At 60.4% G+C, this 227,596-nt stretch carries 210 protein-coding genes, 1 other RNA gene, 3 pseudogenes and 1 riboswitch (2 of these 215 cut by a window edge); of the genes and pseudogenes, 111 read left to right on the forward strand and 103 right to left on the reverse strand.

Translation table 11 applies throughout. The features are described 5' to 3' along the window. The 4 genes from RGV59_RS10035 to RGV59_RS10050 form a co-directional block, all read left to right on the forward strand. On the forward strand, positions 1–149 hold the 3' portion of the coding sequence (locus RGV59_RS10035; protein ID WP_102617147.1) for a hypothetical protein. 109 nt of this gene lie to the left of the window's left edge; 149 of the gene's 258 nt are visible here — the last part of the coding sequence; the start codon falls outside the window, past its left edge; it ends in the stop codon at positions 147–149. Positions 150–632: 483 nt separating this feature from the next. Continuing rightward, positions 633–1,634, forward strand: a complete 1,002-nt coding sequence (locus RGV59_RS10040; protein ID WP_227778782.1) for an ABC transporter ATP-binding protein — start codon at positions 633–635, stop codon at positions 1,632–1,634. Beyond that, entirely contained in the window at positions 1,631–2,422 is a 792-nt protein-coding gene (locus RGV59_RS10045) for an ABC transporter permease (RefSeq protein WP_102617146.1), read from the forward strand. The genes RGV59_RS10040 and RGV59_RS10045 overlap by 4 nt, the downstream gene beginning before the upstream one ends. Further along, on the forward strand, positions 2,422–3,204 hold the full coding sequence (locus tag RGV59_RS10050) for an ABC transporter permease (protein WP_126585804.1): 783 nt from the start codon (positions 2,422–2,424) through the stop codon (positions 3,202–3,204). Before RGV59_RS10045 ends, RGV59_RS10050 begins: the two co-directional genes overlap by 1 nt. Before the next feature lie 111 nt (positions 3,205–3,315). Here the strand turns inward: RGV59_RS10050 and RGV59_RS10055 are convergent, their stop codons facing one another. The 11 genes from RGV59_RS10055 to RGV59_RS10105 all read right to left on the reverse strand — a co-directional run bounded on the left by RGV59_RS10055 (position 3,316) and on the right by RGV59_RS10105 (position 20,224). Then, positions 3,316–4,287 carry a peptide ABC transporter ATP-binding protein gene (locus tag RGV59_RS10055; protein WP_017845442.1) on the reverse strand — a complete coding sequence of 324 codons (972 nt, stop codon included), beginning with the start codon at positions 4,285–4,287 and terminating at the stop codon, positions 3,316–3,318. Next, a complete protein-coding gene (locus RGV59_RS10060) occupies positions 4,287–5,255 on the reverse strand; it encodes an ABC transporter ATP-binding protein (RefSeq protein WP_102617145.1) in 969 nt (322 codons plus the stop codon). The genes RGV59_RS10055 and RGV59_RS10060 overlap by 1 nt, the downstream gene beginning before the upstream one ends. Before the next feature lie 10 nt (positions 5,256–5,265). Continuing rightward, positions 5,266–6,177, reverse strand: coding sequence for an ABC transporter permease subunit (locus RGV59_RS10065; RefSeq protein ID WP_026139829.1), 912 nt, complete (start codon positions 6,175–6,177; stop codon positions 5,266–5,268). Between the two features lie 10 nt (positions 6,178–6,187). Continuing rightward, on the reverse strand, positions 6,188–7,198 hold the full coding sequence (locus RGV59_RS10070) for an ABC transporter permease subunit (protein WP_017845439.1): 1,011 nt from the start codon (positions 7,196–7,198) through the stop codon (positions 6,188–6,190). 77 nt (positions 7,199–7,275) lie between these two features. Further along, entirely contained in the window at positions 7,276–8,874 is a 1,599-nt protein-coding gene (locus tag RGV59_RS10075) for an ABC transporter substrate-binding protein (protein WP_017845438.1), read from the reverse strand. 80 nt (positions 8,875–8,954) lie between these two features. Continuing rightward, positions 8,955–10,349 carry an OprD family outer membrane porin gene (locus tag RGV59_RS10080; protein ID WP_017845437.1) on the reverse strand — a complete coding sequence of 465 codons (1,395 nt, stop codon included), beginning with the start codon at positions 10,347–10,349 and terminating at the stop codon, positions 8,955–8,957. A gap of 169 nt (positions 10,350–10,518) precedes the next feature. Further along, a complete protein-coding gene (locus RGV59_RS10085; RefSeq protein WP_371918420.1) occupies positions 10,519–12,063 on the reverse strand; it encodes an ABC transporter substrate-binding protein in 1,545 nt (514 codons plus the stop codon). A gap of 363 nt (positions 12,064–12,426) precedes the next feature. Continuing rightward, entirely contained in the window at positions 12,427–14,055 is a 1,629-nt protein-coding gene (locus RGV59_RS10090) for an ABC transporter substrate-binding protein (protein WP_026139828.1), read from the reverse strand. 258 nt (positions 14,056–14,313) lie between these two features. Further along, positions 14,314–15,915: an ABC transporter substrate-binding protein gene (locus tag RGV59_RS10095; RefSeq protein ID WP_046384705.1), complete on the reverse strand. Its 1,602-nt coding sequence runs from the start codon at positions 15,913–15,915 to the stop codon at positions 14,314–14,316. Between the two features lie 98 nt (positions 15,916–16,013). Continuing rightward, complete coding sequence (locus tag RGV59_RS10100) at positions 16,014–18,695, reverse strand: hypothetical protein (RefSeq protein ID WP_126585821.1); 2,682 nt, start codon at positions 18,693–18,695, stop codon at positions 16,014–16,016. A gap of 818 nt (positions 18,696–19,513) precedes the next feature. Then, entirely contained in the window at positions 19,514–20,224 is a 711-nt protein-coding gene (locus tag RGV59_RS10105) for an SIMPL domain-containing protein (protein ID WP_017845432.1), read from the reverse strand. Positions 20,225–20,428: 204 nt separating this feature from the next. Here RGV59_RS10105 and RGV59_RS10110 point away from each other — a divergent pair, with 204 nt between their 5' ends. Then, complete coding sequence (locus RGV59_RS10110) at positions 20,429–21,691, forward strand: ATP-binding protein (protein WP_017845431.1); 1,263 nt, start codon at positions 20,429–20,431, stop codon at positions 21,689–21,691. After that, positions 21,684–22,244: a response regulator transcription factor gene (locus RGV59_RS10115; protein WP_004372278.1), complete on the forward strand. Its 561-nt coding sequence runs from the start codon at positions 21,684–21,686 to the stop codon at positions 22,242–22,244. The genes RGV59_RS10110 and RGV59_RS10115 overlap by 8 nt, the downstream gene beginning before the upstream one ends. Positions 22,245–22,416: 172 nt before the next feature. On the opposite strand, the gene RGV59_RS10120 is transcribed toward RGV59_RS10115, so the two are convergent. After that, complete coding sequence (locus RGV59_RS10120; protein ID WP_322246941.1) at positions 22,417–23,433, reverse strand: hypothetical protein; 1,017 nt, start codon at positions 23,431–23,433, stop codon at positions 22,417–22,419. A gap of 144 nt (positions 23,434–23,577) precedes the next feature. On the opposite strand from RGV59_RS10120, the gene RGV59_RS10125 reads away from it, so the two are divergent. Continuing rightward, a complete protein-coding gene (locus tag RGV59_RS10125) occupies positions 23,578–24,540 on the forward strand; it encodes an IS30-like element ISPsme1 family transposase (RefSeq protein ID WP_017846754.1) in 963 nt (320 codons plus the stop codon). On the opposite strand, the gene RGV59_RS10130 is transcribed toward RGV59_RS10125, so the two are convergent. Further along, positions 24,530–26,002, reverse strand: coding sequence for a dermonecrotic toxin domain-containing protein (locus tag RGV59_RS10130; protein WP_322246942.1), 1,473 nt, complete (start codon positions 26,000–26,002; stop codon positions 24,530–24,532). The two genes, RGV59_RS10125 and RGV59_RS10130, sit on opposite strands and share 11 nt — an antisense overlap. A 256-nt stretch (positions 26,003–26,258) precedes the next feature. Here RGV59_RS10130 and RGV59_RS10135 point away from each other — a divergent pair, with 256 nt between their 5' ends. Further along, complete coding sequence (locus tag RGV59_RS10135) at positions 26,259–27,983, forward strand: ABC transporter ATP-binding protein/permease (RefSeq protein WP_126585803.1); 1,725 nt, start codon at positions 26,259–26,261, stop codon at positions 27,981–27,983. A 198-nt stretch (positions 27,984–28,181) separates the two neighbouring features. On the opposite strand, the gene RGV59_RS10140 is transcribed toward RGV59_RS10135, so the two are convergent. Beyond that, on the reverse strand, positions 28,182–28,619 hold the full coding sequence (locus RGV59_RS10140) for a YhcB family protein (RefSeq protein ID WP_003171734.1): 438 nt from the start codon (positions 28,617–28,619) through the stop codon (positions 28,182–28,184). 147 nt (positions 28,620–28,766) lie between these two features. Here RGV59_RS10140 and RGV59_RS10145 point away from each other — a divergent pair, with 147 nt between their 5' ends. The 3 genes from RGV59_RS10145 (at position 28,767) to zapE (ending at position 31,950) form a co-directional block, all read left to right on the forward strand. Then, on the forward strand, positions 28,767–29,396 hold the full coding sequence (locus RGV59_RS10145; protein ID WP_026139827.1) for an alpha/beta hydrolase: 630 nt from the start codon (positions 28,767–28,769) through the stop codon (positions 29,394–29,396). A gap of 24 nt (positions 29,397–29,420) precedes the next feature. Next, on the forward strand, positions 29,421–30,776 hold the full coding sequence (locus RGV59_RS10150; RefSeq protein WP_017845427.1) for a tryptophan--tRNA ligase: 1,356 nt from the start codon (positions 29,421–29,423) through the stop codon (positions 30,774–30,776). Between the two features lie 79 nt (positions 30,777–30,855). Next, positions 30,856–31,950 carry a cell division protein ZapE gene (zapE, locus tag RGV59_RS10155; protein ID WP_026139826.1) on the forward strand — a complete coding sequence of 365 codons (1,095 nt, stop codon included), beginning with the start codon at positions 30,856–30,858 and terminating at the stop codon, positions 31,948–31,950. Positions 31,951–32,078: 128 nt separating this feature from the next. Here zapE and RGV59_RS10160 read toward each other — a convergent pair whose 3' ends face one another. Then, complete coding sequence (locus tag RGV59_RS10160; protein WP_169850558.1) at positions 32,079–32,999, reverse strand: GlxA family transcriptional regulator; 921 nt, start codon at positions 32,997–32,999, stop codon at positions 32,079–32,081. 220 nt (positions 33,000–33,219) lie between these two features. Between RGV59_RS10160 and RGV59_RS10165 the strand changes: the two genes are divergently transcribed. Further along, positions 33,220–34,356 carry an acyl-CoA dehydrogenase family protein gene (locus tag RGV59_RS10165; protein WP_017845424.1) on the forward strand — a complete coding sequence of 379 codons (1,137 nt, stop codon included), beginning with the start codon at positions 33,220–33,222 and terminating at the stop codon, positions 34,354–34,356. Between the two features lie 114 nt (positions 34,357–34,470). On the opposite strand, the gene RGV59_RS10170 is transcribed toward RGV59_RS10165, so the two are convergent. Next, positions 34,471–35,511: an NADP(H)-dependent aldo-keto reductase gene (locus tag RGV59_RS10170; protein WP_126585802.1), complete on the reverse strand. Its 1,041-nt coding sequence runs from the start codon at positions 35,509–35,511 to the stop codon at positions 34,471–34,473. A gap of 248 nt (positions 35,512–35,759) precedes the next feature. Between RGV59_RS10170 and rplM the strand changes: the two genes are divergently transcribed. The 8 genes from rplM to RGV59_RS10210 all read left to right on the forward strand — a co-directional run bounded on the left by rplM (position 35,760) and on the right by RGV59_RS10210 (position 41,554). Then, positions 35,760–36,188 (forward strand): 50S ribosomal protein L13, encoded by a 429-nt coding sequence (gene rplM / locus RGV59_RS10175; protein WP_010568039.1) that lies wholly within the window; start codon positions 35,760–35,762, stop codon positions 36,186–36,188. A gap of 14 nt (positions 36,189–36,202) precedes the next feature. Further along, the gene (gene rpsI / locus RGV59_RS10180) at positions 36,203–36,595 is read left to right on the forward strand and encodes a 30S ribosomal protein S9 (protein WP_003171743.1); all 393 of its coding nucleotides are present in this window, start codon (positions 36,203–36,205) and stop codon (positions 36,593–36,595) included. 266 nt (positions 36,596–36,861) lie between these two features. Continuing rightward, positions 36,862–37,455 (forward strand): ubiquinol-cytochrome c reductase iron-sulfur subunit, encoded by a 594-nt coding sequence (gene petA / locus RGV59_RS10185; RefSeq protein ID WP_026139825.1) that lies wholly within the window; start codon positions 36,862–36,864, stop codon positions 37,453–37,455. Next, on the forward strand, positions 37,455–38,666 hold the full coding sequence (locus RGV59_RS10190) for a cytochrome b (RefSeq protein ID WP_017845421.1): 1,212 nt from the start codon (positions 37,455–37,457) through the stop codon (positions 38,664–38,666). Before petA ends, RGV59_RS10190 begins: the two co-directional genes overlap by 1 nt. Beyond that, positions 38,666–39,445 carry a cytochrome c1 gene (locus tag RGV59_RS10195; protein WP_017845420.1) on the forward strand — a complete coding sequence of 260 codons (780 nt, stop codon included), beginning with the start codon at positions 38,666–38,668 and terminating at the stop codon, positions 39,443–39,445. The genes RGV59_RS10190 and RGV59_RS10195 overlap by 1 nt, the downstream gene beginning before the upstream one ends. Positions 39,446–39,591: 146 nt before the next feature. Continuing rightward, the gene (locus RGV59_RS10200) at positions 39,592–40,209 is read left to right on the forward strand and encodes a glutathione S-transferase N-terminal domain-containing protein (RefSeq protein ID WP_010568030.1); all 618 of its coding nucleotides are present in this window, start codon (positions 39,592–39,594) and stop codon (positions 40,207–40,209) included. Between the two features lie 17 nt (positions 40,210–40,226). Next, a complete protein-coding gene (locus RGV59_RS10205) occupies positions 40,227–40,646 on the forward strand; it encodes a ClpXP protease specificity-enhancing factor (RefSeq protein WP_017845419.1) in 420 nt (139 codons plus the stop codon). Positions 40,647–40,804: 158 nt separating this feature from the next. Then, entirely contained in the window at positions 40,805–41,554 is a 750-nt protein-coding gene (locus tag RGV59_RS10210; RefSeq protein ID WP_017845418.1) for a FadR/GntR family transcriptional regulator, read from the forward strand. On the opposite strand, the gene RGV59_RS10215 is transcribed toward RGV59_RS10210, so the two are convergent. From RGV59_RS10215 to RGV59_RS10225, 3 genes are all read right to left on the reverse strand, one after another. Continuing rightward, positions 41,551–41,745, reverse strand: a complete 195-nt coding sequence (locus tag RGV59_RS10215) for a hypothetical protein (protein WP_260473873.1) — start codon at positions 41,743–41,745, stop codon at positions 41,551–41,553. The genes RGV59_RS10210 and RGV59_RS10215 overlap by 4 nt on opposite strands. A gap of 139 nt (positions 41,746–41,884) precedes the next feature. After that, positions 41,885–42,247, reverse strand: coding sequence for a hypothetical protein (locus RGV59_RS10220; protein ID WP_126585800.1), 363 nt, complete (start codon positions 42,245–42,247; stop codon positions 41,885–41,887). A 114-nt stretch (positions 42,248–42,361) separates the two neighbouring features. Next, a complete protein-coding gene (locus RGV59_RS10225) occupies positions 42,362–43,543 on the reverse strand; it encodes a phospholipase (protein WP_322246943.1) in 1,182 nt (393 codons plus the stop codon). Positions 43,544–43,766: 223 nt separating this feature from the next. On the opposite strand from RGV59_RS10225, the gene kdgD reads away from it, so the two are divergent. From kdgD to RGV59_RS10250, 5 genes are all read left to right on the forward strand, one after another. Continuing rightward, a complete protein-coding gene (kdgD, locus tag RGV59_RS10230) occupies positions 43,767–44,678 on the forward strand; it encodes a 5-dehydro-4-deoxyglucarate dehydratase (protein ID WP_046484710.1) in 912 nt (303 codons plus the stop codon). A gap of 54 nt (positions 44,679–44,732) precedes the next feature. Beyond that, complete coding sequence (locus RGV59_RS10235) at positions 44,733–46,178, forward strand: aldehyde dehydrogenase family protein (RefSeq protein ID WP_046484708.1); 1,446 nt, start codon at positions 44,733–44,735, stop codon at positions 46,176–46,178. Between the two features lie 168 nt (positions 46,179–46,346). Beyond that, positions 46,347–47,711: an MFS transporter gene (locus RGV59_RS10240; RefSeq protein ID WP_046384693.1), complete on the forward strand. Its 1,365-nt coding sequence runs from the start codon at positions 46,347–46,349 to the stop codon at positions 47,709–47,711. Positions 47,712–47,723: 12 nt separating this feature from the next. After that, entirely contained in the window at positions 47,724–49,277 is a 1,554-nt protein-coding gene (gene garD, locus RGV59_RS10245) for a galactarate dehydratase (RefSeq protein WP_126585798.1), read from the forward strand. Positions 49,278–49,531: 254 nt separating this feature from the next. Continuing rightward, positions 49,532–50,473, forward strand: a complete 942-nt coding sequence (locus tag RGV59_RS10250) for an AEC family transporter (RefSeq protein WP_126585797.1) — start codon at positions 49,532–49,534, stop codon at positions 50,471–50,473. A 27-nt stretch (positions 50,474–50,500) separates the two neighbouring features. Here the strand turns inward: RGV59_RS10250 and RGV59_RS10255 are convergent, their stop codons facing one another. The 6 genes from RGV59_RS10255 to gatC form a co-directional block, all read right to left on the reverse strand. Beyond that, positions 50,501–50,884, reverse strand: coding sequence for a carboxymuconolactone decarboxylase family protein (locus RGV59_RS10255; RefSeq protein ID WP_017845409.1), 384 nt, complete (start codon positions 50,882–50,884; stop codon positions 50,501–50,503). Then, on the reverse strand, positions 50,881–51,927 hold the full coding sequence (locus RGV59_RS10260) for a calcium/sodium antiporter (protein ID WP_046484702.1): 1,047 nt from the start codon (positions 51,925–51,927) through the stop codon (positions 50,881–50,883). The genes RGV59_RS10255 and RGV59_RS10260 overlap by 4 nt, the downstream gene beginning before the upstream one ends. Positions 51,928–51,985: 58 nt before the next feature. Further along, positions 51,986–52,357, reverse strand: a complete 372-nt coding sequence (locus tag RGV59_RS10265; protein ID WP_026139824.1) for a septal ring lytic transglycosylase RlpA family protein — start codon at positions 52,355–52,357, stop codon at positions 51,986–51,988. 156 nt (positions 52,358–52,513) lie between these two features. Beyond that, complete coding sequence (gene gatB, locus RGV59_RS10270; protein WP_017845406.1) at positions 52,514–53,959, reverse strand: Asp-tRNA(Asn)/Glu-tRNA(Gln) amidotransferase subunit GatB; 1,446 nt, start codon at positions 53,957–53,959, stop codon at positions 52,514–52,516. A 10-nt stretch (positions 53,960–53,969) separates the two neighbouring features. Beyond that, positions 53,970–55,421, reverse strand: a complete 1,452-nt coding sequence (gene gatA, locus RGV59_RS10275) for an Asp-tRNA(Asn)/Glu-tRNA(Gln) amidotransferase subunit GatA (RefSeq protein ID WP_102617135.1) — start codon at positions 55,419–55,421, stop codon at positions 53,970–53,972. 16 nt (positions 55,422–55,437) lie between these two features. Then, entirely contained in the window at positions 55,438–55,725 is a 288-nt protein-coding gene (gene gatC / locus RGV59_RS10280) for an Asp-tRNA(Asn)/Glu-tRNA(Gln) amidotransferase subunit GatC (RefSeq protein WP_017845404.1), read from the reverse strand. Positions 55,726–55,935: 210 nt separating this feature from the next. On the opposite strand from gatC, the gene mreB reads away from it, so the two are divergent. From mreB to tldD, 8 genes are all read left to right on the forward strand, one after another. After that, positions 55,936–56,973, forward strand: a complete 1,038-nt coding sequence (gene mreB, locus RGV59_RS10285; RefSeq protein ID WP_002555108.1) for a rod shape-determining protein MreB — start codon at positions 55,936–55,938, stop codon at positions 56,971–56,973. A 140-nt stretch (positions 56,974–57,113) separates the two neighbouring features. After that, a complete protein-coding gene (mreC, locus tag RGV59_RS10290) occupies positions 57,114–58,211 on the forward strand; it encodes a rod shape-determining protein MreC (protein ID WP_082118786.1) in 1,098 nt (365 codons plus the stop codon). Continuing rightward, positions 58,211–58,699 (forward strand): rod shape-determining protein MreD, encoded by a 489-nt coding sequence (gene mreD / locus RGV59_RS10295; RefSeq protein WP_026139904.1) that lies wholly within the window; start codon positions 58,211–58,213, stop codon positions 58,697–58,699. Before mreC ends, mreD begins: the two co-directional genes overlap by 1 nt. A 51-nt stretch (positions 58,700–58,750) precedes the next feature. Further along, complete coding sequence (locus RGV59_RS10300; protein ID WP_126585796.1) at positions 58,751–59,347, forward strand: Maf family protein; 597 nt, start codon at positions 58,751–58,753, stop codon at positions 59,345–59,347. A 70-nt stretch (positions 59,348–59,417) separates the two neighbouring features. Next, on the forward strand, positions 59,418–60,875 hold the full coding sequence (gene rng / locus RGV59_RS10305) for a ribonuclease G (protein ID WP_126585795.1): 1,458 nt from the start codon (positions 59,418–59,420) through the stop codon (positions 60,873–60,875). Positions 60,876–60,950: 75 nt separating this feature from the next. Further along, positions 60,951–64,766: a YhdP family protein gene (locus RGV59_RS10310; protein ID WP_126585794.1), complete on the forward strand. Its 3,816-nt coding sequence runs from the start codon at positions 60,951–60,953 to the stop codon at positions 64,764–64,766. A 48-nt stretch (positions 64,767–64,814) separates the two neighbouring features. After that, positions 64,815–65,663, forward strand: a complete 849-nt coding sequence (locus tag RGV59_RS10315) for a carbon-nitrogen hydrolase family protein (protein WP_017845994.1) — start codon at positions 64,815–64,817, stop codon at positions 65,661–65,663. A gap of 16 nt (positions 65,664–65,679) precedes the next feature. Then, complete coding sequence (gene tldD / locus RGV59_RS10320; RefSeq protein ID WP_046384681.1) at positions 65,680–67,122, forward strand: metalloprotease TldD; 1,443 nt, start codon at positions 65,680–65,682, stop codon at positions 67,120–67,122. Positions 67,123–67,167: 45 nt separating this feature from the next. On the opposite strand, the gene yjgA is transcribed toward tldD, so the two are convergent. Then, positions 67,168–67,689: a ribosome biogenesis factor YjgA gene (gene yjgA, locus RGV59_RS10325; RefSeq protein ID WP_010567685.1), complete on the reverse strand. Its 522-nt coding sequence runs from the start codon at positions 67,687–67,689 to the stop codon at positions 67,168–67,170. Positions 67,690–67,797: 108 nt separating this feature from the next. Here yjgA and pmbA point away from each other — a divergent pair, with 108 nt between their 5' ends. The 6 genes from pmbA to RGV59_RS10355 all read left to right on the forward strand — a co-directional run bounded on the left by pmbA (position 67,798) and on the right by RGV59_RS10355 (position 73,053). Beyond that, positions 67,798–69,144 carry a metalloprotease PmbA gene (pmbA, locus tag RGV59_RS10330; RefSeq protein WP_017845992.1) on the forward strand — a complete coding sequence of 449 codons (1,347 nt, stop codon included), beginning with the start codon at positions 67,798–67,800 and terminating at the stop codon, positions 69,142–69,144. Positions 69,145–69,292: 148 nt separating this feature from the next. Beyond that, positions 69,293–69,688: a FagA protein gene (locus RGV59_RS10335; RefSeq protein WP_102617133.1), complete on the forward strand. Its 396-nt coding sequence runs from the start codon at positions 69,293–69,295 to the stop codon at positions 69,686–69,688. Next, positions 69,681–71,057: a class II fumarate hydratase gene (locus RGV59_RS10340; RefSeq protein ID WP_126585793.1), complete on the forward strand. Its 1,377-nt coding sequence runs from the start codon at positions 69,681–69,683 to the stop codon at positions 71,055–71,057. Before RGV59_RS10335 ends, RGV59_RS10340 begins: the two co-directional genes overlap by 8 nt. Positions 71,058–71,084: 27 nt before the next feature. Beyond that, positions 71,085–71,513 (forward strand): hypothetical protein, encoded by a 429-nt coding sequence (locus RGV59_RS10345; protein ID WP_017845989.1) that lies wholly within the window; start codon positions 71,085–71,087, stop codon positions 71,511–71,513. Position 71,514: 1 nt separating this feature from the next. Next, positions 71,515–72,126, forward strand: a complete 612-nt coding sequence (locus RGV59_RS10350) for a superoxide dismutase (protein WP_126585792.1) — start codon at positions 71,515–71,517, stop codon at positions 72,124–72,126. 33 nt (positions 72,127–72,159) lie between these two features. Next, complete coding sequence (locus tag RGV59_RS10355; protein WP_126585791.1) at positions 72,160–73,053, forward strand: ZIP family metal transporter; 894 nt, start codon at positions 72,160–72,162, stop codon at positions 73,051–73,053. Between the two features lie 38 nt (positions 73,054–73,091). Here the strand turns inward: RGV59_RS10355 and RGV59_RS10360 are convergent, their stop codons facing one another. The 10 genes from RGV59_RS10360 to RGV59_RS10405 form a co-directional block, all read right to left on the reverse strand. After that, positions 73,092–73,364: an HPr family phosphocarrier protein gene (locus RGV59_RS10360; RefSeq protein WP_017845986.1), complete on the reverse strand. Its 273-nt coding sequence runs from the start codon at positions 73,362–73,364 to the stop codon at positions 73,092–73,094. 16 nt (positions 73,365–73,380) lie between these two features. Beyond that, a complete protein-coding gene (rapZ, locus tag RGV59_RS10365; protein WP_017845985.1) occupies positions 73,381–74,238 on the reverse strand; it encodes an RNase adapter RapZ in 858 nt (285 codons plus the stop codon). A 2-nt stretch (positions 74,239–74,240) separates the two neighbouring features. Then, positions 74,241–74,705, reverse strand: a complete 465-nt coding sequence (gene ptsN, locus RGV59_RS10370; protein ID WP_026139903.1) for a PTS IIA-like nitrogen regulatory protein PtsN — start codon at positions 74,703–74,705, stop codon at positions 74,241–74,243. Between the two features lie 12 nt (positions 74,706–74,717). Beyond that, entirely contained in the window at positions 74,718–75,023 is a 306-nt protein-coding gene (gene hpf / locus RGV59_RS10375) for a ribosome hibernation-promoting factor, HPF/YfiA family (RefSeq protein WP_017845983.1), read from the reverse strand. 75 nt (positions 75,024–75,098) lie between these two features. Next, positions 75,099–76,592, reverse strand: a complete 1,494-nt coding sequence (locus tag RGV59_RS10380; protein ID WP_026139902.1) for an RNA polymerase factor sigma-54 — start codon at positions 76,590–76,592, stop codon at positions 75,099–75,101. Between the two features lie 197 nt (positions 76,593–76,789). Beyond that, positions 76,790–77,515, reverse strand: coding sequence for an LPS export ABC transporter ATP-binding protein (gene lptB, locus RGV59_RS10385; RefSeq protein ID WP_017845981.1), 726 nt, complete (start codon positions 77,513–77,515; stop codon positions 76,790–76,792). Further along, on the reverse strand, positions 77,515–78,048 hold the full coding sequence (gene lptA, locus RGV59_RS10390; RefSeq protein ID WP_026139901.1) for a lipopolysaccharide transport periplasmic protein LptA: 534 nt from the start codon (positions 78,046–78,048) through the stop codon (positions 77,515–77,517). Before lptA ends, lptB begins: the two co-directional genes overlap by 1 nt. Beyond that, complete coding sequence (lptC, locus tag RGV59_RS10395; protein ID WP_017845979.1) at positions 78,035–78,607, reverse strand: LPS export ABC transporter periplasmic protein LptC; 573 nt, start codon at positions 78,605–78,607, stop codon at positions 78,035–78,037. The genes lptA and lptC overlap by 14 nt, the downstream gene beginning before the upstream one ends. Positions 78,608–78,615: 8 nt before the next feature. Next, on the reverse strand, positions 78,616–79,140 hold the full coding sequence (locus RGV59_RS10400; protein ID WP_017845978.1) for a KdsC family phosphatase: 525 nt from the start codon (positions 79,138–79,140) through the stop codon (positions 78,616–78,618). Then, entirely contained in the window at positions 79,141–80,115 is a 975-nt protein-coding gene (locus tag RGV59_RS10405; protein WP_017845977.1) for a KpsF/GutQ family sugar-phosphate isomerase, read from the reverse strand. 315 nt (positions 80,116–80,430) lie between these two features. Here RGV59_RS10405 and RGV59_RS10410 point away from each other — a divergent pair, with 315 nt between their 5' ends. The 10 genes from RGV59_RS10410 (at position 80,431) to hisC (ending at position 88,660) form a co-directional block, all read left to right on the forward strand. Further along, positions 80,431–81,240, forward strand: a complete 810-nt coding sequence (locus tag RGV59_RS10410) for an ATP-binding cassette domain-containing protein (RefSeq protein ID WP_003171811.1) — start codon at positions 80,431–80,433, stop codon at positions 81,238–81,240. After that, positions 81,240–82,037, forward strand: coding sequence for a lipid asymmetry maintenance ABC transporter permease subunit MlaE (gene mlaE / locus RGV59_RS10415; protein WP_017845976.1), 798 nt, complete (start codon positions 81,240–81,242; stop codon positions 82,035–82,037). The genes RGV59_RS10410 and mlaE overlap by 1 nt, the downstream gene beginning before the upstream one ends. Next, positions 82,037–82,504, forward strand: a complete 468-nt coding sequence (mlaD, locus tag RGV59_RS10420; protein WP_017845975.1) for an outer membrane lipid asymmetry maintenance protein MlaD — start codon at positions 82,037–82,039, stop codon at positions 82,502–82,504. Before mlaE ends, mlaD begins: the two co-directional genes overlap by 1 nt. A gap of 11 nt (positions 82,505–82,515) precedes the next feature. After that, positions 82,516–83,163 (forward strand): MlaC/ttg2D family ABC transporter substrate-binding protein, encoded by a 648-nt coding sequence (locus tag RGV59_RS10425; protein WP_046484638.1) that lies wholly within the window; start codon positions 82,516–82,518, stop codon positions 83,161–83,163. Continuing rightward, positions 83,160–83,465: an STAS domain-containing protein gene (locus RGV59_RS10430; protein ID WP_102617130.1), complete on the forward strand. Its 306-nt coding sequence runs from the start codon at positions 83,160–83,162 to the stop codon at positions 83,463–83,465. Before RGV59_RS10425 ends, RGV59_RS10430 begins: the two co-directional genes overlap by 4 nt. A gap of 114 nt (positions 83,466–83,579) precedes the next feature. Further along, positions 83,580–83,819: a BolA family protein gene (locus RGV59_RS10435; protein ID WP_017845972.1), complete on the forward strand. Its 240-nt coding sequence runs from the start codon at positions 83,580–83,582 to the stop codon at positions 83,817–83,819. A 23-nt stretch (positions 83,820–83,842) separates the two neighbouring features. Continuing rightward, the gene (murA, locus tag RGV59_RS10440) at positions 83,843–85,108 is read left to right on the forward strand and encodes a UDP-N-acetylglucosamine 1-carboxyvinyltransferase (RefSeq protein ID WP_017845971.1); all 1,266 of its coding nucleotides are present in this window, start codon (positions 83,843–83,845) and stop codon (positions 85,106–85,108) included. Between the two features lie 156 nt (positions 85,109–85,264). Next, positions 85,265–85,900, forward strand: coding sequence for an ATP phosphoribosyltransferase (gene hisG / locus RGV59_RS10445; protein WP_017845970.1), 636 nt, complete (start codon positions 85,265–85,267; stop codon positions 85,898–85,900). A 378-nt stretch (positions 85,901–86,278) separates the two neighbouring features. Further along, positions 86,279–87,604, forward strand: coding sequence for a histidinol dehydrogenase (hisD, locus tag RGV59_RS10450; RefSeq protein WP_017845969.1), 1,326 nt, complete (start codon positions 86,279–86,281; stop codon positions 87,602–87,604). Positions 87,605–87,607: 3 nt separating this feature from the next. Next, positions 87,608–88,660: a histidinol-phosphate transaminase gene (hisC, locus tag RGV59_RS10455; protein ID WP_046384673.1), complete on the forward strand. Its 1,053-nt coding sequence runs from the start codon at positions 87,608–87,610 to the stop codon at positions 88,658–88,660. 129 nt (positions 88,661–88,789) lie between these two features. On the opposite strand, the gene RGV59_RS10460 is transcribed toward hisC, so the two are convergent. Together RGV59_RS10460 and upp are read right to left on the reverse strand one after the other, a co-directional pair. After that, positions 88,790–90,064 carry a uracil-xanthine permease family protein gene (locus RGV59_RS10460; protein ID WP_017845967.1) on the reverse strand — a complete coding sequence of 425 codons (1,275 nt, stop codon included), beginning with the start codon at positions 90,062–90,064 and terminating at the stop codon, positions 88,790–88,792. A 2-nt stretch (positions 90,065–90,066) separates the two neighbouring features. Further along, positions 90,067–90,705, reverse strand: a complete 639-nt coding sequence (gene upp, locus RGV59_RS10465) for a uracil phosphoribosyltransferase (protein WP_017845966.1) — start codon at positions 90,703–90,705, stop codon at positions 90,067–90,069. 163 nt (positions 90,706–90,868) lie between these two features. On the opposite strand from upp, the gene RGV59_RS10470 reads away from it, so the two are divergent. From RGV59_RS10470 to RGV59_RS10485, 4 genes are all read left to right on the forward strand, one after another. Beyond that, a complete protein-coding gene (locus RGV59_RS10470; protein WP_010567709.1) occupies positions 90,869–91,426 on the forward strand; it encodes a hypoxanthine-guanine phosphoribosyltransferase in 558 nt (185 codons plus the stop codon). 3 nt (positions 91,427–91,429) lie between these two features. After that, positions 91,430–91,897 carry a WbuC family cupin fold metalloprotein gene (locus tag RGV59_RS10475; RefSeq protein WP_017845964.1) on the forward strand — a complete coding sequence of 156 codons (468 nt, stop codon included), beginning with the start codon at positions 91,430–91,432 and terminating at the stop codon, positions 91,895–91,897. A gap of 35 nt (positions 91,898–91,932) precedes the next feature. Then, positions 91,933–92,418, forward strand: coding sequence for a hypothetical protein (locus RGV59_RS10480; RefSeq protein WP_017845963.1), 486 nt, complete (start codon positions 91,933–91,935; stop codon positions 92,416–92,418). Between the two features lie 191 nt (positions 92,419–92,609). Further along, a complete protein-coding gene (locus RGV59_RS10485) occupies positions 92,610–92,897 on the forward strand; it encodes a PA4642 family protein (protein WP_017845962.1) in 288 nt (95 codons plus the stop codon). A 65-nt stretch (positions 92,898–92,962) separates the two neighbouring features. On the opposite strand, the gene mqo is transcribed toward RGV59_RS10485, so the two are convergent. Together mqo and RGV59_RS10495 are read right to left on the reverse strand one after the other, a co-directional pair. Continuing rightward, positions 92,963–94,471 carry a malate dehydrogenase (quinone) gene (gene mqo / locus RGV59_RS10490; RefSeq protein ID WP_017845961.1) on the reverse strand — a complete coding sequence of 503 codons (1,509 nt, stop codon included), beginning with the start codon at positions 94,469–94,471 and terminating at the stop codon, positions 92,963–92,965. A gap of 718 nt (positions 94,472–95,189) precedes the next feature. Then, positions 95,190–95,423 carry a hypothetical protein gene (locus RGV59_RS10495; RefSeq protein ID WP_017845960.1) on the reverse strand — a complete coding sequence of 78 codons (234 nt, stop codon included), beginning with the start codon at positions 95,421–95,423 and terminating at the stop codon, positions 95,190–95,192. A 193-nt stretch (positions 95,424–95,616) separates the two neighbouring features. On the opposite strand from RGV59_RS10495, the gene RGV59_RS10500 reads away from it, so the two are divergent. Continuing rightward, entirely contained in the window at positions 95,617–96,201 is a 585-nt protein-coding gene (locus RGV59_RS10500; RefSeq protein ID WP_017845959.1) for a YajG family lipoprotein, read from the forward strand. 55 nt (positions 96,202–96,256) lie between these two features. Here RGV59_RS10500 and RGV59_RS10505 read toward each other — a convergent pair whose 3' ends face one another. Further along, the gene (locus tag RGV59_RS10505; RefSeq protein ID WP_017845958.1) at positions 96,257–96,466 is read right to left on the reverse strand and encodes a hypothetical protein; all 210 of its coding nucleotides are present in this window, start codon (positions 96,464–96,466) and stop codon (positions 96,257–96,259) included. Positions 96,467–96,648: 182 nt separating this feature from the next. Between RGV59_RS10505 and RGV59_RS10510 the strand changes: the two genes are divergently transcribed. Further along, on the forward strand, positions 96,649–96,906 hold the full coding sequence (locus tag RGV59_RS10510) for a hypothetical protein (RefSeq protein WP_026139899.1): 258 nt from the start codon (positions 96,649–96,651) through the stop codon (positions 96,904–96,906). A 121-nt stretch (positions 96,907–97,027) separates the two neighbouring features. On the opposite strand, the gene RGV59_RS10515 is transcribed toward RGV59_RS10510, so the two are convergent. Next, positions 97,028–98,191, reverse strand: coding sequence for a 1-acyl-sn-glycerol-3-phosphate acyltransferase (locus tag RGV59_RS10515; protein ID WP_169850554.1), 1,164 nt, complete (start codon positions 98,189–98,191; stop codon positions 97,028–97,030). Positions 98,192–98,324: 133 nt separating this feature from the next. Between RGV59_RS10515 and RGV59_RS10520 the strand changes: the two genes are divergently transcribed. The 4 genes from RGV59_RS10520 (at position 98,325) to RGV59_RS10535 (ending at position 100,391) form a co-directional block, all read left to right on the forward strand. Then, positions 98,325–98,507: a CPXCG motif-containing cysteine-rich protein gene (locus RGV59_RS10520; RefSeq protein WP_017845955.1), complete on the forward strand. Its 183-nt coding sequence runs from the start codon at positions 98,325–98,327 to the stop codon at positions 98,505–98,507. Positions 98,508–98,518: 11 nt separating this feature from the next. Continuing rightward, the gene (locus tag RGV59_RS10525) at positions 98,519–98,779 is read left to right on the forward strand and encodes a putative signal transducing protein (RefSeq protein WP_017845954.1); all 261 of its coding nucleotides are present in this window, start codon (positions 98,519–98,521) and stop codon (positions 98,777–98,779) included. Between the two features lie 36 nt (positions 98,780–98,815). Beyond that, a complete protein-coding gene (locus RGV59_RS10530; protein ID WP_057004262.1) occupies positions 98,816–99,436 on the forward strand; it encodes an SOS response-associated peptidase in 621 nt (206 codons plus the stop codon). A 136-nt stretch (positions 99,437–99,572) separates the two neighbouring features. Continuing rightward, positions 99,573–100,391 (forward strand): M48 family metallopeptidase, encoded by an 819-nt coding sequence (locus tag RGV59_RS10535; protein ID WP_017845952.1) that lies wholly within the window; start codon positions 99,573–99,575, stop codon positions 100,389–100,391. Positions 100,392–100,479: 88 nt separating this feature from the next. Here RGV59_RS10535 and RGV59_RS10540 read toward each other — a convergent pair whose 3' ends face one another. The 3 genes from RGV59_RS10540 to RGV59_RS10550 form a co-directional block, all read right to left on the reverse strand. Beyond that, positions 100,480–101,064: a TMEM165/GDT1 family protein gene (locus tag RGV59_RS10540; protein ID WP_017845951.1), complete on the reverse strand. Its 585-nt coding sequence runs from the start codon at positions 101,062–101,064 to the stop codon at positions 100,480–100,482. Positions 101,065–101,153: 89 nt separating this feature from the next. Continuing rightward, positions 101,154–101,273, reverse strand: a riboswitch (yybP-ykoY riboswitch). 51 nt (positions 101,274–101,324) lie between these two features. Beyond that, positions 101,325–102,323 carry a class I SAM-dependent methyltransferase gene (locus RGV59_RS10545; protein ID WP_126585790.1) on the reverse strand — a complete coding sequence of 333 codons (999 nt, stop codon included), beginning with the start codon at positions 102,321–102,323 and terminating at the stop codon, positions 101,325–101,327. 30 nt (positions 102,324–102,353) lie between these two features. After that, positions 102,354–103,319, reverse strand: coding sequence for a 2-hydroxyacid dehydrogenase (locus RGV59_RS10550; protein ID WP_017845949.1), 966 nt, complete (start codon positions 103,317–103,319; stop codon positions 102,354–102,356). Between the two features lie 84 nt (positions 103,320–103,403). Between RGV59_RS10550 and RGV59_RS10555 the strand changes: the two genes are divergently transcribed. The 7 genes from RGV59_RS10555 to RGV59_RS10585 all read left to right on the forward strand — a co-directional run bounded on the left by RGV59_RS10555 (position 103,404) and on the right by RGV59_RS10585 (position 114,371). Further along, complete coding sequence (locus RGV59_RS10555; protein WP_017845948.1) at positions 103,404–104,036, forward strand: LysE family translocator; 633 nt, start codon at positions 103,404–103,406, stop codon at positions 104,034–104,036. Between the two features lie 205 nt (positions 104,037–104,241). Next, positions 104,242–105,924, forward strand: a complete 1,683-nt coding sequence (locus tag RGV59_RS10560) for a fatty acid--CoA ligase (RefSeq protein WP_126585789.1) — start codon at positions 104,242–104,244, stop codon at positions 105,922–105,924. Between the two features lie 331 nt (positions 105,925–106,255). Further along, positions 106,256–108,127 carry a DUF1302 domain-containing protein gene (locus RGV59_RS10565; protein WP_017845944.1) on the forward strand — a complete coding sequence of 624 codons (1,872 nt, stop codon included), beginning with the start codon at positions 106,256–106,258 and terminating at the stop codon, positions 108,125–108,127. Between the two features lie 29 nt (positions 108,128–108,156). After that, positions 108,157–109,521 carry a DUF1329 domain-containing protein gene (locus RGV59_RS10570; RefSeq protein ID WP_017845943.1) on the forward strand — a complete coding sequence of 455 codons (1,365 nt, stop codon included), beginning with the start codon at positions 108,157–108,159 and terminating at the stop codon, positions 109,519–109,521. Between the two features lie 225 nt (positions 109,522–109,746). Beyond that, positions 109,747–112,476, forward strand: coding sequence for a LuxR C-terminal-related transcriptional regulator (locus tag RGV59_RS10575; RefSeq protein WP_102617125.1), 2,730 nt, complete (start codon positions 109,747–109,749; stop codon positions 112,474–112,476). Positions 112,477–113,046: 570 nt separating this feature from the next. Continuing rightward, on the forward strand, positions 113,047–113,328 hold the full coding sequence (locus RGV59_RS10580) for a DNA-binding protein (protein ID WP_126585788.1): 282 nt from the start codon (positions 113,047–113,049) through the stop codon (positions 113,326–113,328). Between the two features lie 137 nt (positions 113,329–113,465). Next, a complete protein-coding gene (locus tag RGV59_RS10585; RefSeq protein WP_322246944.1) occupies positions 113,466–114,371 on the forward strand; it encodes a hypothetical protein in 906 nt (301 codons plus the stop codon). 31 nt (positions 114,372–114,402) lie between these two features. Here the strand turns inward: RGV59_RS10585 and RGV59_RS10590 are convergent, their stop codons facing one another. Continuing rightward, the gene (locus RGV59_RS10590) at positions 114,403–115,074 is read right to left on the reverse strand and encodes a hypothetical protein (protein WP_126585787.1); all 672 of its coding nucleotides are present in this window, start codon (positions 115,072–115,074) and stop codon (positions 114,403–114,405) included. 329 nt (positions 115,075–115,403) lie between these two features. On the opposite strand from RGV59_RS10590, the gene RGV59_RS31690 reads away from it, so the two are divergent. After that, entirely contained in the window at positions 115,404–115,601 is a 198-nt protein-coding gene (locus tag RGV59_RS31690) for a DNA-binding protein (protein ID WP_416152039.1), read from the forward strand. On the opposite strand, the gene RGV59_RS10595 is transcribed toward RGV59_RS31690, so the two are convergent. From RGV59_RS10595 to istA, 8 genes are all read right to left on the reverse strand, one after another. Continuing rightward, a complete protein-coding gene (locus tag RGV59_RS10595; protein ID WP_126585786.1) occupies positions 115,578–116,750 on the reverse strand; it encodes a hypothetical protein in 1,173 nt (390 codons plus the stop codon). The two genes, RGV59_RS31690 and RGV59_RS10595, sit on opposite strands and share 24 nt — an antisense overlap. A gap of 81 nt (positions 116,751–116,831) precedes the next feature. Further along, positions 116,832–117,935 carry an SAVED domain-containing protein gene (locus tag RGV59_RS10600; RefSeq protein WP_126585785.1) on the reverse strand — a complete coding sequence of 368 codons (1,104 nt, stop codon included), beginning with the start codon at positions 117,933–117,935 and terminating at the stop codon, positions 116,832–116,834. Beyond that, positions 117,932–118,429, reverse strand: a complete 498-nt coding sequence (locus RGV59_RS10605) for a Mov34/MPN/PAD-1 family protein (RefSeq protein WP_126585784.1) — start codon at positions 118,427–118,429, stop codon at positions 117,932–117,934. The genes RGV59_RS10600 and RGV59_RS10605 overlap by 4 nt, the downstream gene beginning before the upstream one ends. Beyond that, complete coding sequence (locus RGV59_RS10610) at positions 118,414–120,039, reverse strand: ThiF family adenylyltransferase (protein ID WP_126585783.1); 1,626 nt, start codon at positions 120,037–120,039, stop codon at positions 118,414–118,416. Before RGV59_RS10610 ends, RGV59_RS10605 begins: the two co-directional genes overlap by 16 nt. Next, positions 120,036–121,016, reverse strand: a complete 981-nt coding sequence (locus RGV59_RS10615) for a cyclic GMP-AMP synthase DncV-like nucleotidyltransferase (RefSeq protein ID WP_126585782.1) — start codon at positions 121,014–121,016, stop codon at positions 120,036–120,038. Before RGV59_RS10615 ends, RGV59_RS10610 begins: the two co-directional genes overlap by 4 nt. Before the next feature lie 91 nt (positions 121,017–121,107). Continuing rightward, on the reverse strand, positions 121,108–122,226 hold the full coding sequence (locus RGV59_RS10620; RefSeq protein ID WP_322246945.1) for a tyrosine-type recombinase/integrase: 1,119 nt from the start codon (positions 122,224–122,226) through the stop codon (positions 121,108–121,110). 89 nt (positions 122,227–122,315) lie between these two features. Next, positions 122,316–123,119 carry an IS21-like element ISPsy20 family helper ATPase IstB gene (gene istB, locus RGV59_RS10625; RefSeq protein ID WP_029241171.1) on the reverse strand — a complete coding sequence of 268 codons (804 nt, stop codon included), beginning with the start codon at positions 123,117–123,119 and terminating at the stop codon, positions 122,316–122,318. Continuing rightward, on the reverse strand, positions 123,112–124,611 hold the full coding sequence (istA, locus tag RGV59_RS10630) for an IS21 family transposase (protein WP_102619021.1): 1,500 nt from the start codon (positions 124,609–124,611) through the stop codon (positions 123,112–123,114). The genes istB and istA overlap by 8 nt, the downstream gene beginning before the upstream one ends. Positions 124,612–124,860: 249 nt before the next feature. Between istA and RGV59_RS10635 the strand changes: the two genes are divergently transcribed. Both RGV59_RS10635 and RGV59_RS10640 read left to right on the forward strand, forming a co-directional pair. Next, positions 124,861–125,505: an MBL fold metallo-hydrolase gene (locus tag RGV59_RS10635; RefSeq protein ID WP_126585780.1), complete on the forward strand. Its 645-nt coding sequence runs from the start codon at positions 124,861–124,863 to the stop codon at positions 125,503–125,505. A 211-nt stretch (positions 125,506–125,716) separates the two neighbouring features. After that, entirely contained in the window at positions 125,717–126,490 is a 774-nt protein-coding gene (locus RGV59_RS10640; RefSeq protein ID WP_026139898.1) for an OmpA family lipoprotein, read from the forward strand. A gap of 69 nt (positions 126,491–126,559) precedes the next feature. On the opposite strand, the gene RGV59_RS10645 is transcribed toward RGV59_RS10640, so the two are convergent. The 4 genes from RGV59_RS10645 to RGV59_RS10660 form a co-directional block, all read right to left on the reverse strand. Beyond that, positions 126,560–127,141, reverse strand: a complete 582-nt coding sequence (locus tag RGV59_RS10645; RefSeq protein WP_017845939.1) for a BON domain-containing protein — start codon at positions 127,139–127,141, stop codon at positions 126,560–126,562. Continuing rightward, entirely contained in the window at positions 127,138–127,731 is a 594-nt protein-coding gene (locus RGV59_RS10650) for a phosphoheptose isomerase (protein WP_003171862.1), read from the reverse strand. Before RGV59_RS10650 ends, RGV59_RS10645 begins: the two co-directional genes overlap by 4 nt. Before the next feature lie 92 nt (positions 127,732–127,823). Continuing rightward, complete coding sequence (locus RGV59_RS10655; RefSeq protein ID WP_017845938.1) at positions 127,824–128,195, reverse strand: YraN family protein; 372 nt, start codon at positions 128,193–128,195, stop codon at positions 127,824–127,826. Next, a complete protein-coding gene (locus RGV59_RS10660) occupies positions 128,195–130,006 on the reverse strand; it encodes a penicillin-binding protein activator (RefSeq protein ID WP_017845937.1) in 1,812 nt (603 codons plus the stop codon). Before RGV59_RS10660 ends, RGV59_RS10655 begins: the two co-directional genes overlap by 1 nt. Positions 130,007–130,193: 187 nt before the next feature. Between RGV59_RS10660 and rsmI the strand changes: the two genes are divergently transcribed. From rsmI to lpxC, 18 genes and pseudogenes are all read left to right on the forward strand, one after another. Further along, positions 130,194–131,099: a 16S rRNA (cytidine(1402)-2'-O)-methyltransferase gene (gene rsmI, locus RGV59_RS10665; protein ID WP_162231502.1), complete on the forward strand. Its 906-nt coding sequence runs from the start codon at positions 130,194–130,196 to the stop codon at positions 131,097–131,099. 96 nt (positions 131,100–131,195) lie between these two features. Then, positions 131,196–131,549, forward strand: an RNA gene (rnpB, locus tag RGV59_RS10670) — RNase P RNA component class A. A 355-nt stretch (positions 131,550–131,904) separates the two neighbouring features. Further along, positions 131,905–132,360, forward strand: coding sequence for a division/cell wall cluster transcriptional repressor MraZ (mraZ, locus tag RGV59_RS10675; RefSeq protein ID WP_003171868.1), 456 nt, complete (start codon positions 131,905–131,907; stop codon positions 132,358–132,360). Continuing rightward, on the forward strand, positions 132,357–133,304 hold the full coding sequence (rsmH, locus tag RGV59_RS10680; protein ID WP_010213048.1) for a 16S rRNA (cytosine(1402)-N(4))-methyltransferase RsmH: 948 nt from the start codon (positions 132,357–132,359) through the stop codon (positions 133,302–133,304). Before mraZ ends, rsmH begins: the two co-directional genes overlap by 4 nt. Continuing rightward, complete coding sequence (gene ftsL, locus RGV59_RS10685; protein WP_017845934.1) at positions 133,301–133,594, forward strand: cell division protein FtsL; 294 nt, start codon at positions 133,301–133,303, stop codon at positions 133,592–133,594. Before rsmH ends, ftsL begins: the two co-directional genes overlap by 4 nt. Continuing rightward, positions 133,594–135,335 (forward strand): annotated as a pseudogene (locus RGV59_RS10690) (peptidoglycan D,D-transpeptidase FtsI family protein). Before ftsL ends, RGV59_RS10690 begins: the two are co-directional and overlap by 1 nt. Further along, positions 135,335–136,798, forward strand: coding sequence for a UDP-N-acetylmuramoyl-L-alanyl-D-glutamate--2,6-diaminopimelate ligase (locus RGV59_RS10695; RefSeq protein WP_017845932.1), 1,464 nt, complete (start codon positions 135,335–135,337; stop codon positions 136,796–136,798). The pseudogene RGV59_RS10690 and the gene RGV59_RS10695 overlap by 1 nt, the downstream one beginning before the upstream one ends. Beyond that, entirely contained in the window at positions 136,791–138,161 is a 1,371-nt protein-coding gene (locus tag RGV59_RS10700) for a UDP-N-acetylmuramoyl-tripeptide--D-alanyl-D-alanine ligase (RefSeq protein ID WP_126585778.1), read from the forward strand. The genes RGV59_RS10695 and RGV59_RS10700 overlap by 8 nt, the downstream gene beginning before the upstream one ends. Further along, entirely contained in the window at positions 138,161–139,243 is a 1,083-nt protein-coding gene (gene mraY / locus RGV59_RS10705) for a phospho-N-acetylmuramoyl-pentapeptide-transferase (RefSeq protein WP_017845930.1), read from the forward strand. Before RGV59_RS10700 ends, mraY begins: the two co-directional genes overlap by 1 nt. 6 nt (positions 139,244–139,249) lie before the next feature. Further along, complete coding sequence (gene murD / locus RGV59_RS10710; protein ID WP_126585777.1) at positions 139,250–140,596, forward strand: UDP-N-acetylmuramoyl-L-alanine--D-glutamate ligase; 1,347 nt, start codon at positions 139,250–139,252, stop codon at positions 140,594–140,596. Further along, positions 140,593–141,816 carry a putative lipid II flippase FtsW gene (gene ftsW, locus RGV59_RS10715; RefSeq protein ID WP_017845928.1) on the forward strand — a complete coding sequence of 408 codons (1,224 nt, stop codon included), beginning with the start codon at positions 140,593–140,595 and terminating at the stop codon, positions 141,814–141,816. The genes murD and ftsW overlap by 4 nt, the downstream gene beginning before the upstream one ends. Continuing rightward, on the forward strand, positions 141,806–142,876 hold the full coding sequence (gene murG, locus RGV59_RS10720) for an undecaprenyldiphospho-muramoylpentapeptide beta-N-acetylglucosaminyltransferase (RefSeq protein WP_046484595.1): 1,071 nt from the start codon (positions 141,806–141,808) through the stop codon (positions 142,874–142,876). The genes ftsW and murG overlap by 11 nt, the downstream gene beginning before the upstream one ends. Continuing rightward, entirely contained in the window at positions 142,869–144,329 is a 1,461-nt protein-coding gene (gene murC, locus RGV59_RS10725; RefSeq protein ID WP_126585776.1) for a UDP-N-acetylmuramate--L-alanine ligase, read from the forward strand. The genes murG and murC overlap by 8 nt, the downstream gene beginning before the upstream one ends. After that, positions 144,326–145,294 (forward strand): D-alanine--D-alanine ligase, encoded by a 969-nt coding sequence (locus tag RGV59_RS10730; protein ID WP_017845925.1) that lies wholly within the window; start codon positions 144,326–144,328, stop codon positions 145,292–145,294. The genes murC and RGV59_RS10730 overlap by 4 nt, the downstream gene beginning before the upstream one ends. A gap of 3 nt (positions 145,295–145,297) precedes the next feature. Beyond that, positions 145,298–146,167: a cell division protein FtsQ/DivIB gene (locus RGV59_RS10735; RefSeq protein ID WP_026139894.1), complete on the forward strand. Its 870-nt coding sequence runs from the start codon at positions 145,298–145,300 to the stop codon at positions 146,165–146,167. Positions 146,168–146,182: 15 nt separating this feature from the next. Beyond that, complete coding sequence (gene ftsA, locus RGV59_RS10740; RefSeq protein ID WP_017845923.1) at positions 146,183–147,445, forward strand: cell division protein FtsA; 1,263 nt, start codon at positions 146,183–146,185, stop codon at positions 147,443–147,445. Positions 147,446–147,512: 67 nt separating this feature from the next. Continuing rightward, positions 147,513–148,718: a cell division protein FtsZ gene (gene ftsZ / locus RGV59_RS10745; protein ID WP_017845922.1), complete on the forward strand. Its 1,206-nt coding sequence runs from the start codon at positions 147,513–147,515 to the stop codon at positions 148,716–148,718. Positions 148,719–148,830: 112 nt separating this feature from the next. Further along, the gene (gene lpxC, locus RGV59_RS10750) at positions 148,831–149,742 is read left to right on the forward strand and encodes a UDP-3-O-acyl-N-acetylglucosamine deacetylase (RefSeq protein WP_003171886.1); all 912 of its coding nucleotides are present in this window, start codon (positions 148,831–148,833) and stop codon (positions 149,740–149,742) included. A 95-nt stretch (positions 149,743–149,837) separates the two neighbouring features. Here lpxC and RGV59_RS10755 read toward each other — a convergent pair whose 3' ends face one another. The 7 genes from RGV59_RS10755 to RGV59_RS10785 form a co-directional block, all read right to left on the reverse strand. Next, positions 149,838–151,331: a sensor domain-containing diguanylate cyclase gene (locus RGV59_RS10755; protein WP_126585775.1), complete on the reverse strand. Its 1,494-nt coding sequence runs from the start codon at positions 151,329–151,331 to the stop codon at positions 149,838–149,840. Between the two features lie 86 nt (positions 151,332–151,417). Next, positions 151,418–152,746 (reverse strand): OprD family porin, encoded by a 1,329-nt coding sequence (locus RGV59_RS10760; RefSeq protein ID WP_102617121.1) that lies wholly within the window; start codon positions 152,744–152,746, stop codon positions 151,418–151,420. Positions 152,747–152,831: 85 nt separating this feature from the next. Further along, positions 152,832–154,037, reverse strand: a complete 1,206-nt coding sequence (locus RGV59_RS10765; protein WP_126587417.1) for an ISL3 family transposase — start codon at positions 154,035–154,037, stop codon at positions 152,832–152,834. A 361-nt stretch (positions 154,038–154,398) separates the two neighbouring features. Continuing rightward, a complete protein-coding gene (locus RGV59_RS10770) occupies positions 154,399–155,763 on the reverse strand; it encodes a heavy metal sensor histidine kinase (RefSeq protein WP_102617120.1) in 1,365 nt (454 codons plus the stop codon). Further along, on the reverse strand, positions 155,753–156,430 hold the full coding sequence (locus tag RGV59_RS10775) for a heavy metal response regulator transcription factor (protein ID WP_104903891.1): 678 nt from the start codon (positions 156,428–156,430) through the stop codon (positions 155,753–155,755). Before RGV59_RS10775 ends, RGV59_RS10770 begins: the two co-directional genes overlap by 11 nt. 9 nt (positions 156,431–156,439) lie before the next feature. Next, positions 156,440–159,535 (reverse strand): multidrug efflux RND transporter permease subunit, encoded by a 3,096-nt coding sequence (locus RGV59_RS10780; protein ID WP_017845917.1) that lies wholly within the window; start codon positions 159,533–159,535, stop codon positions 156,440–156,442. After that, positions 159,532–160,698, reverse strand: coding sequence for an efflux RND transporter periplasmic adaptor subunit (locus RGV59_RS10785; protein WP_126586158.1), 1,167 nt, complete (start codon positions 160,696–160,698; stop codon positions 159,532–159,534). Before RGV59_RS10785 ends, RGV59_RS10780 begins: the two co-directional genes overlap by 4 nt. 215 nt (positions 160,699–160,913) lie before the next feature. Between RGV59_RS10785 and RGV59_RS10790 the strand changes: the two genes are divergently transcribed. Both RGV59_RS10790 and RGV59_RS10795 read left to right on the forward strand, forming a co-directional pair. Continuing rightward, complete coding sequence (locus tag RGV59_RS10790; protein ID WP_017845915.1) at positions 160,914–161,147, forward strand: hypothetical protein; 234 nt, start codon at positions 160,914–160,916, stop codon at positions 161,145–161,147. Positions 161,148–161,315: 168 nt separating this feature from the next. Continuing rightward, entirely contained in the window at positions 161,316–162,104 is a 789-nt protein-coding gene (locus tag RGV59_RS10795) for a transporter substrate-binding domain-containing protein (protein WP_126586160.1), read from the forward strand. Here RGV59_RS10795 and RGV59_RS10800 read toward each other — a convergent pair. The 5 genes from RGV59_RS10800 to RGV59_RS10820 form a co-directional block, all read right to left on the reverse strand. Beyond that, positions 162,101–162,844, reverse strand: coding sequence for a YkgJ family cysteine cluster protein (locus tag RGV59_RS10800; RefSeq protein ID WP_126586162.1), 744 nt, complete (start codon positions 162,842–162,844; stop codon positions 162,101–162,103). The two genes, RGV59_RS10795 and RGV59_RS10800, sit on opposite strands and share 4 nt — an antisense overlap. Positions 162,845–162,952: 108 nt before the next feature. Next, positions 162,953–163,435, reverse strand: coding sequence for a GNAT family N-acetyltransferase (locus RGV59_RS10805; protein WP_079442883.1), 483 nt, complete (start codon positions 163,433–163,435; stop codon positions 162,953–162,955). A 3-nt stretch (positions 163,436–163,438) separates the two neighbouring features. Beyond that, positions 163,439–164,341, reverse strand: a complete 903-nt coding sequence (locus tag RGV59_RS10810; protein ID WP_017845911.1) for a chemotaxis protein — start codon at positions 164,339–164,341, stop codon at positions 163,439–163,441. Positions 164,342–164,437: 96 nt separating this feature from the next. Beyond that, the gene (locus tag RGV59_RS10815) at positions 164,438–165,412 is read right to left on the reverse strand and encodes a 2-hydroxyacid dehydrogenase (RefSeq protein WP_046384642.1); all 975 of its coding nucleotides are present in this window, start codon (positions 165,410–165,412) and stop codon (positions 164,438–164,440) included. A 1,304-nt stretch (positions 165,413–166,716) separates the two neighbouring features. Next, on the reverse strand, positions 166,717–167,685 hold the full coding sequence (locus tag RGV59_RS10820; protein WP_017845908.1) for a LysR family transcriptional regulator: 969 nt from the start codon (positions 167,683–167,685) through the stop codon (positions 166,717–166,719). 182 nt (positions 167,686–167,867) lie between these two features. On the opposite strand from RGV59_RS10820, the gene RGV59_RS10825 reads away from it, so the two are divergent. The 4 genes from RGV59_RS10825 to RGV59_RS10840 are packed head-to-tail and all read left to right on the forward strand — an operon-like array spanning position 167,868 to position 172,652. Further along, positions 167,868–169,379: an efflux transporter outer membrane subunit gene (locus RGV59_RS10825; protein ID WP_017845907.1), complete on the forward strand. Its 1,512-nt coding sequence runs from the start codon at positions 167,868–167,870 to the stop codon at positions 169,377–169,379. A 10-nt stretch (positions 169,380–169,389) separates the two neighbouring features. Next, a complete protein-coding gene (locus RGV59_RS10830; protein ID WP_126586164.1) occupies positions 169,390–171,591 on the forward strand; it encodes an FUSC family protein in 2,202 nt (733 codons plus the stop codon). Continuing rightward, entirely contained in the window at positions 171,581–171,781 is a 201-nt protein-coding gene (locus tag RGV59_RS10835) for a DUF1656 domain-containing protein (RefSeq protein WP_017845905.1), read from the forward strand. The genes RGV59_RS10830 and RGV59_RS10835 overlap by 11 nt, the downstream gene beginning before the upstream one ends. A 10-nt stretch (positions 171,782–171,791) precedes the next feature. Continuing rightward, positions 171,792–172,652 (forward strand): HlyD family secretion protein, encoded by an 861-nt coding sequence (locus tag RGV59_RS10840; RefSeq protein WP_046484565.1) that lies wholly within the window; start codon positions 171,792–171,794, stop codon positions 172,650–172,652. A 34-nt stretch (positions 172,653–172,686) separates the two neighbouring features. On the opposite strand, the gene RGV59_RS10845 is transcribed toward RGV59_RS10840, so the two are convergent. The 20 genes and pseudogenes from RGV59_RS10845 to yaaA all read right to left on the reverse strand — a co-directional run bounded on the left by RGV59_RS10845 (position 172,687) and on the right by yaaA (position 197,851). After that, the gene (locus RGV59_RS10845) at positions 172,687–173,589 is read right to left on the reverse strand and encodes an HlyD family secretion protein (RefSeq protein ID WP_126586166.1); all 903 of its coding nucleotides are present in this window, start codon (positions 173,587–173,589) and stop codon (positions 172,687–172,689) included. Continuing rightward, positions 173,586–174,236 (reverse strand): annotated as a pseudogene (locus RGV59_RS10850) (ABC transporter ATP-binding protein); the annotation flags it as partial. The pseudogene RGV59_RS10850 and the gene RGV59_RS10845, both read right to left, overlap by 4 nt. Before the next feature lie 109 nt (positions 174,237–174,345). Beyond that, the gene (locus tag RGV59_RS10855) at positions 174,346–175,476 is read right to left on the reverse strand and encodes an ABC transporter permease (RefSeq protein ID WP_126586170.1); all 1,131 of its coding nucleotides are present in this window, start codon (positions 175,474–175,476) and stop codon (positions 174,346–174,348) included. Continuing rightward, positions 175,476–176,822 carry an efflux transporter outer membrane subunit gene (locus RGV59_RS10860; RefSeq protein ID WP_256823249.1) on the reverse strand — a complete coding sequence of 449 codons (1,347 nt, stop codon included), beginning with the start codon at positions 176,820–176,822 and terminating at the stop codon, positions 175,476–175,478. Before RGV59_RS10860 ends, RGV59_RS10855 begins: the two co-directional genes overlap by 1 nt. A 310-nt stretch (positions 176,823–177,132) precedes the next feature. After that, positions 177,133–177,534, reverse strand: coding sequence for a DUF4440 domain-containing protein (locus RGV59_RS10865; RefSeq protein ID WP_126586172.1), 402 nt, complete (start codon positions 177,532–177,534; stop codon positions 177,133–177,135). Continuing rightward, a complete protein-coding gene (locus RGV59_RS10870; RefSeq protein WP_017845898.1) occupies positions 177,535–178,347 on the reverse strand; it encodes an SDR family oxidoreductase in 813 nt (270 codons plus the stop codon). It abuts the gene before it with no gap. 14 nt (positions 178,348–178,361) lie between these two features. Then, positions 178,362–178,826 carry a multidrug transporter gene (locus RGV59_RS10875; protein WP_104903883.1) on the reverse strand — a complete coding sequence of 155 codons (465 nt, stop codon included), beginning with the start codon at positions 178,824–178,826 and terminating at the stop codon, positions 178,362–178,364. An 838-nt stretch (positions 178,827–179,664) separates the two neighbouring features. Next, positions 179,665–181,116, reverse strand: a complete 1,452-nt coding sequence (locus RGV59_RS10880; protein WP_046384632.1) for a mannose-1-phosphate guanylyltransferase/mannose-6-phosphate isomerase — start codon at positions 181,114–181,116, stop codon at positions 179,665–179,667. A gap of 221 nt (positions 181,117–181,337) precedes the next feature. Further along, positions 181,338–181,994, reverse strand: a complete 657-nt coding sequence (locus RGV59_RS10885; protein WP_126586176.1) for an alginate O-acetyltransferase AlgF — start codon at positions 181,992–181,994, stop codon at positions 181,338–181,340. A 16-nt stretch (positions 181,995–182,010) separates the two neighbouring features. Further along, positions 182,011–183,195: an alginate O-acetyltransferase gene (locus RGV59_RS10890; protein WP_046384630.1), complete on the reverse strand. Its 1,185-nt coding sequence runs from the start codon at positions 183,193–183,195 to the stop codon at positions 182,011–182,013. An 11-nt stretch (positions 183,196–183,206) separates the two neighbouring features. After that, positions 183,207–184,739, reverse strand: coding sequence for an MBOAT family O-acyltransferase (locus RGV59_RS10895; RefSeq protein ID WP_046384629.1), 1,533 nt, complete (start codon positions 184,737–184,739; stop codon positions 183,207–183,209). A 196-nt stretch (positions 184,740–184,935) separates the two neighbouring features. Beyond that, on the reverse strand, positions 184,936–186,045 hold the full coding sequence (locus tag RGV59_RS10900) for a mannuronate-specific alginate lyase (protein ID WP_102618724.1): 1,110 nt from the start codon (positions 186,043–186,045) through the stop codon (positions 184,936–184,938). An 8-nt stretch (positions 186,046–186,053) separates the two neighbouring features. Further along, positions 186,054–187,502 (reverse strand): alginate O-acetyltransferase, encoded by a 1,449-nt coding sequence (locus RGV59_RS10905; protein WP_126586215.1) that lies wholly within the window; start codon positions 187,500–187,502, stop codon positions 186,054–186,056. Between the two features lie 11 nt (positions 187,503–187,513). Then, complete coding sequence (algG, locus tag RGV59_RS10910; protein WP_126586178.1) at positions 187,514–189,103, reverse strand: mannuronan 5-epimerase AlgG; 1,590 nt, start codon at positions 189,101–189,103, stop codon at positions 187,514–187,516. Beyond that, positions 189,103–190,590 carry an alginate export family protein gene (locus tag RGV59_RS10915; RefSeq protein WP_126586181.1) on the reverse strand — a complete coding sequence of 496 codons (1,488 nt, stop codon included), beginning with the start codon at positions 190,588–190,590 and terminating at the stop codon, positions 189,103–189,105. Before RGV59_RS10915 ends, algG begins: the two co-directional genes overlap by 1 nt. Further along, positions 190,587–192,089, reverse strand: coding sequence for an alginate biosynthesis TPR repeat lipoprotein AlgK (gene algK / locus RGV59_RS10920; RefSeq protein ID WP_260473887.1), 1,503 nt, complete (start codon positions 192,087–192,089; stop codon positions 190,587–190,589). Before algK ends, RGV59_RS10915 begins: the two co-directional genes overlap by 4 nt. 8 nt (positions 192,090–192,097) lie before the next feature. Next, positions 192,098–193,264 (reverse strand): alginate biosynthesis protein Alg44, encoded by a 1,167-nt coding sequence (locus RGV59_RS10925; protein WP_017848639.1) that lies wholly within the window; start codon positions 193,262–193,264, stop codon positions 192,098–192,100. 38 nt (positions 193,265–193,302) lie between these two features. Then, entirely contained in the window at positions 193,303–194,784 is a 1,482-nt protein-coding gene (alg8, locus tag RGV59_RS10930; RefSeq protein WP_017848640.1) for a mannuronan synthase, read from the reverse strand. An 83-nt stretch (positions 194,785–194,867) separates the two neighbouring features. After that, positions 194,868–196,184, reverse strand: a complete 1,317-nt coding sequence (locus RGV59_RS10935) for a nucleotide sugar dehydrogenase (protein WP_046384626.1) — start codon at positions 196,182–196,184, stop codon at positions 194,868–194,870. A gap of 887 nt (positions 196,185–197,071) precedes the next feature. Next, positions 197,072–197,851, reverse strand: a complete 780-nt coding sequence (gene yaaA / locus RGV59_RS10940) for a peroxide stress protein YaaA (RefSeq protein WP_322246946.1) — start codon at positions 197,849–197,851, stop codon at positions 197,072–197,074. 131 nt (positions 197,852–197,982) lie between these two features. Here yaaA and RGV59_RS10945 point away from each other — a divergent pair, with 131 nt between their 5' ends. The 5 genes and pseudogenes from RGV59_RS10945 (at position 197,983) to moaE (ending at position 202,162) form a co-directional block, all read left to right on the forward strand. Then, positions 197,983–199,107, forward strand: a complete 1,125-nt coding sequence (locus RGV59_RS10945) for a polysaccharide deacetylase family protein (protein WP_046488657.1) — start codon at positions 197,983–197,985, stop codon at positions 199,105–199,107. A 349-nt stretch (positions 199,108–199,456) separates the two neighbouring features. Beyond that, a complete protein-coding gene (locus RGV59_RS10950) occupies positions 199,457–200,851 on the forward strand; it encodes a PhoH family protein (protein ID WP_017848644.1) in 1,395 nt (464 codons plus the stop codon). Between the two features lie 147 nt (positions 200,852–200,998). Further along, positions 200,999–201,471: pseudogene (gene moaC / locus RGV59_RS10955) on the forward strand (cyclic pyranopterin monophosphate synthase MoaC). Then, on the forward strand, positions 201,468–201,710 hold the full coding sequence (gene moaD, locus RGV59_RS10960; RefSeq protein ID WP_017848646.1) for a molybdopterin converting factor subunit 1: 243 nt from the start codon (positions 201,468–201,470) through the stop codon (positions 201,708–201,710). Before moaC ends, moaD begins: the two are co-directional and overlap by 4 nt. A gap of 2 nt (positions 201,711–201,712) precedes the next feature. Then, positions 201,713–202,162 carry a molybdopterin synthase catalytic subunit MoaE gene (gene moaE / locus RGV59_RS10965; RefSeq protein ID WP_017848647.1) on the forward strand — a complete coding sequence of 150 codons (450 nt, stop codon included), beginning with the start codon at positions 201,713–201,715 and terminating at the stop codon, positions 202,160–202,162. 84 nt (positions 202,163–202,246) lie between these two features. On the opposite strand, the gene rhlB is transcribed toward moaE, so the two are convergent. Next, complete coding sequence (gene rhlB / locus RGV59_RS10970; protein ID WP_126586183.1) at positions 202,247–203,722, reverse strand: ATP-dependent RNA helicase RhlB; 1,476 nt, start codon at positions 203,720–203,722, stop codon at positions 202,247–202,249. A 96-nt stretch (positions 203,723–203,818) separates the two neighbouring features. After that, complete coding sequence (locus tag RGV59_RS10975) at positions 203,819–204,475, reverse strand: alpha/beta hydrolase (protein WP_126586185.1); 657 nt, start codon at positions 204,473–204,475, stop codon at positions 203,819–203,821. Between the two features lie 345 nt (positions 204,476–204,820). Between RGV59_RS10975 and RGV59_RS10980 the strand changes: the two genes are divergently transcribed. The 4 genes from RGV59_RS10980 to RGV59_RS10995 all read left to right on the forward strand — a co-directional run bounded on the left by RGV59_RS10980 (position 204,821) and on the right by RGV59_RS10995 (position 208,990). Then, on the forward strand, positions 204,821–205,852 hold the full coding sequence (locus RGV59_RS10980; RefSeq protein ID WP_017848650.1) for an amino acid ABC transporter substrate-binding protein: 1,032 nt from the start codon (positions 204,821–204,823) through the stop codon (positions 205,850–205,852). Positions 205,853–205,924: 72 nt separating this feature from the next. Continuing rightward, positions 205,925–207,106, forward strand: coding sequence for an amino acid ABC transporter permease (locus RGV59_RS10985; protein WP_046488647.1), 1,182 nt, complete (start codon positions 205,925–205,927; stop codon positions 207,104–207,106). Between the two features lie 10 nt (positions 207,107–207,116). Next, positions 207,117–208,214 carry an amino acid ABC transporter permease gene (locus tag RGV59_RS10990; protein WP_017848652.1) on the forward strand — a complete coding sequence of 366 codons (1,098 nt, stop codon included), beginning with the start codon at positions 207,117–207,119 and terminating at the stop codon, positions 208,212–208,214. 11 nt (positions 208,215–208,225) lie between these two features. After that, positions 208,226–208,990: an amino acid ABC transporter ATP-binding protein gene (locus tag RGV59_RS10995; protein WP_003171943.1), complete on the forward strand. Its 765-nt coding sequence runs from the start codon at positions 208,226–208,228 to the stop codon at positions 208,988–208,990. A gap of 64 nt (positions 208,991–209,054) precedes the next feature. On the opposite strand, the gene RGV59_RS11000 is transcribed toward RGV59_RS10995, so the two are convergent. Then, on the reverse strand, positions 209,055–209,543 hold the full coding sequence (locus tag RGV59_RS11000) for a type II toxin-antitoxin system MqsA family antitoxin (RefSeq protein WP_126586187.1): 489 nt from the start codon (positions 209,541–209,543) through the stop codon (positions 209,055–209,057). Next, positions 209,540–209,851, reverse strand: coding sequence for a type II toxin-antitoxin system MqsR family toxin (locus RGV59_RS11005; RefSeq protein WP_046384618.1), 312 nt, complete (start codon positions 209,849–209,851; stop codon positions 209,540–209,542). The genes RGV59_RS11000 and RGV59_RS11005 overlap by 4 nt, the downstream gene beginning before the upstream one ends. A 159-nt stretch (positions 209,852–210,010) precedes the next feature. Here RGV59_RS11005 and RGV59_RS11010 point away from each other — a divergent pair, with 159 nt between their 5' ends. Continuing rightward, a complete protein-coding gene (locus tag RGV59_RS11010) occupies positions 210,011–210,670 on the forward strand; it encodes a FadR/GntR family transcriptional regulator (RefSeq protein ID WP_017848655.1) in 660 nt (219 codons plus the stop codon). Further along, positions 210,660–211,925: a CynX/NimT family MFS transporter gene (locus tag RGV59_RS11015; RefSeq protein ID WP_102618654.1), complete on the forward strand. Its 1,266-nt coding sequence runs from the start codon at positions 210,660–210,662 to the stop codon at positions 211,923–211,925. Before RGV59_RS11010 ends, RGV59_RS11015 begins: the two co-directional genes overlap by 11 nt. On the opposite strand, the gene RGV59_RS11020 is transcribed toward RGV59_RS11015, so the two are convergent. The 8 genes from RGV59_RS11020 to RGV59_RS11055 form a co-directional block, all read right to left on the reverse strand. Then, positions 211,922–212,563, reverse strand: coding sequence for a DUF1120 domain-containing protein (locus RGV59_RS11020; protein ID WP_017848657.1), 642 nt, complete (start codon positions 212,561–212,563; stop codon positions 211,922–211,924). The genes RGV59_RS11015 and RGV59_RS11020 overlap by 4 nt on opposite strands. A 17-nt stretch (positions 212,564–212,580) precedes the next feature. Continuing rightward, entirely contained in the window at positions 212,581–213,705 is a 1,125-nt protein-coding gene (locus RGV59_RS11025; protein WP_102618655.1) for a DUF1120 domain-containing protein, read from the reverse strand. A gap of 10 nt (positions 213,706–213,715) precedes the next feature. Beyond that, entirely contained in the window at positions 213,716–216,154 is a 2,439-nt protein-coding gene (locus tag RGV59_RS11030) for a fimbria/pilus outer membrane usher protein (RefSeq protein WP_102618656.1), read from the reverse strand. A gap of 124 nt (positions 216,155–216,278) precedes the next feature. Beyond that, positions 216,279–217,001, reverse strand: coding sequence for a fimbria/pilus chaperone family protein (locus RGV59_RS11035; RefSeq protein WP_102618657.1), 723 nt, complete (start codon positions 216,999–217,001; stop codon positions 216,279–216,281). Positions 217,002–217,080: 79 nt separating this feature from the next. Then, positions 217,081–217,707 carry a DUF1120 domain-containing protein gene (locus tag RGV59_RS11040; RefSeq protein ID WP_017848661.1) on the reverse strand — a complete coding sequence of 209 codons (627 nt, stop codon included), beginning with the start codon at positions 217,705–217,707 and terminating at the stop codon, positions 217,081–217,083. 56 nt (positions 217,708–217,763) lie between these two features. Next, entirely contained in the window at positions 217,764–218,390 is a 627-nt protein-coding gene (locus RGV59_RS11045) for a DUF1120 domain-containing protein (protein WP_046488637.1), read from the reverse strand. A gap of 63 nt (positions 218,391–218,453) precedes the next feature. Next, the gene (locus RGV59_RS11050; RefSeq protein ID WP_322246947.1) at positions 218,454–219,074 is read right to left on the reverse strand and encodes a DUF1120 domain-containing protein; all 621 of its coding nucleotides are present in this window, start codon (positions 219,072–219,074) and stop codon (positions 218,454–218,456) included. Positions 219,075–219,118: 44 nt separating this feature from the next. Continuing rightward, positions 219,119–219,748 carry a DUF1120 domain-containing protein gene (locus RGV59_RS11055; RefSeq protein ID WP_017848664.1) on the reverse strand — a complete coding sequence of 210 codons (630 nt, stop codon included), beginning with the start codon at positions 219,746–219,748 and terminating at the stop codon, positions 219,119–219,121. Positions 219,749–220,162: 414 nt separating this feature from the next. Here RGV59_RS11055 and RGV59_RS11060 point away from each other — a divergent pair, with 414 nt between their 5' ends. Further along, a complete protein-coding gene (locus RGV59_RS11060; RefSeq protein ID WP_082107800.1) occupies positions 220,163–220,990 on the forward strand; it encodes a response regulator in 828 nt (275 codons plus the stop codon). Positions 220,991–221,171: 181 nt separating this feature from the next. Beyond that, a complete protein-coding gene (locus tag RGV59_RS11065) occupies positions 221,172–221,807 on the forward strand; it encodes a response regulator transcription factor (protein WP_026140231.1) in 636 nt (211 codons plus the stop codon). Between the two features lie 52 nt (positions 221,808–221,859). Here RGV59_RS11065 and RGV59_RS11070 read toward each other — a convergent pair whose 3' ends face one another. Beyond that, positions 221,860–222,927, reverse strand: coding sequence for an IS630 family transposase (locus tag RGV59_RS11070; RefSeq protein WP_126586189.1), 1,068 nt, complete (start codon positions 222,925–222,927; stop codon positions 221,860–221,862). Positions 222,928–223,202: 275 nt separating this feature from the next. On the opposite strand from RGV59_RS11070, the gene RGV59_RS11075 reads away from it, so the two are divergent. The 5 genes from RGV59_RS11075 to RGV59_RS11095 all read left to right on the forward strand — a co-directional run. Then, complete coding sequence (locus RGV59_RS11075; protein ID WP_256580893.1) at positions 223,203–223,841, forward strand: DUF1120 domain-containing protein; 639 nt, start codon at positions 223,203–223,205, stop codon at positions 223,839–223,841. Between the two features lie 100 nt (positions 223,842–223,941). After that, a complete protein-coding gene (locus RGV59_RS11080; protein WP_102618664.1) occupies positions 223,942–224,412 on the forward strand; it encodes a nuclear transport factor 2 family protein in 471 nt (156 codons plus the stop codon). A gap of 36 nt (positions 224,413–224,448) precedes the next feature. Beyond that, on the forward strand, positions 224,449–224,724 hold the full coding sequence (locus RGV59_RS11085) for a GIY-YIG nuclease family protein (protein ID WP_026140234.1): 276 nt from the start codon (positions 224,449–224,451) through the stop codon (positions 224,722–224,724). Between the two features lie 76 nt (positions 224,725–224,800). Next, positions 224,801–225,736, forward strand: coding sequence for a glutathione S-transferase family protein (locus tag RGV59_RS11090; RefSeq protein WP_102618660.1), 936 nt, complete (start codon positions 224,801–224,803; stop codon positions 225,734–225,736). 111 nt (positions 225,737–225,847) lie between these two features. Continuing rightward, on the forward strand, positions 225,848–227,596 hold the 5' portion of the coding sequence (locus tag RGV59_RS11095) for a TonB-dependent siderophore receptor (protein ID WP_126586191.1). 666 nt of this gene lie beyond the right edge of the window; 1,749 of the gene's 2,415 nt are visible here — the first part of the coding sequence; it begins with the start codon at positions 225,848–225,850; the stop codon falls past the right edge of the window.

Consider the following 227,596-nt stretch of genomic DNA (forward strand, 5'->3'; position numbering starts at 1 on the left):
AAGACACTGGCCCCGTCACCAAGAAAAAACAGAAGGAGGTCAACTCCGGCGGCTGGCAGCCGCAGTCCCAACCCGCGCCCAAGGAGGATGCGGAAAACTCTTATAATGAAGGCGAAGACAGTGAAACCTACGACGATGGCGACAGCTAGTCGTAAATTCCGGGCAATAGAAAACCCCTTCTTCCTCGGCTGATGCGCAACAAGGGAGAAGGTTTTTTCAACGGATCAAAATCACGCTGTAGGATTTTTCTGTACGATCTTTCCCTGTCATTTGTGGTTCTACTCTTCTTTTGCGTGACCTCGCGTTTTGCTCTCGACGCTGAAGTCACTATCGATTAGTTTCTAATCCATTGGCAAATCTGAAAAAGCAAAGAGCCGCGGGCTAGAGTGTTCCGCGTTACTATCATCGAGTCTGGCTTCATTAATCGATGGGCTTGCGCGAGATGTCAATCAAGCGTCGATAAGTGCAATCATAAATCAGTACTGTGAATTCAGAATTTAAATGTGTAATAACGTTTCTTGATGACGTGGATCGGTGCGTGATATTCAAGTCGGCGTTGAAACGATATGCGCAATGGATAGCTCATTTTCTTCAAGGTCTCGCATGCGATGGATTGTATTAGTGTAAAAAATTTGTCCAAAACCTACCTGATTAAAGAGCGCTCGGAAGGGCCGCTCGGTTGGCTGACAAGTCTGGTATCTCCCAAGAGTTCAGAGAAGACGGCTGTTGACGATATTTCATTTACTGTCAAGCAGGGTGAGGTCGTAGGCTTTCTCGGACCGAATGGCGCAGGTAAAACCACTACATTGAAAATTCTGTCGGGGCTGCTCTATCCGACGGCAGGACAAATATCGGTTCTCGGTTATCAACCACAATTGCGGAGCAAGGAATTTCTCAAGTCCATCTCGCTGATCATGGGGCAACGTCAACAGTTGATCTGGGACTTGCCGGCCATGGAAACTTTCCGGCTGAATCAGAAGATATTCGAAATCTCCGATGAACAGTTCAAGCAGACCTATGGCTATCTGGATGAATTGCTTAAGGTATCGAAGTTGGCCAAGGCGCCGGTGCGAACCCTGTCGCTTGGCGAGAAAATGAAGTGTGAGCTGGTCGCATCGTTACTTCATGACCCCAAGGTTCTTTTTCTCGACGAGCCGACTATCGGGCTCGATGTCGGGGTGCAAAAGATAGTTCGTTCATTTATTCGGGACTATGGCCGCGAGCGCAATGTGAGCGTTCTGCTGACGTCGCATTACATGCAGGATATTGAAGCCCTGTGTGAGCGAGTCGTTGTCGTTTCCGATGGCAAGATCTCCTTCGATGACACCCTGGAGTCGCTGCGTAAACGCATGTCGGATCACCGCATCATTACGGTGGAATTGTCTGAAAGCGTTATGGCTTCGGCACTTGGCCGGTACGGTCTGGTGCGCTCCGCAGACGGCTTTGTGCATGAGTTGCTGGTGCCGGCTGCCGAGGTGGTGGGTGTCTGTTCGCAGGTTCTGGCCGAGCAGCCGGTCATCGACATTTCCATCGGTGATCCACCGATCGAAGAGGCTCTGCTGAAGCTGTTCATGGCCTCTCAGGCCGACGCCGGGCAAAAGGTCAAGGGTGCGCCCGGGGAGTGTGTCGCGTGAGCCGGTTTGCCATGAAAGTCGCAGGCGTTGCGCGCACAGCCATTCGTCGCAAGGTTGCGCATCGCGCAGAGTTGTTTGTATTGGTACTCGCCTCTTTGGTGCCGTTATTCATGATGGTCATCTGGATGGGCATTGCAAAGGATGCCGCACTGGAAGGTTTTACCCCGGCCAGGTTTGCCGCTTACTTTGCGCTGGTATTTCTGGTTGGCGAAATCGTCTCCAGTACAGCTGCTGAAGAAGTAGAGAGCGACATTCATTCGGGGGATATTGGCAGTTTCCTGTTGAAGCCGTTCAATATTGCCTTCTATTACTTTCTGGGTGAAATGGCTTCGGCGATGGTCAGAGTCATACCGATATTTTTCCTGATGGCTGGCGTATTCCTATTTTCCGAAGCGGGTAAGTATTTGCACCTGAGCTATCTGATGCCTGCACTGCTCGGAGTCATACTGGGTTTTGCCATCAACTATTTACTTTATTTCATCGGCGGGCTTGCGGCGTTCTGGTCCGATCAGGCAAGTGCCTTTGATCTGGTGTTGACTTACATGCTCACGCTGTTTGGTGGGGTCCTTGCTCCGTTGACGCTTTATCCGGGCTGGATGCAGTCGGTACTTGAGTGGTCACCGTTCCCTTACATTATTAGCTTTCCAATCAGAATCATCATGGGCGAGTTGACAAACGAACAGTTGGTTAATGGATTGCTATTTCAGGTTGTGCTGGTTGCTGCACTTTCGTTGTTGGCTAATTTTATCTGGGCCAAAGGTGTAAAACGTTATTCGGTGTTCGGATAATGAAGACGTTGAGCGCAGTCAAGGCGCTTCTGACAGCAAGGTTGCAGGCCAATATGAAAGACCGCGTGCCGGTCTTTGTCAGCCTGTTGAATACAGCCCTACTGGGATTGTCCGTTTATGTCGTGATTGAGATTTTCTTTGGGAATGTCGAGACAATTGGTGGCTGGAATAAACAGCAGTCGATTGTGTTGTATGGTGCCTTTATCCTTATTCGCTCCTTTGTACAAATGGTGGTATTGCCCAACTGCGAGGCCGCCTCGAAGTTGATCATCAGCAAGTCCATTGATACTTATTTGTCCAAACCGGTTGATGTGCAAACCATTCTGGCCTTTGGGCAGTTGCGCCTCTGGCATATTTTCGGGGTCCTGCTGGGGCTGGGTCTGATGCTGGGTGGCAGTCATGCGCAAGGGCAACTGACATTGCAGGCGCTCGGCGCTTTCTTGGTCTTCATGGTCCTCGCGTGTGCGCTGGTTTATTCGGTCTGGTTCAGCATTGCCAGTCTGGCGTTCTGGACCAAGAAAACCGGCAACATTTCCCACCTGTTGTTTATGTTTCTGACCACCGGACGGTTCCCGTCCGGCGCGTATCCGGAGTGGATCCAGGTCGTGATCATGACCGTAGTCCCTGTCTTTTTCATCATGGAAGTGCCCGCGCAATCAGCGATGGGGATGACGACGGGGCGGTCTTTGGCGGGCGCTGTACTGGCGACTCTGGCCTTCTTGCTGTTGTCTCGATTGCTTTGGCATTGGGGGGTCAAGAAATACCTTCGAGAGGGCGCCTGACACTCGCAACACCGAAAAAAGCCCCTCCCGCCAGGCTGATGCGCAACCTGACGGGAAGGGCCGTAGAACGCTGTGTCACCGCGCCCCCCACAGGGCAGCGCGACGCTCGTTTCAGGCGACGAACTGCTCCGCATAGTGGCAAGCCACCTGGCGGTTATCCAACGCCCGCAACTGCGGCTCCTCGCTGCTGCACCGCGCGGTCGCATACGGGCAGCGCTTGTGGAAAGCGCAGCCGGACGGCGGGTTCAGCGGGTTGGGCAGTTCGCCGACGATCTTGATCTTCGGCTTGTTCGGGTCCGGGTGGATGGTCGGTGTGGCCGACAGCAGCGCCTGGGTGTACGGGTGCAGGGGGCGCGCGTAGATGTCGCCCTTGGGGCCGACTTCCACCGGGCGCCCGAGGTACATCACCATCACGTCGTCGGCGACGTGTTGCACCACCGCAAGGTTGTGGGAAATGAACACGTAGGCGGTGTTGAATTCCTGCTGCAGGTCCATGAACAGGTTGAGCACCTGGGCCTGGATCGACACGTCCAGTGCCGAGGTCGGCTCATCCGCCACCAGCACTTTGGGTTGCAGCATCATCGCCCGGGCCAGGGCGATCCGTTGGCGCTGGCCGCCGGAGAACATGTGCGGGTAGCGCTGATAGTGCTCAGGGCGCAGGCCCACCTGCTTCATCATCGCCTGGACCTTTTCGCGGCGTTCGGCGGCGGACAGGTGGGTGTTGATCAGCAGCGGTTCAGCCAGTTGATCGCCGACTTTCTGCCGCGGGTTCAACGAGGCATACGGGCTCTGGAACACCATCTGCACGTCTTTGCGCAATTGCTTGCGCTGCGCCTTGTCGGCGCCGGCGACTTCCTGGCCGGCGATTTTCAACGAGCCCGAGGATGGCTCTTCAATCAGCGTCAGCGCACGGGCCAGGGTGGATTTGCCGCAGCCCGACTCGCCCACCACGGCGAGGGTCTTGCCGGCTTCCAGTTCGAAGGACACCCCATTGAGGGCGCGCACGGTGGCGTGGCCCTTGAACAGGCCTCGGGACACTTCGTAGTGACGGGTCAGGTCGCGGGCGGTAAGAACGACGGCCATTACGCCACCTCCTGGTTCAAGGGGTAGAAGCAGCGCGCGAGGCTGTTCGATTTAGGGTCCAGGCCCGGGCGGGTCTGGCGGCAGCTGTCTTGCACGTAGGGGCAACGCGGCGACAGCAGGCAGCCTTGCGGGCGGTCATAACGGCCGGGCACGATGCCGGGCAGCGTGGCCAGGCGCGCGGCACCGAGGCTGTGTTCCGGAATCGCCTTGAGCAGCGCTTCGCTGTAGGGATGCGCCGGAATGTCGAACAGTTGCGGCACCTGGCCGACTTCCACGGCTTGGCCGGCATACATCACACACACGCGCTGGGCGGTTTCCGCAACGACCGCGAGGTCGTGGGTGATCAGCACCAGGCCCATGTTCTGCTCTTTCTGCAGGGCCAGCAGCAGGTCCATGATCTGGGCCTGGATGGTCACGTCCAAGGCGGTGGTCGGTTCGTCGGCGATCAGCAACTTCGGCTCGCCGGCAATCGCCATGGCGATGGCCACGCGTTGGCTCATACCGCCGGACAGTTGGTGCGGGTAGGCATCCATCCGGCTGGCGGCGCCGGGGATCTCGACTTTTTCCAGCAGTTCGATGGCACGCTTGCGTGCTTGCTTGCTGGACATCTTCAGGTGCAGGCGCAGCACTTCTTCGATCTGGAAACCCACGGTGTAACTGGGGTTCAGCGCGGTCATCGGGTCCTGGAACACCATCGCCAGGTCTTTGCCGACGATCTGCCGACGCTGGCGGTTGCTCAGCTTGAGCATGTCCTTACCGTCGAAGTTCAGGGCGTCGGCGGTGACGATGCCGGGGTGTTCGATCAGGCCCATCAGCGCCATCATGGTCACGGATTTACCCGAGCCCGACTCTCCCACGATCGCCAGGACTTCGCCTTTGTCGACGCTGATGTCGAGGCCATCGACCACCGGCACGGCGGTCTTGTCGCCGAAGCGCACGTTGAGATTCTTGATTTCTAACAGTGACATGGGAATCTCCTCAGGCGGCGTTCTTGAGTTTCGGGTCCAGCGCGTCGCGCAGGCCGTCGCCCATCAGGTTGATTGCCAGCACGCTGAGCAAAATGGTCAGACCCGGCAGGCTCACGACCCACCAGGCGCGTTCGATGTAGTCACGGGCCGAAGCCAGCATGGTGCCCCACTCCGGCGTTGGCGGTTGCACGCCCAGGCCGAGGAAGCCCAGCGCGGCGGCATCGAGGATCGCCGAAGAGAAACTCAAGGTCGCCTGCACGATCAGCGGCGCCATGCAGTTGGGCAGCACGGTGATGAACATCAGGCGCGGCAGGCCGGCACCGGCGAGGCGGGCGGCGGTCACGTAGTCGCGGTTGAGTTCGCCCATCACCGCAGCGCGGGTCAGACGCACGTAGGACGGCAGCGAGACGATGGCGATGGCGATCACGGTGTTGATCAGGCCAGGGCCGAGGATCGCGACAATGGCGACGGCCAGCAGCAGTGATGGCAGGGCCAGCATGATGTCCATCAGGCGCATGATGGTTGGGCCGAGCAGGCGCGGGAAGAACCCGGCGAACAGCCCGAGCAGGATGCCCGGAATCAGCGACATCACCACCGACGACAAGCCGATCAGCAGCGACAGGCGCGAGCCCTGGATCAAGCGCGAGAGCAAGTCACGGCCGAGTTCGTCGGTGCCGAGCAGGAACTGGATCTGCCCGCCTTCCAGCCACGACGGCGGGGTCAGCAGGAAGTCGCGGTATTGCTCGCTGGGGTTATGCGGCGCCACCCACGGGGCGAACAGCGCGCAGAACACGATCAGCAACATGAACAGCAGGCCGGCAACCGCGCCTTTGTTCTTGGAGAAGGCTTGCCAGAATTCTTTGTACGGCGACGGGTACAGCAGGCTCTGATCGACTGCTGACACTGGAGTAGGTGTGGTCATGGTCATGATCTCAGCGCTGGTGACGGATGCGTGGGTTGGCGAAGCCGTAGAGGACATCCACCACGAAGTTCACCAGGATCACCAGGCAGGCGATCAGCAGGATGCCGTTTTGCACCACCGGGTAGTCCCGTGCGCCAATGGCTTCGATCAGCCATTTGCCGATGCCGGGCCAGGAGAAGATGGTTTCGGTCAATACCGCACCAGCCAGCAGGGTGCCGACTTGCAGGCCGACCACGGTGAGCACCGGGATCAGCGCATTCCGCAGGCCATGGATGAACACCACGCGCGCCGGCGACAGGCCTTTGGCCTTGGCGGTGCGGATGTAGTCTTCGCGCAACACTTCGAGCATCGACGAACGGGTCATCCGCGCAATCACCGCCAGCGGGATGGTGCCGAGCACGATGGCCGGCAGGATCAGGTGGTGCAGGGCGTCCCAGAACGCATCAGGCTCGTTGGCCAGCAGGGTGTCGATCAGCATGAAGCCGGTGCGTGGCTCGATGTCGTAGAGCAGGTCGATACGCCCGGAAACCGGGGTCCAGCCCAGGCTCACCGAGAAGAACATGATCAGGATCAGGCCCCACCAGAAGATCGGCATCGAATAGCCCGCGAGGGAGATGCCCATCACCCCGTGGTCGAACAGCGATCCTCGCTTCAAGGCCGCGATCACCCCCGCCAACAGGCCCAGGATACCGGCGAACAACAGGGCGGCCATGGACAGCTCCAGGGTCGCCGGGAAGAGTGCGGTGAACTCGGTCCACACGCTGGTGCGCGTGCGCAGGGATTCGCCAAGGTCGCCTTGGGCCAGCTTGCCGATGTAGTCCAGGTACTGCGCATACAACGGCTTGTTAAGGCCAAGGCGTTCCATTGCCTGTGCGTGCATCTCGGGGTCGACCCGGCGTTCGCCCATCATGACTTCTACGGGGTCGCCTGGAATCATGCGGATCAACGCAAACGTCAGCAACGTGATGCCGAAGAAGGTGGGGATCAATAACCCCAATCGGCGGGCAATAAAACTAAACATCTTGTGGTGTACCTCAATCAGCCGGTTAGGCAGGTCCGGCACCGTCAACGTCGACGGTGCCGAGCGTTTTTTCTTATTTACTTCACCTGGGTGGTGGCGAAGTTATTGGTCGTCAGTGGGCTTTGGGTATAACCCTCGACGTTTTTGCGCATGGCGGTGAACATTTTCGGATAAGCCATGGGGATCCACGGTTGATCCTTGTCAAAGACGTCCAGTGCTTGTTCATAGAGTGCAGCGCGCTGGGTGGGTTCAGCGATGGCACGCGCCTTGTCGATCAGGTCCTGAAATTCTTTATTACACCAACGGGCGTAGTTTTCGCCGTTCTTGGCCGCATCGCAACTCAGGTTCGGGGTGAGGAAGTTGTCCGGGTCGCCGTTATCGCCGGCCCAACCTGCAGAGACCATGTCGTGCTCGCCCGCTTTGGCGCGTTTGAGCATCTCGCCCCACTCCATCACCTTGATGTTGACCTTCAGGCCGATCTGGGCCAGGTCCGCTTGCATGCGCTGGGCGCCGAGCATCGGGTTGGGGTTGGTCGGGCCGCCGCCGTTACGGGTGAACAGGGTGAACTCGGTGCCTTCCGGCACGCCGGCTTCCTTGAGCAGGGCGCGGGCCTTGTCGAGGTCGCGTGGCGGGTTTTTCAACGTGTTGTTGAAACCCAGCAACGTCGGCGGATACGGACCGGTGCCGACAACTGCGTTGCCTTTGCCGTACAGGGCCTCAGTGTAGCCGGCCTTGTCGAACGCGATGTTGATCGCGTGACGCACCCGCGCGTCGCTCATGTATTTGTGGGTGGTGTTCAAGGCAGTGTAGCTGGTGGTCATGGCCGCCAGTTCATCGACTTTCAGGTTCGGGTCTTTCTTGATGCTCGGGATGTCGTCGGGCTTCGGATACAGCGCGATCTGGCATTCGTTGGCCTTGAGCTTCTGCAGGCGCACGTTGTTGTCGGTGGTGATCGCCAGGATCAGCGGGTCGGCCGGCGGCTTGCCGCGGAAGTAGTCCGGGTTGGCCTTGAAACGCACCTGGGCGTCCTTGGCGTAGCGGGTGAAGATGAACGGGCCGGTGCCGACCGGCTTGGCGTTGAGGTCATCGGTCTTGCCGGACTTGAGCAACTGGTCGGCGTATTCGGCCGAGTGGATCGACGAAAACGCCATGGCCAGGTCGGCCAGGAACGGTGCTTCCGGACGGGTCAGGGTGAAGACCACGGTGTGATCGTCGGTCTTCTCGACGCTCTTGAGCAGTTCCTTGAAGCCCATGCTTTCGAAGTACGGGTAGCCCACGTTGGACTTGGTGTGCCACGGGTGTTTCGGGTCCAGCTGGCGCTGGAAGCTCCAAAGCACGTCGTCGGCGTTCAGGTTGCGCGTGGGTTTGAAATAGTCGGTGGTGTGGAACTTGATGTCGTCACGCAGGTGGAAGGTGTAGGTCAGGCCATCGGCGCTGATTTCCGGCAGGGCCTTGGCCAGCGCCGGGATCACTTCGGTGGTGCCGGGCTTGAAGTCCACCAGACGGTTGAACAGGGTTTCGGCGGCGGCGTCGGCGGTGACGGCCGTGGTGTACAGGACCGGATCGAAACCTTCCGGGCTGGCTTCGGTGCAGACCACCAGCGGTTTGGCCGAAATGCCGACCGCCACGCTCAACAGCGCAGCGGCAATGGCAGCTTGTAACGGGAGCATGTTCATTCGGAGCCCTCTGCAATCGATGGAACCAGACGAGCATAGAGGGCGGGCTCGTCCTGAGCCCGCCGTCTACCTGGCGCTGATTAAAGGATGTTGAACGGGATGGTGGTGACCAAACGGAACTCTTTGATGCTGCCGTCGGACTGGAACTCACTGCCACGGTGCTCAACGTAGGTCGCACGAATGCCCGTGGCTTTGAGTGGGCCGCTCTGGATTGCGTAAGAGGCGCCTACACCGTATTCCTGGTGTTTTTCGCCGTCTTGGCTCTGGATGCCGTCATAGGCGAACTTGGCCCGACCACCGTTGCCGGTGTAGTGGGTGCCGTCGATGCCCCAGCCGCGCGCTGAGTAAGCGTTGAACTTCAGGCCTGGCACGCCGTATTCGGCCATGTTGATGGCGTAGGCGATCTGGAAGGACTTCTCGTTCGGGCCGTTGAAGTCCGAGGTCAGGGAGTTGGCCAGGTAGATGCCGTTGGTTTCGTGCAGGTAGTCGAAGTACTCGTTACCGTTCACTGCCTGGTACGCGAAGGTCAGGCTGTGCGCCTGGTGGGTCAGACCGAGCGACAGCGAGTAGGTGTCGTTGTCGATTTCGCCCATCAACTTTTTGCCTTCGTCGACGGTCTTGTAGTAGTTCAGGCCGGTGGTCAGGCCCAATACCGAGCTGTCGCCCAGTTCATGGGTCGCGCCGAAGTAGTACTGGTTCCAGAAGTCTTTGACGTTGGCGGCGAAGATGCTGGTTTTCAGGCTTTTCAGCGGCTGGTAGTTCAGGCCCAGGGTCGACACCTTGTCGGTTTCAGCGCCGTTGCCGTATTCACTGCGGAATTTCGACAGGCTCTGTTCGGTACGTGGCGAAACGCGGTCGAACACGCCGCCCTGGAACGACAGGTTGCTGAACTCTTCGCTGTTGAAACTCACCCCTTCGAAGCTCGAAGGCAGCGCACGGTTGCCGATGGTATCGACGATGCCGCTGCTGAAGTTCTGGCGACCGGCGGTCAGGGTGGTGTTGGAGACGCGGAACTGCACGTTGGCCAGGCCCAGTTTGCTCCACTGGTCGACTGCATCGCCGTTGGAGTCGGCCAGGGTACGGTTGGAGCCGCCCTTGATGTCACGCTTGCTGCGGTCCAGGACCAGTGCGTTGTAGACCGCCAATTCGGTCTTGACGCCCACGGTACCCTGGGTGAAACCCGAGCTGGCGTTGAGGATGGTGCCCTGTACCCAGTTGGTACGATTGCGGTCGGTGCGGGTTTCGCCGTGCTTCTTGTACTCGAAGGTGCCCCCACGGTACTTGCTTTCATGGGAGTACCAGTTACGCGTGGTGCCGCCCAGGCTGAAGTCCTCGATAAAACCCTTGGCTTCGCTTTGAGCGCTGGTGCCGGCCAGTGTGGTGGGAACGAAGTCCTGGCTCTGGGTTTCCGCGTAAGCGGTCGCCGTGATGCTGCTGATGGCCAGGGCCAGAAGCGCTTTGCTGCTCAGTTTCATGGGTGAAGCTCCTTTGGTTCTCTTTTTTTATGCCGGTCTTTTAGGCGAACCGGCTATTGGTGTGTAACTCGTTCAAGCATTTGCAAACGTTTGCTGTAGGAAATTTCCCAACAGAAGGCTGCAAGTTTGCCGGAGAGTGTTATCCACTCCCCGCAATCCGGTTATTTTCTTATGGGGTGATACTGACGCCCGAGAACACGTTGCGGCCGAAGGGGCTCACTTGGAAACCTTCGACTTTGGCGCTTAACGGCTGGTTGACCGTCGAGTGGGCGACTGGTGTGATCGGCACCTGCGCTTTGAGCAGTTGCTGTGCCTGTTTGTACAGAACAGTCCGTTGTTCGCGGTCGGTGACGACCTTGGCTTGCTTGATCAGCTTGTCGTATGCCGGGTCGCACCACATGGAGTAGTTGTTCCCGCCGATGGCGTCGCAGCTGTAGAGGGTGCCCAACCAGTTGTCCGGGTCGCCGTTGTCGCCGGTCCAGCCGATCAGGCTGATATCGTGCTCACCGTTCTTGGTGCGCTTGATGTACTCGCCCCACTCGTAGCTGACGATCTTGACCTTGAGGCCGATCTTGGCCCAGTCGTTCTGCAGCATCTCGGCCATCAGCTTGGCGTTGGGGTTGTACGGCCGTTGTACCGGCATCGCCCACAGGGTGATCTCGGTGCCTTCCTTCACGCCGGCGGCCTTGAGCAGTTCCTTGGCTTTTTCCGGGTTGTAGGCGGCGTCTTTGATGCTGTCGTCGTAAGACCACTGCGTCGGTGGCATGGCGTTGACCGCCAGTTGCCCCGCGCCCTGGTACACGGCGTTGAGGATGCTCTGCTTGTTCACCGCCATGTCCAGCGCCTGGCGCACTTCGAGCTGGTCGAACGGTTTGTGGCGCACGTTGTAGGCGATGTAGCCGAGGTTGAAACCTGGCTTGGTCAGCAGTTGCAGCTTGGGGTCGGCCTTGAGAGCGTCGACATCCGCCGGACGCGGATGCAGGGTGATCTGGCATTCGCCGGCCTTGAGCTTTTGCACCCGCACCGACGCGTCGGTGTTGATGGCGAAGATCAACTGGTCGAGCTTGACCCGGCTCGGGTCCCAGTACTGTTTGTTGCCGGCGTAACGGATCTGCGAGTCTTTCTGGTAGCGCTGGAAGACGAACGGGCCAGTGCCGATCGGCTTCTGGTTGATGTCGCTGGGCTTGCCCTGCTTGAGCAACTGCTCGGCGTATTCGGCCGACAGAATGGAGGCAAAGCTCATGGCGATATTTTGCACGAACGCCGCGTCGACCGTGTTCAGTGTCATCACCACGGTGTGCGGGTCGGTTTTCTCGACCTTGGCGATGTTCTTGTTCAGGCTCATCCCGTTGAAGTATGGAAACTCGGTGGGGTAGGCCTTGCGAAACGGATGGTCGGGGTCAAGCATGCGGTTGAAAGTGAACAACACGTCGTCGGCGTTGAAGTCCCGCGTGGGCTTGAACTCTTTATTGCTGTGGAATTTCACCCCTTCGCGCAGGTGGAAGGTGTAGGTCAGGCCATCTGGCGAAATATTCCACTTGGTTGCCAGCCCCGGTACGACGCTGGTCGCGCCCTTTTCAAACTCAACCAGGCGGTTGTACAGCGGCTCGGCCGCATCGTTGTCGGTGGCGGTGGTGTACTGCGCGGTGTCAAAGCCCGCCGGGCTGCCTTCAGAGCAAAACACCAGGCTCTTTTTTTCGGCGGCGTGGCCCATCGTGGCCACAGCCAGCAGGCTGGTACCAAAAATTGCGGATAGAACGGTGGTATGGCGCATGACGATCCCGATCCTTGTTTGTAGTTGTCATCAGCGAGCAATCCCCCCGGCATACGGCCAGGGGGACATCACTGATTCCACGCACAGCAAGTGCCCATCAGATTGGAGCCTCTGCTGTCCTACGACGTTAGGGGTCGAGGACTTCGCAGTAAATGCGCAAAATCTGACTGACCTTGTAGGCAACGGAGCCGCGAATCGAAGTTCATTGCCGTAGGACGGCAGCGAGCGCGAATGTGGTCTGTTTCCTACTGGCCTGGCGGATGCAATAACGGCGACGTTATGAAACGTCGCCGCGATTGGTCCTTACTTGCCGCTGACGCTCACGCCGTAGAAGGAGTTCAGGCCAAACGGGCTGATCTTGAAGTCCTGTACGGTGTTGCGCATGGGTTGATACACCGTCGAGTGCGCGATAGGTGTCATCGGGACTGCATCTTTGAGGATATGTTGCGCCTGCTTATACAGCTCGGTGCGTTTGGCCACATCCGAGGTGGCCTTGGCTTCTTTCACGATGCCGTCGAATTTCTTGTCGCACCATTTGGAGAAGTTGTTACCGGCCAGCGAATCGCAGCCGAACAGTACGTTCAGCCAGTTGTCCGGGTCCCCATTGTCGCCGCTCCAGCCAATGATCATGGCCTGGTTCTCACCGCCTTTGGAACGCTTGATGTACTCGCCCCATTCGTAGCTGACGATGTTGACCTTCAGGCCGATCTGTTTCCAGTCGTTCTGCAGCATCTCGGCCATCAGCTTGGCGTTCGGGTTGTACGGACGCTGGACCGGCATGGCCCACAGGGTGATCTCGGTGCCGTCCTTGATCCCGGCTTCCTTGAGCAGTTCCTTGGCTTTGGCCACGTCGTGCGGGGCATCTTTGATGGTGGTGTCGTAGGACCACTGGGTCGGCGGCATGGCGTTGACCGCCAATTGGCCCGCGCCCTGGTACACGGAGTCGATGATCTGCTGCTTGTTCACCGCCATGTCCAGCGCCTGGCGCACGCGCAGGTCGGACAGCGGGTTAGGCGCGGTCTGGCCCTTGAGCACCGGCATGACGTTGTAGGCGATGTAGCCCAGGTTGAAACCAGCCTGGTGCGGCAGTTTCAAGTCCTTGTCGTCGCCCAGTGCCTTGAGGTCGGCCGGACGGGGGAACAGGGTAATCTGGCATTCGTTTTTCTTGAGCTTCTGGATACGTACCGACGGGTCGGTGGTGATGGCGAAGATCAGGTTGTCGATCTTCACGTCTTCAGGTTTCCAGTAGTCCTTGTTGCCGGTGTAACGAATGTTCGAGTCTTTCTGGTAGCTCTTGAACACGAACGGGCCGGTGCCGACAGGTTTCTGGTTGATGTCCTGCGGCGTGCCGTTTTTCAGCAGTTGCGCGGCGTACTCGGCCGACTGGATCGACGCGAAGCTCATCGCCAGGTTCTGGATGAAGGCGGCGTCCACGGTGCCAAGGGTGAACTTGACGGTGTGGGCATCGACTTTCTCGATGTTCTTGATGTTGGTGTCCATCCCCATGTCCGTGAAGTACGGGAACTCGGTGGGGTAGGCCTTACGGAACGGATCGTCTTTGTTGATCATCCGGTTGAAGGTGAACAATACGTCGTCGGCCGAGAACTCGCGAGTGGGCTTGAAGTACGGGGTGGTGTGGAACTTGACGCCTTCGCGCAGGTGGAAGGTGTACGTCAGGCCATCCGGGGACACGTCCCAGCTGGTGGCCAGGCCAGGAACGACGGCGGTGCCGCCACGTTCGAACTGGCTCAGACGGTTGAACATGGTTTCGGCCGAAGCATCGAAGTCTGTTCCGGTGGTGTACTGGCCTGGATCAAAACCGGCCGGGCTCCCTTCGGAGCAGAACACCAGGTTAGTCGCCGCTTGGGCGAAAGGCGCTGCGGCCATAAGGCCAGCGCTAACAAGTAACGGAATGACTGCGTGTTTAAGCATGTTGGCCTCATGATTTGTTGTCATTTTTGGTAGTGAGGGCGACCTCGTGAGTCGGCCTGCGGATACTTATGCAGGGGCCATACCCATTGCAAGATGCTGAACGGTTGCAAGGATGAAAGAGTGGTACGAACGTACAGGAATGTCGCAAATATGAAAGTTTCGACATAAATGCGTACATTTGGAGGGCTTTTTCGGTGCCGCACGAGCACCAAAAAGGCCCAACCGAGGCGTGTTATGCACTCGATTGGGGCGTTGCTGTTACTTATCGAGACTCACGCCGTAGAACGGCGTCAGGCCAAAGGGGCTGATTTTGAAGTCCCGCACTTCCTTGCGAAGTGGCTGGAAAACCGTCGAGTTCGCAATAGGCGTTATAGGTACTTGTTCTTTAAGGATTTTTTGTGCCTGCTGATACCACTTGATGCGCTGCTCGCGGTCGCTGCTGACCTTGGCCTGTTGCACCAGCTTGTCGTAGGCCGGGTTACACCATTTGGCGTAGTTGCTGCCCTTCACCGCGGCACAGCTGTAGAGCACGCCGAGCCAGTTATCCGGGTCGCCGTTGTCGCCGGTCCAGCCGTAAATCATCGCATCGTGCTCGCCATTCTTGGCGCGCTTGATGTATTCGCCCCACTCATAGCTGACGATGTTGGCCTTGATGCCGATGTTGGCCCAATCCTGTTGGATCATTTGTGCCGACATTCGCGCATTCGGATTGGACGCGCGTTGTACGGTCATCGCCCACAAGTTGATGGTCGTACCGGGTGCAACCCCTGCTTCTTTTAGTAGCGCCCGCGCTTTGGCCGGGTCGAACGGGGCATCCTTGATCGTCGGGTCATAAGACCACTGCGCCGGAGGCAAGGCGTTCTGCGCCAGTTGCCCGGCGCTCTGGTACACGGCCTTGATGATCGCCGGTTTATCGATGGCCATGTCCAGGGCCTGGCGCACCTTGAGTTGATCCAGCGGCGGATGCGTCACGTTGTAGGCCAGAAAACCCAGGTTGAACCCTGCTTGCTGCAACACGCGCAGGTTGGGGTCTTGTTTCATCACCTCGATGTCGGCAGGGCGCGGGTAACCGCTGACCTGGCATTCGCCGGCCTTGAGTTTCTGCAGGCGCGACGCGGCGTCCGGGGTGATCGCGAACACCAGGTTGTCGAGCTTCACATCCTCGGGTTTCCAATACTGTTTATTGGCGACGTAGCGAATCTGCGAGTCCTTTTGGTAACGCTTGAACACGAAAGGCCCGGTGCCCACCGGTTTTTGGTTGATGTCTGCGGCGTTGCCGGTCTTCAGCAGTTGCGCGGCGTACTCGGCCGATTGCACCGAGGCGAAACTCATCGCCAGGTTCTGTACGAACGAGGCATCGACGTTGTTCAGGCTGAAGCGCACGGTGTGCTCGTCCAGTTTGTCGACGCTTTTGATCGTGGTGTTCAAACCCATGTCGGTGAAATACGGCGACTCGGACGGGTAGGCCTTGCGAAACGGGCTGTCGGCATCCAGCAGGCGGTTGAAGGTGAACAACACGTCATCGGCGTTGAAGTCGCGGGTGGGCGTGAAGAAATCGGTGGTGTGGAACTTGACGCCGTCACGCAGATGGAAGGTGTACGTCAGACCGTCGTTGGAGACCTCCCAACGGGTCGCCAACCCGGGTTCGACCTCGGTGCCGCCGCGCTTGAACTGGGTCAGGCGGTTGAACACGGTTTCGGCGGAGGCATCGAAATCGGTGCCGCTGGTGTACTGGCTGGGGTCGAAGCCGGCGGGGCTGGCTTCGGAGCAGTAGACCAGGGTGCTGGCCGCCTGGGCCATGGGCATAAAGGCCAGCAGGCCGGCGGCGAGGAGCAGCGGTTTGAAGATGGTTCTTTCCATGGAGACCCCTGAAGTGGCAGGCATATAAAGCTGCGCGCACGAAAAAACGGCGGTCACCGAGGTTACCGCCGTTACGTGTTATCAGAAAGTCGCCGGTGTTATTTCACCTCGACGATACTCGAGGCGGTCAGGGTGAAGGGGGCCTTTTTATTGATGGCGTAAGGATTTGCGTCTGGGTCCAGTTCGTTGGATTCAGCAATCTCGAAGGTGCGTTGTGCGCTGACCTCCATATTGGGAATTTCAGCCGCATCTTTATCCAGATCGAGTAATGTCATTTTCGCGTCAAATTGAACCTTGGCCGTATTTGTTTCTGGATCGTAGGTGATGATGTAATGGGTGTCCTTGCCTTTGAAGCCGACATGCTCTTGCAGTTGGTTCATTTTTAACTCGACCGATGTGGGAGCGACACTGCCCTGATGAGCCACTTCAGATATGCGCGAGCGTAAGAGCGGGTCGGGGATGGCCTCTTCGAACTGCTTGAGTCGCTGGCGCAGCGTTTCACCATCCGCGCTGCCTGAGGCATCCAGCTCCACGGTCGTATAACCGTCTGGTTGTTTTATCCTTACGCTGTAATGGTCGCGGTTCAAGTCCTTCAGGAAGTTTGGCGAGTAGGGCGTTGTACTGTACTCATTAGGCTGCGACTTTTCGCTGGAATAAACTTCGAAGTTGTCTTCGTCGACGGTCCAGGAAATATTGAGTTTACGTTTAAGTACGTCCCCTTCTTTATAATTGCTGACGGATTGTTGGTAGGTGGTGTCGTTGTTGTAGTTAAAGACTTCGTCAAACTTATCGGCACCACTTGTCTTGGGATCGCCCAACGCTTCGAATCCATCCGAAAGTTTTGGCGGTATCTTGGCAGCCTCTGTGGGAGGGGACGAAGGGGCGCGATTCCAAGGCCAGCCACCTTGGCCTCTGGCGGTGGACCACTGTCCGTCACCGTTGGCATATACGGTCAATACAGGCTTCCTGGTATTGGGGTCAATGATCTGGACATAGTTATCACTGAGTTTGAAATCACTTCTGATCTCATACACTTTTTGCAAACCCGTATCGTCGGCATAGCGGATGAACCAGCGTTTTTCGTCGGTGGCCTGATAAATGCCTTTGGTGTTGGGCACTGCGTTCTCAATGAGTTTCTCGCCATTGGGCAGCGCATATTTGCTGATGTCCCCCGACTGGCTGGGGCGCAACCGGTTGATTGGCGGAATTCCATTCTGAGCGTCGTCGCTCGGCGGTAACTGTGGGTGACCCGCATCGCCTTTGTTTTTCCAGACGCCCGCCTCATCAGGCTTGGCAATAATGCCGCTATTGGCCAGCTTGGACGGATCTTCTGGGTGCTGAACACGCAGTATGTAATGCGCCCCATCCCCGGCGTCCGGCGTATTGCTGGCGAAGTATTTTCTCCCGTTAAACTCCACCTCTTGCATACCCGGAAAGGAGGCTGACGGAGGCGGCGCTGGATTTACGTTTACTTCAGGCGCGCCTCCCATTGAAACGGGAGCTTGATTTGCGGTAGATGGAAGTTCGGGGGCCCGCACCAACTCAAAATCGCTTGTCGCTGCGTTGTATCGCCAGTTGTAATTCAGGCCGATAGCCGCGGTGCCGGTATTTTCGCCCAGCCCGGCTTCTATCCCGATCGGTGTAAGTTCATGTGCAAGTTGCAGGCTGGATATAACCGCCGCGGCATTGCCGCCAACGCGATCCTGCGCCGTCATGCCATAGATGCCGTCATGTATGCCGAAGGCAATAATACCTACGTTGCCCAGGACGGGAACGTAGCCGAAGGTATTGCCCCAAAAATCTTTCGCACCCTTCCAACCTTGTTGTGAGGAGCCAAATACTTGGGTTTGGTCACTCCATACCGCATTCTTGGCATTTAAGTCTTGGTAGCTGGTAGCAATGCTGTCATTGAGGTTGCCATATTTCAAATGATAGTCGCTACCTCGTGATCGCGTGTAATTAAATACCTCGCGAACTGGTATGGCTTGATCCTTGACGAGGTTTTGATAACCTGGGTAGTTGGCGTGATTACCCTCAATCAAGTTATCGAGTACTTCCCCCGCCTTGGGCCAATGTGCATCTATGCCGCCTTGTCTGTCGCGGGCATTGAAACTTTTTTGCAAGTTGTCACGATTGCTTTTGGCCCAGTTGGCGAAATCATCATCGCCTTTTATTTCGTGGGCGGCACCGTTCTTCAAGTCGACCATCACACCCTTGTTGGGTCTGTGCTCATAATTACCGTCGTAGGGCGTGTAAGGAATAAATGCATACCCCGCCATTGGGTAGCCGTAAATGTTGGGGACGATGACTTGTCCATTTTGCTCAAGCGTGCGTTTGATGGCGGTTTGAGCTTCGGGGCTTAACAGTTTAAAACTTTCACTGTCGTTGGACAGGCTCTGCAAGGTTCCCTTCAATACATAGGCGTCCGCTTTTCCGGAGCGTTTTGCCAGGATGCCGGAAGCGTCCCGCATCGAGCTGGCTATTTCATTTTCCCAATGATCTTGGAGTGTCTGGCCGACGGATTCCAGATTATTGATTTTACCCCGGTCGCTTGACGCGATTTCCATTTCTTGGAAGTTGATCGGGCCGCCACGTTGGACTTTATCGTGCGCAAGAGAGCCCGCAGCAATTTCCCACGCAAAGTAAGTGCGCTTTTGAGTGTTGGTCAATGTCTCGGGTTTCCCCTTGCCTGTATAAGAGCTGAACGTCACCGTGAACTTTTCGTGCGGGTCGTAGCCGGCGGATAATAAACCACCACTAAAGTATCCTGCGGGTTCCATAAACTGGCGCGCGCGCTGGAATTTGATATTTCTTTCACCTTCGCTACCGTTTTCTATTTGGCCAATCTGCGTATTTACGCGATTGGCATAGCCGTCGATACGCTGTTCTCGTTGCGTAAGTGTGTAGTTCGCGTTGGGGGCGGAAACGGTGGTTGACCCATAAATGGTGGTCGTGCGGGCCTCAAGTTCCGGATCAGGGGAAGAGGTTGCAATCGGTTTTTGTTCAACCCCTGTCTTTTTTGACTCTGGCTCACTCTCCTCTCCCGACCATTTTTTTTGTGGAGCGGATGAGTCATTAATCGACCTGGCGTGACGACTTTGTACGGAGAGTGGGGGGATTAACGAGGGTGGCTGGAGGAACGGATTGATATTCATGATCGGCTCGATGTAGGCGTGAAGTTCATAAACACTGTTCGTTTTTCGAAACGCATATGCCCGAATTAAGCCCGGATTAATCGGCGGGCGGGAAATTAAGTCAGACGTGAAATTGACCTCTGTTATGGGCTGTTGCGTAACTTCTTAATCTAGGTTGGGAGAATGATGAAAATAGGTGGTTATATAAGACTGAACAGTTCCACGTCATTGCATGGGGCTCGTGCTAGACGTCTGTATTAAAGAAAGGCTTGCAGTATTCTGAAAAAATCCTACGTTAAAGTGATTCGAACCATCATCACGTCCCTTGCTTTGAGCGGGTTGGCTGCGGTTGTGTCTGCTTCAGGTCACGCCTGCCTCGGCTCCATTCCCATGGCTGATCGACCGTCCAAAAAAAACGGCGCAAGCCCTTCGGGGCCGCGCCGTTTTCGTGTGCTTCAAAAGGCTTATTGCAGGACTTCGATCACCCCATCGGCACTCATGCTTACCTGACTGGTACCGGCTTCCACTTCCGGCGTCGGCGCCGAATCCATCATGGCGGCTTTCATCATCATCCCGCCGCGTGCGTAAGGTTGTGGATAACCATTGGTGTTGAAGTTCAGGTTGACGATCTTATAACCCTTGCCGCCCAACGCATCGGTGGCCAGTTGGGCGCGAGCCTTGAATGCGCTGACCGCGTCCTTGAGCAGGGCGTCTTCGCTGGACCTGCGCGTGGTGTCAGCGATGGCGAATTCCATGTTTTGCATTTTCAGGGTGTTGAGCAACTCGCCGGTGAGCTTGGACAGCGCCGGGAAGTCTGCGCTCTCCAGGCGCAGTTCGGCGCGTTCACGCCAACCGGTGATCTTCTGATTCTTATTGTCGTAGATCGGGTAGCTGTTGCGGCTGCCCTGACGCAGGGTCACGGCCTTGACTTCGCGGGCCTGGCCCAGGGCCTGGTTCATGGTGGTGGTGATGTCGGCGGCGAGCTTGGCGGGGTCGGCGTTCTGGGATTCGGTATAGAGCGTCACGATCATCTTGTCGCGGGCCACTTCCTGGCTGACTTCGGCGCGCAGGGCGATCTGGTTGTAATGCAACTCATCGGCGGCGACGGCCGGGAGGCTGGCCAGGGTGCTGGCGCTGAGGGTGAGAGCGGCTGCGTTGCGAATGAAACGGGACATGGAAGCTCCTTGGATTGTTCGTATCGGTATGACTGTAGACGGTGGTGCCGGGTTCTTCGGGTTTACACATTCACTACAAGTTGTCGCAGTGCCGACGAACGGTCATTCAGCGCGCCTGCGTCAAAGAGCCACACGCGCCGTGTCTGCCGGTCGGCTTCGTTTATACTCCTGCCGATCCGCCTGCAGCGCTCACCGGGAGAGCTCATGCTCGCCGCCGTAAAACTGACTTCCGCCACCCGCCAGAACCTCTGGCGCCTGACGTTCATTCGCACCTTGGTATTGGCCGCGCAGGCCGGTTCCGTCGGGCTTGCCTATTGGTTCGACCTGCTGCCGCTGCCGTGGCTGCAACTGAGCGTGACCCTGGGTTTTTCCACCGTGTTGTGTGCGTTTACCGCCATCCGGTTGCGTACCACCTGGCCGGTGACCGAGCTGGAATACGCCCTGCAGTTGGCCTGCGACCTGTTTATCCACAGTGTGTTGCTGTATTTCTCCGGTGGTTCCACCAATCCGTTCGTTTCGTATTACCTGGTGCCCTTGACCATCGCGGCCGTGACCTTGCCGTGGCGCTACTCGGTGATACTCTCCGGCATTGCCCTGACCCTGTACACCTTGCTGCTGGCGCAGTTCTACCCGTTGCAGACGTTCCCCATCGCCCGGGAAAACCTGCAGATCTACGGGATGTGGCTGAGCTTCGCGCTGTCCGCGGCAGTCATCACCTTTTTTGCCGCGCGCATGGCCGAAGAACTGCGCCGCCAGGAAGAATTGCGCGCCATCCGCCGCGAAGAAGGCCTGCGCGACCAGCAACTGCTGGCCGTCGCGACCCAGGCCGCCGGTGCGGCCCATGAGTTGGGCACGCCCCTGGCGACCATGAGCGTGCTGCTCAACGAAATGACCCAGGACCATCACGATCCGGCGCTGCAAGAAGACCTCGGCGTGCTGCGCGAACAGGTCAAGCAGTGCAAGCAAACCTTGCAGCAACTGGTGCGCGCCGCCGAAGCCAACCGCCGCCTGGCGGTGGAGATGCAGGACGTGACCCAGTGGCTCGACGAAGCCTTGAACCGCTGGCACCTGATGCGTCCCGAAGCCAGTTACCGTTTCCACCTGCTGGGGCAGGGCAGCGTGCCGCGCATGGCGCCGCCGCCGGACCTGACCCAAGCCCTGCTCAACCTGTTGAACAATGCCGCCGATGCCTGCCCCGAAGGCCTGGAAGTGCAGCTGGACTGGGACACGGAAAACCTCACCATCAGCATTCGTGACCACGGCGCAGGCGTGCCGCTGGCTATTGCCGAGCAGATCGGTAAACCTTTCTTTACCACCAAGGGCAAAGGCTTCGGCCTCGGCCTGTTTTTGAGCAAGGCCAGCGTGACCCGCGCGGGCGGCTCAGTGAAGCTCTATAGTCATGAGGAAGGCGGCACGCTCACCGAGCTGCGCCTGCCCCGTGTCGCACGAGGAGATATCGATGAGTGATGAGATCCAAGTCGAAGGCGAAGAACTGCCGCACCTGTTGCTGGTAGATGATGACGCTACCTTTACCCGCGTCATGGCGCGTGCCATGAGCCGTCGCGGTTTCCGCGTCAGCACCGCGGGCTCCGCGGAAGAGGGCCTGAGCATCGCCCAGGCCGACCTGCCGGACTACGCCGCGCTCGACCTGAAAATGGACGGCGACTCCGGCCTGGTGCTGCTGCCCAAGCTGCTCGAACTCGATCCGGAAATGCGTGTGGTGATCCTCACCGGTTATTCCAGCATTGCCACCGCTGTCGAAGCCATCAAGCGTGGCGCCTGCAACTACCTGTGCAAACCGGCGGACGCCGACGACGTGCTGGCCGCCTTGCTCTCCGAGCATGCCGACCTCGACACCCTGGTGCCGGAAAACCCGATGTCGGTGGACCGCCTGCAGTGGGAACACATCCAGCGCGTGCTGACCGAGCATGAAGGCAATATCTCGGCCACCGCCCGCGCGCTGGGCATGCACCGGCGTACCCTGCAACGCAAGCTGCAGAAGCGCCCGGTACGGCGCTGAACCCTAGGAACAGAACGCGGGATATCGTGCTGTGCTTGAGCCTCGAACACTTGAGTTTTCAGCATTTTATCCTGTGTTGCGGGTAGGTATGGAAGGCTGAGTATTTTTGGGCTGGCGACCTTCAATACATATCGCACACGTTTTCCATGTTCACTCGGTTGAGAAAGAGTGCTCATGGCTGTTTGGGCGGGAAATACACGGGTTTATATTCAACTGTAGAATCTTCATATTTTGGGGGCTCTCCCGGCGGAGCGCTATTGATGGTGGTCGGTTGGCCGTCGTTTTTATTTATTTTTGTAACGCTATAGTCATTATGGTCGGCTTGTAGTTTCGCTTCAGCTATGCGCTCAGCCTCTTGACGCGTAATTTTTGGATTTGACGCCATGATTTGAGTGACGTACTTGTCTCGATAGTTTTTCAGTGTGGTTGAGCCAAAATTTGTGAACACCCCTCCCTCAAAAGCCTTGACGGGCTTATTGATCTCTTTTTGAAATTTTGCAGCGAACGAGCTTCCACGCCCTTCGCCTGAATGACAAACTATAAGCCGTACAGAGTCATATTTTTCTGGATCTATACCTTTGCTTTTCAATAAGGCTATTAGTTTTTTTGGTGAGTAACCTTTTCCGTCGATCACAACTTTTGAGTCTTCGCCAAAGAACGTACCGGGCCGATATGGTTTAGAACCATGTGCAACAATGTTGAGTCGTCTTCCGGCTTTGTAAGTGTCCTCAAAGGTATGGACTTCATTGCCAACAATTTTCAGATTCTTCATCGGGCCGCCCATTTTGACTTCGACAGTCGGAGCGTCCCCTTCCGCTTCGATTTCAGCAGGCGGCTCATGTTCAGGGTTCAGTTCGTTCGGTTTGGGTTCCTCGCCAGGTTTGATTTCGCTAGCGGCGGCTTCCTCCCCCGATTTGCCAGTCTTCGCGATATGTGGGAGCACGGCGATCGCGGCGTTGAAAAAACCGAATATGATGCGTTGGTTGCCAGTCGGTTTGCCATGTACTTTGTCGTCAATGCCAATCCCTGCCTCGGTTATCCCGCTGGCCAGATAGAATGCATCCAATGTCAGTGCCACTTCAGGCATTACAAAAGCCAGCGGAGTCAGGAATAGTGCTGCTTTTGCAGCCTTTTCCAAGCCGGAAATAATATTATTCTTGATGACGTCCCTGTCACTGGTGATATCCACCGCGGCATCCGAATAAGAGCGATCTTTCTGACGTGTCGTGATTTCATCCCTGAATTCATAGAATAAGTGCAACGTTTGAAACGATAGGCAGAGAGTCAGCCACCGGTAGAATCCAGGCTCTCACACCGAAGGATTCAAGCGCAGATGACTACGCATTACCGGCAGCTGACTCAGGGCCAACGTTACCAGATTGAGGCCGGTCTGAGCGCCGGAAAAAGCCAGGCAAGCATCGCGAAACAGGTTGGCGTACATCCCTCGACGATCAGTCGTGAGGTTCGCCGCAACAGCTCCCAGAAGACCTACAAAGCGGTTGCTGCGACCCATGAAAGTGATGCCCGTCGAGCGCAGGCGCGCAAGCACTGCAAGCCATTAACGTGGTTCAGCCATTATCTGCCGCTCTGGCTAAAACACGGTATGAGCCCGGAGCAGATTGCTCAGCGCCTGAAGCAAGAGCAGCCGGAGCGCGCGGTCAGTCACGAGTGGATTTATCGGTTTATCGCCACCGACAAACACGCAGGTGGCGAGTTATACAAGTATTTGCGGCACCGCAGGAAGCTGTACCGAAAACGCTACGGAAGCCACGACCGGCGCGGACAGTTGCGTAATCGCGTATCGATAACCGAGCGCCCTGCTGAGGTCGAAGCCCGCGAGCGTCTAGGTGATTGGGAGGGTGACACGGTGCATGGCGTAGGCGGCAATCTGGTCACGCTGGTTGATCGTAAAAGCGGCTACCTGAGCGCCTATCCGGTCAAGCGCAGGACGCGCCGGCAGGTAACGCGGGCGATCAATCTGTTGCTCAAGGGGCATGCTGTTCACACGCTGACGCTGGATAACGGGAAGGAGTTTGCCGGGCATGAACGCATTGCGCATCGGAGCCAGTGCCAAGTCTTTTTTGCAGAACCCTATTCATCCTGGCAGCGAGGCACTAATGAAAATACCAACGGCCTGCTCCGGCAGTATTTTCCCAAGGGCGGCGACTTCAGCAAGCTGACCGTCGAGGCGGTCAGTCGCGTGGTAACGAAGATCAATTTACGCCCGCGAAAACGCCTGGGCTGGAAGACGCCGTACGAAGTTTATGCAGGGGTGAGCGTTGCACTTATGTGTTGAATTCAGGATCGAAAGGCGAGTGACTGGGTTCTGCCTTAATGAAGTCTTGTGGGTCCCAGAAGCCGCTGAAAGCCCGATGATCATAGGAAAGTAATCCCCCCGGAGTTTCGCGTTTTTCAGGCCAGGTACCGAGCCCGGCCAGCGTCTCGTCTATGCCTGCTTGTGCATAGCCGTTAGGTTTGTCTTTGAGCGGGAAGTGCCCGGCCATCGCTTCGCGTTTGAAGGGGTCCGCCATTTGCTCGGCGAACCATGCTTTCATTTCGGTCTGGCCGTTGAAGGTGTGAATGGGGGAAGAGTTTCCCGGTATATGCAACAGCGTGAGCGGTGGGAGTTTTTTACCGTTGGCATCAAACCTGACCTTTTTGTCCGTGATGTACATAAGGTCGGTAGACTGAAAGTTCCCGACTTTCAGCATCCCAACTTCAATGTCGGGATCCTTTGGTGGATTCTTTTGTAAGTCTTCAAGCTTGATGTCCGGCCACGACGCCTGGTTGCCTGCTAACCCGGAAGCTCGCATGACCAGATCACGGCCTTCCTTACTGAGGCTTTGTTCTTGATGCTGGCTCATGGCGGCTTTGACAAGCGACGATTTGGCCAGCAATGGATACTTCTTCTCGTGGTTGCTCCAGAACTCATTCAGGAATTGATCGTAGGGCTTTTGATAGTCCGCCTTCCAGATCAGTTTTTTGAACTCATCGGGCGTGATTGCGCTCTGGTTTCCTCCGTTGTAAACCGGAGCAGGTTCTTCCGAGGACTCTATGTAAATACCTTGGTAGGTATGGGTGATGTCCGCCTTTTCAGTGTAAGGGTTGAAGCGACTGCCGAAGTTGAAGACGCCAGGGGTATGTGTCTCCAATTCGGGTTTAACGATGACCTCAGGGCCTCCGGCGTAGAAAGGTACTTGGTAACCTGCACCCGTTGGCGTGTCCTGTGCATTGGTAATGAGCGCCTCGGTCAATGAGATTCGCTTGATGATTTTCGCGGGGTAAGGTTTTTCCCCGGTGGTGTTGTAGTCATACGTAATCAGGTAGGTGTTGTCGGGATCTATATTCCATTTTTCTTTTTCGGCTGGGGTCGCTGCCTGTGCCGCCATCTCGGCAAATTTTTTTTTCAGAAAAATAGAGGCTTCTTCTTTAACTGTTTTGAAGGCGCCGGAAATCTCCTGTGTAACCGGGTCGACGTTGATGTTGGAATCAGAGTTGACGGGCTCAGGGGCTTTCTCACCCACCCCGATGCCTTTGTTTGGATCAGGATTTACATTGACTTCGACGTATCCGCCCTTTGAAGAATTGGTGTTTGGTACGACTTCCTGCACCACTTCTTGATTGTTAGGTGGGGAGGAATCTATTGAGCGCCTATGGCGCGGATGTGCGCTTGCTTCTTGATGACCGTTGCGGTCGGAAGGTAATGCAGGCTCAGTTGGCAGGTGGAGGAGATTAATGGGAGGGAGAGCAATCTGCATAAGAGCGTCCAGTAATTCAATGTGGTATCAATAGTCACCTATGTGGTTTTGTGTCGCGGGAAGGTTCCTGTTTTGGGTGGGTGTTTTTACTCTATGAGGTAGGCCCTGACTCTTTCGATTGACTCTTCAAGCTGCAAAGCGTCCGGTATGGCGCTGAACGAAGTCTGAACAATCTGCTTCAAGCTGGACGGAACCCTGAACCGATCGTCTATGATCGGTTCAAACGCCTGTTACATTTTCTTACAGAGCCTGAACGATGAATCAGAACGCTGAGTATTCCGCGGTCAACGACGCGGTGCGTGGGCACTTTTTTCGCCGAACCTGGGCGATGATCACGCCCTATTGGCGCAGTGAAGAAAAGGGCACGGCGTGGTTGCTGTTGTTGGCGGTGATTGGTTTGTCGCTGTTCAGCGTCGCGATCTCCGTGTGGATCAACCACTGGTACAAGGATTTCTACAACGCCCTGGAACATAAGGACACGGCGGCCTTCTGGCAACTGATCGGCTATTTTGGCGGCATTGCTGCGGTGGCCATCCTCGGTGCGGTTTATCGCTTGTACCTGACCCAGATGCTGACCATCCGCTGGCGGGCCTGGTTGACCGAAAAACACTTCGCACGCTGGCTCAGCGACAAAAACTACTACCAGCTGGAGCAGGGCGGTTATACCGATAACCCGGACCAGCGGATCTCCGAAGACCTCAATAACTTCACCTCTAGCAGCTTGAGCCTCGGCCTGGGCCTGCTGCGCAATGTGGTCAGCCTGGTGTCGTTTTCGATCATCCTGTGGGGTGTGTCGGGCAGCATCGAAGTGTTCGGTATCACCATTCCCGGCTACATGTTCTGGTGTGCATTGCTCTATGCCGCCGTGGGCAGTTGGCTGACGCACCTGATCGGGCGTCGCTTGATCGGGCTGAACAATCAACAGCAACGCTTCGAGGCGGATTTGCGCTTCTCGATGGTCCGGGTCCGCGAGAACGCCGAGAGCATCGCCTTGTACAACGGCGAGCCCAACGAAAATCGCCGTTTGAGCCAACGCTTCGGCCGGGTCTGGCATAACTTCTGGGACATCATGAAAGTGTCCAAACGCCTGACTTTCTTCACCGCCGGCTACAGCCAGATCGCAATCATCTTCCCGTTCATCGTCGCCGCGCCGCGCTACTTCGCCGGCAAGATCGAGCTGGGCGAGCTGATGCAAATCAACTCGGCGTTCGGCAACGTCCAGGAGAACTTCAGCTGGTTTATCGGCGCGTACACGGAGCTGGCCAGTTGGCGCGCCACCAGTGATCGTCTGCTGAGTTTCCAGCAGGCCATGAGCGATAACGAGCAGCGCCCCGCAGCCATCGACGTGCGCCCGGAAGGCGAGCGCCTGGTGGTAGAGAAGCTCGGCATGGACCTGGCCGATGGCCGCCACTTGCTCGCCGGCGCCGACATGGTCGTCGAGCCGGGCCAGCGCCTGATGCTCAGCGGGCGTTCCGGCAGCGGTAAAAGTACGTTGCTGCGTGCCATGGGCCAGCTGTGGCCGGCGGGCCATGGCAGCATCCGCCTGCCAGCGGCGCGTTACCTGTTCCTGCCGCAGAAGCCGTATCTGCCGATTGGCACGTTGAAGGCCGCGTTGAGTTATCCACAGGACGACGGCGTGTACATGGACGAACGTTATGCACAGGTCCTGGAAACCTGCCGCTTGCCGCATCTGGTCGCGCGGCTGGACGAAGCCAACCACTGGCAGCGCATGCTCTCGCCCGGCGAGCAACAGCGCCTGGCCTTTGCCCGTGCGTTGTTGTTCGCACCGCAGTGGCTGTACATGGACGAAGCGACATCGGCCATGGATGAAGAGGATGAGGCGACGTTGTACCAGGCGTTGATCGATGAGCTGCCGGGACTGAGCATCGTCAGCGTCGGCCATCGCAGCAGCCTCAAGCGCTTCCATGGGCGGCATGTGCGGATCGAAAGCGGCCACCTGCAAGAACAACCCGTGTCCTGAGGGCCGGACTCGGTCAGTGTGGGAGGGCGCTTGCTCCCGATAGCAGTGTGTCAGTCAGCCCATATATCAACTGATCCGCCGCTATCGGGAGCAAGCTCCCTCCCACAATGGCATCCCCGCTGGTCTGGAGATTGAGGCCCAACAAAAAGCCCGGCTGATCATCGATCAGCCGGGCTTTTTTACAGCGCCTGAAAAGACTTACTTCTTCAAGCCGTAATGCTCATCCAGCATGCCAGGGGCGTTCGGCGTTTTTGGCGCGTAGTCCCGTGGCGGCTCCTGGTTTTCCCGTGGCGGGGTCAGGCGTTCCCGTGGGGTTTGCGGTGCATCGGAATGCAGCGCGGCCAGCAGGCGCTGACGGGTGATGTCGTCGAGCGCCAGGCGGTTGGCGCCGTCGGCGAGGTGATCCTGTACTTCCTGGTAGCTCTGGGTGAGCTTCTTGACCAGGGTCGCGGTGCTGTTGAAGTGGGTAACAACCTCGTTCTGATAACTGTCAAAACGTTCCTGAATGTCATCCAACTGACGCTGCGTGCGGTTAGGCGCGGCATTCGGCAGCAAGCGAGCAACCAGGAATCCAATGGCGACACCGGCAACCAGGGCAAGAGTCGGCAACAACCAAACTAAGAGCGAGTGTTCCACGAGTCCTTCCTCTATAAACGGCTTTGCTTTACGTTAACGGCTCGGACCTGCGCTGTATACCGCGATTAAGCTCGCAATGATGCCATGCACAGACTTTTAGCTAGACGAGTCGACCCTTTGAGAGGTCACGGAGTTCATTCCTTGCTCATGCGTGAAACCCCTGTTTTGATCGATGGCCCGGTAGGCCAATTGGAAGCCCTGTACCTGGATCAGCCCGCGCCACGTGGCCTGGCGCTGATCTGCCACCCTAACCCGGTGCAGGGTGGGACCATGCTCAATAAAGTTGTTTCGACCCTGCAACGCACCGCCCGCGATGCCGGTTTGATCACCTTGCGATTCAATTACCGTGGCGTCGGTGCCAGCGCCGGCACCCATGACATGGCCAGCGGTGAAGTGGACGATGCCGAAGCGGCCGCCACCTGGTTGCGCAAGAAACACCCCGACCTGCCGATCACCTTGCTCGGTTTTTCGTTTGGTGGCTATGTCGCCGCCAGCCTCGGCGGTCGTCTGGAAGCCAAGGGCGAAAAGCTCGCGCACCTGTTCATGGTCGCCGCCGCGGTGATGCGCCTGGGCGATGCCGACCTGCTGCCGCAGAACTGCCCGCTGACCCTGATCCAGCCGGAAACCGACGAAGTGGTCGACCCGCAATGCGTCTACGACTGGTCCGCCGCCCTGAAACGCCCCCATGAGCTGCTGAAAGTGGCAGAATGCGGACACTTTTTTCATGGCAAGCTCACCGATCTCAAGGATCTGGTGCTGCCGCGCCTCTCGAATTGATAGCAGTCTGATAAGCGATTACCCATGACGACTCGTACCCGTATCCTCACCGGCATCACCACCACCGGCACGCCACACCTGGGCAACTACGCCGGTGCGATCCGCCCGGCGATCCTTGCCAGTCAGGACGCCAATGCCGACTCCTTCTACTTCCTGGCCGACTACCACGCCCTGATCAAATGCGATGACCCGCAGCGCATCCAGCGCTCGCGTATGGAAATCGCCGCGACCTGGCTGGCCGGTGGCCTGGATGTGAACCGAGTGACGTTCTATCGCCAGTCCGACATTCCCGAGATCCCCGAGCTGACCTGGCTGCTGACCTGCGTCGCCGCCAAAGGCCTGCTCAACCGCGCCCACGCCTACAAGGCGTCGGTGGACAAGAACGTGGAAAACGGCGAAGACCCGGATGCGGGCATCACCATGGGCCTGTACAGCTACCCGGTGCTGATGGCGGCGGACATTTTGATGTTCAACGCGCACAAGGTGCCGGTGGGGCGCGACCAGATCCAGCACGTGGAAATGGCCCGCGACATCGGTCAGCGCTTCAACCACCTGTTCGGCAACGGTAAAGAGTTCTTCACCCTGCCCGAGGCGGTGATCGAAGAAAGCGTCGCCACCTTGCCGGGCCTGGACGGTCGCAAGATGTCGAAGAGCTACGACAACACCATCCCGTTGTTCACCAGCGCCAAGGACATGAAAGACGCGATCTCGCGGATCGTCACCGACTCCCGCGCGCCCGGCGAAGCCAAGGACCCGGACAATTCGCACCTGTTCACCCTGTACCAGGCGTTTGCCAGCAAGGCCCAGGAACAGGAATTCCGCGCCGAGTTGCTGCAAGGCCTGGGCTGGGGCGAGGCGAAGAACCGTCTGTTCCAACTGCTGGACGGGCAACTGGGTGAAGCCCGTGAGCGTTACCACCAATTGATGTCGCGCCCGGCGGACATGGAAGACCTGCTGCTGATCGGCGCCAAAAAAGCCCGCGCCGTGGCCGCGCCGTTCCTCGCCGAGCTGCGTGAGGCCGTTGGCCTGCGTTCGTTCGTCAACCAGGCCGCGGCGCCGGTCAGCACCAAGAAAAAGGCCGCGAAAGCCGCGCGCTTCGTGAGTTTCCGCGAAGACGACGGCAGCTTCCGCTTCCGCCTGTTGGCGGCCGATGGCGAGCAACTGCTGCTGTCGCGCAACTTTGCCGACGGCAAGGCGGCTGGTGCGGTGACCAAGCAATTGCAAAGCGGCGCCGCGCTGGACGTGCGCCCTGAAGCCCTGAGCTTCAGCGTATGGCTGGACGACGCTGCTGTTGCCGACAGCGCGCCATTCGCCGACACCGCGTCGCGCGATGCCGCCATCGAAGCCCTGCGCGTTGCGCTGACCCCCCTCGAGGATTAACCCGACCAAGGGTTGATTGCCATTATCCGGGGCCGTCGTTACAGTGACGGCCCGTTTTTGTTGCCTTGCTAACGAAATTATGACGCCCCTAGAACGATATCAAGCTGATCTGAAACGCCCTGAATTCTTCCATGACGCGGCCCAGGAAACGGCGGTGCGTCATTTGCAGCGTCTGTACGAAGACCTGGTCGCGGCCTCGCAGAGTAAGCCAGGGATGCTCGGCAAGCTGTTTGGCAAGAAAGACCGCACGCCGGTCAAGGGCCTGTACTTCTGGGGCGGCGTGGGTCGCGGCAAGACCTACCTGGTGGACACCTTCTTCGAAGCGCTGCCGTTCAAGGAAAAGGTCCGCACGCACTTCCACCGCTTCATGAAGCGCGTCCATGAAGAGATGAAAACCCTGCCGGGCGAGAAAAACCCGTTGACCATCATCGCCAAGCGGTTCTCCGCAGAGGCGCGGGTGATCTGCTTCGATGAGTTCTTCGTCTCCGACATCACCGACGCCATGATCCTTGGCACCCTGATGGAAGAGCTGTTCAAGAACGGCGTGACCCTGGTCGCCACCTCGAACATCGTGCCCGATGGCCTGTACAAGGACGGCCTGCAACGCGCGCGCTTCCTGCCGGCCATTGCGCTGATCAAGCAGAACACCGAGATCGTCAACGTCGACAGCGGCGTCGATTACCGCCTGCGGCACCTGGAGCAAGCGGAGTTGTTCCACTTCCCGCTCAACGACGCGGCGCAAGATAGCCTGCGCAAAAGCTTCCGCGCCCTCACGCCGGAATGCACCCATGCGGTGGAAAACGACAAGTTGATCATCGAAAACCGCCAAATCATCGCGCTGCGTACCTGCGATGACGTGGCCTGGTTCGACTTCCGCGAACTGTGCGACGGCCCGCGCAGCCAGAACGACTACATCGAACTGGGCAAGATCTTCCACGCCGTGATCCTCAGTGGCGTGGAGCAGATGAGCGTCAGCACCGACGACATCGCGCGCCGCTTTATCAACATGGTCGACGAGTTCTACGACCGCAACGTCAAGTTGATCATCTCGGCGGAAGTCGAGCTCAAGGACCTCTACACCGGCGGTCGCTTGAACTTCGAATTCCAGCGCACCCTGAGCCGCCTGCTGGAGATGCAGTCCCACGAGTTCCTGTCGCGGGCGCACAAACCCTGAGCACGACGCAGTAAAAAGTGTGGGAGGGGCTTGCTCCCGATAGCGGTGTATCAGTGCCAGATGTACTGACTGATACACCGCTATCGGGAGCAAGCCCCCTCCCACATTTTGTCTCTGTACAGCCCTGATTACGCGGCTTGCTGGAACTGCTGGCGGTACTGGTTCGGTGACAGCTCGGTGTGCTGCCTGAACAGCCGCGCAAAGAAGCTCGCATCGTCGTAGCCCACCTCATAACTGATGGTCTTGATGCTCTTGCGGCTGCCCGAGAGCAGCCCTTTCGCCGTCTCGATGCGCAAGCGTTGCAGGTAATGCAGCGGCTTGTCGCCGGTGGCGGTCTGGAAGCGGCGCATGAAGTTGCGGATGCTCATGCCGTGCTCCCGGGCCACGTCCTCGAAGCGGAACTTGTCGGCGAAATGCTCTTCGAGCCAGTGCTGGATCTGCAGGATGATCACATCCTGGTGCAGCTTCTGCCCGCCGAAACCGATCCGTCCCGGCGAATAGTTGCGCTGCACTTCGTAAAGAATATCGCGGGCCACGGCCTGGGCGATGTTGGCGCCGCAGAAGCGTTCGATCAGATAGATATAGAGGTCGCAGGCCGAGGTGGTGCCGCCGGCGCAGTACAGGTTGTCGGCGTCGGTCAGGTGCTTGTCCTGGTTGAGCTGGACCTTGGGGAAGCGCTCGCTGAAGGCAGTGAAGAAACGCCAGTAGGTGGTCGCCTCCTTGCCATCGAGCAGCCCGGCTTCGGCCAGCCAGAACACCCCGGTGGCTTCGCCGCAGAGCACCGCGCCGCGGGCGTGCTGTTCGCGCAGCCACGGCAGCACTTGCGGGTAGCGCGTACTCAGGGCATCGAAGTCATCCCAGAAGGCTGGCAGCACGATGATGTCGGCGTCTTCCAGGCCGCCGTCCACCGGCATGATCACATCACTGAAGCTGCGCACCGATTGCCCGTCGGGGCTGACCAGGCGCGTTTCGAACGCGGGAGTCAGGCCCAAGCCTTGTTGTTTGCCGTAACGCAGGCTGGCGAGGTGGAAGAAATCCTTGGCTTGCATGAGGGTGGAAGCGAACACCCGATCAATGGCCAAAATGCTGACGCGCCGCAAGGGCGTGGAGATTTGGTTAGACATAATTTCATTTATTCTTATAGGGGAAAGTGGTCACCAGACGGCTGGATCGTCTTATTTTTTGTCGCATGTGTCCAGTGTCCTGTGACGCCTTCGCGGCATAGGCTCTGTGGTTCGTCTTTGTCCGACAATCCACGCAGGTGACCTCATGATCCCCAGAACGTTGTTCAGCCCGGAACACGAACTCTTCCGCCAGAGCGTGCGTACCTTCCTTGAAAAAGACGCTGCGCCGTTCCATGCGCAATGGGAGAAGCAGGGCTATATCGACCGTGCGCTGTGGAACAAGGCCGGCGAGGCGGGGATGTTGTGTTCCCATCTGCCGGAGGAGTACGGCGGCCTGGGCGCGGACTTTCTCTACAGCGCGGTGGTGATCGAAGAGATCAGCCGCCTGGGCCTGACCGGCATCGGCTTCTCCCTGCATTCGGACATTGTCGCGCCGTATATCCTGCATTACGGCAGTGAAGCGCTGAAGCACCAATACCTGCCCCAATTGATCTCCGGCGAGAAGGTCACGGCCATCGCCATGACCGAGCCGGGCGCCGGGTCCGACCTGCAAGGGGTCAAGACCACGGCGGTGCTGGACGGCGATGAGTATGTGATCAACGGCTCCAAGACCTTCATCACCAACGGCTTTCTCGCCGATCTGGTGATCGTGGTCGCCAAGACCGACCCCAAGGCCGGCGCCAAGGGCACCAGCCTGTTCCTGGTGGAGGCCGCTACGCCGGGCTTCGACAAGGGCAAGCGCCTGGAGAAGGTCGGCATGAAGGCCCAGGACACCTCGGAGCTGTTCTTCCAGGATGTCCGTGTGCCCAAGGAAAACCTGCTGGGCCAGGCAGGCATGGGCTTCGCCTACTTGATGCAGGAGCTGCCCCAGGAGCGCTTGACCGTGGCGATTGGCGCGCTGGCGTCAGCCGAAGCGGCGCTGCAATGGACCCTCGACTACACCCGTGAGCGCAAGGCCTTCGGCAAGGCGATTGCCGACTTCCAGAACACCCGCTTCAAACTGGCGGAGATGGCCACCGAGATCCAGATCGGCCGCGTGTTCGTCGATAAGTGCCTGGCGTTGCACCTGGAGGGCAAGCTCGACGTGCCCACCGCCGCGATGGCCAAGTACTGGGCCACGGACCTGCAATGCAAGGTGCTCGACGAGTGTGTGCAATTGCACGGCGGCTACGGCTTCATGTGGGAATACCCGATCGCCCGCGCCTGGGCGGATGCGCGGGTGCAGCGGATTTATGCGGGGACCAATGAGATCATGAAGGAGATTATTGCGCGGGCGCTTTGATTTCGATGGTGTGGCTGAGGGCCTCATCGGGGGCAAGCCCCCTCCCACGTTTTACTGGGTTCACACGCCTAAGTGTGGGAGGGGGCTTGCCCCCGATAGCGGTCTAGCGATCAATCAAGGTGCTGGATTAGGATGATCCTTCTGAATCGCCTCAATCCCCTCCAGCACCTCTTTCGACAGTTTCAGGTCAGCGCTGGCAAGGTTGCTGTCCAGTTGCTCCAGGCTCGTCGCACCAATGATGTTGCTGGTCACGAACGGCTGCTGCGTGACGAACGCCAACGCCATCTGCGCCGGGTCCAGGCCGTGTTCGCGGGCCAGGGCCACATAACGGCTGCACGCTGCTTCCGACTGCGGGTTGAAATAGCGGCTGAAGCGGCTGTATTCGGTCAGGCGGGCTTTTGCCGGGCGCGCACCGCCTTCGTATTTGCCGCTGAGCATGCCGAATGCCAGGGGCGAATAAGCCAGCAGACCGCACTGTTCGCGAATGGCGATTTCCGCCAGGCCCACTTCAAAGCTGCGGTTGAGCAGGTTGTAGGGGTTCTGGATCGACACCGCGCGGGTCCAGCCGCGGGCTTCGGCCAGGGCGAGGAACTTCATGGTGCCCCACGGCGTTTCGTTGGACAGGCCGATGTGGCGGATCTTGCCGGCCTTCACCTGCGCGTCCAGCGCTTCGAGGGTTTCCTCCAGCGGCGTCATGTCGTCTTCGTCCTTGTGCTTGTAGCCCAGCTGGCCGAAGAAGTTGGTGCTGCGCTCCGGCCAGTGCAACTGGTAGAGGTCGATCCAGTCGGTCTGCAGGCGCTTGAGGCTGGCATCCAGGGCGTCGACGATGTGCTGGCGGTTGTGGCGCAGGTGGCCGCCGCGGATATAGTCGATGGTGTTGCCGGGGCCGGCGATCTTGCTGGCGAGAATCCAGTCGCCGCGGTCGCCGCGGCTTTTGAAGTAATTCCCGATGTAGCGCTCGGTGGTGGCATAGGTGTCGGCCTTGGGCGGCACCGGGTACATTTCCGCCGTGTCGAGGAAGTTGATCCCCGCGGCCTTGGCCCGTTCGATCTGCGCGAAGGCCTCTGCCTCGCTGTTCTGCTCGCCCCAGGTCATGGTGCCCAAGGCTATCGCGCTTACGTGCAGATCGGTACGGCCCAGCTGTCGATAATCCATCGGGTGCTCCTTCGGGGAAAACAATCATAAAAGCAGGTTGAATTTTTTTTCGCAATCTGCATAATTGCCCACCTCTTTCTGCAGTGGAAGTGATGCGCCGCCTGCCGAAGAATCTTGCCGTTGAACGGACGCGCCGACCCGAGCCCCCGATAGCGTCTGTATCCGGCTGCCTTTGACTTGTCAAAGTACGCACTATTCAGTAAGATCCGCCGTCTAATTTACAGGGCGGCCCCTGAGGCTATTAAAGAATGACAACTTTTACTGCAAAACCGGAAACAGTTCAGCGCGACTGGTTTGTCGTCGACGCCGCTGGTCAGACTCTGGGTCGTCTGGCCACTGAAGTCGCCAGCCGTCTGCGTGGCAAGCACAAGCCTGAATACACCCCTCACGTTGACACCGGTGACTACATCGTGATCATCAACGCTGAGCAGGTACGTGTTACCGGCAACAAAGCGCAAGACAAAATGTACTACCGTCACTCCGGTTTCCCAGGCGGCATCAAGTCTTCCAATTTCGAAGGTCTGATCGCCAAGAAGCCTGAGGCCCCGATTGAAATCGCGGTTAAAGGCATGCTGCCGAAGGGCCCACTGGGTCGCGATATGTTTCGCAAGCTGAAAGTCTATGCGGGCGCTGCTCACCCTCATGCTGCTCAGCAGCCCCAAGAACTGAAGTTTTAACGGAATAGTTCATTATGTCGGCGACTCAAAATTACGGCACTGGCCGTCGCAAAACCGCAACCGCACGCGTTTTCCTGCGTCCGGGCACTGGTAACATCTCGATCAACAACCGCACTCTGGACAACTTCTTCGGCCGCGAAACTGCCCGCATGGTAGTTCGTCAGCCGCTGGAATTGACCGAGACTGTTGAAAAGTTCGACATCTACGTCACCGTTATCGGTGGCGGTGTAAGTGGTCAAGCTGGCGCAATCCGCCACGGTATCACTCGCGCTCTGATGCAGTACGACGAAACCCTGCGTGGCGCTCTGCGCAAAGCTGGCTTCGTGACTCGTGATGCTCGTGAAGTTGAACGTAAGAAAGTCGGTCTGCGTAAAGCGCGTAAGCGTCCGCAGTACTCGAAGCGTTAATTCGCTTTACGTTGCACAAAAACGCCCAGCCTCCTTACGGAGCTGGGCGTTTTTTATTGCCTGCTATTTATGCATAAATTTCGGCGTGACAACTTGCCACAGCCGTAGACCCCCTATACTACAAGGCTTGGAGCTGGAGCTCCGGGTAATTCCCTTGTCAGGGGTGGGGCTTTTCATTACCATTCGGCAAAATTTTTATAAGTTCAGATTTAATACTTAGTAGACGCCTGATTTAACAGGCCAAAAAGCTGATGGGAGAGGACTGAATGAGCAATGACGGCGTGAATGCAGGCCGGCGTCGCTTCTTGGTAGCAGCCACATCCGTGGTGGGTGCTGCAGGAGCGGTGGGGGCTGCGGTCCCGTTCGTGGGGTCATGGTTTCCCAGTGCCAAGGCGAAAGCCGCAGGTGCACCGGTGAAGGTGAATATCAGCAAGATCGAGCCAGGCCAGCAGATGATTGCTGAGTGGCGCGGTCAGCCGGTCTTCATTGTTCGTCGAACGGAGGAAATCCTGGGAAATCTGAAAAAGATCGAAGGCCAGTTGTCTGACCCCAAATCTGAGTTTTCCGACCAACCCGCCTACGCCAAAAACGAAGCACGTTCGATCAAGCCAGAGATTCTGCTGCTGGTCGGGCTGTGTACCCACCTGGGATGCTCACCTACTTTCCGCCCTGAAGTGGCGCCGGTCGACCTGGGCAAAGATTGGGTCGGCGGCTATTTCTGCCCCTGCCACGGTTCGCACTACGACCTGGCCGGACGCGTCTACAAGTCGCAACCTGCTCCACTGAACCTACCCGTGCCTCCGCATAACTACGAATCTAACGACATCATTGTCATTGGCCTCGACAAGGAGAACGCGTGATGAGTAAGTTCATGGATTGGGTGGATGCGCGCTTCCCCGCCACCAAAATGTGGGAAGACCATCTCAGCAAGTATTACGCGCCAAAAAACTTCAACTTCTTCTACTTCTTCGGCTCCCTGGCACTGCTGGTGCTGGTCAACCAGATCGTCACCGGCGTCTGGCTGACCATGAGCTACACCCCGTCGGCGGAGGAGGCATTCGCTTCCGTCGAATACATCATGCGTGACGTCGAGTACGGCTCGATCCTGCGCCTGTTGCACTCCACCGGCGCCTCGGCGTTCTTCATCGTGGTCTACCTGCATATGTTCCGTGGTTTGCTCTACGGTTCGTACCAGAAGCCTCGTGAGCTGGTGTGGGTGTTCGGCATGCTGATCTACCTGGCGCTGATGGCTGAAGCCTTCATGGGCTACCTGCTGCCGTGGGGCCAGATGTCGTACTGGGGCGCCCAGGTGATCATCTCGCTGTTCGGTGCGATCCCGGTGATCGGCAACGACCTGACGCAGTGGATCCGTGGTGACTACCTGATCTCGGGCATCACCCTGAACCGCTTCTTCGCCTTGCACGTAGTGGCCTTGCCGATCGTGATTCTCGGCCTGGTGGTGCTGCACATCCTGGCGCTGCACGAAGTGGGTTCCAACAACCCCGACGGTGTGGACATCAAGAAGCACAAGGACGAGAACGGCATCCCGCTGGATGGCATCCCGTTCCACCCGTACTACACCGTGAAAGACATTGTCGGTGTCGTCGTGTTCCTGTTCGTGTTCTGCTCGATCGTGTTCTTTTTCCCGGAGATGGGTGGTTATTTCCTGGAAAAACCTAACTTCGAACAGGCCAACGCCTTCAAGACACCTGTGCATATTGCCCCGGTCTGGTACTTCACGCCGTTCTACGCGATCTTGCGGGCGATCCCCGACAAGCTCATGGGCGTAATCGCCATGGGTGCGGCCATCGCGGTGCTGTTCGTGCTGCCTTGGCTCGACCGAAGCCCGGTCAAGTCCATGCGCTACAAGGGCTGGCTGAGCAAGATCTGGCTGTGGGTGTTCTGCATTGCGTTCGTGATCCTGGGTGTGCTGGGCGTCCTGGCGCCAACCCCTGAGCGCACGTTGCTGTCGCAGGTTTGCACCTTCCTGTACTTCGCCTACTTCATTCTGATGCCGTTCTATACCCGGCTAGAGAAGACCAAACCGGTTCCGGAAAGGGTGACTGGCTGATGAAAAAATTATTCGTTGCATTGATGCTTGCGGCGCTGCCGCTACTGTCCTTCGCTGCCGAGCAAGGTCCTGAGTTGGAAAAAGTCGCTATCGACGTGTCTGATAAAGCGGCCATGCAGGACGGCGCACGCACGTTCGCCAACTATTGCATGGGTTGCCACAGCGCCAAGTTCCAGCGTTACGAGCGTGTTGCCGATGACCTGGGCATCCCGCACGAGGTGATGCTCGACAAGCTGGTGTTCACCGGCGCCAAGATTGGCGACCACATGAATATCGGCATGCAGCCAGCGGACGCCAAGAACTGGTTCGGCGCTGCGCCGCCCGACCTGACTTTGGTGGCGCGGGTTCGCGGCACCGATTGGCTCTATGGCTACCTGAAATCCTTCTACGAAGACCCTGCGCGTCCATGGGGCGTGAACAACGTGGTGTTCCCGAACGTCGGTATGCCTAACGTTCTGGTCGGCCTGCAGGGTCGCCAAGTGATAGGATGCAAGCAGGTTCAGGTAGTCGAGGGCGGCAAGAAGCAATTTGACCCGTTGACCGGCACGCCGCTGACACATGAAGCGTGCGATCAACTGACCATCGTGCCCAAGTCCGGTGCGCTGAACGAAGAGCAGTTCGACGAGAAGGTCAAGAATCTCGTGACCTTCCTGGCCTACTCGGCCAACCCGGTCAAACTGCAGCACCAGCGCATTGGTACGTATGTCTTGCTGTACCTGGCTTTCTTCTTCGTATTCGCTTATCTGCTCAAGCGCGAATACTGGAAGGATGTGCATTGATCCAACCGTAAGCAATTGCTGTTAATCTTGCGCGCCCAGCGGCATCTCTAACCCGTAGCGACCTGGTCATCAGGTACTACTGAGATGCTCTCTGGGCGCGCTCGTTTTTGAGCTTTCGATAATTTCAACAAGCGAGGAGGACCGCCATGGGCGTGACCAATCGGTTGGCCTGTTACTCCGACCCCGCCGACCACTATTCCCACCGAGTACGCATCGTGCTCGCAGAGAAGGGTGTCAGCGCCGAGATCATCAGTGTGGAGGTGGGTCGTCACCCGCCGAAGCTGATCGAAGTGAACCCTTACGGCAGCTTGCCCACCCTGGTCGATCGTGACCTGGCGTTGTGGGAGTCAACCGTGGTGATGGAATATCTGGATGAGCGTTACCCGCATCCGCCTTTGCTGCCGGTGTACCCGGTGGCGCGTGCCAACAGCCGCCTGCTGATCCATCGGATTCAGCGCGACTGGTGCGGGCTGGTGGATTTGATTCTGGATTCGCGCAGCAAAGAGGCGGCCCGTGTCGTGGCGCGCAAGGAATTGCGCGAGAGCCTGACGGGCGTTTCGCCATTGTTCGCCGACAAGCCTTTTTTCCTCAGTGAGGAACAAAGCCTGGTGGATTGCTGCCTATTACCCATACTCTGGCGCTTGCCGATTATGGGCATTGAACTGCCGCGGCCGGCCAAGCCGCTGCTTGATTACATGGAGCGCCAGTTTGCGCGTGAGGCTTTCCAGGCGAGTCTGTCTGGTGTCGAACGCGATATGCGCTAAGGCTTAAGGAGCCGTTGATGAACTCCAGTCGACCCTACCTGGTTCGCGCGCTCTATGAGTGGATTGTGGACAACGATTGCACCCCGCACATGCTGGTCAATTCTGAGTTTCCTGCGGTTCAGGTTCCGCAGGGTTTTGCCAGCGACGGGCAGATTGTGCTGAACGTATCGCCCAGCGCAGTGCGCCACCTGCACATGGACAACGAGGCAGTCAGCTTCGAAGGGCGTTTTGGCGGTGTGCCGCATACGCTGTACGTGCCGATTGGTGCCATCCTCGGGATCTACGCCCGGGAAAATGGCCAAGGCATGGTGTTCGATCTGGAGTCGCCTTTCGAGGATGACGAAGCGATCGACGGGGAAGACGGCGATGATGTGCCGCCACCGGATACCGAGCCACCGCGTCCAAGCGGCCGGCCGAGTCTGAAAGTGGTGAAGTAAGCGGCTTTTGCCTTCGGGCGCGGCTGAAAAATGCCTCGGCGGTTGCCGGGGCATTTTTTTGCCTGGCCGTTGTAGATGAAAGTCATGCCTGGAACGGTGATCGTACAACCGCCATGGGCTATGATGCCTGTTCAGTTCACCAAGAAAGATGACCCAACATGGAAAACACCAACACCGCCCCTCGTCTTCCCCGCAAGCGCCGCAGCCTTGCCCAGGAATTGGTCACGGTGTTGTCCGAGCAGATCCGCGACGGCCAACTCAAGCGTGGCGACAAACTGCCTACCGAATCGGCGATCATGGACGCCCATGGCGTCAGCCGCACGGTGGTGCGTGAAGCCATCTCACGCTTGCAGGCGGCGGGGCAAGTGGAAACCCGTCACGGTATCGGCACCTTTGTCTTGGATACGCCAAGCCCCAGCGGCTTCCGCATTGACCCGGCCACCATCGTGACCCTGCGCGATGTGCTGGCGATCCTGGAGCTGCGTATCAGCCTGGAAGTGGAATCCGCGGGCCTGGCCGCGCTGCGCCGCAGCGACGAACAACTGGCCGGCATGCGTGCCGCCCTCGACGCCTTGAATGAAAGCGCCGCCCATGCCGGCGATGCGGTGGCGTCGGACTTCCAGTTCCACCTGCAGATTGCCCTGTCCACCGGCAACCGCTACTTCACCGACATCATGACGCACCTGGGCACCAGCATCATTCCGCGTACCCGCCTGAACTCGGCACGCCTGGCCCAGGATGACCAGCAGCACTACATGAAGCGCTTGAGCCGCGAGCACGAAGAAATCTACGAAGCGATCGCGCGCCAGGATTCGGATGCGGCGCGGGCAGCGATGCGCTTGCATTTGACCAACAGTCGCGAGCGGCTGCGCCATGCTCACGAAGAAGCAGAGGCGCAGCGGGGTTAAGGGTAGGTCACGACCTCAAGTACCACATCAGTGATGGGCTCGTTAAGATCGAACGGGACGGTGAGGAATCGTTTAACTACCTCGTATTGGGTAGCGGCACCTTCAAATTCGAGAATATCTCCTTTGTAAATCACGCCATCAAAGGTGATCTGCTTTTTTTTGCCGTCCGGCATATTGAGCTCGTATTTCATGGTCTTCACACGCCAGTGTTGGAGGGTGGAGTGTTGCTTTATCTGCATGCGCAAACGGCCGTGAATACCGGTCCAGATACGTCCCCGGGGCAGGTCTGGTGCCTGCGACGAGAGCGATGCGGTGCGGATAAGCGCTGTGTCACTGCGAGACCGTTATCATCAACGGCTTAGAATAGAACCTTCCCGATTCGCTGTTTATCGCGTATCGCACCTGCACCGTTTGGTTGACGAATGTCTTCAAGTCATCGGCAGCGATATCGAGCTTGAGATTCGACTCCTTCACGTAATCTTCCTTGTTGGGGTCGTACTGTCCGGCGTTCTTTTCCTGCCCTTCGGCTTCCGGGGACTCGGGGTCCGGTCCTACGATGATAGATACCTGGGCGCTTGCGGAAACCTCATTGGGCTCGGGGATGGAAAACGCTATGCGTGCGCCGCTTGCCAGGCTCACTTGAGCCGGGCAAGAAGCGTCGCCGCCGACAAGGCTCGGGGCTTCAATGGTCATGATTGAGTGCTCCTTTGCACAGAAGCCAGAGAGCCTGGCTCCTATGCGGGGTTATCGCCCTCGTTGAAAATCGGCGTAACTGTTAGAAATCACAGTCACGACAAACGGTACGGCTCAAGCCGGCGTATTGGGTGTGTAGTCCTTCAGCAGCAAGTACGTACTCCACCCCCACCAATCAGCAGTCCAGTGTTTGTCGTTCAGGTCATTCACGTCCTTGCGTCGCAGCACCTTGTCGCCTTCCATCTTGAACAGCGGCGAAAAGTTATTCGCCGGGTTCTGTGCTGCATTCAGGTCCGGCACATACAGCGGCGCCTTGAAGGTGGCCGGGGAGGGCGCGACACCGCTGATAAACGCGTCGAAGACCTCATCGGCCGACGCCTGCACGGCGCGTTTGACCTGCGCCCGGTTGGCCGCGTCGCCGGCGTCGAAATAGCGTTTATCGCCGTAGGCATGCCATTCGTCACCGACTGCATTGCGCACCTTGAGCCCGAACTTGCTGTCTTCATCGTGCATGAAGCGGCTGATCAGCGAGCCCAGCTCCCCAGGCGTCACCACGGCGGCCAGCTGTTTGCGCGGCACGCGCAGGTGGCCGGCGGAAAACAGATCGGTCAAGAAGTGATCGGCAAAACTGTTCATCGCGTAGGCCAGCTCCAGCGCCTGGTCGGTGCCGCTTTGATGGGCGATGACGGCTTGTTGCAGCGCCGCCGTATGCCCGGCCAGGTAAGCCGACAACGCCCATTCGCCAAAGTGGTCGGCGTTGTCCGCCGCCAGCTTCAAGTAACGGCCCAGGGGGAACAGTGCCGAGACCGCGCTGCCGCCGCCGGTGATGCGGTTCCACTCTTCAGACAACGTATCTCCGAGCACAGCGTAGGCGTCGTGGGCTGATTTGCCGTCCTTGATCGCCTGGTTGACCGCGTTGATCTCCTTTTGCATCACCGCCAGGATCTTGTGTGCTTCCTCCCGTGACGCCGGCAGTCCTGCCAGTGAGTTGAATGCGGCGTTAAAGCGTTGCACGCGTTCGGCAGGCGAGGCGCCATCGCTGATGGGTTGGCCGGGGATGCCATAAAAGTCACCGCCCAGGGCAATCACTTGCCCGTAAGTCAGCGCCAGGCCGTTGGGCAGGTGCAGCTCGACGAGTCGGGCGGCAATCGCCGGGGCGTCTTTGGCGAAGCGCAACAGTGTGTCGTCGCCGATGGCAGTGTGTTCACCGCCTTCGAAACGCAGGGAGGGTAGGTTTTTTGCGGGTGCTGCGGGTGCTGCGGGTGCTGCGGGTGCTGCGAGTTCAAGACCGGACATGTTAGCTCCTTGCTATGTCGTAGGAATCTTCCTTTATTACTGTATGTATATACAGTTATTCGAGCATAGAGGAAAAAACTCCTACGTCAATGCGCTCTCTCTCAACGGGCGGTTCGATGAATTGCAGTTGACGAAATATTTTATAGTTGTACGATGACGTATGACATAAGCAAAACCAACAACAACCTTTCGCCAGAAAGTCTTTGCCCAGGGTGTTCGAATAATGAATCCACAAGAACTGAAGTCCATCCTCTCTCACGGTCTGCTGTCTTTTCCCGTGACCGATTTCAACGCCCAGGGTGATTTTCACCAGGCCGGCTATATCAAACGTCTGGAATGGCTGGCTCCCTACGGCGCCACTGCGCTGTTCGCCGCCGGCGGCACCGGTGAGTTTTTCTCCCTCGCGGCCAGCGAATATTCTCAGGTTGTGAAGACCGCGGTGGATACCTGCGCCACCAGCGTGCCGATCCTCGCCGGTGTCGGCGGTTCGACCCGCCAGGCCATCGAATACGCTCAGGAAGCCGAGCGCCTCGGTGCCAAAGGCTTGCTGCTGCTCCCGCACTATTTGACCGAAGCCAGCCAGGACGGGGTTGCCGCCCACGTGGAAGCGGTGTGCAAGTCGGTCAAGATCGGCGTGGTGGTATACAACCGCAACGTCTGCCGCCTGACTGCGCCTTTGCTGGAGCGCCTGGCCGAACGTTGCCCGAACCTGATCGGCTACAAGGACGGCCTGGGTGACATTGAATTGATGGTGTCGATCCGCCGTCGTCTGGGCGACCGTTTCAGCTACCTGGGCGGCCTGCCGACTGCAGAGGTTTACGCCGCTGCCTACAAGGCCCTGGGCGTGCCGGTGTATTCCTCGGCGGTGTTCAACTTCATCCCGAAAACCGCGATGGATTTCTATCACGCCATCGCCCGCGACGATCACGCCACCGTCGGCAAGATCATCGATGACTTCTTCCTGCCGTACCTGGACATCCGTAACCGCAAGGCCGGCTACGCGGTGAGCATCGTCAAGGCGGGCGCCAAAATCGTCGGCTATGACGCCGGCCCGGTTCGCACGCCACTGACCGATCTGCTGCCGGAAGAATACGAAGCCCTGGCCGCGCTGATCGACCAGCAAGGCCCGCAATAACTTATCTATAAGGCCGCTGAGCAATCAGCGGCCTTTTGCGTCAGGAGAAGATTCGTGTCCCAAGCCAAACGTTTTGAAAACTACATCAACGGCCAATGGGTGGCTGGCGCTGATTATTGCGTCAACCTCAACCCGTCGGAGTTGTCCGATGTCATTGGCGAATATGCCAAGGCGGATGTCGTCCAGGTCAACGCTGCCATCGATGCCGCCCGCGCTGCGTTCCCGGCCTGGTCGACGTCCGGTATCCAGGCTCGCCACGACGCACTCGATAAAGTCGGCAGCGAAATCCTCGCCCGGCGCGAAGAGCTCGGCACGTTGCTGGCTCGGGAAGAGGGCAAGACCCTGCCTGAAGCCATTGGCGAAGTGACCCGCGCCGGTAATATCTTCAAGTTCTTCGCCGGCGAGTGCCTGCGCCTGTCCGGCGACTACGTGCCGTCGGTGCGACCGGGCGTCAATGTCGAAGTCACCCGCGAAGCCCTCGGCGTGGTCGGCCTGATCACCCCGTGGAACTTCCCGATTGCCATCCCCGCGTGGAAAATCGCTCCGGCCCTGGCCTACGGCAACTGCGTGGTGATCAAGCCGGCGGAGCTGGTGCCGGGCTGTGCCTGGGCCCTGGCAGAAATCATCTCCCGCGCCGGTTTCCCCGCCGGTGTGTTCAACCTGGTGATGGGCAGCGGGCGGGTAGTGGGCGATGTGTTGGTCAACAGCCCGAAAGTCGACGGCATCAGCTTCACCGGTTCGGTCGGCGTCGGACGTCAGATCGCGGTCAGCTGTGTCTCGCGCCAGGCCAAGGTGCAGTTGGAAATGGGCGGCAAGAACCCGCAGATCATTCTCGATGACGCCGACCTCAAGCAAGCCGTCGAGCTGTCGGTACAGAGCGCGTTCTATTCCACCGGCCAGCGTTGCACCGCCTCCAGCCGCTTGATCGTCACCGCCGGTATTCACGATCAGTTCGTCGCGGCCATGGCCGAGCGCATGAAGTCGATCAAGGTCGGCCACGCGTTGAAAAGCGGCACCGACATCGGCCCGGTCGTCTCCCAGGCCCAGTTGGACCAGGACTTGAAATACATCGACATTGGCCAGAGCGAAGGTGCGCGGCTGGTGAGCGGTGGCGGCCTGGTGACCTGCGACACCGAAGGCTACTACCTGGCGCCGACGCTGTTCGCCGACAGCGAGGCGGCCATGCGGATCAGCCGCGAAGAGATCTTCGGCCCGGTGGCCAACGTGGTGCGCGTGGCGAACTACGAGGCGGCGCTGGCCATGGCCAACGACACCGAGTTCGGTTTGTCGGCGGGCATCGCCACCACCTCGCTGAAATACGCCAACCACTTCAAGCGCCACTCCCAGGCCGGGATGGTGATGGTCAACCTGCCGACTGCCGGCGTGGATTATCACGTTCCGTTCGGTGGCCGTAAAGGTTCATCCTACGGTTCGCGTGAGCAAGGTCGCTATGCGCAAGAGTTCTACACCGTGGTGAAAACCAGCTACATCGGTTCGTAACACTGTAGGAGCGAGCTTGCTCGCGAAAAATTTCAACGAATACGCAGGCATTCAGGGGGCACGCAGTGCCTTTGAGTTTTTCGCGAGCAAGCTCGCTCCTACAGGGGCGGCGTCCAGCAACACATAAATATCACCCGCAAAAAAAATAATTAGTGGGAGTACTTCTACATGCAAGCGACCAAGCCGACCCATGTCCGCTATTTGATCCTGCTCATGCTGTTCCTGGTGACCACGATCAACTATGCCGACCGGGCCACCATCGCAATTGCGGGTTCCAGCCTGCAAAAAGACCTCGGCATCGACGCGGTCACCCTCGGTTACATCTTCTCTGCATTCGGTTGGGCCTACGTGGCCGGGCAAATCCCCGGCGGCTGGCTGCTCGATCGGTTCGGCTCGAAAAAAGTCTATGCCCTGAGCATCTTCACCTGGTCACTGTTCACCATATTGCAAGGTTATGTCGGTGAGTTCGGTGTCTCCACGGCGGTCGTGGCGCTGTTCATGCTGCGCTTTATGGTGGGCCTGGCCGAAGCGCCATCCTTCCCGGGTAACGCGCGCATCGTGGCCGCCTGGTTCCCCACTGCCGAACGCGGCACGGCCTCGGCGATCTTCAACTCGGCGCAGTACTTCGCCACGGTGCTGTTCGCGCCGCTGATGGGCTGGATCGTCTACAGCTTCGGCTGGCAGCACGTGTTTATCGTGATGGGCGTGATCGGCGTCCTGTTCTCGCTGGTCTGGCTGAAAGTTATCCACAGCCCGCGCCAGCATCCGCTGATCAACGAAGCCGAGTTCAATCACATCGCGGCCAACGGTGCGATGGTCGATATGGACCAGGACAAGGGCAAGGGTAAGAAAACCGACGGTCCAAAGTGGGATTACATCCGCCAGTTGCTGACCAACCGCATGATGCTCGGCGTGTACCTGGGCCAGTACTGCATCAACGGCATCACCTACTTCTTCCTGACCTGGTTCCCGGTGTACCTGGTGCAGGACCGCGGCATGACCATTCTCAAGGCCGGGTTCATTGCCTCATTGCCGGCGATCTGCGGGTTTATCGGCGGTGTGTTGGGCGGGGTGATCTCCGACTACCTGCTGCGCAAAGGCCATTCCCTGACCTTCGCCCGCAAGGCGCCGATCATTGGCGGCCTGCTGATCTCCAGCAGCATCGTGGCCTGCAACTACGTGGATATCGAGTGGATGGTGGTGGGTTTCATGGCTTTGGCCTTCTTCGGCAAGGGCGTTGGCGCACTGGGTTGGGCGGTGGTGTCCGACACCTCGCCGAAACAGATCGCCGGGCTCAGTGGCGGCCTGTTCAACACCTTCGGTAACCTGGCGTCGATCACCACGCCGATTGTCATCGGTTACATCATCAGCACCACCGGTTCGTTCAAATGGGCCCTGGTGTTTGTCGGCGCGAACGCGCTGGTGGCCGTGTTCAGTTACCTGGTGATTGTCGGCCCGATCAAACGCGTGGTGCTCAAAGAGCCGCCAAGCCAAGGGCCTGAGTTGACCAACCTTACCCAAGCGCATTCCTGAAGGGGCCGTGTGATGCAGTTGATTGAACATGCCGACTCGCCGCGCTCGATTCGTTTGCACGAGCGCGACAACGTGGTGATCGTGGTCAATGACCAGGGTGTACCGGCCGGGACCGAGTTCCCGGACGGCCTGGTGACCGTGGATTTCATTCCGCAAAGCCACAAAGTGACCCTCGAAGATATCCCCGAAGGCGGTCGGATCATTCGCTACGGCCAAACCATCGGTTACGCCCTGGCGCCGATTCCACGCGGCAGTTGGGTGCAGGAAGATCAACTGCGCATGCCCACCGCGCCGCCGCTGGACAGCTTGCCGCTGTCCACCGAGGTGCCAGAGGCCCAGGCGCCGCTGGAAGGCTTTACCTTTGAGGGCTATCGCAATGCCGACGGCACCGTGGGCACGCGCAATATCCTCGGCATCACCACCACCGTGCAGTGCGTCACCGGCGTGTTGGACCATGCGGTCAAGCGCATCAAGGACGAGTTGCTGCCCAAGTACCCGCATGTCGATGACGTGGTGGCGTTGACCCACAGCTACGGCTGCGGGGTGGCGATCACCGCGACGGATGCGTATATCCCGATCCGCACCGTGCGCAACCTGGCGCGCAACCCGAACCTGGGGGGCGAAGCCCTGGTGATCAGCCTTGGCTGCGAGAAATTGCAGGCCGGGCAGGTGATGCACGACAACGACAGCTCCGTCGACCTGAGCGAGCCGTGGCTGTATCGCCTGCAGGATTCCAGCCACGGGTTTAACGAGATGATCGAGCAGATCATGGCCCTGGCCGAGGTGCGCCTGAAGAAGCTCGACCAGCGCCGCCGGGAAACCGTGCCGGCGTCCGAGCTGATCCTGGGCATGCAGTGCGGCGGCAGTGATGCGTTTTCCGGCATCACCGCCAACCCGGCGCTGGGGTTCGCTTCGGACTTGTTGCTGCGAGCGGGGGCGACGGTGATGTTTTCCGAAGTCACTGAGGTGCGTGATGCCATCTACCTGCTGACTTCTCGTGCGCAAACCAAGGAAATCGCCGAGGAACTGGTACGGGAAATGGACTGGTACGACCGTTATCTGGCCAAGGGCGAGGCGGATCGCAGCGCCAATACCACGCCGGGGAACAAGAAGGGCGGGTTGTCGAACATTGTCGAGAAGTCCCTGGGCTCCATCGTCAAGTCCGGCAGCAGCGCGATCAACGGCGTGCTCGGCCCGGGTGAACGCTTCAAGGGCAAAGGCTTGATCTTTTGCGCCACGCCGGCCAGCGACTTCGTGTGCGGCACCTTGCAACTGGCGGCGGGGATGAACCTGCATGTGTTCACCACCGGGCGCGGCACGCCTTACGGGCTGGCGATGGCGCCGGTGGTGAAGGTCTCGACCCGCACGGAGCTGGCGCAGCGCTGGCCGGACCTGATCGATATCGACGCCGGGCGCATCGCCACCGGGCGTGCGACCATTGAGGAGTTGGGGTGGGAGTTGTTCCACTTCTACCTGGATGTAGCCAGCGGCAGGAAGCAGACGTGGGCGGAGCAGCACAAGCTGCATAACGACATTACGTTGTTCAACCCGGCGCCGATTACTTGAGACCGAGTCGCCGTTATCGGGGGCAAGCCCCCTCCCACATAGGGTCTGCGGTGTTCATCCGTTGTGTGTCTGACGCCGTTATCGGGGGCAAGTCGAGTCGTCGCACCGCCCCTCCCACACTGAGTCTGCGTCAGACACACAACGGCGACCCTATGTGGGAGGGGGCTTGCCCCCGATAGCGGTCTATCAGGCGCCATTGGGCCGTATGGCTTATCATTAGCCCCCTAACGACGCCCACCAAGGTTCTCCCCGGCATGCTGGTTATCTTCCTCACCACCCTCACCATCACCGCGCCGGTGTTTGCCATGTTGTTCCTCGGTGTGCTGCTCAAGCGCATCAACTGGATCAACGACAGCTTTATCCACACGGCATCGTCCCTGGTGTTCAACGTCACCATGCCGGCGCTGCTGTTTCTCGGCATCCTGCATGCCGACCTGCATTCGGCGCTCAAGCCGGGTTTGCTGATCTACTTCGCCGTCGCCACGCTGTTGAGCTTTGCCCTGGCCTGGGGCTGGGCGATTTTGCGCTGCAAGCGTGAAGACCGGGGCATCTACGCCCAGGGTGCGTTTCGCGGCAACAACGGGGTGATCGGCCTGGCGCTGGCGGCCAGTATGTACGGTGATTACGGCATCTCCCTCGGCGCGATCCTCGCGGCGCTGGTGATCCTGTTCTACAACACGCTGTCGACCATTGTGCTGGCGGTGTACAGCCCGGTGATCAAGTCCGACCCGTGGAGCATCTGCAAAAGTGTGCTGGCCAACCCGCTGATCATCAGCGTGATCGTGGCCGCGCCGTTCGCCTATTTCCAGATCGGCTTGCCGGGCTGGCTGGAAAAATCCGCGCAGTACCTGGCCGACATGACGTTGCCGTTGGCGCTGATCTGCATCGGCGGCACCTTGTCGCTGGCGGCGTTGCGCAAGAGCGGCAACATGGCGCTGAGCGCGAGCTTGATGAAGATGGTCTGGCTGCCGGTGGTCGCCACCCTGGGGGCGTGGTTGCTCGGGTTTCGCGGGCCGGAACTGGGGATTCTGTTCCTGTACTTCGGCGCACCGACGGCGGCCGCGAGCTTTGTGATGGCCAGGGCGGCGCAGGGGAATCATGAGCTGGCGGCGGCGATTATCGTGATCACCACCTTGATGGCGGCGGTGACCACGAATATCGGGATTTTTGTGTTGCAGGCGGGCGGGTGGATCTGAGCTGTGCCGGCGATAGCTACCTGACCATCACTGCTTGTCCGCCTGATACGCCTCAATCACTTCCTGCGCCGCGCGAAACGCCTCGATCGCCGCCGGCACACCGGCATACACCGCGCAATGCAGCAGCGCTTCGCGGATTTCTTCGACGGTGCAGCCATTGTTCAGCGCGCCGCGCACATGGCCTTTGAGTTCCTGCGGGCACTTGAGCGCGGTGAGGGCGGCGAGGGTGATCAGGCTGCGCGTCTTCAGCGGCAAGCCTTCGCGGTTCCACACGCTGCCCCAGGCATGTTCGTTGACGAAGTCCTGCAGCGGCTGAGTGAATTCGGTGGCGTTGCCCAGGGCGCGATCGACGAACGCATCGCCCATCACCTGACGACGCATTTCAACTCCGGGCTTTTTCTGATCGGTCATTGCGATTCCCTCTTGTGTTGGCGGCGCCAGGCTCGCAGCGTGCTGAACAACAGGAAAGCCACCAGCACTGGCAGGACGTAATACAGCATCAGTTGTTCAAGTTTGTTGGCCAGGCGCATGCCGGTGGTGAATGCCATCACATGCAGCCCATACGCCAGGTACAAACCCAGCAGCACCAGGCCTTCGGCACGGGTCACGCGGTAGCCGGTATAAAACACCGGCAGGCACACCACCACCACGCCGAGCATCACCGGCAGGTCGAAATCCAGGGCATTGGGCGACACCGACAGCGGCGAGGGCGCGAGCAGGGCGGTCAGCCCCAGTACGCCCAGCAGGTTGAACAGGTTGCTGCCGATCACGTTACCCACGGCGATATCCCGCTGACCGCGCAGGGCCGCGATCAGCGAGGTGGCCAGGCACGGCAGTGAAGTGCCGACGCCGATCAGCGTCAAGCCGATGATGCGTTCCGACAGGCCCAGGTCGCTCGCCACATCCACCGCCGCACCCAGCAACAAATGCCCGGCCAGCACCAGCACCAGCAAGCCGCCGAACATCAGCAATACGCTGCTCAACCAGGGCGCCTTGGCCACCGTGTCCAGCGTGCGCGGGCGCCGTGAATGGCGGGTCTGGTAGTGCAGCACGCCGAGGTAGGCCAGCAGGGCCGCGAGCAGCAGCGAACCGTCGAGCGGCGTCAGTTCTTCATTGGCCGCCAGGGTAAACACCAGCAGGCCGGCGAGGATCATCACCGGGATATCCAGGCGCACCAGTTGCCGCGAGACCCGCAGCGGAATGATCAGCGCCGACAGGCCCAGGGTGACGAGGATGTTGAAAATGCTGCTGCCGATCACGCTGCCCACGGCAATGTCGGTATTGCCGGCGAGGGTGGCTTGCAGGCTGACGGTCATCTGCGGCGCACTGCTGCCGAAGGCGACGATCGTCAGGCCGATGATCAGCGGGCGGACCTTGAGGCTGGCAGCCAGGCGCACCGCGGCGCGCACCAGGATTTCGGCGCCGACGATCAGCAGCACCAGGCCGCTGATCAATTCGATCAGGCTCCAGGGCGAGAGGGCGGTTAATCCGAAAATGGCCAGGGCTCCGTCGTCAATTGCTCAGGGCTTGCACACGAACCCGTGCGGTGCCGCTGCTCAGCATGCCCAGTTGCGCGGCGGCCTGGCGCGACAGATCGATCAGCCGCCCACGGGTGTGCGGGCCGCGATCGTTGATGCGTACCACCACGGATTTGTCGGTATTGAGATTGGTCACCTTGACCTGCGTGCCGAAAGGCAGGCGCCGATGGGCGGCGGTCAGGGCGTTCTGGTTGAAAGGTTCACCGCTGGCGGTTTTTTTGCCATGGTGCTTGGCGCCGTAGTAAGACGCGGTGCCGGTTTCGTCGTAGCCGTTGGGGTCGATGAGGCTGCTGGCGCAACCGGCCAGCAAAGAGAACACGGCTAAAAGGCCAAGTAAGCGCTTCATTCAAGGTATCCCCTTATCAAATGTGGGAGGGGGCTTGCTCCCGATAGTGGAGTGTCAGTCATTGATGTCTTGACTGAATCACCGCTATCGGGAGCAAGCCCCTCCCACAGGAGGTCCGAGTCGAGCATGAAATCTCACTCGGCCCTTTCATCGCGATCAGCCTTCGAGCTTGCTTTTCAGCAGTTCGTTCACCTGTTGCGGGTTGGCCTTGCCCTTGGAGGCTTTCATGGCCTGGCCGACAAAGAAGCCGAACATCTTGCCGCGCTTGGCTTCGTCTGCCGCGCGGTACTGTTCGACCTGCTCCGCGTTGGCCGCGAGCATTTCATCGAGCACCGCCGAGATGGCGCCGCTGTCGGTGACTTGCTTGAGGCCGCGCTTCTCGATGATCTCGTCGCTGCTGCCCTCACCGCTGGCCATGGCTTCGAACACGGTCTTGGCGATTTTGCCGGAGATGGTGTTGTCTTTGATGCGCAGCAGCATGCCGCCCAACTGCTCGGCCGAGACCGGTGCTTCGTCGATTTCCAGGCCCTGTTTGTTCAGCAGGCTGCCCAATTCCACCATCACCCAGTTGGCCGCCAGCTTGGCGTCCCCGGCGATGCTCACGACTTTTTCAAAGTAGTCGGCTTGCTCACGGCTCGACGCCAGGACGCTGGCGTCGTAGACCGACAGGCCGAACTGCGCCTGGAAGCGCTCGCGTTTCTGCGGCGGCAATTCCGGCAGGGTGGCGCGCACGTCATTGAGGAACGAGTCCTCGATGACCACCGGCAACAGGTCCGGATCGGGGAAGTAACGGTAGTCGTTGGCTTCCTCTTTGCTGCGCATGGCGCGGGTTTCGTCTTTGTTCGGGTCGTACAGGCGAGTTTGCTGGATCACCTTGCCGCCGTCTTCGATCAGTTCGATCTGGCGACGCACTTCGGTGTTGATCGCCTTCTCGATGAAACGGAACGAGTTGACGTTCTTGATCTCGCAGCGGGTGCCGTACTCGACCTGGCCCTTTGGCCGGACCGACACGTTGCAGTCGCAGCGCAGCGAGCCTTCGGCCATGTTGCCGTCGCAGATGCCCAGGTAGCGCACCAGCGCGTGGATCGTCTTGACGTAGGCCACGGCTTCCTTGGCGCTGCGCATGTCTGGCTCGGACACGATCTCCAGCAACGGCGTGCCGGCGCGGTTCAGGTCGATGCCGGTGGCACCGTTGAACTCTTCATGCAGGCTCTTGCCGGCGTCTTCTTCCAGGTGCGCGCGGGTTACGCCGACACGCTTGATGGTGCCGTCTTCCAGCGGGATATCCAGGTAGCCTTTGCCGACAATCGGCAACTCCATCTGGCTGATCTGATAGCCCTTGGGCAGGTCCGGGTAGAAGTAGTTCTTGCGCGCGAACACGCTGTGCTGGCCGATCTCGGCGTCAATCGCCAGGCCGAACATCACCGCCATGCGTACCGCTTCCTGGTTCAGCACCGGCAACACACCGGGCATGCCCAGGTCTACCAGGCTCGCCTGGGTGTTGGGTTCTGCGCCGAACGTGGTGGCGCTACCGGAGAAAATCTTCGATTGGGTGGCGAGCTGGGTATGAATCTCCAGCCCGATCACGACTTCCCATTGCATAGTGTTCTCCTCAGAAGCCGGTAGGGGTGCGAGTGTGCCAGTCGGTGTTCAACTGGTACTGGTGCGCCACATTGAGCAGGCGGCCTTCCTGGAAGTACGGGGCAAGCAATTGCACGCCGACCGGCAGGCCATCGACGAAACCGGCGGGCATGGACAAGCCCGGCAAGCCCGCGAGGTTGGCGGTGATGGTGTACAGGTCTTCCAGGTACTCGGCGATCGGGTCGCCGGTCTTGGCGCCGATCTTCCAGGCCGGGTTCGGCGTGGTTGGGCCGAGGATCACGTCGACTTCTTCGAACGCCGCCATGAAGTCGTTCTTGATCAGGCGACGGATTTTTTGCGCCTTGAGGTAGTACGCGTCGTAGTAACCGGCCGACAGGGCGTAGGCACCGACCATGATCCGGCGCTGCACTTCGGCACCGAAGCCTTCGCCACGGGAACGTTTGTACAGGTCGTTGAGGTCTTTCGGGTTTTCGCAGCGGTAACCGAAACGCACGCCGTCGAACCGCGACAGGTTGGAAGACGCTTCGGCCGGCGCGATCACGTAGTACGCCGGAATCGCGTGCTGGTTGTTCGGCAGGCTGATTGGCTTGATCACGGCGCCGAGCTTTTCCAGCTCCTTGACGCAGTTGTGGACCAGTTCGGCGATACGCGGGTCGAGGCCGGCGCTGAAATATTCGTTCGGTACGCCGATGCGCAGGCCTTTGAGCGAGGTATTGAGGCTGGCGCTGTAGTCTGGCACCGGCTCGTCGACGCTGGTGGAGTCCTGTGCGTCGAAGCCCGCCATACCTTGTAACAATATTGCGCAGTCTTCGGCGGTGCGTGCCAGGGTACCGCCCTGATCAAGGCTGGAGGCGTAGGCAATCATGCCCCAGCGGGACACGCGACCGTAGGTCGGCTTCAGCCCGGTGAGGTTGGTGAACGCGGCGGGCTGGCGGATCGAGCCGCCGGTGTCGGTGGCCGTGGCCGCCGGCAGGAAGCGCGCGGCAACCGCCGCCGCCGAACCACCGGACGAGCCGCCTGGCACGCAGTCCAGGTTCCACGGGTTTTTCACCGCGCCGTAGTAGCTCGACTCGTTGGCCGAGCCCATGGCGAATTCGTCCATGTTGGTCTTGCCCAGGGTCACGGCCCCGGCGGCGGCCAGCTTGGACACCACGGTGGCGTCGTAGGGCGCCTTGAAGTTGTCGAGCATCTTCGAGCCGCAGCTGGTGCGAATGCCCTGGGTGCAGAACAAGTCCTTGTGGGCGATCGGTGCGCCCAGCAGCGCGCCGTTCTCACCGTTGGCGCGACGTGCGTCGGCGGCCTTGGCCTGGCTCAAGGCCAGCTCCTCGGTGATGCTGATGAAGCTGTTGACCTTGGGGTCGAGCTCGGCGATACGCGCCAGCAAGGTCTTGGTCAGCTCTTCGGAAGAAAACTTTTTGTCGGCGAGACCGCGGGCGATCTCGGACAGAGTCATGTGATGCATGAAAGGCTCTTTCCCTTTAGTCGATGACTTTCGGAACCAGATACAGGCCGTTTTCGACCGCTGGCGCGATGGACTGGTAGGCCTCGCGATGATTGACTTCGGTCACGACGTCTGCACGCAGGCGCTGGGTGGCTTCCAGCGGGTGAGCCAGGGGCTCGATGCCGTCGGTATTCACGGCCTGCATTTGGTCAACCAGCCCGAGAATGCTGTTCAGGGCTGCGGTGGTCTGTGGAAGATCGGCATCATTCAGGCCAAGCGAGGCCAGATGTGCGATTTTTTCCACGTCGGAGCGTTCAAGCGCCATGGGATTCTCCAGTGGAAAACAGAACGGAGGGCGTCCGTGTGTTAGATTGTCGGAACACTACCGCATTTCTACGGTCATATGGCCGCGATTGTGGGGGTTGGTGCGTAGAAAGTCGGCCAATTTAGCACATTGGCGCCTTGCCCAAAATCCCTGTCGTTGTTAGAGTTTGCCGCACTTTTTTACCCACGCGTTGCCTAGGGTCCTTTCCCCATGTTCAAGAAACTGCGTGGCATGTTTTCCAGCGATCTTTCCATTGACCTGGGCACTGCCAACACCCTTATTTACGTGCGCGAGCGCGGTATCGTCCTGAATGAGCCATCGGTTGTGGCTATTCGGACCCATGGTAATCAGAAAAGTGTCGTTGCCGTCGGCACCGAGGCCAAGCGCATGCTCGGCCGAACACCAGGCAATATCGCGGCCATTCGTCCGATGAAAGACGGCGTGATCGCCGACTTCAGTGTCTGCGAGAAGATGTTGCAGTACTTCATCAACAAGGTTCACGAAAACAGTTTTCTGCAGCCCAGCCCTCGTGTGCTGATCTGCGTACCGTGCAAGTCCACCCAGGTGGAGCGTCGTGCCATCCGTGAATCGGCCCTTGGTGCCGGTGCCCGTGAAGTGTTCCTGATCGAAGAGCCGATGGCTGCTGCGATCGGTGCCGGCCTGCCGGTTGAAGAAGCGCGCGGTTCGATGGTGGTGGATATCGGTGGTGGTACCACTGAAATCGCCCTGATTTCCCTGAACGGTGTGGTGTATGCCGAATCCGTCCGTGTGGGCGGCGACCGCTTCGACGAAGCGATCATCACTTATGTGCGTCGCAACTACGGCAGCCTGATCGGCGAATCCACTGCCGAGCGTATCAAGCAGGAAATCGGCACCGCTTATCCGGGTGGCGAAGTGCGCGAAGTCGATGTGCGCGGTCGCAACCTGGCCGAAGGCGTGCCACGTGCCTTCACCCTGAACTCCAATGAAGTGCTCGAGGCTCTGCAAGAGTCCCTGGCCACCATCGTTCAGGCGGTGAAGAGCGCGCTGGAGCAATCGCCGCCGGAGCTGGCTTCCGATATCGCCGAGCGTGGCCTGGTACTGACCGGTGGTGGCGCCTTGCTGCGCGACCTCGATAAGTTGCTGGCCCAGGAAACCGGCCTGCCGGTGATCGTCGCCGAAGACCCGCTGACCTGCGTCGCCCGTGGCGGTGGCCGTGCACTGGAAATGATGGATAAACACACCATGGACCTGCTCTCCAGCGAATAAGTGATTGCTGGTAAGCCCATGTTTCGCCCGCAGGCAGCACTTTGCAGTGCTGCCTGTTGGCGTTTATCTTCTTCAATCTGCATCCAGGCCGGTTAGATGCCGTATGAATAGAGAGAACATTTGCCTGGGAGGAGCGGCCTATTAAACCGCTTTTCGCCAAAGGCCCCTCATTGGGCGTGCGCTTATTGGTGCTGGTCGTGCTTTCGGTCGCGCTGATGGTGGTCGATGCTCGCTTTGCACTGCTCAAGCCTGTGCGTAGCCAGATGTCGCTGGTGTTGATGCAGACTTACTGGATCACCGACCTGCCGCAACGTCTCTACCAGGGCGTGGCCAGCCAATTCGGCAGCCGCACCGAGCTGGTCGCCGAGAACGAAAAACTCAAGACTGAAAACCTGCTGCTGCAGGGGCGCATGCAAAAGCTGGCGGCCCTCACCGAGCAGAACGTTCGGCTGCGCGAGTTGCTCAACTCCTCCGCTCTGGTCAACGAGAAGGTCGAAGTCGCCGAGTTGATCGGCATGGACCCCAACCCCTTTACCCATCGCATCATCATCAACAAGGGTGAGCGCGACGGAGTGGTCCTCGGCCAGCCGGTACTCGATGCCCGTGGCCTGATGGGGCAGGTGGTCGAGTTGATGCCCTACACATCGCGGGTATTGCTGCTGACAGACACCACCCACAGCATTCCGGTGCAGGTCAACCGCAACGGCCTGCGCGCGATTGCCAGCGGTACGGGTAACCCGGAGCGGCTGGAACTGCGTCATGTGGCCGACACCGCGGATATCAAGGAAGGCGACCTGCTGGTCAGTTCCGGCCTGGGTCAGCGCTTCCCGGCGGGTTATCCGGTGGCGACGGTCAAGGAAGTGATCCACGACTCCGGCCAGCCTTTCGCGATTGTCCGCGCCGTGCCGACGGCCGCGCTGAACCGCAGCCGCTACCTGTTGCTGGTCTTCAGCGACAACCGCACCCCGGAAGAGCGCGCCAACGACGCCGCTCAGGCCCAGGAAGCGGAAGACAAACGCAACGGCACCGCGCCGATCATCCCGGCGACCGTACCCAAACCCGCGTCAGCCACACCGCCTGCAACAGCGCCGGCGGTGACTGCGCCCGTGGCCACGCCAGCCAAGCCGGCCGCTCACAGCGCTCGCCCGGTGAAACCGGCGGCGACCAAACCGCCGGCCGCCGCGCCTGCGCCCGCGACGCCCGCCGCCCGGGCAACCACGCGGCAGAGGGAGGAATAATGGCCGGTACTCATTCGCACAATGGCTGGATCGTCTGGCTGACCTTTGCTCTCGGCTTGCTGCTCAGTGTTTCGCCGCTGCCGCAGTTCATGGAAATCCTGCGTCCGCTCTGGCTGGCCCTGCTGCTGGCATTCTGGTCGCTGAACCTGCCGCACCAAGTGGGCATGGTCACGGCAATGTTTCTGGGCTTGGCGGAAGATGTGCTCTATGGCACCTTGCTGGGGCAGAACGCGTTGATCCTGACCTTGATCACCTTCCTGGTGCTCTCATTGCAGCAGCGCCTGCGCATGTTCCCGATGTGGCAACAGTGCCTGGTGATCCTGGTGATCTTCGGCCTGGCGCAGTTGGTGCAGCTGTGGCTCAGTGCCTTGACCGGCAACCGACAGCCGACCTTGGCACTGGTGTTGCCGGCCCTGGTCAGCGCGTTGCTGTGGCCGTGGGTCAGTTTCGGTCTGCGCGGGTTATGTCGTCGCTATAAAATCAATTGAATGGATTGCGAGGCTCTGCCTGGTTATCGAACCCCACAGGGAGAGTCTGCAATGAATTCGCTTTATCTGGCCTCGGGCTCCCCAAGGCGGCGTGAACTGCTGACCCAGATCGGTGTGCCGTTCACCGTGGTCAGCGCCGCGATTGATGAAACGCCTCTTACCAACGAATCTCCTGTTTCCTACGTCGAGCGTCTGGCGTGCGCCAAGGCCGCGGCGGGTTTCGCTGCCCTCGGGGAAATCTCCGGGGCCTGTGTGCTGGGCGCCGACACGGCGGTGATCGTCGACGGCCAGATCCTTGGCAAACCGCTGGATCAGGCCGACGGCCTGGCCATGTTGCTGGCGCTGGCAGGGCGTGAACATGAAGTGCTGACGGCAGTTGCTCTCACGGACGGTCAGCGCTGTGACACCCGATGTGTAAGCAGTCGCGTACTTTTTCGTGGGATTTCTGTCGAGGAGGCTACAAGCTATTGGCACAGTGGCGAACCTCAGGACAAGGCCGGGGGTTATGCTATCCAGGGGTTGGGCTCGGTGTTCGTGGCCGGGCTCAATGGCAGTTATTCCGCCGTGGTCGGCTTGCCAGTGTGCGAAACCGCGCAGTTGCTTGGCCAATTCGGCATACCCTGTTGGCAAAACCTTACCGCGCGCTGAACGCCGTACACCAGCGCCCAGCCTTAAGCGATCGGCCACTATTGTGAAAACGCCTGAACGAGACCCAGCCATGAGTGAAGAGATTCTGATCAATATCACGCCGATGGAATCGCGCGTGGCGGTGGTAGAGAACGGTGTTCTGCAGGAAGTTCACGTCGAGCGCACCCAGAAGCGCGGGATCGTCGGCAACATCTATAAAGGCAAGGTCGTGCGCGTATTGCCCGGCATGCAGGCCGCCTTCGTCGATATCGGCCTGGACCGCGCCGCGTTTATCCATGCCTCGGAAATTTCCCTGCGTGAAGGCCCGGCGGTGGAAAGCATCAGCGCCCTGGTGCATGAAGGGCAGAGCCTGGTGGTGCAAGTCACCAAGGACCCCATTGGCTCCAAAGGTGCGCGGCTGACCACGCAACTGTCGATTCCTTCGCGCTACCTGGTGTACATGCCGCGCACTGCCCATGTCGGCATTTCCCTGAAGATTGAAGACGAAGCCGAGCGCGAGCGTCTGAAAAAAGTGGTCAGCGACTGCGTTGCCGCCGAGGGCATCAAGGAAGCGGGTGGGTTTATCCTGCGCACCGCCGCCGAAGGCGCCGGTGCCGATGAAATCCTCATGGATATCCGCTATCTGCGGCGCCTGTGGGACCAGATCGGCGCACAGATCAAGACCGTCGGCGCCCCCAGCGTGATCTATGAAGACCTGGGCCTGGCCCTGCGCACCTTGCGTGACCTGGTCAGCCCCAAGATCGAGAAAATTCGCATCGACTCGCGGGAAACCTTCCAGCGCACCACGCAATTTGTTGCTGAACTGATGCCGGAAATTGCTGACCGCCTGGAGCATTACCCTGGCGAGCGGCCGATCTTTGACCTGTATGGCGTCGAAGACGAAATCCAGAAAGCCCTCGAACGCAAAGTGCCGCTCAAGTCCGGTGGCTACCTGGTGGTGGACCCGGCCGAAGCCATGACCACCATCGACGTCAACACTGGTGCGTTCGTGGGGCACCGCAACCTTGAAGAGACCATCTTCAAGACCAACCTCGAAGCGGCCACTGCGATTGCCCGCCAATTGCGCCTGCGCAACCTGGGCGGGATCATCATTATCGACTTCATCGACATGGAAGATGAAGAACACCAGCGTCAGGTGCTGCGCACCCTCGAGAAGCAGCTGGAACGTGATCACGCCAAGACCAACATTATCGGCATCACCGAGCTGGGCCTGGTGCAGATGACCCGCAAGCGCACCCGCGAAAGTCTCGAGCAAGTGCTGTGCGAGCCGTGCAGCAGTTGCCAGGGGCGCGGTAAATTGAAGACCCCTGAAACGGTTTGCTACGAGATTTTCCGGGAAATCCTACGAGAGGCACGAGCCTACCAGGCTGAAGGTTATAGAGTGCTTGCCAACCAGAAAGTGGTCGACCGCTTGCTGGATGAAGAGTCCGGTAACGTGGCTGAACTGGAAGTGTTTATCGGGCGCACCATTCGTTTTCAGGTCGAAACCATGTACTCCCAGGAACAATACGACGTGGTGCTGCTCTGATTTTCATTCATTGGCTTTCCCTGAACCCGACAGACCTGGATCTGCGGTCCGATTACTGCCTGAGGGTCGCTTGACATGGAGCGTCTGACACGCTTTTTTGCCGCTTTGACCCGCTGGGGCCTGGGCCTGTGCGCCCTGCTGCTGGTATTGGCGGCGCTGTACGTGAGCCTGGGGCGTGAATTGACCCCGCTGGTCGCCGAATACCGCGCAGAAATCGAAGCCAAGGCTCAGGCCGCGGTGGATATGCCGCTGCAGATCGGTCGCCTTGAAGGCCGCTGGAGCGGTTTCGCCCCTGTGTTGCTGGCCCATGACGTGATGGTGGGCGAGGGCAGCAATGCCTTGCGCCTGGACCAGGTGCAGGTGGTGCCGGACATCTGGGCCAGCCTGATGGCGCGTGACGTGCGTATTGCCCACCTGGAAGTCAGCGGCCTGCAACTGAGCGCCAGGGAAGACAAGGATGGCCACTGGGCGCTGCAAGGCCTGCCGGTGCAGGACGACCAGCCGCTGGACCCGGAACAGTTGCTCAAGCGCATGCAGAGTGTCCAGCGCGTGTCGTTGCTGGATAGCCAGGTCACGTTGCAGCCGTTCGACCAGGCGCCGCTGACCTTCACGTATGTGGGCCTGAGCTTGCAAACGGGCGCGACCCGCCAACGCCTGGACGCCCGCCTGACCCTGCCGGATGGCCAACCCCTGGCCCTGAGCCTGCGCACGCAGATCCGCGCCAGTGCCTGGAAAGACGCTGAGGTCCAGGCCTACCTGAGCCTGCCCCAGAGCGATTGGGCCAAATGGGTTCCGGCCCGGTTGACCCAGCAGTGGAAACTCACGCAGTTCAAGGCTGGCGGTGAATTCTGGCTGACCTGGGCCAAAGGCACCGTGCAAAGCGCGGTGGTGCGCCTCAACTCGCCGCAAGTGAAGGGCAGCTACGCCGACCGCAAGCCGGTCCACATTGAAAACCTCGCCCTGACCGCCTACCTGCAACGCAGTGAGAGCGGCCTCAAGGTGCTGTTCGATTCGTTGGCGATGAACATCGGCGATAGCCGTTGGGAATCGCGTCTGCAATTGCAGCAACGCCTGGCCACCGATAAGGCGCAGGAAGTCTGGAACCTGCAGGCCGACCGCCTCGACCTGACCCCGATCACCCCGTTGCTCAATGCCTTGGCGCCGTTGCCGGAAGGCTTCGCCAAGACGATCGAACACCTCAAGGCCACCGGTCTGCTGCGCAATGTGCTGGTGGATTTTCGTCCGCAGGACACGACCGATCAGAAAGTCAGCTTTGCCGCCAACCTCGAGCGGGTGGGCTTCGACGCCTACTTCGGCGCTCCTGCCGCACGCAACGTTTCCGGTAGCATCAGCGGCGACCTGGGGCAGGGCGAGCTGCGCATGGACAGCAAGGACTTTTCCCTGCACCTCGACCCGATCTTCGCCAAGCCCTGGCAGTACATCCAGGCCAATGCGCGCCTGACCTGGAAGCTCGATCAGCAAGGTTTCACCCTGATCGCGCCGTATATCAAGGTGCTGGGCGAGGAAGGCAAGGTCGCCGCCGACTTCCTGATTCGCCTGCATTTCGACAATAGCCAGGAAGACTACATGGACCTGCGGGTCGGCATGGTCGATGGCGATGGACGTTTCACGCCTAAATACCTGCCGGCGGTGCTGAGCCCGGCGCTGGATGAATGGTTGCGTACCGCGATTCTCAAAGGCGCGGTCGATGAAGGCTTCTTCCAGTACCAAGGCTCGCTGAATCACGGTGCGTTGCCGGCTTCGCGCAATATCAGCCTGTTTTTCAAGGTGCATGACGCTGAGTTGGCGTTCCAGCCGGGCTGGCCCCATGTGAGCAAGGTCAACGGCGAAGTGTTTGTCGAGGAGAGCGGTGTCCGCATCCTGGCCAGCAAGGGCCAACTGCTCGATACCGGCGTCAAGGACATCTACGTCAATATCCCCCACGCGCCCGCGGGCAAGGACAGCCACTTGCTGCTCACCGGTGAGTTTGCCGGTGGCCTGGGTGATGGCGTGAAAATCCTCCAGGAAGCACCGATAGGCACCGCTTCGACCTTTGCCGGTTGGAAAGGCGAGGGCGATCTACAGGGCAAGCTGGACCTGGATATCCCGCTGGCCAAGGGCACCGAACCGAAGATCGTGGTGGATTTCCAGACCGACAAGGCGCGCCTGCAATTGGCTGAGCCGCCTCTGGACCTGAGCCAGCTCAAGGGGGATTTCCGCTTCGACAGCGCCAAGGGCCTGAGTGGGCAGAACATCACGGCGCAAGCCTTCGATCGGCCGATCACCGCGCAGATCTTCGCGGATGGCAAGCCGGGCAGTATCAGCACCCGCGTTACCGCCAAAGGCCAGGTCACGGTCAAGCGTCTGACGGACTGGTTGAAAATCAGCCAACCGCTGCCGGTGTCCGGTGATATTCCGTACCAGTTGCAGCTCAATCTGGACGGTGCCGACAGCCAGTTGAGGGTCAGCTCCAACCTCAAAGGCGTGGCCGTGGACCTGCCGGCACCGTTCGGCATGGCGGCCAGCCAGGGCCGTGACAGCGTGTTCCGCATGACCTTGCAGGGCGCCGAGCGCCGCTACTGGTTCGATTACGGCGACCTGGCGAACTTCACCTTTGCTGCGCCGCCGGATAAATTCAGCGACGGCCGCGGCGAGTTGTTTCTCGGCGATGGCGATGCGCTACTGCCCGGTGGCAAGGGCCTGCGCATTCGCGGTGTGCTGTCGGAACTGGACATCGACCCGTGGAAGAAACTCATCGATCGCTACGCGGGTAACGACCCGGGAGGCAGCGCGAAACAGCTGTTGAGCGGCGCCGACTTCAAGGTGGGCAAGTTGACTGGCTTTGGGCAGCAGTTCGACCAGGTCAACCTCCAGCTTGACCGCAAACCCTCGGCTTGGGGCCTGCAGTTCGACAGCCAGCAGGCCAAGGGCACGGTCAACCTGTCGGACGCCAAGGGCGCACCCATCGCGGTCAACCTGCAGTACGTGAAGCTGCCGGCGGTGGACCCGACGGTACAGGCGGATGAAAATGCGCCGGACCCATTGGCCGACATCGATCCCAAGGATATTCCAGCGCTGGACATCAGCATTGATCAACTGTTCCAGGGGCCGGACCTGATCGGCGCGTGGTCGCTGAAGATCCGGCCAACCGCCAAAGGCCTGGCCTTCAACAACCTGGACCTGGGCCTCAAGGGCATGCTGCTCAAGGGCTCTGGTGGTTGGGAAGGCGCGCCGGGCGACAGCAGCAGTTGGTACAAAGGGCGTCTGGATGGCAAGAACATCGCCGATGTCCTCAAGGGCTGGGGCTTTGCGCCTACCGTGACCAGTGAAGATTTCCACCTGGACGTGGACGGTCGTTGGCCGGGCTCCCCCGCCTGGGTCGGGCCCAAGCGTTTTTCCGGCAGCCTGGATGCAACATTCCGCAAAGGCCAGTTCGTTGAAGTGGAAGGTGGCGCCCAGGCGCTGCGGGTGTTCGGCCTGCTTAACTTCAATTCCATCGGCCGTCGGTTGCGCCTGGACTTCTCCGACCTGCTCGGCAAAGGCTTGAGTTATGACCGGGTCAAAGGCTTGCTCGCGGCCAGCAACGGGGTGTTTGTGACCCGCGAGCCGATCACCCTGACGGGGCCGTCGAGCAACCTGGAGCTTAATGGCACCCTGGACCTGGTGGCTGATCGCGTGGATGCCAAGCTGCTGGTGACATTGCCGGTGACCAACAACCTGCCGATCGCCGCGCTGATTGTCGGCGCGCCGGCCATTGGTGGCGCGCTGTTCCTGATCGACAAGCTGATCGGCGACCGGGTTTCGCGGTTTGCCAGCGTGCAGTACAAAGTCGAAGGGCCATGGAAAGACCCGAAAATCAGCTTCGACAAGCCATTTGAAAAACCAAACTGAGAGCCTGTGGAGTAGCATGGCTGCATGCCATTTATGGAGTGTCGGCCCATGTCCTTTGCGGTAATTCAAATGGTCAGCCAGAGCGATGTGCTGGCCAACCTGGCCCAGGCCCGACGCCTGCTGGAGCAAGCGGCGGCAAAGGGTGCGCGGCTGGCGGTGCTGCCGGAAAACTTCGCCGCCATGGGCCGCCGCGATGTGGCCGACATCGGCCGCGCCGAGGCGTTGGGTGAAGGACCGATCCTGCCATGGTTGAAACAGACCGCCCGCGACCTCACCTTATGGATAGTGGCTGGCACTTTGCCGCTGCCGCCCAAGGATCAACCGAACGCCAAGGCCAACGCCTGCTCGTTGCTGATCGATGAGCATGGCGAGATCGTCGCCCGCTACGACAAGCTGCATTTGTTCGATGTCGACGTGGCGGACGCGCGCGGTCGCTATCGTGAGTCCGATGACTATGCTTTCGGGAGCAACGTTGTGGTGGCGGATACGCCGGTCGGCCGCTTGGGCCTGACGGTGTGTTACGACCTGCGCTTCCCGGAGTTGTACAGCGAGTTGCGCGCGGCGGGGGCTGAACTGATTACCGCGCCCTCGGCCTTCACCGCGGTCACCGGTGCCGCCCATTGGGATGTGCTGATTCGCGCGCGGGCCATCGAGACCCAGTGCTATCTGCTGGCGGCCGCCCAGGGCGGGGTGCATCCGGGGCCACGGGAGACTTATGGCCACGCGGCGATTGTCGACCCCTGGGGGCGCGTACTGACGCAACAGGATCAAGGCGAAGCGGTGTTGCTGGCCGAACGCGACAGCAGTGAACAGGCGTCGATACGGGCGCGCATGCCGGTGGTCAACCACCGGCGCTTTTTCTCGCAGGGCGCGCAGCGGCCTGCTTCAGAACGATGAATTTAAGGCCAAACCTATGAGCGAGTTGTTGTCCTCAGTCAGCGAACACCTCCTGGCACCCGGTGGCGTGACCATCGAAAGCCTGCAAACCGTGCTGGGCGATCTGGCCGGGCCGGGCATCGACGCGGCCGACCTGTATTTCCAGGGGCAGATTTCCGAGTCGTGGGCTTTGGAAGACGGGATCGTCAAGGAAGGCAGTTTCAACCTCGACCAGGGTGTCGGCGTGCGCGCGCAATCCGGTGAGAAAACCGGTTTCGCCTACAGCAACGCGATTACCCTGGAAGCCTTGGGTCTGGCCGCCCGGGCTGCCCGTTCGATTTCCCGCGCCGGCCAGAACGGTACGGTGCAGGCATTCAGCACCCAGGACGTGGCCCAGTTGTACGCGCCGGATAACCCCCTGGAAGTGATCAGCCGCGCAGAAAAAGTCGATCTGCTCAAGCGTATCGATGCCGCGACCCGCGCCCTCGACCCGCGTATCCAGCAAGTCACGGTGAGCATGGCCGGGGTGTGGGAACGCATCCTGGTGGCTTCCACCGACGGCGGCCTGGCGGCGGATGTGCGGCCGCTGGTGCGTTTCAACGTCAGCGTGATCGTCGAACAGAACGGCCGCCGCGAGCGCGGTGGGCACGGCGGAGGCGGGCGTACCGACTACCGTTATTTCCTCGCCGAGGACCGCGCCATGGGTTATGCCCGTGAAGCGCTGCGCCAGGCGCTGGTCAACCTGGAAGCCATCCCCGCACCGGCAGGCACCTTGCCGGTGGTGTTGGGTTCGGGCTGGTCCGGCGTACTGCTCCACGAAGCCGTGGGCCATGGCCTGGAAGGCGACTTCAACCGCAAGGGCAGTTCGGCCTACAGCGGGCGCATGGGCGAGATGGTCGCCTCCAAGCTGTGTACCATTGTCGATGACGGCACCCTGGCCGGTCGCCGTGGCTCGTTGAACATCGATGACGAAGGCACGCCGACCGAATGCACCACGCTGATCGAAAACGGCGTGCTCAAGGGTTACATGCAAGACAAGCTCAACGCCCGCCTGATGGGCGTGGCGCGTACCGGTAACGGCCGTCGCGAATCCTACGCGCACCTGCCGATGCCGCGCATGACCAACACTTACATGCTCGCTGGCGAAAGTGACCCGGCGGAAATCATCGCCTCGGTCAAACGCGGGATCTACTGCGCCAACCTCGGCGGCGGCCAGGTGGACATCACCAGCGGCAAGTTCGTGTTCTCCACCAGCGAGGCGTACCTGATCGAAGACGGCAAGATTACCGTGCCGGTCAAAGGCGCGACGTTGATTGGCAACGGGCCGGAAGCGATGAGCAAGGTGTCGATGGTCGGTAACGACCTGGCATTGGACAGCGGCGTGGGTACGTGCGGCAAGGATGGGCAGTCGGTGCCGGTGGGCGTGGGTCAGCCAACCTTGAAAATTGACGCGATCACCGTGGGTGGCACGGGGTCGTAAGAGCGGGAGCTTCGGGTGGCGAAGACCGCCACCCGGGGAAGAGGATCAACGCAGGCCGCGTTGAGTCTCGTCCAGCTCACGGATGTACTTGAAGATTTTACGGCTGGTGGCCGGCGCCTTGTTTTGCGCCAGTTCGTGCTGGGCCTGACGGATCAGGGAGCGCAGTTGCTGGCGGTCCGCGTCCGGGTAGTCCAGTACGAATTTCTCCAGCACCGCGTCATCGCCCGAGATCAGGCGGTCACGCCAACGTTCCAGGTTGTGGAAGCGTTCGTTGTACTGGCGAGTGGAGGCATCGAGTTGATCGAGCAGGGTCAGAATCGCGTCAGTGTCCTGATCGCGCATCAGCTTGCCGATGAACATGATGTGCCGTTTACGCGCGATATTCGCGGTGTGCTTGGGTGCATCCGCCAGAGCCCGGCGCATTTCGTCGGTCAGAGGCAGTTTTGCAATCAAGTCCGGCTTGAGCGTTGTAAGGCGCTCGCCGAGGTCAACCAGAGCATGCAGCTCGCGTTTGACCTGGGTTTTGCTTTTCTCCCCATCAAGGGAGTCGTCGTAAGAATCAACCATGGTGGCAGTCCGCAAAGAAACGCCGCCATGATAACCAGTCGGGGGCCGCTTGTCCGGCCCGGTCGCTCGATGGCCTTAACCGAAAGCAGAATTTGAGTGGAGAAAACCATGAGTGCAGCCCAAAGCGTCGGTCCGCAAGCGTTACCGGCACTGCAGGAACAAGTCGAGCAGATCCTTGCCGAGGCCAAGCGCCAGGGGGCCAGTGCCTGCGAGGTGGCTGTGTCCCTGGAGCAGGGGCTGTCGACGTCGGTACGTCAGCGGGAAGTCGAAACCGTCGAATTCAACCGCGACCAGGGGTTTGGTATCACCTTGTACGTCGGCCAGCGCAAAGGCTCGGCCAGCACCTCGGCGAGTGGGCCGGAAGCGATTCGCGAGACGGTGGCCGCCGCATTGGCGATTGCCAAGCACACGTCCGAGGATGAAAGCTCGGGCCTGGCCGACAAGGCGTTGATGGCCAAGGATCTGCAGGATTTCGACCTGTTCCATGCCTGGGACATCACCCCGGAACAAGCCATCGAACAAGCGCTGACCTGCGAAGCGGCGGCGTTCGATGCCGACCCGCGGATCAAGAATGCCGACGGCACCACCTTGAGCACCCACCAGGGCTGCCGCGTGTACGGCAACAGCCATGGTTTTATCGGCGGTTATGCGTCGACGCGTCACAGCCTGAGTTGCGTGATGATCGCCGAAGCCAACGGCCAGATGCAGCGCGATTACTGGTACGACGTGAACCGTCAGGGCGAGTTGCTGGCCGATCCGGTCAGCATTGGCCGGCGTGCCGCGCAACGTGCCGCGAGCCGCCTGGGCGCGCGCCCGGTGCCGACCTGTGAAGTGCCGGTGCTGTTTTCGGCGGAGCTGGCCGGCGGTCTGTTCGGCAGTTTCCTGGGGGCGATTTCCGGCGGCAACCTGTACCGCAAATCGTCGTTCCTCGAAGGTGCGATTGGCCAGAAGCTGTTTCCGCAGTGGCTGACCATCGACGAGCGTCCACACCTGATGCGGGCCATGGGCAGTTCGTCGTTCGACGGCGATGGCCTGGCGACCTATGCTAAGCCGTTCGTCGAAAACGGTGAGTTGGTCTCCTACGTGCTGGGCACGTATGCCGGGCGCAAACTGGGCCTGCCGAGCACCGCGAACGCTGGTGGCGTGCATAACCTGTTCGTGACCCACGGCGAGGAAGACCAGGCGGCGCTGTTGCGACGCATGGGGCGTGGCCTGCTGGTGACTGAATTGATGGGCCAGGGCTTGAACATGGTCACCGGTGATTATTCCCGTGGCGCGGCGGGTTTCTGGGTAGAAAACGGTGAGATTCAGTTTGCTGTCCAGGAAGTGACCATCGCCGGCAATATGCGCGACATGTTCAAGCAGATCGTTGCCGTGGGTAACGACCTGGAGCTGCGCAGCAATATCCGTACAGGTTCGGTCCTGATCGAGCGGATGACGGTCGCCGGTAGTTAATCCTTCCGACGCTTCACCAAAAGGCGCGCCATCTGCAGGATGGCGCGCCTTTTTTTGTGGCTGCATTCCAGGTTGATTGGCTTGTCACTCTTGTGTTGATTATCAATATCATTTAATAATAAATATCATTATCGAATGAGTGCGGATCATGAATGCTGTCCTGCATGAGGACCCCTACCTGGAAAGCTGGCGTTGGATGAGTCGTCAGATTCGCTGCTGCCTCGATCCCAATGAACCGCGCCTGATCGAACATTACCTCAATGAAGGTCGATACCTCGCCTGTTGCACCGCGACTCATTCGTGGACGATCGCTGAAACGGCTTTCCGCCTGCTGATCGACACCGCCACGGACATTGCCTTGCCGTGGCATTGGCGATCCCAGTGCCTGGACCAGGCCTGGCGCCCGCTGCACGACCTGGAAACACTCTCCCATTGTGCCTGCCGCCTCAAGCGCTGGCAGGCCTTTGCCTGGCAATTGGCGACGTGCGAATTGCTGCCTTCGATTTCCGTTTCTGACTGGGTGCAAGGATCTTCCGATGAGTAATAACCGTATCGAACGCGACAGTATGGGTGAACTGCAAGTCCCTGCCGAGGCCTTGTACGGCGCGCAAACCCAGCGCGCGGTGAACAACTTTCCGATCAGCCACCAGCGCATGCCGGCGCCGTTCATTCGTGCGCTGATCCTGGCCAAAGTGGCAGCGGCCAAGGTCAACGTCGATCTCAAGCAGATCAGCGAAGGGCAGGGCAAGGCCATTGTCGATGCTGCCCTGGGCTTGCTGGACGGTGACTTCATGCCGCACTTTCCGGTGGATATCTTTCAGACCGGTTCCGGCACCAGTTCCAATATGAACGCCAACGAAGTGATCGCGACCCTGGCCAGCCGTTTGCTCGGTGAGGCGGTCAACCCCAACGATCACGTGAACTGCGGCCAAAGCAGCAACGACATCATCCCGACCACCATCCACGTCAGTGCGGCGTTGGTGCTGCATGAGCAAACGCTGCCTGCGTTGCTGCATCTGGTGCAGGTCATCGAACGGAAGGCCGAAGAGGTCCACCCCTTCATCAAGACCGGTCGCACGCACCTGATGGACGCCATGCCCGTGCGTATGAGCCAGGTGCTCAATGGCTGGGCGCAGCAGCTCAAGGCCAATATTGCGCACCTGCAGGACCTGTTGCCCAGCCTGCAAGCCCTGGCCCAGGGCGGCACGGCTGTCGGTACCGGGATCAACGCGCATCCGGAGTTTGCGCTGCGTTTCAGCCAGCAGCTGAGCAGCCTCACCGGTGTGCAATTCACCCCGGGCAAGAACCTCTTCGCGTTGATCGGCTCCCAGGACACCGCCGTCGCCGTCTCCGGCCAGTTGAAAGCGATCGCTGTGTCATTGATGAAAATCGCCAACGACTTGCGCTGGATGAATTCCGGGCCCCTGGCTGGCTTGGGCGAAATCGAACTGGAAGGGTTACAGCCCGGTTCTTCGATCATGCCGGGCAAGGTCAACCCAGTGATTCCGGAAGCGACCGCCATGGTCGCCGCACAAGTCATCGGCAATGACACGGTGATCACCATTGCCGGGCAATCCGGCAACTTCGAGCTGAATGTGATGCTGCCGATCATCGCCCAGAACCTGCTCGGCAGCCTCGAACTGCTGGCCAATTCCAGCCGCCTGCTGGCGGACAAGGCCATTGCCAGTTTCAAGATCAACGAGGCCAAGCTCAAGGAAGCGTTGTCGCGCAATCCGATCCTGGTGACCGCACTCAACCCGATCATTGGTTACCAAAAGGCCGCTGAAATCGCCAAACAAGCCTATCAGCAAGGTCGCCCGGTGATTGATGTCGCCCTCGAGCACACCGACTTGCCGCGCAGCCAACTGGAAGTCCTGCTGGACCCGGAAAAGCTCACCGCTGGCGGCGTGTAATCACCGACCCTGCTTTGGAGGCTGACCATGGAGCATTGGAAACGCACGATCGAACGGGCCAATCGCTGCTTTATGCAGGGCGAGTTGGTCGACGCTCGCGAAGCCTATTTACAAGCCCTGGCCCTGGCTCAAGTGTTGTTCGAGCGCTGGGCAAACGCCGACGAAGCAGTGGCGGCTTGCGTCATTTCCCATCACAACCTGGCGGACCTGCACCTGCGCCTGAACCAGCCGGAAGAAAGCGCGGAATACCTCTGTGCCATCCACCAACGGCTGTTACAGGCGCTGCAGGACCAGCGCCTCAGCCCGCAACTGCGCGACGCGGCGTTGCGCCAGAGCAGCAAGACCTACGTCGAACTGTTGAATTTCATCAGCGATCACGGCGAATACCCCCGTACCCATCGCTTGCTGGGCGGTACTGCGGCGCAACCGACCCCTCCTCAATACGGAGCACACTGATATGTCCTACACCTTGCCTGCCTTGCCTTACGCCTACGATGCCCTGGAACCGCATATCGATGCGCAAACCATGCAAATTCACTACACCAAGCACCACCAGACTTACATCAACAACCTCAATGCCGCCGTGGAGGGCACCGAGTTTGCGGGCTGGCCGGTAGAGAAGCTGGTGTCGAGCGTCCAGCAACTGCCCGAGCAACTGCGCACCGCGGTGATCAATCAGGGCGGTGGGCATGCCAACCACTCGTTGTTCTGGGCGGTGATGTCACCCAAAGGCGGCGGCAAACCCGATGGCGCGCTGGGCCAGGCGATTGATGAGCAACTGGGCGGTTTCGACAGCTTCAAGGAGGCCTTCACCAAGGCCGCGTTGACCCGCTTCGGCAGCGGCTGGGCCTGGTTGAGCGTGACCCCGCAGAAGACCCTGGTGGTGGAGAGCAGCGGCAATCAGGACAGCCCGCTGATGAGCGGCAACACACCGATCCTCGGCCTGGATGTGTGGGAACACGCCTACTACCTGCTGTACCAGAACCGGCGTCCTGAATACATCAATGCCTTCTACAGTGTCATCAACTGGCCGGAAGTCGCTGCCCGCTACCAGGCCGCCCTGGCCTGATATCACGCCGTATAACACGACCTAAGGCCGACCATGGGTACTGAAACACTGGCGATCAGCAGCGTGCGAATGTTTCGTTACGCATTTGGCTCGCTGCTGCTATTGGCAGGTATTGCATTGCTGGTGGCTCAAGGATTCGCCTGGCTGGACTTGGAGCCACGCATCCTGCGGGCCCTGCAAGGTGGGGCGATCTGTGCGCTCGGCACCGCGTTGGGCGCCGTACCGGTGTTGGTTATCCGGCGCATGCCGGCAGCAGTGAGCGATACCTTGCTGGGCTTTGGTGCCGGCGTGATGCTCGCGGCCACGGCGTTTTCGTTGGTCGTGCCGGGCATTGCCGCTGCTGAAGGCCTGGGGTTCAGCCCGTGGGGCGCGAGTGGCTTGATCAGCATTGGCATCATGCTGGGAGCGTTCGGCTTGTACCTGGTCGATCGCAAGGTCTCCGGGGCCTGCCCGGAAATGCTGGTCGGTACGCCGGAGCACCCGCTGATCCCGCCACGCATCTGGCTGTTCGTGTTTGCCATCATCGCGCACAACATCCCGGAGGGTATGGCAGTTGGCGTGTCGGCGGGCGGCGGCATGCCGGATGCCGACAGCCTGGCCATGGGCATCGCTTTGCAGGATGTGCCCGAAGGCCTGGTGATTGCGTTGGTCCTGGCCGGGGCAGGGATGTCGCGGTTCAAGGCGTTCCTGATCGGTGCGGCTTCGGGCTTGGTCGAGCCGATATTCGCAGTGCTTTGTGCCTGGTTGGTGAGTCTGGCGCAGGTGCTGCTGCCGTTAGGCTTGGCGTTGGCTGCTGGCGCGATGCTGCTGGTGGTCACTCACGAGGTGATCCCCGAATCGCGGCGCAATGGCCATGAAAAGCTCGCCAGCCTGGGACTGTGCATCGGGTTTTGCTTGATGATGGTGATGGATACTGCATTGGGCTGAAGCTGTTGCGGCTTCAGCCTCTGTCTCGTCGGGTGGGTTTATTCACCCTCATCAAAGAAGTTATTGATCAGCTTGGTCAAGGCGTCCATCGCTTCCTGCTCTTGCTCGCCTTCGGTCTTCAAATGAATCTTGGTGCCCTTGCCGGCGGCGAGCATCATCATCGCCATGATGCTCTTGCCGTCGACCATGGTTTCCGGAGTGCGTCCAGCGCGAACCTGGCAGGGGAACTGCCCGGCAATGCCGACGAACTTGGCTGAGGCGCGGGCGTGCAGGCCCAGCTTGTTGATGATTTCAATTTCCAGAACGGGCATCGCGGGGGTGTTCCTTTCAGCTAAGGTCGCGGTGGCGAACCTGGACGTTCTTGAGGGTTTGTTGCAGCATCTGGCCCAGGCGTTCGGTCAGGTAGACGGAACGGTGGTGGCCGCCGGTGCAGCCGATGGCAATGGTGACATAGGCCCGGTTGCTGGCGGCAAAGCGCGGTAGCCATTTGAGCAGGTAGCTGGAGATGTCCTGGAACATCTCCTCGACATCCGGTTGCGCGGCCAGGTAGTCCGCCACCGGCTGATCCAGCCCCGACTGGTCCCGCAACTCCGGCTTCCAGTAAGGATTGGGCAGGCAGCGCACATCGAATACCAGATCGGCGTCCACCGGCATGCCGCGCTTGAAGCCAAACGACTCAACCAGAAAGGCCGTGCCGGGCTCGGGCTGGTTCAGCAGGCGGAGCTTGATGGCATCGCGCAGTTGGTACAGGTTGAGGCTGGTGGTGTTGATCTTGAGGTCGGCGAGGTCAATGATCGGCCCCAACAGCTTGGTCTCGTCCTCGATGGCTTCGGCCAGCGAACGATGCGGGCTGCTGAGGGGGTGACGTCGACGGGTCTCGGAGAAGCGTTTGAGCAGGGTTTCTTCGTCTGCGTCCAGGTACAGCACATCACAGTGAATGTGCTTGGCGCGCACTTCCTCAAGCAGTGCCGGGAACCGCGAGAGGTGGCTGGGCAGGTTGCGGGCGTCGATCGACACGGCGACCAGCGGCTGTGCCAGTTCGGTGTGGATCAGCGCGCGCTCCGCCAACTCCGGCAGCAGGCCGGCGGGCAGGTTGTCGATGCAATAGAAGCCGTTGTCCTCAAGAACATTGAGGGCGGTGCTTTTACCTGAGCCGGAGCGGCCACTGACGATGATCAAACGCATGATTACTGCTCGTCTTGTTCAGCCAGGACAACCTGATACAACGCCTCATTGCTGCTGGCACTGCGCAGTTTGTCGCGTACTTCCTTGCGGTCGAGCATGCTGGCGATCTGCCGGAGCAGTTCCAGGTGTGCATCGGTGGCGGCTTGCGGTACCAGCAACACGAACAGCAGGTCGACCGGGGCACCGTCGATGGCGTCGAAATCGATGGGGGCGTCCAGGTGCAGCAGGGCGCTGACAGGTGTCTCGCAGCCTTTGAGGCGGCAGTGAGGAATGGCGATGCCGTTACCAAAACCGGTCGAGCCGAGTTTTTCACGGGCAATCAGAGCCTCGTAGACATCTTGCATCTCCAGCTCAGGCACTTGTTTGCTGATCAGGTTGGCAATCTGTTCGAGGGCTTTCTTCTTGCTGCCCCCCGGCGCGTTCACAAGGGAACGGCCGGGAGTCAGGATGGTTTCAAGTCGGATCATGGGTGGGGAGTGTTAGCGGCCGGTGCCCTGTAGGAGGCTCTGCTGCTTTTCCTTATGCTTTTTGATTTGGCGATCCAGCTTGTCGGTCAGGTCGTCAATGGCGGCATACATATCAGAATGCTCAGCATTGGCGACGACTTCTCCGCCGGGTATACGCAAGGTGGCTTCGATTTTCTGCTTCAGCTTTTCGACAGTCATAATGACTTGCACGTTGGTGATCTTGTCGAAATGCCCCTCAATTCGTTTGAGTTTTTCGCCGATATAGGTGCGCAGCGCGTCGGTCACTTCCAGTTGGTGTCCACTGATATTGACTTGCATACAGCTTCTCCTTCGTTGCCAGTGCATAAAGCGGCAGGCAGAGATGCCTGCCACTGGAACGCTGTGGCCTGCCCGTCACATCAAACGCTTACGCTCGCTGGAAGGCGCGATCCCAAGGGACTCGCGGTACTTGGCGACGGTTCGACGGGCGACCTGAATGCCTTGTGCCTCCAGTAAACCAGCGATCTTGCTGTCACTCAACGGCTTTTTCTGATTTTCCGCGGCAACCAGTTTTTTGATGATTGCGCGGATCGCCGTGGACGAGCATTCGCCGCCTTCGGAGGTGCTGACATGGCTGGAGAAAAAGTATTTCAGCTCATATATACCCCGTGGGGTATGCATGAATTTTTGCGTCGTTACCCGGGAAATCGTCGATTCGTGCATGCCCACCGCTTCTGCGATGTCGTGCAGGACCAGCGGTTTCATCGCTTCGTCGCCGTACTCAAGGAAGCCGCGCTGGTGCTCGACGATTTGCGTGGCCACTTTCATCAGGGTTTCGTTGCGGCTTTGCAGGCTCTTGATGAACCAGCGCGCTTCCTGCAACTGGTTGCGCATGAAGGTGTTGTCGGCGCTGGTGTCGGCGCGACGGACGAAACCGGCATATTGCGGGTTGACCCGCAGGCGCGGCACCGATTCCTGGTTCAGTTCCACCAGCCAGCGTTCGTTGTCTTTGCGCACGATCACATCGGGGACGACGTATTCGGCTTCGCTGGACTCGATCTGCGAGCCCGGGCGCGGGTTGAGGCTCTGCACCAGCTCGATGATGTGGCGCAGGTCGTCTTCCTTGAGCTTCATGCGGCGCATCAGCTGGCTGTAGTCGCGGCTGCCCAGCAGGTCGATGTAGTCGGTGACCAGGCGTTGGGCTTCAACGAGCCAAGGGGTCTTGGCGGGCAGCTGGCGCAATTGCAGCAGCAGGCACTCGCTGAGGTTGCGCGCGCCAATGCCGGCGGGCTCGAACTGCTGGATGCGGTGCAGGACGGCTTCGATCTCGTCCAGTTCGATGTCCAGTTCCGGGTCGAAGGCTTCAAGAATCTCTTCGAGTGTCTCGTCCAGATAGCCCTGGTTGTTGATGCAGTCGATCAGGGTCACAGCGATCAGGCGATCGGTGTCGGACATCGGCGCCAGGTTCAATTGCCACAGCAAGTGGCTCTGCAGGCTCTCGCCGGCGGAGGTGCGGGTGGTGAAGTCCCACTCGTCGTCATCATTGCTGGGCAGGCTGCTGGCGCTGGTCTGGTAGACGTCTTCCCAGGCGGTGTCCACGGGAAGTTCGTTGGGAATGCGTTCGTTCCATTCGCCTTCCTCCAGGTTGTCCACCGTAGGGGCGGTTTCCTGGTAAGAGGGTTCCTGCACGTCGGAATTGGGTTTTTGCTCGATGTTGTCGGCCAGCGGGTCTGCATTATCGAAGTCGTCGCCTTCTTCCTGGCGTTCGAGCATCGGATTGGACTCCAGGGCTTCCTGGATTTCCTGTTGCAGGTCCAGTGTCGACAATTGGAGCAGGCGGATGGCCTGTTGCAGCTGCGGTGTCATCGTCAGCTGCTGGCCCATTCTCAGGACTAGCGATGGTTTCATGGCAGGGGCTTAACACCTTATTCGCCGGCGCAATGCGCCATCCACGACAGGGCGCGTGAGCGCCAAACATAAGCAAATTATATGCCTGATATTGGAGGCTTTGCCTAGAGCGCGGTAACAATAAAAATCCGGAGGTTTTCATTGACTCCCGCGCACCTTGGCGAACGGCCTGCCACCGCCTTTTTTTCCAGGCAGGCCTACAGGCGGAACTCGTGGCCCAGATACACTTCCTTGACCAGTTCGTTGGCCAGGATCGTGGCCGAATCGCCTTCGGCAATCAGTTGCCCATCGTTGACGATATACGCGGTTTCGCAGATATCGAGGGTCTCGCGGACGTTGTGGTCGGTGATCAGTACACCGATGCCCTTGGCCTTGAGGTGATGGATGATCTGCTTGATGTCGCCGACCGAGATCGGGTCGACACCGGCAAACGGTTCGTCCAGCAGGATGAACTTCGGTGCAGTGGCCAGGGCGCGGGCAATCTCCACGCGGCGGCGTTCACCGCCGGACAAACTCATGCCGAGGTTGTCGCGAATGTGGTTGATGTGGAATTCCTGCAGCAGGCTTTCCAGCTCCTTGCGGCGGCCGTCGCGGTCGAGTTCCTTGCGGGTCTCGAGGATCGCCATGATGTTATCGGCAACCGACAGTTTGCGGAAGATCGACGCTTCCTGGGGAAGATAGCCGATACCGGCGCGCGCACGGCCGTGCATCGGCTGGTGGCTGACGTCGAGGTCGTCGATCAGGATGCGACCTTGGTCCGCCTGGACCAGGCCGACGATCATATAGAAACAGGTGGTCTTGCCGGCACCGTTGGGGCCAAGCAGGCCGACGATCTGGCCGCTGTCGATCGACAAGCTGACGTCGCGCACGACCTGACGGCCTTTATAGGCCTTGGCCAGATGCTGGGCTTTCAGGGTTGCCATTACTCGGCCTTCTTCTTCGGCTGGATAACCATGTCGATACGTGGACGCGGTGCAGTCACCTTGGTGCCGTTGGCGCGACCGGCGTTGGCAACCTGCTTCACGGTGTCATAGGTGATTTTTTCACCTTCCGTGGAGTTTCCGTCGGGGCTGAGTACCTTGGCCTGGTCGATCAGCACGATGCGATTTTGCTGGGCGTGATACTGGATGGTTTTACCGTAGCCCTTCATCGGGGCGGTGTCGGTGGCAGACTGCTTCTGTTCGAAGTAGGCCAGGTTGCCCACCGAGGTCACGACGTCAATGTCGCCAGCAGGGGTGCGAGTCAGCGTCACCGTGTTGCCGGTGATCTTCATCGAACCCTGGGTAATGATCACACCGCCGGTGTAGGTTGCGACGCCTTGCTTGTCATCGAGCTGTGCATCGTCGGCCGAAATGTGGATCGGTTGCTGGCTATCGTTCGGCAGAGCCCAGGCGCTCACGCTTCCCAGTGCTGCGCCCAGACTGAGCAAAATAGGGAGGGTTTTAACGAGCCTCATACTGTCCTCTTACGTTCGATAGCAGGTGTATCCTGCTTTCTTTCAAATACGCTTTCATTCCCTTGCCAGTCGATACACCGCCAGCGCCGTCGATTCTAACGTCTTGCTCGGTCTGCGCATATTGCTTCTGTGGGAATACGGTCATGCGACTGCTGGTGATGATGGTGTCGCGGTTCTGTGCGTCGGTCCGTGCGACGCGCACCGAGTCGATCAGTTCCACTTCGGTGCCGTCCGGGTTGACTTCGCCACGCTTGCTGGTGACGTGCCAAGGGAATTCGGTGCCGCGATACAGATTCAAATCGGGGTTGGTCAGCAGGGTGACTTCGGACGCTTTCAGGTGCTCGACCTTGTCCGAGGTCATTTCATACTGCACCTTGCCATCGGGCAGGAACTGCACGCTGTAGGCATTGGTGGCGTAATAGTCGATAGCGCCTTGGTCAACCTGCGCCACAGGCTGGTCGAGAAAGCGCTCCGGGCTGATATTCCAGTAGCCAACCGCCAGGAGCAGCGCGGCGATGACCCCGAATAGCAGGAAGTTGCGAATCTTTTTGCTCAGCATAAAACGCTCTATAGGTAGGCGGCGTGGGCCGCTTCAAGGCTGCCCTGGGCACGCAGGATCAACTCGCAGAACTCGCGGGCGGCGCCTTCGCCGCCACGGGCCGTGGTGATGCCGTGGGCATGCTCGCGAACAAATGCCGCCGCATTGGCGACAGCCATGCCCAGGCCCACCCGGCGGATCACCGGCAGGTCGGGCAGGTCGTCGCCCAGATAGGCAACCTGCTCATAGCTTAGGTTGAGTTGGCCAAGAAGCTCGTCCAGGACGACTAGTTTATCCTCCCTGCCCTGATACAGGTGAGGAATCCCCAGGTTTTGTGCGCGACGTTCCACAACCGGGGTTTTCCGACCGCTGATAATCGCGGTTTGCACGCCCGCCGCCATGAGCATCTTGATGCCCTGGCCGTCGAGGGTGTTGAACGACTTGAATTCGCTGCCGTCCTCGAGGAAGTACAGGCGGCCATCGGTCAGCACGCCGTCAACGTCGAAAATCGCCAATTTGATGTGCTTGCCGCGTTGCAACAGGTCGCTGGTCATTTACATCACTCCCGCACGCAGCAAGTCGTGCATGTTCAGGGCGCCAATCGGGCGGTCATTGCCATCGACCACCACCAGCGCGCCGATCTTATGGTCTTCCATGATCTTCAGGGCTTCGGCCGCCAGCATTTCTGCGCGTGCGGTCTTGCCGTGGGGAGTCATCACCGCATCGATGGTGGCGGTGTGGATATCGATAGTGCGGTCAAGGGTGCGGCGCAGGTCACCGTCGGTGAATACGCCGGCCAGGCGCCCGTCGGCTTCCAGGATCACGGTCATGCCGAGGCCCTTGCGGGTCATCTCCATGAGTGCGTCCTTCAGCAGAGTGCCGCGCTGTACGTGGGGCAGTTCATCGCCGGAATGCATGACGTTTTCCACTTTCAGCAGCAGGCGTCGGCCCAGTGCGCCGCCCGGATGGGAAAACGCGAAGTCTTCCGCCGTAAACCCACGTGCTTCCAGCAGCGCCACGGCCAGGGCATCGCCCATGACCAGCGCGGCGGTGGTGGAGGAGGTTGGCGCCAGGTTCAGCGGGCAGGCCTCAGCGGTCACATGAACATTCAGGTTCACTTCGGCGGCCTTGGCCAGCGTCGACTCCGGGTTGCCGGTGATGCTGATCATCTGGATGCCCAGGCGCTTGATCAACGGCAGCAAGGTCACGATTTCGTTGGTGGTGCCGGAGTTGGACAGTGCGAGGATGATGTCATCCTTGGTGATCATGCCCATGTCGCCGTGGCTGGCTTCGGCCGGGTGGACGAAAAACGCCGTGGTCCCGGTGCTTGCCAGGGTGGCGGCGATCTTGTTGCCGACGTGACCGGACTTGCCCATGCCGACCACGACCACGCGGCCTTTGCTGGCCAGAATCATCTCGCAGGCGCGTACGAAATCCACGTCGATATGGGCCAGCAAGCCTTCTACGGCTTCAAGCTCGAGGCGGATGGTGCGTTGTGCGGATTGGATAAGATCGCTGGATTGGCTCATGTCTGAAATCGTATAGCCTGACGAAAAGTCGACGATTATAACGATAATGATCAATTCCCTCACGCAAGTTCGTCAGTCTTTAGTCGTCAGGCGCTTCAGATTCATTCCTCGGTAACATAGCCAGCAACGGTTTTTCCCTGTCTCCAATCTGAACAAGCGCTGTTCCGGCCTTGGGGGCGCTGTACCAGCAGTGATATAGTTCGCCGCCAGTTCGGTCCACCCAGCCCATGTGGCTAACTATATGTTGGGCAACCGTTGCAAACGTTTGTCACAAGCGTGGTGTCTGAGTGAGAGGCTGCATCCCAAGGAGTTTAGATGAGTGCCGATAACGCCTACGCGGTCGAGCTGAAGGGCCTTACCTTCAAGCGCGGGACGCGCAGCATCTTCAATAACGTCGATATTCGCATTCCCCGCGGCAAGGTCACCGGCATTATGGGGCCTTCCGGTTGCGGCAAGACCACCCTGTTGCGTCTGATGGGCATGCAATTGCGCCCCAGTGCTGGCGAAGTGTGGGTCAACGGCCAGAACCTGCCGACATTGTCGCGCAGCGATCTGTTCGATGCGCGCAAGCACATGGGGGTGCTGTTCCAGAGCGGTGCGTTGTTCACCGACCTCGATGTGTTCGAGAACGTAGCGTTTCCGCTGCGGGTACATACCCAACTGTCCGACGAGATGATTCGTGACATTGTGTTGCTGAAGCTGCAGGCCGTGGGCCTTCGCGGCGCCATCGACCTGATGCCGGATGAGCTGTCCGGCGGCATGAAGCGTCGCGTCGCCCTGGCGCGTGCCATTGCCCTCGATCCGCAGATTCTCATGTATGACGAACCCTTCGTGGGCCAGGACCCGATCGCCATGGGCGTGTTGGTGCGCCTGATCCGCCTGCTCAACGATGCGTTGGGGATCACCAGTATCGTGGTCTCCCACGACCTGGCCGAAACCGCGAGCATCGCCGATTACCTCTATGTAGTCGGTGATGGCCAGGTACTGGGGCAGGGCACGCCGGAAGAACTGATGAACGCTGACAACCCGCGCATTCGCCAATTCATGACCGGCGATCCCGATGGCCCGGTGCCTTTTCATTTTCCGGCAGCGGACTACCGCTCAGATCTTCTGGGGAAGCGCTGATGCGCAAGACATCTCTTATCGAAAAGGTGCGCCTTTTCGGGCGTTCCGGCATCGACATCATCGAAGTGCTCGGACGTTCGACGATATTCCTGTTCCACGCCTTGCTCGGCCGTGGCGGCATTGGCGGCAGCTTCGGCCTGCTGATCAAGCAACTGCACTCCGTTGGTGTGATGTCCCTGGTGATCATCGTGGTTTCCGGGGTTTTCATCGGCATGGTGCTGGCGTTGCAGGGCTTCAATATCCTCTCCAGCTACGGCTCGGAGCAGGCGGTGGGGCAGATGGTCGCCCTGACGCTGCTGCGTGAGCTCGGCCCGGTCGTCACGGCCCTGTTGTTCGCCGGGCGCGCCGGTTCTGCGCTGACCGCCGAAATCGGCAACATGAAGTCCACCGAGCAGTTGTCCAGCCTCGAGATGATCGGCGTGGACCCGCTCAAGTACATTGTTGCCCCGCGCCTGTGGGCCGGCTTCATTTCCCTGCCGCTGCTGGCGATGATCTTCAGCGTGGTGGGTATCTGGGGCGGTTCGTGGGTGGCGGTGGACTGGCTGGGGGTCTATGAAGGCTCCTACTGGTCCAACATGCAAAACAGCGTGAACTTCAGCGGCGATGTGTTCAATGGCATCATTAAGAGCATTGTCTTCGCCTTTGTCGTGACCTGGATCGCCGTATTCCAAGGCTATGACTGTGAGCCCACTTCAGAAGGGATCAGTCGCGCCACCACCAAGACCGTTGTGTACGCCTCGCTGGCGGTACTGGGCCTTGACTTTATTTTGACCGCCTTGATGTTTGGAGATTTCTGATGCAAAACCGCACTGTGGAAATCGGTGTCGGCCTTTTCTTGCTGGCTGGCATCCTGGCTTTACTGTTGCTGGCCCTGCGAGTCAGCGGCCTTTCGGCCAGCCCCACCGCCGATACCTATAAACTTTACGCGTACTTCGACAATATCGCGGGTTTGACTGTCAGAGCTAAAGTGACCATGGCCGGTGTAACCATCGGCAAGGTCACGGCGATCGATCTGGACCGCGACAGCTTCACCGGGCGTGTGACGATGCAACTGGACAAGAAGGTCGATAATCTGCCGACTGACTCCACGGCATCGATCCTCACCGCAGGTTTGCTGGGCGAGAAATACATCGGTATCAGCGTAGGCGGGGAAACCGCTCTGCTCAAGGATGGTTCGACCATCCACGACACACAGTCGTCGCTGGTGCTCGAGGACCTGATCGGTAAATTCCTGCTCAATACGGTCAATAAAGACGCTAAATGAGGAATCTGTTCATGATCTCTACCTTGCGACGTGGTCTGCTGGTACTGCTTGCAGCACTGCCGTTGATGGCCAACGCGGCAGGTTCTGCGCACGAACTGGTGCAGGACACGACCAGCAAAATGCTGGCTGACCTGAAAGCCAATAAAGAACAGTACAAGCAAGACCCTACCAAGTTCTATGACTCGCTCAACACCATTGTCGGCCCGGTCGTGGATGCCGAAGGCATTTCGCGCAGCATCATGACGGTGAAGTATTCGCGCAAGGCGACGCCTGCGCAGATGCAGACATTCCAGGAAAACTTCAAGAAGGGCCTGTTTCAGTTCTACGGCAACGCCCTGCTCGAGTACAACAACCAGGGGATCACTGTCGACCCTGCCAAGGATGAGTCGGGCGATCGCACCAGCGTCGGCATGACCGTCAAGGGCAGCAACGGCGCCATCTATCCAGTGCAATACACTCTGGAGAAGGTCAGCGGTGAGTGGAAGCTGCGTAACGTGATCATCAACGGCATCAACATCGGCAAACTGTTCCGTGATCAGTTCGCCGACGCGATGCAGCGCAATGGCAACGACCTCGACAAGACCATCAATGGTTGGGCCGGTGAAGTGGCCAAGGCCAAGGAAGAGACCGATAAAGCCGCCGGGAAGCCCGCGCAATGACCGAGGCGGCTGTTCGTATCGGCGATGCCGGCCAGTTGTTCCTCAGCGGCGTGCTGGATTACCGCACCGGGCCCGACCTGCGCAAGCAGGGGCAGGCGCTGATCCAGGCGAGCACCGCACCGTCGCTGGTGCTCGATTGCTCGGCGGTGACCAAGTCCAGCAGCGTCGGCTTGTCGTTGCTGCTGTGCTTCATGCGCGACGCCGAGGCGGCCAAAAAGCCGGTGAGCATTCGTGCGTTGCCCGACGACATGCGTGAAATTGCCGACGTTTCCGGTCTGACCGAGCTGTTGGCGCATCCTTAATACACATATTCAAGAAAGCCCCCCGTCAGAGTCCTGCTATGCGGGGTTCGCAGGCGCGGGGCTTTTTTGTATGATGTGCGACCCGCGCGCACTGGGCGCCGATAGAGGTTGAGCATGCAGGCCCTAGAAGTTAAGAGCTTCCTTGAAGGAAAGCTGCCGGAAACGAACGTAGAAGTTGAAGGCGAAGGCTGCAACTTCCAGCTGAATGTGATTAGCGATGAACTGGCGGCATTGAGCCCGGTCAAGCGTCAACAGCAGGTCTATGCCCATTTGAACCCGTGGATCACCGATGGCAGCATCCATGCGGTCACTATGAAATTTTTCAGCCGCGCGGCCTGGGCCGAGCGCACCTGAGCCCCCAAGGCGTCGAGATTCTTATGGATAAATTGATTATTACCGGTGGTGCCCGCCTTGATGGCGAGATCCGCATTTCCGGTGCGAAAAACTCCGCCTTGCCGATCCTGGCAGCGACCTTGCTGTGCGATGGCCCTGTGACCGTGGCCAACCTGCCGCACCTGCACGACATCACCACCATGATCGAACTGTTCGGTCGCATGGGCATTGAGCCGGTGATCGACGAAAAACTGTCGGTTGAAATCGACCCGCGCACCATCAAGACCCTGATCGCCCCGTATGAGCTGGTGAAAACCATGCGTGCGTCGATCCTGGTGCTCGGCCCGATGGTTGCCCGTTTCGGCGAAGCCGAAGTGGCCTTGCCTGGCGGTTGCGCGATCGGTTCGCGTCCTGTCGACCTGCACATCCGTGGCCTTGAAGCCATGGGCGCCACCATCGACGTCGAAGGCGGCTACATCAAGGCCAAGGCGCCGGAAGGCGGCCTGCGTGGCGCCAACTTCTTCTTTGATACCGTCAGCGTGACCGGTACCGAGAACATCATGATGGCCGCTGCCCTGGCCAACGGCCGCAGCGTTTTGCAAAACGCCGCGCGCGAGCCGGAAGTGGTCGACCTGGCCAACTTCCTGATCGCCATGGGCGCCAATATCAGCGGCGCCGGTACCGACACCATCACCGTCGAAGGTGTAAAACGCCTGCATTCGGCCACCTACAAGGTGATGCCGGACCGCATCGAGACCGGGACCTACCTGGTTGCCGCCGCCGTCACCGGTGGCCGCGTCAAGGTCAAGGACACTGATCCGACCATCCTTGAGTCCGTGCTGGAAAAACTCAAGGAAGCCGGCGCTGAAATCACCACCGGTGAAGATTGGATCGAGCTGAACATGCACGGCAAGCGGCCAAAAGCCGTCAACGTGCGGACCGCTCCGTACCCGGCGTTCCCGACCGACATGCAAGCGCAGTTCATCTCCCTGAACGCGATTGCCGAAGGCACCGGCGCTGTGATCGAGACCATCTTCGAAAACCGCTTCATGCACGTGTACGAACTGCACCGCATGGGCGCCAAAATCCAGGTCGAAGGCAACACGGCCATCGTGACCGGCATCGACAAGCTCAAGGGCGCGCCCGTCATGGCCACCGACCTGCGGGCTTCGGCCAGCCTGGTGATCTCCGCACTGTGCGCAGAGGGCGACACCCTGATCGACCGCATCTACCACATTGACCGTGGCTACGAGTGCATCGAAGAAAAACTGCAGATGCTCGGCGCGAAGATCCGCCGCGTACCGGGCTAGTCCCCGCTGCACGGGCGCAGGGATGCGCCCGCCCGGGGTGTGCAATTGCGTATTCCGGCTGAATGTGTTTCAAATCGAGGCTGTAATGGCCTCGATCTGTGTCTGGCGCCGTTTGCGACCAGACCGCAATAGCCTGATGAAGGACTGACGTTTCCCATGTTGACCATCGCACTGTCCAAGGGCCGCATCCTTGACGACACTTTGCCGCTTCTGGCTGAAGCGGGCATCGTGCCGACCGAGAATCCGGACAAGAGCCGCAAGCTGATCATCCCTACGACCCAGGACGACGTTCGCCTGCTGATCGTGCGGGCTACCGATGTGCCGACCTATGTTGAACACGGTGCCGCCGACCTGGGTGTCGCCGGTAAAGACGTATTGATGGAATACGGCGGCCAGGGCCTGTACGAGCCGTTGGACCTGCGTATTGCCCTGTGCAAGCTGATGACCGCCGGCCGTGTCGGTGATGTCGAGCCTAAAGGTCGCCTGCGGGTGGCCACCAAGTTCGTCAATATCGCCAAGCGTTACTACGCCGAGCAAGGCCGTCAGGTCGATATCATCAAGCTGTACGGCTCGATGGAACTGGCGCCGCTGATTGGCCTGGCCGACAAGATCATTGACGTGGTCGACACCGGCAACACCCTGCGCGCCAACGGTCTGGAGCCCCAGGATTTCATTGCTGACATCAGCTCCCGGCTGATCGTCAACAAGGCATCGATGAAGATGCAGCACGCGCGTATCCAGGCGTTGATCGACACCCTGCGCAACGCAGTGGAGTCTCGACACCGCGGTTGACTCACCCGCGTAGCCAAACGGCTGCGCCCGTCTATCCGCTTCATAGCCAGAATTCTCAGGTGCCCAAGCGGAAACGACTGCTGGGAAGGTGCGCTGACGTTCAATAACGAATCGCGCCTTACCCCAAAAGGCAAGTTATGTGAGTAGAAGATTTTTTTTCAATACCTAGCGACACGTAGCCGCCTGCCTTTTGAGGCAAGGCCCTACGGGTTGGTACTGTGGCCGCGCCATGCCGCGTTGCGGGACTTGGTAAGGAAACTACCCTTACCGGCGTCCCGCGCCTTGCCTGGCACGGCCACAGCACCAACGCGATTCGTTATTGAACGTCAGCGCACCTTCGGGCGCCTGAGTTTTTGCCAATCCTATGAGGCCCTCGCTATGACCACGTCCACTGCAATTGCCCGACTCAACGCTGCCGACCCGGATTTCGCCCATCATCTGGATCATCTGCTGAGTTGGGAAAGCGTGTCCGACGACTCGGTCAACCAGCGGGTGCTCGATATCATCAAGGCCGTGCGCGAGCGCGGTGACGCCGCGCTGGTGGATTTCACCCGCCAGTTCGACGGCCTGGACGTCAAGTCCATGTCGGACCTGATCCTGCCCCGCGAACGCTTGGAGCTGGCCCTGACGCGCATCACCGCGCCGCAGCGCGAAGCCCTGGAACTCGCGGCGGCGCGGGTGCGCAGCTACCACGAAAAACAGAAACAGGATTCCTGGAGCTACACCGAGGCCGACGGCACCGTATTGGGCCAGAAGGTCACGCCGCTGGACCGCGCCGGCCTGTACGTGCCGGGCGGTAAAGCCTCGTACCCGTCGTCGGTATTGATGAACGCGATTCCCGCCAAGGTGGCCGGTGTGACCGAAGTGGTCATGGTGGTGCCGACCCCGCGCGGTGAGATCAACGAGCTGGTCCTCGCGGCCGCCTGCATCGCCGGTGTCGACCGCGTGTTCACCATCGGCGGCGCCCAGGCTGTCGCGGCGTTGGCCTACGGCACCGAAAGCGTGCCGATGGTCGACAAGGTGGTCGGCCCCGGCAACATCTATGTCGCCACCGCCAAGCGCCATGTATTTGGCCAGGTCGGTATCGACATGATCGCCGGTCCTTCGGAAATCCTCGTGGTGTGTGATGGCCAGACCGACCCGGACTGGATCGCCATGGACCTGTTTTCCCAGGCCGAGCACGACGAAGACGCCCAGGCGATTCTGGTCAGCCCAGATGCCGAGTTCCTCGACAAAGTCGCCGCCAGCATCAACAAGCTGCTGCCGACCATGGACCGCGCCGAGATCATCGAGAAGTCGATCAACGGCCGTGGTGCGCTGATCCTGGTGCGCGACATGGAGCAGGCCATCGAAGTGGCCAACCGCATCGCGCCGGAACACCTGGAATTGTCCGTGGCCGACCCACAGGCCTGGCTGCCGTCGATTCGTCACGCGGGCGCGATCTTCATGGGCCGTCACACCAGCGAAGCCCTGGGCGACTATTGCGCGGGCCCCAACCACGTGTTGCCGACCTCCGGCACCGCGCGCTTCTCGTCGCCGCTGGGGGTGTATGACTTCCAGAAGCGTTCGTCGATCATCTTCTGCTCGCCACAAGGTGCTTCCGAGTTGGGCAAGACCGCCTCGGTACTGGCCCGTGGCGAATCCTTGAGCGCCCACGCCCGGAGCGCCGAATACCGCATCCTTGAAGACAATAAGGGGAACTGAGACATGAGCAAATTCTGGAGCCCCTTCGTCAAGGAGCTGGTGCCTTACGTACCCGGTGAACAGCCCAAGTTGACCAAGCTGGTCAAGCTCAACACCAACGAAAACCCCTACGGCCCGTCGCCCAAGGCGCTGGCGGCCATGCAGGTCGAGTTGAGCGACAATCTGCGCCTGTACCCGGACCCCAACAGCGACCTGCTCAAGCAGGCCGTGGCCCGCTATTACGGGATCGACGCCGGCAAAGTGTTCCTCGGCAACGGTTCCGACGAAGTCCTGGCACACATCTTCCACGCGCTGTTCCAGCACGACTTGCCGCTGCTGTTCCCGGATATCAGCTACAGCTTCTATCCGGTGTACTGCGGCCTCTATGGCATCAAATTCGACGCGGTGCCGCTGGATGAGCAGTTCCAGATCCGCGCGGCGGACTACGCCAGGCCGAACGGCGGGATCATCTTCCCCAACCCGAACGCACCGACCGGCTGCGTGCTGGCCCTGGACGCGGTGGAGCAGATACTCAAGGCCAGCCCGGATTCGGTGGTGGTGGTGGATGAAGCCTACGTCGACTTCGGTGGCGAAACCGCCATCAGCCTGGTGGATCGCTACCCGAACCTGCTGGTCACTCAGACCTTGTCCAAATCGCGCTCACTGGCCGGTTTGCGCGTGGGCCTGGCCGTGGGCCACCCGGACCTGATCGAGGCGCTTGAGCGGGTCAAGAACAGCTTCAACTCCTATCCGCTCGATCGCCTGGCGATTGTCGGCGCAGCGGCGGCGTTCGACGACCGCGAGTACTTCGAGAAGACATGCCGGTGGGTGATCGACAGCCGCAACAAGGTGGTCGCGCAATTGGAAGGCAAGGGCTTTGAAGTGTTGCCATCGGCTGCGAACTTCATCTTCGCCCGCCACCCACGGCACGACGCCGCCGGCCTGGCGGCCAAGTTGCGTGAGCAGGGCGTGATCGTGCGGCACTTCAAGCAGGCGCGGATTGATCAGTTCCTGCGGATCAGCATCGGTACGCCGGAGCAGAACCAGGCGCTGATCGATGGCCTAGGCGAGCTCTAAGTCACACTGAAGATCTAACAATGTGGGAGGGGGCTTGCCCCCGATAGCGGCAGATCAGTCGATTAGATGTCGACTGGCACTCCGTCATCGGGGGCAAGCCCCCTCCCACATTCAGTTTTGCAGTGCTGGTTAGATCAACGGCTCATCCGGCTTCTTGTGCTTCCAGCCATCATTGCCTGGCAGCAGCAGGTTCAAGCCAATCGCTACCACCGCACACAGGGCGATGCCCTTCAGGCCGAAATCGTCCGGCCCGGTGCCGGTGCCGATCAGCACACCGCCAATCCCGAACACCAGCGTCACCGAGACAATCACCAGATTGCGGGCTTCGCCCAGGTCGATCTTGTGGCGGATCAGCGTGTTCATGCCCACGGCGGCGATCGAGCCGAACAGCAGGCACAGAATCCCGCCCATCACCGGCACTGGAATGCTCTGCAGCAGTGCGCCGAACTTGCCGATAAACGCCAGGCTGATGGCAAAGATTGCCGCCCAGGTCATGATCTTCGGGTTGTAGTTCTTGGTCAGCATCACTGCGCCGGTCACTTCGGCGTAGGTAGTGTTCGGCGGGCCGCCAAACAGGCCGGCGGCCGTGGTGGCAATCCCGTCACCCAGCAGGGTGCGGTGCAGGCCGGGCTTCTTCAGGTAGTCGCGACCGGTCACGCTGCCCACTGCAATCACACCGCCGATATGCTCGATCGCCGGGGCCAGGGCCACTGGGACGATAAACAGAATCGCCTGCCAGTTGAACTCCGGCGCGGTGAAGTGGGGCAGGGCGAACCACGGTGCGGCGGCAATTTTGGCCGTATCGACCACGCCGAAGTAGAACGCCATGGCAAAGCCCACCAGTACGCCAGAGATGATCGGCACCAGGCGGAAAATGCCCTTGCCGAACACGGCCACGATCAGGGTGGTCAGCAGCGCCGGCATCGAGATCAGCATCGCCGTCTGGTAATGGATCAGCTCGGCGCCATCGCCGGATTTACCCATCGCCATGTTGGCGGCAATCGGCGCCATGGCCAGGCCGATGGAAATGATCACCGGCCCGATCACCACCGGCGGCAGCAGCCGGTCGATGAAACCGGTGCCCTTGATCTTCACCGCCAACCCCATGAAGGTATAAACGAAACCGGCCGCCATCACCCCGCCCATGGTCGCCGCCAGGCCAAACTGGCCCTTGGCGAGAATGATCGGGGTGATAAAGGCAAAGCTCGACGCCAGAAACACCGGCACCTGCCGCCCGGTCACCAGTTGGAACAGCAACGTGCCCAGACCAGCGGTGAACAGGGCGACGTTTGGATCAAGACCTGTGATCAGCGGCATCAACACCAACGCGCCAAATGCCACAAAGAGCATTTGTGCGCCAGACAGGATCTGGCGCCAAAGCGGGTCGTTGAATTCATCCTGCATGCTCACGCGTCCTTCTGCTTGGTACCGAAGATCTTGTCACCGGCGTCGCCCAGGCCTGGGATGATGTAGCCGTTTTCATTCAGGCGCTCATCGATGGACGCGGTGTAGATCTGCACGTCCGGGTGGGCCTTCTCGACGGCGGCGATGCCTTCGGGCGCGGCGACCAGCACCATGGCGCGGATATCCTTGCAACCGGCCCTCTTCAGCAGGTCGATGGTGGCAACCATGGAACTGCCGGTGGCGAGCATCGGGTCGATGATCATCGCCAGACGCTCGTTGATTTCCGGTACGAGTTTTTCCAGGTAGGTGTGGGCCTGCAACGTTTCTTCATTGCGAGCCACGCCCACGGCGCTGACCTTGGCGCCGGGGATCAGGCTGAGGACGCCTTCGAGCATGCCGATGCCGGCGCGCAGGATCGGCACCACGGTGATTTTCTTGCCGGCGATCTTCTCGACCTGGACGGGGCCGGCCCAACCGGGGATCTCGTAGCTTTCCAGGGGCAGGTCTTTGGTGGCTTCGTAGGTGAGCAACGCTCCGACTTCCTGAGCAAGCTCACGGAAGTTCTTCGTGCTAATGTCGGCGCGGCGCATAAGGCCGAGCTTGTGTCGGATCAGCGGATGGCGGATCTCGCGAGTGGGCATGGGAAAGGCTCCGGCGGCGGGCAAAAAAACCGGCCTAGATTAATCTATCCGAGGGTGTTGTCCTATAGACATCTAGCACGTTAGTCCATTAAGGCTTGAACGTTGCGCCTCACATGCGTACCTTTGCCCGCTTTTCTTGCCACAGCACCCCCTGGAGAGCGCCATGTCCGCTGATCTCGAGCATATCCGTCAAATCATGCGCGAGGCTGACTGCCTGTACACCGAAGCGCAAGTCGAAGAGGCGATCGCCAAGGTCGGCGCACAGATCACCCGCGAAATGGCCGACACCAACCCGGTGGTCTTCTGCGTGATGAACGGTGGTCTGATCTTCGCCGGCAAATTGCTGACCCATCTGCACTTCCCGCTGGAAGCGTCCTACCTGCACGCTACACGTTATCGCAACGAAACCAGCGGCGGCGACCTGTTCTGGAAAGCCAAGCCGGAAGTCTCGTTCATCGACCGCGACGTGCTGATCATCGACGACATCCTCGATGAAGGGCACACCCTGGGCGCGATCATCGACTTCTGCAAACACGCCGGCGCGCGCAAAGTCCATACCGCCGTGTTGATCGACAAAGACCACGACCGCAAGGCGCGCCCCGAAATGAAGGCCGATTTCGTCGGCCTGCCGTGCATCGACCGCTACATCTTCGGTTACGGCATGGACTACAAAGGTTACTGGCGCAACGCCAATGGGATTTACGCCGTTAAAGGGATGTAATGCATGGCCCGCTTTCTTGATCAGACGCTGTTTGCTGAATTGGCCGAGAAGGCGGCCGCCAGCCCCCGTGGCCGGCACCACCACAACTTCCACGAGATGGAAGAGCCCTGCCATCGCCTGGCCGTGGGCTTGCAACCCAGCACCTACGTGCCGCCTCATCGGCATCTGAGTGCGGACAAGGCGGAAACCCTGCTGGTACTCCAGGGGCGCCTGGGGGTGCTGTTGTTCAGCGACAGCGGTGAAGTGATCGCCAAGCGCGTGATGCAGGCGGGCGGCGAGTGTTCGGGCATCGATCTGCCGCCGGGGGTATTCCACGGTTTGGTGGTGCTGGCGCCTGACACGGTGATGTTCGAGTGCAAGGCCGGGCCGTACCGACCGGTGGGCGAGGGTGAATTGGCCGACTGGGCACCTCGCGAAGGCGATGCCGATGTGGCCGAGTATCAACGCTGGATGCTTGCCCAGTTCGATTGAGCTACAGTGCTGGGCCATCTTTCCCGGAGCGGCCCATGAGCCTGTTGATTCGCACCTGCGCCGCCCTGGCGCTGACCCTCAGCTTGCCGCTGGCCGCCGCCCCGGCGCCGATGCACAGCCAATTCCTGCCGCCCGACGACCTGGCCCTGCGCGCCGAAGCGCCCGATCAGCAGCAACTGTTGCAAGTCACCGAGTATGCCGTGGTGGTCGGTAATCAGCGCCAATCCACGCAGCAGCCGATCCCGGTGACGTCGCCGGTGATGATTCGCCTCAAGGGCAAGTCCTTGAACAAAGGCGCAAGCATCGCCCAGGTGATCGTCAATTTCGACGCCGAAAGCAAAAGCCTGAAAAAGCCGGTGTTCGATGACAAGACCAAGACCCTGACCTTGTCCTACCCCGCGACCCAATACCGCGTGATCGTCGACCTGCTGCGCAATGACACGGTGTATGTGCAGTTCCTCAGTTATGCCAACGGGCATATCTGGGCGGATCTGCATACCGGCGTGGTACGCACCAAGTAGCCAGCACCCTGACGAACCCAATGTGGGAGGGTGCTTGCTCCCGATGACGGTGTGTCAGTCGACAGCTAATTGACTGATCCAGCGCAATCGGGAGCAAGCCCTCTCCCACAGTGGTTCTCAGCGCTTTCGCCGCCCGCGCCTCGCAGGTAGACTTCAAACCCCATGTAAATGTCCGCAGGCTGGAGTCGGTAATGCGTAAAGATAAGAAACAGGTGATTGGTGACGAGATCGGCGACGATCAGATCAAGTTGTTCCTGGACTTCGAACCCGTCGACGCGACTTCACCCTCCCTGCACAAACTGATCAAGGCCTATCGTGGCCTGCGTATCGACGACTTCGAGCGCTTCCTGGGCTTCTTCAAGGCCGCCGGCCTGGACCTCGATGGCAAGGACGAGCATGGCCAGACCTTCGTCGACCTGATCAAGGACCAGCGCAACGCCGCCGAGTACATTGAATTGATCGATAACGCACGCGGCTGATCGCAGGCGAAAAAAAGCCCCGCGGCTCATATCGAGAAGCGGGGCTTTTTTTATTTCGAGTGGCCTTAAGCGTAGCTTTGGGCTTCGTTGTTTTGCTCAACCAGTTCCAGGCTGATGTTGTTCTGCGCGTTGATCTTGCGGTACAGCTCGGCATCGGTCTCCAGGACCTTTTCACGGGCCGGGAAGATCTCGTGCAGTTTGGCTGCCCACTCGCCCGCAGCCTTGGTCGGGAAGCAGCGTTCGATCAGTTCGAGCATGATCGACACCGTCACCGAAGCGCCCGGGGACGCGCCCAGCAGCGCCGCCAGCGAGCCGTCTTTGGCCGCGACCAGCTCGGTGCCGAATTGCAGCACGCCGCCTTTTTTCGGGTCTTTCTTGATGATCTGCACCCGTTGGCCGGCCACTTCCAGGCGCCAGTCTTCGGCTTTGGCTTGCGGGTAGAAGCGGCGCAGGGATTCCAGGCGCTGTTCCATGGACTGCATCACTTCGCTGACCAGGTACTTGGTCAGGTCCATGTTGTCCCGGGCCACGGCCAGCATCGGGCCGATGTTGCCGGCGCGCACCGACAACGGCAGGTCAAGGAACGAGCCGTGCTTGAGGAATTTGGTGGTGAAACCGGCGTAAGGCCCGAACAGCAGGGACGTCTTGCCGTCGACCACGCGGGTGTCCAGGTGCGGCACGGACATCGGTGGCGAACCCACGGCGGCCTGGCTGTAGACCTTGGCCTGGTGGTGCTTGACCACTTCCGGGTTGTCGCAACGCAGCCACTGGCCACTGACCGGGAAACCGCCGAAACCTTTGCTTTCTTCGATGCCCGAGGCTTGCAGCAGCGGCAGGGCCGCGCCACCGGCGCCGAGGAACACGAACTTGGCGTCCACGTCGCGGCTGTTGCCGCTGTTGACGTCCTTGATGCTCACGGTCCAGCCCGCGCCATTGCGCTTGAGGCCGGTCACGCGTTTGCTGTACTTGACCTGGGCATCGGGCGCGCTGGTCAGGTGGTTCAGCAACTGGTTGGTCAGGGCGCCGAAGTTGACGTCGGTGCCGTTCTGCACACGGGTCGCGGCGATTTTTTCGTCGAGCGGGCGGCCTGGCATCATCAGCGGTATCCACTCGACCATCTCATTGCGGTCTTCGGTATAGCGCATATCCGAAAATGCATGATGCTGGCTGAGGGTTTCAAAGCGCTTCCTGAGGAAGGCTACGCCTTTGTCGCCCTGCACGAAGCTCAGGTGCGGCACCGGGGTGATAAAGGACTTGGACGAACCAAAGGTGCCTTTTTTGGTCAGGTACGCCCAGAACTGCTTCGACACCTCGAACTGGGTGTTGATGTGGACAGCTTTCTTGATGTCGATGGAACCATCGGCGGCCTGGGGTGTGTAATTCAGCTCACACAGCCCGGCGTGACCGGTACCGGCGTTGTTCCACGGGTTTGAACTCTCCGCGGCTCCCGAGTCCATCAGCTCAACGACTTCCAGCTTGAGGCCGGGGTCGAGCTCTTTGAGCAGTACGGCCAGGGTGGCACTCATGATGCCGGCCCCTACCAGTACTACGTCGACTGCTTCGTTATGCGCCATTTAACGCGTCTCCAAAATCTGCAGCACCAAATTGACGGCATGGCTGCCAGGAGTGACGGGGCGGTTCACGTGTTGCCCCAGGTTACCCATGGCCAGGATCGCCATGTCCGATTCGCAATTCTTTGCAAGTTCAGCGCACGCTTCCTGCCGGGCTAATCCGCCTATGAACGCATTCATGGGCTGCCGTGGCAATTCGACTTATGGTCAAAGCGTGCGATCCGTGCAATCAATCCGTAGCGGACAGGCTCAAGCCCCGGAGCACTCGGTCCTGTGTGATTGGGCTGTTCCAGACGCTGATGGTGCTTGTACAAACGCCAAACTATTCATTTGCTCGCCACACTCTTGTGAAGTTGTGAAAACCCGTTTTTTCACGCTCTTTTGAAGACGTGAACCTCAAAAAAGGGCTGCCCCAGCCTGGCACCTGGCCCGGAAAACCTTGCCGGCATGCGGCAAAACGGGCAAACAACTCAAGTGGCCGAGCGCAATGGCAGCTCTGGCAGATTCGGTAAAGGCGGGTGGTTTGCAAAGAAAACAGCAAGCGCGCCAGCTTCACACGATCTGTGTGGGCGGCTCTCTGTGGGCGATCTGGGGGGGCTAATACCGAAGCATTAACGATGTTGCGAGGCCCGATCAGGAGACGTCCTTATAATCGGGGGGAGATTGTAGCGAAGAACGCCAAGGAAATGGGCGTGTTTTATGACTTTTATTAGGCGTTCGGTCAGGCGGCCAACGGCTGGTGATGCGGCGACTGCGTCGCGCGTGGGCTGATACGCGCGCTGGCGGGCAGCGGGCGGTGCATCCAGCTCAAGCGGATTTCTTCGATTTCCACCCAGCCATCACCGACCGGAGGCTGGCTGCACTCTTTGAAAGCCTGGCAGCGACCTTGCACATCGAGCAGGGCAAATTGGCGAAGGGCGGGCTTGCGGGTAAACAGCGACCAGAGAAAATGCATGAAGTCAGCCTCCTGAGATTGAGGCCAAGCATGCCTGCCGGGGATGACGGGCCCATGTATCGGCTGTGACATATCGGTGACATCGAACCCCTACAATGCCTGCGGGTCTTAGGTTGTAACTGACGCTAGTTCCCGGCGAGGGCCGCCCGCTATACTGCCGGCCTGTCGGTACTCGATTTCTGGAGAGAAGAGCATGTTGCAACGCCTGTTGTTCGGTTTGATCACTGTGACCAGTTTGACCCTGGTTGGCTGCGCCAATAGCCCGCAACAACTCAGCCCGCAACCGAAGCTCACCACGCAGTTGGCCCCGGTGGGTCACGGTCAGCCGGTGTCGGTGCGTGTGGTGGATGGTCGTCCTTCGCCGACCCTGGGCTCCCGTGGTGGCCTGTATCCGGAGACCGCGCTGGTGTCGGTGAGCGGTGCCGATGTGCTCCCCAAACTGCAAGCCCAGGCTGAAGCAGCGGTGCGGTTGCTCGGCTTTACCCCGGCCAACTCGCCGGGCGCGCCGCAGTTGACCATCACCCTGGCCGAGCTGAAATACCAGTCGCCCAAAGACGGCCTGTACGTGACTGAGGCCACTATCGGCGCGACGTTCAGGTCCGACGTGAGCGCCGGCACCCGTCGCTACAGCGGCCGTTATGGCGCGTCCCTCAACCAGCGCTTCGGTATGTCGCCTAACCAGGAGACCAACACCAAGCTGGTCAGCGACGTCCTGAGCGACGCCCTGACCCGTCTGTTCAAGGACCCGAGCATCGGCCAGTTGCTCAGCTCGCAATAACGCTCAATAACAAGCCGGGCTCAGCGCTGAGCCCGGCTTTTTTGTGCCCGCCGTTTCATGCCGCGGTGTCGATACCGAAGTCGAGCAGGCTTATCCCGGTCAGCAGGTCCGTCTCCGGCAGGTCCGCATGCTGGTGCCCGCCAAGGGCGCAATACACCAGCCAGTGGCGGTCCTGGACGTTGAACGCGAGGCCGCCGATCAGCGCCTCTTGCTCATCGCTTGGGGCTATCAAATACAGTCGATCCTGGTTTTGCGCGTGCAACATGACAAGCTCCCGAGCGTTCGAAGGGCCACAGAGTGAACGGTTAAGGTGACGTTCAGGTGACGCTGTAAATTACTCGATACATTAGCCGTCAATGGGGGAAGGAGCTTTTAGGCGCAGGAGGCGACTACCGTTCAGGTTTGTATCTGAATGGATACCAAGGCACTGTTTCAACGAGGTGTGTGATGGCGCTGCCCGGACTGCTGATCAATGTTGTTGCTCTATCAGTGGCCTGCTCTGGCGCTGCACTGCTATTCATTACCCGTTTGAAAGAACAGCGCGCCATGGCCAGGCTCGCCGCGCAAAGCGAAGAGCGCGCCATCGACCAACCCATGCTGTTTCTGGATGTACGCACCGAACGGGCGCATCGCCTGGCTTATCGTATTGGTTTCGCCTGCCTGGGGCTGGCGCTGCTGGTTTCATGGATCAGCACGCGTTTTTAGTTGCCCCCTGAAACGACTGTGGGAGCGGGCTTGCTCGCGATAGCGGAGTTACAGTCGGTACCGCTGTGACTGAACCACCGCATCGCAGGCAAGCCCGCTCCCACAGGTTTGGCTAGGTGTATTACAGCGGGATTCCCGCCTTGACCCGATATTGATTGCGCACTGGCGTTGCATATTGCACCACCAGGAACGGCCGGTGTTCGACCGGGCACTCGCTCAAGCGGCGCTCCCACTCTGCCTTGGCCTTGGCCAACTCGTCGGCCGGGAAGATATCCGCTGCCTTGGGTACCTGCAGTTGCGGGTCGGCGTCACTCCACTGGGCGTAGGCCAGGTAGTGAACCGGGAACAGGCGATAACCTCCGAGAATCTGCCGGTCCATTTCCACGGCGAGCAGCTTGGTGTCTTCGAAGCGCTCGGTGATCGGCGGCGCAAAGTTCACATGCACCCGGCCCTTGTAGCCGGTAATGCCCAGGGCAATGCTGACATCGTCTTCACCCGGTGCCTTGGTGTAGGTGCCGGTGGTGGCGCGGATGTACAGCTCGCGAGCCTTGGCCAAGTCGCATGGGTCGTATTCGTAGCTGATGGACACGGGCGTCAGGTTCAGCGACTGGATCACCTCGGCGAACGGCTCGTCCTTGCGGCTGACGTGGAACATCTTGAGGATCGCCGATTCGGTGCGGTCATCCCCATCCTTGGCGCGGCCTTCGGCCTGGGCGATCCAGATCGACTGGCAGTCGTGGCGGATCGAATGGTTGATGTAGGCCGACAGCAACTGGTAAGCCGCCATTTTTTCCTTTCGCCCGGTGATCGAGCGGTGCACGATGAAGCTCTTGTTCAGGCGCATCAGGTCGCTGACAAACGGCTTTTGCAGCAGGTTGTCGCCGATGGCGATACGCGGTGTCGGCAGGCCGGCGTGGTACACGGCGTAGTTGACGAAGGCCGGGTCCATCACGATATCGCGATGGTTGGCCAAAAAGACGTAGGCGGTGCCCGATTTGAGCTGTTCCACGCCGGTGTAGGTCACGCCGTCGGTCGCTCGATCAATGGTGTGGTCGACGTAATACTCGACTTTGTCCTGCAGCGTGGCCACGGTGGTGACGCCGGCGAATTCACGGCGCAGTTTGCGGGCGATCATTGGTTTGAGCAGCCAGCCCAGCGCGCCGGCAAAGCGCGGGAAGCGGAAGTGGGTCAGGATGTCCAGAAAGGCCTTGTCACTGAACAGCCGCTCCAGCACTGCCGGGACTTCGCTGTCGTTGTAAGGTCGGATGGTATCGAATTCGCCCATCATGCTCTCTTGTTAGAAACGGCTAGGGTAAGTAGAGGAAATACCAGGGTGCGGCCCGAGTAATGGGCTCGGCCGAAATATAACCCTGTAAATAGACCGGCGATTATACGCACAAGTCACTTGGGAGACTGCGATGCTGGAAACTGCGCTGTACGATTGTCCTTATTGTGGTGAAGTGGTGGAGACAACCGTGGATTTATCCGGCGGCGACCAGACCTATATAGAAGACTGTCAGGTATGTTGCCGACCGATCATTTTCAACCTGCAGGTCCATGGTGAAGAGTGGATGCTCGAAACTCGCAGCGAAAACGAATAACAGGTACGCCCATGCAGCGAATCTACGAACCGGAAAACCTGATGGAAGGCGAGCTGCTGCAGCAGATGCTCGCCAGCGAAGGGATCGAGGCGCATTTGGTGGGGCGCCACTTGCTCGGCGGTAGCGGCGAGTTGCCGATTTTCGGGCTGCTGGGGCTAGAGGTGGACAACGACCAGGCAGCCTGCGCGCGCGAGCTGATCACCGCGTATAACGGTGCGCAACCGTTGCCCGGCGATGAACCCGACAGCTTCCCTGACGTGTTGGTCTGTTAGGCTGTCGGTCGGTTTACCCAAGAGTCGTGTTGCCCCATGTGTGGACGTTATGCCCTGTTTCGCTGGAACCCCACGTTTGCTGCCTTGCCGGGCTTTCCGGCGGATCAGCAGGCCCAGTGGAATATTTCTCCCAATGATTCGGTGCTGATCCAGCGCGCCACCGACGGCCAGCGCACCCTGGCCCGCGCCCGCTGGGGCCTGACACCGCCGTGGCTGACGGACCTTTCCCGTACTCCGGCGCATGCCCGCGCCGAAACCCTGGCTGAGCAACCGATGTTCCGCGAAGCGTTTCGCCAGCGTCGCTGCCTGTTGCCGGCCAACGGGTTCTACGAATGGCGCGGCACCCAGCGCAAGCGGCCGTACTGGTTGACGCCAGGGGAAGGTTCGACGCTGTTTTTTGCGGCCATCTGGGAAGCGTATCCGGTGCAGGAGCAAGTGTGGCTGAGCACTGCGGTGGTGACCCAGGCGGCGCAGAGTCAGCGGCGGCCGTTGATTCTGGATGCGGCGGGGCAGGAAGCCTGGCTGAACCCCGAGACGCCGCTGCCGGTGTTGCAGGGGCTGTTGGCCAGCGAGCCGGTCGCCTTGCGTGAACGGGTGCTGGCCAACATGGTCAACGATCCCAAGCTGAATGGGCCGGAGTGCCTGACTCCGGCTTGAGCCAGAAAATCCGCCACCGTTGTGGGATGTATCCGAAATTTAGCGTCTGCACGTCTGATGTATCTGGCGTCGATACAAATCACCGCCTAGGATACGCGCCATGTTTTCAGGGCGTCTTTTCAGGGAGAGTGTGTTGATGAAGAAATCATTGGCCGTAAGTGTATTGGCGGCAGCAGTGCTGCTGGCCGGGTGTCAGTCCGTCAACACCACCAGCGGCGGTGCCGTTGGGGTGGAGCGCAAGCAGTACATGTTCAGCATGCTGTCGAGCCAGGAAGTCGACCAGATGTATGCGCAGTCCTACCAGCAGACCCTGGGTGAAGCCAGCGGCAAAGGCCTGGTGGACAAGACCAGCGCCAACGCCAAGCGCGTGCAGGCCATCGCCAACCGCCTGATCGCCCAGGCGCCGACCTTCCGTCCGGATGCGGCGCAGTGGAAGTGGGAAGTGAACCTGATCAAGAGCGATGAGATGAACGCCAACTGCGGGCCGGGCGGCAAGATCTTCGTGTACAGCGGGCTGATCGATAACCTCAAGCTCAGCGATGACGAACTGGCGGCGGTGATGGGCCATGAAATCGCCCACGCCTTGCGCGAACATGGCCGTGAAGCCATGTCCAAGGCCTACGGCATCGAGATGGCCAAGCAGGGCGCCGGCGCGTTGCTTGGTCTCGGCCAGGACAGCATGGCGCTGGCCGATACCGTCGCCAACTACGGCATGACCTTGCCCAACAGCCGCAGCAATGAAAACGAAGCGGACCTGATCGGCCTGGAGCTGGCGGCCCGCGCCGGTTACAACCCGAACGCGGCCATCACGTTGTGGAACAAGATGGCCAAGGCTTCGGAAGGCGCGCCTCCGGAGTTCATGAGCACTCACCCGGCCTCCGACAGTCGGATCGCCTCGTTGCAGGCGGCGATTCCGAAGGTGATGCCGTTGTATCAGCAGGCCAAGAAGTCCTGATAATCCAAGCCTCATGAAGATCCCAATGTGGAAGGGGGCAAGCCCCTCCCACATTGGATTGGGTTTGCAGGCTTGGATCCTTAGATCCTTAGATCCAACCACTGCTTTGCATGGCCTTGTACACCGCCACGATCGCCAGGACGAAAAACGCCGTAGCTGCCAGTCGACGAATCAAGGTCAACGGCAATTTTTCCGCGGCAAAATTCCCCGCCAGAACCACCGGTACGTTGGCAATCAACATGCCCAGGGTGGTGCCGATAACCACCAACCACAGCTCAGGGTATTGCGCCGCCAGCATTACCGTGGCGATCTGCGTCTTGTCGCCGATTTCGGCGAGGAAGAACGCAATCAGGGTGGTCAGGAACGGCCCGAACTTGCGCGTGGTGCTGGCTTCGTCATCGTCGAGTTTGTCCGGCACCAGGGTCCACAGCGCCGTGGCGCAGAAACTCGCGGCGAGAATCCAGTGCAGCACCGCATCCGAGAAGAAACTGCCGAACCAGGCACCTACGGCACCCGCAGCGGCATGGTTCGCCAGGGTCGCGGCGATGATGCCGGCGATGATCGGCCAGGGTTTGCGAAAGCGTGCGGCAAGGATGAGCGCGAGCAGTTGGGTCTTGTCGCCGATTTCGGCCAAGGCAACGATTGCGGTAGGGACGAGCAGTGAATCCAGCATCAGGTAGGTTTCCAGGGGCGGGTCGACACGGCTATGACACGTACAGCCTTCCCGCCCCGGGTAAGGTGTGCGTGTCATAGGTCTTGTCAAACCCCGGTCCGTCTGAGCGGACACCTGGGTCGCATACGCCATGGTCTGCTGACCAAGTATGTTGACGTATGCCGGACGAGCGTGGCGCTCGTGGGAGACTACTCCCCTAGGACGGAGCGGATTCTGCCTAGGCAAAATCCATTCGGCAAGTGTTCTTTTGCAAACGCCGATCAGCTGCGCTTGGCGCGATAGATGCGAAAACCATTGCCTTCGGCCTTGATCGCACACACGCCCAAGTGCTCTTCGATCAGCGGCTGGTACTTCAGGAAGCTGTTGGCAACCAGTCGGAGTTCGCCGCCTTTTGCCAGGTGTTTCGCGGCTTTTCGCAGCAAGTTCTCCGTGGCGAAGTAATCGGTGTGTACCCCGACATGGAACGGCGGGTTGCTCAGGATCGCGTTCAAGCCCATCGGCGCGGCATCGATGCCGTCTGCGGTCAGCACGTCGGCTTCCAGACCGTTGGCCGCCAGGGTCAGGCGGCTGCTGGCGGTGGCGAAGGCGTCCACATCCAGCATCGTCACCGTATTGTGCGGGTAGCGACGTTTGACCGCCGCGCCCAACACACCGGCGCCGCAACCGAAGTCCAGCAGGTGGCCGCTGGGCAGTTTGTCCAAATGCTCCAGCAACAACTCGGTGCCACGATCCAGGCGACCATGGCTGAACACGCCCGGCAGGCTCACCACTTTCAGCGGACCTTCGGCCAGCGGCACTTCGAAAACCTGCGCCAGGCTCTCCAGCTCCACCGCTTGCGGCGCGTTGGCCACGGTGACCTGCCACAACTGGCAGTGCCGTGCATTATCGAGTTTGCGCGGCTTGCCGAAGGGTATCATCTGTTTGGCGGCGCTTTCGATCCCGCCTTTTTTCTCCCCCACCAGAAACAGCTCGGCACCGGGCAGGCGTGCGGCCACGGCGTTGAGCAGATAGTCGGTGAGGTCCTTGGACTTGGGCAGGAAGATCACTGCTGCATCAAACGTGCGCTGCGGCACATTCACGCCGAACTGGCTGCGCTCGGGGAAACGTGCGTCGAGCGCAGCCTGGTCGCCGGCATGCCAGCACCAGCCGTGGGCGTTGGGCAGGCGGCCGAGCAAATCGTCGGCAGGCAACCCCACCAGCAGCAGGTTGCCTTGAAAAAGTTCGGCCTGACGAAGCAGTACTTCACTGCGCGGATCCATGGTCTGCTCCTTGAAAAGGGGCGCAGTTTATCAACTGACGACGCGCAGCGGGGCGCCGCTGAAAAAGCCGCGGGCGTTTTCCGCCAGTTGGCCGACAATCCGCTGCCGCGCTTCGCGACTGCCCCAGGCGTTGTGGGGCGTGACGATCAAGCGCGGGATATCATCGGCCAGCAGCGGGTTGCCATGCACCGGGGGTTCGACGCTCAGCACATCGGTCGCCGCGCCGCCCAGGTGGCCATTGCGCAAGGCGTCGGCCAGGGCCTGTTCGTTGATCAGGCCACCGCGCGCGGTGTTGACGATAAACGCGCCGGGCTTGAGCAACGCCAGCTCGCGAGCGCCGATCAAGTCGCGGGTGTGTTCGTTGAGCGGGCAGTGCAGCGTCAGCGCGTCGACCTGCGCCAGCAATTCATCCAGCGGCATGCGGTCGGCGCGGGCAGGGCGCCCGGGAATGGCGCCGAGTATGACGCGCATACCGAAGGCCTCGGCCAGCCGTGCGACGGCGCTGCCCAGTTCGCCATGCCCGAGCAAACCGAGGGTTTTGCCCTCCAGCTCGACGATCGGGTGGTCCAGCAGGCAGAACTGCTTGGCGGCTTGCCATTTGCCCGCGCTGACATCCCGTTGATAGTCCTTCAGCCGCGTCGCCAGGTTGAGCAGCAGCATGATCGTATGCTGTGCCACCGACGGCGTGCCGTAGCCCTGGCAGTTACTGACGGTGACGCCATGGGCACGGGCGGCTTCAAGGTCGACGTTATTGGTGCCGGTGGCCGACACCAGGATCAGTTTGAGTTCGGGGCAGGCGGCCAGGGTTTCGCTGTTGAGCGCAATCTTGTTGCTGATAGCGACCTGGGCGCCTTGCAGGCGTTCGACCACATTCTGCGGGGTGGTCTGCTCAAACAGCTGCAGCTCGCTGAAACAGTTGTGCAGCTCACTGAGATCGAGATCCCCCAGGTCGAGGGATGGGTGATCGAGGAAGACGGCGCGGCGATTGTTCGTCATCAACTGTACCTTTTGTGACAGGGTTCGAAGGCGTAATCTGCCGAGCCTATCAGATGAAATAATCCGTTACTTAATGGAGTGAGTATGTACGTCGCCGAGTTTTTGACCGTGGCCTTGATTCACCTGCTGGCAGTGGCCAGCCCCGGTCCGGATTTCGCGGTGGTGGTGCGCGAAAGTGTCACCCACGGCCGCCGCGCCGGGACCTGGACCGCATTGGGCGTGGGCTCGGCGATTTTCCTGCACGTGGGGTACTCGTTACTCGGCATCGGTTTGATCGTGTCCCAGTCCATCGTGCTGTTCAACGCGCTGAAATGGGCGGCGGCGGCCTACCTGCTGTACATCGGCTTCAAGGCCCTGCGCGCGCAGCCGGCCAAGCCAGCCGCCGAGGGCGAGCTGCACCGCGAAGTCGGCGAACGCACCCCACGCGGGGCGTTTACCGCAGGCTTTGTGACTAACGGTTTGAACCCCAAGGCCACGTTGTTCTTCCTGTCGCTGTTTACCGTGGTGATCAACCCGCACACACCGCTGGCGGTGCAGGCGGGTTATGGCGTGTACCTGGCGGTAGCGACGGCGGCGTGGTTCTGCCTGGTGGCGATGTTGTTCAGCCAGCAGCGGGTGCGTGCAGGGTTTGCGCGGATGGGGCATTGGTTCGATCGGACGATGGGGGCGGTGTTGATTGCCATCGGTGTAAAACTGGCGTTCACCAGTATGAAATAAATGATGTTCTCTCATTGAGGACAGTCCAAATGTGGGAGGGTGCAAGACCCTTCCACATTTGATCGCTATCGGCTTTGAGTGGTGGCGCAAAGCTAGCATCCAGCAGTCCCTACAAATCATTCCTTTGGCTGATTTGGTCGGCACCTAACGTCTCTACAGTGCAGGTCTTCAAGCCGAGACCGTGCAGTCATAAAAAGGGATTCGTATGTTGCAGACCCGTGTTATCCCGCCCGCCGAAGGTGCGTACCAATATCCGCTGTTGATCAAACGCCTGCTCATGTCCGGGGCCCGTTATGAGAAGACCCGGGAAATCATCTACCGCGACAAGCTGCGCTACACCTATCCGACCCTGATCGAGCGGGTCGCGCGCCTGGCCAATGTGCTCACCGACGCCGGGGTCAAGGCCGGTGACACCGTTGCCGTGATGGACTGGGACAGCCACCGTTACCTGGAATGCATGTTCGCCATCCCGATGATCGGCGCGGTGATTCATACCATCAACGTGCGCCTGTCGCCGGAACAGATTCTCTACACCATGAACCACGCCGAGGACCGCTTTGTGCTGGTCAACAGCGAGTTCGTGGGGCTTTACCAGGCGATTGCCGGGCAGCTCACCACCGTCGACAAAACCTTGTTGCTGACCGATGCGGCCGAGAAAACCGCTGAGCTGCCGAACCTGGTGGGGGAGTACGAAACCCTGCTGGCCGCCGCCAGCCCGAAATACGATTTCGAGGATTTCGACGAAAATTCCGTCGCCACCACCTTCTATACCACCGGCACCACCGGCAACCCCAAGGGTGTGTACTTCACCCATCGCCAATTGGTGCTGCACACCATCGGTGTGGCGACCATCATGGGCAGCGTCGACAGCGTGCGCTTGCTGGGCACCAACGACGTGTACATGCCGATCACGCCGATGTTCCACGTGCATGCCTGGGGCCTGCCGTATGTGGCCACCATGCTGGGCCTGAAACAGGTCTACCCCGGGCGTTACGATCCGGAATACCTAGTGGAGCTGTGGCGCAAGGAGAAGGTCACCTTTTCCCACTGTGTGCCGACCATCCTGCAAATGGTGCTCAACGCCAAGGCCGCCCAGGACGTGGACTTTGGCGGCTGGAAAATCGTCATCGGCGGCAGCGCCCTCAATCGCACGCTGTATGAAGCGGCCAAGGCCCGTGGGATTCAACTGACCGCCGCGTATGGCATGTCCGAGACCGGGCCGCTGGTGTCCTGCGCCCATCTCAACGATGAGCTGATGGCCGGCACCGAGGACGAGCGCACCACTTACCGCATCAAGGCCGGAGTGCCCGGGCCGTTGGTGGAAGCGGCAATCATCGACAGCGACGGGCATTTCCTGCCCGCCGATGGCGAGTCCCAGGGCGAACTGGTGCTACGTGCGCCGTGGCTGACCGAGGGTTACTACAACGAGCCGCAAAAGGGCGCCGAGCTGTGGGAAGGCGGCTGGATGCACACCGGCGACGTGGCGACCCTTGATGCGTTTGGGGTGATCGATATCCGCGACCGCATCAAGGACGTGATCAAGACCGGCGGCGAGTGGATCTCGTCCCTGGCTCTGGAAGACCTGGTCAGCCGCCACCCGGCGGTACGCGAAGTAGCGGTGGTGGGCATCGCCGATCCGCAGTGGGGCGAGCGCCCGTTTGCGTTGCTGGTGGTGCGTGATGGCCATGTGATAGGCGCCCGTGAACTCAAGGAGCACCTCAAGCCGTTCGTGGAGTTGGGCCACTTGAGCAAGTGGGCGATTCCAAACCAGATCGCCATTGTTACTGAAATTCCCAAGACCAGTGTCGGCAAGCTCGACAAAAAACGTATCCGCGTCGACATCATTGAGTGGCAGGCCAACAACAGTACGTTCCTCTCTACCCTTTGATACCTTTTGCCGTGCCCGTTCGGGCACGGCAATGCTCTATCTCGCGGCTTCACTTGTGATTTGCCGATTTTCAGCCATCCTTGCCGCGTCGGCCTTCGTCGACGTGGCAAAAGGGCTGTGGCAGACGGGTCGGTGATGCAAATCACACTTTAGAGGGATCAAGCGGTACCCCCTGCTGGCTATAGTCCCTCTCAGAGTTTTTCAAGGATGTTGCGCTTCGAGCCATGGGGGCTCGGTTGCCGGGCGGCATTGGAATCGTTGTATTCCGGCCGTTACATGCATCACCGAAAGAACTCACTGCCATAACAATAATGCACATGGAGTAGCGTCGATGACCTCAGTAAATCAGTTCTGGCGCCGGGCAAGATTGCCCCTGGCCGTCAGTCTCGCTTCTACGCTCGCCGGGCCGGCATTCGGCGTCAGTTTCAATATCGGTGAAATCGAAGGGAATTTTGACTCCTCTCTTTCCGTGGGGGCCAGTTGGTCGACAGCCAAGGCCAACCGCGATCTGATCGGCGTCAACAATGGCGGCAAGGGCTTGTCCCAGACCTCCGATGACGGCCATTTGAACTTCAAGCGCGGTGAGACGTTCTCGAAAATCTTCAAGGGCATCCATGACCTGGAACTGAAATACGGCGACACCGGTGTGTTTGTACGCGGCAAATATTGGTATGACTTTGAACTCAAGGACGAAAATCGTGAGTTCAAGGACATCAGTGACAAAGGCCGTCCTATGGGCGCCCGGTCTTCCGGCGGGGAAATTCTCGACGCCTTCATTTATCACAACTACTCGATTGCCGATGAGCCCGGTTCCGCGCGTTTCGGTAAGCAGGTTGTAAGTTGGGGCGAAAGTACCTTCATCGGCGGCGGCATCAACTCCATCAACCCGATTGACGTAGCGGCGTTCCGTCGCCCGGGTGCCGAGATCAAGGAAGGCCTGATTCCGGTCAACATGTTCTATGTGTCGCAGACACTGACCGAAAACCTGTCGGCGGAAGGCTTCTATCAGTTGGATTGGGAGAAGACCGTCACCGATAACTGCGGGACATTTTTCTCCCAGGCGGACGTCATTACAGGCGGCTGCAATGACAACCTGCGGTTGCTCAGCAAGCGCTCTGTGATAACCGCAGGCGGTGGTTTGCCGCTGATGAATCAGTTTGGCGTCAACATCAACGAAGAAGGTGTACTGGTCAAGCGCGGCTCTGATCGCGACGCGCGTGATGGCGGGCAGTTCGGTGTAGCCATGCACTACAACTTCGAGCCGCTGGACACGGAGTTCGGCGCTTATTTCATGAACTACCACAGCCGTGCGCCGATTTTCAGCGCCAAGGGCGCATCGGCTGCGACTTACGCCGCGGCTAACGCATTGACGTTCACGCCAGCCAGTAGTCTGCGTCCACTCATCGTGGCCGGTAACTCCAGCTACTTCGTCGAATATCCAGAAGACATTCGCTTGTACGGTTTGAGCTTCTCGACAACCTTGCCTACCGGCACAGCGTGGAGCGGCGAGATCAGCTACCGGCCGAACGCGCCGGTTCAGCTCAACACCACCGACATCTTGTACGCGGGCGTTACGCCGTTGATAGGCTTGAACGGTGCTTCCCCGCTCAAGGGCGCCGCCGGTCAGGATCTGAATGGCTACCGCCGCAAGGAAATCACCCAGCTCCAGACCACCTTTACGCACTTCTTTGATCAGGTCATGGGCGCCAGCCGGCTGACACTGGTGGGCGAAGTGGGGCTGACCCACGTCGGCGGCCTGGAAAGCAGCTCGAAAGCGCGCTACGGGCGTGATCCGGTATTTGGTCCTGGGGAAGGCCCACTGTGCGCGACGCTCAACGCGGGAACCATTGCCGGTGCGGGCGCAGGTACAGACCGCAGTAACCTGACGGCCAACTGCAACAATGACGGCTTTACCACCGCCAACTCCTGGGGCTATCGCGGCCGGGCAATCTGGGAATACCCGGATGTGTTCGCGGGTGTGAACCTCAAGCCCAACGTGGCCTGGTCCCATGACGTCAGCGGCTATTCGCCAGGCCCTGGCGGCAACTTCGAAGAAGGTCGCAAGGCTGTCAGTCTCGGCCTGGATGCTGAATACCAGAATACCTACACCGCGAGCTTGGCCTACACCAACTTCTTCGGCGGTAAGTATTCCACTGTGGACGACCGTGATTTCATCGCCCTCAGCGTCGGCGCCAACTTCTAAGCACACTGCATTTCAGGAAGAACCAGAACATGAAAATAACTAAAAGTCTGTTGCACGTCGGTGTGCTTGGGCTGTCGATCCTGGCGAGTAACGTCATGGCGGCGGTGTCGGCGGATGAGGCCGCCAAGCTGGGCACGACCCTGACCCCGATGGGCGCCGAAATGGCCGGTAACGCCGCAGGCACCATTCCCAAATGGTCGCCGTTGCCGACGAATGCCGGCGCCGTCGACGCCCGTGGTTTCCTGGCCAACCCTTATGCCAGCGAACAACCGCAATTCACCATCACCGCGCAAAACGTCGAGCAATACAAAGACAAGCTGGCGCCGGGGCAGTACGCGATGTTCAAGCGCTACCCGGACACCTTCAAGATGCCGGTCTACCCGACCCATCGCGGCGCCACCGTACCGGCCGAGGTGTTCGCCTCGATCAAGAAGAACGCCACCACCACCAACCTGGTGTCCGGCGGCAACGGCCTGGAAAACTTCGAAACCGCCGTGCCGTTCCCGATTCCGAAAAGTGGCGTTGAAGTCATCTGGAACCACATCACCCGCTATCGCGGCGGCAGCGTGACCCGCCTGGTGACCCAGGCCACGCCGCAGACCAACGGTTCGTTCAGCCTGGTGTATTTCAAAGACCAGTTCGTGTTCCGCGACAAAATGAAGGACTTCGACCCGAAAAACCCCGGCAACGTGCTGTTCTACTTCAAGCAGCAAGTGACCGCGCCGGCACGTCTGGCCGGTGGTGTGCTGCTGGTCCACGAAACCCTCGACCAGGTGAAGGAACCGCGCTCGGCGTGGGTCTACAACGCCGGCCAGCGCCGTGTACGTCGGGCGCCGCAAGTGTCTTATGACGGGCCGGGTACCGCCGCCGACGGCCTGCGTACCTCCGACAACCTCGACATGTACAACGGTGCGCCGGACCGCTACGACTGGAAACTGGAAGGCAAGAAAGAAATCTACATCGCCTCCAACAGCTACAAGATCGACGATCCGAAACTCAAGTATGTCGACATCATCAAGGCCGGCCACATCAACCAGGACCTCGCACGCTACGAGCTGCGCCGCGTGTGGCATGTGGTCGCGACCCTGAAGGAAGGTCAGCGCCACATCTACGCCAAGCGTGACTTCTTCATCGACGAAGACACCTGGCAAGCGGCCGTGATCGACCACTACGACGGTCGCGGCCAACTGTGGCGCGTCGCCGAAGCCCATGCCGAGAACTACTACGACAAACAAGTGCCGTGGTACGCCCTGGAAACCCTCTACGACCTGCAGTCCGGCCGCTACCTGGCCCTGGGCATGAAGAACGAAGAGAAACAGGCGTATGACTTTGGCTTCACCGCCACCACCAGCGACTTCACCCCGGCGGCCCTGCGCCAGGACGGTGTTCGCTAAGCTGCACGCGTAGCCAAATGTGGGAGGGGGCTTGCCCCCGATAGCGGTCTGACAGCCAAGAATTCTATTGGCTGCCCCAGCGCAATCGGGAGCAAGCCCCCTCTCACATTTCTTGTCGCAGTTCTTTTTCAGGCAAATGTTGCAAAGATCTACAAAACCGCCGCTTTTACCGCTAGTCTGCGGACATCTGCAATGCCGACAACAGCCTTCTACAAGAGCCCGGCGATGACTGATCTGTCCCGAATCCAGGGGCCTGCCAGCGCGGTGATTCCGTCCCTGGAAGGTCGCTTCTACAGACCTCCGCTGCCTGACGGCTACGTGCTGCGACCGCGCCTGTGCGAACGGCTGAGCGCTGGCCTGGAAGGGCGATTGCTGCTGGTCTGCGCGCCGGCGGGGTTCGGCAAGAGTTCGCTGGCGGTTGAGTTCTGCCAGAGTCTGCCCGCCCATTGGCAAAGCCTTTGGCTGGGCCTGAGCCCACGGGATAACGACCCCGGGCGTTTCCTCGAGCGCCTGCTTGACGGCTTGCAGCAATACTTCCCGCAACTGGGGGCGCAATCCCTGGGCCTGCTGAAAATGCGTCAGCGTCATCAACCGTTTGCCTTCGAAGAATGGCTCGATGGCTTGCTCGATGAGCTGGCGCTGCAGTTGTCCACGCGTGCGCCTTTGTTGCTGGTGCTGGATGACTACCATTTGGCCCAGGGCCCGGTGCTTGACCGCTGCCTGCAGTTTTTCCTCAATCATTTGCCCGATGGCCTGCTGGTGCTGGTTACCAGTCGCCAGCGCCCCGACTGGCACCTGGCGCGCTTGCGCCTGTCTCGGCACCTGCTGGAGCTGCATGAGCAAGACCTGCGCCTGACCCACGCCGAATCCCTGGCGGTGTTGGATCGCCACAGCAGTTCGCTGCGCGGCGAGGCGCTGGATAACTTGATCCGCCGCAGTGAAGGCTGGGTCGCCGGTTTGCGTTTCTGGCTGTTGGCGGCCTCCGAAGCGGGGAATGAAGGTGCCTTGCCGCAAAGCCTGCACGGCGGCGAAGGCTTGATACGCGACTATTTGCTGGAAGAAGTGATTGATTGCTTGCCGGCGGAAGTCCAGGCGTTCCTCTATGAAACCGCCTCGCAGGAACGCTTTTGCAGTGAACTGTGCGACGCCATACGCGATGCCCACGACAGCGCGGAAATCCTGCGTTACTTGCAGGCTCACCAGGTATTTCTGGTGCCGCTGGACGAGCAGGGGCACTGGTTCCGTTATCACCATTTGTTTTCCGACCTGCTGCGCACCCGGCGCGCGAGCAGCGCCGTGCTGCCGCCCGCCAGCCTGCACCTGCGCGCCTGTCGCTGGTTCAACGCCCAGGGGCTGATCGATGAAGCGGTCGAGCAGGCGTTGCGCGCCGGTCATCTGGATGTGGCGGCGAACCTGGTGCAGAACCTCTCCGAGGAGCAACTGCTGGCCGAGCAGAACGTCGGCATGCTCCTACGCTGGAAAATGGACTTGCCCGACAGCCTGCTGATCAGCACGCCCCGGTTGATCGTGCTGTACAGCTGGGCCTTGGGCCTGGCCTGTCAGTTGGATGCGGCGGAAGAACTGTCGGGCTACCTCAGTCGCTTCCTGCCGGCACCATCGGCCACTGCGCAGAAGTCGATGCTGGCGCAATGGCTGGCGCTGAGCGGGATCATCGCCCGGGGCCGAGGCGACCGCGAGCTGACCCAGCGCTATTGCAGCGAAGCCTTGGAAAGCCTGCCGCAGCGCCGTTATGGTCAGCGCCTGATGTGCCTGTCGACCCTCTCCAACCTGGCGATCGTCGATGCCGACCTGTGGCGCGCCCGTGGCTTGAACCGCGAATCCCTCGAACTGGCGCAGCGTGTCGGCAACCCCCTGTTCGAGGCCCTGGCCCATTACGACCGCGCGCGGGTCTTGCAGGCGCGGGGTGAAATCCTGCGCTCGCTGGATGAAGTGCGTCAGGGCCTGCAACGCTTGCACGACCTTTCGCCCCAACGGTTGTACGCCGTGCGCGCCCGATTAGCGCTTTACGAAGGCTACCTGCTGCTCGCGCGTTGTCAGCCTGAAGCCGGCCTGGTCCGCCTGCGCGCCGGTCTGGCCGAAGCCCGCGCCTGCCGGGATATCAGCGTGCTGATCGGGCATTGCGTGATTGCCAACTTCGAAGGGCGCCGCGGCGACTTCGCCAAAGCCTTCGCCGAACTGGCCGAGGCCGAACGCCTGATGCACATCTGGGACGTGCCGCCGATTTACTACCTGGCAATGATCACCCTGATCAAATGCGAGCTCTGGTTGGCCCAGGGGCGTACCGACCTGGCCGACGCCTGGCTGACCCGCCTGGGGCAAACCTACAACGGCGCACACGCGGCGGCGGCCCCGGAGTTTCACCCGCACCTGCCGCAGCATATCGAGCTGCAGCAAGCCGCGTTGGACGCGATCCGCCATCAACCGGCGGCAGCCTTGCAGCGCCTCGAAGACCTGGCGCAACACGCTCATGGCAGCGGGCGCCAGATGATTGCCCTGATGGCGCTGACCCAGCAGGCGCAGTTGCTGCTGGAGAGCGGCCAGGAGGCCAAGGCGCGCGAGGTGTTGGTTCGCGCCCTGGAAGCCGGGGCCGGGGGCGCGCTGCAACCCTTCCAGCGCCTGCTTGAAGGGTATCCCGACTGGATGCGCGATCAACTCGGCCAAGACCCCCATGGTTTATTGAACCAGAGCCTGTTGGCGCTGCTGCCGGCCGTTGCTGTCAGCGAGCCGGCGCCCAACCATGAAACCCTGAGCGCCCGCGAGCTGGCGGTGCTGCAACTGATCGCCCAGGGCTGTTCGAACCAGGAGATCAGTAACCGCCTCTTCATCTCCCTGCACACGGTCAAGACCCACGCCAGCCATATCAACAGCAAGCTCGGCGTGGAGCGGCGCACCCAGGCGGTCGCGCGGGCGCAGGAGCTGCGGTTGATTGGTTAAAGCCGGAGTCCGCTGGCGAGCTTGCCTGCGTTGAGGTGCGACGCCGCTCCAGTCTGGTTTAATAGTGCAATCATTCTGGCGGCAGTCGCCCGGAAACCCTATGCCGTTTGCACGAGAGGACCGTTCATGGACACCGCAAAGCCGACCCTTTTCCGCGAAACCTTCCCCGTCGGCCCGTTGCAGTGCAACTGCGCAAATCACTGATTTTTCAAGTGACTGATTCTTCTGAGTTTATCTGGTTTTTTTCTTTTGTATCAATAGCTTGGCTGTGAGCAGTGCATTGCATCGTTTATCGGTGTTTTGCAGGTTTTTGCAGTCTAGGTGTGCCAAATTTGTGCCGAAGCCTGGGTGCTATTTCCATGCGGCTGGCCGGCATCCCCGTCACTGAACTAGCTGCTGATTGCCCAAGGCCCTGACTCCTTGTTTATCCACCAGCAGCCCCTCGATTGGTAAGAAATCTTCGCAAACCGTACCGTGAGTGCAGCAGTGTGTTGCACGAGTCTGGCGGCATTCGCAAACCAATGCAGCCATGAGCACGATTCGTGATCTGGCTGAGACGAGTGCCAGGCCATGCAAGCTCTGCTTACCGTTGATCAGCTTTCCATCTATCTGCAAAAATCAGTCGCGAGCATCCGTAGCGACGTTACGCGCAATCCCCTGGCTCTTCCGCCGATTTGTCGATTGCCCGGCACCAAGAGGCTGCTGTGGCGGGTAGAGGATGTCGAGCAGTGGCTGGCAGAGCATGTTGTCAGTGTGGATGCCATTGCTTCCACTATGCCCCAGGAAAAGACTCGACGCGGGCGGCCGAGCAAGGCCGAGCAGGTTAGCCGTCAGCGGCGCTTGGTTCGATGAGCCGAGAGGTTTCAGTCTCTCCGGCTTCGCTTGCGGCACGAGTGGAGCGTATCCGCAGATCTGTGTCGGTTAAGGATCTGGCTAAGCCTGCTCCTCGACAACTGTTCTTGCCTGGTCTTCACGAGATTTACCGGGCCATGCCGAACCATATTGCTCGCTCCAGCTTATTTGCCCCTGTGGCACGTGGGCCCAAGCAGATGCACAAGGCGAGCGTGCTGGTCAGTCGGAAAGATGCAGTAATCGCGTTCTGGAGCGAGCATCTCGATGAAACCCAGGCCGATGTTTGGATGCAAGTAATGCACGAGCTCGCAAAATATCCGCTGGGCGAACCTGTACCAGTCAATCGTGCCAGGCTGCTGAAAGCCATTGGCAGGAAGACTGGAAACTACGAGTACCAATGGTTGCATCGAGCGATGGAGGCTCTGGCCTTTGCGATGCTTGTTATCGAGACGACCAAGCAAGGTAAACCTAAGCTTGAAATCGGTAAGGCCGAGACCCTACACATGATCGACAAGTTTGCATATGACCCAGCGCGTGAGTGCTACACGATCACCATCGATCCGAGGTGGCGGCTCCTCTATGGCAATTGCGAGTATGCGTTGATCGATTGGGAAAAGCGGCTGCAGATTCGCAAGGGGCAGGACATCGCCAAGGCTTTGCAGCGATTGGTGTCGACATCAGATGAGCGTGTGCAGCGCTTCCGTTTGAGCTGGCTGAAGGAGCGTCTCCAGTACTGCAGCCCAATGTGCAAGTTCAGGCTGTCACTCAAGGCTGCCATGCAGGAGCTGGAGCGCGTTGAGATCATCGCAGCGGCGCGCATCGAAATGAGCACCAAGGGAGGGGGAGGAGCAGGCTGTGTGGGTACGGCTGTAGCTCGGCTCAGCCATCGGGGTTGCATTCCATCAGCATCGGGGTTGCATTCCTCCCCTCAGGTTGAAAGCCCCGGCTGGCGCGAGCTGCAGGGGTGTCGAATGCTCCCTACCTTTCTTCTACCCTATATTTACCTGGTAGGCCTGTGGATAACTTCTTCTCCAAGCAGGTAATCCAGGGGGTATTGATCGCATCCCGTCACGACTACAAGCGTGCATACTCTAGCGAAGTGACCCAGGTAGGCTTAGAGGTAATCCGTGCCCTTTCTATCTCGATGATCTCTTGCCGGACGCCTTCGTAAACCCCTAGTTCAGTAAGAGTGCTTTGGACTTCCGCTGTGTCTAAATCTTCAAGAGCGTGCTGATATGCACTGTAGGCCATTGAAAATCCATTGCCGTCTGAGAATCGAGAGTAAGGGTCGGTAATTGATAAGTATCTATATGTTGAAGCTGATGCAGGTAGATTGCTTGCTCCATGCACGAGTTTTCTCATAAAGAAGCTTTTAATTGCGTTATCTAAAGAGTCTTTCTCTGATAGGTTGCATGTTTTCTTGATGCTTGCAGATAGTTTAATATGATTTCCCCATAGAGAAGTCCATAGTCCTTCAGGGCCATCTGAGTACTTTCTTTCGACATCTCTGAATATCTTGCCAAGCATTTTAAGTATCTGGGCAGGGTGTCTGCTGACCTGGCCTTTGAAGTATTTATATAAGCGGTTGGAGTCGACAAGGTCTGGCCAGTTTAAGCCAGTAGATCTCTCTTGAAGCCATATGCTGAATTGGTGGGGGTTGTGAACACCAACTTCAAGTCTCAGTATATTCATAAGTGAGATTGTTCGGAGTTTTAGTTGATCTTTATATTCTGTAGAAACTGTCATCTGCGATGGCCGTTTTGCGTCGTTTTACGGCCAATATATGCATCGCCTATTGCATAGGTCAACAGTGCTTTGCCGTGTGATGCTATGGATATTTCATGCGCTTCCTAGGTGCAATTAAGTGGTATGAAAGTGACGAGATAAGTGCAGTCTGGTGACTGAAAAGATGCACGATGGGTGCAGGCAGTGACGTAAAAAAGTACTAATTATTGCAGGCAGTGACGATCTAGTGCTTGGCTGTTAAATTCGGATTTAGGGCAGGATGTGTGAGGTAGGCCTACCGGCCACCTCACCATCTGCTTTATTCGCCTTCGGCTCAACAGGAATTAATGATGGGACACGATGAAGAAGTGCAGTCTGGCGGTGGGCTGCATGCGTTTGACGCTGCCACCCACCTTAAGGACGAGGAGACCATACGAGCCTACCTGCAGGCCGCGCTTGATGATCCAACGCCAGGCGCGCTATGGGTTGCCCTAGATAGCGTGGCGAAGGCTCGTAAGAGGGGATTAGTGCTGATGCCTGCGAGATAGCAAGGCACTTGAAATAAACTCAAGACCTTCAGATCTTTCAAAATTCCACTCTATTGCCCCGCCTCTGGGGTGCTCAAAAGTTCTTTTGTCTTCTCCGTAATATCTGTCAAGAGAAAGTGGGCAAAAAGCTACAAGCCTCGAAAATAGCTCGCGAAAATATCCGTTCGAAAATTTGGCTGTGCTGCCAATAGTAAGGAGTCCGGAAACTATGTATGAGGGATGATTGTTTGAGGGGGTTGCGCCAGATTGCTTAATTTGAAAATTATTGTAAATGTCTGCGGCTTTGGATTGGTCCCAGAACGACCATATAGAGCAAACTATTATGGGGAGGTTGCAGTCTGCTTCTCGATCGTATAGCAGTTCTTGATCCCATTCTGGTGTTATGTCTTTTAGCTTTAATGCTGTGGTGTCTGCGTTTGATTCGTATGAAAAGTATCTTGGGAATCTATTGATAGCCTCCCGTATAGCTTCATTAAAGAAACTTGCGTGTGCGGCATTCGTTAAGGAGTCATTTGCGTCGCGGATAACTTTATTTTTATCGATTTTTCCGCCGTGGATTCCGCCAAATGGCCCTGTTAGTTGCCAGCTATCTTTTCCTGTTTTCTGTAGGTCGGAGATTTTGTAGTGTTCTATCGGTACTACAAATCTACGGAAGAGATTGGCATAGCTTTCGGGAAAATAGCGGGCGGTAAAAACCCAGCCGAGCGCATTGTCTAAGCTGAGAAGAATAGATTCTATGTCGGTGTTTTTGTATATTTCATAGTCGAAGCTGAGTTTTGGATTTTGTTTGTACCCCTCGAATTGCGATATTAGCCCTGAAGATGGTGCTGTAGAGTAAAAGCCAATGAAGAGGTCGCAACTGTTTGCGGAGATCGCCTCAAGCGCATTGCACTCTATTTCCGGAGAGATGGCGGTGTCGGTGTGGGCTAGGTGCTTGCAGCTTACAAGTGCAATCTTGTTATTAAGTTTTATTTTGAGATCTAAAAGGTTGTCCGGGCCTCGTCGCATTCTGGTTATTAATTCTGCCCTCATTATTTGACAGAAGAATTCCTCTGCGAATTTTTCAAAAGCATCCAGGTCTTTGCTTTCCAAACCCTTCTTAGGGTTTTTCGTTGGCCTTTCAATCTCGCGAAAATTTAAAATGGCCAAAACACGCTCCTTGGACTGGTGCTGATTGATAAGTGGTTGTGAGGCGGGTTGGGCTGTATCGAGTTTTGTAAGAGTAAAACCCTATGCATGATTTATTGCTTGGGGTGTTTGTCGAGTGACTAGTTCGCCGTGGTTTTTTTCTGAATTTGGCATGCGAATCCCCCAGGGGTAAGGGTTCTCCTTTTGAGCTTGCTGATATTGGTAGACTATTAATTCAGGCATGTTGCGAGCTGCATAACATGAGCCAAGTCTGATGGAGAGAATACTTGGTGCGGCTAGGATGAGATGTATTCTATTTGTGCCTTTGGATTTTAGGGCGGCTACAGTGTTCATGAAATCTTGCATGAGCTTCTGGATAGATGTCTCGCTGATCACCAAACCAGGAGCTGGATTTTCTATCTTGAGTTCAACAATATTAACTCCAGGAAAGGCGGCTGTGAGCTCTAGGCGATCGATGGGGTATGAGACCGAAAAAGCTAAGACCACGTCTTGGTATACTAGCTCATAGTTTACAGGCAAAGAGTCGGTCAGATCGGTGCCCTCATCCGGTGATACCCACGCCGATGTCTTTCTATTCCAGTCAAGCCAATGAACTTTGCTTTCTGCTGCTAGTAGGTTTCCTGTGAGAAACAAGAGAGGAACAGGTGCTAGCCCTCCAGCATAGACGCTCAGATCTTCGCGGTCTCTGCCATCTTTGAGTTGCTTGAGACGAATGGGGATTAGATTGACGGCACTTACAGCTTCTTGCTGTTGTGCTGTTGTTCCTTGAACTAGCTGGCGTACATCAATGAATATGGATTCTCTTCGGCCGAGAGCTAGGGAGGGGATCGCACTTTGAAGTGGACTATCCGCGGTTTGACTCAGTCCGCGCAGTTCTAAGGCGATCACTAGCTTTCTGCGCTGCTCCTGAAATGTAGTCCAGGCGAAGTATAAGCCGACTGCAATGAGCAGTGCGCCGACACCTAAACATGCGGCATTGACCCACCACTCTGCTTCGGTTGTATTTATCTCTCCTGCGAAATAGCTGCCATCAGCGGACTCTTTACGGAAAACTAATTTTGCGGCGAGCCATGGCCCGCTCAGCATCAAGGTGACTCCGGAGCTGAGAAGTAGACCTGCTGGAGTCTTTCGAAAATATAAGGTGGCTAGATCAAGTATGCGATCCGTCAAACGAGCAGATTTCATGGTTTAAAATGCCCTAGAAGAGTGAGTGGTCGACCTGCGTGCGCATACCAGCAGCCGATAGTTTGTATGCCTACAATTAGATAAAGGAGGCCATTGCAGTCAAATTTGCCATTTCTTAATACGCGCTCACAATCACTGATGTCGGTATTGGAAGGTGTTGGGTTAGCTTCAGGATGAGTATGCCAAAGGCCTAGCTGTGTGCCTTTGCCATTTGTTTGCGTGTTCCAGAGTTCGGCTTCTCGTTGATGCCTCTCGCTTCTGAAAAAGCTTGTTCTGGAGCGTTGGTCTCCCGGCCCAGGGACTGTAAGCTCCTCGGCCAATAAACCATTCGTATCGCTATCGACGAACCCCAAAATCAAGCCGCCTGCCTCTTTCGAGTAGAAGCGCTTTTGCGACCAGCTGAAAAGCTTCCTTATCAGATCCGGCGACAGAGATCCGCAGGCGCCTTCTTTTGCCTCCCAAACGACATGCCCACTAGTCAAACGCTGCAGCATGGACACCTCGGCTGGGCGAATTCGGATGGCGTGATGTCCGAGGCGATGCGTCGGGTGCGCAGGGCTTCGTATGTAGCAGAGGGCTGTATCCCTTCCTCTTTGGCGAGAGCCGCTTCCCCCGCCCAGCGTGAGTAGAGGGGAACATTGGTTAGTACACGCTCGGCAGCCAAGATCGCTGTCCGAGTTGCGTCTAGTGCTGAATAGGGTGTGAAAGCGCCGCAGCCCGTCAATTGGCGAGTTACTTTTTGGTCAGGCGCCATGAGAGCGGTGCGCATACTAGGGAGGGAGTGCTGCGTGTCCGGATCTATGTACAGGCAGTCCAGGCATCCTGGAGTGCCTGGGCGCATAGCGATTGCGTGCCCGCCCAAGCCAGCTGCTTCAACACTTGTAGATACGATCAATGATGGCCACTTCTCTCTGAATGCTCTTCGAGCGATGGAGCGTTCGAGAGTCGAGTTACCGGTTGCAAGCACGATAGCGTCAGCTCCTGCTAGCTCTCCTTTAGCCAGCACTGTTTGAACGCTAGTCGCTCTAGCTTCGATCTGAACACCAGGCATCCGTTCTTTCAGAAGGGTTGCCAGCTCATCAACTTTGGGCTTGGAGATCGACTGTTTACCAAGTACATGCCTGCCCAGGTTGTCGGGGCTGAATTTGTCATCGTCCACGAGAGTGATTTTGTTAACCCCCGCTAGGGCAAGATGTTCGGCCACGCGTGACCCTATAGAGCCACAGCCGGCAATAATGACGTGGCGCATGACTGGTTCTCCGCCTGTGCGTTGGATCAAATACTCATGATCCTGCCGCTGTAGGAGATACGTGGATCGCATCTTTGCTGGGCGCAGCCCCCAATAGAGCAGCAGTAATGAGTGCCCAAAGCTGCTAGGCACACGCAGAACTAGGCCCCGATTTTTTGGCGCGATGGCAATAGCGCTCTGAGAGGGTGACAGTCTGCTGAGGAATGCGTCCCACCAGTCATTTCCCCACTCACTCAAAAGCCCATAGACCTGATGGATGGTGACATCAAGGAGTCCTAAACGCTCTTGATGGCAGGTGGATAGCTTTGTTGTTCCTTGATTAACTCGGCACACCTTTGGCGTGATGGGGCCGCTTCTGCCTCTTCTCATGAAGGCGACTTCGGCATAAAGGGCCTTGGTGGTATCGAGCCTCTCGTCGAGGATTGCTGACGATGAGCCGTCATTGCGCAAATAGCCTTCCAGTTCATCAGCAAAGGCAAGCTGGCGCTCAGCCTCCGCCATGGCGGAGCTGTGGGCGAGCAATCTGGTTGCCTCTTGAAGTAACCATTCGATTACTCCAGGCACATCCTCTGGGTCGTACTCCAACCCCTCACGATCACTTACGCATACATCGCCTGTGCAGCTGACGTGAGGCCACCCCCAAATTGGTGTTGGCCTGCGCCAATAGACGACAGGAAGTTCATCAACGTTCCAGCCGACTGTGACTAGTCGCAAGGGCCATATCTGTCCCTCTCTATCAAGGGTGATGTCCCACGTAGGCACTTGAAGCTTTTGATCGAACGCAACGATTTCTGCGCCAAGCTCTCGTAGCGCTAGCTCAACCTTGGCGATAAAAGCTTTTTGGGCCTCGGTCAAGCGGAGCGACCAGAAGTGCTCACCCCCGCGGAGGTTTGCTTGGTAGTGTCGGACTTCTCTGGAACAGGGAAGTCTTTGCCAAATTTTTTACTCAGTATTTTGCAAGCTTCATGGGTATCGGCCTGTGCATCCGCTTCGTTTAAGGCATCGCGCAGCTCTTCAAGTCGGCTCTTGAGGTCGGCCATTTGGACGTCTGTCATCCGCTCGAAGAGATCGCTGTAAGGTGCAACTGGAAGATGGACCTGTAGGCGCGAGCCCATCCACCTGGCCAGCATTGCATCTACTAGATCCCGCAGTGCAATCAGGTCTATGGGTTTGCCATCGATGCTGTCATAGCGAGGTGCGAACCAGTTGTAGGCCGCCACCGTCAGACCGATGCTCGGGGTGTTTTTGTGGCCGATTTTCTCATCTCGCCACCGCTTGAGCGCTCGGACACATCGGCGGAACTGGTCGCGGTCGCTACCAGAGAACTGGCTGGTGATCTTCTCTGTAAGCTCCCGTGCTTCGGACGGTTTCCACTCCCTGTCAGCTAGTGGAGTGCTTTCTCTGCACCAGGCGATTTGAGTTTGTCCGGCGGCGTTCGAGCAATAAACGGCAAGGTCGATGTGATGGAGGGGAGCTTCGTCTCTGTAATAGGTGACGGTCACACAGGGGCGGCGAATGTTAACAGTGCGGTTGTGCCGCACTAATGCTTCGCGAACGTACTTTTTCAAAACCAGAGGATCGGGGTAGTCGCTAGGCGAGCATTCAAAGAGGACGCCTATGTCCATATCTGGATTGCCATCCAGCGGATGGATGCCTGTGTCCAGCGCATAGCTACCCTGAGTGAATGTTGTGTAGGGAGGCGCATCCGCACTGATGTTTTTCTTCAGGTCGGCAAGCAGGGTATCCCTTCTATCACGGAGGTCCTGGCTGCTGTCGTAGCCGAAAAGAATCGTCCGATGAAAGCTTTCAAACTGGGTTTGCGCGCGAGCCATTTGCTGTCCTCCTAGATCGTTCACTCGCACATGGGGGTATGGCGCTATGATTTCAAGGTGACACCATGCGTTCTTCTCTAGCCACCCCGGCTCAGGTCAATTTTTTTGCAAGATCCTCCGGTCTTGGATGGTAATACCGCATCAGCATCCGAGTGTCTTGGTGGCCGGTGATTTTGGTCAGCTCATGTAGCGGGAAGATTTCTGCTAGGCGTGACGTGGCTTCGTGGCGTAGGTCGTGAAAGCGCAGATCGATCAGGAAGGGATCGCTATCGATCAACTGATCGATTTTGTCCTGCGGTAGGCCCTCGCGCTGAGGTTTTAGGGTAAGCCCCTTCACATAGGCTTGGCGTCCATGAACTGCGGCATCGTTGAATGCCTTGGTGATGGTGTCCGGTCGGCTCCTGAATACCAGGCCATCCTCGCGCTTGGGCTGACACTTCACTATCTCAACGGCGCGGCTAGAGAGGGGGACGCCACGGGCAGAACCATTCTTGGTTAGCGGCAGTATGGCGGTGCGTTTCTCTAGGTCGACATTTGCTCGCAGCAAGCTGGTGATCTCGCTGCGGCGCATACCTGTCTCGACTGCGAATTGGATGATCTGCGGGAGCTCGGCCGAGCGAGCGTAGCGACAGATCATTTCCAGCTCGTCCAAGTGCTCACAGACCAACTCATTGTCTCGGAGCATCCACACATCTGCGCTCAAGATGCGCCTATCTCTGGCGTCATCAACACTTGGCTGGCGAATCAGCTCTACGGGGTTGCTCAGCGACTCCATGCGCCACTCTTTGCGAGCGATGGTGAAGACATGAGAAATCAAAGCAAGCTCGCGGCGCACGGTGGCTGCTGCCAGCCCCTCTGCGAGGCGTTGATCGCGGTAGCTGGCCATGTCGGCACCACGGATGCTGGCCAGCGGTCTTAGGGCTAATGGGTGGCGCTGCAGGGCCTGGATGCGGGATAGCTCAGAATCGCTACTGCGCTTCTTGCTAGTAACCTGCTCGGCGTACATATCCAGGGCTTTGGCGAAGGAGGTCGATTCCGCTTCGTTGCGGCTGACGAACACGCCGGCGTCCATCTCGCGCTCAATCATCGTTGCCCAGGCTTTCGCTTCGGCCTGGGTGTTGAAAGTGCGGTGTTGGCGCTGATTGAAAACTGACCCACCCTGCCGATTGAAAATTGACCCAGGACGGATTGCTGATTTCTGTCCCAGCAATTGTGGATAAGCTTAGCAGCAGTGGGCCGATTCAAGACGCATCAACCCCCACCGCATGTAGGCATGCAGCAGGGTATTTATGGTGCGGATCAAAATGGCTCATCGTCCTCGACATCATCTCCGTCCTTGCGCTTTCGTTCCCGTGACTTGATCTTTGTCTGGGCGGCCAAGGTGCTGTGTTGTAGGCGGTAGGACTCGTTGCCCGTTTCGACGATGTGGCAGTGATGTGTCAGCCGATCCAACAACGCGGTGGTCATCTTGGCGTCGCCAAACACACTCGACCATTCCGAGAAGCTGAGGTTGGTGGTGATGACCACGCTGGTGTGTTCGTACAGTTTGGACAGCAGGTGAAATAACAGGGCACCGCCGCTTTGGCTAAAGGGCAAATATCCCAGCTCATCCAGTATCACCAGGTCTGTGCGAAGCAGTCCCTGGGCGATTCGCCCTGCCTTGCCATCGTACTTCTCACGCTCCAGCAGATTCACCAGATCCACCGTGGAAAAGAAGCGCACGCGTTTGTTGTGGGCCGTGATTCCGGATACAGCCAAGGCACTGGCCAGGTGTGTTTTCCCGGTTCCAGGGCCGCCAATGAACACGACATTCTGCGCCGTTTCAGTGAACGCTAAGCTGGATAGATCGCTGACCAGCCGGGCATCAGCGCTGGAAGCGCTGAAGTCAAAGCCAGCTAAGTCACGGTGCATGGGGAGTTTTGCCATGTTCATCTGATGATTCACCGAGCGCACCGCGCGATCCGCATGTTCCTGCTGAAGCAGATGTTCCAGCAGCCATTTCGATGAAGCCGTCGACGCTGTTCCTTGAGAGACCAGTTCTTCCCAAGCACTGGCCATGCCGTGCAGGCGAAGTTCTTTGAGTTCAGTCATTAGGTCACGCATTGCGATTCTCCTCATCGGTCGCACGGAGCCGGTCGTAGCGTGCTGTATTGGCAACAGGCGCGACCTTGAGTTGCAGGCTGGTTTCTACACTGGGAGGTAGTGCGGTGGAGGTCAGGCGGGCAAGGACATTGAGGATGTGATCGGCGCTCAGACTTCCCGATTCAAGTACCAGCTCCACCGCCACCAGCACAGGTTCGAGCCCCGCAATTGGCACAGCAGCCAGTACCTGCATCATGATTCGATCACCGTTGGTGTGACGCCTCAGTCCTCGTTTGAGAAGCCGTAACGGTTTTGGCAGATCAGCAAATGGCGCACCGTTGCGCAATGCACCAGGCTTGCGTTCGATGAGTGGGATGTAGTGCTGCCAGTCAAAACTGACCTGATCTCGATCAAAGAGGCGCTCGTGACTGGCGATCACCGTTTCGTCAGCAATGACCACGATCCGCGAAGGGTACAAACGGCTACTGACCCACTGGCCGACGCGCTCACATGGCACTGAATAGCGATTTCGCGCCACGCTGATCAGGCAGGTGCTGGAGACCCGCACGGTACGCTCGACGTAGCCATCAAATGCCGTCGGCATTGGCATCATTTCGACCTGCTCCAGCTCTAAGACCTCGGCCACCGTCAGCCCGTTGTACTGCGGATGCACCAGTTCGCTCCAGAGCGACCGACAACGTTGGCCGAGCCAGACATTCAGTTCCTCGAAGGTGTGAAACATACAGTTTTGAGCATCGAGCCAGATTCGCCTCCGGCTGTCCTGAACGTTCTTTTCGACGATGCCTTTTTCCCAGCCAGAGGCCACGTTGCAGAAGTCCGGATCGAACAGATAGTGCGCGCACATCACGGAAAACCGGGCGTTGACCGTGCGCCCTTTGCCTTTGTTGACCTTGTCGACAGCCGTTTTCATGTTGTCGTAGATGCCGCGACGCGGCACACCACCCAACGCTCCAAACGAACGGGTGTGGGCATCAAACAGCATCTCGTGGCCTTGGCTGGGGTACGCAACTAACCAGAATGCGCGGCTGGCACACAGCTTCATGTGGGAGACCTGGATACGTCGAAAAAGACCACCGATCAGCAGACCTTCTTCGCTCCAGTCAAATTGAAAGGCCTCACCGAGCGCAAACGTCAGCGGTACAAAAGCGCGTAAAGACTTGCCTTGCTCGCCTCGCCAAGAGCGCACAAACGCCGTGAGCTGGCTGTAACCGCCGTCATAACCCTCGGCTTTGATCTGCTCAAAAAGTGCTTTGGCGCTCCTGCGGTTGTGTTTTGGCCGGAACGAATCGGCCTTGAGCGCCTGCTCCAGGGTCTCGTGAAAAGGGCTGAGCTTATTGAAGGTTGCGCACCGTTGGTACGCTGGCTGAATGGCTTCGGGCGCTCTGACCCATTTTCGGATGGTGTTTCTCGACAGCCCGGTACGCTTGGCTATCTGATGCAGCGAGAGCTTGTCGCGGAAGTACATCCGCCGGATTTTTCCCAACATTTCCATGCTGATCACCCTGTGTTCTCCTGCTCGAAAAGTGAGCAGAAGCAGTTGAACACCTGGGTCAGTTTTCAGTCGGCAGAAGAGCCTCTACTGGGTCAGTTTTCGGTCAGCGGCAACAGAAAGTGCGGGTCTGTTGGGGCCACCCTTTACGCCTGATTTGGGCGTGCCACTGGTATGGGCCTTTCTTCCTGATCGTCGCCATCGTCAATCGCACTGTGCCAAAAATGTGCCATTAATCCTACAGGAATACCCATGGAAGCCGCAAAACCCGCGCTAATACGAGAAACCTTCCCCGTCGGCCCGTTGCAGTGCAACTGCACCATCATCGGCGACCCCATCAGTAAAAAAGCCATCGTGGTCGACCCCGGCGGCAATCACGAGCTGATTCTGGCGCGGCTCGAGGCGCTGGGCCTCAAGGTGGTGAGCATCATTCACACCCACGCCCACCTGGATCACTTCCTGGCGTCCGGCCAGTTGAAGGAGAAGACCGGCGCGACCCTGCATTTGCACAAGGCCGACCAGTTCCTCTGGGATAACCTGGAGATGCAGTGCCAGACGTTTGGCGTGCCGTATACGCCGGTGCCGTCGCCGGACCGTTGGCTGGCCGACGATGAAGAGCTGGCTTGCGGTTGCGGTGTCGCATTGCATACGCCGGGGCACACGCCGGGGTCGATGAGTTTCTGGTTTGCCGATGCCAAGCTGCTGATCGCTGGAGATACGTTGTTTCGCCGGGGCGTAGGCCGCACGGATTTGTGGGGCGGGGACCAAGCGGCGATTGTGCGCTCGATCAAGCAGCGCCTGTATACGCTGGATGAGGCGGCGACGGTGGTGACCGGTCACGGGCCGGAGACGCGACTCGGTGACGAGATGCGCGAGAACCCCTTTGTGCGCGCATGATTGCAACGTAGGCGGTCAAGCCCTGTAGCAAAAAACTCAGCGTGTGTTCAGCGTGCGTCTGCTACGGTTTGTGCCGCGACGATAGTCCTGCGTTTTTTGTTACAGGTTAAGATACGTCCACGGAATTTTTACCGTTTGTCGCGTTCAAAACCCGGCAAAGATCCATTGTCCATATCCTCTGCACCCAGAGTGCAAAAGTAGGAGCTTCTCCATGTTCACTCCGCGTCGTCTGCTCGTTGTCGCTACTGCCGTAGCCATGTTATCTGGCTGTGCTTCACCCAATCCGTATGACGGTAGCAGCCAGGGACAGGCGAGTAATGAATCCGGTGGCATGAGCAAGACCGTCAAGTACGGCGGCCTCGGCGCTCTGGCCGGTGCGTTGGCCGGTGCAGCCATCGACCATAACAACCGTGGCAAGGGCGCACTGATCGGTGCCGTCGTCGCGGGTGCAGGTGCTGCGGGTTATGGCTACTACGCCGACCAGCAGGAAAAGAAACTGCGCGAAAGCATGGCCAATACCGGGGTTGAAGTTCAGCGCCAGGGCGATCAGATCAAACTGATCATGCCGGGCAACATCACCTTCGCCACCAACTCGGACGCGATCGCCAGCAGCTTCTATACGCCGCTGAACAACCTGGCCAACTCGCTCAAGCAGTTCAGCCAGAACACCATCCAGATCGTGGGTTACACCGATAGCACCGGCAGCCGTCAGTTGAACATGGACCTGTCCCAGCGTCGTGCGCAGAGCGTGGCCAACTATCTGACCTCCCAAGGCGTCAGCGCTGCCAACCTGAGCGCTCGTGGTGCCGGTCCGGATAATCCGATCGCCAGCAATGCCGACGTCAACGGTCGCGCGCAGAACCGTCGTGTAGAAGTGAACCTGGGCCCAATCCCAGGCCAGCAGTATGGCCAGCCGGGCGCCCAGCAACAGGCGCCGCAGCAGAACAACCAGTTCCAGGGCAACCCGTACTCGCAATACCAGTAATCTGCAGCCAATAAAAAGGGCGCCGTGCAATCAATGCACGGCGCCCTTTTTTTGTGGCCGTCGGTTACATCAATCGATGTACTCGAACACCTTCACGATCTTCTGTACGCCGGACACGCCCTGTACCAAGTTCGCCGCACGGGTCGCTTCCGCCTGGGTCAGCAGGCCCATCAGGTAAACGATGCCGTTGTCGGTGACGACTTTGATGCGCGAACCGGGAATGGCGTTGTCGGTCAGCATCTGCGCCTTGATCTTGGTGGTCAGTAGCGCATCGTTGCTGATGGCCAGCAGGGTGATCGGGTCCATTACCTGCAATTCGTTGTGGACCTTCTTGACCCGCTGCACGGCCGAGGCGGCTTGTTCGGCCTGGGCCTTGAGTTCGGCACGTGGCGTTTGGCCGGCGAGCAGTACCACGCCGTTGAAGCTGGTCACGACGATGCGCGACGCGCCATTGCCCAGGTCCGTAGCGGCCTTGGCGACGTTGACCTCGACCTTGGTTTCGATCAACGAGTCGTCAATCTTGCTGCCGAAGGTGCGGGTGCCCTTGTCGTCCTGGATGGGGGTGTCACGTGTCGCGGTGATTGCCGTGCTGCAGCCGCTGATGCCGAGGCACAGCGCAATCGCCAATAGGCTGAGGCGTTTAACGGTCATTCTTCACTCCCGAACAGTTGGCTGTCGATCAGATCGCACAGGCAGTGGATCGTCAGCAGGTGGACTTCCTGAATACGTGCGGTGACATTGGCCGGGACGCGAATCTCCACGTCCTCGGGCAGTAACAGCGAGGCCATGCCGCCGCCGTCGCGACCAGTCAATGCTACGACAATCATTTCGCGATCATGTGCGGCCTGGATCGCCTGAATAATATTCGCCGAGTTGCCGCTGGTGGAAATCGCCAGCAGCACGTCACCCGGTTGCCCCAGGGCGCGGATCTGTTTGGAGAAGATTTCGTTGTAGCTGTAGTCGTTGGCGATCGAGGTGATCGTCGACGAATCGGTGGTCAAGGCAATGGCCGGCAAGCTCGGACGCTCGCGCTCGAAGCGGTTGAGCAACTCGGACGAGAAATGCTGGGCATCGCCGGCCGAGCCGCCGTTGCCGCACGAAAGCATTTTGCCCTCGTTGAGCAAGGCATTGACCATGACCTGACTGGCTTGCTCGATGTGCGGTGCAAGTACGTCCATCGCCTGTTGCTTGGTGTCGATGCTGGCCTGGAAAAGCTGGCGAATTCGGGATTGCATGTCCATCTGTGTGACCTTAAGTAGCGCGGCTATTTGGCACAGGAATGTGCAGCCCGCAAAGCAAAGAGCAAAAGTGTGTGGTGAAGATGTCCGGCGAATCAGCTGTCGAAGGCATCTTTGAGCCAGTTCAAATCAGCTTTGCCAGACGGTGTGCTTTCAATGGCAACCACATCGAAACGGCAGGGGGAGTCAGCCCAGCGATGCTCCTTGAGCAGGAAAAACTGCGCGGCGAGTATCAGCTTCTGACGCTTGCGCCCGTCGATACTGGCGAGCGCGCCACCCCATTGTGCGTGTTTTCTGTAGCGGACTTCGACGAATACTACTGTATCGCCGTCAAGCATGACCAGATCAAGCTCGCCGCGTTTACACAACCAGTTCTGCGCCAGAAGGCGCAGACCCTGTTGTCGAAGGTACTCAAGCGCTTGAAGTTCGGCATCCTTGCCGCTTTGTGCGCTGGACCGTTCGGGCATCAGCGTGGGGTATCGGGCAGACGTTGGACTTCGCCGCCGACGAACTTCGCCCACGGCATCTGGCGGTCAACGCGCTGGTGGGCGCTGATGCCCAGGTTGCCCGAGAGGCCGTCAATGCGCGTATCCGGCAATGCCTTGAGTTGGCCCACGCGTGGCGCCAGGCGGTAGGCATCGACGCCCATCGCGTACAGGCGGCCAAGGCTGCCATTGGCTTGCGGCCATTGTGCAGCGACCTGGTTGCGCAGCGGGTCGGTGGTGTTGAGCAGCCAAGGGGTTTCGCAGAACATCACGTTGGTCATGTCCAGGTACTGGTTCTTGTCGCCGCTGGCGCTGAACACGTGAGACGTCGCATACACCGGCACGTCGCCGGCGTACTGGAAGTTCAGGGTCGGCTTGATCTGCTGGGCCAGTTGCGGGGTGACGGCCAGGAAGATGAACTCGATGTCCTGGCGACGCGAAGGTTGTGCGGCGACGTCGGTGCCGACGGCGCTTTGCAGGCTCTTGGCACGGCCTTCGCTTTTACGCAGTTGGAACAGATCGGCAATCTGCTGGGCGAGGGCGACCGGCTGGTCGACGTACTCGACGCCGACAACGGTGCCGCCGTTGGCTTCCCAGTCCTGGCGGAAGGCCTTGTAGACACGCTCACCCCATTCGCCACGGGGCACCATCGCAGCGGCGCGGTGCAGGCCGTCGGCACGGGCGCGGCGCGAGACTTCGCGAGCTTCGTCTTCAGCCGCCAGGCCGAACTGGAACAACTGCGCCGGGTTTTGATCGGTCTCGCTGTAGTTCAACGCCAGGGTGGTAATCGGCAATTGCGGGCGCGCGCTGAGCTGTTTGACCAGCGGCTTTTCCAGCGGCCCGACGACCAATTGCACGCCGGCAGCCTTGGCCTTGGCGTAGAAGTCGTCGAGGGAGGTCAGGCGCGAGCTGTCATAGAACTCGATGACCGGCGGCTTCTGCCCGGCTTGTTCAGCCTGGTAATGCGCGGCCATGAAGCCTTCGCGCAGGGCCTTGGCCACGTTGGCCAGTGGACCCTCCTGCGGCAGCAGCAGGGCGATCTTGTTCAGCGGTTGGCTCGCCAGTTCCTTGAGTTTGGTCAGCGGCGTCGGCAGTTGCACGGCGGCCGGATGGCCCGGGTTCTGCGCACGCCAGGTGTCAATGGCGGCTTGCTGTTGCTCCAGCGTGCCGGCGCCCTTGACCGCCTGGGCCAGGGTGATCCAGCCGTCGAGCGTCGGGTTGCCGCTGGCTTGCAGCTGTTCGGCCGGCAGCGCGGCAATCAGCGCCCAGATGGCTTCATGGTTGCTCTTGGCGGCGTCGCCGGTCAGCAGTGGCGCCATGGTCACACGCTCGCGAGCGGCGGCCAGGGTCTGGCCGTCGGCTTCATAGGCGCGTGCATGTACGGTGCCGGTGCGGACCTGCTGTTCGGCCGGCAGCTCCTTCAGGTTCTGCAGGCTGGGGTGGTTCAACGCCGCCAGCGCGGCCTTGGGCTGGTTACGCGTCATGGCCAGTTCGGCGGCCAGGGTGTTGGCGAACACCTGCGCGGCGGGCTTGAGAGCATCCATCGGCACCTGCGCAAGAATCTGCGACGAGCGGCCAGCGTTGTTCTGGTGGTAGGCCATGTCGGCCGCGCTCAGGCGCAGTAACGCAGCTTTTTCGGGCGTGTTGGCGGTAGTCGCCTGTTCGAGCAGTTGCTCGATACTGGCATCCGGGGTCCGTGGCAGGTCGCCAAGGCGGGACGAGGGCGAGCTGGCACAGGCGCCCAGCAAGGCAGCGAGGCAGAGGGCGGAGAGCAGCCGCAGGCAAGGGATCATGTAAGTGTTCCTGATACCGATCAAATTAGCGTGGAATTGTACCCAAGCACTGGCCCAGGCGCGATGTTACTGGCGTGAAACCGTCAATTTAGGTGGTGTAAATGTTGCGTTTGGGTGGCTAGGGCCGACCGACGGCTGAAACGGCATCCATCTCGATGGCATATTTCCGCGGCGTCGACGCGCTACAATGTGGCTTTTGCCAACCATCGAGGTGTGCGTTTTGACTGCTCCAGGTCCTTTGAATTCCACTGCAGGCTCGCTTTTTGTCGTGGCGACGCCCATTGGCAACCTGGACGACATCAGCGCCCGGGCGCTTAAAGTGTTGCGCGACGTTAAATTGATCGCTGCGGAAGACACTCGGCACTCCCAGCGCTTGATGCAGCATTTCGGCATCAGCACGCCATTGGCGGCCTGCCACGAACATAACGAGCGCGAAGAAGGCAGCCGTTTTATCACGCGCCTGCTGGCCGGTGACGATGTGGCGCTGATTTCCGATGCCGGTACCCCGCTGATTTCCGATCCCGGTTACCACCTGGTCCGTCAGGCGCGTGCCGCGGGTATCAATGTAGTGCCGGTTCCGGGCGCATGCGCGTTGATTGCGGCGTTATCCGCCGCGGGGTTGCCATCGGATCGTTTCATCTTCGAGGGTTTCCTGCCGGCCAAGGCGGTGGGGCGTCGCGCACGTCTTCAGGCGCTTAAGGAAGAACCGCGCACGCTGATCTTCTATGAAGCCCCGCACCGTATCCTCGAATGCCTGCAGGACATGGAGCTGGTGTTCGGTGGCGAGCGCCTGGCGCTGCTGGCCCGCGAGCTGACCAAGACCTTCGAGACGCTCAAGGGGCTGCCGCTGGAAGAACTGCGCGCGTTTGTCGAAGGTGACAGCAATCAGCAGCGTGGCGAGTGCGTGGTGCTGGTGGCGGGTTGGACGGCGCCGGAAAATGAAGACGCCGTCGGTGGCGAAGCCATGCGCGTCTTGGATCTGCTGCTCAAGGAAATGCCCCTTAAGCGAGCGGCAGCGCTGGCGGCGGAAATCACCGGGGTGCGCAAAAATGTGTTGTATCAGGCCGCGCTGGATAAACAGAAAGCCGAATAGTTCCGGGGTTAAACCGGTATTCCGTCTGAACGTGATGGCATTGCTGTACTTTTAATACTTGTCCTAACTCCGTCGTGCCGTTAACCTGCGCGGCGGAGAGTCGATTGGACAGTCGCTGCCCTCTATGAAAATTAGGGGGGGGAGGAAAGTCCGGGCTCCATAGGGCGAAGTGCCAGGTAATGCCTGGGAGGCGTGAGCCTACGGAAAGTGCCACAGAAAATAACCGCCTAAGCACTTCGGTGCCGGTAAGGGTGAAAAGGTGCGGTAAGAGCGCACCGCACGTCTGGCAACAGTTCGTGGCTAGGTAAACCCCACTTGGAGCAAGACCAAATAGGGTCCCAAGGCGTGGCCCGCGCTGGGACCGGGTAGGTTGCTAAAGATGTCCAGTGATGGCCATCGTAGACGAATGACTGTTCAAGACAGAACCCGGCTTATAGATCGACTCTCCACCTTTTTTCCTTCTGTCCGAATCTCGTGCAGAAACCCGGTAGTAACGCAAGAATCCCTCCCTGCCAAATCATTGGCAGATGCATCTTGGTAATACCAAAAAAATCTTACTCTTAATAAATTACTTTAACTTTGAAGCATAGCTCTTTGAGCTATTTGTGCTTATTGAGCCAAAAATACCGCTGAACTCTGATTTCTCCTCCTCTTGCGCTCCTAAATCTCCGTTCTGTAAGGCTTTTCCTTGAATCCGCGCCTTGACGGTGTGGTGGGCGCATTCCTATAGTGTGCGCAAGTGGCGGAAAGTGGCACAAAGTGGGTTTTTTTAACGTAAAGCGCTAAAATTTGGAGAAACGCATCTGTGTTTCGCGGAGCTAACGCTATCAGTCTCGATGCAAAAGGCCGTCTCGCTATGCCGAGCCGGTATCGTGACGAGCTGATTTCGCGAAGTTCCGGGCAGTTAATCATCACGATCGATGCCGTTGACCCTTGTTTATGCGTTTACCCCCTCGATGAGTGGGAGTTGATTGAAACCAAACTGCGTGCCTTGCCTTCATTGCGTGAAGAAAACCGCCGTCTGCAGCGTTTGCTGATCGGTAATGCCGTCGACCTCGAACTCGATGGCAGTGGTCGTTTCCTGGTGCCCCCGCGTCTGCGCGAGTACGCCAAGCTCGACAAGCGCGCAATGCTTGTGGGCCAACTGAACAAGTTCCAATTGTGGGACGAAGATGCCTGGGATGCTGTTTCTGCAGCTGACCTGGCTGCTATTCAACAACCGGGCGCCATGCCTGATGAACTGCGTGATTTGATCTTGTGACTATTGATAGCGGCTTTAACCACATCACCGTACTGCTTGACGAAGCCGTTGAGGCTCTCGCCGTACGCGCGGATGGCTGCTATCTGGATGGCACCTTCGGCAGGGGCGGGCACAGCCGGTTGATACTCAGCCAGCTCGGGCCCGACGGTAAACTCCTCGGGTTCGACAAAGACCCCCAGGCGATTGCCACCGGGCAAGCGCTAGCGGCCGAAGACGGCCGCTTTGTCGTTGTACAACGCAGCTTTGCCGAGCTGGGTGCCGAAGTCGCCGAGCGCGGCATGGCAGGCAAGGTGGCCGGGGTTTTGCTCGACCTGGGCGTGTCCTCGCCGCAGCTCGATGACCCGGAGCGCGGTTTCAGTTTCATGAACGACGGCCCGCTGGATATGCGTATGGACCCCACCCGTGGTGTCAGTGCCGCCCAGTTCATCGCTACCGCGCCGGTGGAAGAAATCGCCCGTGTGTTCAAGGAATACGGTGAAGAACGCTTCGCCGGTCGCATGGCGCGCGCCGTGGTCGAGCGCCGCGAAATCCAGCCGTTCGAGCGCACCGCCGACCTGGCGGAAGTGCTGAAAGTCGCCAACCCTGCCTGGGAAAAAGGCAAGAACCCGGCGACCCGTGCGTTCCAGGGCCTGCGCATTCACGTCAACAATGAGTTGGGCGATCTGGAAGCCGGCCTCGAAGCCGCGCTGGAAGCCTTGGAAGTGGGCGGGCGCCTGGTGGTGATCAGCTTCCACTCCCTGGAAGACCGCATCGTCAAACTGTTCATGCGTCGCCTGGTCAAGGGTGAATCCGACAACCTGCCACGCAACCTGCCGGTGCGTTTCGAAGCCTTCGTGCCGAAAATCAAAATCCATGGCAAGGCGCAGTTCGCTTCCGAAGCTGAACTCAAGGCCAACCCACGCTCCCGTAGCGCCGTCATGCGCGTCGCGGAGAAGTTGCGGTGAGCAGGCTCTTCGCCAAGCCCCTCCCGGGCGGCAGCTTCTTTATGTTGCTGCTGTTTATCGGCGTGCTGGTGTCCGCGATTGCGGTGTCCTACAGCGCCCATTACAACCGCCAACTGCTCAATACCCTGTACGGCGAATTGAGTGTGCGTGATAAAGCGCAGGCGGAGTGGGGCCGGTTGATCCTCGAGCAAAGCACCTGGACCGCCCATAGCCGCATCGAAATACTGGCCACCGAACAGTTGAAGATGCACATCCCTGGCGCGGCCGAAGTTCGAATGGTGGCGCCATGATGAAACTCGAAGGCGCACTTTACCCGTGGCGCTTCCGCCTGATGCTCGGCTTGCTGGCCTTGATGGTCGGCGCCATCACCTGGCGGATCATCGACCTGCAGGTGGTCGACCGCGACTTCCTGATCGGCCAGGGCGATGCCCGTAGCCTGCGACATATTCCGATTCCTGCACACCGCGGCCTGATCACCGACCGTAACGGCGAGCCCCTGGCCGTCAGTACGCCGGTGACCACGCTGTGGGCCAACGCCAAGGAATTGCAGGTAGCCAAGGACAAGTGGCCACAACTGGCTGCCGCGTTGGGTCAGGACCCGAAAGCCCTGGCCGAGCGCCTGGAAGCCCAGGCCAATAAAGAATTCATCTACCTGGTTCGCGGCCTCACCCCCGAACAGGGCCAGCAAGTGCTCGACCTCAAGGTCCCCGGTGTCTATGGCATCGAGGAATTCCGCCGTTTCTACCCGGCCGGTGAAACCACTGCGCACATGGTTGGCTTTACCGACATCGACGACCATGGTCGCGAAGGGGTTGAGCTGGCCTACGATGAATGGCTGGCCGGCGTGCCCGGCAAGCGACAGGTCATCAAGGATCGGCGCGGCAGACTGATCAAAGACGTCCAAGTCACCAAAAACGCCAAGGCCGGCAAGCCCTTGGCGTTGTCGATTGACCTGCGCCTGCAATACCTGGCCAACCGCGAGCTGCGTAACGCGATCATCGAGAACGGCGCGAAGGCCGGCAGCCTGGTGATCATGGACGTGAAGACCGGCGAGATCCTCGCCATGGTCAACCAGCCGACCTACAACCCGAACAACCGTCGCAACCTGCAACCGGCGATGATGCGCAACCGCGCGATGATCGACGTGTTCGAGCCGGGTTCGACCATGAAAGCCATCTCCATGAGTGCCGCCCTGGAAACCGGGCGCTGGAAGCCCAGCGACAAGGTCGAGGTCTACCCCGGCACCCTGCAGTTGGGCAAATACACCATTCGTGACGTGTCGCGTACCGAAGGCCCGGTGTTGGATCTGACAGGTATCCTGATCAACTCCAGTAACGTGGGCATGAGTAAGGTCGCCTTCGATATCGGCGGCGAAACCATCTATCACCTGGCGCAAAAGATCGGCCTTGGCCAACCCACCGGCCTGGACTTCCCGGGTGAGCGCGTGGGCAACCTGCCGAACTACCGCGACTGGAAAAAGCCGAGACCGCCACGCTGTCCTACGGCTATGGCCTGTCGGTGACCGCGATCCAGCTGGCCCACGCTTTCTCTGTATTGGCCAATAACGGTCGGATGGTTCCTTTGAGCCTGATCCACGTCGACGAAGCGCCGAAAGCGACCCAGGTGATCCCGGAAAGCGTCGCCAAGACCATGCAAGGCATGCTGCAACAAGTGATCGAAGCACCGCGCGGCGTATTCCGCGCCCAGGTGCCGGCGTATCACGTGGCCGGCAAGTCGGGTACTGCGCGTAAGACCTCGGTCGGCACCAAAGGCTATGCCGAGAACTCCTATCGCTCGCTGTTCGCCGGTTTCGGCCCGATGAGCGACCCGCGCTACGCCATCGTCGTCGTGATCGATGAACCGAGTAAAGCGGGCTACTTCGGTGGCCTGGTGTCGGCGCCGGTGTTCAGCAAAGTGATGTCCGGCACCCTGCGCCTGATGAACATCACGCCGGACAACCTGCCGCCGACCCAACAAGCGAACGCCGGACCACCGGCCGCCGCGGTAAAAGCCAATGGAGGGCGCGGCTGATGTCTCTTAGCCTGAACAAGATTTTTGCCCATGCCGGTCGCGATCTGCTGATCCGCGAGCTGACACTGGACAGTCGTAATGTACGCGCCGGGGACCTGTTCCTGGCGGTGCCTGGCGGCAAATACGATGGCCGCGCGCACATCGCCGATGCCCTGCAACGCGGCGCCGCCGCCGTGGCGTATGAAGTGGACGGTGCCACCGTGCTGCCGATCACCGACGTGCCGTTGATTCCGGTCAAAGGCCTGGCCGCGCAACTGTCGGACATCGCCGGGCGTTTCTACGGCGATCCGAGCCGCCACCTGAACCTGATTGGCGTGACCGGCACCAACGGCAAGACCAGCGTGACCCAACTGGTCGCCCAGGCGCTTGACCTGTTGGGCCAGCACTGCGGCATCGTCGGCACCCTGGGCACCGGTTTCTATGGCGCGCTGCAAAGCGGCCTGCACACCACGCCGAACCCGATCGCCGTGCAAGCGACCCTGGCCGACCTGAAAAAGGCCGGTGCCAAGGCGGTTGCCATGGAAGTGTCGTCCCACGGTTTGCACCAGGGCCGCGTTGCCGCGCTGGCTTTCGATGTGGCGGTGATGACCAACCTGTCCCGCGATCACCTGGACTACCACGGCACCATGCAAGCCTACGCCGCCGAGAAGGCCAAGCTGTTTGCCTGGAACGACCTGAAGTGCCGCGTGGTGAACCTGGATGACGCGTTCGGCCGCGAGCTGGCGGCCCAAGACAGCGAAGCGCGCCTGATCAGCTACAGCCTGGAAGACTCCCGCGCCTATCTGTACTGCCGCGAAGCCCAATTCAATGACGAGGGCGTGCGCGCCACGTTGGTGACGCCGCAGGGCGAGCACCATTTGCGCAGTACCTTGCTGGGTCGTTTCAACCTGAGCAACGTCCTCGCGGCGATCGGTGCGCTACTCGGCCTGGATTACGCGCTCGATGAAATCCTGCGTGTGCTGCCGAAGCTGGAAGGCCCGGCCGGTCGCATGCAACGTCTGGGCGGCGGTTCGCAGCCGCTGGTGGTGGTCGATTACGCCCACACCCCGGACGCACTGGAAAAAGTCCTGCTGGCCCTGCGCCCACACGCCAAGGGCAAGTTGCTGTGCCTGTTCGGCTGTGGCGGTGATCGCGATCGCGGCAAGCGTCCATTGATGGCCGAGATTGTCGAGCGTCTGGCCGATGGCGTGCTCGTCACCGACGACAACCCGCGCAGCGAAGACCCGAGCCAGATTTTCGACGACATCCGCGTCGGCTTCAAAGACCCATCCAAAGCCAGCTTCATTGCCGGTCGCGGCGCGGCCATTGCCCAATTGATCGCCAGCGCCAGCGTCGACGATGTCGTGGTACTGGCTGGTAAAGGTCACGAGGACTACCAGGAAATCAACGGCGAACGCCACGCTTTCTCCGATCTGGTCGAGGCCGATCATGCCTTGACCGCCTGGGAGGTCGCGCATGCTTAAAGCGATGAAATTCAGCGAGCTGACCCAGGCCCTCTCGGCGCGCATGCTGTCGGGTGATTGCAGTTTCAATGGCGTCAGTATCGATAGCCGTGCGATCAAGCCGGGCCAACTGTTTGTTGCCCTGGCCGGTCCGCGTTTCGACGGCCATGACTACCTGAATGAGGTCGCCGCCAAAGGCGCGGTCGGTGCCCTGGTGCAACGCGAAGTGGCGGACTCCACCCTGCCGCAATTGCTGGTGGCCGACACGCGCCTGGCCTTGGGCCAACTGGGTGCGCTCAACCGTGCGGCGTTCACCAAGCCGGTGGCCGCGATCACCGGCTCCAGCGGCAAGACCACGGTCAAGGAACTGCTCGCCGGTGTCCTGCGCACGCGCGGGCCGGTGCTGGCCACCCGTGGCAACCTGAACAACGATTTCGGCGCACCGCTGACCCTGCTCGAACTGGCCCCGGAACACACGGCGGCCGTGATCGAGCTGGGCGCTTCGCGTATTGGCGAAATTGCCTACACCGTGGCGCTGACCAAGCCTCACGTGGCAATTATCAACAACGCCGGGACCGCCCACGTCGGCGAGTTCGGCGGCCCGGAAAAAATCGTCGAAGCCAAGGGCGAAATCCTCGAAGGCCTCGATGCCTCGGGCATAGCTGTGTTGAATCTTGACGACAAGGCCTTCGAGACCTGGCGTGTACGCGCCGCCGGTCGCAAGGTGCTGACGTTCGCCGTGCTGAATGCAGCGGCCGATTTCCACGCGTCGAACATTGCGGTCGACGCCCGTGGTTGCCCGTCCTTTACCTTGCATTCGCCGCAAGGCGAGCAGCATGTGCAGTTGAACCTGCTGGGCAACCATAACGTCGCCAACGCCTTGGCGGCCGCGGCTGCGGCTTACGCCCTGGGCGTGTCGCTGTTTGGCATCGCCACCGGCCTGGGCGCGGTGCAACCGGTCAAGGGCCGTACCGTCGCGCAATTGGCCAGCAACGGCATGCGTGTGATCGATGACACTTACAACGCCAACCAGTCCTCGGTCTGCGCCGCCATCGACCTGCTCAAGGGTTTCGACGGGCGCAAGGTGCTGGTGCTGGGCGATATCGCCGAACTGGGCGATTGGGCCGAACAGTCCCATCGGGAAGTCGGCGCTTACGCCAGCGGCAAAGTCGACGCGCTCTACGCCGTCGGCCCGAACATGGCTCATGCCGTCAATGCCTTCGGCCCCGGTGCGCGGCATTTCGCCACCCAGGCCGAGTTGATCCAGGCGCTGCGTGCGGGCGAACAAGACAAACACACAACCATTTTGATCAAGGGATCGCGCAGCGCGGTGATGGAAAACGTCGTCGTGGCCTTGTGTGGCTCAAGTACGGAGAAACATTAATGCTGCTGCTGCTGGCTGAGTATCTGCAACAGTTCCACAAAGGCTTCGCGGTCTTCCAGTACCTGACCCTGCGCGGGATTCTGGGCGTGCTGACCGCGCTGTCTCTGTCGCTGTTCCTGGGGCCGTGGATGATCCGCACCCTGCAGAGCCTGCAAATTGGTCAATCGGTTCGCAATGACGGCCCGCAGTCGCACCTGTCCAAATCCGGCACCCCGACCATGGGCGGCGCGCTGATTCTGTCGTCCATCGGCATCAGCACCTTGCTCTGGGCCGACCTGTACAACCGCTACGTGTGGGTGGTGCTGCTGGTGACCTTGTTGTTCGGCGCCATCGGCTGGGTCGATGACTATCGCAAAGTGATCGAGAAAAACTCCAAGGGGCTGCCAAGCCGCTGGAAGTATTTCTGGCAGTCGGTGTTCGGCCTGGCCGCCGCGATCTTCCTCTACATGACGGCTCCAAGCGCGGTCGAGACCACCTTGATCATCCCGATGCTCAAGGATGCGAGCATTCCGCTGGGCATCGGCTTCGTGGTGCTGACCTACTTCGTCATCGTCGGCTCCAGCAACGCGGTGAACCTGACCGACGGCCTCGACGGCCTGGCGATCATGCCGACGGTGATGGTAGGCGGCGCGCTCGGCATCTTCTGCTACCTGTCGGGTAACGTGAAATTCGCTGAATACCTGCTGATCCCGTATGTGCCGGGCGCCGGTGAACTGATCGTGTTCTGCGGCGCGCTGATCGGTGCCGGGCTGGGCTTCCTGTGGTTCAACACCTATCCCGCGCAAGTGTTCATGGGCGATGTCGGCGCACTGGCGCTGGGCGCGGCCCTGGGCACCATCGCGGTGATCGTTCGCCAGGAAATCGTGCTGTTCATCATGGGCGGTGTGTTCGTGATGGAAACCCTGTCGGTGGTCATCCAGGTGGCTTCCTTCAAATTGACCGGGCGCCGCGTGTTCCGCATGGCGCCGATCCACCACCACTTTGAACTCAAGGGCTGGCCTGAGCCGCGTGTGATCGTCCGATTCTGGATCATCACCGTGATTCTCGTGCTGGTCGGTCTTGCCACCCTGAAACTGAGGTAGAAACGAGTGTCCCTGATCGCTTCAGACCACTTCCGCATCGTTGTCGGCCTCGGCAAGAGCGGCATGTCCCTGGTTCGCTTCCTGGCGAACCAGGGCACGTCGTTTGCCGTCGCCGATACGCGGGAAAATCCACCGGAGCTGGTCACGCTGCGCCGTGACTACCCGCACGTGGAAGTGCGTTGTGGCGAGTTGGATGTCGAGTTTCTGTGCCGTGCCGACGAGCTCTACGTGAGCCCCGGCCTGGCCCTGGCGACACCGGCCCTGCAAGCCGCAGCGGCGCGTGGCGTGAAGCTGTCCGGCGATATCGACCTGTTCGCGCGTAACGCGAAGGCGCCGATCGTCGCGATCAGCGGTTCCAACGCGAAAAGCACCGTGACCACCCTGGTCGGCGAGATGGCGGCTGCGGCCGGCAAGCGCGTGGCCGTGGGCGGCAACCTCGGCACCCCGGCGCTGGACCTGCTCAGCGACGACGTCGAGCTGTACGTGATGGAACTGTCGAGCTTCCAGCTGGAAACCACCCACGACCTGGGCGCTGAAGTGGCCACCGTATTGAACGTCAGCGAAGACCACATGGACCGCTACAGCGGCCTGCCGGCCTATCACCTGGCCAAGCACCGGATCTTCCGCGGCGCCAAACAAGTGGTGGTCAACCGCCAGGATGCCCTGAGCCGTCCGCTGATGGGCGAGGGCCTGCCGTGCTGGACCTTCGGCCTGGGCAAACCCGACTTCAAGGCCTTCGGTATCCGTGAAGAGAACGGCGAGAAATACCTGGCCTTCGAATTCCAGAACCTGATGCCGGTGCGCGAGCTGAAAATCCGTGGCGCCCACAACCAATCCAACGCCCTGGCGGCCTTGGCGCTGGGGCATGCCGTAGGCTTGCCGTTCGATGCCATGCTCGCGAGCCTGCGCACCTTCGGCGGCCTCGAGCATCGCTGCCAGTGGGTCCGCGACGTCGATGGCGTCAGCTATTACAACGACTCCAAGGCCACCAACGTCGGTGCGGCCCTGGCCGCCATCGAAGGCCTGGGTGCCGATATCGACGGCAAGCTGTTGCTGATCGCCGGTGGCGACGGCAAAGGCGCCGACTTCAAGGACCTCAAGGGGCCGGTGGCCCAGCATTGCCGTGCCGTGGTGCTGATGGGCCGCGATGCCGACTTGATCGCCACCGCCCTTGGTGATGCGGTGCCGCAAGTGCGCGCCAGCTCACTCGACGACGCGATTGCCCAGTGCAAAGCCCTGGCCCAGCCGGGTGATGCGGTGCTGCTGTCGCCGGCGTGCGCCAGTTTCGACATGTTCAAGAACTACGAAGAGCGCGGCCAGCTGTTCGCCCGCGCCGTGGAGGCCTTGGCATGAATCTCAACCTCCGTAACATCATCAAGCCGTACCCGTCGCCGATCATTACCGGGCGCGGCATCGACCTCGACTTCCCGATGCTCGCCGGTTGCCTGGCTTTGCTGGGCCTGGGGCTGGTGATGATCACGTCGGCGTCCTCCGAAGTGGCGGCCGTACAGTCGGGCAACACCCTGTACATGATGATCCGTCACCTGGTGTACCTGGTGATCGGCCTCGGCGCGTGCATCGTCACCATGATGATCCCCATCGCCACCTGGCAGCGTCTGGGGTGGCTGATGCTGATCGGTGCGTTTGGCTTGCTGATCATGGTGATCCTGCCCGGCATCGGCCGCGAGGTGAACGGTTCGATGCGCTGGATCGGCTTCGGTGCGTTCAACGTGCAGCCGTCGGAAATCGCCAAGGTGTTCGTGGTGATCTACCTCGCCGGCTACCTGGTGCGGCGTCAGAAAGAAGTGCGTGAAAGCTGGATGGGCTTCTTCAAGCCGTTCATCGTGCTGCTGCCCATGGCCGGCCTGTTGCTGATGGAACCCGACTTCGGGGCCACCGTCGTGATGATGGGCGCCGCTGCGGCGATGCTGTTCCTCGGCGGGGTCGGGCTGTTCCGCTTCACCTTGATGGTGGTGCTGGCGGTGGCTGCCGTGACCGTGCTGGTGCAGGCGCAACCTTATCGGATGGCCCGTCTGATCACCTTTACCGACCCGTGGTCCGACCAGTTCGGCTCCGGCTACCAGTTGACCCAGGCGCTGATCGCCTTCGGTCGTGGCGAGTGGCTGGGCGTGGGCCTGGGCAACAGCGTGCAGAAACAATTCTACCTGCCGGAAGCGCACACCGACTTCGTGTTCTCGGTGCTCGCCGAAGAGCTGGGCGTGGTCGGTTCGCTGTGTACCGTCGCGCTGTTCGTGTTCGTGTGTGTGCGCGGCATGTACATCGGCTTGTGGGCCGAGAAGGCCAAACAGTATTTCGCTGCGTATGTGGCGTATGGCTTGTCGTTCCTGTGGATCGGCCAGTTCCTGATCAATATCGGCGTGAACGTCGGCCTGCTGCCGACCAAGGGCCTGACCTTGCCGTTTCTCAGTTACGGCGGCAGTTCGTTGGTGATCTGCTGTGCCTGTCTTGGCTTGTTGCTGCGCATCGAGTGGGAGAGTCGAACCCACCTGGGCAGCGAAGAGATGGAGTTCAGCGAAAGCGACTTCGCCGAGGAGCCGACCCATGGGCGCTAACGTGCTGATCATGGCGGGCGGCACCGGGGGCCACGTGTTCCCGGCCCTGGCCTGTGCGCGCGAATTCCAGAGCCGTGGCTACAGCGTGCATTGGCTGGGAACGCCGCGTGGCATCGAAAACGAACTGGTGCCGAACGCCGGCTTGCCGCTGCATCTGATCAACGTCACGGGCCTGCGCGGCAAGGGCAAGCTGTCGCTGCTCAAGGCACCGTTCGTGTTGCTCAAGGCGGTGTGGCAGGCGCGCAAGGTCATCCGTGAATTGCAGCCGGTGTGTGTGCTCGGTTTCGGCGGTTACGTGACCGGCCCCGGCGGCGTCGCGGCCAGGCTCGCGGGCGTGCCGGTGATCGTGCATGAGCAGAACGCTGTCGCCGGCACCGCCAACCGCTTGCTGGTGCCGCTGGCGGCGCGGGTGTGCGAAGCGTTCCCGAATACCTTCGGCGCCTCGGACAAACGCCGCACCACCGGCAACCCGGTACGCACCGAGCTGTTTATGGACATTGCCCGGCAGCCCTTGGCCGGGCGCAAGGCGCACCTGCTGATCCTGGGCGGGAGCCTGGGCGCCGAGCCGCTGAACAAATTGCTGCCGCAAGCGCTGGCGCAACTGCCTGTGGACGTGCGCCCGCAGGTCTTTCACCAGGCCGGCAAGAACCACGATGAAGTCACCGCCACGCGTTATCGCGAGGCCGGTGTCGAGGCTGATGTGCAGCCCTTCATCAAAGACATGGCCCAAGCCTATGGCTGGGCCGACCTGGTGGTCTGTCGCGCTGGTGCGCTGACCGTCAGTGAACTGGCCGCCGCCGGTCTGCCGTCCTTGCTGGTGCCTTTGCCCCATGCGATCGACGATCACCAGACCCGCAACGCCGAATATTTGGCCGGGGAGGGCGCTGCCTTCCTACTGCCGCAAAGAACGACTGGCGCCGCCGATTTGGCCGCACGCCTGACCGAGGTTTTGATGCAACCGGAACGACTCAACAGCATGGCGTGTACCGCACGCCGCCTGGCCAAACCTGACGCAACCCGCACCGTGGTCGATATCTGTCTGGAGGTGGCCCATGGTTGAGAATCAGAAAGCCATGCCGCAACCGGAAATGCGCCGCATCCGTCGTATCCACTTCGTCGGGATCGGCGGCGTGGGCATGTGTGGCATTGCCGAAGTGTTGCTGAACCTGGGCTACCAGGTGTCCGGCTCCGACTTGAAGGAGTCGCCGGTCACCGAGCGCCTGAAGTCCTTCGGCGCGAAAATCTTCATCGGCCACCGCGCCGAGAACGCCGTCGATGCTGACGTGCTGGTGGTGTCCAGCGCCGTGAACACCTCCAACCCGGAAGTTGCCAGCGCCCTTGAGCGCCGCATTCCCGTGGTGCCCCGCGCCGAGATGCTGGCCGAGCTGATGCGCTACCGCCATGGCATTGCCGTCGCCGGTACCCACGGCAAGACCACCACCACCAGCCTGATCGCCTCGGTGTTCGCCGCCGGTGGCCTGGACCCGACTTTCGTGATCGGTGGCCGCCTGAATGCAGCTGGCACCAATGCGCAACTGGGCACCAGCCGCTACCTGATCGCCGAAGCCGACGAAAGCGATGCCAGCTTCCTGCACCTGCAACCGCTGGTGGCCGTGGTCACCAACATCGACGCCGACCACATGGCGACCTACGACGGCGACTTCAACAAGTTGAAGAAAACCTTCGTCGAGTTCCTGCATAACCTGCCGTTCTACGGTTTGGCGGTGGTGTGCCTGGATGACCCGGTGGTGCGCGAGATCCTGCCGCTGGTCAAGCGTCCGACCGTGACCTACGGCTTCAGCGAAGACGCCGACGTGCGTGCGATCAATGTGCGCCAGCAAGGCATGCAGACGTTCTTCACCGTGCTGCGCCCGGACCGCGAACCGCTGGACGTGTCGGTGAACATGCCGGGCAACCACAACGTGCTCAATTCCCTGGCGACCATCTGCATTGCCTCCGATGAAGGCGTCAGCGATGAAGCCATTGTCGAGGGCCTGTCGGGCTTTGCCGGCGTGGGCCGGCGCTTCCAGGTCTACGGGCAACTGCCGGTGGAAGGTGGCGAGGTGATGCTGGTGGACGACTACGGTCACCACCCGACCGAAGTCGCCGCCGTGATCAAGGCCGTGCGCGGTGGTTGGCCGGAGCGTCGCCTGGTGATGGTCTACCAGCCGCACCGCTACAGCCGCACCCGCGACCTGTATGACGATTTCGTCAATGTACTGGCCGATGCCAACGTGCTGCTGCTGATGGAAGTCTACCCGGCCGGTGAAGAACCGATCCCCGGGGCGGACAGCCGCAAACTGTGCAACAGCATCCGTCAGCGTGGCCAGTTGGACCCGATCTACATCGAGCGCGGTGTGGACCTGGCGCCGATCGTCAAGCCGCTGCTGCGCGCCGGCGACATCCTGCTGTGCCAGGGTGCCGGTGATATCGGCGGCCTTGCGCCTAAATTGCTGGCGAGCTCCTTGTTCGTAAACAAAGCGCTCGCTGCTGAACAGGGGAAGTCGAAATGACCACGAACTACGCCTCCCTGTTCTCCACCATCGCCCCTGCCGACTTCGGCCGCGTGGCCGTGCTGTTCGGCGGTAAGAGCGCTGAGCGTGAAGTGTCGCTCAAGTCCGGCAACGCCGTGCTCGAAGCGCTGCAAAGCGCGGGCGTGAATGCGTTCGGGATCGACGTGGGTGACGACTTCCTCGCGCGTCTGCAGGCCGAGAAGATCGACCGCGCCTTCATCATCCTGCACGGCCGTGGTGGTGAAGACGGCAGCATGCAAGGCCTGCTGGAGTGCGCCGGGATTCCTTACACCGGCAGCGGCATCCTCGCCTCGGCGCTGGCCATGGACAAGTTGCGCACCAAGCAGGTGTGGCACAGCCTGGGAATTCCTACCCCGCGTCACAGTGTGCTGTGCAGCGAAGACGATTGTATTTCTGCAGCCAAGGAACTGGGCCTGCCTTTGATCGTCAAACCAGCCCATGAAGGCTCCAGTATCGGCATGGCTAAAGTGAACTCGGCCGCCGAATTGATCGACGCATGGAAAGCGGCAAGTACCTACGATTCGCAAGTGTTGGTGGAACAGTGGATCCAAGGTCCCGAGTACACCATCGCCACCCTGCGTGGGCAGGTATTGCCGCCCATCGCCTTGGGCACGCCCCACACCTTTTACGATTACGACGCCAAGTACCTGGCTTCCGATACCCAGTACCGGATCCCCTGCGGCCTTGACGCAAGCAAAGAACAGGAATTGATGGACCTCACGGCGAAAGCCTGTGAGGCGCTGGGTATCGCCGGTTGGGCGCGGGCAGACGTGATGCAGGACGACCAAGGGAATTTCTGGTTCCTGGAAGTCAACACCGCACCGGGCATGACCGACCACAGCCTGGTCCCTATGGCCGCGCGCGCAGCCGGCCTGGATTTCCAGCAGTTGGTGCTGGCGATCCTGGCGGCCAGCGTTGCCGGTGAAGAAAGGCAGCGAGGCTAAGACATGAAAGGCGCATCGCTTCGTCATCAGCCCCCACCCGCACCCGGCCGCAAGCCGGTGCCACGGGGTGCCAGCCGAATGGTGGCTAAAGAGCCGATGTCGGCGCGCCTGCCGAAAGCCAACTTTGGTTTCCTCAAGGCGCTGTTCTGGCCGGTGTTGCTGGTGGTGTTGGGTTTCGGCACTTACGAAGGCGCGCAGCGTCTATTGCCTTATGCCGACCGGCCGATCACCAAGATCAGCGTGCAGGGCGACTTGAGCTACATCAGCCAGCAAGCGGTGCAGCAGCGCATTGGCCCGTTCCTGGCGGCGAGCTTCTTCACCATCGACCTGGCCGGCATGCGCCGGGAGCTGGAGCAGATGCCGTGGATCGCCCACGCCGAAGTCCGCCGTGTATGGCCGGACCAGGTGACGATCCGCCTGGAAGAACAACTGCCCGTGGCCCGTTGGGGCGATGAGGCGCTGTTGAACAACCAGGGCCAGGCGTTCACCCCGCGTGAGCTGGCCAATTACGAGCACCTGCCGCAGCTGTTCGGGCCGCAGCGGGCGCAGCAGCAAGTGATGCAGCAGTACCAGGCCTTGAGCCAGATGCTGCGGCCGCTGGGCTTCTCCATTGCACGCCTGGAATTGCGTGAACGGGGCAGCTGGTTTTTGACGACCGGGGCAGGCAGTTCCGGCCCGGGCATCGAGTTGTTGCTGGGACGCGACCGCTTGGTGGAAAAGATGCGCCGCTTTATTGCCATCTATGAAAAGACCTTGAAAGAACAGATTACGAACATTGCGAGCGTCGACCTGCGTTACGCCAACGGCCTTGCCGTCGGCTGGCGTGAACCGGCTGCGCCCACGGCAGCGCAACCCGCTGTCGCGAAGAATTAAGAAGAGGCAGGACCCATGGCAAACGTGCAAAGCGGCAAAATGATCGTCGGTCTCGATATCGGCACCTCCAAGGTGGTGGCGCTGGTGGGCGAGGTCGGGGAAGACGGCACGATCGAAATCGTCGGTATTGGCACGCATCCGTCCCGGGGCCTGAAGAAGGGCGTGGTGGTGAACATCGAGTCCACCGTGCAATCGATCCAGCGCGCCATCGAAGAAGCGCAGCTGATGGCCGGTTGCCGGATTCACTCGGCGTTCGTAGGCGTGGCGGGCAATCACATCCGCAGCCTGAATTCCCACGGCATCGTGGCGATCCGCGACCGCGAAGTCAGCGCGGCCGACCTTGAGCGCGTACTCGACGCCGCCCAGGCCGTGGCGATCCCGGCGGACCAGCGCGTGCTGCACACCCTGCCGCAGGACTACGTGATCGACAACCAGGAAGGCGTGCGCGAGCCCCTGGGCATGTCAGGCGTGCGCCTGGAAGCCAAGGTCCACGTGGTGACCTGCGCGGTCAATGCCGCACAGAACATTGAAAAGTGCGTGCGTCGCTGCGGCCTGGAAATCGACGACATCATTCTCGAGCAACTGGCTTCGGCCTACTCGGTACTGACCGACGACGAAAAAGAACTGGGCGTGTGCCTGGTCGACATCGGCGGCGGCACCACCGACATCGCGATCTTCACCGAGGGTGCGATCCGTCACACCGCCGTGATCCCGATTGCCGGCGACCAGGTCACCAACGACATCGCCATGGCGTTGCGCACACCGACGCAGTACGCCGAAGAGATCAAGATCCGCTATGCCTGCGCCCTGGCCAAACTGGCCGGTGCCGGTGAAACCATCAAGGTGCCGAGCGTGGGCGACCGTCCACCGCGCGAGCTGTCGCGCCAGGCCTTGGCCGAAGTGGTCGAGCCGCGTTACGACGAGCTGTTCACCCTGATCCAGGCGGAACTGCGCCGCAGCGGCTACGAAGATTTGATCCCGGCCGGCATCGTGCTGACCGGTGGCACCTCGAAGATGGAAGGCGCGGTCGAACTGGCCGAAGAGATCTTCCACATGCCAGTTCGCCTGGGCGTGCCCCATGGCGTCAAAGGCCTGGGCGACGTGGTGCGCAACCCGATTTATTCCACCGGTGTGGGCTTGCTGTTGTACGGGCTGCAAAAGCAGACCGACGGCATTTCCCTGTCGGGGCCGAGCATCCGCGACAGCTACCGCGGCGACGACGAAGCGAAAGCACCGTTGTTTGAACGGTTGCAGGCTTGGGTCAAAGGCAATTTCTAACGATTTACCGCAACACCGTAAAAAAGCAGTAGGCGAAAAAACTAGAGAACACGAAAGGAGAGGGAAAATGTTCGAACTCGTAGACAACATCCCCGCAAGCCCGGTCATCAAAGTGATCGGTGTCGGCGGTGGCGGCGGCAACGCTGTCAACCATATGGTCAAGAGCAACATTGAAGGCGTTGAATTCATCTGCGCCAACACTGATGCCCAGGCGCTGAAGAGCATCGGCGCGCGGACCATCCTGCAATTGGGCACCGCCGTGACCAAGGGCCTCGGCGCTGGCGCCAACCCGGAAGTCGGCCGTCAAGCCGCGCTGGAAGACCGCGAGCGTATCGCCGAAGTGCTGCAAGGCACCAACATGGTGTTCATCACCACCGGCATGGGCGGCGGTACCGGTACCGGTGCAGCGCCGATCATCGCCGAAGTGGCCAAGGAAATGGGGATTCTGACGGTCGCCGTCGTGACCCGTCCGTTCCCGTTCGAAGGCCGCAAGCGCATGCAGATCGCCGACGAAGGTATCCGTCTGCTGTCTGAAAGCGTCGACTCGTTGATCACCATCCCCAACGAGAAGCTGCTGACCATCCTGGGCAAGGACGCGAGCCTGCTGTCCGCGTTCGCCAAGGCTGACGATGTACTGGCCGGTGCCGTTCGCGGTATCTCCGACATCATCAAGCGCCCGGGCATGATCAACGTCGACTTTGCCGACGTGCGTACCGTGATGAGCGAAATGGGCATGGCGATGATGGGCACTGGCTGCGCCAGCGGTCCGAACCGTGCGCGTGAAGCCACCGAAGCGGCCATCCGCAACCCGTTGCTCGAAGACGTGAACCTGCAAGGCGCACGCGGCATCCTGGTGAACATCACCGCCGGTCCTGACCTGTCCCTGGGTGAGTACTCCGACGTGGGTAGCATCATCGAAGCCTTCGCTTCCGAGCACGCGATGGTCAAAGTCGGGACCGTGATCGATCCGGACATGCGCGACGAACTGCATGTGACCGTGGTCGCGACCGGCCTGGGCGCAAAAATCGAGAAGCCTGTAAAGGTCATCGACAATACCGTTCATACCGGCCACAACAGCCACGCCAGCCAAGCGGCTGCCGCTCCAGCGCCTGCGCGTCAGGAACTGCCGTCGGTGAACTACCGTGATCTGGACCGTCCGACCGTGATGCGCAATCAGGCTCAGGCCGGTGCTGCAGCGTCCCGTAGCCCGAATCCGCAAGATGACCTGGACTACCTGGACATCCCGGCATTCCTGCGTCGTCAGGCCGATTAATGGAATGTATCAGGGCTATGAAGGTGATTGGTGTTCAGCAAAGGTCTGGTCTGCTATTATCGCCAGCCTTTGTTGATACCAGTTCGCAATTTGCGCTGAAGCGGTCCAAGCCATGATTAAACAACGCACCCTGAAGAATATTATTCGTGCCACAGGTGTAGGTCTGCACTCCGGGGAGAAGGTATACCTGACCCTCAAACCTGCACCTGTCGACACCGGCATCGTGTTTGTTCGTGCCGACCTGGACCCTGTGGTGCAGATTCCTGCTCGCGCGGAAAACGTCGGCGAAACCACGATGTCGACCACATTGGTCAACGGTGACGTCAAGGTGGACACGGTGGAGCACTTGCTCTCGGCCATGGCTGGCCTGGGCATCGATAACGCCTACGTCGAGCTCTCCGCGTCCGAAGTCCCCATCATGGATGGCAGCGCTGGTCCCTTCGTATTCTTGATTCAATCTGCCGGCCTGGAAGAACAGGACGCAGCCAAGAAGTTCATTCGCATTCTGCGGGAAGTGACAGTAGAAGACGGCGACAAGCGCGCCACCTTCGTCCCGTTCGAAGGCTTTAAAGTGAGCTTTGAGATCGATTTCGATCACCCGGTATTTCGCGACCGCACCCAAAGCGCAAGCGTGGATTTTTCCAGCACTTCGTTCGTAAAAGAAGTCAGCCGCGCCCGCACCTTTGGTTTCATGAGTGACATCGAGTACCTGCGCAAGCACAACCTCGCACTCGGCGGCAGCGTTGAAAACGCCATTGTGGTCGACGCGGATGGTGTACTGAACGAAGACGGCCTTCGCTATGAAGACGAATTCGTGAAGCACAAGATCCTCGATGCAATCGGTGACCTCTACCTGCTGGGCAATAGCCTGATAGGCGAGTTCAAAGGCTTCAAGTCGGGCCACGCCCTTAACAACCAGCTGCTGCGCAAGTTGATTGAGCAGACAGATGCTTGGGAAGTCGTGACCTTCGAAGATGCCAGCACCGCACCGATCTCTTACATGCGTCCCGTTGCGGCGGTGTAAGTAACAACTCTCTTTCTTTAGTTTTTAAGGGCTGCCTTCGGGTGGCCCTTTTTATTTCCCGTGGCGAGCGAGCCACAATGGCCTGTTCGCCTCAGTCATCGCGCCGTTGCCTCCACGATGCAATTGCGCCCACTGCGCTTGGCTTCATACAGCGCGCGGTCCGCACTGAGCTGCAAGTCCTCCAGGGACATGCGACTGCGCTTGTCCCACGTACTCAGGCCAATGCTCACGGTAATCGGCCGTTCATCCCCTTCCACCCGTGGCAAGTGCTCGACGCCGCGGCGGATATGCTCGGCGATTAGCCATGCGCCCCTGATATCGGTAGACGGCAATACCACAGCAAACTCTTCACCGCCATAACGTGCGGCCAGGTCGGCCGGGCGACGGATGTTGCCGCCGATCACCTGGGCGACGTTGCGCAACGCTTCATCGCCGCCGTGATGGCCATGACGGTCGTTGAATGCCTTGAAGTGGTCGACGTCAATCATCAACAGCGTCAGCGGTTCGGCGGAGCGCTGGGCGCGGTCCCATTCCAGGCGCAGGCGTTGGTCAAGAATGCGCCGGTTGGCCAGGCCGGTGAGCGCGTCGGTGGCTGCCAGTTCTGACAGCACCTTCTCCGCGCGAAAACGGCGGCGCAGTTCCCGGCGCAGCATCCAGGTCAGCCATAACAGGCCGATACACAGGATGCCGGTGGCGCCGCCGGTCAGCGTCGCCGCGCGCTTCCATGGCGCGAACACGTCCTCACTGGACAACGCCACGACCACAATCAGCGGTAGCTCGCCGACATTGGTGAAGGTATACAGGCGCTCCTTGTCGGTGATGGTCGAGATGGCCCGAAAGCTGCCGCTTCCTTCGCGCAACATGCGCTTGAAGTTGGGGCGATCACTCAGGTCCTTGTTGATCATGTCGCGCTCCAGCAGCGGTTGCTGGGCCAGGAGAATGCCGTGGCTGCTCAACAGGTTGACCGAGCTGCTATTGCCGATGGCGAGGCTGTTGAACAACTGATCGAAGTACGCCAGGCGCATGGTGGCCACCGCGACCCCGAGGAACTCGCCGTTGGCGCCGGTGACGCGGCGGCTGAACGCGATGCGCCAGACTTGCTCGCAATGGCACTGAATCATGAACGGCCGGCTGATGAACAGGTCGTTCTGGTTGGTGATTTTATGCACGAGGAAGTAGTCGCGATCAGCCAAATTACGCGAGGTCGGCTTGAGCGTCGAAGAGTCAGCAACGACGGCGCCATTGGCGTCCAGCAACAGCACTTGGTCTTTGAACGGCGCGGCCGTCGACAGCTCGAATTGCACCAGATGCCGGATATCCCCCGATACCTTGGACAAATCCGTGCGTTGCGTGGCGGCGATCAACCCTTGCAGCGCGAGGTCGTATAGCTCGACGTTACGCAGCACATCGGCGTTGATCAGTTGGGTGATGTTGGTGGTTGAGCGTTTCGCCGCCTGCAGGGTGCTGGCGTGTTCGCGGATCAACAGCACTGCGACGATAATCACAATCAGTGCGACGGTGAAGCCGCTGCCGAGCATCAACAATAATTCTGCGCGTTCAGGTGGGGTACGAAAAGGGCGTGGACTCATCGGGCAGACTTCAACGGTGAAGATGCTGGCAGTTTAGTTCTACCCGATGAAAATTGATTGTTTGGTTGAAAAGAAAGTGCGGCGGCTTAGAACACGTTGATCGGATAGTCGACGATCACCCGGTATTCATCCACATCCCGATCTACCGCCGAGTAGCCATTGCTGCCGCGGTTGGTCGCCCATTGCAGGCGCAGGGACAGATCCTTGGCCTTGCCGCCCTGCACCACGTATTTCACGTCGATGTCTCGTTCCCAGTGCTTGGCGTCCTGGCCGTCGGCGCTGTACCAGGCGCTGTAGCCCCGACTGGTGGGATCGACTTTGCTCAGGTCGGTCTTACCGCTGCTGTAGGACACGGCAGTGGTCAGGCCCGGCATGCCGAGGCCTATGAAGTCGTAGGCGTACTTGAGCTTCCACGACCGCTCGTTGGGGCCGTTGAAGTCCGAGTATTGCTGGGAGTTGTCCAGGTACACGCTGTCGCCCTGGGTGATGTAGTCGAACGGTGTGTTGCCGTTGACCCGCTGGTACGCGGCGGTGACGCTATGGCTGCCCACGGCTACGGTGAAATGCAGGCTGTAGGTGTTGTTGTCGATGTTACCCAGCAACGACTGGCCGCTGTCTTGGGTGTGGTAGTAGTGCAGGCCGGGGTTGAGGCTGACCAGGTCGTTCAGCGCGTAGGTGTAGTCCAGGTCGTAGTAGTACTGGTGCCACACATCCTTGAGTTCGGCGGCGTACAGGTTGCTGGTCAGTCCCGGCACGCCGCTGAACGACACACCGGCCCAGTCCAGGTGCTGGCTGTCGGTGTGTTCCGGCAGTGTGCCGTAGCTGGTGCCGATGCGCTGGTGGCCGCTCTGGTTGTAGAGCTTGGTGAAGCTGGCCTGGCCGCCTTCGATCATCCAGCCGTCGAGGCTGTGGTTGGTCAGGCTTACGCCGCGAAAGGTCTGGGGCAGCATGCGGGTCATGCCGCCGGCGATCACCGGGTTGTTGAGGAACAGGTCGCCGGCTTTCAGTTCCGTGTCGAACGCGCGCATCTTCAACGTGCCGCCTGCGGTGGAGAACGACCCCGGCGCCTTGCCGCTGCCTTGACTGTTGCCATACGGGAGGATGCTGGAGCCGTCGGTGCCGCCACCGCCGTCGAGCTTGAGGCCGAGCATGGCGTGGGCATCCAGGCCGAAACCGACGGTGCCCTGGGTGTAGCCGGATTCGAAGATGCCGAGAAAGCCCTGGCCCCATTCTTTGTTGTCATCGGTGTGGATGTCGTGACGGTCGCGGTTCATGTAATAGTTGCGGGCGTTGAGCTTGAGGCTTGCGCCTTCGACGAAACCGTCGGCGGGAGTGGTGTCTGCTGCGTGGGCAAGGGGGGCGATCGTTGCTGTAATCGCGAGGAATAACGGGGTGAACGTCAGCGAGTTCTTCACCGGTGGAGCTCCTTTGGTCAAACGGAAACGGCCAATGTCCTGGGGGTGTGTGCCTGGCCTTTTTTGCGGCAAAAAAAAAGGTTCTTCACGGATTGCCGGGAAAGACGCTCTTGATCTTCATGAAAAAGAATTCGCTGTCCCGGTAACCGTACGCCATTCGTTTGATGACCTTTATTCGATTGTTTATTCCTTCCAACTGACCAGTGTGCATTGGCCAGCGTACCCGGCTCACGATGCCCCGCCAGTAGCCCTTTAGTCGCTTTGCGAACTGGATCAGTGCGGGTATTTCGCTTTCTTGAGCGTGACGCAGCCACTGCTTCCAGGCTGATCTCCAGTCCCAGGCATCGCTCGGCGCCCAGAGCATTTTGAGCTCGGCCTTCATCAAGTAGACCGTCATTAACGATTGGTTAGCGGCCAGCAGATCCTGTAAATGAACCTGCTGTTCCGGCTTTTTCAGGTTCTCCGGGTTACGCAATAGCAACCATCGCGCTTGCTTTATGACCTTTCGAGCGGGCTTGTCATGGCGCAGTCGGTTCGCCTCGTCAACGCGAACACGATCAATCACTTCTCGGCCATATTTGGCGACCACATGGAAAAGGTCATAAATCACCCGTGCTTTTGGGCAGTGTTGGCGAACCTCCAGGTCATAAGCCGTGTTCATGTCCATCGCTACCGCTTCAATTCGGGCGCACCCTTCTGGCCCCAGCTCTTCGAAAAACGGTCTGACTGCCGCTCGGCTACGGCCTTCGCCGATCCAAAGCACTCGCCGAGTATCAGCGTCCAACACCACGCTGGCGTAGCGATGACCTTTGAATAACGCGAACTCGTCCATTATCAGGCGCCGTGGCTGGGCCTTGGGTAAGGCACTCAACGCCGCTTGCAGAGCGCGCCGCTCCAGCAACCGAACGGTGTCCCAGTGCAGCCCGAACATTTGCGCAACATGCAGTGTAGGAAGGCGTTCGCAGGCTTGAATAACGGCCTCTGCCAGCCGGCGCGTCATGCGGGCATAGCGATCCAGCCAACTGACGACCTCCATGCGCTTGCCACAATCACGGCAACTAACACGCCTGAGCTGCACGTTGAGGCGGACTGCGCGACCGAGAATCGGCAAGTCACGCACGACTCGATCGCAGTACTCATGAGTTGTTGAACAGAGCTTTTGGCAGCCACCACAGGTGGGAAATCGCGTGGCCTGGGGGATCAGATCGATTTGAAGGGCATCACCGTCAGGTTTGATCGCGACGACAGAAAAGCCCTCCCAAAAAGGAAGGAAAGTATTAATATCGCGCATAAGAACGCCGGTTTTTTAGATGTGTTTGCTCGCACGAACATCATCCATCAAATCGGCGTTCTTGTTTCTGTGTTTCCCGGGATTCCGTGAAGAACCAAAAAAAAGCCGCTGAAGTCAGCGGCTTTAAGACAGATTCCCAGTGTAGAGCCCTGGAAAAAAGTCGAGGGAAGTTCGGGTAAGCGGGTCAGCTGTCTTTGCCGTCGCGCTCATCGATGCGTCAAATTAACGCAGGCGAGCGCTGCGATACAGAGTGTAACAAGATAATGACTGTTGCCCAAATCGCAACAGTCAGAGATTTAGCGCATGCCAATGTGGGAGGGGGCAAGCCCCCTCCCACATTGGTCTGAAGTGTTCTCAAGCGTTAGACGGGCAGGGTAATACCGAAGGTGTTGCCGCCCGCGTCACTGCGCACGAACACATCGCCGCCATGCATCAGCGCAATCGCCTTGACGATGGCCAGCCCCAGCCCGTGGTTGGCGCCGCTGTTGCTGCGCGATGCGTCCACTCGATAGAAGCGTTCGAACAGCCGAGGCAGGTGCTCGCTGGCAATCGCGTCGCCGGGGTTGGTCACGGCGATCGCCACCTGATGCTCCCGCACGTCGATGTTCACCGCGATGACCTGCCCTGGCGCGGTGTGCTGCACGGCGTTGCTCAGCAGGTTGATCAGTGCGCGGCGCAGGTGGGCTCTTTCGATCTGCACCTGGGCGTCGCCGTGGACGTGCACCTGGACCTGGGCGTCTTCGAGGATGAAGTCCAGGTAGTCGAGGGTGGTCGCCACTTCGTCGGCCAGGGAGCTTTCGATCAGCTTGGTGGCCTTGCTGCCCTGGTCGGCGCTGGCGAGGAACAGCATGTCGTTGATGATCGAACGCAGGCGCTCCAGTTCTTCTAGGTTCGATTGCAGCACCTCGAAATAATGTTCGGCCGAGCGCCCGCGTGTCAGGGCCACCTGGGTCTGGCCGATCAGGTTGGTCAGGGGCGAGCGCAGTTCATGGGCGACGTCGGCATTGAACGATTCCAGGCGCGAGTAGGCCTGTTCGACGCGGTCCAGGGTGGCGTTGAACGAGTTGACGAACTGACGCAACTCCGGCGGCAGCGGCGACAGTTGCAGGCGCCCGGAGAGTTTCGGCGGTGCGAGTTTCTGCGCTTCGTCCGAGAGTTTACTCAGCGGCTTGAGGCCGATGCGCGAGACCCAGAACCCCAGCAGCGCCGCCAGCACCACGCCGATAAACGCCAGGCTGATCAGCGCCACCAGCAAGTGGTGCTGGGTGGCGCGGAAGTTTTCGGTGTCGATGGCGATCATGAAGCGCAACGGCGGGCGCTGGTCCTGGGCGGGGAACTGGCTCACCAGCACCTTGAACGGGTCGGCGTGATCGACCAGGCGCAAGTCGCGCTTGCCGGTCGGGCCGGCGGCGAAGGCGCGGATCTGCGCGTCCGGGTTGCCATATTCGTAGTTCGGGTCGCTGCTCACCACCCAGAAACGGATGCGCTTGTCTTCCTCGGCCAACAACTTGAGTTTGGCCTTGATCTTGGTCCAATGCTCCGGCGTGCCGAAGCGCTTCACCGAGGACTCCAACACGCTGTAGCGCGCATCCAGTTCGGCCTCGGGTAACAGGCCCAAGCCACGGTCCACCTGCTGATAGAGCGCGCCGCCGATCAACAGGAAGATCAGCAGCGCCACCAGGGTGAACATGCCGCTCAAGCGCAGCGCGATGGAGTTAGTTGACACCGCGGTTCTCCAGCACATAACCCATGCCACGGATGGTGTGCAGCAGCTTCTGTTCGAACGGCCCGTCGAGCTTGGCGCGCAGGCGTTTGATCGCGACTTCGACCACGTTGGCGTCGCTGTCGAAGTTGATGTCCCAGACCATCTCCGCGATGGCGGTCTTGGACAGGATCTCACCCTGGCGCCGCGCCAATACGCTGAGCAGCGAGAACTCCTTGGCGGTCAGGTCCAGGCGCACGCCGTTGCGACTGGCCTTGCGGCTGATCAGGTCGATCCACAGGTCGGCGACCGTCACCTGCACCGGTTCGTGCCCGCCACTGCGGCGGGTCAGGGCTTGCAGGCGCGCCACCAGCTCCAGGAACGAAAACGGCTTGCCCAGGTAATCGTCGGCGCCTTCACGCAGGCCGCGAATGCGGTCTTCCACGCGCTCGCGGGCGGTGAGCATGATCACCGGCGTTTGCTTGCGCGCGCGCAGGGCACGCAACACGCCGAAGCCGTCGAGACCGGGCAGCATCACGTCGAGCACGATCACTGCGTAATCGTTTTCCAGCGCCAGGTGCAAACCCTCGATGCCTTCACGCGCCACGTCGACGGTGTAGCCTTGCTCCGTCAGGCCGCGATGCAGGTAGTCCGCGGTTTTTTCTTCATCTTCAACGATCAGTACGCGCATGACCCCGCCTTAATGTGTGGTCGCCAACGCGGGCGTTGGTGTGGGCCGGTGGAAAAACCGCTCAAGGTACAAGTATATGATCGGCGTGGTGAACAGCGTCAGCGCCTGGCTCACCAGCAAGCCGCCGACCACCGCGATCCCCAGCGGTTGGCGCAACTCGGCACCGGGGCCTGCGCCGAGCATCAGCGGCACGGCGCCGAGCAGGGCGGCGAGGGTGGTCATGATGATCGGCCGGAACCGCGTGACGCAGGCTTCGTAGATCGCTTCCTCCGGCGGCAGGCCTCTGACCCGCTGCGCTTCGAGGGCGAAGTCGATCATCAGGATGCCGTTCTTCTTCACGATGCCGATCAACAACACCAGGCCGATCAGGGCCATGATCGAAAAGTCCTGGCCCAGCAGCCACAGCATGATCAACGCGCCCAAGCCGGCCGAGGGCAGGGTGGAAATGATCGTCAGCGGGTGGACGAAACTTTCGTACAACACGCCGAGAATGATGTACACCGCCACCAGCGCCGCGAGGATCAGCCACGGCTGGCTGGCCAGTGAACTCTGGAACGCCTGGGCCGCGCCCTGGAAGTTGCCGAGGATGGTGGCCGGCATGCCGATTTCGTTCTTGGCCTGGTTGAGCATGATCACCGCATCCCCCAACGCCACGCCGGGCGCCAGGTTGAACGACAGGTTGGCCGCCGGGAACATGCCGTCATGGCTGATGGACAGCGGGCCCACGCTGGGCGGGTCGACCTTGGCCAGGGCCGACAACGGCACCATCTCGTTGGTCAGTGGCGAGCGCAGGTAGAAGTAATTGAGGCTTTCGGCTTTGCCGCGTTGCTGGGTGTCGAGTTCCAGCACCACTTGGTATTGGTTGATTTCGGTCTGGAACTCGTTGATCTGGCGCTGGCCGAACGCGTCATATAGCGCCTGGTCGACATCGGTGGCGGTCAGGCCGAAGCGCGCGGCGGCCTGACGGTCGATGCTGATGTGGGTGATGCTGCCGCCCAGTTGCAGGTCGTTGGACAGGTCGCGAAACGCCGGGTTGGCGCGCAGTTTTTCGGTGAGGCGCTGGGTCCAGGTATTCAATGTCGCGCCGTCGTTGCTCTTGAGCACATACTGGTACTGGGCGCGGCTGGGGCCGGAGCTGAGGTTGATGTCCTGGCCGGCGCGCAGGTACAGCACGATGCCCGGCACCTTCGCCAGTTTCGAGCGGATGCGGTCGATGAACTGGCTGGCGGACACGTCGCGATCGCCGCGGTCTTTCAAGGCGATCCAGAAACGGCCGTTGGCGATGGTCTGGTTGCTGCCGGTGACGCCCACCGAATGGGAAAACGTTGCCACCGCCGGGTCAGCCTTGATGATCTCGGCCAGGGCCTTGTGCTTGGCGACCATGTCCGGGAACGACACATCGGCCGCCGCTTCGCTGGTGCCGAGCACGAAGCCGGTGTCCTGCACCGGGAAAAAGCCCTTGGGGATGAACACGTAGCCGACCACCGCCAGCGCCAGCGTGACCACGAAGATCGCCAGCATGCTGCGTTGATGGACCAGGGCGCGGCGCAAGTTGCGCGCATAGCCGGCCAGCAGGCGTTCGCTGAAACCGGGCTTGGCGTGGGCCGGATGGGTCGGGGCGCGCATGAACAGCGCCGCGAGGGTCGGCGCCAGGGTCAGCGAAACCACCACCGAAATCAGGATGGTCGAGGTCGCCGTCAGTGCGAATTCCTTGAACAGGCGCCCGACCACGCCGCCCATGAACAGCAGCGGAATGAACGCCGCCACCAGCGAGAAGCTGATGGACACCACGGTAAAGCCAATCTCGCCGGCGCCCTTGATCGCCGCTTCGCGCTTGCCCAGCCCGGCTTCGAGATGGCGGTGAATGTTCTCCACCACCACGATCGCATCGTCCACCACAAAGCCCACGGCGATGACGATCGCCACCAGGGTCAGGTTGTTCAGGCTGAAGCCCATCAGGTACATCAGGGCGAAGCTGGCGATCAGCGACACCCCGAGCACGCTCGACACAATCAACGTCGCCGACAGCTGGCGCAGGAACAACGCCATCACCGCCACCACCAGCAGCACGGCGATCAGCAGGGTCACTTCCACTTCATGCAGGGAGGCGCGGATGGTCTTGGTGCGGTCGCTCAACACATTGACCTGCACCGATGCCGGCAGCATGGCCTGCAGGCGCGGCAGTTGCGCTTGAATGCGGTCGACGGTCTCGACGATGTTCGCGCCGGGCTGGCGCGAGATCACCAGGTTGACCCCCGGGGTGTCGCCGGACCAGGCCTGTACGTAGGCGTTTTCCGAGCCGTTGATGACTTTAGCGATATCGCGCAGTTGAACCGGCGCGCCATTCTTGTAGGACACGATCAGTTGGGCGTAGTCCCCGGGTTGAAACAGCTGGTCGTTGGTCGACAGCGTCGACACGCTGTTCTCCCCGTAGATCGCGCCTTTGGCCAGGTTCAGGCTCGACTGCTGGATCGCCACGCGGATGTCGGCCAGGGTCAGGCCGATGGCCGCGAGCTTATCGGGCGAAGCCTGCACGCGAATCGCCGGACGTTGCTGGCCGGTGATGTTGATCTGGCCGACGCCGTCGATCTGGCTGATCTGCCGTGCCAGCAGGGTTTCCACGTAATCACTCAGCTCGGTGCTGGGCATGCTGTCGGAACTGACGCTGAGGATCAGCACCGGGCTGTCTGCCGGGTTGACCTTCTTCCAGGTCGGCAGGGTCGGCATATCCCTGGGTAGCTTGCCGGACGCGGTGTTGATCGCCGCCTGGACTTCCTGGGCGGCGGTGTCGATGCTCTTGTTCAGGGTGAATTGCAGGGTCAAGAGGCTGGAGCCCAAGGCGCTGCTGGAGGTCATCTGGGTCATGCCGGGGATGGCGCTGAATTGCACCTCCAGCGGCGTGGCCACCGAAGAAGCCATGGTGTCCGGGCTGGCGCCGGGCAGTTGCGCGCTGACCTGGATCGTCGGAAATTCCGCTTCCGGCAGCGGGGCGATGGCCAGTTGCGGGAAGGCAATCAGCCCGAGCAACACCAGGGCGAAGGTCAGCAGCAGGGTCGCGACCGGGTGGTCGACGCACCACGCCGACGGCGAGCGGCTGGCGTTCATGGTTGCACCTTGGCGTCGACGGTCTGGATCACTTGCGGCGGTTCTTTGAGCACGTCGACCCGAGCGCCGGCCTTGAGCCGCGACTGGCCATCGCTGACCAGCACATCACCGGCCTGTACACCTTTGATGAGCGTCACGTCGCTGTTCTGATAGGTGATCTGCACCGGCACCAGCTCCACCTTGTCGCCGTTGACCCGGTACACAAAGTGCGCGTCCAGGCCGCGTTGCACCACGGTCGGCGGCACCACCAGGGCGTTTTTGTCGAGGCCGGTCTGGATCTTGATGGTCACCAGTTGCCCCGGCCACAGGCGCTGCGTGGCGTTGTTGAACTCGGCCTTGGCGCTCAGGGTGCCGGTGGTGGAACTGATCTGGTTGTCGATCAGGCTCAGGTGGCCTTCACCGAGCAGGTCGCCGGTCTGGCCGTCGGTGTCGGCGCCCAGGTAGGCGTCGACGCTGGCTGGGATAGGGGCCGCGATCAGGCTTTGCAGAGTGGGCAGCATCTGTTGCGGCAGGGAAAATTCGACGGCAATCGGGTCGATCTGCGTCACCGAGAACAGTCCCTGGGCATCGCTCGTGCGCAGGAAGTTGCCTTCATCCACCGTGCGAATCCCTACGCGGCCGCTGACCGGCGAGCGAATCTGAGTGTAGGAAAGCTGCACCTTTGCCGCATCAATCGCCGCCTGATTGCCCTGGACGGTGGCATTGAGTTGGTTGACCAACGCCTGTTGCTGGTCATAGGTCTGCTTGGACACGCCGTCGTCGACACTCAATGCCTTGTAGCGCTTGAGGTTGATCAGCGCGACTTGCAACTGCGCCTGGTTTTCCGCCAACAGCGCCTTGGCCTGCTCGAGGCTGGCGCGGATCGAGCGGTCATCGATGGTCGCCAACAGGTCCCCGGCCTTGACCTGCTGGCCTTCCTTGACCAGCAATCGGGTGAGGATGCCGTCGACCTGTGGGCGGATCACCACGCTGTGCAACGACAGCACCGTCCCAATGCCGCTGACGAAACGCGGGATGTCCTGTTGCGCCACGCTCACCACCCGTACCGGGATCGCTGTCGGCGCCGCCAGTTTGGGTTTGGCCGGCTGCGTCAGGGCCCAGGCTGCAATCGCCAGCACCACGAGGACTCCGACGATCAGCGCGGTTTTTCGTTGAATTTGCATGGAAGTGAGGTGCCAGGGCAGAGGAACGGAAGAGTGAGGTGTCTTTATAGCCCGTCAACCCGGTCAGCAAGGTGACTGCTAACTGACAGCGCTGTCAGTAAACGCCGACCATTCGTACAGGCGGTGGTTAAAGATCCTGAGGGCGCAGGTATACTGCGCGCCAGTGTGGCCCGCAAGCTGGCCCCGCATCAATTTTTGCCTGCTCCGGAGCTTCCATGACTTCCCCGACACATCCCCCTGTTGAAGCGGCCGACCTCGTCGATCCGGCCAGCGCTGAAAGCGTTGAAAAAACCGAGATCCCGGCGTTCAAGTTTCCGTTCAAGCCGGGTGAACTGGCCGGGGCCAAGAATGCCGCCCAGCCGTGGTACAAGAACGGCGCCAAGAACGGGCATACCAAGTCCCCAGGCATGGCGCCGCCGGGCACCCGTCGTTCGATGGGTAAACGCTGAGAATAATAAGTCGCACGCTGTGTCGACTATTGCCTACAACGTCTGCTGAAATTTCTGATTGTAGGGCCACGACCGTTTCTTGAAAGCTTGCACAGCCTCCGTGCCGCCCCGGCGTTTTCCGTCGGTGCGGGAGGGTGAGGTTGGACTTTCCGGAAAAGGATGTTTCCTGTGGCTCTGATACACATTTGTGTCGTGCTCGCGTTGTTGCTGGCGGCCGATAGCGTTGCCGCCGGTGAGTCGCCACGGCGCGAAATCCGTTTCGCCGTCGCTGCGCAATTCGCGCCTTTCCAGAGCCGTAACCCGCAAGGCCGGTTGGTCGGCCTGAACATCGACCTGGGTAACGCCCTGTGCGTGCAGTTGAATGTGCGTTGCACCTGGGTCGATCAGGTGCTGGTGGAAAACTTCCCGGCCCTGGAGGCCCGGCAGTTCGACGCAATCATGGGCATGGCGCCCACGTCGACGCGTCGGCGCTGGGTCAACTTCACCGATGAGCTGTATCCGTTCACCACGCGCCTGGTCGCCCGCAGAACATCCGGCCTGCTGCCGACCGTGCGGTCGCTCAAGGGCAAGCGTGTCGGGGTGTTGCTGGGCAGTAATCGCGAAGCCTTCGCCCGAGCGCAGTGGGCGCCCAAGGGCGTTATCGTCAAGAGCTTCTGGCTCAATGACGAACTGGCTCGCAGCCTGGTGGCGGGGGATATCGATGCGACCCTGCAAGGCACCGTGGAAATCCGTGAGGCGCTGCTCGATACCGTCGATGGCCAGGACTTTGACTTCCTCGGCCCCGCCATTTCGGCCGAACTCCTGGGCAGCGGCGTGGCGATCGCGGTGCGCAAGCCCGATACCGCCTTGCGCAATGCCCTCAACTGCGCCCTTGAACAACTGATGCAAAGCGGCGAATACCAGCGGATCATTCAGCCCTACCGCCTGGATGCCGTTTCCGTCGCGCCCAACGACTAGGCGGCGCGCAGCGGGATAAACGCATAGTTGGCCGGCACCTCGGTGGCAAGCTGTGCCCCCGCGTCCAGCAACTGTTCGGCGATGTCCATCGCGGACACATGAAACACCCACTCATTCGCCACGCCGGGCTGGCTCGCCGCCAGCTCGATCGCCTGGGTAAAGGCATCCATCTGCGGCAGGTACGCCGTAAAGCCATCGTCCTTGAGCGCCGTGGTGCGAATCCCCAACAGGGCACACACGGCCTCTTTGGTCTGCACATCGTCGCGGTCGGCCTGGCGCGAGCGGCGGATCAGTTCAGCCAGTTCCGCGTCCATCAACTCGCCGCCGGCAATCAATACCGGGCCCTGTTCCCACGACTCCGGCGGGCATTCCTTGGCGGCAGGGTTCAACGGAATGTGCGGGTTGATCTCCATCGGATAGATGCGGCAGACCAACGGTCGGCGTTCATAGATGCGGCACAGGTTGTCTTCGTCAAGATTCCGGCAGCGTCCGGGGTTGTAGGCGGCAAAAGTGATGGCCACGAATGCCTGGGTCGTGCCGCTGGGCACCATCGCCGAACGGCGTTCGGCATGTTCGCGTTGCTGCAACGGCAGGCCCAGGCCGTTGCCGAGAAAACCTTCCACCAGAACGATCACGCTGCCGCCGTCAGCCGCCCACTGGCGGGCTTCTGCGAGGGTCAGGGGGACATGGTGGTCGGTGCAGCATTTGCCACAACCGACGCAGGAAAAATGAGTGTTCATGGCAGATCTGTCACCAGGCTAGGTCAGAGGGCTCGCGCGAACGGTGACGGGTTTTCACCTCTTTTCAACGTTCGGGAGCACTGAAAGCAAGTTGTGCGCCAGTGCCCGTCAGTCTTCGCTGACCACATCGCGCAGCACGAACACCATGCCCGCGCTTTCATAGAGTTTCCGGGCGCGTCGGTTGCTTTCCAGGACCTTGAGGTCCACGTAGGGTTCGCCGCGCTGCTTGAACACCTGGAAGGCGTGCAGCAACAAGGCGCGGCCCAGCCCCTGGCCCTGGGCGCAGGGGTGTACAGACAGGTTCTTGATGAAGGCGCTGGTCCAGCACTGGGCCACGCCGAGGATGCCCTCGGCATTGCTCGCCACCAGGCACAGCGTGGGGTCGAACTCGGCATCGGTCACGAACTGCCGCTGCCAGGTTTGCAGGTCGGCGACGTGGCCGCCGCCTTGCGCCTGGGTCATGCGCAACACCGCGTGAATCGCCGGGGCCCATGCGTCGCGGTAGTGATCCAACTGCGTACCGGCCGGCCACTGCGGCGCGGGCAGGTCGCGGGTGAGGTCGCGGCGTAGCAGTTGGAAATACTCGGCCACCGCTTACAGGCCCTTTTGCGCCACGGTCTGGGCGGCCACCACCAGGCATTTGGTCAGTTCGGGCGAGGAGAATTTGGTCAGCACCGCGTCGGCCCCGGCCACGCGCGCTTTTTCGCTGTTCATCGCGCTGTCCAGGGAGGTGTGCAACAGCACGTAAAGGTCCTGGAAGTCCGGGGTTTCGCGCAGGGTGCGGGTGAGGGCGTAACCGTCCATTTCGGACATTTCGATGTCCGACACCACCACATTGATCTGCTCGACGGTGCCCTGCAGTTCCAGCAGCACGTCGATGGCTTCCTTGGCGCTGCGCGCGGTGTGGCAGGTCAGGCCGAGGTTGCGCAGGGTGTGTACTGATTGTTGCAGGGCGACCTGGCTGTCATCCACCACCAGGATTCGCGCGTTGCCCAGCACTTCGGCCTCTTCCATGGTCAAGTCGGTCGGCGCCATTTCAATCGGTGCCGGGGCGATGCCGTGGATGACTTTTTCGATGTCCAGCACCTGCACCAGCCCGCCTTCCACCTGGGTGACCCCGGTGATAAACGAGCGATTACCGCCGGCGCCGAAGGGCGGCGGGCGGATATCGGTGGTCAGGCAATGCACGATCTTGCTCACCGCCTGCACATGCAGGCCCTGCTTGGAGCGGCTGACATCGGTGACGATCAGGCAGCCGCCGTCCGGGTCTTCCAACGGCATTTCGCCGAGGGCGCGGCTCAGGTCGATCACCGACAGCGAGGTGCCGCGCAGCATGGCGATACCTTTGACGTGCGGATGGGACTCCGGCAGCTTGGTCAGCGGCGGGCACGGAATGATTTCGCTGACTTTCAGCAGGTTAATGGCCATCAACTTGCCGCTGCGCAAGGTAAAGAGCAGAAGCGAGAGTGAGTCTGCGCGGGCTTTAGACGTGGACATAAAAACCTTCTGTGGATCAGGGTTGATCATCTATGGAGGGTTATCGACTTCATCGGCCCAGGCTTTAGGGGAATGGGCCGATGAAGTTGACTTATCTCAGCCCTTCCATACCTGCGGGTTGACCAGATCCTGCGGGCGGTGGCCGAGCAGGGCGCTGCGCAGGTTGTCGAGGGCGCGGTTGGCCATGGCTGTGCGGGTTTCATGGGTCGCCGAGCCGATGTGCGGCAGGGTCACCGCATTGCTCAGTTGGAACAGTGGCGACTCGGCCAGCGGTTCCTTTTCATACACGTCCAGCCCCGCCCCGCGAATACGCTGGGTTTGCAGGGCTTCGATCAGCGCCGGTTCGTCGACCACCGGCCCGCGGGAAATATTGATCAGGATCGCGCTGGATTTCATCAGTCCCAGCTCGCGATGACTGATCAGGTGCCGGGTCTTTTCGCTCAACGGCACCACCAGGCAGACGAAGTCCGCTTCGGCGAGTAACTGATCCAGGCTGCAGAACTGTGCGCCCAGTTCCTGCTCCAGTGCGGGCTTGCGGCTGTTGCCGCTGTACACAATCGGCATATTGAAGCCCAGGCGCCCGCGCCGAGCCACGGCGGCGCCGATATTGCCCATGCCGACGATGCCCAGTGTCTTGCCATGCACGTCGCAGCCGAACAACGACGCGCCCACGCTGGCTTTCCACTCGCCGGCCTTGGTCCAAGCGTCCAGCTCGGCCACCCGGCGTGCGCTGCTCATCAGCAGGGCGAAGGCGAGGTCGGCGGTGCTTTCGGTGAGGACGTCGGGGGTGTTGGTGAGCATGACCCCGCGTTCGTTGAGGTAGGCCACGTCATAGTTGTCATAGCCCACCGAGATGCTGGACACCACTTCCAGCCGGCTCGCGCCTTCGAGTTGCGCGCGGCCCAGCTTGCGCCCCACGCCGATCAGGCCGTGGGCATGGGGCAGGGCTTCATTGAACTGTGCATTGATGTCGCCCAGCTTGGGGTTGGGGGCGATCACCTCGAAATCCTGTTGCAGGCGTTCGATCATTTCCGGGGTGATACGGCTGAAGGCGAGGACAGTCTTTTTCATTGCAGGCGGGCTCATCGACTACGGAAGAATGCCAAGCAAGCTAACATTCCTGCCGGTAATTGTCAGGACACCGTTGAACCTCTGTGGGAGGGGGCTTGCCCCCGATAGCAGTGTGTCAGCCAATACATGCATGACTTCACTACCGCTATCGGGGGCAAGCCCCCTCCCACATTTTTGACCGAGTCCAGCTTCCAGGCTCAGGTTGGTTATAAGGCCGCTCCCAAGAGCAAGAGCCAAATGAGTTCTATCTGATCCATGGAGATCCAAATGTGGGGGGGCTTGCCCCCGATAGCAGTGTGTCAGCCAATACATGCATGACTTCACTACCGCTATCGGGGGCAAGCCCCTCCTACATTTTTGACCGAGTCCAGCTTCCAGGCTCAGGTTGGTTATAAGGCCGCTCCTAAGAGCAAGAGCCAAATGAGTTCTATCTGATCCATGGCGATCCAAATGTGGGAGGGGGCTTGCCCCCGATAGCAGTGTGTCAGCCAATACATGCATGACTTCATTACCGCTATCGGGGGCAAGCCCCTCCTACATTTTTGACCGAGTCCAGCTTCCAGGCTCAGGTTGGTTATAAGGCCGCTCCCAAGAGCAAGAGCCAAATGAGTTCTATCTGATCCATGGAGATCCAAATGTGGGAGGGGGCTTGCCCCCGATAGCAGTGTGTCAGCCAATACATGCATGACTTCATTACCGCTATCGGGAGCAAGCCCCCTCCTACAGTTTTGACCGAGTCCAGCTTCCAGGCTCAGGTTGGTTATAAGGCCGCTCCTAAGAGCAAGAGCCAAATGGGTTCTATCTGATCCATGGAGATCCAAATGTGGGAGGGGCTTGCCCCCGATAGCAGTGTGTCAGCCAATACATGCATGACTTCACTGCCGCTATCGGGGGCAAGCCCCCTCCTACATTTTTGACCGAGTCCAGCTTCCAGGCTCAGGTTGGTTATAAGGCTGCTCCTAAGAGCAAGAGCCAAATGAGTTCTATCTGATCCATGGAGATCCAAATGTGGGAGGGGCTTGCCCCCGATAGCAGTGTGTCAGCCAATACATGCATGACTTCATTACCGCTATCGGGGGCAAGCCCCCTCCTACATTTTTGACCGAGTCCAGCTTCCAGGCTCAGGTTGGTTATAAGGCCGCTCCTAAGAGCAAGAGCCAAATGAGTTCTATCTGATCCATGGAGATCCAAATGTGGGAGGGGCTTGCCCCCGATAGCAGTGTGTCAGCCAATACATGCATGACTTCATTACCGCTATCGGGAGCAAGCCCCTCCCACATTGGATCGCTATCGTCTGGCAGAAATCAGTTCGCCATCCGCACGCCGCCCAGGCTGCCGCTCAACTCATACGCGACCAATTCCGCCTGGTGCGCCGCGAGAATTTCCGGCAGCGAACCGCGCAGGTATTCCACCCAGGTCTTGATCTTCGCATCCAGGTACTGGCGCGATGGGTAAATGGCGTACAGGTTCAGTTCCTGTGAGCGATAGTTGGGCATCACCCGCACCAGCGTGCCGTTGCGCAGGCCTTCGATGGCGGCGTACACCGGCAACAGGCCGACGCCCATGCCGCTGGTGATGGCGGTTTTCATCGCATCGGCCGAGTTCACCAGGAACGGCGATGTGTTGATCGCGACACTTTCCTGGCCGTCAGGGCCGTTGAAGCTCCATTTATCCAGCAGGACCACCGGGCTGACCAGGCGCAGGCAGGCGTGGTTGAGCAGATCGTGGGGCCGTTGCGCGCAGCCTTTGGCCTTGACGTAGTCCGGCGAGGCGCAGGCGATGCTGTAGGTGATGCCCAGGCGCTGGGACACGAAGCCCGAGTCCGGCAGTTCGCTGGCCAGCACGATGGACACGTCGTAGCCTTCATCGAGCAAGTCCGGCACGCGGTTGGCCAGGGTCAGGTCGAAGGTCACGTCCGGGTGAGTGCGGCGGTAGCGGGCAATGGCGTCGATGACGAAATGCTGGCCGATACCGGTCATGGTATGCACTTTCAACTGGCCGGCGGGGCGCGCGTGGGCGTCGCTGGCTTCGGCCTCGGCTTCTTCGACGTAGGCCAGGATTTGCTCGCAGCGTAATAAATAGCGTTTACCCGCCTCCGTGAGTGCAATGCGGCGGGTAGTGCGGTTGAGCAAGCGGGTTTGCAGATGAGCCTCCAGGTTGGAGACCGCGCGCGAAATGTTGGCGGTGGTTGTGTCCAGCTGTGCGGCGGCGGCGGTGAAGCTGCCGGCTTCGGCCACAGAACTGAAGGCGCGCATGTTTTGCAAAGTGTCCATGGGGTGTTCTCAAGGGAGATGACAAATTGTGACAGAAAGTTACGCCGACCAGTGATCCCTACGAAGGGATTATCGCCTGAACGGTAATAAAGATTCACAGGAATACCAGCTTATCGTCATTCCCCTCGCGTCCTAGAATTACACCACCTACCCTGCATCACCCACCTCAGGAATTCGCAGCAGTGCCGCGTCGCATCAGCAGAGAGCTGAAGACTCTCAGTGTTTGGGCCTTATCGTTAGCAATCAGCGGCTGCATCGGAACCGGAGGAATCGCCCCCCAAGACCAGGCCCTCAACGCCAATACCCTGGCCACCGACGAGGCGATCCAGAGCGCCGCCCGGGACGCCCGCTGGCCCACCGCGCAATGGTGGCAGGCCTATGGCGATCCCCAGCTCAACCGCTGGGTCGAACTCGCGACCCACGACAGCCCGAGCCTGGCCATGGCTGCCGCGCGTGTGCGTGAAGCGCGGGCCATGGCCGGGATTGTCGAGTCGGCCGAGTCGCTGCAGATCAACAGCGACACCACCCTCAAGCGCCACAACTGGCCGAACGACCAGTTCTACGGCCCGGGTGCATTGAGCGGTTCCAACACCTGGGACAACAATACGTCCCTGGGCTTCAGCTATGCCCTCGACCTGTGGGGCCGCGAAAGCAACGCCACCGAGCGTGCCGTCGACCTGGCGCACATGAGCGTGGCCGAAGCACGCCAGGCCCAGCTCGAACTGCAGAACAACGTAGTGCGCGTCTATATCCAGCTGTCGTTGCATTACGCCAACCGCGACATCGTCGCGGCCACGCTGGCCCAGCAACAGCAGATTCTCGATCTGGCGAATAAACGCCTGAACGCGGGCATTGGCACGCATTTCGATGTGAGCCAGGCCGAAACCCCGTTGCCCGAGACCCATCGCCAACTCGATGCCCTGGACGAAGAGATCGCCCTGAGCCGCAACCAGTTGGCGGCGTTGGCGGGTAAAGGCCCGGGCGAGGGCGCGCGACTGCAACGTCCGACCTTGTCCCTCGGCGCGCCGCTGAAATTGCCGTCCAGCCTGCCCGCGCAATTGCTCGGCCAGCGCCCGGACGTGGTCGCCAGCCGTTGGCAGGTGGCAGCGCAGGCGCGTGGCATCGATGTCGCGCACGCCGGCTTCTACCCCAACGTCGATCTGGTCGGCAGCCTCGGCTACATGGCCACCGGCGGCGGCATGCTGGGTTTTCTGGCCGGCAAGAAATTCAACTACAACGTCGGTCCGGCCATCACCCTGCCGATCTTCGACGGCGGCCGCCTGCGTTCGCAGTTGGGTGAAGCCAGCGCCGGCTATGACATCGCCGTGGCGCATTACAACCAGACCCTGGTCAACGCGCTCAAGGGCATCAGCGACCAGTTGATCCGCCGCGAATCCATGGACAAGCAAAAGGGCTTCGCCGCAGAGTCGGTGGCCTCGGCGCAGAAAACCTACGACATCGCGATGATCGCCTACCAGCGCGGCCTTACCGATTACCTCAATGTGCTGAACGCCCAGACCCTGTTGTTCCGCCAGCAGCAAGTCGAGCAGCAGGTGCAGGCCGCGCGTCTGACGGCCCACGCCGATCTGGTGACCGCCCTGGGCGGCGGGCTGGGCGCCGGCAACGATGTTCCGCAAGACACCAAGACTGTCCCGAGCAAGACCCCGGCGGCGCTCGCCGTGTTCGATCACTGAGTAGGATTTGATGACTCCCTTGCCTGCACCGCTGCGCTGGCTGTATTCCCTTGAGTGGCGCCGTGGCTTTTTCGACTGGGCACGCAGTGACGGCGTGACCTGGGTGTACATCTTCAAGGTGCTGATCGCTGCGTTCGCCACGCTGTGGCTGGCCATGCGCCTGGAACTGCCGCAACCGCGCACCGCGATGATCACCGTGTTTATCGTGATGCAACCCCAGAGCGGCCAGGTGTTCGCCAAGAGCTTCTATCGCTTCCTCGGCACCTTGGCCGGGTCGGCGGTGATGGTGTTCCTGATCGCCTTGTTTGCGCAGAACACCGAGCTGTTCCTCGGCTCGCTGGCGATCTGGGTGGGGATCTGCACCGCTGGCGCCACGCGCAACCGCAACTTTCGCGCCTATGGCTTCGTGCTCGCCGGTTACACCGCTGCGATGGTCGGCCTGCCGTCCCTGGCCCACCCGGACGGGGCGTTCATGGCGGCCGTGTGGCGGGTGCTGGAAATTTCCCTGGGGATTCTGGTCTCCACGCTGGTCAGTGCGGCGATTCTGCCGCAGACCTCCAGTGCGGCGATGCGCAACGCGCTGTACCAGCGCTTTGGCGTATTCGCGCTGTTCGTCACCGACGGCCTGCGTGGGCGCAGCCAGCGCGAAACCTTCGAAAGCACCAACGTGCGCTTTATCGCCGAAGCCGTGGGCCTGGAAGGTCTGCGCAGCATCACCGTGTTCGAAGACCCGCACATGCGTCGGCGCAACGGCCGGCTCAGTCGCCTCAACAGCGAATTCATGAGCATCACCACGCGCTTCAACGCCTTGCACCAGTTGCTCGAACGCCTGCGTGCCGATGCCGCGGACCACGTTGTCGCCGAAATCAAACCGGGCTTGCAGGACTTGGCCGAGGTGCTCGACGGGTTCTCCGGCCGCGCCCTCACCAGCCCCGACGCGGCGCGGCTGGTCAACCAGTTGAGCGTCTACAAGGACGGCTTGCCCGCCAAGGTCCGCAGCCTGCGAGCGATCTTCCAGCAAGGCAACCCGAGCGAAGACGAGCAGTTGGACTTTCATACCGCCTACGAGCTGCTCTACCGCTTCGTCGACGACCTGCACAACTACGCACAGACCCACGCCTCCCTGGCCGATCACACCCATGCGCGGGAACAGTGGGACGAAACCTTCATCCCCAAAACCAACTGGCTGGCCTGCGTGGCCTCGGGGGTGCGGGCGTCGTTCATCCTGATCGTGCTCGGCAGCTACTGGGTGGCGACCGCCTGGCCGAGCGGCGCGACCATGACCATGATCGCCGCCGCCACCGTCGGCCTGTCCGCCGCCACGCCGAACCCCAAACGCATGGCGTTCCAGATGGCGTGCGGCACCCTGATCGGGGCGCTGGTGGGCTTCGTCGAAATGTTTTTCGTGTTTCCCTGGATCGACGGCTTCCCGCTGCTGTGCGTGATGCTCGCGCCGGTGATCATCCTCGGTGCCTTCCTCGCTTCACGCCCGCAATACGCCGGGGTCGGCGTGGGCCTGCTGATCTTTTTCAGCACCGGTTCGGTGCCGGACAACCTCACGGTCTACAACCCCTACAACTTTATCAACGACTACATCGCGATGATCATCGGCATGCTGGTGTGCGCGGCGGCAGGGGCGATCATCCTGCCGCCCAACAGCCGCTGGCTGTGGCGCCGCCTGGAACAGGACCTGCGCGAGCAAGTGGTGTACGCGATCAGCGGCAAGCTCAAGGGCCTGGCGTCGAGTTTCGAAAGCCGCACCCGCGACCTGCTGCACCAGGCCTACGGCCTCGCTGTCGGCCAGCCGCAAGTACAACGCAACCTGTTGCGCTGGATGTTCGTGGTGCTTGAAGTCGGCCATGCGATCATCGAGTTGCGCAAGGAACAGGCGATCCTGCCGATCCACCCGGCCTACGCCGAATCCCAGCCCTGGCGCCAGGCGATCCGCGTGATGGGCCGCTCACTGGTGCGCCTGTTCCTGCAACCCAGCGCCAGCAACCTGGAGCGCGGGCTGATTGCCGTCGACCATGCGATCAGCCGCGTGCAGGCGACCGACGAACCCTTCGCGCCGCACTTCGATACCTCGGCCCTGCGTCGGGTGAAAAGCTACCTGCACTTCATCCGCACTTCGCTGCTGGACCCGCAATCGCCGCTGGCGGCCTACAAGCCCCAAGGCGCGCTTATGTTGAAAGGAGCTGGGCATGCCTCGTGAAATCGCGTTCCACGGCATTTACATGCCGACCGTGACCCTGATGTTTTTGATCGCGGCGGGGTTGGCCTGGGCGCTGGACCGCTTCCTGGGGGGGTTCGATCTGTACCGTTTTTTCTGGCACCCGGCGTTGCTGCGCCTGAGCCTGTTCGTTTGCCTGTTCGGCGCCCTGGCGCTGACCGTCTACCGTTGAGAATGCCCCGATGAAAAAGTTTTTCAGCCTGCTCGCGACCTTGCTGGTTCTGGCTCTGGCGATCTGGATTGGCCGCACGCTGTGGGTGCATTACATGGAAACCCCCTGGACCCGCGATGGCCGCGTGCGCGCCGACATCATCAATGTCGCCGCCGACGTCACCGGCGAAGTGGTCAACGTGCCGGTGCGTGACAACCAGTTGGTGAAAAAGGGCGACCTGCTGATGCAGATCGACCCCGAACACTACCGCCTCGCCGTCAAACAGGCGCAAGCCCTTGTCGCTTCGCGCAAAGCTACCTGGGAAATGCGCAAGGACAACGCCCACCGCCGCGCCGACCTCGACGCGCTGGTGATCTCCAGGGAAAACCGCGACGACGCCGGCAACGTCGCCGACTCGGCCCTCGCCGACTACCAGCACGCCCAGGCACAACTGGAAGCCGCCGAACTGAACTTGAAACGCACGCAAGTGGTGGCGGCCGTCGACGGCTACGTCACCAACCTCAACGTGCATCGCGGTGACTACGCGCGCATCGGCGAAGCCAAGATGGCCGTGGTCGATATGAACTCGTTCTGGGTCTATGGCTTCTTCGAAGAAACCAAACTGCCCCACGTCAAGGTCGGCGATAAGGCCGATATGCAGTTGATGAGCGGCGAAACCCTCAAGGGCCATGTGGAAAGCATTTCCCGCGGCATCTACGACCGCGACAACCCCGAGAGCCGCGAGCTGATCGCCGACGTGAACCCGACCTTCAACTGGGTGCGCTTGGCCCAGCGCGTGCCGGTGCGGATTCATATCGATGAAGTGCCCGAAGGCGTGTTGTTGGCGGCGGGGATTACCTGCACGGTGATTGTCGACTCTATCCAGCACTGAACCTCTGTCGGGCTGGGCGGGTCGTGACGATTAGCTACGGCCCAAACCGCACCAGCATGCGCTGCCCCACCCGCAGAGACGGCGGCGCCGGCTGATCGAACGCCAATATGCATTCAACGGTACGCATATTGGCCCTGACCAGGGCGTCGTCTTCCAGGGTGCTGTTGCCCAGTACCGCACTGATCCGCACCACATGGGCGGTCAGTGCCACTGAACCATCGGCGCTGTCATCGGTGACTTCGGCCTTCATCCCGGGGCGCACCGCGCCGGTGAATGACTCGTTGAGCTCGGCCCTTACGATACGCACCTGGTTCGGCAACAAAACGAAAGCCGGCCCGGACTGTGCAGACACTGCGGCACCGGGTTGAATCAGGCGACGAACCACCTCGGCGTCGACCGGCGCACGCAGGCTGCGTTGCGCCAGTTCGTAGCGTGCCGCCGTCAGCTTTCTCGCGGCGACTTCGGCGTCCGTCTGAGTCTTTTCAATCTCGTCGCGCAAGCGCTCGGCGGCCTCGTGGGCCCCATCGGCACTCTGGCTGTCGCCGGCGCCTGCCTTGGCGGCGGCGGTCAGGCGGCTGGCCTGCTGCTCGGCGAACTTGAGCTGCCTTGCCAACTGTTTGGCTTGGATCTGCACCTGGCGTTGCTCGGTCAGTGCGGCGGCGACGGCCAGTTGCGCCAGTTCACTGTCCAGGGTGGCGAGCAGTTGGCCTTTCTTGACCTGCTCGCCTTCCGTCACCTTGATCTCGGCGACCACGCCGTTGCGACTCGCGCCGAGCTTGAGCAAACCGCCTTCCACATCGATACGGCCGCGCGCGACGGCCAGGTAGGTTGGCGCCGTTGACGTCGGCGTGGAAGGCGCATCTTCACGGGAGCAGGCGCTCAGCAATACAAGTGCGGTACTCAGAAGCAGCCAAGAGCGAAGCGGGCGCGCGTTCATACAGAGTGTTCCTGGGTTCCGACCATAGCGGCCGGTTGGAAGGGAAGGGATTGATCGTTCAAAATGCGGCCGTCTTCTATGGTCAGCACGCGGTCGCAATTACTGATCAGGCGCGGATCGTGGCTGACGCACAGCACCGTGGTGCCACGCGTGCGGGCGATGCGGTGCAAAATATCGATCACGATCTGGCCGTTGGCCGCATCGAGGGCGCTGGTCGGTTCGTCGGCGAACAACAACTCGGGGGCCTTCGCCACGGCGCGTGCAATCGCTACGCGCTGCTTTTCGCCGCCGGACAATTCGGCCGGGCGCAGTTGCATGCGCGAGCCCAGCCCGACGTCCTCCAGCGCCTCGATGGCGCGCGCTCGGACTTCCGTGCTCGGCAGCCCCAGGTAGCTCAAGGGCAGCTCGACCTGTTGCTGCGCAGTCAACGCCGGAAACAGGTTGAACCCCTGGAATACGAAGCCGGTGTGGCGTAGGCGAAAATACTCCAGGGCCCGCGTGTCGAGGCTTGAAAGGTTGTGCCCCAGGGCCGATGCGCTGCCGCGGTCGGGTTGCTGCAGGCCGCTGAGGATCGCCAGTAGCGTGCTTTTGCCACAGCCGGACGGGCCTGAGATCAGGGTCAGTTCGCCGGGCCGTATCGCCAAGGTAATGTCATGCAGCACTGGGGTTACGACCCGCCCCGAGGTGAACGATTTACTGATACTGCTGGCTTGCAGCGTGAAGGGTGTGGCGGATGTCAGGAGACTCATGGCAGTGCTATCTCAGAAGGCTGGCCGGGTCGGCGTGGCGTAAGGTGCGGATGGCCGCCAGGCCCGACACGAGTGCCAGGAGCATGCTCAGGCACAGGCAGGCGAGGGCCGCGACGGGCGAAAGCTGCACCGGCACGTTGTAGTGCGCCGCCAGGGCGAAGAACAGGCCGGCGAGCACCGAACTGCCCAGCAGCCCCAGTGCCCCGACCCAGAAAGCCTGCTCCATGACCACTTTGCGCAGGGCATTCACGCCGACGCCAAGGGCGTTCAAGGTGGCGTACTCGCGGATGGAACCGACGACCGCGGCGACCAGCGTCTGGCTGGTGATGACCGCGCCCACCAGGAACACAATCGCGGCCAGAAACAGCACGCCGGCACCGGCACCGGTATCGAACATCCAATACATCTGCGAGCGCTGGGCGAACTGTTGTGCGGTCCATACCGAGTAGTTGCCGAATGCAGGGCCGTTGCTCAGGCGCGCGGCAACCGCACCGGCCTGAGCGGGATCGCGCACTTTGGCCACCAGGTAGGTGATGCGGTCCGCTGCGGTGGTGGTGTCGAGCTGCCGGGCGGTGGCCAGCGACGCCAGCACATTGACCCCGCCCAGCGCGCGCAGGCCGCTGGTGACGCCCACCACGCGCACACGTTGCCCGTTGATGGTCGCGGCGTCCCCCAGGTTCACGCCCAGGGTGCTCAGATCGGCGCGGTCGACGATCACCGCACCGGGCTCGGCCAGGCGGGCGCGCAGTGCCGTCGGCAGGGCGCGCGCAAACATCAGGCCGTCTGGCCCGACGTCGATGCCGCTGACAAACACCGACACGCCACCGGAATCTTGCGCACCGCGCCAATCGGCGTCGACCCAGCGAAACGACTCGACACGCAGGACATCGGCGTCCATGCGCAGGCGCATTTCCACGCCGGCATCGATCGGTCTCCCGAGGTTGACGCTTTGCGTGCCGGGGTAACCGACCCAGAGGTCCGCCGTAGAGCCGGTGATATAGACGCTGGCACTGCCGAAAATACCCAGCACCAGCGCGGCCTGGAGCAACTGCAGCAGCCCCGCGAAGCCTACGGCAATCATCGCGGGCAGGAAGCGCCGCCATTCGTGGATCAGTGTCAGACGGGCAAGCGCCACCATCAGTCAGCATCCTTCACTGTCGGGTTCGGTAACGGTGCGCCGCCCAGGGCTTTATAAAGCGCGATGTAGGCGATGTCCCGTTCGGTGCTGGCGCTGTCGGCCTGTCGCATGGCTTGCAGTGCCTGCACGTGGGCGCTCGTCAGCTCCAGTGGGCTCATGAGCCCCAGGCGCTCGCGTTGTTGCAAGGCCTCCAGGCGCGTCTGCGTCGCCTTATGGGCCTGGCGCGAGGCGTGCTCGCGCAGGCGCGTTTGTTCGAGGTCGCCCAGGGCGATTTCGGCTTCGGCAACGCCTTGCAACACCGCCTGGCGATAAGTCAGAACCGCTGCCTGCAACAGGTGGTCTTTCGCGCGGGCGGTGGCGATACGTTGGCCCCAGTCGAACAACGGGATGCTGATCCCCGGCCCGGCCGAGAAAATACTGTTGCCGCTGGGCGTGCGCTTGCGGTTGCTGGCAATGTTCAGCGACCACTGCAACGAAGCGCCCAGGCTGAGATGCGGGTAGATATCGGCGCGGCTCATCCCCAACTCCCCGGCGGCCACAAGAACCTCGGCCTCGGCGCTGGCAATTTCCGGGCGTGTGCGCAGCAGGTCCGCCGGCACGTTGTTGAGTTGCCACTGGCCGAGCGTGGGCTGCGGTCCGGGCTGCAGCCAGCGCGGGTCGGGCTCCGGCCGACCCGACAACAGCGCCAACTGCTGGGCATGGCGGTGGATCCGTTGTTGCGGCCCGCTCAGTTGCATCTCGGCTCGCGCCAGTTCAGCCTCGGCGCCCGCCACGTCAGCGTGCGGCGCCAGGGCAAGTTGCTCGCGCACACGCAGCAGCGCCAGTTTTTCCTGCTGAGCGTCACGAATGGCCGTCAGCGCGCGTTCGGCATGTTGCGCCGAACGCAGCTCAACCCAATGCCGGGTGACTTCGGCGACCAGCGACACCTGGACGCTGCGCAAGTCGGCGGCCACCAGCGCCTGGTTGCCCTCGGCGATGCGATCCGCGCTCTGCCTGGCGCCGAACAATGGCAGTTCCCACTGTGCATCGAAGCCGATCAGGAAGTACGAACTGCTGGTGTCGGGGCTTATCGCGTCGTGGGTCTTGATCCCGAGCGAGGGCAGATAGGGCGCTTGCGAATGTTGGCTCAGCACACGCGCAGCCCGCAGGCGCTCGACTGCGGCGGCGACGTCGAGGTTGTTGTGCAATGCCTGATCCACCAGGGTATCGAGTTCAGGATCATTGAAGGCGTGCCACCACCGGTTGAGGTCGGGCTTGGCCGGCGCCAGTGGGGACGGTGCATTGCGCCATGCCTCTGGCGCGGGCGGTTTCAACGCGGGCAGAGGTGCGACCGAACAGCCTGTCACCGCAGTTAACCCCAGTGACAGTGTGAGCAGCGTCCGACAGGCGCGCGATTTGTTTAAAGGCTTGATAGGGGTCACCCAAGAGGTACCGGAACGGCTGTGTCAAATCGACGCGAACAGCGATCAACGACAAGCGAGGTATGAGGTCTGAGCGTGTTGAGTCAGAAGTCAGCGCGTCACTCTAGCGAGAGTGTCCGTTCAGTTCTGTAGCGAAATTGTATTGCCGCCAATGAGCGGGGGACTCAGGGCGATGGGCTGTGCGCGCAAGCGAGGGGAGGCTTGCGCGCATACTGGCGGGGTGTTGCCTGGCGGTTCAGGCCTGGCAGTACGTCTCGTGCAAATGGCGCCACAGCAGTGCGCCGCTGGCCTGTTTCTCGAAGACCACCGTGGCGCGGCGATCGGTCTGGGTGCCGCTGTCGTCGATCTGATGTTCGCGGTAACTGACGACGGCGCCGCGTGCATGCCGGTCAATGCCGCTCAGTTCGCTCAAGGTGATCTTCAACCCTGGCCGCTGGCCGCCCAGGCGGGTGAACAGGTAATTGACCCCCGCGGCGTTCATGCGTGTGCCGGTGGAGGGCGCAATCATGCTGAACTCCGGCGAGAAGCGCGCGAGCAGCTTTTGCAGCGTGCCTTCAGGCGCCACCCCGGCGAACCACTGTTCGATCTCGACGTGGGTCTGGATCACTTCCTCGAAAAAGTCGCTGTAGTCGATCATTTACAAACTCCTATTCAAACCAAAGCGTCGCTTCAATACGTTTTCCAACAACCCTTTGGGCAGTAACGCCGCCATCAACGGCAGTGCCCGACTGCCATTGCCCGCGCGCAATAAGCGGGGCGGTGTCGGTTGTTGCACGGCGTTCAGGACCTGGCTGGCAAATCGGCTGGCCGGTGTCGGGTTGTCCTGGGAGGCCCGGGAGCGCGCGCGGATGCCCTCGCGCAACGGCCACCACGGCGATTGTTCGTTGATCAACAGCTCCGCCTGGGCCCCGGCGTTTTTCGCAAAGCGGGTATCGATTGCGCCCGGTTGCACTTCCATCACCCGCACGCCAAACGGCGCCAGTTCCATGCGCAGGGCATCGCTCAAGGCATGCACGGCGGCTTTGGAGGCGCAGTAGGCGCCAGCGAATGGCGTCACCAGCACCCCGGAAACGCTGCCGATATTCACCACCAGGCCTTTGCCGCGACGCAGCGCGGGGAAGAACGCCTGGGTCACGCCGACGATGGAAAACACGTTGGTTTCGAACTGACACTGCAGCGCCTCGGTGCCGCCATCGAGCAACGGGCCCATGGCGCCGTAGCCGGCGTTGTTGACCAGCACATCCAGCTCGCCCCACTGCTCGGCCAGGTGCTGCAAGGCGGCGCTGTCGTTGACGTCCAGTTGCACCGCATTGAAGCCGGCGGCGGACAAGCGGGCGACGTCTTCCGGTTGGCGGGCGCTGGCCCACACGTCGAAGCCGGCGGATTTGAAGGCCTCGGCCAAGGCGCGCCCGATGCCGCTGGAGCAACCGGTGATGAGTACGTTGGGCATGGATCGGTCCTTTGTCAGTCCGAGAAGCTGCCTTGCAAATGCTCGGCGCGAAATTCCAGGGTTTGCGGGCGGTAGCCAGGGCGCAACGGCGGGGTGGGCAGGCAGTCGTCCCAGGTGGCGCCGGCCTGCAACTCGCCGGGGCCGCGATAGCGTGGGGCAGCGTAGACGTTGTCGGCCAGGTTGACCGTATCGCCCGGCGCATAGGCAGCGACGCGCCAGCGCAGTTCGGTCAGCGGTACGTCGTTGCCGTTGTTCAGGGTCAGTTTCAGTGGGCGGTCGGCCGGGCAGTCCTGCGGGGCGTAGACAATGCGCAGCTCCAGGCGCGCCAGTTGCGACGCTTCGCGATTGTCCAGCCACACCACCCACACGGCCACCAGCCCCAGGCCCACAGCGGCGGCCAGCGATACGGGCAGGGCTTTGGCCGGGTAGCGCAGCAACAGGACCAGCCAGGTGATGATCAGGAGAACGCCGAAGAACATGGAGACCACCTCGAATAGGGAACGAGCATCCTAACTTAAGCGTAGGTGGGATTGGCTACCTTGAGTGCTGCGGTGGCCGGGAGGGCCTCATCGGGGGCAAGCCCCCTCCCACCTTTGATCTGTGAATACATTCAAATGTGGGAGGGGCTTGCCCCCGATGAGGCCCTCACAGCCAGCACAAATCCCAAACAAAAAGCCCCCTCCCACCTTTGATCTGTGAATACATTCAAATGTGGGAGGGGGCTTGCCCCCGATGAGGCCCTCACAACCAGCGCAAATCCCAAACAAAAAGCCCCCTCCCACCTTTGATCTGTGAATACATTCAAATGTGGGAGGGGGCTTGCCCCCGATGAGGCCCTCACAACCAGCACAAATCCCAAACAAAAAGCCCCCTCCCACCTTTGATCTGTGAATACATTCAAATGTGGGAGGGGGCTTGCCCCCGATGAGGCCCTCACAGCCAGCGCAAATCCCAAACAAAAAGCCCCCTCCCACCTTTGATCTGTGAATACATTCAAATGTGGGAGGGGGCTTGCCCCCGATGAGGCCCTCACAACCAGCACAAATCCCAAACAAAAAGCCCCCTCCCACCTTTGATCTGTGAATACATTCAAATGTGGGAGGGGGCTTGCCCCCGATGAGGCCCTCACAACCAGCGCAAATCCCAAACAAAAAGCCCCCACCCACCTTTGATCTGTGAATACATTCAAATGTGGGAGGGGGCTTGCCCCCGATGAGGCCCTCACAACCAGCGCAAATCCCAAACAAAAAGCCCCCACCCAAACCACTGCGGATAGGGGACGCAATGGCTTGGGCGAGGGCTTCTTGCAGGACTGTATTACTGCGCGATCGTTTTCACCGACACGCCACGTTCCACCGGCGTCGAGCGACCATAGATATCCTCAAACCGCTCGATATCGTCTTCGCCCAAATAGCTGCCCGATTGCACTTCGATGATCTCCAGCGGGATCTTGCCCGGGTTGCGCAGGCGGTGTACCGAGGCGATCGGGATGTAGGTGGACTGGTTCTCGCAGAGCAGGAACACGTTCTCGTCACAGGTGACTTCGGCGGTGCCGCTGACCACGATCCAGTGTTCGGCGCGGTGGTGGTGCATCTGCAGTGACAGGCACGCGCCCGGCTTGACCGAGATGTGCTTGACCTGGAAACGCCCGCCCATGTCGACCGAGTCGTAGGAGCCCCACGGACGGTAGACTTCGCAGTGGTTCTGGGTTTCGCTGCGCCCTTGTTCGTTGAGGGTGGCGACCATCTGCTTGACGCCCTGGACCTTGTCCTTGTGGGCAATCATCATCGCGTCCTTGGTTTCCACCACCACGATGTTTTCCAGGCCGATCACCGACACCAGCTTGCCGTTGCCGTGGATCATGCAGTTCTTGCTGTCCTGGATCACCACGTCGCCTTTGGTGACGTTGCCGTTGACGTCTTTATCGTTGACCGCCCACAGCGACGCCCAGCAACCCACGTCGCTCCAGCCCGCGCTCAGCGGCACCACGCAGGCGCGCTGGGTTTTTTCCATCACCGCGTAGTCGATGGAATTGTCCGGGCAGCAGGCGAAGGTGGCTTCGTCGAAGGTCACGGTGTCGGCGGTCTGCTCGCTGCGTTCGAGGGTCAGCACGCAGGTGTCGTAGATGTCCGGGTCGTGCTTTTTCAGCTCTTCGAGGAAGCGGCTGGCGCGGAACAGGAACATGCCGCTGTTCCAGAAGTAACCGCCGCTTTTGACGAACTCGACGGCGCGTTTTTCATCGGGTTTTTCCACGAACTGTTGCACGCGGCTCACGCCTTCGGGCAGCAGCGAATCGTTGGCGGACTTGATGTAGCCATAACCGGTTTCCGGACGGGTCGCCGGCACGCCGAACAGCACCATCTCGCCGCGCTCGGCGGCCACGGTGGCCAGGGCCAGGGCGCGTTGCAGGGCTTTCTGGTCGTCGATCACGTGGTCGGCCGGCAGCACCAGCATCAGCTCATCGCGGCCTTCATTGACCAGCATCATCGCGGTCAGCGCCACGGCTGGCGCGGTGTTGCGGCCGAAGGGTTCCATCAGGATGCGCTGGGCTTCCAGCTTGCGCACGCTCAGTTGCTCGTTGACGATGAACCGATGGTCTTTGTTGCAGACCACGATTGGGGTGTCCATGCCATCGAATACCAGGCGCTCCAGGGTTTGCTGGAACAGCGTGTGCTCGCCGGTCAGGGCCAGGAACTGTTTAGGAAACTGTTTGCGCGAAAGCGGCCAAAGACGTGAGCCGCTACCACCGGAAAGGATTACTGGGATCATGCTGTTTCTCCTTGAATCGATTTGGGTCAGAGCTACGAAGGTTTGTCGTTCCACTCTTGTTTTTGTCTCGGTCCGAACTGACGCCTCTGCCCTCTGTAGGAGCGAGCTTGCTCGCGAAGAACTTCCAGACACCGCGTACATCCAGAATGCCCGCGTTATCGTTGGCGATTTTCGCGAGCAAGCTCGCTCCTACAGTGGGTTGCTGTCAGTCCGAGAAATGTTTAGCGGGTCGACACGGGGCGTTTCACCCACACTGGCGACAGGCTTGAACCGGAGCCGGTGACATACAGCACCGCCGCCTCACCACGCTCCAGGGCTACCGGTTTCACGTCGCCGACTTTCTTGTCGCCGTCGTACAGCGCCAGGCTGACCTTCACCGGGTTGATTTCACGCTCGCCACGGCCTTTGGCGGCGACGGCCTTGACCACGTCGGTCTTGCCGTCGGCGGTTTTCAGGGTCAGGGCCTTGTCGCTGAGGTTCTGCACGCGCACCAGGGATTTCTGTTTGTTCTTGAACGGCGGTTCTTCGATCAACTGCGGCTGGCCGCTGCTGTTGTTGACCAGGGTGTAGTAGTGGTCGGCGGCGAGCTTGACCGACACGGTCTGGCTGCCCACCTTGGCGCTGTAGTCGCCGCCGGGCATGAAGCTGAAGTCGCTGCTGGCCAGCGGGGCGACGTCGCTCAGGTTGGTGGCGCCGACGGTGGCGCTGACTTCCTGATTGGAGGCGTTATAGACACGCACGAAGCTCGAGCCTTTCGGGGCGACAGGGCCGTACAAGGCGGCGTCACCGCCGGCGAAGGCGGACATCGATACAACGCTCATGCTGGCAACCAGGGCCAGGGTCTTGGCGAGACGACGCGGAGTAGTAGTGAAAGTCATGTGAGTTACCTCTCTTTCAGTTTTGCGCCCGTTCGGGCGTCTCGGATTTTGGGTGTTTAGCTGGAGTGTTCAGTGCCATGTTCTGTTGGCGCGCACCGGCTTGTTTGAGTTGCGCAACCCACTGCGGGTCGGCATCGCCGATTTCGTTGTTGACGGGCAGATAGCGTTCCGGGAACTCCCAGATCAGCACCTGGGGCGGGCGGTTCTTGAAGTCATCGCTTTTGAGGTAGCTGAGCATCGGCAGGATCGGGCCATGGCCGTCTTCGGCGTAGCTGATCACGTCGCTGCCCAGGGCTTGCTTGAGCGCCCCGACGAAGTTCCAGTTGGGGTTGGCGCTGTAGCTGGTGCCGACCAGTGCCACCGGGGTTTCGCTGTCGCTGAACAGCGCGTCGTCGCCTTTGGTTTCGGCCAGGTGCGTGACGCGTTTTTCCAGCGGCTCCTTGGGCGGCATCAGGTTTTCGAACAGCGGGTCGAGCGGCAGGAACAGGCGCAGGTCGCCCTTGTGCGGTGCGGTTTTCTCGGCCTCGGTGACAAAACGCTGCGGTTCGCCGCTCAGTGGGGCCTTGTCGGCGATCGCCTTGGCCAGTTGCTTGGCGGCGATTTCGGCACCGTCCGGGGTCCAGTGGGTGTCGGTGCGCAGGAACACTTGCTGGCCGCCGAGCTTGGCCTGTTGCAGCGGGCCAAGCAGGTCGGGGGCGAGGATCTTGTCGGCGGCGACACGGGCGTGGAAGTCCTGGTACAGGTTGGCGTGGATGCTCGCCGGTTTCACGTCACCCAGGTGTTCCGGGTACAGGCGCACCTTGGCCGGCACGATGGCGAGCACCAGTTGAATGCCTTGGGCCTTGAGCTGCTGGCGCACGCCTTCGACCAGGGCGTAGTTGCCCTCCAGGTTCTGCTCTTCGTTGACGGCGGGGTTGAACTCCTCGTCGCTGTACAGCCAGTGATCGCGGCCCAGCACCACGCCGGGGCGGCCTTCATTGAACAGCTTGTAGTCCAGCGCGGCCCAGAGGTTGGTGCCCAGGCGCTTGATCGGGAACTGTTCGTCGTAGTGGGTCTCGACGGCTTTGGTCCAGCGGCCGTTGAGCACGGTGGCGTCGGCATTGGTGCTGAAGCCGAAGAAACCGCGCAACGACCAGGCGCCCAGGGCGAGCAGCACCACCAGGAACAGGCTGATATAGAGGACGCGCAATGATCGGGTCATGGTCGGCTCCCTCAGAATTGGAAGTAAAGGAACGGCGAGAAACTCTGCGCCGACAGTTTCAGAATCGACGCCACGAACAGCAGCAGCACGGCAGCGCGCATGGCGTAGCGTGGCCAGTCAGCGGTCCAGTAGGCCGGTTGCACGGCGGCGTCTTTGCCCACGGTGAAACCAGGCTGGTGGATGCTGCCCGGGTCGTCGCCCGGTACGGCCTTGATCAGGCTCGGGTCGGCCGCCTTGGTTTTCTCGGCAGGGCGGTTGCTGTAGAAGTCGCGCAGGCCAAAGAACGCCAAGGTTGCATACGCCACCACCAGGGTTGCCACTTGCAGGCCAGTGAGGCTGGCGCGGTTGAGTTCCGACAGCGACCATTCGCCAAAGCTGAACATCGCGCCGTACATGCGCCCGGCGACGTGCAGGTTTTCGGAACGGAAGATCACCCAGCCCATCACCACCAGCAGGAACGTCAAGGCCCAGCGGATCGGGTTGAAGCTGCGCGGCGAGGTGTTCAGGCCGATGGCTTTTTCGATCGCCAGCCACATGCCGTGCCAGGCGCCCCACACGATGTAGGTGATGTTCGCGCCGTGCCACAGGCCACCGAGCAGCATGGTCAGGAACAGGTTGCGGTAGGTGATCAGCGTGCCTTTACGGTTGCCGCCCAGGGTGATGTAGAGGTAGTCGCGCAGCCAGGTCGACAGGCTGATGTGCCAGCGCCGCCAGAACTCGGTGATCGACTGGCTGATGTACGGCTGCTTGAAGTTTTCCATGAAGCGGAAACCCATCATCAAGCCCAGGCCGATGGCCATGTCGCTGTAGCCGGAGAAGTCGAAGTACAACTGCGCGGTGTACGCCAGCGCGCCGAGCCAGGCATCACCGGTGGTGGGGTTTTGCAGGGCGAAGCAATGGTCGGCCACCACCGCCAGGGTGTCGGCGATGAAGACCTTCTTGATGAACCCCTGCATGAACCGCGTACAGCCTTCGGAGAACTTGTCGAGGGTGTGGGTGCGGTTGTTGAACTGGTCGGCCAGGTCGCGAAAGCGCAGGACGGGGCCGGCGATCAGGTGCGGGAAGATCGCCACGAACGCGGCAAAGTCGATGAGGTTGCGCGTGGCCGGAGTGTCGCCGCGATACACGTCGATGATGTAGCTGATGGACTCGAAGATGTAGAACGAGATCCCGATCGGCAACAGTACGTGGGTCAGGATGAACGGCTCCAGGCCCGCCGACTTCATCATCACGTTGATGCTGTCGACGCCGAAGTTGGCGTACTTGAAGTAGCCGAGGATGCACAGGTCGACCGCCACGCCCAGCAGCAGCCAGCGTTGCGCCGGCTTGGTACGCACGCCGGCGGCACCGACCTTGAGGCCGATCCAGTAATTCCACAGCGTGACGGCGGCGAACAGCGCCAGGAAGTCCACTCGCCACCAGGCGTAGAACACGTAGCTGGCCAGTAGCAGCAGCAGGTTGCGATAGCGTTGCCCGCTCAAGTAGTACAAGCCGAGAAAGATCGGCAAGAACAGAAACAGGAACACATTGGACGAGAAAACCATCCCGATCTCTCCATGTTTAACCAACAGTCAAGGGCCGCAGCCCCCCCAAACCCCCCCCACGAATCCGGGGGGAGGTTGTATTGCTCAAATGTGGGAGGGGGCTTGCCCCCGATAGCGGTGTAACAGCCGCCATCTGTGTTGAATGACACACTGCTATCGGGGGCAAGCCCCCTCCCACATTTCTAACCGCGTTTCGTCAGCTGCCTTTGTTGCCTTTTTCGTGCGTCGGGTCGTAGACCTTGGTCAGGTCGCCCCCGAGGCGGAAGGTCTTGAACGGCTGCATCCCATGTTTGCGCTCGAGCACATCCGGTGCGCAGGTGTAGAGGGTGCAGAAGGGTTCAAGCCAGGCGAATTTCATGTCTTCCTTGAGGTCCTTCATGTCCTGCTCTTTGCCGTTCTTCTGCTCGAAGATCTGCGGGTCCTTGACCCCGGCCAGCACCTTGTCGCCCAGGCGTTTGAGCGCGCCGTTGTTTTCCTGGCGCAGGTCCACGCCGTTGACCAGGGCAAAACTGGCGATCATCGACAGCGGCGGCAGGGCGTAGTTGTGGTACGACAGCGCGCGTTGCTGGCGCTTCAGCTCGTTGGGCAGGAAGCCCTGGTCGTCGACCTGGTTGGCGCCGACTTTGTATTCCTTCACCGCCCAGTCAAACAGGTCGCGACGGTTGGTGGCGATGGACGTCGCCATCACCGACCAGGCGGCCCAGTAGGAGTGGTTGTTGGTTTTTTCCAGCGGCAGGTTGTCCCAGTCGCTCACCACCTGATCGGCCAGCCGGTTGAACCAGGCTTCGATCAGTTGCGATTCCTGCTGATGGTTGGCCAGCGGGTGCGAGTCGGAGAACTTCAGGCGCACATAGGCCGAGGCCATGCTGCCCAGCGCCCATTTGCGCATGGATTTTCCGGTGTGGTTGAAGTCCTTGGACATCAACGCGTTTGCCCGAGCCCAAGTAGCCAGCCAGTTCAAGGTGCATTCCAACTGTTCCGGGCGACCGTCGCGCATGAACTGCATCACGCGCTTGCTGGTGTCTTTTTCCAGCTTGGTGATGTCGGCGGTGCTGTCGCGAAAGGCTTTTTCCGACTGCACGTTCAGCGTGGAACGGGCCTTGTCCGAGCCTTCGTACTTGCTGCGAAACTGCAGCGAGCCGGTGTATGGCGCCGGCATGGCGTCGCAGCCGTCCTTGAAGTCGCCGGTCTTGAACGCTTCCACCGGGGCGAAATAACCCTGGGGCGGACGCAGTGGCGCGGCGGCATTCACAGAACCGGCGAAGATCGCCAGGCCCAGCAATGTGGGGATCAATAACTTCTGCATAGGTAACCTCATTGCCCGAGTGAGGCAGTCTTCTGACCGCCGCTTGGGAATACGTTGCGTGTGCAAATTTTCGCTTCGACTTTCTGCGCGGCAGCACCCGCTTCGGGGCCCTGCACTTCCACGGCCAGCAAGTTCTGCGAGGCCCAGTCTTCGTCGGTGCGCAGTTCAAAGGCGAAACGCCCGTCTGTATCGGATGTTTCGGGTTTTTCGATTTTGATGTCCTCGTGGCGCCCGTTCATGTACCAGAGGGTGGCTTGCAAGGTTTTCACCGACGGGTCGGCGAAGCGGATGTCGACCTGATGGTTGGCGTTGCGCAGGTCTTTGTTCGAACTGTTGACCAGCAATTCGTTCTTGCCGGGTTTCAGGGTGGCGCTGGCGCTCATCTGCGCGGTCTTGCCTTCGCAGCCGTTGTCCAGCAGCGCCATCATCTGGCGGTAGATGGTTTCCTGGTCGAGGCGGTACAACGGCGAGAATTCCCAGATCAGGATTTTCGGCGGCGTCTTCTGGAACTCGTCGCTGCCCAGGTACTGGATCATCGAGCCTTCCAGGCCGCCGCCGGGGAAGGCGACGTTGAGGATGTCGGCGCCGATTTCCTGTTCGAGGAAGCCGGCGAAGTTGTAGTTCTTGCCGCTGTGGCTGGTGCCGACCAGGGTGATCTGCGGGTTGCCCGAATCGCCGAACAGGTCGCCGTCGCCGGCTTCGCCCTTGGGCTCGGTGGTGAACTGGTCCATGTACTGGATCGCGTAGCTGGTGCCGCACAGTTGCCCGGCCATGTTGTGCAGGGTGCCGGTCTTGCCCATGCGCCCGGAGCGCTTGGTTTCGAATTCGCGCTTGGGAATGTCGGCGAACTCGGGCATCGCGCGCACTTTGGCGCCGACGATTTTCGCGGTGCGCTGGGCGCCGTAAGGGGTCCAGTGCTGGTCGCCGCGGAAGTAGAAATCGTGGGCCGGCAATTCATCGGGCAATTGCTCGTTGGTCAACGGCGACAGGTCCGGCACCACGTAGCCCATCTTGGCGAAACGGCCGAGCATGCTCTTGTAGTTGCCCAGGGCCTTGTCGAAATCGAACGCGGCTTTCTCTTCGGGGTTGAGCTTGTTGCGGTTCACCAGGCCACGGGTCGGCTGGTAGACCACCACCAGTTCCACGCCCTTGGCCTTGAACGCATCGTGCAGCTGTTGCATGCGTTTGTAGCCGGCGGGGCTGGTGTCGAATTCGGTGCGCAGGTCTTCCTGGGTACGGAACAGCCAGTCGCCCTGGGCTTGCACCAGGGTGGTGAAGTTCTGCTGGTAGCGCGTGGTGTAGTTCCTCGCGTCGTGGGCCGCCGGGCACAGGCTGCAGCACGGTTCGGCGCTGAAGGTCGGCGCCTTGATCTCGTCGGCGCGCACGCCCTGGCTGGCCGCGAGCAGGCCGAGGGTCAGACCCGAGAGGCTCAACAGTTTGATCATGTGTGGGTGCATAAGGGTCATCCTCAGTCCTGCATTTCGGTCTGGCGTTCGACAGGGTCGATCAGCACGGCTTTCTGCTGGCGTACCAGCAGGTCGAGAATTTCTTCCTGGCGATCGCCCAGCACGCCGGAGAAGCTGATGCCGCTGGATTTGGTCGGCGCCAGCATCGACACGCGGTACAGCTCGATACTCAACGGCGAGTCGATCGACAGCGGCCCGCTGCCGTTACCGGCCAGTTCGCCGCCGACCACGATCAGCGAGACCTTGGTGTCGAACGGGTCGAGGGCGATGTCGCGGTCGGTGTCGGTCAGGTCCTTGATGTGGCCGTAGACGCCGGTCAGCCCGTTGGCCATCGAGGTGTTTTCGTACAGCTTGATGTTGACGCTGTTGCGTATGCGGATGCCGTGGCGACGGTTGGCGATCACCTTGTTGCCCCACAACAGGTTGTCGCCGCTCTCATAGAGCGTGATGCCGTCGGTGTGGTTGCGGTAGATCTCGTTGTCGGCGATCAGGTTGTTCACACTGTTACGGTCGATCACTAGGCCCGAAAGCTTGTTGTCGTAGCTGCGGTTGTTGAAGATGAAGCTGTCGTTCACTTCCCGGGAAATGATGATGCCGTGCTTCTTCTTGGTGCCGTAGACGGTGTTGTCCGCGATGATCAGGCCGTGGGAACGGTCGTGGGGGTCGATGCCGTAGACGATGTTGTCTTTGTAGGTGTTGCCCTTGATCACAAAGCCTTCGGTCTCGTAGCAGTAGAAGCCGTACCACATGTCCGAGAACTCGGAGTCGATGATCCAGCCGGTCGGTTCAGGGCGCTTGAGCACCTTGGCCATGTTCGGCGTGTACTGGGAAATACTCACCCCATACGACTTACTGTTGGCATAGCCGAAACTGGCCATCTTGGTGTTGGCGATGTAGGTCTCGGTGCCGCCCCAGGCCAGCAGGAACGGGCGGAATTCCTGGGGCGACTGGAAGGTCGCCGGGCCATTGGCCTTTTCTTTCCAGCCGGTGATCTTGGTATCGCGCACGAACAGCTGGCCGTCGTTGATCAGGAACGCACCGGCCTCCTGGGACAGGCGCAGTTCTTTGGTGTGCTTGTCGATGTCGAGGATGGCCTTGCGCCCGACCACGATCGGCAACTTGGCGAGGAACACGCCCGGCGAGGTTTCGCTGAGGTACTGCTTGGGCACTTTGCCCAGCAGGTCCTTGAGGTTCATGTAGCCGTCGTCGATAAAGATCGCCTGGGGAATGCCGTGCTGGCGCACCACCCACTCGGCCATCTTGTTGTCGCCGCCGATGAAGTCCTTCAGCGCGTCTTCCTGCATCATCCGGCGGATGCTGATTTTGCCCGGCTTGGTTCTGACGATTTTCTTTTCCATCGCCGCGGCGGTGTAGCCCGACAGGTCCGGCAGGGCCGGCTTGGGCATTTCCAGCGGCGCGGTCGGCGGGCTGGAAATGGTGTAGGTCTTGGCCTGTTGCAGTTCTTTGGCGATGGTCGGCGCCTTGACCGGCTGCGCGGTATCGGCGAAGGCTGTGGTATTGGCCATCAGCATCGCGGTCACCAGCAAGCATCTGCCTGTGAAGGGGTGAGCAATCATTGCGCGGGCTCCCATCAGAACTTCCAGATCACGTCGACAAAGGCGCGATGCATGTACGAGTCGACCTGGCTGCCATAAGCGTCGCCCGGTTTGAACACGCCGGCACGAAAGCGCACCAGGGCCGACGGTTCGTCGATCGACTGGCTGAGCGCGGCCGGCAGCAGGCCTTTCTTGAAGTACTTGGTGACGACCAGGTCCATCTCCTGGCCCAGGTCTTTCTTGCCGTCTTCAAGGGGCAGGGAAGTGCTGGACAGGATCGCGCCGGTCACGTCGTCGGTGTTGTTCTGCACGGCGTCGATGCCGTTGCTGCCCACCGGCTTGTTGCCGTCGACGCGCCAGAACTTGTGGTACACCAGGCTGGCGTCGTAGTCCTCGCGCAACTGCCAGGAGCCGAACAGGCTCATGGACTGCATGTTGTTCATCTCGCCGCGGAACGCTTCGCCGAAGCGATGCAGGCGGGACTGGGTGCCGGTGAAGTTCGAACGGTTGCTTTGCAGGCCGTTCTGTTCGTACTCGGCGCTGGCGCGGGCATAGGCCGCACCCACTTGCCACTGCGGGTCGAGGCGCAGGCGGATACCCAGATCGGTGGCCCAGCCGCTCACGTCTTCGCTGCGCTTGGCGTTGCTCGGGCGGGTGCCGTCGGCGTTCAACGCGTTGACGGTGTCGCGGTCGCCCTGCATGCCGGTGACGCTGGCCCAGTAGTTGACGGTGTTGGTGTTGCGCCAGTTGTAGGCGTCGCTGTTGGCCTCGATGCCGAGCCAGGTCAGGTCGCCGTTCTCGCGCTTGTCCGAGGGGTCGATGGGCATGCCCGGTTCGGAATAGTCGAGCTTGCCGTCGTCATGGCTGTGATGGCCACGCAGGCCGATCCACTGGCCTGGCGTCCACTGGTAGGCGGCGTCGGCGTAGAAGTGCTGGCGGTCTTTTTCGTCGGGCGACAGCTCCTTGAGGTCGGTGCGGTATTCGCTGAAGCGTTCGGCGGCGCCGACGTTGGCCTTGAGCAGGGTGGTGTCGAAGGTCCAGTTCAGCGCTTCGATGTTGGTGTCGCGCCATTGGCCGTCGTCATTGCGCAGGCGCTGGCGGCCGAACTTGAGGATCTCGCCGGGGTAGGGCGTGAAGCCGCTGTAGCCGACCCAGAACTCGCGCAGGGCCAGGTAGTTTTTCTTCGCTGTGCGGTCGCTGTTGCTCGACTGCTCGGTGGTGTCATCCGAGGATTGCTGCAGGGTGTCGGTCTCGATGATGTCGCTCGAGGTAACGGCCTGGCCCATGGCGTAGGCGCTCCAGTTGCCGCTTTCGCCGTAGACCCACGGGCGCAGGTCGAGGCCGATGCCGTTGACGTCGCCACCCTTTTGGGTGCCGAGGTCGCGGTCGTCTTCGGACTGGCCGGTGACTTTGACTTCCAGGCCGAAGTTCTTCGCTTCGGTCAGCGCGGCCAGGGTCGGGCACGACCACAGCAGGGCGAAGGTCAGGCCGATACCGGCCTGCACGAATGGATTGAGCTTCATAGGGATTCCTCGCCGTCTTCTTCTTGCAGGGCGTGCAGTTGCAGCGTGCTCTGGGCCAGGGTGCCGCGCGCGGCCAGTTCCTGTTGCACCAGGCGTTGGCCTTCGGCGCGTTGTTCCGGCGTCAGCGGGGCTTCGAGCTGCGTGGCCAGGTCGTTGGCCTCTGGTGTGTCCTGGGCTTTAGCCAATTGGCTGAAGACATAGGCGTTCAATGGGTCGGGCTTGGTGCCCTTGCCTTGGGAAAACAATTGCGCGATGGCGAAGTCGGCGCTGTTCTGGCCGTTGCGCGCAGCAGTCAGCAGGTGGTCCAGGGCTTTTTGCGAGTAGACCTTGCCCAGGTAGCCACGGCGGTAGATCTGGCCGAGGTAGTAATCGGCGGCCACTTCGCGGCCCAGGGCTTTTTGGAAATGCGCTTCGGCGGCCTTGGCGTCCGCCGGCACCCACTTGCCATCGTAGTAGAGCTTGCCCAGCAACAGCTCGGCGCGCGGCTGGTCGGCGGCGCGGCCGTTGTCCAGGTACTTCATCATCTGGTCGACGTCGCCCAGTTCCGGGAAGTCGTAGAGCAATTGCGCCAGGCTGACCCAGGATGCGGGGTAGCCGGGGGCGATTTTTTCCAGCAGCGCCTGGGCGGTTTTCTCGTCGGTCTTGCCCAGCGTTGCGTCGCCCAATACGCGGGCCACGCTGTCGATGCGCTGTGCGGTGACGGTGCCGCGGCTGTAGCCGGCTTCCATTTGCTTGAGCAGTTCGGCCTGTTTTTCTGGCTCGGCTTTTTTCTGGTAGACCGTGGCCAGTTCGACGTAGCAGATGTCGGTGGTGTTCAGCGCGGCCTTGCAGATGCGCTCGACATCATCCAGATGCTGGTCGTAGGTGTCCTGTGTGCGATACAGCAGCACCTGGGCCAGACCGGCTTCCGGGTAACCGGCGGCCTGCCATTTGTTGATCTGCTGCTGGGCGTTCACGTTGGGGAAGCTGTGCGGGTATTGCAGGTACAGCATCGCCAGCGGGATCAGGGTGTTGCCTTCGCCATTGGCAAAGGCTTTTTTCAGCAGGCCTTCGGCTTCATGGTGTTCGGCGTCGGTGGCGCCGGGCTTGGCCACCAGCAGGCGCCCCAGGCGGGCCTGGGCGCGCGGAGAAATATCCGCAGCGGCGCGGTAAGTGGCCTCGGCCTGTTTGATCTGCGCCGGGTCGCGTGTGCCGACCTGGATATCGGCCAGGCCCACCTGGGCCTCGCTGTAACCCAGGGTCGCCAGTTGCTGGTAATTCTGCTGCGCGGTGAGCGTGTCGCCCCGCTTGAGGGCTTCGTTGGCCAGGCGCTGGTCGGGCAGACCGGCGCAACCGGCGAGGCTGACCGCAAGTGCCAGCAACGCGACAGGGCCCTTGTGGGAGCGGGCTTGCTCGCGATGCAGGCCGTGCGGTCCGTCAGGCAAACCGCACTGATCCCATCGCGAGCAAGCCCGCTCCCACAGGGATTGCGGTGTTTTCAGGAGAGTCGTCACAGGCATGTCCTCGCTTACAGTCCGGCAGCCATGGCTTTATCGATCAGCCAGTTCAGCGATGGGCCACGGTCGCTGGTGACTTCCACCGGGCGGCCGGCGTAGGCGCTGTCCAGCGGTGCGTCCGGCTTGATCTGCACGCGAATGTCGGAGGACAGGTCGGCGCTGTTCAGGCTGGTGCTGCTGACGATGGTGCCGGTGCGGGTCTGTTCTTCGTCGGCGACCTGGAAGTTCACCGGGGTACCTGGGCGAACGTCAGCGAACTGGCGATAGGAGAAGCGTGCTTCCACGTTGGCCAGGCTGCCGCGTGGCACCAGTTGGAAGATCACGTCGCCTTTGCTTGCGTATTGACCGTCGGCCACCATTTGCTGGGCCACGATGCAGTCGCAAGGCGAGGTCAGGGTGCCGGTCATTTGTTTGCCGAACAGTTCTTCGACCTTGGCCGGTTGCAGTTGGTCTTCGTCCAGATGGCCCTTGAGCACGTCGAGCATGCTGGTGCTGAAGGTCGCGAGCGGCGCGCCTTTGGCCGCCACCGCGTCGCCTTTGAGCAGGCTTTGCACGGTGCCGTCGCGGGGCATGGTCACGTTCATGCCGGGCACGCTGACCAGGCCGGCCTGGGCGTGGCTGACGAAGTACATGCCGTACAGCGATTTGAAGACGAAACCGAATGCCGCCAGGCCCACCAGGAAGATCGCCAGGCTGAACGTCACGGCGCGCAGGCGGCCGAAGACGCTCATGTTGCTGCCGCCGTCCTTGACCTTGCGCGCCTTGGTGAAGTTGTCGCGTTGCAGGGTGGCGAGTACGTCGCCCATGGTCACGATATCGCCCGACAGGTGCGACGTGATCAGGTGACGCAGCGTGGAAATATCCTGCGCGTCGAGGTTCTGGAACTGGCAGCCGGTGCGCCCGCTCTGGCGGTCGTAGGAGCGAATCTGCAGCTCCACATCCATCGCCAGGCCGAGGTTGTCGATGACAAATTGCAGGCGACCCTTGTGGACTTCGCCAACGATCAGCGGCTGGGTGGCGGTGAACGCCAGGCCGCCGGCGGACAGGTCGATGACCCGCGCTTCGGTCGGCGTGCGGTCAGTGTTGAAAAAGCGCAACTTGGCGGGGATTTTGACCCGGGCGTGCTGGCGTTGGGCTTCGGATTCGTGGACAACGTTGGCGTTTACTTGGCTGTTCATCAGGGCAATTTCCTAGAGTTAATTCAGGCTTGGCAGGGTCAGACCATCATCAGCAACACGGCGACGAAAATGCTGCCGGCGGAGAAGGTCATGGTCCGAGACGACCAGGTGTTGAACCAACGTTGAAAGCTGGCCAAATCGCGGGTCAGTTTGGTGTCCTGGCGGGTCCAGGACTGTTGATCAAGGCGGAAGAACACGTAGATCTTCACCAGCGCGCCCATGATCTGGTTGTAATAGAGAATCACCGGGTACGCCGGGCCGATCCTGTGCCCGGAGCACGACAGCAGCACGGTCAGGATCAGGCGGGTGATGCCGATCCACAGCAGGTACGCGAGGATGAACGCACCGCCGTACTTGAAGGTGGCGATGATCGCCACGGTCAGGCCGAGCAGCGAGGTCCACATCGACACACGCTGGTCGAACAACACCACGCTGGTGAACAGGCCGAGGCGACGTACACCCAGGCCCAGGGCGCGGGAGTTCTGGCGCAGGTTGTTGCCGTACCAGCGGAACATCAGCTTGCGGCTGGCTTTGATAAAGCTCTTTTCCGGCGGGTGCTCCACGGTGTTGATCGCGGCATCCGGTACGTAGAAGGTGTCGTAGCCCAGGCGCATCAGGCTGAACCAGCTGGACTTGTCGTCGCCGGTCAAAAACTTGAAGCGGCCCAGGCGCCAGTGTTGCAGCGAGTCGCTTTCCACATCGGCGATAAAGCCCGGGTCGGTGACCACGCTGGCGCGGAACACCGACATGCGCCCGGTCATGGTCAACACGCGCTTGGACAGGGCCATCGAGCACATGTTGATGTGGCGCTGGGCGAAGCGCAGTTTGTGCCATTCGCTCATGATGTAGCCGCCGCGCACTTCGCAGAACTCGTTGGTGGTCAGGCCGCCGACATTGCCGAACAGCTGGAACCACGGCACGGTTTTGCGCACGACGCCTTCGGCGAGCACGGTGTCGCCATCGATCACTGCAACCACGGCGCGGTCATCCGGCAAGTGGCGGGAGATGGCGCGGAAGCCGAAGGCCAGGCCGTCGCGCTTGCCGGTGCCGGCGATACGCACGAAGTCGAGCTTCACATGGCCCGGCGGGTTCATGCGTTCCCACAGGCTTTTCACCAGCAGTTCATCGGACATTTCCACCAGCGAGCAGACCACGGTGGTGGGGAAGCCGCATTCGATCGCTTCGCGGATCACCGAGCTGTAGACCTGCGCGGTGGTCAGCGCATCGATCCGGAAACTGGTGACCATCAGGAACACATGGGACGGGTCCGCGGCCTTGCCCAACTTGCGCACTTTGCGCCGCAGGTGGGGGTAGACCACGTACAGGAACAGCATGCCGCGAAAGAAATGCGTCGCACCCATCGAGTAGCGCCAGATACCGACGGCGCCAATCAGGAAAATAAAATTCTTCGACTCGGAGTCGAACGTACTCGCCGGCAACAGCAGGGCGAGTCCCATCAGCAGGCTCAAGAAGAACAGCCAGCCGGCGGATTGGAGCAGTACGTGTTTTAACTTGGACATAGGCGTCATCCGCAGGTGAAGGAGGTTTCGAGCTGCAAGCGCTGGGGATCAGGACGCAGGCAGCCCGAAACTTGCGGTTGCTGTTACCAGCAAATACCTTCGGTACGGCCGCTCACACTGGTGGCCTTGGACATGAAGCCCACCAGGTCGACCACTTGCTTGCCGTGCGGTGCGTTATGGGCCAAGGCCCGGAACTTCTCGTCACGGTTGCCGAGGATGATCACGTCGCAGTTGTTGATCACATCGTCGAAGTCCGAGTTGAGCAGGGACGACACGTGCGGGATCTTGCCTTCGATGTAGTCCTTGTTCGCGCCGTGGACACGGGCGTACTCGACGTTGCTGTCGTAGATGCTCAGGTCGTAACCCTTGCCGATCAGCATTTCCGCCAGCTCCACCAGGGGGCTTTCGCGCAGGTCATCGGTGCCGGCCTTGAAGCTCAGGCCCAGCAGGGCGACTTTGCGTTTGTCGTGGCCGGCGACGATGTCGAAGGCGTTCTGCACCTGGGATTCGTTGCTGCGCATCAGCGAGTTGAGCAGCGGCGCTTCCACGTCCAGCGAGCCGGCGCGGTAGGTCAGGGCGCGCACGTCTTTGGGCAGGCACGAGCCGCCGAACGCGAAGCCCGGGCGCATGTAGTACTGGGACAGGTTGAGGGTCTTGTCCTGGCAGACCACTTCCATCACTTCGCGCCCGTCGACGCCGACGGCCTTGGCGATGTTGCCGATCTCGTTGGCGAAGGTCACCTTGGTGGCGTGCCACACGTTGCAGGTGTACTTGATCATTTCGGCAACGGCGATGTCCTTGCGGATGATCGGCGCGTCGAGTTCTTCGTACAGTGATTGCAGGACATCACCGGAGGCTTTGTCGAATTCGCCGATGACGGTCATCGGCGGCAGGTCGTAGTCGGCGATGGCGGTGGATTCACGCAGGAACTCCGGGTTGACCGCAACGCCGAAGTCGACACCGGCTTTCTTGCCGGAGCAGTCTTCGAGGATCGGGATCACCACATTGGCCACGGTGCCCGGCAATACGGTGCTGCGCACGACGATGGTGTGGCGGGTGGTCTTGTCACGCAGGACAAAGCCGATCTCGCGGCATACCGATTCGATGTAGTTGAGTTCCAGGTCGCCGTTTTTCTTGCTCGGCGTACCGACGCAAATCATCGACAGGTCGGTAGCGCGGATGGCTTCGGCGAAGTCGGTCGTACCGCGCAGTCGTCCGGTCTCGATACCCTGGCTCAGCAGCTCGCCCAGGCCCGGTTCAACGATCGGCGATTTGCCTGCGTTGATCAGGTCGATTTTTTCCTTGGAGATGTCTACGCCGACCACTTCATGGCCGCGGGCAGACAGGCAACCGGCACAGACTGCGCCAACGTAACCCAAACCAAATATGCTGATACGCATCGCATTTACCTCTGTATTAAATCGTGCCATTAAATGGCCGGAGTTCATGTTTGCAAGCGTCACTGATGCCGCGAAAGTTAGGCGAATAGACGCCGACTTGCCGCGTGCAGGCATGTTGAATAACGAGTGACTAATGATTGCACTCAAGTTGTGCGCAACTTGGCCTTGTTATTGGTGCTTGCCCTGAAATGCAGCCGGCCTTCCTGGGAGAAGGGCCTGGCGCCAGTGCAACAGGGCCTTGATAAAAGGCTGTAAGCCTATAGTTATCAATGCCTTGGGTTATGTCACTGACCCATTGGGGTAAGCACGGCCTTGGCCTTATAGTGTGTGGCAATCGATCCTTATCGCCGCTCTTAACTAATCGGTTGGTAATATGAGCCCAGAGTCAAAGTTTAATGTGACAACTTTGCTACTTCCGTTGGTCGCCATGTAAGTCATCTCTTACAGAAACAGAGAATTCCGTTACCGGTGGTATGAGCGGTGCTTTAGGGCTAAGTTCCTGGCCGCTCATCCTGTTTCCGGAAATTTCTTGAAATATCAGCAAAGATGGCACTGGTACTATATTGATAGCACTTGCTATTTGGGCCAGTAGTTACGGGGAGTTGGCGCGCGGGAATAGTTTTGTGCCACTAGTGATTTAAAAAAGTGGTGCCACTACGAAAAAAAATGACGAATGTCGAGTGAAATAATTGTTAGAGATGCGCCAGGGTATTTTTTGACGCCAAACAATTGACGATTCCAGATGTGAAATGCAGACAAAAATGTGGGAGGGGGCTTGCCCCCGATGGCGGTGTGTCAGTCTATCCATGTATGACTGATCCCCCCCCATCGGGGGCAAGCCCCCTCCCACATTTGATCTTTAGCGTCTATGAGGGCGGAGCAGGGCCTTATTCCGGTTCGTGATCGCGCAGGAACACCAGGTTGTCCGGCTTGGACTGCTCGGCATTGAAGCGATAACCCTGCACATCGAACTGCTTGAGCTGGGCCGGGTCGTTGATACGCTCTTCGATCACGAAGCGGCTCATCATGCCCCGGGCCTTTTTCGCGTAGAAGCTGATGATCTTGTACTGGCCGTTCTTCAGGTCCTTGAACTCGGTATTGACGATCCGCGCATTCAGCGCCGTGCGCTTGACCGCCGAGAAGTACTCGTTGGACGCCAGGTTGAGCAGCACGTCATCGCCTTGTTCGGCCAGGGCTTGGTTGAGCCACTCGCTGATCCGGGTGCCCCAGAAGGCGTACAGGTCCTTGCCACGGGCGTTGGCCAGTTTGGTGCCCATCTCCAGGCGATACGGCATCATCAGGTCCAGGGGGCGCAGCAGGCCGTACAGGCCCGAGAGCATGCGCAGGTGGTCCTGGGCGTAGCTGAAGTCGGCGTCGCTGAAGGTGTCGGCGTTGAGGCCGGTGTACACGTCGCCCTTGAACGCCAGCAACGCCTGCTTGGCGTTGGCTGCTGTGAACGCCGGGGTCCAGCTGCCGAAGCGCGCGGCGTTGAGGCCGCCGATCTTGTCGGACACATGCATCAATTCGCTGATCTGCGCCGGGCTCAGGTGGCGCAGTTGCTCGATCAACTCCTGGGAATGGTCCAGGTACTGCGGCTGGGTAAAGCGCTGGGTCGCAGGCCTGGACTCGAAGTCGAGGGTCTTGGCGGGGGAAATCACCATCAGCATGAAGTTGGCTCCTGTAATCGTGCTTGTAACGTGGGCGGGATTCTAGGGGGTTGGGCACTTTGACTCCACCTATGATGGCGATAGGCGCGATCCGTTATGATGGCCGGTGATTCTGGAGAGGGAGACCCTATGTGCGAATAGCGCTTTTATTGTCGGCGTGCCTGTTTTGCCTGAGCGCCCACGCGGCGCCGGTGGACGTGGCCAGCCTGGATCGCGGCGTCTGGCCGGAAAAACTCAGCAGCCCTGCGCTGTTCGACGTGGCCTCGCGCGCTGAAATATTGATGTTCGCCCACAGCCTGATCGGCAGCGAAGCCCTGGATGAAGCGGCGCTCAAACAGCGCCTGGGCCTGAAGATCATCAACCTGGCGGCCATCGACGATCTGCGTCGCCAGCTCTGGCGGCGCCTTCTGGAGAATTACACCGCTGCCCAGGAAAGTTGCGAGGAGGATGCGTCGTTCTGCTACCTGGTGGAAAACATGGACGACCTGCGCGAGCAGGCCGGCAAGTTCGAGGTCAGTGACAACTCCTTCTATATAGGCTGGGCCGGCCCAAGCCACAATTTCCACGAGCGTTACCTGGACGAACTGCTGCGCAAAGCCGCGCTGTTCCCGCAGATCAGCAGCGAAATCGCACGTTTCGGTGACCATGAGCGCAATGGCGACGAATTCAACGACCGCCTGTTCCTGCTGACCTTCGACGGCGGCCCGGCACCGGTCAGTGGCAATACCGACTGGCTCACCGATTACCTGCGCAAGCAGAAGATGAACGCCACGTTCTTCGCCCTCGGCAGCAGCCTGCAAAACCGTGTGGAGCGCAGTTCCGTCGCGGATGTGCAGGCGCTGTATCAGGGGCAGTGCGTGGGCACTCAAGGTTGGCAGTACCGTTCCCACAGCCATTGGGTCGACTGGCAAAGTTCGATCATCCGCAGCGCCGCGCTGGCGCAGAACCTGATGCCGGAAAACTACGTGCCGCTGTTCCGTCCACCCTACGGCCAGCGCCGCGCGGACAGCCAGGGTTTCTTCCAGTCCCAGGGTTTGCAGGTGGCGTTGTGGGATATCGACTCCCAGGACGAACCGGGCAAGCTCAAGGCCGATGAGTCGGCGCAGCGGGTGCTGACATTGATGTTGTTGTGGCGCAAAGGGGTGATTGTGTTTCACGACACCCAGGACAAGGCGCGGGTCGCATTGCCGATGGTATTGCAGGCAACGGCGCAAAGCGGGCTGGGTTGGCAGGACTGCCGGGAGGCGTTTCGCTGAAGAGGCTGAAGTGCCCGTTCCCGTTGGGGATGCGGCATTTTCGGGGTGATTTTGTACGATATTTCTATGCGGGCCGACTTCCGACTTTAACGGGGTAGCTGGCACTCGGCTAGTGCTATTCGTCATCCTGAAAAATAAACTTCAAAAAAACGTCAAAGTGCTTTTTCCTGTCATGGGTTTTGCGGTATTACGAAGTCAGATCGCCGAAACCTGCAACACAGGTGGCGTCTTCCAAGACTCCTCATGTGGGCACTGCACTTGACGTCACGCAAGGTGCAGTCGGTGGTCGAATCGAGGCGCAGCACTGTTGTGGTATTGCGTCGACTGGCTCCCACAAAGGTGACCGAGTATGGATGATCATGGACGTAACCCTTCTTCCGACCAGCCAATCCTTTATGTGCTTGATACCAACGTACTGATCCACGATCCGAACGCTCTGCTTAACTTCGAAGAACACCACGTCGCCATCCCGATGATCGTGTTGGAGGAACTCGACAAACTCAAAAGCGGGCATCACAGCGTGGCCGCCGAATGTCGCCAGGCCATCCGCCTGATCGACAAAACCCTGGGTGAAGCGTCACCCGAGGACGTCGAAGTCGGCGTGCCGATCCAGCGCGGCAAAAGCGGGCCCAAGGGTTTGTTGTCGATTCTGATGAGCAAGCGCAGCGAGCCCAACAGCCTGCTGCCGGAAAACCTCAACGACAACAAAATCATCAACCAATTGATCGACCTGCACGCTCGTGACAAGGACATGCGCGTGGTGCTGGTGACCAAAGACATCAATATGCGCCTCAAGGCACGAGCGTGTGGGATCGCTGCCGAGGACTACAGTACCGACCAATTGGTCGACGACGTGTCGATGCTGTCCCGTGGTTATCACACCATGACCGGCTCGTTCTGGGACCGCGTCAGCAAGGTCGAAACCCGTCAGGACCACGGTCGCACCTGGCACCAGGTGCAACTGATCGACAACCTGCCGGCGGTACACGTCAACGAGTTCATCATCGACGAACAGGGCTTCGTGGGCTGGATCAAAGAGATCCAGGTCGACAGGCTGCTGATCCTCGATCTGCATCAGGAACCCCTGTTGCACCAGGAAGCCTGGGGCCTGAAACCGCGTGATATCTACCAGAGCCTGGCGCTGTATGCGCTGCTCGACCCGGACATCCACCTGGTCAACCTGACCGGTGCCGCCGGCTCGGGCAAAACCATCCTGGCCCTGGCCGCCGCCATCGAACAGACCATGGTGACCAAACGCTATCGCCGCATCATCGCCACCCGCAGCGTGCAGGGCCTGGACCAGGAGATCGGTTTCCTGCCCGGCACCGAAGCGGAAAAAATGGAGCCGTGGCTGGGGGCGATCACCGACAACCTCGAAGCCTTGCACATGGATGACGAAAACACCCATGGCAGCGTCGACTACATCCTCAGCAAAGTGCCGTTGCAGTTCAAATCCCTCAATTACATCCGAGGTCGCAGCTTCCAGCAGAGCCTGATTTTGATCGATGAGTGCCAGAACCTCACGCCGCACCAGATGAAAACCATCATCACCCGTGCCGGCGCCGGTTCCAAAGTGGTGTGCCTGGGCAACCTGGCGCAGATCGACACCCCTTACCTGTCCGCGACCAGCTCCGGGCTGACTTACCTGACGGAACGCTTCAAAGACTTCCCGAACGGCGTGCATATCGCGCTGCAGGGAGTTCCACGTTCGATCCTGGCCGAATACGCCGAATCTCACTTGTAAACGCGGTCCATGTAGGAGCGAGCTTGCTCGCGAAGAGTGTCTACGATAACGCGGGGTCTCTGGAGCCCCGCGTTGTTCTTTGGTTTTTCGCGAGCAAGCTCGCTCCTACAGGGTTTACAATCGACGCTCCTGATCAGGAGTATCCCTGTGCTGACTCATCTCGATTCCCAAGGTCGCGCCCATATGGTCGACGTCACCGACAAGTCCGTGACGTTCCGAGAGGCGGTGGCTGAAGCGCGGGTGCGTATGCTGCCCGAGACACTGAAAATGATTGTCGATGGTGCCCATCCCAAGGGCGATGTGTTTGCCGTGGCCCGTATCGCCGGGATCCAGGCGGCGAAAAAACCAGTGATTTGATCCCCTTGTGCCATCCGCTGATGTTGACCGGCGTCAAGGTCGAACTGAACGCCGAGGGCATAGACTCCGTACACATCGTGGCGCGCTGCAAGCTCTCGGGCCAGACCGGCGTAGAGATGGAAGCGCTGACGGCCGCCAGTGTCGCCGCGTTGACCATCTACGACATGTGCAAGGCCGTGGACCGCGGCATGACCATCGAAAACATCCGCCTGCTGGAAAAGCTCGGCGGGAAAAGCGGGCATTTCAAGGCGGACCAGGCATGAGCATCAACGTACTGTTTTTTGCCCGCTACAGCGAAACGATCGGCCTGGATTCCCTGGAGATGGAAGGCGACTTCGCCACCGTCGACGCGGTGCGCCAGGCATTGGTTGGCGATGCGGGCTTTGACGTGCTCAACGAGACCAGCTTGATGTGTGCGCGCAATCAGGAAATGTGCAGCGTCGACGAGCCGCTCGAAGCCGGTGATGAAGTCGCCTTCTTCCCACCCGTGACCGGAGGCTGAGCATGGCCATCCGTGTGCAGCCCGCGCCGTTTGACCCCGGCGCCGAAGTCAACGCGATGCACGCCGCCAATGTCGGCGTTGGCGCGGTGGTGAGTTTTGTCGGCTATGTCCGCGACTTCAATGACGGCCACGACGTGGCGGGGATGTTCCTGGAGCATTACCCCGGCATGACCGAAAAGGCCCTGGCCAAGATCGCCGTGGAAGCCGAACAACGCTGGCCGCTGCTCAAGCTGGAAGTGCTGCACCGCATCGGCGCGCTGGAACCGGGCGAGCCCATCGTCTTCGTCGCCGCTGCTAGCGCGCATCGCCAGGCTGCGTTTGATGCCTGCGCGTTTGTGATGGACTACCTGAAGACCCGTGCGCCGTTCTGGAAGAAAGAAAGCACCAGCGAAGGTGCGCGTTGGGTGGACGGGCGCGACAGCGACCACGCCGCAGCGGATCGCTGGAAGTAGCCAGCCGAACACCTATCTCAAAATCAGCTGAAATCAAATGTGGGAGGGGCAAGCCCCCTCCCACACTTTTGACCGCATTTGAGCTTAGGGGCGTTTGCGTTCTACAGCCCGGAGCAAGTGCGTCGGCGGTGTCTCGCAGCTGATCTTGCGGCCCAGCAGCGTCTCGATCGACGGCAACTGATACGAGTCATCCTCCCCGGCAAAGCTGATCGACACACCCGCTGCCCCGGCACGGCCGGTGCGGCCAATACGGTGTACGTAGTCGTCGGGCATTTCGGGCAGGGTGAAGTTGATCACATGGCTGATGCCGTCGATGTGAATCCCGCGCCCGGCCACATCGGTGGCCACCAGCACGCGGATCTTGCCTTCGCGAAAGCCTTCCAGGGTCTTGATGCGCTTGTGCTGCGGCACGTCGCCCGACAGTTGCGCGGCGTTGACGCCATCGCGCACCAGGCGCTCTTCGATACGACGCACTTCGTCCTTGCGGTTGGCAAATACCATCACGCGCTCCCAACCGTTGTCGTTGATCAGGTTGTAGAGCAGCTTGTACTTGTCGGCACCGGCCACGGCGTAGATGTGTTGCTCGACGTTTTCGCTGGCGACGTTCAGCGCCTCGATCTCGACGATGGACGGCTCGGTGGTCCACTGCTTGGCGAGGTTCATCACGTCTTCGGTGAAGGTCGCGGAGAACAGCAGGGTCTGGCGCTCGTTTTTCGGCGGGGTCTGGCGAATGATCTGGCGTACTTGCGGGATAAAACCCATGTCGAGCATGCGGTCGGCTTCGTCCAGCACCATCACTTCGACCATGTCCAGGTGTACGTCGCCGCGCTGGTTGAAGTCGAGCAGGCGGCCCGGAGTGGCAACCAGGATGTCGCAGTGGCGCGCTTCGAGGTGCTTGAGCTGCTTGTCGAAGTCCATGCCACCGACAAACGTCATGACGTTGAGGCCGGTGTACTTGGTCAGGTCGGCGGCGTCCTTGGCGATCTGCACCACCAGCTCGCGGGTCGGGGCGATGATCAGCGCGCGCGGCTCACCCATGTAGCGTTCTTTCGGCGGCGGCGTTTGCAGCAGTTGGGTGATGATCGAGATCAGGAACGCGGCGGTCTTGCCGGTGCCGGTCTGGGCGCGGCCGATGGCGTCTTTGCCGGCCAGGGTGAAGCCCAGCACCTGTGCCTGGATCGGTGTGCAGTACGGGAAGCCCAGGTCCTGGATGGCGTGCATCAGTTCCGGTGCGAGCTTGAAATCGTGGAAGCGGGTTTTGCCTTCCTGGGGTTCGACGACGAAATCTTCGAGCTTCCACGGCGTGACGGGCGGCTTGGGCGTGCGTTCACGGCGTGCGGCTTTTGGCGCAGGCGCGGCTGCCGCAGCGGCTTCGGCCGGTTTTGGCGGTTCGGTTGGCGTCACCTCGAGCGGTTTCGGCGCGGTCACAGGCGCGGCCAGGCCAGGCTGTTTACCGTCGTGGCGGCTGCCGGGTGTCGGGACGGGAGCACTGGGAACTGGCGCGAGCGGCTCAGCCTCGCTTTTGCCGAACATCTTCTTGAGTGCTTTGAGCACGGTGATCTCATTAATTGGTTAAGGAATATACGCCGGCCAGTGTAATGCAAGAATCGGGCGCGGCGTAGTGCGTCTGTCATGTGGCTAAATAAACGGCGGTGTTCAGCGCAGTCGTTCGGCCAACCACGTACCGATATCGCTGATCTCTTCAGGTAACACTTCGTGACCCATTGGGTATTCCTGCCATGTCACGGTGACACCACGGGTCTTCAAGTGCTCGTAAGCGCTGCGCCCCATGGCGTTCTGCACCACGTCATCGTACTGGCCATGCAGGCACAGCACCGGAATGCGCTGCTGACTGGCGGATAATTCCAGCTCGTCGTCGAAGGTCGGCGCATAAGTGGAGAGGGCAATCACGCCACCCAAGGCGCCTTGCCATTTATTGAAAGCGGTGTGGTACACCACGGCGCCACCCTGGGAGAAACCCGCCAGGAAAATCCGCGAGGCGTCTATTCCGCTGCTTTTTTGTTCCTTGATCAAATCCGTGACCATTTTGGCCGACTCTTTCAGCTCTTCCAGGCTGATGGACCGCGCCGGGCTCATCGCCCTGATGTCGTACCAACTGGGCATCTCATAGCCGCCGTTGATGGTCACCGGGCGGGTCGGTGCTTGAGGCAGGACGAAGCGGGTGGTCAGCAGGTTTTCCTGCAGCGCTTGGGCCACCGGCTGGAAGTCGTAGCGATCGGCACCCAGGCCATGCAGCCAGATTACGCAGGCGTCTGCAGGCTTGGTGGGCTGAAGAATCAAGGGGTTGCTCATGTCTGCTCCATTAATGTGCGTGCGCTCCGATTGAGTGCGACGGAACGGTGCGCAATAGTTTGATCTGTTACGAGAATGTCGCAAGGTTGAATCTTTTGCCATTGACCTTGGGCTGAATCGACTCAGCAGCCACTCTGGTACGCGCTTTGCTATGTGTAGGTCGATGTCAGATCTTTCCTGGGACGGTAACACTATCAGTGACTGCCGTTTGTGGGATAGCAACTGGAATTACTGCGACTGCCTCATGCTGCTTGACCCTAATAAAAGCCAACACGGGTCGATATCGCCTCATAAGGGTGCGCTGAGGTTCTAGCTCCGACACAACAAGAGCAACTGGAGGTTTGAATGAAGGTATTGAAATCCACCCTGGCCATCGTTTCCGCGGCCGCTGTATTGGGTGTCAGTGGTTTCGCCCAAGCCGGCGCCACCCTGGACGCCGTGCAGAAGAAAGGCTTTGTGCAATGTGGCGTGAGTGACGGCTTGCCGGGTTTCTCGGTACCGGATGCCAGCGGCAAGATCCTCGGGATCGACGCTGACTTCTGCCGCGCGGTAGCCGCTGCCGTGTTCGGCGACGCGACCAAGGTCAAATTCAGCCAGTTGAACGCCAAGGAGCGTTTCACCGCGCTTCAATCCGGCGAAGTCGACATTCTGTCCCGTAACACCACCATGACCAGCTCCCGCGATGCGGGCATGGGCCTGAAATTCCCGGGCTTCATCACTTACTACGACGGCATCGGCTTTCTGGTAAACAACAAGCTGGGCGTTAAAAGTGCCAAGGAACTGGACGGTGCAACCATCTGCATCCAGGCCGGTACCACCACCGAGCTGAACGTTTCCGACTACTTCCGTGGCAACGGTCTGAAATACACCCCGATCACCTTCGACACCTCCGACGAAAGCGCCAAGTCGCTGGAATCCGGGCGTTGCGACGTGCTGACCTCCGACAAGTCCCAACTGTTCGCCCAGCGCAGCAAGTTGGCCTCGCCGAAAGACTACGTGGTTCTGCCGGAAACCATTTCCAAGGAACCGCTGGGCCCGGTCGTGCGTAATGGCGACGACGAGTGGCTGGCCATCGTGCGCTGGGTTGGCTACGCCATGCTCAACGCGGAAGAAGCCGGGATCACTTCCAAAAACGTCGAAGCTGAAGCCAAGTCCACCAAGAACCCGGACGTTGCGCGTCTGCTCGGTGCCGACGGCGAATACGGCAAAGACCTGAAAGTGAAGAAAGACTGGGTCGTACAGATCGTCAAGCAGGTCGGCAACTACGGTGAAGTGTTCGAGAAAAACCTCGGCAAGAACACGCCACTGGAAATCGACCGTGGCCTGAACGCGCTGTGGAACAACGGCGGCATTCAATACGCACCCCCTGTGCGCTGATCGCTGATGGTTCTATCACCCGGTGGGCCAACCGCCGGGTGATGTTCTGTTCCATTCTTTCCGGGGCACTTCATGCAAAATAAAATCGGCGCACCCAAGCAGAAGCTCAGCTTCAGCGACCCCAAAGTGCGTGCGTGGCTCTTCCAGATCATCACGATTGTGGCGGTGGTCTCGCTGGGCTGGTACCTCTTCAACAATACCCAGACCAACCTTCAGCACCGAGGCATTACCTCGGGTTTCGACTTTCTTGAGCGCAGTGCCGGCTTCGGCATCGCGCAGCACCTGATCGACTACACCGAATCGGACAGCTATGCCCGGGTGTTTGTGATCGGGCTGCTCAATACCTTGCTGGTGACTGTGATCGGCGTGGTCCTGGCGACCCTGCTCGGGTTCATCATCGGCGTGGCCCGCTTGTCGCCCAACTGGATGATCAACAAGCTGGCGACGGTGTACGTGGAAGTGTTCCGCAACATCCCGCCGTTGCTGCAAATCCTGTTCTGGTATTTCGCGGTGTTCCTGACCATGCCGGGGCCGCGCAACAGCCATAACTTCGGCGACACGTTCTTCGTCAGCAGCCGTGGTCTGAACATGCCGGCCGCGCTGGCCGCCGACGGGTTCTGGCCGTTCGTGACCAGCGTGGTCGTGGCCATCGTGGCGATCGTGCTGATGACCCGCTGGGCCAACAAGCGCTTTGAAGCGACCGGCGTACCGTTCCACAAATTCTGGGTGGGCCTGGCGCTGTTCATCGTGATTCCGGCGTTGTGCGCGTTGATCTTCGGCATGCCGTTGCACTGGGAAATGCCCAAGCTGCAAGGCTTCAACTTCGTCGGCGGCTGGGTGCTGATCCCTGAACTGTTGGCGCTGACCCTGGCGCTGACCGTGTACACCGCGGCGTTTATCGCCGAGATCGTGCGCTCGGGCATCAAGTCCGTCAGCCACGGCCAGACCGAAGCCGCACGCTCCCTGGGCCTGCGCCCCGGGCCGACGCTGCGCAAGGTCATCATCCCGCAAGCCCTGCGGGTGATCATTCCGCCGCTGACCAGCCAATACCTGAACCTGGCGAAAAACTCGTCGTTGGCCGCCGGTATCGGTTACCCGGAAATGGTTTCGCTGTTTGCCGGCACGGTGCTCAACCAGACCGGCCAGGCCATCGAAGTCATTGCCATCACCATGAGCGTGTACCTGGCGATCAGCATCAGCATTTCCCTGCTGATGAACTGGTACAACAAGCGCATTGCGCTGATCGAGCGGTGAGGAAACGAGCATGAGTTCGCATACGTTCAAACCTGATATGCCACCGCCAAGCAAAGTCTTCGGGCCGATGGCATGGATGCGCGCCAACCTGTTTTCCAGCTGGCTCAACACCCTGCTGACCTTGTTGGCGTTTTACCTGATCTACCTGGTCGTGCCGCCGATCCTGCACTGGGCGATCCTCGACGCCAACTGGGTCGGTACCACTCGCGCCGACTGCACCAAAGAAGGCGCCTGCTGGGTGTTTATCCAACAGCGCTTCGGGCAGTTCATGTACGGCTACTACCCCGGCGACCTGCGCTGGCGCGTAGACCTGACCGTGTGGTTGGCCATCGTGGGCGTGGCGCCGTTGTTCATCTCGCGTTTTCCACGCAAGGCGATCTACGGCCTGGGCTTTCTGGTGTTGTACCCGATCATTGCCTTCTTCCTGTTGCGCGGCGGCATTTTCGGCCTGACCAGCGTGGCCACCAGCCAATGGGGCGGCCTGATGCTGACCCTGGTCATCGCCACCGTCGGCATCGCCGGTGCCTTGCCGCTGGGGATTGTGCTGGCGCTGGGGCGGCGTTCGAACATGCCGGCGATTCGTGTGGTCTGCGTGACCTTCATCGAATTCTGGCGCGGCGTGCCGTTGATCACGGTGCTGTTCATGTCCTCGGTGATGCTGCCGTTGTTCCTGCCCGAAGGCATGGGCATCGACAAGCTGCTGCGGGCGTTGATCGGCGTGATCCTGTTCCAGTCGGCCTACGTGGCGGAAGTGGTGCGCGGTGGCTTGCAGGCGATTCCCAAAGGTCAGTACGAAGCGGCCGCGGCGATGGGCCTGGGTTACTGGCGCAGCATGGGCCTGGTGATTCTGCCGCAAGCCCTGAAGATGGTGATCCCCGGCATCGTCAACACGTTTATTGCGCTGTTCAAGGACACCAGCCTGGTGATCATCATCGGTTTGTTCGACCTGCTCAACAGCGTCAAGCAAGCCGCCGCCGACCCGAAATGGTTGGGCATGGCCACTGAAGGCTACGTGTTCGCCGCCCTGGTGTTCTGGATTTTCTGTTTTGGTATGTCGCGCTATTCCATTCATTTGGAACATAAGCTCGACACAGGCCACAAGCGTTAGGAGTTGATGTTATGAGCGAAGCGATCAAACAGCCTGTGAGCCCTGAAGGCATTATCCAGATGCAGGGCGTGAACAAGTGGTACGGCCAGTTCCACGTATTGAAAGACATCAACCTCAACGTCAAGCAGGGCGAGCGTATCGTGCTGTGCGGCCCGTCGGGTTCGGGCAAGTCCACCACCATCCGCTGCCTCAACCGCCTGGAAGAACACCAGCAGGGCCGCATCGTGGTCGATGGCGTGGAACTGACCAACGACCTCAAGCAGATCGAAGCGATCCGCCGCGAAGTCGGCATGGTGTTCCAGCACTTCAACCTGTTCCCGCATCTGACCATCCTGCAGAACTGCACGCTGGCACCGATGTGGGTGCGCAAGATGCCCAAGCGCAAGGCCGAAGAAATCGCCATGCATTACCTGGAGCGCGTGCGTATCCCGGAGCAGGCCCACAAGTTTCCGGGGCAACTCTCCGGCGGCCAGCAACAGCGCGTGGCGATTGCCCGGGCGCTGTGCATGAAACCGAAAATCATGCTGTTCGACGAACCGACCTCGGCCCTCGACCCGGAAATGGTCAAGGAAGTGCTCGACACCATGATCGGCCTGGCCGAAGACGGCATGACCATGTTGTGCGTGACCCACGAAATGGGCTTCGCCCGCACCGTGGCCAACCGCGTGATCTTCATGGACAAGGGCGAGATCGTGGAACAGGCGGCGCCGAATGACTTCTTCGACAACCCGCAGAATGACCGGACCAAGTTGTTCTTGAGCCAGATTCTGCATTGATCGATGGTTGATGCTTGAAGCGATAAACCCGGCACCAGGCCGGGTTTATTTTTGCCTGCTGTTTTTACGCGGACGCTTGAGTTGCAAGCTGCGCATCTTTTGCGATCAGCAGATGGTTCAGGTCTTCGCCGGCATTGAGTGCCTCTATTTCGGCCAATAGATACGGATGTTTATCCAGTAGACGCATCAATGTGAGCAGTGGCGCGGGCGGAAAGATCTCAGCCCTTTCGTAGCGGGAAAATGCGTTATGGCCGCGGCCGGTCAATAGCCTCACCGCGTCTTTCTGTGTCAGATGCAATTTGCGGCGAATTCGTTTCATTTCGGCGGCGATGATTGTCCTGGCATCCATTAACAACTTATCGCTGGCATCGGAATAACGCTCTGCGCTATCGGTGTCCGAATCGAACTCGACCTCGTGACAGGCCTGGCATTCCCAGCCTGCAATATCAGGGATATCCCGGATCATGCCGCGTGTGTTGATCGTGAAGTTGCGACCTTCGAAATGCTGCATTGCGTCATGGGTTCCGCAGCTCACGCATTGTTGGGTTTTCATAAGGTTTTCTCCTTGAAGGAGATTACGGGAGGACCACCGCCTGGGCGGTAAGTCACTTTGATGTAAATCTCCGTAGCGTAAATCTTGATCAGATAGACGTCCTGCCACACACGGTGGTCTGAATAGGTCGTCATTGACTTGCACAACATTCGATTCTCAAGGGCGCAGACCGCGAGTCGCATCTGGCCGATGTTCAACTCAAGTTGTCGAGCCGCCTCCCGCGCGCTTGCGGTGAATGCTCTGCTACCCAACCTGATGACATCCGCCTTTATCACCGCCAAATCGTAATGAGGTGTGTACTTTTCCATAAGACACCTAAGGCTGAAATTACCCTTTAAGGGTAATTTTAACAATCGAAAATACTGCTCCGTTTCCCTGCCTGAAAACCCTAGTGCGTTGCCTTTGTAGGCAAGTCCGAATAGGCTGTAGGTAAATTCATCCTATGATTGGACGAAAGCGCAAACCTCATGACAGACATCTCCCCGCTGATCAAACGCTCCCTGGTCGACCAAGCCCTCGAGCAGCTGCGCCAGCGCATCACCCAAGGCACGTGGGCCATCGGCGAGCGCCTGCCCACCGAGCCTGAGCTGGCGGCGGAATTGGGCATCAGCCGCAATACCGTGCGCGAGGCCATGCGAGTGCTGGCATTCTCTGGATTGATCGAGGTCCGCCAGGGCGACGGCAGTTACCTGCGTTCGATGACGGACCCGCTGGGCGCCATGCGCGCGTTATCCCATTGCAGCCTGGAACAGGCGCAGGAGACGCGGCAGATCCTGGAAGTGGAGGCCATCGGTCTGGCCGTCCTGCGTCGCACCGAGCAAGACCTGCACCGGTTGCGCGAGGCGCTTGATGCCAGCGCCGCGCTGTATCACGGTGAGCTGGAGGCCTACATCAGCGCCGATCTGGTATTCCACCAACGGCTGGTGGACGCGGCGCACAACCCGGCGTTGAGCGAGTTGTACCGGTACTTTTCCAGCATCATCGGCGCGCAACTGCGCCAGACCCTGAACATCTCGCCGCGTCGCCAGGCGGTGTTCGACCTGCACACCGCCCTGCTTGATGCCGTAGCGCAGCAAGACCCGGAGCGCGCCAAATCCCTTTGCCGGCAGTTGATCAATGAACCCTGACGCCCCACGCACGCCTGAGTTGGAAGAATTGCTGATCGACGCCGAGGCCGACGACGATGCAGTCCAGCACAGCCCCCCGCCGACGAGCCGGCCATGGCTGTTGCTGCTGGGCCTGGTGCTGGTGGCGCTGAACCTGCGCCCGGCGCTGTCGAGCCTGTCGCCGCTGCTCAGTGAGGTCTCGGCCAGCCTGGGCTTGTCGGCGGCCAGGGCCGGTCTGCTGACCACCTTGCCGGTGCTGTGCCTGGGCCTGTTCGCGCCGCTGGCGCCGCTCCTTGCGCGGCGCTTCGGTGCCGAGCGGGTGGTGCTGGGGATCTTGTTGACGCTGGCCGGCGGTATTCTGCTGCGCAGTGCGTTCGGTGAGGTCGGGTTGTTTGTTGGCAGCCTGATCGCCGGGGCCAGCATCGGCATCATCGGCGTGTTGTTGCCCGGTATCGTCAAGCGCGACTTCGCCAGGCAGGCGGGCGCGATGACCGGGGTCTACACCATGGCGCTGTGTCTGGGCGCGGCGTTGGCGGCGGGGGCCTCGGTGCCTTTGAGCGACTCCTTCGGCAACCGTTGGAGCATCGGGTTGGGCTTCTGGATGGTGCCGGCGTTGCTGGCCGCGCTGTGCTGGTTGCCGCAAATCGGGCAGAAGCACGGCGCGCATCGCGTCGCCTACCGGGTGAAGGGCTTGCTGCGCGATCCGCTGGCCTGGCAAGTGACCTTGTACATGGGCCTGCAATCGTCCCTGGCCTACATCGTGTTCGGCTGGGTGCCGTCGATCCTCATCGACCGCGGCCTGAGCGCCACCGATGCCGGGCTGGCGCTGTCCGGTTCGATCATCGTGCAACTGCTCAGCGCCCTCACCGCGCCTTGGCTGGCCACGCGCGGCAAGGACCAGCGCCTGGCCATCGTGGTGGTGATGCTGCTGACCCTCGGCGGGCTGATGGGCTGCCTGTACGCGCCCCTCGACGGGCTGTGGGGCTGGGCGATTCTGCTGGGCCTGGGGCAGGGCGGTACGTTCAGCCTGGCGCTGACCTTGATCGTGCTGCGCTCGCGGGATGCCCACGTGGCCGCCAACCTGTCGAGCATGGCCCAGGGCTTCGGTTACACCCTGGCGTCCCTGGGCCCGCTCGCGGTGGGCCTGATTCACGACTGGACCGGCGGCTGGGCCGCCACCGGCTGGGTCTTCGCGGTGATCGGCCTGGGCGCCATCGTCGCCGGCCTCGGTGCGGGGCGCGCACGGTATGTCGAGGTCCGCAGCGAGAAAGTCTAGAGGTACTCCACCTCCAGCGTCGCCGAACCGTCCATGAGGATGTCGGTACTCAGGTCCAGGTTCTGTTTGGCGTTGATCACCGTCTCCAGGCTCAGCGTGCTGGTCAGGTTCTGGATCGCCATGGGGCCGGCAGTGCTGCCCGCGGTGTCGGTGAAGCCCAGCAGGCTCTTGGCGCCGATGTTGATCGGGTTGCGGTTGGCCGCGCGCCAGGCCACGCCGCCGGTGGTGGACTCGGTGCCGTGGACCTCGGCCACGCCACCCACCACGGTCTGCTGCGGATCGAACGTCAGCGAGTACACGCCGATCTTGTTCGCGCTGTTGTCCAGGCCCAACCCGTAATAAATTTCGCTGTTGACGTGGGCCGAGCCGTCGCGGTTGTCGTGCATGCGCAAGGCATAACGCACCGGGCCGTTGCAGATCACCGTCAGGTTCAGGGACTTGACCGGCAGCCGCGTGCCGGTCGTGAGGTTGAGGTCTTGCTGGGCGATCTTGCCGAAATCCACCACGCCGTTGGCCGACAGGCTTGGCGCGCAGGACACCGGGATGATCCGGCCGTTGACGTTCAGGTCGACGGGGGCGGCGGCCTGCGCCGGTTGGCTGAACAACAGGGGCACGAGGATCAGGTAGCGAGCAATCATGGGAGGCTCCGAGGGGCTTAGAAGTAGGTGATTTCCAGGGTCGCCGAACCGTCGAGCCGCACTTCGCTGCGCAGGTCCAGGCTGTCGAGCGGCGCGATGAAGGCTTTCAGGCTGAGTAATGCGCTGAGGTTTTGCAGGGCATTCGGGCCTTCGGTGCTGCCGGCCGTGGCGGTAAACCCGAGGAGGCTGCGCGCGCCCAAGGGGATCGCGCTGGCGCTGGCGCTGCTCCAGGCGGCGCCGCCCGTGGTCGAGTCGGTGCGATACAGCTGGGGCAGGTTGTCGGCGCTGGCCCGGGCCGGGTCGACCAGCAGGTAATAACGGCCGACTTTCTGCCCGCGTGCATCCAGGCCCAGGCCGTAGGCGGTTTCATCAATGCCGCCGGTGGCTGAGCCGGCGCGGTTGTCGTGCATGACCAGGGCAAACGGAGTCGGGCCGTCACAGCTGACCGTGAGGCTCAGCGCGCGGGCGGGCAGGGCGGTGTCTTTGTCGCGGTGCAAGTCGCTGACCGACAACTTGCCGAAGTCCACCGTGCCGTTGTTGGCCAGGGTCGGCGTGCAGGCCGTCGGTGCGAAGCGCGCTTGCAGCTGCAATTCCCGTGAACGCCCGGAGGTGGGCGCGTCCACCTGCGCCGAGGCTTCCCAGGTTTCGGCATCGCGCACGCGGATCGCTTCGTCCCGCGCCCACGCACTCACCTGCAGTTGCGCGGCAAAACTGCGCCCGGTGGCGGGCTGGCCGTCGTGCAGCGGGACGATGCCGTGGTCGGCGCGCCAGGCCAGGCTCGTGCCGATTTGCGCGGGCGCCTGGCCTGGGCCGGCGAGCAAGCCGAGTTGCACCGCGTGGCCATCGAGCACCGCGTCATGCACTTGCACGCGGTAACTGCCGCCGTCGCCCAAGCGCAAGCGCTCGGTGCCGGCAGCCAGGGCGCGGTAGAACAGGCTCATGTCGCCCGGTTGCGGGCAGTTCAAGGTCAAGGACAGGCGCCGTTCGCCGAGCAGGTGTTCCGCTGCCGGTGCTGACGCGACGGCGCGGTTCATCAGGCCAAAATCCAAGCGCGATTCGCTCAGGTCCAGGCGGCAGTCGTCCTCGGCCAGGGCCGTGCCGGCGAACAGCAGCAGGGCTGCCAGGCTGTGTTGAAGCTTCATATTGGGGTCCTCAAGGTCGCTGGCAGCGGGCCGGTGCGGTTTCGAAATACACGTGGGGGTCGGCCTTGGCCGGCAGTTCAAAGCGCAAGTGGCAGCGCGGCTGGTCAGGGGCCTTGATCCATAGCGGGCGGGTGTCGAGCACGTCGGGCAAGAACACTTGGTTGCCTTCCTGGACCAGGGTGATGAACTCGCCGTCCTCCGTGGTCACGGTCGAGCCGCGTGGCATCGGGGTGTCCAGGGTCAACAGCGCACGCCGGGTGAGCGACACGCCGAACTCGATGCGGTCCACCGCGCCGCGGCCTGCCGATACCACCGCAAGCCCGTTGTGGATGTCGGCATTGCGCGGCAGCGAACGGGTGTGGACTTCCAGCGGGCTGCGCCCATAGGCGCTGAGCTGAGGCGCCACGGCCTGGCCTTGCCAGTCGGTCCACACCGGGCCGCTGGGGGTGTTGACCTTGATCCCGGGCATGTCGCCCACCGCCAGTACGGCAAAGGTGTCGCGCACCGGGTAGGGCGAGAACGTCAACCCGTCGGCGTGCAGCACCATCCCGCCGCGTGCGCCGCCCTGGTAGCTGGAGCGCTCGGCGTCAGCGCGCGTGTAGTTGAAATCCAGCTGGCTGTAGAACGGCAGGGCCGACACGCCCAGGGACGATTCGACTTCGCGGTCGCGGGTGTCATGTTCGACGCCGACGCGATACGCCAAGTGGTCGTTGATCTGCTCGTTGAGCCCCATCCCGGTGCGGTGCTCGCCGCCGGAATTGCGCACCCAGGCGCGGCCACGGCGGCTTTCGCCGAGGGGCAGGCTGACCGTCAGGTACAGGCTGTCGTCGTTGTAACGACGCCCGCCCATGTGCCATTCGGCGGTGGTGGAAATCGACATACCGGCGACCTGCGTACCCCAGGAGGCGAGGGCGCGGCTGCTGCTGTCGCCCTGGAACGAGGACGAACGGGAAACCCCCGCGCTGAAGGCGCCCAGCCACGGGTGCGACCACGAGCTGGTGGCGCTCTGCTGGTCGCGGTAACGCGCGCGTTGCTGCTCGCGGGTGTCGGCGATGTAGGTCGATTCGGTGAGGTCGCGGTAGCCCTGGGTGCGCCAGGAATTGGCTGCCGTGAAGGCCCAGCGCTCACTGAGTTTGTGCGACCACGACAGGTCGGTCTGCACCCCGCGTTCCTGGGTGCGCCGCGAGGCTTCGGAGGCGACCACGGCCACTTGCACCTGACTGTCCGGCAGCGGCAACAGGCCCAGGCTCAGGCCCGCCGAGCGATAATCCGCGGCCGCCAACAGCCCGCTGCCGAAGCTGACCTGCGGATGCGGCGCGGCGCTCCAGCCGGCGCTCAGCACCCAGGGTTCGGCGCCCGGGCCGTCGCCGATATTGCGCACCCGCCCGGCCGCCACCGAGTAACCGGGCGCGGGCAGCCCCAGGCCGAGCATGGCGGCGGGCACGGTAAAGCGCCGTTCCTCGCCGGTGCTTTCCTTGACGGTGACTTCGACGTCGGAGCGCCCGTTGAGGCGTGGCACATTGCTCAAGCTGAACGGGCCGGCGGGCACCACTGTGGAGTGAATCAACGCGCCGTTCTGGCGCACTTCCACCTGCGCCGGGCCGTTGGCGATGCCGTTGATGGTCGCGCCCTGGTTCTGATCCTGCAGGGCCTGTTCGGTGAGCACCTGCACGCCGGTGATTGGCGCACCCGCGAGCACCGGGTTGTAGAGGTTGATCTGCCCGGCCTGCAACACCGCCTGGTGGCTGGCGAAGGTGCGCTGGGCGTAGGCGTCCAGATGGGTGGTGCTTGAGCGGCTGTCCTGCCAGGTCTGTACCTGGCGGCTGCGCACGATCCAGTCGCCGGCATTGAAGCCGACCTCGGTATTGGCCGAGCCAAAGCGGCTGGAATCGTTGCGGTAATGGTTGTACAGGCCGCTCACGTCGTAGTTGAGCAGCGCCGCGAAACCGCCGGTCTGATAGCCGGAAATGTCCTGAGTGACCGGGCGCAGCGCCTGGGTGGGCACCACCAGGTTCAGGCTCAGGTTGGCCGGGTCGTGCTCGACCACGGTCTGTGGGTATTGTTCGAGAAAGGCATAACAACTGCTTTCTTCTGCCGGGCCCGAAGACGGCGTCACCAACTGCGCGGCGTCCAGCAGCGGCGGGTCGAAGCATGTGGCGCCGTGCTGATCCACGCTGACATCGACGCGCCCGCGCCGCTGGCCGTTGACCGTCAGGTTGAGCGCATGGCGCCCCTGGGTAAAACGCGGGGTCTGCATCAGCAGGCTGGCGAGTTCGGGATCGATGCCACGCTGGAGCAGGGTCTGTGGATCAAACGAACCTGTCGACGACTGCTCTGCCCATGCCAGGTTCGTCAGCAACCCCTGACTGAGCGTCAGCACCAGTAATGCCAGGCGCGGTGAAACGCCGGGCACGGCTTTGCCGTCACGGTAATGGATGACTGTGTTCACACAAATGCACTCGGATGATGGAAGTCCCCGGCGTGATTCCCTATCGCGTCAGGTCTTCCCGGTGGCCTTCAGTGGGTGGCCACTTCGTGATAGTGGCGCCGTCGTGTCCCTGGGCGCCGTTGCATCACAGGCTTATGGGCGCGTCGTGGGGCGCGACCGCAAAGCCATACACCGTGGCCGGTTGCAGGCGCACGCTGGTGGCGCCGGCGCCGGCGCCGCTGGCGGTGACGGTCAGCGTTTCACCGGGCAGCACATAGGTGCGCGGCAGCATCGCCGAAACGTTGCCGGGCAGCAGTTGCAGCTCCTGGGCCAGGCGCACCACATACGGGGACGGGTTGTGGACGCTGAGCTGGTCGGCTTTCAAGGTCCATTGCAGGCCCAGCCACGGCGTGCGATTCGGCGCCAGCCCCTTGGGATGAATGATCACCGGCAGGTTCTGCCGCACGGTCACGCCCACTTGCGCGCGCCCGAGCTGGGCCGGGTCGCGCTGGGCGGGCATGCCCTCGAAAATCACCCGTTTGAGGCGCTGGGTTTGCAGCGGCGCCTGGGTTTGCAGGATGAAGCGCACCAACTGGCTCTTGGACGCCTCGACGCGGGTCAGGGGTGGAGTCACGAACAGCAGCGTGTCGCTGTCCTCGGGGATGTTTTCGAGGGTGACGTGCAGCAAGGCCATTTTGGTGTCGGTGTTGGTGACCGAGACCGTGGCCTCGCCATCGGCCTCGTTGACGATCACCACCGAGGTGTCCGGGACCATGCCGTCGGCACGCGCGACGGTTGCACCGAGGACGGCCAGTGCCACGCAGCAGAGACGCGGCAGCCAGCGCCAAACGGAAAAAAACGAGTTCATAACAGGGCTCTTCTATACAGGGCGCTTCAAATGGGCCGACATGCGCGCGGTGGGTGACCGGGGCGCCGACGGCACGGTGTCAGAGGTAACGCAGGTCCAGCGTGATCGAGCCATCGAGGGGCACCTCTTCGTGGAGCGTCAAGGTGTTGGCCGGGCTGATCGAGGTGTCGACCCGCAGGGACGCCACCAATTGCCGGATCGGCGCGGGCAGCGTATCGCCGGCCCGGGCAAAGCCCATCAACAGACGCGGGTACATGTTAGGTTCGGGTTTCCAGCTAGCCCCCTGGTCGGATGAGGTCAGGGTTTGCATCGGCTGCGAATCGCCTACCGGGCCGCGCAACGACAGGCTGACCGACCCGAGGCGTTCGTCGGGGGCATGGGGGTTCATGCCCAGCCCATAAAAATAATCCGGCGCCAGCGATGACTCGCGCTTGTTGTCGATGCCCACCAGGGCGAACAACACCAGGCCTTCGCAACTGATGCTCAAGCCCATCTGCTGGTTCGGCAGCACGGTGAACTCACTCGGATGCAACGTCGTCGCCAGGATCTTGTCGTGGTCGACAAGGCCGTTGTCCGACAGCGATACGCTGCACGCGCTGGGGGTGATTCGCCCGTTGACGTCCAACTCCACGCTCGAGAGCGCGAAGGCCAAGGGCGCCGCCGCCAACAGAAGGGTGAGGGCCGGCAAGCGAGTAAGCAGGTTCATGGCTTGAGTTACCTGGTGTTGAACGGGTGGTACGGGCATCGGGCAAGGCGGTGGCGTTACAGGTAGAGGACTTCGACCGTGACCGAACCGTCGATCACCGTGTCTTCGGTAATCGTCAGGCCCTGGGCCGGCAGGATGAATGGCTTGACCGAGAGCGCCACCTGCGTGTTCTGGGCCGGCACAGGCACCCGCGCCGCGCCGATCTCTTGGATCGAGATCCATTGATTGGTTTGCCAGCCCATGTCTGGCCGCATAGAGTTCCAGGTGGTGCCGTTGTCCGACGACCGGATCATCCCGACGGGCGTGTTATCGGCGACGCCCTGGTCGAGGAACATGAGGTAGCCGCCAATACGCTGACCGGCACTGGTCTTACCGATGCCATATTCGATGATGCTGTTTGCCGAGTCGGTGCGGTTGTCGGTGGCCGTCAGGGCAAACAGGGTCGAGGCTTCGCAGTCGATGCCCATTTGCAGGGTGACCGGGGTGAGTTGGGTCCGGGTGTCCAGGTTAAGGTCCTTGACCGAGACCCGGCCGACGTCGATGGTCTCGGCCGACAGGCTCGGCATGCACGCCGAGGGCACAATCAGGCCCTTGACGGTCAGGTCAACGGTGGAGGCGGCGAGCACCGGGAAAGCGCAGCCGATCAGTACGCCGGTAACGCTGGTACGCAGTAGCTTTTTCATGACGGGTGAAGCTCCAGGGATGGATAGGAATACAGGGGTCCAGGGGGACAGGGGGTTACGCTGTTACAGGTACTTCATCTCAAGAGTCGTGTGCCCGTCGACGAGGACTTCGTCGGTGAGGGTCAGGCCATCGGCACGGGCAATTCGGGTGTAGAGCACAATGTCTGCTTCGAAGATCGTCACGGCCATTGGCTGAGTGGGGTTGTCCATTGCGGCAACCGCGAGCAGGTTGAGGTGGCCCAACTGCGTACCGGGGGTCCACGTGGTGCCGCCATCCAGCGACACGATGGTTCGCACGGCCATGGTGTCCGCCATGGGGTTGCTCAAACTCAGCGAAACGCTGCCCAGTTTCTCGTCGTTGGGGGTCGTGCCCAGGCCGTGGTGGTTGGGGATCACCGATGTGCCGTGGCGGTTGTCGATGGTGGTCATGGCGAAGAGCGTCGAGCCTTCGCACCGCACGTTCAGGTGCAGGGTGTTGCGCGGCAGCAACGTGTCTCGGTCTTGGTTGAGGTCGCGCACGGTCACCTTTCCGTGGTCGATGGTGCCGCCCTCAGCCAAGCCCGGCGTGCAGGCTTTGGGCGTAATTACGCCGCTCACGCTCAGCTCGGCCTGGCTGCTGGCTAAAGTGCTGGGCACGTTCGCCAGCAGCAGACTCGCCAACAATGCGGGGAAATATTTATCCATGAAATGAACAACCTCTCTGGGCAATGCCCTGCGTGGATGATGAGTTACAGGTACTTGACCTCGATCGTGGCGGAGCCGTCGATCAGCACTTCGTTGCTCAAGTCCAGGCTGTTGGCGGCGGCGATCTGGGTGTCGATCACCAGCTCGCTGATCACGTTTTTGATCGGGATCGGCTTGGGATCCTGACCGTTCGACCTGTCGCCAAACGCCGCCATGTACGGGTTTTGCCAAACCACATCGTCAATGGCTTGCCAGCTCACGCCATCTAATGACTCGATGGGCTCGACGGCGACGTTGTCGGCCACCGGATTTCTCAGGGAGAGCCAGAACGTGCCGATTTTCTGCAGGTTGTTGATCAGGCCCAGGCCGTAGCCGAAGCCGTAGATTGACGACCCGGCGCGGTTGTCGGTGGTGCGCAACGCAAACAGGGTTGCGGCCTCGCAGTCCACATTGAGTTGCAGCCTGGCGGTGGGCAGGCTGGTCGGGCTGTCGAGGTTGAGGTCTTTTACCGAGACCTTACCGTGATCCACCACACCACTGGCGGACAACGTCGGTGTACAGGCGCTTGGGGTAATCACGCCTTTGACGGTCAATTCCACGGTACTGGCGGCGAAGGTCATGCCGCTGCCGACAAGGGCGATGACGGCGGTGAATGCGGCTAAGGGCTTTTTCATGTGATCGAGCTTCCGATGCAAAACTGATTGCCGAGGGGCAAGGGGGGACCCGTCGGTAACTAGGTGGCGACCGCCTGGAGTGGCCGGTCGCGTCCCGCTCTGGGGATGCCGGGCAATCTATCGGGGGGAGGGCGTCGGGCAAATACAACAAATACGACAATGGGCGGATGTCGCACACGCCCAATCGACTTGTCGGAACTCGTTTTTTTGTGTGTAGGAAATATAAGGGTTTCGTAGTTGTTGTATCGCGCAGGCGGCCTAATTCAAATAGCGTTCCGGCCGATACATCTTCACAGCACATTCGAACAGCCAGGCGTGTTGCGTGCCGTACCCGGTACCTATGTCGGCGGATGTTCTGTCGGCCATTGAGGTTGCCGATCCCCGCGCCGTGCGCTTATTGAATTTGAGGTAGTCATGTCATCAGGCCCTATCCCAGGCGACCGAGCAGGGGATGACCTGGCCGCACAGCCGGCGTCAACCCGGCATTGGCGTGAGCTCAAGGTGTTGTTGGTAGACGATCATCCCGCGTATTGCCTGCTGATGGGCGCGATGCTGGAGCGGTTGGGGCTGGCATTTGCAGTGTGCGCGCACGGCCAGGCTGCCCTGGCGATTCTGGACGTCAGCCGCGCCGACCTGATTTTCAGCGACTGCCAAATGCCGGTGATGGATGGCTATGCCATGACCCGCGAGCTGCGCCGCCGCGAACTGCGCGACGGCGCGGAGCGCGTGCCGGTCATCGCGTTCACCGGCAAGCTGGGCGCGCGCGAAATCCAGCAGTGCCAGGCTGCGGGCGTGGATGCCTGGCTGGCCAAACCGGTGACCTTTCAACAACTGCGCCAAGTCCTCGGCGACTGGCTGCCCGGCCCGCGTATCAGCGAGACCGCGCAGCCGGTCACGGCGGTAGAGGGGCGCTGGCCGAGTCGCGGCCGGTTGGGGCAACTGTTCGGCTGCAGCGAGGCGCTGCCCGGCATTCTGGCGAGCCTGGTGTATGAGGCCGAGCTCGATCTGCATGCACTGGCCCAGGCCACCGACGGCCTGCAAGCGCAGGCCACGGTCGAGCATTTGCACCGCTTGATCGGCAGCGTGGCGTTCTTCGGCGCCACACCGCTGGAAATGCGCGGTCATCAGTTGATCGAGGCGATCAACCGCGACGGCGTGGCCATGCACCTTCAGCGCTTGCTCGCCTTGCGCAGCGACTTGATGGGGTATCTGAAATATTTGTCGCTATTAGGAAAAGGATGACAGCTAAGACCGATGGCTTCTGTAGGTCTTCAGAGTGGGCAATTTCCTTTTTTTCTGTGGGGTAAAATTCTGCTCCCAAGGATTGCTGGGCTATCTGCCATTACGGCGTTTGGGGGCGGTTGTTGCCGATCCGATCCGGGAGTATTTTGCGCGGATTCAAGTTGCCATCATGGTGGTGCTCATGCTTCGCGTAATTATTGCTGACGATCATCCCATCGTGCGTATCGGGCAGAAAGTGGTGATAGAAGCCAATGGCCGGTGCAAAGTTGTCGCCGAGGCCGACGGCCCGGATCAGTTGCTGGCGCTGGTGGACAGCACCCCGTGCGATATCCTGGTGACGGACTTCGCCATGCCGGGTAACCAGCAAGCCGACGGCTATGGCTTGCTCGGCCTGATGCGGCGCCGGCACCCGGACTTGCCGGTGATTCTGGTGACCATGTTTGCCAATGTCGCCACGTTGCGCGAATCGTTTGCCCAGGGCGCGCGGGCGATCCTGGCCAAAAGTGCGTCGGCCCGCGAACTGCCCCTGGCGATTGCCGCCGTCAGTGAAGGGCGCACCTTCGTCAGCGAGTGTCTGCGCGCACAACTGGCGGAGGCCGGGACGGGCAATCAGCAAGCCGTGCCGCAGTTGTCCGGCAAAGAGCGCGAAGTGGTGCGGATGCTCGCCAGCGGCATGACCGTCAGCCAGATCGCGGCGCGGGTCAACCGCAGCATCTCGACCATCAGCAAGCAGAAAAGCACCGCGATGACCCGGCTGTGCATCTCCACCGATGTGGATTTGTTCGCTTATGCGCGTGCGGCGGGCATGGTGCCGTAGAAAGTTGCAGTTTCATGACGGTGCTAGTGCGCCGTCTCACAAATAAAGCTCCTCATGCCTGTGAGGCCATTGCCTCACGGGCTCGCTGTATCTTGTTCAAAATGTCTTCTCCTTTGGCGTTCCAGACGTAGCGAGTTGGCTGTGCATTTCGCAGTGCCAGGAACATGGTGATTGAGCTCTCCAGTTCGCGAACCGAACTGAAACTGCCGTCACGCAGGTACACCGTGATGTCGCGAAAGAAGCGTTCAACCATGTTCATCCATGAACTGGCAGTCGGAGTGAAATGCATGTGGAAGCGTTTATGCTTTTCCAGCCACGCCTTCACTTTTGGATGCTTGTGCGTGGCATAGTTGTCGACGATCAAATGCAGCTGAAGATGCTTGGGCGTTTCTCGATTGATCTTTTTGAGAAACTCCAGCCACTCCTGATGCCGATGTTGGCGCTCAATGCTGCTGATCAAATGCCCCTGAAGATAATCCAGCGCGGTGAACAAGGTAACGGTGCCGTGGCGGACATAATCGTGCGATTGCGTGCGGATATGCCCAATTCCCAAAGGCAGTCCAGGCTGAGTGCGTTCGAGGGCCTGAACCTGGCTTTTTTCATCGCAACAGAGCACCAGTGCCTTATCCGGCGGATCCAGATACAGCCCAATGACGTCCCAAAATTTCTCTTCGAAGTTTGGATCGTTGGACAGTTTGAAGGTGCGTGTCAGGTGCGGTTTTATGTCGTTGGCGGCCCATATACGCTGGACGCTGGCCGGTGAGATACCGGCCACTCGCGCCATGCTTCGACAGCTCCAGCGAGGCTGGCCAATACGCGGCTGAGTGACTTGCTCAAGGGTCCGTTTCAACGCTTCGGCCGGTAGGGACGGCTTACGACCTCGCCCGGGCAGATCCACCAGGCCTTGTAGACGCAGCTCTTGAAAACGCTTGCACCAGCGGGTGACTGAAACAACGGAGAGACCGGTCAACTGGGCGATCTCGTTACGAGAACAACCTCGAGCGGCTAGCAAAATCACCCGCGCCCGACGACCGTCACGCTGACTGATCGTGGCTGATCTTATGCGCCGACTCAGTTCAGTTTGTTCGTCTTCACTGAGCACGATGTCCTGAGAGTTCATGTGATCACTCCAAGCACTGACTGACCACAGAAGCATAGCTCAGGTTAGAAACTTATTTCAGAGACAGCACACTAGAGTGAGTCAGGCAGTGGCTGAGTATCGTATTACTTGTATTAAGTTTGAATGAGTTACCCCTTAACTTGTGATGGCTGTCCTGGCATTGTTTGGTCGGGGCATACACTTCATTCTAATAGTTTTGTCTTGCTGACGAGTTAAAGTAAGCGCGTCTGTGCGCTTGCCTGGCTCATCAAGTAATGACCGAAAGTGAGCCTATTATGCAACCGTTCCGTGTACTTGTTGCCGCCGCGTTTTTGCTGGCCGGTGTTTCTAATGTAATGGCCGCATCCAGTGTGGATATCAGCGTGGTCGGTACTATCATTCCGTCGGCCTGTACGCCAACTTTATCTGATGCCGGTACGGTGGATTATGGGAAGATCTCGATCAACGATTTTCCTAGACTGGGGGAGATGGTACTGCCAGCGGCGACGATAAACTTGGAGGTTACTTGTGACGCGCCGACTTTGATGGCAGTCAGGAGTCTGGACAATCGAGCCGGAACTGCGGCTGTTCAATCACCGTCACATGACCCGCTCACCGTGTATGGTTTGGGCTTGGCAAGTGGTGGGCAAAAGATCGGCAGGTACGAACTTAAGATGAACGATGTGACAGCCGACGAACAACCGAGAGCCGTGATTGAGTCCATCGATAAAGAGACGTGGTTTGCTGCCGATAACGCAATGTGGCAACCACGTTGGCTGCGCACCGTGAGTAACGGTAATATAATTCCCGTGGCAGTGACGACCCTTAAGACAGACCTGATGTTGAGTACAGTCCTCGCGCCCAAAGACTCTCTGCCGGGTGAGGAAGAAATCCAGATAGACGGCAGCGCCACTTTGGACGTTATCTACCTTTAACCCCGCCAGGTATCACTTATTCTCGTGATGAATAACCATGGCTTTCCCGTGTTACGAGGATTATCGTTCAGCACCCCTGACCATCGTGCGAATGTTGCCCATGAGTGATGCCCACAACGTCCTGATCACCGAGTTCTATACGGCCTTCCAACATCTGGATGCCGAAGCCATGGCCGCCTGCTACACCGACGACGTGGTGTTCAGCGACCCGGCGTTCGGCGAGCTGCGCGGGCGCGATGCCGGGGATATGTGGCGCATGCTCACCACGCGGGCCAAGGACTTTTCCCTGACCTTCGACCACGTGCGCAGTGATGACAGTACTGGCAGCGCCCATTGGGTGGCAACGTACCTGTTCGGCGCGACCGGCAACACGGTGGTCAACGACATTGGCGCGCGCTTCGTGTTTCGCGACGGCAAGATCTGCGAACACCACGACCACTTCGACCTGTGGCGCTGGTCGCGCCAGGCCCTGGGCCTCAAGGGGTTGCTGCTGGGCTGGTCGCCCGCGCTGAAAAACGCCGTGCGCGCCCAGGCGCTCAAAGGCCTGAGGGCATTTCAGGCCAGTCGTTGATAAGATTGGCGCTCCTCTGGTTCGCCGAATCGACCCGTGACTGATCTTCCTGAACCCAAGCCCTGGTTCGTGTACCTGGTGCGTGCCGCCAACGGCTCACTGTATTGCGGCATCAGCAATGATCCGCTGCGCCGGTTTGCCTCCCATCAAAGCGGCAAGGGCGCGCGGTTTTTCCTCTCCAGCCCCGCCGTCGCGCTGGTGTACACCGAGCAGTGTGCGAGCAAGGGCGAGGCGCTGCGCCAGGAACGCTTGATCAAAAAACTGAAGAAGAGCGCCAAGGAATGCCTGGCGGCGAGTGGCTCATTGACCTGATTGATGGGCGCCTATTTCACCCACGCGTGATTTTGCAGGCTAAGCTGAATGCTCATTTAATTGAGCGGAGCCTGGCATGTCTGAGTTGATCCTGCACCACTACCCGCAATCCCCTTTCGCGGAAAAAGCCCGCCTGCTCCTGGGCTTCAAGGGCTTGTCCTGGCGCTCGGTGCTGATCTCGCCGGTGATGCCCAAGCCTGACCTGATCGCCCTCACCGGCGGCTATCGCAAGACTCCGGTGCTGCAGATCGGCGCCGACATCTACTGTGACACAGCACTGATCGCGCACCGCCTGGAACAGGAAAAAGCCGGGCCGGCGCTGTTTCCCCAAGGCCTGGAACTGGTCGCCCAGGGGTTCGCCGCCTGGGCCGATTCGGTGGTGTTCGCCCATGCCGTGGCCTTGGTATTCCAGCCCGAATCCCTGGCGGCCAAGTTCGCCAAAGTGCCGCCCGAAATGCTCAAAGTGCTGGTGGCCGATCGTGCCAAGCTGTTCAGCGGCGGCACCGCAGCCCGTCTGCATCTGGAGCAGGCCAAGCATCAATGGCCGGCGATCATCAGCCGCATCGACCAGCAATTGCAGCACCAAGAGGGAGATTTTCTGTTCGGTGAGCCTTCGATTGCCGACTTTTCCCTGGCCCATCCGCTGTGGTTCCTCAAAGGCTCGGTGGTGACCGCGCCGTTGGTTGACGCACATCCCGCCGTTGCCACCTGGCTCGACCGTGTGCTGAGCTTTGGCCATGGCACCGCCACCGAGATGAGCACCGAGCAAGCCCTTGACGTAGCGCGTCACGCCACCCCGGCGGCGTTGCCCGCTGAAGTGTTCGAGGACTTGAATGGCTTCACGGCCGGCCAGCAGGTGAGCATTGCGGCCACCGACTACGGCACCGACCCGGTGCTCGGTGAGTTGTTGTTTGCCGGCCGCGAAGAACTGATCCTGCGCCGTACCGACGAACGTGGCGGCACCGTGCATGTTCACTTCCCGCGCCTGGGCTTTTGCATTCAGGCGCAATAAAACCGGATTATTTTCAACCGGAGGTGAGGTAAACCCGACGCCCATCCGTGTAGTGCTTGAAACTGCGATCTATTCGCATTAACAGCGTTTTCTACACGGGTGCTCACAAGCATGAAATCGACGGCGGGCGGTTGGGTTAAACAGTGGCTGGGAGCCTCGGTCTTGACGGTATCGGGGCTGGCACTGCTGCCCCTGAGTGTGGCGCAGGCGCAGGAACAACAAAGTGCCCAGTTCAACTTTGCCCTGGCGGCCAAGCCACTGCCCCAGGCGCTCAGTGATTTCAGCCGGGTCACCGGGCTCAGTGTGATCTACACCGACGAAGCCCCCTACGGCCTCAACGCCCCGGCCGTCAGCGGCCCGATGAGCGCGACCCAGGCCCTGCAACGCCTGTTGGGCGGCTCCGGTTTTACCTTCCGCCAGATCGACGCCCGCACCCTGGCCCTGGAGCCCGTGCCCAGCGACGGCGCGCTGAACCTGGGCGCCACCACCATCAGCGCGGTCGCCGAACCCGCCGACAGCACCAGCTACCAGCCGCCACCCACCAGCTCGGTCATGCGTTCCCGTGGCCTGCTGCTGGAGACCCCGCAAACCGTCAACGTAGTGCCCGCCCAAGTGCTGCGTGATCAACAACCGCGCAACCTGGATGACGCCCTGGCCAATATCAGCGGCATCACCCAGGCCAACACCCTCGGCAGCACCCAGGATGCGGTGATGCTGCGCGGCTTTGGCGACAACCGTAACGGTTCGATCATGCAGGACGGCATGCCCGTGGTGCAGGGCCGGGCGCTGAACGCTACGGCCGAACGGGTTGAAGTGCTCAAGGGCCCGTCGTCGCTGCTGTATGGCATCCAGGACCCGGGCGGCGTGGTCAATATCGTCAGCAAAAAGCCGCAGTTGCTGCAGTCCACCTCTTTGACCGTCCGTGGCTCCACCTTCGGCAACGGCAAGAACGGCAGCGGCGGCAACCTCGACACCACGGGGCCCATCGGCGACAGCGGGCTGGCGTATCGCCTGATCGTCGACCACGAGGACGAAGACTACTGGCGCAACTACGGCACTCACCGCGAGAGCCTGATCGCGCCATCCCTGGCCTGGTATGGCGACACCACCCAGGTGGTGTTCGCTTACGAACACCGCGAGTTTCTCTCGCCGTTCGACCGCGGTACCGCCATCGACCCCAAGACCAATCACCCGTTGGACATCCCCGCCACCCGGCGCCTGGATGAGCCGTTCAACAACATGGAAGGCCGCTCCGACCTGTATCGCTTGGAGGCCGATCACGACCTGAACGACGACTGGAAGGCGCACGTCGGCTACAGCTGGAACCGCGAAACCTATGACGCCAGCCAGGTGCGTATCGCCTCGGTCAACAGCAACGGCACCTTGACCCGCAGCATGGACGGCACGCGTGGTGCGCTGACCACCGACCGCTTCGCCACGGCGAGCCTGGAAGGCAAGGTCAAGCTGGGCGGCATGCAGCATGATCTGGTGTTCGGCCTCGACGATGAGTACCGCAAGATCTATCGCGCCGAACTGATCCGCCAGGCGCAGCGCAGTGCCTTCAGCTACGTCAATCCGGTGTATGGCAACGATGTGCAAGGCACCACGGTGAGCGCCAAGGACAGCGCGCAGACCGACTTGCTGCGCAGTGACTCACTGTTCTTCCAGGATGCGATTCACCTGACCGACCAGTGGATTCTGGTGGGCGGCGCGCGCTATCAGATGTACGACCAATACGCCGGCAAAGGCGTGCCGTTCAAGGCCAATACCGACGGCAATGGCCAGAAATGGGTGCCGCGTGCCGGCCTGGTGTACCGCTACACCGACGAACTGTCGTTTTACGGCAGCTACACCGAGTCG

This window comes from Pseudomonas sp. FG1, assembly GCF_034313875.1.
GTDB classification, from domain to species: Bacteria; Pseudomonadota; Gammaproteobacteria; order Pseudomonadales; family Pseudomonadaceae; genus Aquipseudomonas; species Aquipseudomonas veronii.

Coding starts and splice junctions, on each gene's coding strand:
- RGV59_RS11035 (WP_102618657.1), bottom strand. CDS start 217,001: ATGAACTCGTTTTTTTCCGTTTGGCGCTGGCTGCCGCGTCTCTGCTGC.
- RGV59_RS10785 (WP_126586158.1), bottom strand. CDS start 160,698: ATGCAAATTCAACGAAAAACCGCGCTGATCGTCGGAGTCCTCGTGGTG.
- RGV59_RS10500 (WP_017845959.1), top strand. CDS start 95,617: ATGTTGCAACGCCTGTTGTTCGGTTTGATCACTGTGACCAGTTTGACC.
- lptB (WP_017845981.1), bottom strand. CDS start 77,515: ATGGCAACCCTGAAAGCCCAGCATCTGGCCAAGGCCTATAAAGGCCGT.
- RGV59_RS10545 (WP_126585790.1), bottom strand. CDS start 102,323: ATGGATCCGCGCAGTGAAGTACTGCTTCGTCAGGCCGAACTTTTTCAA.
- moaD (WP_017848646.1), top strand. CDS start 201,468: ATGAGCATCAACGTACTGTTTTTTGCCCGCTACAGCGAAACGATCGGC.
- RGV59_RS31690 (WP_416152039.1), top strand. CDS start 115,404: ATGGGACACGATGAAGAAGTGCAGTCTGGCGGTGGGCTGCATGCGTTT.
- RGV59_RS10980 (WP_017848650.1), top strand. CDS start 204,821: ATGAAGGTATTGAAATCCACCCTGGCCATCGTTTCCGCGGCCGCTGTA.
- RGV59_RS10755 (WP_126585775.1), bottom strand. CDS start 151,331: ATGAGTCCACGCCCTTTTCGTACCCCACCTGAACGCGCAGAATTATTG.
- mreB (WP_002555108.1), top strand. CDS start 55,936: ATGTTCAAGAAACTGCGTGGCATGTTTTCCAGCGATCTTTCCATTGAC.
- RGV59_RS10925 (WP_017848639.1), bottom strand. CDS start 193,264: ATGAACAGCCAAGTAAACGCCAACGTTGTCCACGAATCCGAAGCCCAA.
- RGV59_RS10870 (WP_017845898.1), bottom strand. CDS start 178,347: ATGCCCAACGTACTCATCACCGGTTGCTCCAGCGGCATCGGGCGCGCC.
- RGV59_RS10900 (WP_102618724.1), bottom strand. CDS start 186,045: ATGCAGAAGTTATTGATCCCCACATTGCTGGGCCTGGCGATCTTCGCC.
- RGV59_RS10050 (WP_126585804.1), top strand. CDS start 2,422: ATGAAGACGTTGAGCGCAGTCAAGGCGCTTCTGACAGCAAGGTTGCAG.
- RGV59_RS10655 (WP_017845938.1), bottom strand. CDS start 128,195: ATGCCCGAACGGTCCAGCGCACAAAGCGGCAAGGATGCCGAACTTCAA.
- RGV59_RS10865 (WP_126586172.1), bottom strand. CDS start 177,534: ATGATCGACTACAGCGACTTTTTCGAGGAAGTGATCCAGACCCACGTC.
- RGV59_RS10730 (WP_017845925.1), top strand. CDS start 144,326: ATGACCACGAACTACGCCTCCCTGTTCTCCACCATCGCCCCTGCCGAC.
- RGV59_RS10085 (WP_371918420.1), bottom strand. CDS start 12,063: ATGGGCCACGCCGCCGAAAAAAAGAGCCTGGTGTTTTGCTCTGAAGGC.
- RGV59_RS10810 (WP_017845911.1), bottom strand. CDS start 164,341: ATGTCCACGTCTAAAGCCCGCGCAGACTCACTCTCGCTTCTGCTCTTT.
- RGV59_RS10130 (WP_322246942.1), bottom strand. CDS start 26,002: ATGCAGATTGCTCTCCCTCCCATTAATCTCCTCCACCTGCCAACTGAG.
- RGV59_RS10575 (WP_102617125.1), top strand. CDS start 109,747: ATGACTGATCTGTCCCGAATCCAGGGGCCTGCCAGCGCGGTGATTCCG.
- RGV59_RS10220 (WP_126585800.1), bottom strand. CDS start 42,247: ATGACCATTGAAGCCCCGAGCCTTGTCGGCGGCGACGCTTCTTGCCCG.
- RGV59_RS10990 (WP_017848652.1), top strand. CDS start 207,117: ATGAGTTCGCATACGTTCAAACCTGATATGCCACCGCCAAGCAAAGTC.
- RGV59_RS11010 (WP_017848655.1), top strand. CDS start 210,011: ATGACAGACATCTCCCCGCTGATCAAACGCTCCCTGGTCGACCAAGCC.
- RGV59_RS11070 (WP_126586189.1), bottom strand. CDS start 222,927: ATGAACTCTCAGGACATCGTGCTCAGTGAAGACGAACAAACTGAACTG.
- algK (WP_260473887.1), bottom strand. CDS start 192,089: ATGCCTGTGACGACTCTCCTGAAAACACCGCAATCCCTGTGGGAGCGG.
- RGV59_RS11050 (WP_322246947.1), bottom strand. CDS start 219,074: ATGGATAAATATTTCCCCGCATTGTTGGCGAGTCTGCTGCTGGCGAAC.
- RGV59_RS11020 (WP_017848657.1), bottom strand. CDS start 212,563: ATGATTGCTCGCTACCTGATCCTCGTGCCCCTGTTGTTCAGCCAACCG.
- RGV59_RS10995 (WP_003171943.1), top strand. CDS start 208,226: ATGAGCGAAGCGATCAAACAGCCTGTGAGCCCTGAAGGCATTATCCAG.
- RGV59_RS10400 (WP_017845978.1), bottom strand. CDS start 79,140: ATGACCAGCGACCTGTTGCAACGCGGCAAGCACATCAAATTGGCGATT.
- RGV59_RS10830 (WP_126586164.1), top strand. CDS start 169,390: ATGACTCCCTTGCCTGCACCGCTGCGCTGGCTGTATTCCCTTGAGTGG.
- RGV59_RS10915 (WP_126586181.1), bottom strand. CDS start 190,590: ATGAAGCTCAATCCATTCGTGCAGGCCGGTATCGGCCTGACCTTCGCC.
- RGV59_RS10215 (WP_260473873.1), bottom strand. CDS start 41,745: ATGAAATACGAGCTCAATATGCCGGACGGCAAAAAAAAGCAGATCACC.
- RGV59_RS10560 (WP_126585789.1), top strand. CDS start 104,242: ATGTTGCAGACCCGTGTTATCCCGCCCGCCGAAGGTGCGTACCAATAT.
- RGV59_RS10210 (WP_017845418.1), top strand. CDS start 40,805: ATGGAAAACACCAACACCGCCCCTCGTCTTCCCCGCAAGCGCCGCAGC.
- RGV59_RS10820 (WP_017845908.1), bottom strand. CDS start 167,685: ATGGACACTTTGCAAAACATGCGCGCCTTCAGTTCTGTGGCCGAAGCC.
- ftsW (WP_017845928.1), top strand. CDS start 140,593: ATGAATCTCAACCTCCGTAACATCATCAAGCCGTACCCGTCGCCGATC.
- RGV59_RS10935 (WP_046384626.1), bottom strand. CDS start 196,184: ATGCGTATCAGCATATTTGGTTTGGGTTACGTTGGCGCAGTCTGTGCC.
- RGV59_RS10075 (WP_017845438.1), bottom strand. CDS start 8,874: ATGAACATGCTCCCGTTACAAGCTGCCATTGCCGCTGCGCTGTTGAGC.
- RGV59_RS10765 (WP_126587417.1), bottom strand. CDS start 154,037: ATGCGCGATATTAATACTTTCCTTCCTTTTTGGGAGGGCTTTTCTGTC.
- gatB (WP_017845406.1), bottom strand. CDS start 53,959: ATGCAATGGGAAGTCGTGATCGGGCTGGAGATTCATACCCAGCTCGCC.
- RGV59_RS10125 (WP_017846754.1), top strand. CDS start 23,578: ATGACTACGCATTACCGGCAGCTGACTCAGGGCCAACGTTACCAGATT.
- RGV59_RS10200 (WP_010568030.1), top strand. CDS start 39,592: ATGGGCGTGACCAATCGGTTGGCCTGTTACTCCGACCCCGCCGACCAC.
- RGV59_RS10835 (WP_017845905.1), top strand. CDS start 171,581: ATGCCTCGTGAAATCGCGTTCCACGGCATTTACATGCCGACCGTGACC.
- RGV59_RS10985 (WP_046488647.1), top strand. CDS start 205,925: ATGCAAAATAAAATCGGCGCACCCAAGCAGAAGCTCAGCTTCAGCGAC.
- hisD (WP_017845969.1), top strand. CDS start 86,279: ATGACCACGTCCACTGCAATTGCCCGACTCAACGCTGCCGACCCGGAT.
- upp (WP_017845966.1), bottom strand. CDS start 90,705: ATGCCCACTCGCGAGATCCGCCATCCGCTGATCCGACACAAGCTCGGC.
- algG (WP_126586178.1), bottom strand. CDS start 189,103: ATGGGAGCCCGCGCAATGATTGCTCACCCCTTCACAGGCAGATGCTTG.
- RGV59_RS11055 (WP_017848664.1), bottom strand. CDS start 219,748: ATGAAAAAGCCCTTAGCCGCATTCACCGCCGTCATCGCCCTTGTCGGC.
- RGV59_RS11060 (WP_082107800.1), top strand. CDS start 220,163: ATGTCATCAGGCCCTATCCCAGGCGACCGAGCAGGGGATGACCTGGCC.
- RGV59_RS11065 (WP_026140231.1), top strand. CDS start 221,172: ATGCTTCGCGTAATTATTGCTGACGATCATCCCATCGTGCGTATCGGG.
- RGV59_RS10315 (WP_017845994.1), top strand. CDS start 64,815: ATGTCCTTTGCGGTAATTCAAATGGTCAGCCAGAGCGATGTGCTGGCC.
- mlaE (WP_017845976.1), top strand. CDS start 81,240: ATGCGCAAGACATCTCTTATCGAAAAGGTGCGCCTTTTCGGGCGTTCC.
- RGV59_RS10480 (WP_017845963.1), top strand. CDS start 91,933: ATGAGCCTGTTGATTCGCACCTGCGCCGCCCTGGCGCTGACCCTCAGC.
- RGV59_RS10065 (WP_026139829.1), bottom strand. CDS start 6,177: ATGACCACACCTACTCCAGTGTCAGCAGTCGATCAGAGCCTGCTGTAC.
- RGV59_RS10145 (WP_026139827.1), top strand. CDS start 28,767: ATGCGTGAAACCCCTGTTTTGATCGATGGCCCGGTAGGCCAATTGGAA.
- murA (WP_017845971.1), top strand. CDS start 83,843: ATGGATAAATTGATTATTACCGGTGGTGCCCGCCTTGATGGCGAGATC.
- RGV59_RS11090 (WP_102618660.1), top strand. CDS start 224,801: ATGTCTGAGTTGATCCTGCACCACTACCCGCAATCCCCTTTCGCGGAA.
- moaE (WP_017848647.1), top strand. CDS start 201,713: ATGGCCATCCGTGTGCAGCCCGCGCCGTTTGACCCCGGCGCCGAAGTC.
- RGV59_RS10520 (WP_017845955.1), top strand. CDS start 98,325: ATGCTGGAAACTGCGCTGTACGATTGTCCTTATTGTGGTGAAGTGGTG.
- RGV59_RS11000 (WP_126586187.1), bottom strand. CDS start 209,543: ATGAAAACCCAACAATGCGTGAGCTGCGGAACCCATGACGCAATGCAG.
- RGV59_RS10410 (WP_003171811.1), top strand. CDS start 80,431: ATGAGTGCCGATAACGCCTACGCGGTCGAGCTGAAGGGCCTTACCTTC.
- RGV59_RS10525 (WP_017845954.1), top strand. CDS start 98,519: ATGCAGCGAATCTACGAACCGGAAAACCTGATGGAAGGCGAGCTGCTG.
- RGV59_RS10650 (WP_003171862.1), bottom strand. CDS start 127,731: ATGGACATGCAATCCCGAATTCGCCAGCTTTTCCAGGCCAGCATCGAC.
- garD (WP_126585798.1), top strand. CDS start 47,724: ATGCAGTTGATTGAACATGCCGACTCGCCGCGCTCGATTCGTTTGCAC.
- RGV59_RS10170 (WP_126585802.1), bottom strand. CDS start 35,511: ATGGATTATCGACAGCTGGGCCGTACCGATCTGCACGTAAGCGCGATA.
- RGV59_RS11080 (WP_102618664.1), top strand. CDS start 223,942: ATGAGTGATGCCCACAACGTCCTGATCACCGAGTTCTATACGGCCTTC.
- petA (WP_026139825.1), top strand. CDS start 36,862: ATGAGCAATGACGGCGTGAATGCAGGCCGGCGTCGCTTCTTGGTAGCA.
- RGV59_RS11075 (WP_256580893.1), top strand. CDS start 223,203: ATGCAACCGTTCCGTGTACTTGTTGCCGCCGCGTTTTTGCTGGCCGGT.
- RGV59_RS10895 (WP_046384629.1), bottom strand. CDS start 184,739: ATGGTTTTCTCGTCCAATGTGTTCCTGTTTCTGTTCTTGCCGATCTTT.
- RGV59_RS10580 (WP_126585788.1), top strand. CDS start 113,047: ATGCAAGCTCTGCTTACCGTTGATCAGCTTTCCATCTATCTGCAAAAA.
- RGV59_RS11005 (WP_046384618.1), bottom strand. CDS start 209,851: ATGGAAAAGTACACACCTCATTACGATTTGGCGGTGATAAAGGCGGAT.
- gatC (WP_017845404.1), bottom strand. CDS start 55,725: ATGGCGCTTGAACGCTCCGACGTGGAAAAAATCGCACATCTGGCCTCG.
- RGV59_RS10110 (WP_017845431.1), top strand. CDS start 20,429: ATGCTCGCCGCCGTAAAACTGACTTCCGCCACCCGCCAGAACCTCTGG.
- RGV59_RS10100 (WP_126585821.1), bottom strand. CDS start 18,695: ATGGAACCCGCAGGATACTTTAGTGGTGGTTTATTATCCGCCGGCTAC.
- RGV59_RS10890 (WP_046384630.1), bottom strand. CDS start 183,195: ATGACCCGATCATTGCGCGTCCTCTATATCAGCCTGTTCCTGGTGGTG.
- rapZ (WP_017845985.1), bottom strand. CDS start 74,238: ATGCGTTTGATCATCGTCAGTGGCCGCTCCGGCTCAGGTAAAAGCACC.
- RGV59_RS10570 (WP_017845943.1), top strand. CDS start 108,157: ATGAAAATAACTAAAAGTCTGTTGCACGTCGGTGTGCTTGGGCTGTCG.
- RGV59_RS10645 (WP_017845939.1), bottom strand. CDS start 127,141: ATGACCGTTAAACGCCTCAGCCTATTGGCGATTGCGCTGTGCCTCGGC.
- kdgD (WP_046484710.1), top strand. CDS start 43,767: ATGAATCCACAAGAACTGAAGTCCATCCTCTCTCACGGTCTGCTGTCT.
- mqo (WP_017845961.1), bottom strand. CDS start 94,471: ATGGCGCATAACGAAGCAGTCGACGTAGTACTGGTAGGGGCCGGCATC.
- RGV59_RS10885 (WP_126586176.1), bottom strand. CDS start 181,994: ATGACTTTCACTACTACTCCGCGTCGTCTCGCCAAGACCCTGGCCCTG.
- rpsI (WP_003171743.1), top strand. CDS start 36,203: ATGTCGGCGACTCAAAATTACGGCACTGGCCGTCGCAAAACCGCAACC.
- RGV59_RS10505 (WP_017845958.1), bottom strand. CDS start 96,466: ATGTTGCACGCGCAAAACCAGGATCGACTGTATTTGATAGCCCCAAGC.
- RGV59_RS10815 (WP_046384642.1), bottom strand. CDS start 165,412: ATGAAAAAGACTGTCCTCGCCTTCAGCCGTATCACCCCGGAAATGATC.
- RGV59_RS10555 (WP_017845948.1), top strand. CDS start 103,404: ATGTACGTCGCCGAGTTTTTGACCGTGGCCTTGATTCACCTGCTGGCA.
- RGV59_RS11040 (WP_017848661.1), bottom strand. CDS start 217,707: ATGAACCTGCTTACTCGCTTGCCGGCCCTCACCCTTCTGTTGGCGGCG.
- RGV59_RS10855 (WP_126586170.1), bottom strand. CDS start 175,476: ATGGTGGCGCTTGCCCGTCTGACACTGATCCACGAATGGCGGCGCTTC.
- gatA (WP_102617135.1), bottom strand. CDS start 55,421: ATGCATCACATGACTCTGTCCGAGATCGCCCGCGGTCTCGCCGACAAA.
- RGV59_RS11045 (WP_046488637.1), bottom strand. CDS start 218,390: ATGAAAAAGCTACTGCGTACCAGCGTTACCGGCGTACTGATCGGCTGC.
- RGV59_RS10340 (WP_126585793.1), top strand. CDS start 69,681: ATGAGTAATAACCGTATCGAACGCGACAGTATGGGTGAACTGCAAGTC.
- RGV59_RS10975 (WP_126586185.1), bottom strand. CDS start 204,475: ATGAGCAACCCCTTGATTCTTCAGCCCACCAAGCCTGCAGACGCCTGC.
- RGV59_RS10905 (WP_126586215.1), bottom strand. CDS start 187,502: ATGCACCCACACATGATCAAACTGTTGAGCCTCTCGGGTCTGACCCTC.
- RGV59_RS10635 (WP_126585780.1), top strand. CDS start 124,861: ATGGAAGCCGCAAAACCCGCGCTAATACGAGAAACCTTCCCCGTCGGC.
- RGV59_RS10250 (WP_126585797.1), top strand. CDS start 49,532: ATGCTGGTTATCTTCCTCACCACCCTCACCATCACCGCGCCGGTGTTT.
- RGV59_RS10640 (WP_026139898.1), top strand. CDS start 125,717: ATGTTCACTCCGCGTCGTCTGCTCGTTGTCGCTACTGCCGTAGCCATG.
- RGV59_RS10565 (WP_017845944.1), top strand. CDS start 106,256: ATGACCTCAGTAAATCAGTTCTGGCGCCGGGCAAGATTGCCCCTGGCC.
- RGV59_RS10475 (WP_017845964.1), top strand. CDS start 91,430: ATGGCCCGCTTTCTTGATCAGACGCTGTTTGCTGAATTGGCCGAGAAG.
- RGV59_RS10875 (WP_104903883.1), bottom strand. CDS start 178,826: ATGTTCTTCGGCGTTCTCCTGATCATCACCTGGCTGGTCCTGTTGCTG.
- RGV59_RS10430 (WP_102617130.1), top strand. CDS start 83,160: ATGACCGAGGCGGCTGTTCGTATCGGCGATGCCGGCCAGTTGTTCCTC.
- RGV59_RS10660 (WP_017845937.1), bottom strand. CDS start 130,006: ATGATCCCTTGCCTGCGGCTGCTCTCCGCCCTCTGCCTCGCTGCCTTG.
- murC (WP_126585776.1), top strand. CDS start 142,869: ATGGTTGAGAATCAGAAAGCCATGCCGCAACCGGAAATGCGCCGCATC.
- ftsZ (WP_017845922.1), top strand. CDS start 147,513: ATGTTCGAACTCGTAGACAACATCCCCGCAAGCCCGGTCATCAAAGTG.
- RGV59_RS10310 (WP_126585794.1), top strand. CDS start 60,951: ATGGAGCGTCTGACACGCTTTTTTGCCGCTTTGACCCGCTGGGGCCTG.
- hisC (WP_046384673.1), top strand. CDS start 87,608: ATGAGCAAATTCTGGAGCCCCTTCGTCAAGGAGCTGGTGCCTTACGTA.
- RGV59_RS10495 (WP_017845960.1), bottom strand. CDS start 95,423: ATGCATTTTCTCTGGTCGCTGTTTACCCGCAAGCCCGCCCTTCGCCAA.
- RGV59_RS10590 (WP_126585787.1), bottom strand. CDS start 115,074: ATGACAGTTTCTACAGAATATAAAGATCAACTAAAACTCCGAACAATC.
- lpxC (WP_003171886.1), top strand. CDS start 148,831: ATGATTAAACAACGCACCCTGAAGAATATTATTCGTGCCACAGGTGTA.
- mlaD (WP_017845975.1), top strand. CDS start 82,037: ATGCAAAACCGCACTGTGGAAATCGGTGTCGGCCTTTTCTTGCTGGCT.
- RGV59_RS10335 (WP_102617133.1), top strand. CDS start 69,293: ATGAATGCTGTCCTGCATGAGGACCCCTACCTGGAAAGCTGGCGTTGG.
- RGV59_RS10800 (WP_126586162.1), bottom strand. CDS start 162,844: ATGAACACTCATTTTTCCTGCGTCGGTTGTGGCAAATGCTGCACCGAC.
- RGV59_RS10405 (WP_017845977.1), bottom strand. CDS start 80,115: ATGAGCCAATCCAGCGATCTTATCCAATCCGCACAACGCACCATCCGC.
- ptsN (WP_026139903.1), bottom strand. CDS start 74,705: ATGATCCGACTTGAAACCATCCTGACTCCCGGCCGTTCCCTTGTGAAC.
- RGV59_RS10700 (WP_126585778.1), top strand. CDS start 136,791: ATGCTTAAAGCGATGAAATTCAGCGAGCTGACCCAGGCCCTCTCGGCG.
- mreD (WP_026139904.1), top strand. CDS start 58,211: ATGGCCGGTACTCATTCGCACAATGGCTGGATCGTCTGGCTGACCTTT.
- RGV59_RS10585 (WP_322246944.1), top strand. CDS start 113,466: ATGCCGAACCATATTGCTCGCTCCAGCTTATTTGCCCCTGTGGCACGT.
- rsmI (WP_162231502.1), top strand. CDS start 130,194: ATGTGGCTTTTGCCAACCATCGAGGTGTGCGTTTTGACTGCTCCAGGT.
- RGV59_RS10435 (WP_017845972.1), top strand. CDS start 83,580: ATGCAGGCCCTAGAAGTTAAGAGCTTCCTTGAAGGAAAGCTGCCGGAA.
- RGV59_RS10950 (WP_017848644.1), top strand. CDS start 199,457: ATGGATGATCATGGACGTAACCCTTCTTCCGACCAGCCAATCCTTTAT.
- RGV59_RS10195 (WP_017845420.1), top strand. CDS start 38,666: ATGAAAAAATTATTCGTTGCATTGATGCTTGCGGCGCTGCCGCTACTG.
- RGV59_RS10080 (WP_017845437.1), bottom strand. CDS start 10,349: ATGAAACTGAGCAGCAAAGCGCTTCTGGCCCTGGCCATCAGCAGCATC.
- rng (WP_126585795.1), top strand. CDS start 59,418: ATGAGTGAAGAGATTCTGATCAATATCACGCCGATGGAATCGCGCGTG.
- RGV59_RS10780 (WP_017845917.1), bottom strand. CDS start 159,535: ATGAACGCCAGCCGCTCGCCGTCGGCGTGGTGCGTCGACCACCCGGTC.
- RGV59_RS11015 (WP_102618654.1), top strand. CDS start 210,660: ATGAACCCTGACGCCCCACGCACGCCTGAGTTGGAAGAATTGCTGATC.
- RGV59_RS10165 (WP_017845424.1), top strand. CDS start 33,220: ATGATCCCCAGAACGTTGTTCAGCCCGGAACACGAACTCTTCCGCCAG.
- istA (WP_102619021.1), bottom strand. CDS start 124,611: ATGGAAATGTTGGGAAAAATCCGGCGGATGTACTTCCGCGACAAGCTC.
- RGV59_RS10600 (WP_126585785.1), bottom strand. CDS start 117,935: ATGAAATCTGCTCGTTTGACGGATCGCATACTTGATCTAGCCACCTTA.
- RGV59_RS10105 (WP_017845432.1), bottom strand. CDS start 20,224: ATGTCCCGTTTCATTCGCAACGCAGCCGCTCTCACCCTCAGCGCCAGC.
- RGV59_RS10240 (WP_046384693.1), top strand. CDS start 46,347: ATGCAAGCGACCAAGCCGACCCATGTCCGCTATTTGATCCTGCTCATG.
- RGV59_RS10460 (WP_017845967.1), bottom strand. CDS start 90,064: ATGCAGGATGAATTCAACGACCCGCTTTGGCGCCAGATCCTGTCTGGC.
- zapE (WP_026139826.1), top strand. CDS start 30,856: ATGACGCCCCTAGAACGATATCAAGCTGATCTGAAACGCCCTGAATTC.
- RGV59_RS10355 (WP_126585791.1), top strand. CDS start 72,160: ATGGGTACTGAAACACTGGCGATCAGCAGCGTGCGAATGTTTCGTTAC.
- alg8 (WP_017848640.1), bottom strand. CDS start 194,784: ATGTCCAAGTTAAAACACGTACTGCTCCAATCCGCCGGCTGGCTGTTC.
- lptC (WP_017845979.1), bottom strand. CDS start 78,607: ATGCTGAGCAAAAAGATTCGCAACTTCCTGCTATTCGGGGTCATCGCC.
- rplM (WP_010568039.1), top strand. CDS start 35,760: ATGACAACTTTTACTGCAAAACCGGAAACAGTTCAGCGCGACTGGTTT.
- RGV59_RS10265 (WP_026139824.1), bottom strand. CDS start 52,357: ATGAAGCGCTTACTTGGCCTTTTAGCCGTGTTCTCTTTGCTGGCCGGT.
- RGV59_RS10790 (WP_017845915.1), top strand. CDS start 160,914: ATGACTTCCCCGACACATCCCCCTGTTGAAGCGGCCGACCTCGTCGAT.
- yaaA (WP_322246946.1), bottom strand. CDS start 197,851: ATGCTGATGGTGATTTCCCCCGCCAAGACCCTCGACTTCGAGTCCAGG.
- murG (WP_046484595.1), top strand. CDS start 141,806: ATGGGCGCTAACGTGCTGATCATGGCGGGCGGCACCGGGGGCCACGTG.
- RGV59_RS10530 (WP_057004262.1), top strand. CDS start 98,816: ATGTGTGGACGTTATGCCCTGTTTCGCTGGAACCCCACGTTTGCTGCC.
- RGV59_RS10535 (WP_017845952.1), top strand. CDS start 99,573: ATGAAGAAATCATTGGCCGTAAGTGTATTGGCGGCAGCAGTGCTGCTG.
- RGV59_RS10510 (WP_026139899.1), top strand. CDS start 96,649: ATGGCGCTGCCCGGACTGCTGATCAATGTTGTTGCTCTATCAGTGGCC.
- RGV59_RS10380 (WP_026139902.1), bottom strand. CDS start 76,592: ATGAAACCATCGCTAGTCCTGAGAATGGGCCAGCAGCTGACGATGACA.
- mraY (WP_017845930.1), top strand. CDS start 138,161: ATGCTGCTGCTGCTGGCTGAGTATCTGCAACAGTTCCACAAAGGCTTC.
- RGV59_RS10485 (WP_017845962.1), top strand. CDS start 92,610: ATGCGTAAAGATAAGAAACAGGTGATTGGTGACGAGATCGGCGACGAT.
- hpf (WP_017845983.1), bottom strand. CDS start 75,023: ATGCAAGTCAATATCAGTGGACACCAACTGGAAGTGACCGACGCGCTG.
- pmbA (WP_017845992.1), top strand. CDS start 67,798: ATGAGTGCAGCCCAAAGCGTCGGTCCGCAAGCGTTACCGGCACTGCAG.
- RGV59_RS10115 (WP_004372278.1), top strand. CDS start 21,684: ATGAGTGATGAGATCCAAGTCGAAGGCGAAGAACTGCCGCACCTGTTG.
- ftsA (WP_017845923.1), top strand. CDS start 146,183: ATGGCAAACGTGCAAAGCGGCAAAATGATCGTCGGTCTCGATATCGGC.
- RGV59_RS10880 (WP_046384632.1), bottom strand. CDS start 181,116: ATGATCCCAGTAATCCTTTCCGGTGGTAGCGGCTCACGTCTTTGGCCG.
- RGV59_RS10160 (WP_169850558.1), bottom strand. CDS start 32,999: ATGCAAGCCAAGGATTTCTTCCACCTCGCCAGCCTGCGTTACGGCAAA.
- RGV59_RS10775 (WP_104903891.1), bottom strand. CDS start 156,430: ATGCGCGTACTGATCGTTGAAGATGAAGAAAAAACCGCGGACTACCTG.
- hisG (WP_017845970.1), top strand. CDS start 85,265: ATGTTGACCATCGCACTGTCCAAGGGCCGCATCCTTGACGACACTTTG.
- RGV59_RS10350 (WP_126585792.1), top strand. CDS start 71,515: ATGTCCTACACCTTGCCTGCCTTGCCTTACGCCTACGATGCCCTGGAA.
- RGV59_RS10095 (WP_046384705.1), bottom strand. CDS start 15,915: ATGGAAAGAACCATCTTCAAACCGCTGCTCCTCGCCGCCGGCCTGCTG.
- RGV59_RS10550 (WP_017845949.1), bottom strand. CDS start 103,319: ATGACGAACAATCGCCGCGCCGTCTTCCTCGATCACCCATCCCTCGAC.
- lptA (WP_026139901.1), bottom strand. CDS start 78,048: ATGAGGCTCGTTAAAACCCTCCCTATTTTGCTCAGTCTGGGCGCAGCA.
- RGV59_RS10615 (WP_126585782.1), bottom strand. CDS start 121,016: ATGGCTCGCGCGCAAACCCAGTTTGAAAGCTTTCATCGGACGATTCTT.
- RGV59_RS10205 (WP_017845419.1), top strand. CDS start 40,227: ATGAACTCCAGTCGACCCTACCTGGTTCGCGCGCTCTATGAGTGGATT.
- tldD (WP_046384681.1), top strand. CDS start 65,680: ATGAGCGAGTTGTTGTCCTCAGTCAGCGAACACCTCCTGGCACCCGGT.
- RGV59_RS10470 (WP_010567709.1), top strand. CDS start 90,869: ATGTCCGCTGATCTCGAGCATATCCGTCAAATCATGCGCGAGGCTGAC.
- RGV59_RS10150 (WP_017845427.1), top strand. CDS start 29,421: ATGACGACTCGTACCCGTATCCTCACCGGCATCACCACCACCGGCACG.
- RGV59_RS10055 (WP_017845442.1), bottom strand. CDS start 4,287: ATGGCCGTCGTTCTTACCGCCCGCGACCTGACCCGTCACTACGAAGTG.
- RGV59_RS10070 (WP_017845439.1), bottom strand. CDS start 7,198: ATGTTTAGTTTTATTGCCCGCCGATTGGGGTTATTGATCCCCACCTTC.
- RGV59_RS10540 (WP_017845951.1), bottom strand. CDS start 101,064: ATGCTGGATTCACTGCTCGTCCCTACCGCAATCGTTGCCTTGGCCGAA.
- RGV59_RS11025 (WP_102618655.1), bottom strand. CDS start 213,705: ATGAAGCTTCAACACAGCCTGGCAGCCCTGCTGCTGTTCGCCGGCACG.
- RGV59_RS10845 (WP_126586166.1), bottom strand. CDS start 173,589: ATGAACGCGCGCCCGCTTCGCTCTTGGCTGCTTCTGAGTACCGCACTT.
- istB (WP_029241171.1), bottom strand. CDS start 123,119: ATGCGTGACCTAATGACTGAACTCAAAGAACTTCGCCTGCACGGCATG.
- RGV59_RS10255 (WP_017845409.1), bottom strand. CDS start 50,884: ATGACCGATCAGAAAAAGCCCGGAGTTGAAATGCGTCGTCAGGTGATG.
- RGV59_RS10060 (WP_102617145.1), bottom strand. CDS start 5,255: ATGTCACTGTTAGAAATCAAGAATCTCAACGTGCGCTTCGGCGACAAG.
- RGV59_RS10840 (WP_046484565.1), top strand. CDS start 171,792: ATGAAAAAGTTTTTCAGCCTGCTCGCGACCTTGCTGGTTCTGGCTCTG.
- RGV59_RS10425 (WP_046484638.1), top strand. CDS start 82,516: ATGATCTCTACCTTGCGACGTGGTCTGCTGGTACTGCTTGCAGCACTG.
- RGV59_RS10695 (WP_017845932.1), top strand. CDS start 135,335: ATGTCTCTTAGCCTGAACAAGATTTTTGCCCATGCCGGTCGCGATCTG.
- RGV59_RS10225 (WP_322246943.1), bottom strand. CDS start 43,543: ATGTCCGGTCTTGAACTCGCAGCACCCGCAGCACCCGCAGCACCCGCA.
- RGV59_RS10090 (WP_026139828.1), bottom strand. CDS start 14,055: ATGCTTAAACACGCAGTCATTCCGTTACTTGTTAGCGCTGGCCTTATG.
- RGV59_RS10605 (WP_126585784.1), bottom strand. CDS start 118,429: ATGCTGCAGCGTTTGACTAGTGGGCATGTCGTTTGGGAGGCAAAAGAA.
- RGV59_RS10345 (WP_017845989.1), top strand. CDS start 71,085: ATGGAGCATTGGAAACGCACGATCGAACGGGCCAATCGCTGCTTTATG.
- yjgA (WP_010567685.1), bottom strand. CDS start 67,689: ATGGTTGATTCTTACGACGACTCCCTTGATGGGGAGAAAAGCAAAACC.
- RGV59_RS10300 (WP_126585796.1), top strand. CDS start 58,751: ATGAATTCGCTTTATCTGGCCTCGGGCTCCCCAAGGCGGCGTGAACTG.
- RGV59_RS10190 (WP_017845421.1), top strand. CDS start 37,455: ATGAGTAAGTTCATGGATTGGGTGGATGCGCGCTTCCCCGCCACCAAA.
- RGV59_RS10135 (WP_126585803.1), top strand. CDS start 26,259: ATGAATCAGAACGCTGAGTATTCCGCGGTCAACGACGCGGTGCGTGGG.
- RGV59_RS10360 (WP_017845986.1), bottom strand. CDS start 73,364: ATGCCCGTTCTGGAAATTGAAATCATCAACAAGCTGGGCCTGCACGCC.
- RGV59_RS10735 (WP_026139894.1), top strand. CDS start 145,298: ATGAAAGGCGCATCGCTTCGTCATCAGCCCCCACCCGCACCCGGCCGC.
- RGV59_RS10515 (WP_169850554.1), bottom strand. CDS start 98,191: ATGGGCGAATTCGATACCATCCGACCTTACAACGACAGCGAAGTCCCG.